At 58.3% G+C, this 225,850-nt stretch carries 218 protein-coding genes and 1 pseudogene (2 of these 219 cut by a window edge); 124 read left to right on the top strand and 95 right to left on the bottom strand.

Going from position 1 to position 225,850, the window contains the following annotated elements:
• The 5 genes from B9Z40_RS03425 to B9Z40_RS03405 all read right to left on the bottom strand — a co-directional run.
• On the bottom strand, nucleotides 1-756 hold the 5' portion of the coding sequence (locus tag B9Z40_RS03425) for an NAD(P)-dependent oxidoreductase (RefSeq protein ID WP_100171894.1). 66 nt of this gene lie to the left of the window's left edge; only the first 756 of its 822 coding nucleotides appear in the window; the start codon lies at nucleotides 754-756; the stop codon falls past the left edge of the window.
• Between the two features lie 8 nt (nucleotides 757-764).
• Complete coding sequence (locus B9Z40_RS03420; protein ID WP_100171893.1) at nucleotides 765-1,529, bottom strand: HpcH/HpaI aldolase/citrate lyase family protein; 765 nt, start codon at nucleotides 1,527-1,529, stop codon at nucleotides 765-767.
• A 32-nt stretch (nucleotides 1,530-1,561) separates the two neighbouring features.
• Nucleotides 1,562-2,446: a 2-hydroxy-3-oxopropionate reductase gene (locus B9Z40_RS03415; RefSeq protein ID WP_100172891.1), complete on the bottom strand. Its 885-nt coding sequence runs from the start codon at nucleotides 2,444-2,446 to the stop codon at nucleotides 1,562-1,564.
• 32 nt (nucleotides 2,447-2,478) lie between these two features.
• Entirely contained in the window at nucleotides 2,479-3,816 is a 1,338-nt protein-coding gene (gudD, locus tag B9Z40_RS03410; protein WP_100171892.1) for a glucarate dehydratase, read from the bottom strand.
• An 82-nt stretch (nucleotides 3,817-3,898) separates the two neighbouring features.
• The gene (locus B9Z40_RS03405) at nucleotides 3,899-4,633 is read right to left on the bottom strand and encodes a FadR/GntR family transcriptional regulator (protein ID WP_100171891.1); all 735 of its coding nucleotides are present in this window, start codon (nucleotides 4,631-4,633) and stop codon (nucleotides 3,899-3,901) included.
• Nucleotides 4,634-4,778: 145 nt separating this feature from the next.
• Here B9Z40_RS03405 and B9Z40_RS03400 point away from each other — a divergent pair, with 145 nt between their 5' ends.
• Genes B9Z40_RS03400 through B9Z40_RS03380 form a run of 5 tightly spaced genes read left to right on the top strand, consistent with a single transcriptional unit; the run spans nucleotide 4,779 to nucleotide 10,825 of the window.
• Complete coding sequence (locus B9Z40_RS03400) at nucleotides 4,779-6,065, top strand: enolase C-terminal domain-like protein (RefSeq protein ID WP_100171890.1); 1,287 nt, start codon at nucleotides 4,779-4,781, stop codon at nucleotides 6,063-6,065.
• A gap of 14 nt (nucleotides 6,066-6,079) precedes the next feature.
• Nucleotides 6,080-7,657, top strand: a complete 1,578-nt coding sequence (gene garD, locus B9Z40_RS03395; protein WP_199172480.1) for a galactarate dehydratase — start codon at nucleotides 6,080-6,082, stop codon at nucleotides 7,655-7,657.
• 51 nt (nucleotides 7,658-7,708) lie between these two features.
• Nucleotides 7,709-8,689, top strand: coding sequence for a tripartite tricarboxylate transporter substrate binding protein (locus B9Z40_RS03390; RefSeq protein WP_100171888.1), 981 nt, complete (start codon nucleotides 7,709-7,711; stop codon nucleotides 8,687-8,689).
• 12 nt (nucleotides 8,690-8,701) lie between these two features.
• Nucleotides 8,702-9,820, top strand: a complete 1,119-nt coding sequence (locus B9Z40_RS03385; protein ID WP_100171887.1) for a mandelate racemase/muconate lactonizing enzyme family protein — start codon at nucleotides 8,702-8,704, stop codon at nucleotides 9,818-9,820.
• 33 nt (nucleotides 9,821-9,853) lie between these two features.
• Nucleotides 9,854-10,825, top strand: a complete 972-nt coding sequence (locus tag B9Z40_RS03380; protein ID WP_100171886.1) for a tripartite tricarboxylate transporter substrate binding protein — start codon at nucleotides 9,854-9,856, stop codon at nucleotides 10,823-10,825.
• A 96-nt stretch (nucleotides 10,826-10,921) separates the two neighbouring features.
• Here the strand turns inward: B9Z40_RS03380 and B9Z40_RS03375 are convergent, their stop codons facing one another.
• Genes B9Z40_RS03375 through ppc form a run of 3 tightly spaced genes read right to left on the bottom strand, consistent with a single transcriptional unit; the run spans nucleotide 10,922 to nucleotide 15,777 of the window.
• Entirely contained in the window at nucleotides 10,922-11,407 is a 486-nt protein-coding gene (locus B9Z40_RS03375) for a bacteriohemerythrin (protein WP_100171885.1), read from the bottom strand.
• Between the two features lie 20 nt (nucleotides 11,408-11,427).
• Entirely contained in the window at nucleotides 11,428-12,876 is a 1,449-nt protein-coding gene (argH, locus tag B9Z40_RS03370; RefSeq protein ID WP_100171884.1) for an argininosuccinate lyase, read from the bottom strand.
• Between the two features lie 48 nt (nucleotides 12,877-12,924).
• Nucleotides 12,925-15,777: a phosphoenolpyruvate carboxylase gene (ppc, locus tag B9Z40_RS03365; RefSeq protein ID WP_233204768.1), complete on the bottom strand. Its 2,853-nt coding sequence runs from the start codon at nucleotides 15,775-15,777 to the stop codon at nucleotides 12,925-12,927.
• A gap of 127 nt (nucleotides 15,778-15,904) precedes the next feature.
• Between ppc and hemC the strand changes: the two genes are divergently transcribed.
• Genes hemC through B9Z40_RS03345 form a run of 4 tightly spaced genes read left to right on the top strand, consistent with a single transcriptional unit; the run spans nucleotide 15,905 to nucleotide 19,976 of the window.
• Entirely contained in the window at nucleotides 15,905-16,822 is a 918-nt protein-coding gene (gene hemC / locus B9Z40_RS03360) for a hydroxymethylbilane synthase (RefSeq protein ID WP_100171883.1), read from the top strand.
• On the top strand, nucleotides 16,819-17,637 hold the full coding sequence (locus B9Z40_RS03355; RefSeq protein ID WP_100171882.1) for a uroporphyrinogen-III synthase: 819 nt from the start codon (nucleotides 16,819-16,821) through the stop codon (nucleotides 17,635-17,637). Before hemC ends, B9Z40_RS03355 begins: the two co-directional genes overlap by 4 nt.
• Complete coding sequence (locus tag B9Z40_RS03350; RefSeq protein ID WP_100171881.1) at nucleotides 17,634-18,671, top strand: uroporphyrinogen-III C-methyltransferase; 1,038 nt, start codon at nucleotides 17,634-17,636, stop codon at nucleotides 18,669-18,671. The genes B9Z40_RS03355 and B9Z40_RS03350 overlap by 4 nt, the downstream gene beginning before the upstream one ends.
• 6 nt (nucleotides 18,672-18,677) lie before the next feature.
• Nucleotides 18,678-19,976: a heme biosynthesis protein HemY gene (locus B9Z40_RS03345; RefSeq protein WP_100171880.1), complete on the top strand. Its 1,299-nt coding sequence runs from the start codon at nucleotides 18,678-18,680 to the stop codon at nucleotides 19,974-19,976.
• Between the two features lie 65 nt (nucleotides 19,977-20,041).
• Here the strand turns inward: B9Z40_RS03345 and B9Z40_RS03340 are convergent, their stop codons facing one another.
• Nucleotides 20,042-23,071 (bottom strand): Rne/Rng family ribonuclease, encoded by a 3,030-nt coding sequence (locus tag B9Z40_RS03340; RefSeq protein WP_100171879.1) that lies wholly within the window; start codon nucleotides 23,069-23,071, stop codon nucleotides 20,042-20,044.
• A gap of 590 nt (nucleotides 23,072-23,661) precedes the next feature.
• Here B9Z40_RS03340 and B9Z40_RS03335 point away from each other — a divergent pair.
• The 4 genes from B9Z40_RS03335 to B9Z40_RS03320 are packed head-to-tail and all read left to right on the top strand — an operon-like array spanning nucleotide 23,662 to nucleotide 26,696.
• Complete coding sequence (locus B9Z40_RS03335) at nucleotides 23,662-24,678, top strand: RluA family pseudouridine synthase (RefSeq protein WP_100171878.1); 1,017 nt, start codon at nucleotides 23,662-23,664, stop codon at nucleotides 24,676-24,678.
• On the top strand, nucleotides 24,650-25,318 hold the full coding sequence (locus B9Z40_RS03330) for an HAD family hydrolase (protein WP_100171877.1): 669 nt from the start codon (nucleotides 24,650-24,652) through the stop codon (nucleotides 25,316-25,318). The genes B9Z40_RS03335 and B9Z40_RS03330 overlap by 29 nt, the downstream gene beginning before the upstream one ends.
• Before the next feature lie 14 nt (nucleotides 25,319-25,332).
• Nucleotides 25,333-25,698 carry a Rieske 2Fe-2S domain-containing protein gene (locus B9Z40_RS03325; RefSeq protein WP_100171876.1) on the top strand — a complete coding sequence of 122 codons (366 nt, stop codon included), beginning with the start codon at nucleotides 25,333-25,335 and terminating at the stop codon, nucleotides 25,696-25,698.
• Between the two features lie 2 nt (nucleotides 25,699-25,700).
• On the top strand, nucleotides 25,701-26,696 hold the full coding sequence (locus B9Z40_RS03320) for a S49 family peptidase (protein WP_100171875.1): 996 nt from the start codon (nucleotides 25,701-25,703) through the stop codon (nucleotides 26,694-26,696).
• 21 nt (nucleotides 26,697-26,717) lie between these two features.
• Here B9Z40_RS03320 and B9Z40_RS03315 read toward each other — a convergent pair whose 3' ends face one another.
• The gene (locus B9Z40_RS03315; protein WP_199172479.1) at nucleotides 26,718-27,491 is read right to left on the bottom strand and encodes an SAM-dependent methyltransferase; all 774 of its coding nucleotides are present in this window, start codon (nucleotides 27,489-27,491) and stop codon (nucleotides 26,718-26,720) included.
• Complete coding sequence (locus B9Z40_RS03310) at nucleotides 27,488-28,054, bottom strand: Maf family nucleotide pyrophosphatase (protein ID WP_100172889.1); 567 nt, start codon at nucleotides 28,052-28,054, stop codon at nucleotides 27,488-27,490. The genes B9Z40_RS03315 and B9Z40_RS03310 overlap by 4 nt, the downstream gene beginning before the upstream one ends.
• Nucleotides 28,055-28,148: 94 nt before the next feature.
• On the opposite strand from B9Z40_RS03310, the gene B9Z40_RS03305 reads away from it, so the two are divergent.
• From B9Z40_RS03305 to B9Z40_RS03210, 19 genes are all read left to right on the top strand, one after another.
• The gene (locus tag B9Z40_RS03305; protein ID WP_100171873.1) at nucleotides 28,149-28,697 is read left to right on the top strand and encodes a DUF177 domain-containing protein; all 549 of its coding nucleotides are present in this window, start codon (nucleotides 28,149-28,151) and stop codon (nucleotides 28,695-28,697) included.
• Nucleotides 28,698-28,835: 138 nt separating this feature from the next.
• Nucleotides 28,836-29,018, top strand: a complete 183-nt coding sequence (rpmF, locus tag B9Z40_RS03300) for a 50S ribosomal protein L32 (protein ID WP_019575026.1) — start codon at nucleotides 28,836-28,838, stop codon at nucleotides 29,016-29,018.
• Nucleotides 29,019-29,127: 109 nt separating this feature from the next.
• Nucleotides 29,128-30,192, top strand: a complete 1,065-nt coding sequence (gene plsX / locus B9Z40_RS03295; protein WP_100171872.1) for a phosphate acyltransferase PlsX — start codon at nucleotides 29,128-29,130, stop codon at nucleotides 30,190-30,192.
• Complete coding sequence (locus B9Z40_RS03290; protein WP_100171871.1) at nucleotides 30,189-31,166, top strand: beta-ketoacyl-ACP synthase III; 978 nt, start codon at nucleotides 30,189-30,191, stop codon at nucleotides 31,164-31,166. The genes plsX and B9Z40_RS03290 overlap by 4 nt, the downstream gene beginning before the upstream one ends.
• A 69-nt stretch (nucleotides 31,167-31,235) precedes the next feature.
• Complete coding sequence (gene fabD / locus B9Z40_RS03285) at nucleotides 31,236-32,186, top strand: ACP S-malonyltransferase (protein ID WP_100172888.1); 951 nt, start codon at nucleotides 31,236-31,238, stop codon at nucleotides 32,184-32,186.
• Nucleotides 32,183-32,926, top strand: coding sequence for a 3-oxoacyl-ACP reductase FabG (gene fabG, locus B9Z40_RS03280; RefSeq protein ID WP_100171870.1), 744 nt, complete (start codon nucleotides 32,183-32,185; stop codon nucleotides 32,924-32,926). Before fabD ends, fabG begins: the two co-directional genes overlap by 4 nt.
• Nucleotides 32,927-32,988: 62 nt before the next feature.
• Entirely contained in the window at nucleotides 32,989-33,225 is a 237-nt protein-coding gene (acpP, locus tag B9Z40_RS03275) for an acyl carrier protein (RefSeq protein ID WP_019427049.1), read from the top strand.
• A 6-nt stretch (nucleotides 33,226-33,231) separates the two neighbouring features.
• Nucleotides 33,232-34,476, top strand: a complete 1,245-nt coding sequence (gene fabF, locus B9Z40_RS03270) for a beta-ketoacyl-ACP synthase II (RefSeq protein WP_100171869.1) — start codon at nucleotides 33,232-33,234, stop codon at nucleotides 34,474-34,476.
• Between the two features lie 24 nt (nucleotides 34,477-34,500).
• Nucleotides 34,501-34,995 carry a hypothetical protein gene (locus B9Z40_RS03265; protein ID WP_100171868.1) on the top strand — a complete coding sequence of 165 codons (495 nt, stop codon included), beginning with the start codon at nucleotides 34,501-34,503 and terminating at the stop codon, nucleotides 34,993-34,995.
• A gap of 148 nt (nucleotides 34,996-35,143) precedes the next feature.
• Nucleotides 35,144-36,550, top strand: coding sequence for a DegQ family serine endoprotease (locus tag B9Z40_RS03260; protein ID WP_233204850.1), 1,407 nt, complete (start codon nucleotides 35,144-35,146; stop codon nucleotides 36,548-36,550).
• Between the two features lie 498 nt (nucleotides 36,551-37,048).
• Nucleotides 37,049-38,857, top strand: a complete 1,809-nt coding sequence (gene lepA / locus B9Z40_RS03250) for a translation elongation factor 4 (RefSeq protein WP_100171865.1) — start codon at nucleotides 37,049-37,051, stop codon at nucleotides 38,855-38,857.
• A complete protein-coding gene (gene lepB / locus B9Z40_RS03245) occupies nucleotides 38,857-39,822 on the top strand; it encodes a signal peptidase I (protein WP_100171864.1) in 966 nt (321 codons plus the stop codon). Before lepA ends, lepB begins: the two co-directional genes overlap by 1 nt.
• Nucleotide 39,823: 1 nt before the next feature.
• On the top strand, nucleotides 39,824-40,534 hold the full coding sequence (gene rnc / locus B9Z40_RS03240) for a ribonuclease III (protein WP_100172887.1): 711 nt from the start codon (nucleotides 39,824-39,826) through the stop codon (nucleotides 40,532-40,534).
• Nucleotides 40,531-41,586, top strand: coding sequence for a GTPase Era (era, locus tag B9Z40_RS03235; protein WP_100171863.1), 1,056 nt, complete (start codon nucleotides 40,531-40,533; stop codon nucleotides 41,584-41,586). The genes rnc and era overlap by 4 nt, the downstream gene beginning before the upstream one ends.
• Nucleotides 41,587-41,597: 11 nt before the next feature.
• Nucleotides 41,598-42,347, top strand: a complete 750-nt coding sequence (gene recO / locus B9Z40_RS03230; protein WP_100171862.1) for a DNA repair protein RecO — start codon at nucleotides 41,598-41,600, stop codon at nucleotides 42,345-42,347.
• Entirely contained in the window at nucleotides 42,344-43,093 is a 750-nt protein-coding gene (locus tag B9Z40_RS03225; RefSeq protein ID WP_100171861.1) for a pyridoxine 5'-phosphate synthase, read from the top strand. The genes recO and B9Z40_RS03225 overlap by 4 nt, the downstream gene beginning before the upstream one ends.
• The gene (gene acpS, locus B9Z40_RS03220; protein WP_100171860.1) at nucleotides 43,090-43,497 is read left to right on the top strand and encodes a holo-ACP synthase; all 408 of its coding nucleotides are present in this window, start codon (nucleotides 43,090-43,092) and stop codon (nucleotides 43,495-43,497) included. The genes B9Z40_RS03225 and acpS overlap by 4 nt, the downstream gene beginning before the upstream one ends.
• A gap of 37 nt (nucleotides 43,498-43,534) precedes the next feature.
• The gene (nagZ, locus tag B9Z40_RS03215; protein ID WP_100172886.1) at nucleotides 43,535-44,620 is read left to right on the top strand and encodes a beta-N-acetylhexosaminidase; all 1,086 of its coding nucleotides are present in this window, start codon (nucleotides 43,535-43,537) and stop codon (nucleotides 44,618-44,620) included.
• An 18-nt stretch (nucleotides 44,621-44,638) separates the two neighbouring features.
• The gene (locus tag B9Z40_RS03210; protein WP_100171859.1) at nucleotides 44,639-44,965 is read left to right on the top strand and encodes a hypothetical protein; all 327 of its coding nucleotides are present in this window, start codon (nucleotides 44,639-44,641) and stop codon (nucleotides 44,963-44,965) included.
• A gap of 60 nt (nucleotides 44,966-45,025) precedes the next feature.
• Here B9Z40_RS03210 and lysS read toward each other — a convergent pair whose 3' ends face one another.
• Together lysS and B9Z40_RS03200 are read right to left on the bottom strand one after the other, a co-directional pair.
• Nucleotides 45,026-46,579: a lysine--tRNA ligase gene (lysS, locus tag B9Z40_RS03205; protein WP_100171858.1), complete on the bottom strand. Its 1,554-nt coding sequence runs from the start codon at nucleotides 46,577-46,579 to the stop codon at nucleotides 45,026-45,028.
• 95 nt (nucleotides 46,580-46,674) lie between these two features.
• Nucleotides 46,675-47,364, bottom strand: a complete 690-nt coding sequence (locus tag B9Z40_RS03200; protein ID WP_233204767.1) for an LON peptidase substrate-binding domain-containing protein — start codon at nucleotides 47,362-47,364, stop codon at nucleotides 46,675-46,677.
• Between the two features lie 41 nt (nucleotides 47,365-47,405).
• Here B9Z40_RS03200 and B9Z40_RS03195 point away from each other — a divergent pair, with 41 nt between their 5' ends.
• Nucleotides 47,406-47,954 (top strand): YggT family protein, encoded by a 549-nt coding sequence (locus B9Z40_RS03195; protein WP_100171856.1) that lies wholly within the window; start codon nucleotides 47,406-47,408, stop codon nucleotides 47,952-47,954.
• Between the two features lie 77 nt (nucleotides 47,955-48,031).
• Here B9Z40_RS03195 and accD read toward each other — a convergent pair whose 3' ends face one another.
• The 7 genes from accD to asd all read right to left on the bottom strand — a co-directional run bounded on the left by accD (nucleotide 48,032) and on the right by asd (nucleotide 55,274).
• Nucleotides 48,032-48,904 (bottom strand): acetyl-CoA carboxylase, carboxyltransferase subunit beta, encoded by an 873-nt coding sequence (accD, locus tag B9Z40_RS03190; RefSeq protein WP_100171855.1) that lies wholly within the window; start codon nucleotides 48,902-48,904, stop codon nucleotides 48,032-48,034.
• A 74-nt stretch (nucleotides 48,905-48,978) separates the two neighbouring features.
• Nucleotides 48,979-49,788, bottom strand: coding sequence for a tryptophan synthase subunit alpha (gene trpA, locus B9Z40_RS03185; protein WP_100171854.1), 810 nt, complete (start codon nucleotides 49,786-49,788; stop codon nucleotides 48,979-48,981).
• Nucleotides 49,789-49,798: 10 nt separating this feature from the next.
• Nucleotides 49,799-51,082, bottom strand: coding sequence for a tryptophan synthase subunit beta (trpB, locus tag B9Z40_RS03180; RefSeq protein ID WP_100171853.1), 1,284 nt, complete (start codon nucleotides 51,080-51,082; stop codon nucleotides 49,799-49,801).
• A 100-nt stretch (nucleotides 51,083-51,182) separates the two neighbouring features.
• Complete coding sequence (locus B9Z40_RS03175; RefSeq protein ID WP_100171852.1) at nucleotides 51,183-51,878, bottom strand: phosphoribosylanthranilate isomerase; 696 nt, start codon at nucleotides 51,876-51,878, stop codon at nucleotides 51,183-51,185.
• A complete protein-coding gene (truA, locus tag B9Z40_RS03170) occupies nucleotides 51,875-52,660 on the bottom strand; it encodes a tRNA pseudouridine(38-40) synthase TruA (RefSeq protein WP_100171851.1) in 786 nt (261 codons plus the stop codon). The genes B9Z40_RS03175 and truA overlap by 4 nt, the downstream gene beginning before the upstream one ends.
• Nucleotides 52,657-54,144, bottom strand: a complete 1,488-nt coding sequence (locus B9Z40_RS03165; RefSeq protein WP_100171850.1) for a FimV family protein — start codon at nucleotides 54,142-54,144, stop codon at nucleotides 52,657-52,659. Before B9Z40_RS03165 ends, truA begins: the two co-directional genes overlap by 4 nt.
• Nucleotides 54,144-55,274 (bottom strand): aspartate-semialdehyde dehydrogenase, encoded by a 1,131-nt coding sequence (asd, locus tag B9Z40_RS03160; protein WP_100171849.1) that lies wholly within the window; start codon nucleotides 55,272-55,274, stop codon nucleotides 54,144-54,146. Before asd ends, B9Z40_RS03165 begins: the two co-directional genes overlap by 1 nt.
• A 310-nt stretch (nucleotides 55,275-55,584) precedes the next feature.
• Between asd and B9Z40_RS03155 the strand changes: the two genes are divergently transcribed.
• Nucleotides 55,585-56,460 carry a bile acid:sodium symporter family protein gene (locus tag B9Z40_RS03155; RefSeq protein WP_100171848.1) on the top strand — a complete coding sequence of 292 codons (876 nt, stop codon included), beginning with the start codon at nucleotides 55,585-55,587 and terminating at the stop codon, nucleotides 56,458-56,460.
• The gene (locus B9Z40_RS03150) at nucleotides 56,441-58,195 is read left to right on the top strand and encodes an amidohydrolase family protein (RefSeq protein WP_100171847.1); all 1,755 of its coding nucleotides are present in this window, start codon (nucleotides 56,441-56,443) and stop codon (nucleotides 58,193-58,195) included. Before B9Z40_RS03155 ends, B9Z40_RS03150 begins: the two co-directional genes overlap by 20 nt.
• A 72-nt stretch (nucleotides 58,196-58,267) precedes the next feature.
• Here B9Z40_RS03150 and leuB read toward each other — a convergent pair whose 3' ends face one another.
• The 10 genes from leuB to B9Z40_RS03100 all read right to left on the bottom strand — a co-directional run bounded on the left by leuB (nucleotide 58,268) and on the right by B9Z40_RS03100 (nucleotide 67,732).
• Complete coding sequence (gene leuB, locus B9Z40_RS03145) at nucleotides 58,268-59,353, bottom strand: 3-isopropylmalate dehydrogenase (protein WP_100171846.1); 1,086 nt, start codon at nucleotides 59,351-59,353, stop codon at nucleotides 58,268-58,270.
• A gap of 19 nt (nucleotides 59,354-59,372) precedes the next feature.
• Nucleotides 59,373-60,026 (bottom strand): 3-isopropylmalate dehydratase small subunit, encoded by a 654-nt coding sequence (gene leuD / locus B9Z40_RS03140; protein WP_100171845.1) that lies wholly within the window; start codon nucleotides 60,024-60,026, stop codon nucleotides 59,373-59,375.
• A 20-nt stretch (nucleotides 60,027-60,046) separates the two neighbouring features.
• Complete coding sequence (leuC, locus tag B9Z40_RS03135; RefSeq protein ID WP_100171844.1) at nucleotides 60,047-61,468, bottom strand: 3-isopropylmalate dehydratase large subunit; 1,422 nt, start codon at nucleotides 61,466-61,468, stop codon at nucleotides 60,047-60,049.
• A 243-nt stretch (nucleotides 61,469-61,711) separates the two neighbouring features.
• Complete coding sequence (locus tag B9Z40_RS03130; protein WP_100171843.1) at nucleotides 61,712-63,010, bottom strand: citrate synthase; 1,299 nt, start codon at nucleotides 63,008-63,010, stop codon at nucleotides 61,712-61,714.
• Nucleotides 63,011-63,052: 42 nt separating this feature from the next.
• Nucleotides 63,053-63,361 carry a succinate dehydrogenase assembly factor 2 gene (locus B9Z40_RS03125; RefSeq protein ID WP_100171842.1) on the bottom strand — a complete coding sequence of 103 codons (309 nt, stop codon included), beginning with the start codon at nucleotides 63,359-63,361 and terminating at the stop codon, nucleotides 63,053-63,055.
• Nucleotides 63,361-64,065 carry a succinate dehydrogenase iron-sulfur subunit gene (locus tag B9Z40_RS03120; protein ID WP_019427020.1) on the bottom strand — a complete coding sequence of 235 codons (705 nt, stop codon included), beginning with the start codon at nucleotides 64,063-64,065 and terminating at the stop codon, nucleotides 63,361-63,363. The genes B9Z40_RS03125 and B9Z40_RS03120 overlap by 1 nt, the downstream gene beginning before the upstream one ends.
• 63 nt (nucleotides 64,066-64,128) lie before the next feature.
• The gene (gene sdhA / locus B9Z40_RS03115; RefSeq protein ID WP_100171841.1) at nucleotides 64,129-65,934 is read right to left on the bottom strand and encodes a succinate dehydrogenase flavoprotein subunit; all 1,806 of its coding nucleotides are present in this window, start codon (nucleotides 65,932-65,934) and stop codon (nucleotides 64,129-64,131) included.
• Between the two features lie 53 nt (nucleotides 65,935-65,987).
• Nucleotides 65,988-66,353, bottom strand: coding sequence for a succinate dehydrogenase, hydrophobic membrane anchor protein (gene sdhD, locus B9Z40_RS03110; protein WP_100171840.1), 366 nt, complete (start codon nucleotides 66,351-66,353; stop codon nucleotides 65,988-65,990).
• A gap of 33 nt (nucleotides 66,354-66,386) precedes the next feature.
• Nucleotides 66,387-66,818, bottom strand: coding sequence for a succinate dehydrogenase, cytochrome b556 subunit (sdhC, locus tag B9Z40_RS03105; protein ID WP_100171839.1), 432 nt, complete (start codon nucleotides 66,816-66,818; stop codon nucleotides 66,387-66,389).
• 128 nt (nucleotides 66,819-66,946) lie between these two features.
• Entirely contained in the window at nucleotides 66,947-67,732 is a 786-nt protein-coding gene (locus tag B9Z40_RS03100; protein ID WP_100171838.1) for a GntR family transcriptional regulator, read from the bottom strand.
• A gap of 228 nt (nucleotides 67,733-67,960) precedes the next feature.
• On the opposite strand from B9Z40_RS03100, the gene B9Z40_RS03095 reads away from it, so the two are divergent.
• The 19 genes and pseudogenes from B9Z40_RS03095 (at nucleotide 67,961) to B9Z40_RS03010 (ending at nucleotide 89,686) form a co-directional block, all read left to right on the top strand.
• Nucleotides 67,961-68,947 (top strand): malate dehydrogenase, encoded by a 987-nt coding sequence (locus B9Z40_RS03095; protein ID WP_100171837.1) that lies wholly within the window; start codon nucleotides 67,961-67,963, stop codon nucleotides 68,945-68,947.
• A gap of 19 nt (nucleotides 68,948-68,966) precedes the next feature.
• On the top strand, nucleotides 68,967-69,986 hold the full coding sequence (locus B9Z40_RS03090) for a CoA ester lyase (RefSeq protein WP_100171836.1): 1,020 nt from the start codon (nucleotides 68,967-68,969) through the stop codon (nucleotides 69,984-69,986).
• On the top strand, nucleotides 69,986-70,552 hold the full coding sequence (locus B9Z40_RS03085; RefSeq protein WP_233204766.1) for a hypothetical protein: 567 nt from the start codon (nucleotides 69,986-69,988) through the stop codon (nucleotides 70,550-70,552). Before B9Z40_RS03090 ends, B9Z40_RS03085 begins: the two co-directional genes overlap by 1 nt.
• A 33-nt stretch (nucleotides 70,553-70,585) precedes the next feature.
• A complete protein-coding gene (gene acnB / locus B9Z40_RS03080; RefSeq protein WP_100171835.1) occupies nucleotides 70,586-73,177 on the top strand; it encodes a bifunctional aconitate hydratase 2/2-methylisocitrate dehydratase in 2,592 nt (863 codons plus the stop codon).
• A 131-nt stretch (nucleotides 73,178-73,308) separates the two neighbouring features.
• Nucleotides 73,309-73,887, top strand: coding sequence for a hypothetical protein (locus B9Z40_RS03075; RefSeq protein WP_143473919.1), 579 nt, complete (start codon nucleotides 73,309-73,311; stop codon nucleotides 73,885-73,887).
• A 107-nt stretch (nucleotides 73,888-73,994) separates the two neighbouring features.
• Nucleotides 73,995-74,990 carry an aldo/keto reductase gene (locus B9Z40_RS03070; protein ID WP_100171833.1) on the top strand — a complete coding sequence of 332 codons (996 nt, stop codon included), beginning with the start codon at nucleotides 73,995-73,997 and terminating at the stop codon, nucleotides 74,988-74,990.
• 129 nt (nucleotides 74,991-75,119) lie between these two features.
• Nucleotides 75,120-76,082 (top strand): MBL fold metallo-hydrolase, encoded by a 963-nt coding sequence (locus B9Z40_RS03065; protein WP_100171832.1) that lies wholly within the window; start codon nucleotides 75,120-75,122, stop codon nucleotides 76,080-76,082.
• Nucleotides 76,083-76,180: 98 nt separating this feature from the next.
• Nucleotides 76,181-77,368: an FAD-dependent monooxygenase gene (locus tag B9Z40_RS03060; RefSeq protein WP_100171831.1), complete on the top strand. Its 1,188-nt coding sequence runs from the start codon at nucleotides 76,181-76,183 to the stop codon at nucleotides 77,366-77,368.
• A 467-nt stretch (nucleotides 77,369-77,835) separates the two neighbouring features.
• Nucleotides 77,836-78,729, top strand: coding sequence for a LysR family transcriptional regulator (locus B9Z40_RS03055; RefSeq protein WP_100171830.1), 894 nt, complete (start codon nucleotides 77,836-77,838; stop codon nucleotides 78,727-78,729).
• A gap of 216 nt (nucleotides 78,730-78,945) precedes the next feature.
• A complete protein-coding gene (locus B9Z40_RS03050; protein WP_100171829.1) occupies nucleotides 78,946-80,133 on the top strand; it encodes an FAD-dependent monooxygenase in 1,188 nt (395 codons plus the stop codon).
• Nucleotides 80,134-80,211: 78 nt separating this feature from the next.
• Nucleotides 80,212-80,973: an alpha/beta fold hydrolase gene (locus B9Z40_RS03045; protein WP_100171828.1), complete on the top strand. Its 762-nt coding sequence runs from the start codon at nucleotides 80,212-80,214 to the stop codon at nucleotides 80,971-80,973.
• Nucleotides 80,974-80,996: 23 nt separating this feature from the next.
• Entirely contained in the window at nucleotides 80,997-81,821 is an 825-nt protein-coding gene (locus tag B9Z40_RS03040; RefSeq protein ID WP_100171827.1) for a xanthine dehydrogenase family protein subunit M, read from the top strand.
• A gap of 11 nt (nucleotides 81,822-81,832) precedes the next feature.
• Nucleotides 81,833-82,252: pseudogene (locus B9Z40_RS17310) on the top strand (CoxG family protein); the annotation flags it as partial.
• Nucleotides 82,253-82,315: 63 nt separating this feature from the next.
• A complete protein-coding gene (locus B9Z40_RS17305) occupies nucleotides 82,316-82,831 on the top strand; it encodes a (2Fe-2S)-binding protein (RefSeq protein WP_369823428.1) in 516 nt (171 codons plus the stop codon).
• Nucleotides 82,828-85,176: a xanthine dehydrogenase family protein molybdopterin-binding subunit gene (locus B9Z40_RS03030; RefSeq protein WP_100171825.1), complete on the top strand. Its 2,349-nt coding sequence runs from the start codon at nucleotides 82,828-82,830 to the stop codon at nucleotides 85,174-85,176. Before B9Z40_RS17305 ends, B9Z40_RS03030 begins: the two co-directional genes overlap by 4 nt.
• Nucleotides 85,177-85,183: 7 nt before the next feature.
• Complete coding sequence (locus tag B9Z40_RS03025; protein WP_100171824.1) at nucleotides 85,184-85,924, top strand: enoyl-CoA hydratase/isomerase family protein; 741 nt, start codon at nucleotides 85,184-85,186, stop codon at nucleotides 85,922-85,924.
• 37 nt (nucleotides 85,925-85,961) lie between these two features.
• Nucleotides 85,962-86,963, top strand: a complete 1,002-nt coding sequence (locus tag B9Z40_RS03020; protein WP_100171823.1) for a tripartite tricarboxylate transporter substrate binding protein — start codon at nucleotides 85,962-85,964, stop codon at nucleotides 86,961-86,963.
• A complete protein-coding gene (locus tag B9Z40_RS03015; protein WP_233204765.1) occupies nucleotides 86,950-88,596 on the top strand; it encodes a UbiD family decarboxylase in 1,647 nt (548 codons plus the stop codon). Before B9Z40_RS03020 ends, B9Z40_RS03015 begins: the two co-directional genes overlap by 14 nt.
• 67 nt (nucleotides 88,597-88,663) lie before the next feature.
• Nucleotides 88,664-89,686, top strand: coding sequence for a tripartite tricarboxylate transporter substrate binding protein (locus B9Z40_RS03010; protein ID WP_158238053.1), 1,023 nt, complete (start codon nucleotides 88,664-88,666; stop codon nucleotides 89,684-89,686).
• 188 nt (nucleotides 89,687-89,874) lie between these two features.
• Here B9Z40_RS03010 and B9Z40_RS03005 read toward each other — a convergent pair whose 3' ends face one another.
• The 8 genes from B9Z40_RS03005 to B9Z40_RS02970 form a co-directional block, all read right to left on the bottom strand.
• On the bottom strand, nucleotides 89,875-92,142 hold the full coding sequence (locus B9Z40_RS03005; RefSeq protein WP_100171820.1) for a xanthine dehydrogenase family protein molybdopterin-binding subunit: 2,268 nt from the start codon (nucleotides 92,140-92,142) through the stop codon (nucleotides 89,875-89,877).
• A complete protein-coding gene (locus B9Z40_RS03000) occupies nucleotides 92,139-92,606 on the bottom strand; it encodes a (2Fe-2S)-binding protein (protein ID WP_100171819.1) in 468 nt (155 codons plus the stop codon). The genes B9Z40_RS03005 and B9Z40_RS03000 overlap by 4 nt, the downstream gene beginning before the upstream one ends.
• Nucleotides 92,607-92,693: 87 nt before the next feature.
• A complete protein-coding gene (gene kynA, locus B9Z40_RS02995) occupies nucleotides 92,694-93,593 on the bottom strand; it encodes a tryptophan 2,3-dioxygenase (protein WP_100171818.1) in 900 nt (299 codons plus the stop codon).
• A 10-nt stretch (nucleotides 93,594-93,603) separates the two neighbouring features.
• Nucleotides 93,604-94,890, bottom strand: a complete 1,287-nt coding sequence (kynU, locus tag B9Z40_RS02990; protein ID WP_199172478.1) for a kynureninase — start codon at nucleotides 94,888-94,890, stop codon at nucleotides 93,604-93,606.
• 22 nt (nucleotides 94,891-94,912) lie between these two features.
• Nucleotides 94,913-95,539, bottom strand: a complete 627-nt coding sequence (gene kynB, locus B9Z40_RS02985; RefSeq protein ID WP_100171817.1) for an arylformamidase — start codon at nucleotides 95,537-95,539, stop codon at nucleotides 94,913-94,915.
• 68 nt (nucleotides 95,540-95,607) lie between these two features.
• Nucleotides 95,608-95,916 carry a YkgJ family cysteine cluster protein gene (locus tag B9Z40_RS02980; RefSeq protein WP_100171816.1) on the bottom strand — a complete coding sequence of 103 codons (309 nt, stop codon included), beginning with the start codon at nucleotides 95,914-95,916 and terminating at the stop codon, nucleotides 95,608-95,610.
• 14 nt (nucleotides 95,917-95,930) lie between these two features.
• The gene (argF, locus tag B9Z40_RS02975; RefSeq protein WP_100171815.1) at nucleotides 95,931-96,869 is read right to left on the bottom strand and encodes an ornithine carbamoyltransferase; all 939 of its coding nucleotides are present in this window, start codon (nucleotides 96,867-96,869) and stop codon (nucleotides 95,931-95,933) included.
• A complete protein-coding gene (locus tag B9Z40_RS02970) occupies nucleotides 96,866-98,068 on the bottom strand; it encodes an aspartate aminotransferase family protein (protein WP_100171814.1) in 1,203 nt (400 codons plus the stop codon). The genes argF and B9Z40_RS02970 overlap by 4 nt, the downstream gene beginning before the upstream one ends.
• A gap of 187 nt (nucleotides 98,069-98,255) precedes the next feature.
• Here B9Z40_RS02970 and B9Z40_RS02965 point away from each other — a divergent pair, with 187 nt between their 5' ends.
• Nucleotides 98,256-98,576 (top strand): DUF3579 domain-containing protein, encoded by a 321-nt coding sequence (locus B9Z40_RS02965; RefSeq protein ID WP_100171813.1) that lies wholly within the window; start codon nucleotides 98,256-98,258, stop codon nucleotides 98,574-98,576.
• Between the two features lie 319 nt (nucleotides 98,577-98,895).
• On the opposite strand, the gene rpsT is transcribed toward B9Z40_RS02965, so the two are convergent.
• Complete coding sequence (gene rpsT / locus B9Z40_RS02960) at nucleotides 98,896-99,198, bottom strand: 30S ribosomal protein S20 (protein ID WP_019430397.1); 303 nt, start codon at nucleotides 99,196-99,198, stop codon at nucleotides 98,896-98,898.
• Between the two features lie 167 nt (nucleotides 99,199-99,365).
• Here rpsT and murJ point away from each other — a divergent pair, with 167 nt between their 5' ends.
• Nucleotides 99,366-100,931: a murein biosynthesis integral membrane protein MurJ gene (gene murJ, locus B9Z40_RS02955; protein ID WP_100171812.1), complete on the top strand. Its 1,566-nt coding sequence runs from the start codon at nucleotides 99,366-99,368 to the stop codon at nucleotides 100,929-100,931.
• A gap of 18 nt (nucleotides 100,932-100,949) precedes the next feature.
• Nucleotides 100,950-101,810 carry a SirB1 family protein gene (locus B9Z40_RS02950; RefSeq protein ID WP_100171811.1) on the top strand — a complete coding sequence of 287 codons (861 nt, stop codon included), beginning with the start codon at nucleotides 100,950-100,952 and terminating at the stop codon, nucleotides 101,808-101,810.
• An 84-nt stretch (nucleotides 101,811-101,894) separates the two neighbouring features.
• On the opposite strand, the gene purM is transcribed toward B9Z40_RS02950, so the two are convergent.
• Nucleotides 101,895-102,926 (bottom strand): phosphoribosylformylglycinamidine cyclo-ligase, encoded by a 1,032-nt coding sequence (gene purM / locus B9Z40_RS02945; protein WP_100172883.1) that lies wholly within the window; start codon nucleotides 102,924-102,926, stop codon nucleotides 101,895-101,897.
• Nucleotides 102,927-103,083: 157 nt separating this feature from the next.
• Here purM and B9Z40_RS02940 point away from each other — a divergent pair, with 157 nt between their 5' ends.
• From B9Z40_RS02940 to folK, 5 genes are read left to right on the top strand one after another with little or no spacing between them, the layout of a single operon-like run.
• Nucleotides 103,084-104,175, top strand: a complete 1,092-nt coding sequence (locus tag B9Z40_RS02940; protein ID WP_100172882.1) for an AI-2E family transporter — start codon at nucleotides 103,084-103,086, stop codon at nucleotides 104,173-104,175.
• Nucleotides 104,172-104,858, top strand: coding sequence for a DnaA regulatory inactivator Hda (hda, locus tag B9Z40_RS02935; protein WP_100171810.1), 687 nt, complete (start codon nucleotides 104,172-104,174; stop codon nucleotides 104,856-104,858). The genes B9Z40_RS02940 and hda overlap by 4 nt, the downstream gene beginning before the upstream one ends.
• Entirely contained in the window at nucleotides 104,855-105,523 is a 669-nt protein-coding gene (locus B9Z40_RS02930) for an HAD family phosphatase (protein ID WP_100171809.1), read from the top strand. Before hda ends, B9Z40_RS02930 begins: the two co-directional genes overlap by 4 nt.
• Nucleotides 105,520-107,082, top strand: coding sequence for a polynucleotide adenylyltransferase PcnB (pcnB, locus tag B9Z40_RS02925; RefSeq protein ID WP_100171808.1), 1,563 nt, complete (start codon nucleotides 105,520-105,522; stop codon nucleotides 107,080-107,082). Before B9Z40_RS02930 ends, pcnB begins: the two co-directional genes overlap by 4 nt.
• 20 nt (nucleotides 107,083-107,102) lie before the next feature.
• On the top strand, nucleotides 107,103-107,603 hold the full coding sequence (gene folK / locus B9Z40_RS02920; protein WP_100171807.1) for a 2-amino-4-hydroxy-6-hydroxymethyldihydropteridine diphosphokinase: 501 nt from the start codon (nucleotides 107,103-107,105) through the stop codon (nucleotides 107,601-107,603).
• Between the two features lie 13 nt (nucleotides 107,604-107,616).
• Here the strand turns inward: folK and B9Z40_RS02915 are convergent, their stop codons facing one another.
• Both B9Z40_RS02915 and B9Z40_RS02910 read right to left on the bottom strand, forming a co-directional pair.
• On the bottom strand, nucleotides 107,617-108,063 hold the full coding sequence (locus tag B9Z40_RS02915) for a hypothetical protein (RefSeq protein WP_100171806.1): 447 nt from the start codon (nucleotides 108,061-108,063) through the stop codon (nucleotides 107,617-107,619).
• Nucleotides 108,064-108,071: 8 nt separating this feature from the next.
• Nucleotides 108,072-108,593: a GNAT family N-acetyltransferase gene (locus B9Z40_RS02910; protein ID WP_100171805.1), complete on the bottom strand. Its 522-nt coding sequence runs from the start codon at nucleotides 108,591-108,593 to the stop codon at nucleotides 108,072-108,074.
• Nucleotides 108,594-108,730: 137 nt separating this feature from the next.
• Between B9Z40_RS02910 and rpsP the strand changes: the two genes are divergently transcribed.
• The 4 genes from rpsP (at nucleotide 108,731) to rplS (ending at nucleotide 110,944) form a co-directional block, all read left to right on the top strand.
• Complete coding sequence (rpsP, locus tag B9Z40_RS02905) at nucleotides 108,731-108,982, top strand: 30S ribosomal protein S16 (protein WP_019430383.1); 252 nt, start codon at nucleotides 108,731-108,733, stop codon at nucleotides 108,980-108,982.
• Between the two features lie 16 nt (nucleotides 108,983-108,998).
• On the top strand, nucleotides 108,999-109,616 hold the full coding sequence (gene rimM, locus B9Z40_RS02900) for a ribosome maturation factor RimM (RefSeq protein WP_100171804.1): 618 nt from the start codon (nucleotides 108,999-109,001) through the stop codon (nucleotides 109,614-109,616).
• 29 nt (nucleotides 109,617-109,645) lie between these two features.
• A complete protein-coding gene (gene trmD, locus B9Z40_RS02895) occupies nucleotides 109,646-110,395 on the top strand; it encodes a tRNA (guanosine(37)-N1)-methyltransferase TrmD (protein ID WP_100171803.1) in 750 nt (249 codons plus the stop codon).
• Nucleotides 110,396-110,560: 165 nt separating this feature from the next.
• The gene (rplS, locus tag B9Z40_RS02890; RefSeq protein ID WP_100171802.1) at nucleotides 110,561-110,944 is read left to right on the top strand and encodes a 50S ribosomal protein L19; all 384 of its coding nucleotides are present in this window, start codon (nucleotides 110,561-110,563) and stop codon (nucleotides 110,942-110,944) included.
• Nucleotides 110,945-111,132: 188 nt separating this feature from the next.
• Here the strand turns inward: rplS and B9Z40_RS02885 are convergent, their stop codons facing one another.
• Nucleotides 111,133-113,226: a DEAD/DEAH box helicase gene (locus tag B9Z40_RS02885; protein WP_100171801.1), complete on the bottom strand. Its 2,094-nt coding sequence runs from the start codon at nucleotides 113,224-113,226 to the stop codon at nucleotides 111,133-111,135.
• 261 nt (nucleotides 113,227-113,487) lie between these two features.
• On the bottom strand, nucleotides 113,488-114,072 hold the full coding sequence (gene orn / locus B9Z40_RS02880) for an oligoribonuclease (protein ID WP_100171800.1): 585 nt from the start codon (nucleotides 114,070-114,072) through the stop codon (nucleotides 113,488-113,490).
• Between the two features lie 135 nt (nucleotides 114,073-114,207).
• Between orn and B9Z40_RS02875 the strand changes: the two genes are divergently transcribed.
• From B9Z40_RS02875 to rsgA, 3 genes are read left to right on the top strand one after another with little or no spacing between them, the layout of a single operon-like run.
• The gene (locus tag B9Z40_RS02875) at nucleotides 114,208-115,467 is read left to right on the top strand and encodes a M48 family metallopeptidase (protein WP_100171799.1); all 1,260 of its coding nucleotides are present in this window, start codon (nucleotides 114,208-114,210) and stop codon (nucleotides 115,465-115,467) included.
• Nucleotides 115,464-115,775, top strand: a complete 312-nt coding sequence (locus B9Z40_RS02870) for a 4a-hydroxytetrahydrobiopterin dehydratase (protein WP_100171798.1) — start codon at nucleotides 115,464-115,466, stop codon at nucleotides 115,773-115,775. The genes B9Z40_RS02875 and B9Z40_RS02870 overlap by 4 nt, the downstream gene beginning before the upstream one ends.
• 6 nt (nucleotides 115,776-115,781) lie before the next feature.
• The gene (rsgA, locus tag B9Z40_RS02865) at nucleotides 115,782-116,786 is read left to right on the top strand and encodes a ribosome small subunit-dependent GTPase A (protein ID WP_100171797.1); all 1,005 of its coding nucleotides are present in this window, start codon (nucleotides 115,782-115,784) and stop codon (nucleotides 116,784-116,786) included.
• Between the two features lie 13 nt (nucleotides 116,787-116,799).
• Here the strand turns inward: rsgA and B9Z40_RS02860 are convergent, their stop codons facing one another.
• Both B9Z40_RS02860 and B9Z40_RS02855 read right to left on the bottom strand, forming a co-directional pair.
• A complete protein-coding gene (locus tag B9Z40_RS02860) occupies nucleotides 116,800-117,765 on the bottom strand; it encodes a CobD/CbiB family protein (protein ID WP_100171796.1) in 966 nt (321 codons plus the stop codon).
• 18 nt (nucleotides 117,766-117,783) lie between these two features.
• A complete protein-coding gene (locus tag B9Z40_RS02855) occupies nucleotides 117,784-118,509 on the bottom strand; it encodes a CoA pyrophosphatase (protein ID WP_233204764.1) in 726 nt (241 codons plus the stop codon).
• 97 nt (nucleotides 118,510-118,606) lie between these two features.
• Between B9Z40_RS02855 and B9Z40_RS02850 the strand changes: the two genes are divergently transcribed.
• Both B9Z40_RS02850 and B9Z40_RS02845 read left to right on the top strand, forming a co-directional pair.
• Entirely contained in the window at nucleotides 118,607-119,503 is an 897-nt protein-coding gene (locus tag B9Z40_RS02850) for a hypothetical protein (RefSeq protein WP_100171794.1), read from the top strand.
• A gap of 4 nt (nucleotides 119,504-119,507) precedes the next feature.
• Complete coding sequence (locus tag B9Z40_RS02845; RefSeq protein ID WP_233204763.1) at nucleotides 119,508-120,737, top strand: MFS transporter; 1,230 nt, start codon at nucleotides 119,508-119,510, stop codon at nucleotides 120,735-120,737.
• A 50-nt stretch (nucleotides 120,738-120,787) separates the two neighbouring features.
• Here B9Z40_RS02845 and B9Z40_RS02840 read toward each other — a convergent pair whose 3' ends face one another.
• The 5 genes from B9Z40_RS02840 to B9Z40_RS02820 form a co-directional block, all read right to left on the bottom strand.
• Nucleotides 120,788-121,795, bottom strand: coding sequence for a class 1 fructose-bisphosphatase (locus B9Z40_RS02840; RefSeq protein ID WP_100172881.1), 1,008 nt, complete (start codon nucleotides 121,793-121,795; stop codon nucleotides 120,788-120,790).
• Nucleotides 121,796-121,823: 28 nt separating this feature from the next.
• Entirely contained in the window at nucleotides 121,824-124,535 is a 2,712-nt protein-coding gene (gene pepN / locus B9Z40_RS02835; protein ID WP_100172880.1) for an aminopeptidase N, read from the bottom strand.
• Between the two features lie 33 nt (nucleotides 124,536-124,568).
• A protein-coding gene (gene prfB, locus B9Z40_RS02830) for a peptide chain release factor 2 (RefSeq protein ID WP_100171792.1) occupies nucleotides 124,569-125,673 on the bottom strand; the annotation gives its coding sequence in 2 pieces (ribosomal slippage) (nucleotides 124,569-125,591 and nucleotides 125,593-125,673; 1,104 coding nt in all).
• Nucleotides 125,674-125,744: 71 nt separating this feature from the next.
• Entirely contained in the window at nucleotides 125,745-126,275 is a 531-nt protein-coding gene (locus B9Z40_RS02825) for a hypothetical protein (protein WP_100171791.1), read from the bottom strand.
• 41 nt (nucleotides 126,276-126,316) lie between these two features.
• Complete coding sequence (locus B9Z40_RS02820; RefSeq protein WP_199172477.1) at nucleotides 126,317-127,231, bottom strand: alpha/beta fold hydrolase; 915 nt, start codon at nucleotides 127,229-127,231, stop codon at nucleotides 126,317-126,319.
• Nucleotides 127,232-127,256: 25 nt separating this feature from the next.
• Here B9Z40_RS02820 and B9Z40_RS02815 point away from each other — a divergent pair, with 25 nt between their 5' ends.
• From B9Z40_RS02815 to B9Z40_RS02795, 5 genes are all read left to right on the top strand, one after another.
• Nucleotides 127,257-129,038 (top strand): acyl-CoA synthetase, encoded by a 1,782-nt coding sequence (locus tag B9Z40_RS02815; RefSeq protein ID WP_100171789.1) that lies wholly within the window; start codon nucleotides 127,257-127,259, stop codon nucleotides 129,036-129,038.
• Nucleotides 129,039-129,111: 73 nt separating this feature from the next.
• On the top strand, nucleotides 129,112-130,173 hold the full coding sequence (locus B9Z40_RS02810; protein WP_100171788.1) for an aldo/keto reductase: 1,062 nt from the start codon (nucleotides 129,112-129,114) through the stop codon (nucleotides 130,171-130,173).
• Nucleotides 130,174-130,182: 9 nt separating this feature from the next.
• Nucleotides 130,183-130,674, top strand: coding sequence for an aminoacyl-tRNA deacylase (locus B9Z40_RS02805; protein ID WP_100171787.1), 492 nt, complete (start codon nucleotides 130,183-130,185; stop codon nucleotides 130,672-130,674).
• Nucleotides 130,675-130,702: 28 nt separating this feature from the next.
• Nucleotides 130,703-131,332 carry a glycerol-3-phosphate 1-O-acyltransferase PlsY gene (plsY, locus tag B9Z40_RS02800; protein ID WP_199172476.1) on the top strand — a complete coding sequence of 210 codons (630 nt, stop codon included), beginning with the start codon at nucleotides 130,703-130,705 and terminating at the stop codon, nucleotides 131,330-131,332.
• Complete coding sequence (locus B9Z40_RS02795) at nucleotides 131,329-131,688, top strand: RidA family protein (protein ID WP_100171785.1); 360 nt, start codon at nucleotides 131,329-131,331, stop codon at nucleotides 131,686-131,688. Before plsY ends, B9Z40_RS02795 begins: the two co-directional genes overlap by 4 nt.
• Nucleotides 131,689-131,704: 16 nt before the next feature.
• Here B9Z40_RS02795 and bktB read toward each other — a convergent pair whose 3' ends face one another.
• The 4 genes from bktB to B9Z40_RS02775 form a co-directional block, all read right to left on the bottom strand.
• Entirely contained in the window at nucleotides 131,705-132,889 is a 1,185-nt protein-coding gene (gene bktB, locus B9Z40_RS02790) for a beta-ketothiolase BktB (RefSeq protein WP_100171784.1), read from the bottom strand.
• A gap of 89 nt (nucleotides 132,890-132,978) precedes the next feature.
• Nucleotides 132,979-133,734, bottom strand: coding sequence for an SDR family NAD(P)-dependent oxidoreductase (locus B9Z40_RS02785; protein WP_100171783.1), 756 nt, complete (start codon nucleotides 133,732-133,734; stop codon nucleotides 132,979-132,981).
• Between the two features lie 78 nt (nucleotides 133,735-133,812).
• Entirely contained in the window at nucleotides 133,813-135,147 is a 1,335-nt protein-coding gene (locus tag B9Z40_RS02780; protein ID WP_199172475.1) for a c-type cytochrome, read from the bottom strand.
• On the bottom strand, nucleotides 135,144-135,992 hold the full coding sequence (locus B9Z40_RS02775; RefSeq protein WP_199172474.1) for a c-type cytochrome: 849 nt from the start codon (nucleotides 135,990-135,992) through the stop codon (nucleotides 135,144-135,146). Before B9Z40_RS02775 ends, B9Z40_RS02780 begins: the two co-directional genes overlap by 4 nt.
• A gap of 92 nt (nucleotides 135,993-136,084) precedes the next feature.
• On the opposite strand from B9Z40_RS02775, the gene B9Z40_RS02770 reads away from it, so the two are divergent.
• Nucleotides 136,085-136,603: a GNAT family N-acetyltransferase gene (locus B9Z40_RS02770; protein ID WP_100172877.1), complete on the top strand. Its 519-nt coding sequence runs from the start codon at nucleotides 136,085-136,087 to the stop codon at nucleotides 136,601-136,603.
• A complete protein-coding gene (locus tag B9Z40_RS02765; protein WP_100171782.1) occupies nucleotides 136,603-137,604 on the top strand; it encodes a tRNA-dihydrouridine synthase in 1,002 nt (333 codons plus the stop codon). Before B9Z40_RS02770 ends, B9Z40_RS02765 begins: the two co-directional genes overlap by 1 nt.
• On the opposite strand, the gene B9Z40_RS02760 is transcribed toward B9Z40_RS02765, so the two are convergent.
• Nucleotides 137,589-137,954, bottom strand: coding sequence for an Hpt domain-containing protein (locus tag B9Z40_RS02760; protein ID WP_233204762.1), 366 nt, complete (start codon nucleotides 137,952-137,954; stop codon nucleotides 137,589-137,591). The genes B9Z40_RS02765 and B9Z40_RS02760 overlap by 16 nt on opposite strands.
• 54 nt (nucleotides 137,955-138,008) lie before the next feature.
• On the bottom strand, nucleotides 138,009-138,905 hold the full coding sequence (locus B9Z40_RS02755) for an NUDIX hydrolase (protein WP_100171781.1): 897 nt from the start codon (nucleotides 138,903-138,905) through the stop codon (nucleotides 138,009-138,011).
• A gap of 144 nt (nucleotides 138,906-139,049) precedes the next feature.
• Between B9Z40_RS02755 and B9Z40_RS02750 the strand changes: the two genes are divergently transcribed.
• Entirely contained in the window at nucleotides 139,050-139,961 is a 912-nt protein-coding gene (locus tag B9Z40_RS02750; RefSeq protein ID WP_100171780.1) for an SDR family NAD(P)-dependent oxidoreductase, read from the top strand.
• Nucleotides 139,962-140,038: 77 nt separating this feature from the next.
• Here the strand turns inward: B9Z40_RS02750 and B9Z40_RS02745 are convergent, their stop codons facing one another.
• Complete coding sequence (locus tag B9Z40_RS02745; RefSeq protein ID WP_158238052.1) at nucleotides 140,039-140,977, bottom strand: DMT family transporter; 939 nt, start codon at nucleotides 140,975-140,977, stop codon at nucleotides 140,039-140,041.
• A gap of 135 nt (nucleotides 140,978-141,112) precedes the next feature.
• On the opposite strand from B9Z40_RS02745, the gene B9Z40_RS02740 reads away from it, so the two are divergent.
• The 7 genes from B9Z40_RS02740 to B9Z40_RS02710 all read left to right on the top strand — a co-directional run bounded on the left by B9Z40_RS02740 (nucleotide 141,113) and on the right by B9Z40_RS02710 (nucleotide 148,687).
• Nucleotides 141,113-142,021, top strand: coding sequence for a LysR family transcriptional regulator (locus B9Z40_RS02740; RefSeq protein WP_233204761.1), 909 nt, complete (start codon nucleotides 141,113-141,115; stop codon nucleotides 142,019-142,021).
• A gap of 102 nt (nucleotides 142,022-142,123) precedes the next feature.
• Entirely contained in the window at nucleotides 142,124-142,999 is an 876-nt protein-coding gene (locus B9Z40_RS02735) for an AEC family transporter (RefSeq protein WP_100171777.1), read from the top strand.
• Between the two features lie 31 nt (nucleotides 143,000-143,030).
• Entirely contained in the window at nucleotides 143,031-143,726 is a 696-nt protein-coding gene (locus B9Z40_RS02730; RefSeq protein WP_100172875.1) for a glutathione S-transferase family protein, read from the top strand.
• Between the two features lie 2 nt (nucleotides 143,727-143,728).
• A complete protein-coding gene (locus tag B9Z40_RS02725) occupies nucleotides 143,729-144,427 on the top strand; it encodes a glutathione binding-like protein (protein WP_100171776.1) in 699 nt (232 codons plus the stop codon).
• A gap of 60 nt (nucleotides 144,428-144,487) precedes the next feature.
• Complete coding sequence (locus B9Z40_RS02720) at nucleotides 144,488-146,569, top strand: PAS domain S-box protein (protein ID WP_100171775.1); 2,082 nt, start codon at nucleotides 144,488-144,490, stop codon at nucleotides 146,567-146,569.
• Nucleotides 146,566-147,657 carry an adenylate/guanylate cyclase domain-containing protein gene (locus B9Z40_RS02715; protein WP_100171774.1) on the top strand — a complete coding sequence of 364 codons (1,092 nt, stop codon included), beginning with the start codon at nucleotides 146,566-146,568 and terminating at the stop codon, nucleotides 147,655-147,657. The genes B9Z40_RS02720 and B9Z40_RS02715 overlap by 4 nt, the downstream gene beginning before the upstream one ends.
• 91 nt (nucleotides 147,658-147,748) lie before the next feature.
• A complete protein-coding gene (locus tag B9Z40_RS02710) occupies nucleotides 147,749-148,687 on the top strand; it encodes an NAD(P)-dependent oxidoreductase (protein ID WP_100171773.1) in 939 nt (312 codons plus the stop codon).
• Nucleotides 148,688-148,726: 39 nt separating this feature from the next.
• Here the strand turns inward: B9Z40_RS02710 and B9Z40_RS02705 are convergent, their stop codons facing one another.
• A complete protein-coding gene (locus tag B9Z40_RS02705) occupies nucleotides 148,727-149,710 on the bottom strand; it encodes a tripartite tricarboxylate transporter substrate binding protein (protein WP_100171772.1) in 984 nt (327 codons plus the stop codon).
• A 153-nt stretch (nucleotides 149,711-149,863) separates the two neighbouring features.
• On the opposite strand from B9Z40_RS02705, the gene B9Z40_RS02700 reads away from it, so the two are divergent.
• Nucleotides 149,864-151,195 (top strand): serine hydrolase, encoded by a 1,332-nt coding sequence (locus B9Z40_RS02700; protein WP_199172473.1) that lies wholly within the window; start codon nucleotides 149,864-149,866, stop codon nucleotides 151,193-151,195.
• Nucleotides 151,196-151,320: 125 nt separating this feature from the next.
• Complete coding sequence (locus tag B9Z40_RS02695; RefSeq protein WP_100171770.1) at nucleotides 151,321-152,304, top strand: tripartite tricarboxylate transporter substrate binding protein; 984 nt, start codon at nucleotides 151,321-151,323, stop codon at nucleotides 152,302-152,304.
• A gap of 36 nt (nucleotides 152,305-152,340) precedes the next feature.
• Here the strand turns inward: B9Z40_RS02695 and B9Z40_RS02690 are convergent, their stop codons facing one another.
• Together B9Z40_RS02690 and B9Z40_RS02685 are read right to left on the bottom strand one after the other, a co-directional pair.
• Nucleotides 152,341-153,564, bottom strand: a complete 1,224-nt coding sequence (locus B9Z40_RS02690) for a CaiB/BaiF CoA-transferase family protein (RefSeq protein WP_100171769.1) — start codon at nucleotides 153,562-153,564, stop codon at nucleotides 152,341-152,343.
• A 30-nt stretch (nucleotides 153,565-153,594) separates the two neighbouring features.
• A complete protein-coding gene (locus B9Z40_RS02685; protein ID WP_100171768.1) occupies nucleotides 153,595-154,392 on the bottom strand; it encodes an enoyl-CoA hydratase in 798 nt (265 codons plus the stop codon).
• A 249-nt stretch (nucleotides 154,393-154,641) separates the two neighbouring features.
• Here B9Z40_RS02685 and B9Z40_RS02680 point away from each other — a divergent pair, with 249 nt between their 5' ends.
• Nucleotides 154,642-155,652 carry a quinone oxidoreductase gene (locus B9Z40_RS02680; protein WP_100171767.1) on the top strand — a complete coding sequence of 337 codons (1,011 nt, stop codon included), beginning with the start codon at nucleotides 154,642-154,644 and terminating at the stop codon, nucleotides 155,650-155,652.
• A gap of 3 nt (nucleotides 155,653-155,655) precedes the next feature.
• Entirely contained in the window at nucleotides 155,656-156,621 is a 966-nt protein-coding gene (locus tag B9Z40_RS02675) for a tripartite tricarboxylate transporter substrate binding protein (RefSeq protein WP_100171766.1), read from the top strand.
• Between the two features lie 73 nt (nucleotides 156,622-156,694).
• Here B9Z40_RS02675 and B9Z40_RS02670 read toward each other — a convergent pair whose 3' ends face one another.
• From B9Z40_RS02670 to B9Z40_RS02645, 6 genes are all read right to left on the bottom strand, one after another.
• Nucleotides 156,695-157,453, bottom strand: a complete 759-nt coding sequence (locus B9Z40_RS02670; protein WP_100171765.1) for an SDR family NAD(P)-dependent oxidoreductase — start codon at nucleotides 157,451-157,453, stop codon at nucleotides 156,695-156,697.
• A gap of 20 nt (nucleotides 157,454-157,473) precedes the next feature.
• Nucleotides 157,474-158,838: an MmgE/PrpD family protein gene (locus B9Z40_RS02665; protein WP_100171764.1), complete on the bottom strand. Its 1,365-nt coding sequence runs from the start codon at nucleotides 158,836-158,838 to the stop codon at nucleotides 157,474-157,476.
• A gap of 36 nt (nucleotides 158,839-158,874) precedes the next feature.
• Complete coding sequence (locus B9Z40_RS02660) at nucleotides 158,875-159,900, bottom strand: tripartite tricarboxylate transporter substrate binding protein (protein ID WP_100171763.1); 1,026 nt, start codon at nucleotides 159,898-159,900, stop codon at nucleotides 158,875-158,877.
• 233 nt (nucleotides 159,901-160,133) lie between these two features.
• Nucleotides 160,134-161,117, bottom strand: a complete 984-nt coding sequence (locus B9Z40_RS02655) for a tripartite tricarboxylate transporter substrate binding protein (protein ID WP_100171762.1) — start codon at nucleotides 161,115-161,117, stop codon at nucleotides 160,134-160,136.
• A gap of 39 nt (nucleotides 161,118-161,156) precedes the next feature.
• A complete protein-coding gene (locus tag B9Z40_RS02650) occupies nucleotides 161,157-162,260 on the bottom strand; it encodes an NAD(P)-dependent oxidoreductase (protein ID WP_100171761.1) in 1,104 nt (367 codons plus the stop codon).
• 34 nt (nucleotides 162,261-162,294) lie between these two features.
• Entirely contained in the window at nucleotides 162,295-162,822 is a 528-nt protein-coding gene (locus B9Z40_RS02645) for a carboxymuconolactone decarboxylase family protein (protein ID WP_100171760.1), read from the bottom strand.
• A 138-nt stretch (nucleotides 162,823-162,960) separates the two neighbouring features.
• Between B9Z40_RS02645 and B9Z40_RS02640 the strand changes: the two genes are divergently transcribed.
• Nucleotides 162,961-163,911, top strand: coding sequence for a LysR family transcriptional regulator (locus tag B9Z40_RS02640; protein WP_100171759.1), 951 nt, complete (start codon nucleotides 162,961-162,963; stop codon nucleotides 163,909-163,911).
• A gap of 8 nt (nucleotides 163,912-163,919) precedes the next feature.
• On the opposite strand, the gene B9Z40_RS02635 is transcribed toward B9Z40_RS02640, so the two are convergent.
• Nucleotides 163,920-164,141 (bottom strand): TIGR02450 family Trp-rich protein, encoded by a 222-nt coding sequence (locus B9Z40_RS02635; protein ID WP_100171758.1) that lies wholly within the window; start codon nucleotides 164,139-164,141, stop codon nucleotides 163,920-163,922.
• Nucleotides 164,142-164,153: 12 nt separating this feature from the next.
• Nucleotides 164,154-165,263, bottom strand: a complete 1,110-nt coding sequence (gene mltB / locus B9Z40_RS02630) for a lytic murein transglycosylase B (protein WP_233204760.1) — start codon at nucleotides 165,261-165,263, stop codon at nucleotides 164,154-164,156.
• Nucleotides 165,264-165,495: 232 nt separating this feature from the next.
• Between mltB and B9Z40_RS02625 the strand changes: the two genes are divergently transcribed.
• From B9Z40_RS02625 to B9Z40_RS02615, 3 genes are read left to right on the top strand one after another with little or no spacing between them, the layout of a single operon-like run.
• Nucleotides 165,496-166,449, top strand: coding sequence for a histone deacetylase family protein (locus B9Z40_RS02625; protein WP_100171757.1), 954 nt, complete (start codon nucleotides 165,496-165,498; stop codon nucleotides 166,447-166,449).
• Nucleotides 166,442-167,218, top strand: a complete 777-nt coding sequence (locus B9Z40_RS02620; protein ID WP_100171756.1) for an enoyl-CoA hydratase — start codon at nucleotides 166,442-166,444, stop codon at nucleotides 167,216-167,218. The genes B9Z40_RS02625 and B9Z40_RS02620 overlap by 8 nt, the downstream gene beginning before the upstream one ends.
• Entirely contained in the window at nucleotides 167,206-168,474 is a 1,269-nt protein-coding gene (locus tag B9Z40_RS02615; protein ID WP_100171755.1) for a mechanosensitive ion channel family protein, read from the top strand. Before B9Z40_RS02620 ends, B9Z40_RS02615 begins: the two co-directional genes overlap by 13 nt.
• A 49-nt stretch (nucleotides 168,475-168,523) precedes the next feature.
• On the opposite strand, the gene B9Z40_RS02610 is transcribed toward B9Z40_RS02615, so the two are convergent.
• The 3 genes from B9Z40_RS02610 to B9Z40_RS02600 form a co-directional block, all read right to left on the bottom strand.
• Nucleotides 168,524-169,816 (bottom strand): TRAP transporter large permease, encoded by a 1,293-nt coding sequence (locus B9Z40_RS02610; RefSeq protein WP_100171754.1) that lies wholly within the window; start codon nucleotides 169,814-169,816, stop codon nucleotides 168,524-168,526.
• Complete coding sequence (locus tag B9Z40_RS02605) at nucleotides 169,813-170,295, bottom strand: TRAP transporter small permease (protein ID WP_233204759.1); 483 nt, start codon at nucleotides 170,293-170,295, stop codon at nucleotides 169,813-169,815. The genes B9Z40_RS02610 and B9Z40_RS02605 overlap by 4 nt, the downstream gene beginning before the upstream one ends.
• A 91-nt stretch (nucleotides 170,296-170,386) precedes the next feature.
• Complete coding sequence (locus B9Z40_RS02600) at nucleotides 170,387-171,406, bottom strand: TRAP transporter substrate-binding protein (protein WP_100171753.1); 1,020 nt, start codon at nucleotides 171,404-171,406, stop codon at nucleotides 170,387-170,389.
• 291 nt (nucleotides 171,407-171,697) lie between these two features.
• Between B9Z40_RS02600 and B9Z40_RS02595 the strand changes: the two genes are divergently transcribed.
• From B9Z40_RS02595 to B9Z40_RS02575, 5 genes are all read left to right on the top strand, one after another.
• Nucleotides 171,698-172,453 carry an electron transfer flavoprotein subunit beta/FixA family protein gene (locus B9Z40_RS02595; protein WP_100171752.1) on the top strand — a complete coding sequence of 252 codons (756 nt, stop codon included), beginning with the start codon at nucleotides 171,698-171,700 and terminating at the stop codon, nucleotides 172,451-172,453.
• Between the two features lie 2 nt (nucleotides 172,454-172,455).
• Nucleotides 172,456-173,388, top strand: coding sequence for an electron transfer flavoprotein subunit alpha/FixB family protein (locus B9Z40_RS02590; protein ID WP_100171751.1), 933 nt, complete (start codon nucleotides 172,456-172,458; stop codon nucleotides 173,386-173,388).
• Nucleotides 173,389-173,476: 88 nt separating this feature from the next.
• On the top strand, nucleotides 173,477-175,267 hold the full coding sequence (locus B9Z40_RS02585) for an acyl-CoA dehydrogenase (protein WP_100171750.1): 1,791 nt from the start codon (nucleotides 173,477-173,479) through the stop codon (nucleotides 175,265-175,267).
• Between the two features lie 34 nt (nucleotides 175,268-175,301).
• The gene (locus tag B9Z40_RS02580) at nucleotides 175,302-176,255 is read left to right on the top strand and encodes a nitronate monooxygenase family protein (protein WP_100171749.1); all 954 of its coding nucleotides are present in this window, start codon (nucleotides 175,302-175,304) and stop codon (nucleotides 176,253-176,255) included.
• Between the two features lie 16 nt (nucleotides 176,256-176,271).
• Nucleotides 176,272-177,453, top strand: a complete 1,182-nt coding sequence (locus B9Z40_RS02575) for an acyltransferase (protein WP_199172472.1) — start codon at nucleotides 176,272-176,274, stop codon at nucleotides 177,451-177,453.
• Nucleotides 177,454-177,468: 15 nt separating this feature from the next.
• Here the strand turns inward: B9Z40_RS02575 and cphA (B9Z40_RS02570) are convergent, their stop codons facing one another.
• From cphA (B9Z40_RS02570) to B9Z40_RS17300, 3 genes are all read right to left on the bottom strand, one after another.
• Nucleotides 177,469-180,045: a cyanophycin synthetase gene (gene cphA, locus B9Z40_RS02570; protein WP_100171748.1), complete on the bottom strand. Its 2,577-nt coding sequence runs from the start codon at nucleotides 180,043-180,045 to the stop codon at nucleotides 177,469-177,471.
• A 47-nt stretch (nucleotides 180,046-180,092) separates the two neighbouring features.
• Nucleotides 180,093-182,264, bottom strand: coding sequence for a cyanophycin synthetase (gene cphA, locus B9Z40_RS02565; RefSeq protein WP_100171747.1), 2,172 nt, complete (start codon nucleotides 182,262-182,264; stop codon nucleotides 180,093-180,095).
• Nucleotides 182,265-182,342: 78 nt separating this feature from the next.
• Nucleotides 182,343-182,558 (bottom strand): hypothetical protein, encoded by a 216-nt coding sequence (locus tag B9Z40_RS17300; protein ID WP_233204863.1) that lies wholly within the window; start codon nucleotides 182,556-182,558, stop codon nucleotides 182,343-182,345.
• Here B9Z40_RS17300 and B9Z40_RS02560 point away from each other — a divergent pair.
• Together B9Z40_RS02560 and B9Z40_RS02555 are read left to right on the top strand one after the other, a co-directional pair.
• The gene (locus B9Z40_RS02560) at nucleotides 182,456-184,756 is read left to right on the top strand and encodes an ABC transporter ATP-binding protein (protein WP_100171746.1); all 2,301 of its coding nucleotides are present in this window, start codon (nucleotides 182,456-182,458) and stop codon (nucleotides 184,754-184,756) included. The two genes, B9Z40_RS17300 and B9Z40_RS02560, sit on opposite strands and share 103 nt — an antisense overlap.
• Nucleotides 184,753-185,217: a DUF1854 domain-containing protein gene (locus B9Z40_RS02555; protein WP_100171745.1), complete on the top strand. Its 465-nt coding sequence runs from the start codon at nucleotides 184,753-184,755 to the stop codon at nucleotides 185,215-185,217. Before B9Z40_RS02560 ends, B9Z40_RS02555 begins: the two co-directional genes overlap by 4 nt.
• Before the next feature lie 75 nt (nucleotides 185,218-185,292).
• Here the strand turns inward: B9Z40_RS02555 and dnaJ are convergent, their stop codons facing one another.
• From dnaJ to B9Z40_RS02485, 14 genes are all read right to left on the bottom strand, one after another.
• Complete coding sequence (gene dnaJ / locus B9Z40_RS02550; RefSeq protein ID WP_100171744.1) at nucleotides 185,293-186,435, bottom strand: molecular chaperone DnaJ; 1,143 nt, start codon at nucleotides 186,433-186,435, stop codon at nucleotides 185,293-185,295.
• A gap of 101 nt (nucleotides 186,436-186,536) precedes the next feature.
• Nucleotides 186,537-188,465 carry a molecular chaperone DnaK gene (gene dnaK, locus B9Z40_RS02545; protein ID WP_100171743.1) on the bottom strand — a complete coding sequence of 643 codons (1,929 nt, stop codon included), beginning with the start codon at nucleotides 188,463-188,465 and terminating at the stop codon, nucleotides 186,537-186,539.
• Nucleotides 188,466-188,585: 120 nt separating this feature from the next.
• A complete protein-coding gene (gene grpE / locus B9Z40_RS02540) occupies nucleotides 188,586-189,134 on the bottom strand; it encodes a nucleotide exchange factor GrpE (protein ID WP_100171742.1) in 549 nt (182 codons plus the stop codon).
• A 177-nt stretch (nucleotides 189,135-189,311) separates the two neighbouring features.
• Nucleotides 189,312-189,662, bottom strand: a complete 351-nt coding sequence (locus B9Z40_RS02535; protein WP_100171741.1) for an FKBP-type peptidyl-prolyl cis-trans isomerase — start codon at nucleotides 189,660-189,662, stop codon at nucleotides 189,312-189,314.
• 100 nt (nucleotides 189,663-189,762) lie between these two features.
• Entirely contained in the window at nucleotides 189,763-190,926 is a 1,164-nt protein-coding gene (locus tag B9Z40_RS02530) for a fumarylacetoacetate hydrolase family protein (protein ID WP_199172471.1), read from the bottom strand.
• A 9-nt stretch (nucleotides 190,927-190,935) separates the two neighbouring features.
• The gene (locus B9Z40_RS02525; RefSeq protein ID WP_233204846.1) at nucleotides 190,936-191,328 is read right to left on the bottom strand and encodes a MarR family winged helix-turn-helix transcriptional regulator; all 393 of its coding nucleotides are present in this window, start codon (nucleotides 191,326-191,328) and stop codon (nucleotides 190,936-190,938) included.
• Nucleotides 191,329-191,474: 146 nt separating this feature from the next.
• On the bottom strand, nucleotides 191,475-193,193 hold the full coding sequence (locus tag B9Z40_RS02520; RefSeq protein ID WP_100171739.1) for an acyl-CoA dehydrogenase: 1,719 nt from the start codon (nucleotides 193,191-193,193) through the stop codon (nucleotides 191,475-191,477).
• Between the two features lie 71 nt (nucleotides 193,194-193,264).
• Entirely contained in the window at nucleotides 193,265-194,266 is a 1,002-nt protein-coding gene (locus tag B9Z40_RS02515; protein WP_100171738.1) for a tripartite tricarboxylate transporter substrate-binding protein, read from the bottom strand.
• A gap of 65 nt (nucleotides 194,267-194,331) precedes the next feature.
• Entirely contained in the window at nucleotides 194,332-195,015 is a 684-nt protein-coding gene (locus tag B9Z40_RS02510) for a flavin reductase family protein (RefSeq protein WP_100171737.1), read from the bottom strand.
• 16 nt (nucleotides 195,016-195,031) lie between these two features.
• Nucleotides 195,032-195,451: a thioesterase family protein gene (locus B9Z40_RS02505; protein WP_100171736.1), complete on the bottom strand. Its 420-nt coding sequence runs from the start codon at nucleotides 195,449-195,451 to the stop codon at nucleotides 195,032-195,034.
• A gap of 9 nt (nucleotides 195,452-195,460) precedes the next feature.
• Nucleotides 195,461-196,225: an SDR family NAD(P)-dependent oxidoreductase gene (locus tag B9Z40_RS02500; protein ID WP_100171735.1), complete on the bottom strand. Its 765-nt coding sequence runs from the start codon at nucleotides 196,223-196,225 to the stop codon at nucleotides 195,461-195,463.
• A gap of 30 nt (nucleotides 196,226-196,255) precedes the next feature.
• Complete coding sequence (locus tag B9Z40_RS02495; protein WP_100171734.1) at nucleotides 196,256-197,506, bottom strand: thiolase family protein; 1,251 nt, start codon at nucleotides 197,504-197,506, stop codon at nucleotides 196,256-196,258.
• Between the two features lie 92 nt (nucleotides 197,507-197,598).
• Entirely contained in the window at nucleotides 197,599-199,449 is a 1,851-nt protein-coding gene (locus B9Z40_RS02490) for a feruloyl-CoA synthase (protein ID WP_100171733.1), read from the bottom strand.
• A gap of 13 nt (nucleotides 199,450-199,462) precedes the next feature.
• Nucleotides 199,463-200,209, bottom strand: a complete 747-nt coding sequence (locus B9Z40_RS02485) for a crotonase/enoyl-CoA hydratase family protein (RefSeq protein ID WP_369823427.1) — start codon at nucleotides 200,207-200,209, stop codon at nucleotides 199,463-199,465.
• Between the two features lie 383 nt (nucleotides 200,210-200,592).
• Here B9Z40_RS02485 and B9Z40_RS02480 point away from each other — a divergent pair, with 383 nt between their 5' ends.
• Complete coding sequence (locus B9Z40_RS02480) at nucleotides 200,593-201,465, top strand: amidohydrolase family protein (RefSeq protein ID WP_100171731.1); 873 nt, start codon at nucleotides 200,593-200,595, stop codon at nucleotides 201,463-201,465.
• A 3-nt stretch (nucleotides 201,466-201,468) separates the two neighbouring features.
• Here the strand turns inward: B9Z40_RS02480 and B9Z40_RS02475 are convergent, their stop codons facing one another.
• Together B9Z40_RS02475 and B9Z40_RS02470 are read right to left on the bottom strand one after the other, a co-directional pair.
• Nucleotides 201,469-201,810, bottom strand: a complete 342-nt coding sequence (locus B9Z40_RS02475) for an ATPase with chaperone activity (protein WP_100171730.1) — start codon at nucleotides 201,808-201,810, stop codon at nucleotides 201,469-201,471.
• Between the two features lie 6 nt (nucleotides 201,811-201,816).
• Nucleotides 201,817-202,404: an NnrU family protein gene (locus B9Z40_RS02470; protein WP_100171729.1), complete on the bottom strand. Its 588-nt coding sequence runs from the start codon at nucleotides 202,402-202,404 to the stop codon at nucleotides 201,817-201,819.
• 191 nt (nucleotides 202,405-202,595) lie between these two features.
• Here B9Z40_RS02470 and B9Z40_RS02465 point away from each other — a divergent pair, with 191 nt between their 5' ends.
• A complete protein-coding gene (locus tag B9Z40_RS02465; RefSeq protein ID WP_100171728.1) occupies nucleotides 202,596-202,922 on the top strand; it encodes a high-potential iron-sulfur protein in 327 nt (108 codons plus the stop codon).
• A gap of 109 nt (nucleotides 202,923-203,031) precedes the next feature.
• On the opposite strand, the gene chrA is transcribed toward B9Z40_RS02465, so the two are convergent.
• Both chrA and B9Z40_RS02455 read right to left on the bottom strand, forming a co-directional pair.
• Nucleotides 203,032-204,384, bottom strand: coding sequence for a chromate efflux transporter (chrA, locus tag B9Z40_RS02460; RefSeq protein WP_100171727.1), 1,353 nt, complete (start codon nucleotides 204,382-204,384; stop codon nucleotides 203,032-203,034).
• Nucleotides 204,381-204,746, bottom strand: coding sequence for a hypothetical protein (locus B9Z40_RS02455; protein WP_100171726.1), 366 nt, complete (start codon nucleotides 204,744-204,746; stop codon nucleotides 204,381-204,383). Before B9Z40_RS02455 ends, chrA begins: the two co-directional genes overlap by 4 nt.
• Before the next feature lie 168 nt (nucleotides 204,747-204,914).
• Between B9Z40_RS02455 and B9Z40_RS02450 the strand changes: the two genes are divergently transcribed.
• From B9Z40_RS02450 to dmeF, 10 genes are all read left to right on the top strand, one after another.
• Entirely contained in the window at nucleotides 204,915-205,700 is a 786-nt protein-coding gene (locus B9Z40_RS02450) for a GntR family transcriptional regulator (RefSeq protein WP_100171725.1), read from the top strand.
• A gap of 35 nt (nucleotides 205,701-205,735) precedes the next feature.
• Entirely contained in the window at nucleotides 205,736-206,902 is a 1,167-nt protein-coding gene (locus tag B9Z40_RS02445) for an ABC transporter substrate-binding protein (RefSeq protein WP_100171724.1), read from the top strand.
• A gap of 61 nt (nucleotides 206,903-206,963) precedes the next feature.
• On the top strand, nucleotides 206,964-207,839 hold the full coding sequence (locus tag B9Z40_RS02440) for a branched-chain amino acid ABC transporter permease (RefSeq protein WP_100171723.1): 876 nt from the start codon (nucleotides 206,964-206,966) through the stop codon (nucleotides 207,837-207,839).
• Nucleotides 207,840-207,852: 13 nt separating this feature from the next.
• The gene (locus B9Z40_RS02435) at nucleotides 207,853-208,833 is read left to right on the top strand and encodes a branched-chain amino acid ABC transporter permease (RefSeq protein ID WP_100171722.1); all 981 of its coding nucleotides are present in this window, start codon (nucleotides 207,853-207,855) and stop codon (nucleotides 208,831-208,833) included.
• Nucleotides 208,830-209,597 (top strand): ABC transporter ATP-binding protein, encoded by a 768-nt coding sequence (locus B9Z40_RS02430; protein ID WP_100171721.1) that lies wholly within the window; start codon nucleotides 208,830-208,832, stop codon nucleotides 209,595-209,597. The genes B9Z40_RS02435 and B9Z40_RS02430 overlap by 4 nt, the downstream gene beginning before the upstream one ends.
• Nucleotides 209,590-210,321: an ABC transporter ATP-binding protein gene (locus B9Z40_RS02425; protein ID WP_100171720.1), complete on the top strand. Its 732-nt coding sequence runs from the start codon at nucleotides 209,590-209,592 to the stop codon at nucleotides 210,319-210,321. Before B9Z40_RS02430 ends, B9Z40_RS02425 begins: the two co-directional genes overlap by 8 nt.
• A gap of 20 nt (nucleotides 210,322-210,341) precedes the next feature.
• A complete protein-coding gene (locus B9Z40_RS02420; protein ID WP_100171719.1) occupies nucleotides 210,342-211,394 on the top strand; it encodes an aromatic ring-hydroxylating dioxygenase subunit alpha in 1,053 nt (350 codons plus the stop codon).
• Nucleotides 211,391-211,699: a 2Fe-2S iron-sulfur cluster binding domain-containing protein gene (locus B9Z40_RS02415; RefSeq protein ID WP_100171718.1), complete on the top strand. Its 309-nt coding sequence runs from the start codon at nucleotides 211,391-211,393 to the stop codon at nucleotides 211,697-211,699. The genes B9Z40_RS02420 and B9Z40_RS02415 overlap by 4 nt, the downstream gene beginning before the upstream one ends.
• 41 nt (nucleotides 211,700-211,740) lie before the next feature.
• Entirely contained in the window at nucleotides 211,741-212,694 is a 954-nt protein-coding gene (locus B9Z40_RS02410; RefSeq protein ID WP_100171717.1) for an AEC family transporter, read from the top strand.
• A gap of 16 nt (nucleotides 212,695-212,710) precedes the next feature.
• Nucleotides 212,711-213,667 (top strand): CDF family Co(II)/Ni(II) efflux transporter DmeF, encoded by a 957-nt coding sequence (dmeF, locus tag B9Z40_RS02405; protein ID WP_100171716.1) that lies wholly within the window; start codon nucleotides 212,711-212,713, stop codon nucleotides 213,665-213,667.
• 59 nt (nucleotides 213,668-213,726) lie between these two features.
• Here the strand turns inward: dmeF and B9Z40_RS02400 are convergent, their stop codons facing one another.
• On the bottom strand, nucleotides 213,727-214,638 hold the full coding sequence (locus B9Z40_RS02400) for a LysR substrate-binding domain-containing protein (protein WP_100171715.1): 912 nt from the start codon (nucleotides 214,636-214,638) through the stop codon (nucleotides 213,727-213,729).
• 165 nt (nucleotides 214,639-214,803) lie between these two features.
• Between B9Z40_RS02400 and B9Z40_RS02395 the strand changes: the two genes are divergently transcribed.
• From B9Z40_RS02395 to B9Z40_RS02360, 8 genes are all read left to right on the top strand, one after another.
• Nucleotides 214,804-215,832: an amidohydrolase family protein gene (locus B9Z40_RS02395; protein WP_100172871.1), complete on the top strand. Its 1,029-nt coding sequence runs from the start codon at nucleotides 214,804-214,806 to the stop codon at nucleotides 215,830-215,832.
• A gap of 104 nt (nucleotides 215,833-215,936) precedes the next feature.
• Nucleotides 215,937-216,620 (top strand): 4-carboxy-4-hydroxy-2-oxoadipate aldolase/oxaloacetate decarboxylase, encoded by a 684-nt coding sequence (gene ligK, locus B9Z40_RS02390; protein ID WP_100171714.1) that lies wholly within the window; start codon nucleotides 215,937-215,939, stop codon nucleotides 216,618-216,620.
• A gap of 10 nt (nucleotides 216,621-216,630) precedes the next feature.
• The gene (locus B9Z40_RS02385; protein ID WP_100171713.1) at nucleotides 216,631-217,560 is read left to right on the top strand and encodes an amidohydrolase family protein; all 930 of its coding nucleotides are present in this window, start codon (nucleotides 216,631-216,633) and stop codon (nucleotides 217,558-217,560) included.
• A 57-nt stretch (nucleotides 217,561-217,617) separates the two neighbouring features.
• Nucleotides 217,618-219,294, top strand: coding sequence for a tannase/feruloyl esterase family alpha/beta hydrolase (locus B9Z40_RS02380; protein ID WP_199172470.1), 1,677 nt, complete (start codon nucleotides 217,618-217,620; stop codon nucleotides 219,292-219,294).
• A gap of 10 nt (nucleotides 219,295-219,304) precedes the next feature.
• Nucleotides 219,305-219,763 carry a protocatechuate 4,5-dioxygenase subunit alpha gene (gene ligA / locus B9Z40_RS02375; protein WP_100171712.1) on the top strand — a complete coding sequence of 153 codons (459 nt, stop codon included), beginning with the start codon at nucleotides 219,305-219,307 and terminating at the stop codon, nucleotides 219,761-219,763.
• A gap of 2 nt (nucleotides 219,764-219,765) precedes the next feature.
• On the top strand, nucleotides 219,766-220,644 hold the full coding sequence (locus tag B9Z40_RS02370) for a class III extradiol dioxygenase subunit beta (protein WP_100171711.1): 879 nt from the start codon (nucleotides 219,766-219,768) through the stop codon (nucleotides 220,642-220,644).
• An 11-nt stretch (nucleotides 220,645-220,655) separates the two neighbouring features.
• Complete coding sequence (locus B9Z40_RS02365; RefSeq protein ID WP_100171710.1) at nucleotides 220,656-221,612, top strand: Gfo/Idh/MocA family oxidoreductase; 957 nt, start codon at nucleotides 220,656-220,658, stop codon at nucleotides 221,610-221,612.
• Nucleotides 221,613-221,615: 3 nt separating this feature from the next.
• Nucleotides 221,616-222,797 (top strand): MFS transporter, encoded by a 1,182-nt coding sequence (locus B9Z40_RS02360; protein WP_100171709.1) that lies wholly within the window; start codon nucleotides 221,616-221,618, stop codon nucleotides 222,795-222,797.
• A gap of 14 nt (nucleotides 222,798-222,811) precedes the next feature.
• Here the strand turns inward: B9Z40_RS02360 and B9Z40_RS02355 are convergent, their stop codons facing one another.
• Nucleotides 222,812-223,876, bottom strand: coding sequence for an alpha/beta fold hydrolase (locus tag B9Z40_RS02355; protein WP_100171708.1), 1,065 nt, complete (start codon nucleotides 223,874-223,876; stop codon nucleotides 222,812-222,814).
• A 133-nt stretch (nucleotides 223,877-224,009) separates the two neighbouring features.
• On the opposite strand from B9Z40_RS02355, the gene aroE reads away from it, so the two are divergent.
• The 3 genes from aroE to B9Z40_RS02340 all read left to right on the top strand — a co-directional run.
• On the top strand, nucleotides 224,010-224,840 hold the full coding sequence (gene aroE / locus B9Z40_RS02350) for a shikimate dehydrogenase (protein ID WP_100171707.1): 831 nt from the start codon (nucleotides 224,010-224,012) through the stop codon (nucleotides 224,838-224,840).
• 53 nt (nucleotides 224,841-224,893) lie between these two features.
• Nucleotides 224,894-225,586 carry a TetR/AcrR family transcriptional regulator gene (locus tag B9Z40_RS02345; RefSeq protein WP_100171706.1) on the top strand — a complete coding sequence of 231 codons (693 nt, stop codon included), beginning with the start codon at nucleotides 224,894-224,896 and terminating at the stop codon, nucleotides 225,584-225,586.
• A 96-nt stretch (nucleotides 225,587-225,682) separates the two neighbouring features.
• Nucleotides 225,683-225,850: the beginning of a TRAP transporter small permease gene (locus tag B9Z40_RS02340; RefSeq protein WP_199172469.1), read on the top strand. The gene runs 372 nt beyond the window's last position; the window shows 168 of its 540 coding nt (coding positions 1-168); it begins with the start codon at nucleotides 225,683-225,685; the stop codon falls past the right edge of the window.

The following is a 225,850-nucleotide window of genomic DNA, read 5'->3' as shown; positions in this document are numbered from 1 at the left end:
GATGGTTTGCTGGCGGGCTTCGACGGCAGGGCGGAAACCATCGGACGAATCCAACGGCCGGTAACCGATGTGTTTGGCGTGGGTGTTGTCCCACCAGGTGGTTTGGTTGTCCGACATGCCGTAGATGATGCTGTGGCCCACGATGGGGGCGGTGAGGGCGGCCACCACCAGGCGTTCCAAGTCATCGTGGCTCAGCCAGGTGGCGAGCATGCGGCGGTCTTTGGGTTCGGGGGTGGAGGAGCCGATGCGGATGCTCACCGTTTCGATGCCCCAGCGGTCCCAGTACATCTGCGCCACGTCTTCGCCAAACGCTTTGGACAAGCCGTAAAAGCCGTCGGGCTTAGGCGACATGCGGGTGTTGACGACTTCGTCTTGGCGGTAAAAACCCGTCACATGGTTGGAGCTGGCAAACACAATGCGCTTCACACCTTGTAAGCGGGCAGCTTCATACAGATTGACCATGCCCGCGATGTTGCTGGCCAGGACCATCTCCCAGGGCTGTTCGGTGGACACGCCGCCCAAGTGCACCACTGCGCTCACTTGGTGAAGCAAGTCCAGCACCTGGTCTTTGTTTTCCAAAGCCGTGATCTGAACCTCTTCACCCTCAATGGCCGGGCTCAGATCGGCGCGATCGCTCAGGCGCAGCACATCACAGTAGGCTTTGAGGCGAGGGCGCAGTTCGCGGCCCAAATAACCGGCTGCGCCCGTGAGCAATAGCCGGTGAAAGCGCAGGGTTGATGCAGGCGTGGTCAACATGGCGGTTCTCAAGCCTTGAAACGGCCAGCCAATGCCGTGGCGCTGTCGCGCAGCACGTTTTGGTCAGCACCCACGGCCACAAACAGGCAGCCTTGGTCCACGTAGTGTTTGGCCAGGGCTTCATCGCCCGTCAAGATGCCCGCAGCCTTTCCGCAGGCCTTGATGCGTGCGATGGATTCGTCAATGACCTTGAGCACCTCGGGGTGCTTGGGGTTGCCCAGGTGGCCGAGCGCTGCCGACAAGTCGCCGGGGCCGATGAACACACCGTCCACGCCGTCCACGTTGGCAATGGCTTCGATGTTTTGCAGGCCCAACACGGTTTCGACCTGAAGCAGCACACAAATCTCTTCGCTGCTGTGTTGGGCATAACCCTTTACGCGGCCATAGTGGCTGGCGCGGGGTGCACCCGCATAACCGCGCACGCCGTGGGGCGGGTAGCGGGTGTAGGACACCGCTTGTTGGGCTTCTTCTTCGGTCTGGATGTAGGGCACCAGCAGGGTTTGCACGCCCACATCGAGCAAGCGCTTGAAGGTCACCATGTCGTTCCACGGTGGGCGCACGATGGGGGTGGTCGGGCTGCCTTTCATGGCTTGCAATTGCGCCACGATTTCCGTCAGGTCGTTCGGGGAGTGCTCCATGTCCAGCAGCAGCCAGTCAAAGTTGCAATGCGCCAGGATTTCGGTGCTGATGTTGCTGCACAGGTGCGACCACAGGCCAATTTGCTTTTGGCCGGACTGGATGGCGTGTTTGAAATGGTTGATGGGCATGTCCATGGTGTTTGTCTCTTGAGAGGAATGGGGGGTGTTCAGTTGCCTGCAACCTGGAAATTGGCCGCGATCTCGAGTGCTCGCACGATGCCGGAGTGGTCCCATGCTGCGCCGCCATGCGCCACGCAGGTGTTCATCAGTTGCTGAGCGTTGGCCGTGTTGGGCAGGCTCAGGCCCATGGCCTTGGCGCCTTCCAGTGCCAAGTTCAGGTCTTTCTGGTGCAACTCGATGCGGAAGCCCGGGTTGAAGGTGCGCTTGATCATGCGCTCGCCATGCAACTCCAGAATGCGGCTGGTGGCCAAGCCGCCCATCAGGGCTTGGCGCACTTTGGCCGGGTCGGCACCGGCTTTGGCGGCAAACAAGAGTGCTTCGCCCACGGCCTCAATGTTGAGCGCCACGATGATTTGGTTGGCCACTTTGCAGGTCTGGCCGCTGCCGTTGTCACCGATCAGGGTGATGTTCTTGCCCATCAACGCGAACAAGGGTTGCACTTTGTTGAAGGTCGACTCGCTGCCGCCGACCATGATGGTCAGGCTGGCCGCTTTGGCGCCCACTTCGCCGCCAGACACTGGAGCATCCAGATAGTCACAACCCAATGCGTTGATCTTGGCTGCGAAGGCCTTGGTGGCGATGGGCGAGATGGAGCTCATGTCCACCACCGTTTTGCCTGCGCTCAAGCCTTGGGCAACGCCCTTGTCGCCAAACAGCACGTCTTCCACATGCGGGGTGTCGGGCACCATGGTGAAAATGATGTCGGCTTTTTGTGCAACTTCGGCCGGGCTGGAGCAGGCTTTGGCGCCTTGTTCGAGCACGGCAGCAGGCACGCCGCTGCGCGAAAAAGCAAAGACTTCGTGGCCGCCCGCGAGCAGGTGCCCAGCCATGGGTACGCCCATGATGCCCAAGCCAATGAATCCGAGTTTCATGGTGTTTCCTTTGAAATGAATCGCCCGGGTGCTCAGCGCACCATACAAGGCATTTTGTTGTTGAATTTCCAACCGGGGATCAGGTATTGCATGGCGATGGCGTCATCGCGAGCACCCAGGCCGTGTTGTTGGTAGAGCTGGTTGGCTTGCATCACCGCATCCATGTCCACCTCAATGCCCAAGCCAGGCTTGGCGGGCACATCGACATAGCCGTCTTTGATTTGCAGCGGGTCTTTGGTGAGGAACTGGCCGTCTTGCCAAATCCAGTGCGTGTCAATCGCCGTGACTTTGCCCGGTGCTGCCGCAGCGCACTGGGTGAACATGGCGAGCGAAATGTCGAAATGGTTGTTGGAGTGCGAGCCCCAGGTCAAGTCATACATCTGGCACAACTGCGCCACGCGCACCGAGCCTTGCAGCGTCCAGAAATGCGGGTCGGCCAGCGGGATGTCGACCGACTGCAGTTGGATGCTGTGGGCCATCTCGCGCCAGTCGGTGGCCACCATGTTGGTGGCCGTCAGCAAGCCCGTGGCACGGCGGAATTCGGCCATGACCTCGCGGCCCGAGAACACGCCTTCTGCGCCGCACGGGTCTTCGGCATAAGCCATGGTGCTGCGGTGATCGCGCAAAAGGCGAACGGCGTCTTTGAGCAGCCAGCCGCCATTGGGGTCGAGCGTGATGCGGGCCTTGGGAAAGCGCTCGTGCAGGGCCACCACGGCCTCGACTTCTTCTTCGCCGCGCAGCACACCGCCCTTGAGTTTGAAGTCTTGAAAGCCATAACGGGCTTGCGCGGCTTCGGCCAAGCGCACCACGGCTTCGGCCGTCATGGCTTTTTCGTGGCGCAGGCGCAACCAGTCGTCGGCTTGGTCGGGCTCGCTTTTGTACGCCAGGTCGGTCTGCTGGCGGTCGCCCACATAAAACAGATAGCCCAGCATTTGCACACGGCTGCGTTGCTGCCCATCGCCCAGCAGGGCGCACACGGGCACGTTCAGGTGCTGGCCCAGCAAATCCAGCAAAGCCGACTCCACGGCGGTGACGGCGTGGATGGTGGTGCGCAGGTCAAAGGTTTGGTTGCCGCGGCCGCCGCTGTCGCGGTCGGCAAACTGCTGGCGCATGGCGTTCAGCACTTGGTTGTAATTGCCAATCGGCTGGCCTTCGACCAACGGGCGGGCGTCTTCCAGCGTTTGGCGGATTTTTTCGCCACCGGGCACTTCGCCCAGGCCCGTGTGGCCAGACGAGTCGGTCAGGATGACGATGTTGCGGGTGAAGAAGGGGCCGTGAGCGCCGCTGAGGTTCATCAGCATGCCGTCGTGGCCCGCCACAGGAATCACCTGCATGCGCGTGACAACAGGGGTAGGGAAGGTCTGGGGCATGGCGAAAATGTCGGTTGATTTAACAGACATCGTACAACTTAAACCGCCATGGTGTGATGCGTGTTAACCCTTGGCGCGAGCGTCAGTGGTGACTCGAGGCGCCTTTTTTGTGCCGGTCACGGCTGTTGGACAGGTGGGTGCGCATGGCAGCGCGAGCCGACTCGGCATCTTGTGCGGCAATGGCGTTCAAAATGTTTTCGTGCTCTTGGTGCACACGCCGCAAATAAGCCAATCGTGTCGCGTCGACGACGGGGGCCGTCTCCAGCCTTGCCCGGGGAATCGACTGCGCACCCAGTGAGTTCATCATGTCGGCAAAGTGGTTGTTTTGTGTGGCGCGTGCAATTTCGTGGTGAAACTGGAAGTCGGCAGCAATCGCATCGCGGCCTTCTTCGATGGCCCCCGAAAATGCGTTCATGGCTTCTTGCATGACGCGCAAATTCCCGTCTGTGCGCCTGACAGCAGCCAGAGCCGCAGCTTCTGTCTCAATGCTGATGCGCAATTCGAGCAGGGCGATCACATCGTGCAGGGTGCTCAGCTGGCCAGGGTTCACGCGAAATGAAGGTGACTCCGATTGCGCCAGCACAAAGGTGCCAATGCCGTGACGGGTTTCCACCAGGCTGGCGGCTTGCAGTTTGGAGATGGCCTCGCGAACCACGGTGCGGCTCACGCCAAAGCGCTCCATGATGGCCGCTTCGGTGGGTAATTTCTGGCCACTTTGTAAGCTGCCGTTTTGTATGTCTGCGCTCAGCTGATCGACCAGTTCGTAGGTCAGGCTGCGCGATTTGCGCTTTTCGGGGGCGACTTCCGGGGTGTTCATCGGGTAAATACGCATTCCTGTTTAAAGAACGGCTCACATAATCATCTTGTACGACAACTGATCACATAAGGCATTTGAAGGCAATGTATCAGAACATCGCAGATCACCATCACTTTTTTGATGAAACAGGACCCGTATTTTTGTGATGCCCTTAGCCATACGCCACGTTCGCATCACGCCCATCGCGTTCCGTGATCCGCCGCTGCTCAATGCGGCGGGCATCCACGAGCCATGGGCTTTGCGCTCGATCATCGAGATCGAAACGGCCTGCGGGCGCGTGGGCATCAACGAGACCTATGGTGACCAGTCCATGCTCGATGTGCTGGCCAAAGCCGCACCGGCTTTGCAGGGCCTCTCGCCCTGGGACCTCAACACCATGGAGACCCGAGTGGCCGCGCTGGTGGCGCCGGGCCAAAACGCTTCGGAGTTTTTGGGTGAACAAATTTCGTTGGCGCCCGGCACCCATGTGTCCAAGAACGTGGCCAAGGTCATCAGCGCTTTTGAGGTGGCCATGCTCGATTTGCAAGGCCAACTGGCTGGCGCCCCGATCGTGGATTTGCTGGGCGGCGCTGCGCGAGACACCGTGCCATTCAGCGCCTACTTGTTTTTCAAATACGCCGAACACATTGACAAGCCTTACAGCGCTGATGCCTATGGCGAAGGCCTGAGCCCCGAACAAATGGTGGCCCAGGCTCGGCACATGATCGCCCAATATGGCTTCAAGAGCATCAAGCTCAAAGCGGGCACCTTGCCGCCTGAGCAGGAGGTGGCGGCGCTGCTGGCACTGGCCCAAGCTTTTCCGGGGGCACCCCTGCGCATCGACCCCAATGCCAACTGGACCGTGGCCACCAGCCTCAAGGTGGTCGAGCAACTGCGCGGCGTGTTGGAGTATTACGAAGACCCTGCGCCTGGGCTGGACGGCATGGCCGCGATTGCCCGGCAATGTGACGTGCCCTTGGCCACCAACATGGTGGTGACGGACTACAAAGAGTTTGCTGAGAACGTGCGCCTGGGCTGCCCAGTGCGCATTGTGCTGTCTGACCACCATTATTGGGGTGGCCTGCGCACCACGCAGCAGCTCTCGCGCCTTTGCCAGACCTTTGACATGGGCCTGTCCATGCACTCCAACTCGCACCTGGGCATCAGCCTGACGGCGATGACACATCTGGCCGCTTCTGTGCCGCATTTGGCCTACGCCTGTGACACCCATTACCCCTGGCAAGACGACGAGGTGGTTCAGGGTGGTCGCCTGAATTTTGAAAACGGCAGCCTGCGTGTGCCGCGCACACCGGGCCTGGGTGTCACCATCGACCCAGAGGCGCTGGCCCGCTTGCACAACAACTACGTGCATTGCGGCATTCGCAACCGCGATGACTTGGGACAAATGCGCAAATACGACCCCAGTTTCACGGGCAAACAGCCCCGCTTTTGAGACCTTTGACTGACATGAACACACCCATTCGCCCTTTGGCCATCCGCATGCACCCGGATGACAACGTGGCCATCATTGCCAACGACAGTGGTTTGCCTTCAGGCACGGTCATGCCCGAAGGTCCTGCAACCGGTCTGGTGTTGCTTGACAAAGTCCCGCAGGGCCACAAGGTGGCTTTGACCGACATCGCTGCGGGTCAGGCCGTGCTCCGCTACAACGTGCCCGTGGGGTACGCCCGCGAATCCATTGCAGCAGGTCGCTGGGTGCATGAGCGTTTGCTCGACATTCCGGCTGCACGCGAGCTGCAAGGTTTGCCCATGGCCACCCAGCCCGCACCGGCCTGGCCACCGCTCGAGGGCCATACCTTTGAAGGCTATGTGAATGCCGATGGCTCGGTCGGCACGCGCAACCTGCTGGCCATCACGACCACGGTGCAATGTGTGGCGGGTGTGGTCAAGATTGCGGTGGAGCGCATTGAGCACGAGTTGCTGCCGCTTTACCCGAATGTGGACGGCGTGGTGGGTCTGGAGCACAGTTACGGCTGTGGTGTGGCCATTGACGCGCCAGGCGCCGAGATCCCTATCCGCACCCTGCGCAACATCAGCCTGAACCCTAATTTTGGCGGCGAGGTCATGGTGGTCAGCTTGGGTTGCGAAAAGTTGCAGCCCTCGCGCCTCTTGCCACCTGGCAGCTTCCCGATCCACGATAGCCGTGACAAGGCGCAAGGCCCCGATCTGGTGTGCCTGCAAGATGATGAGCACGTCGGCTTCATGTCCATGATCGACAACATCGTGCAACGAGCCAAACCCCACTTGGAACGCTTGAATGCTCGCAAGCGCCAGACAGTGCCCGCGAGTGCGCTGGTGGTAGGGGTTCAGTGTGGTGGCAGCGACGCGTTTTCTGGCGTGACCGCCAACCCGGCGGTGGGCTACATGGCTGACCTGATCGTGCGCTCGGGCGGCACGGTGATGTTTTCTGAAAACACCGAAGTGCGTGATGCGGTGGAGCAGCTCACCAGCCGCTCAGCTACACATGCAGTGGCCGAAGATGTGGTGCGCGAACTCGGTTGGTACGACCAATACCTCGACCGTGGCCGTGTGGACCGCACGGCCAACACCACGCCGGGCAACAAGGCGGGCGGTTTGTCCAACATTGCTGAAAAAGCCATGGGCTCGATCATCAAAAGTGGCAGCGGCGCCATTGCGAGCGTGCTCGCGCCCGGCGACAAGCTCAAGCCAGATCAAAAAGGCCTGGTGTTCGCGGCCACGCCTGCCAGCGATTTCATCTGCGGCACTTTGCAACTGGCCGCTGGCATGAATGTGCATGTGTTCACCACAGGCCGGGGCACACCCTATGGCCTGCAAGCCTGCCCAGTGGTCAAGGTGGCTACCCGCAGTGACTTGGCACGCCGCTGGCACGACCTGATGGATTTCAACGCGGGTCAGATCGCCGATGGCGAGATGACGATTGAAGACGCTGGCTGGGCGCTGTTTCGCATGCTGCTCGAAACCGCCAGCGGCAAAAGAACCTGGGCTGAGCACTGGAAGCTGCACAACGCGCTGGTGCTTTTCAACCCGGCTCCGATCACCTGAAAACCCAAGCACCCATTGACTTTTTTGACACGACAACACCAGGAGACAAAGATGATGAAAAAACGCCAACTGCTCACCGCGATCGGCCTTGCTGGTCTGGGCTTGCTCAGCCAAGGCCAAGCCTTGGCCCAAGCGGATTACCCCAACAAACCGATCAAACTGATCGTTGCCTTTCCACCCGGCGGCACCAGCGATGTCATGGGCCGCTTGATGTCTGAAGAACTGACCAAAGTCCTGAAACAGCCGGTGGTCGTCGAGAACATCGGTGGCGCCGGGGGCATTGTCGGCACCGATCGCGCCGTCAAGATGCCTGCAGATGGTTACACCATCATCCAGACCGGCGTGGGCCAGAACGCTGTGGCGCATGGCCTGGACCCCAACATCAAGTACAACTCGGTAACCGATTTCATTCACCTCACGCAAGTGCACTCGGGCCCTAACGTGCTGCTGGTTCATCCTTCATTACCGTTCAAGACGGTGAAAGAGTTGGTGGACCATGCCAAGAAGAACCCCGGGAAACTCGATTACGGCTACACCCATGCTGCCTCTGGACACATGGCGATGGAATTGTTCAAGCAGACCGCTGACATTTTCCTGACGGGCATTCCCTACCGTGGCGGCGGTCCCATGCTCAACGACTTGCTGGCCGGTACCGTTCCCATGGTCTTTTTGAACCAGGATGTGGCGCTGCCGCATGTTAAAGCCGGAAAGCTGCGGGCACTGGCCGTGACCAGCAAAGAGCGCAATGCGCTTTACCCTGATGTACCGACCGTGGCCGAATCTGGCTACAAGGGTTTTGAAGCGCTGTCCTGGTCGGGCTTGTCAGTGGCTAAGGGCACACCCCAGCCCATCGTGGACAAGCTTGAGGCGGCCATGGCGCAAGCGATGCAGTCAGCCAATTTCAAGCAACGACTGACTTCGACAGGCTTTGTGATCCCGTCCCAGGGTAGCAAGCCCTACACCGAGTTCGTCAAATCCGAGTTGGACCAGTGGACCCGTGTGATCAAGACCGCCGGCATCAAGCCCCAGTAAGAAAGTCCAACCATGTCCGATGCCATCTCTTGGGTCCGTGTCTCTGCCTGCACCTTGCCTTTGGCCACGCCGATCAGCGACGCCAAGGTGTTGACCGGTCGGCAAAAGCCGATGACTGAAATCGCCATCCTGTTCGTCGAGATCAAAACCAAGGATGGCGCTGAGGGTGTGGGTTTCAGTTACTCCAAACGCGCCGGAGGCCCCGGCCAGTTTGCCCATGCCAAAGAAATCGCCCCAGTCTTGTTGGGGGAAGACCCGAACGACATCGCCAAGCTCTGGGACAAGCTCTGCTGGGCGGGTGCTTCGGTAGGCCGAAGCGGCCTTTCAGTGCAGGCCATCGGGGCTTTTGATGTGGCGCTGTGGGACCTGAAAGCCAAACGCGCAGGCTTGTCTTTGGCCAAGCTGCTTGGGACTCACCGCGACAGCGTGCGCTGTTACAACACCTCAGGCGGTTTTTTGCATACACCACTCGATCAGCTCTTGGTCAACGCTTCGGCCTCGGTGGCCAAGGGCATTGGCGGTATCAAGCTCAAAGTGGGTCAGCCTGACTATGACAAAGACATCGAGCGCGTGAGCGCAGTGCGACAGCATCTGGGTGATCGTTTTCCGATCATGGTGGACGCCAACCAACAATGGGACCGCCCCACCGCGCAGCGCATGTGCCGCCGCTTGGAGCCAATGAACCTGATCTGGATCGAAGAGCCTCTGGACGCCTATGACCATGAAGGCCATGCCGCGCTGGCTGTGCAGTTTGATACCCCGATTGCCACGGGTGAAATGCTGACCAGCGTGCAGGAGCACTGGGACTTGATTCGCCACCGCGCAGCCGATTTCCTGATGCCCGATGGCCCTCGTGTGGGCGGCATCACCCCTTTCCTCAAGATTGCGCAGCTGGCCGAACACGCTGGCGTCATGCTGGCCCCGCACTTTGCGATGGAGCTGCACATCCATTTGGCTGCAGCCTACAAAACCGAGCCTTGGGTGGAGCACTTTGAATGGCTGGAGCCCTTGTTCAATGAACGCATCCAGATCAAAGACGGCCGCATGCTGGTGCCAACCTTGCCAGGTTTGGGTGTGTCGCTCAGTGAGCAGGCGCGTCGCTGGACACAAGGCAGTGTTGAGTTTTCGTGATGACTGTGTATTTTTTACAAACCGGAGATTGAGATGAAAAAGCCATTTTTGTTTGCTGCATTGGCAGCGGTTCTGATGACGCCCACGGCACCGGCTTGGGCCCAGGCGGCTTACCCCACCAAACCCATCAAAATCGTCGTGCCTTTCCCAGCGGGTGGCACGTCTGACGTGTTGGCCCGCATAGTGGGTCAGAAGATGACCGAAAGCTGGGGCCAGCCCGTGGTGATCGAAAACCGTCCCGGCTCCAGTGGCAACTTGGGTGCCGATCTGGTCGCCAAATCTCCCGCTGATGGCCACACCCTGGTGCTGATGGACGTGGGCAATCTGGTGATCAGCCCCGCTTTGTTCAAATTGCCCTTCAATGTGGCCACTGACTTTGCCCCAGTGGCGATGGTGGCTTACTCACCCCACTTGTTGGCTGTGAGCACCAAGGTGCCCGCCAACACCCCGGCCGAGCTGGTGGCCTACGCCAAAGCCCAAAAAGGAAAGCTCAATTACGCTGTGGCCGCTGGCATGGGCAGCGCCTCGCATCTGGCGGGCGTCATGTACGCGCAGCGAAACGGCATCGAGTGGGGCTATGTGCCTTACAAAGGCGGCGCACAAGCCATCACCGACTTGATCGGTGGCCAGGTGGATGTCATGTTCAACGGCATGGTGGCCACTTATCCCCATGTGAAGGCGGGCAAGATCAAATTGATCGCCATCTCCGGCGCCAAGCGCAACGCCCAAACACCCGACACGCCCACGGTGGCCGAAAGCCTGCCTGGCTTTTTGACGGGCAGTTTTCAGGGCCTGCTGGCCCCTGCGGGCACACCCAAAGCCGTCATCGACAAAATCCACGCCGAGGTGCAGCGCATTGCCGCCATGCCCGATGTGCGTGAGCGCTTGACCACTCTGGGCGCGGAGCCATCGGCCATGACGCCTAACGAGTTTGGCAACTGGCTCAAAGCCGAGATCCCGGCCATGGCAAAAATAGTGAAAGACGAGAAGATCACCGTTGAGTGATCAATGCCATCGGGGTGCATGGCCCTTTTTCGTTGGCCAGGCCCCAAAACAGGTGCTGAAGCCTGATTGGGGTGATCACATCATTTGGAATGCGCTTTAACTGCAGCTGACACTGCCGCAGCCGGACATGGTCACGTTTTTGATGGCCGATGGGTCGGCCAGGGTTTCGGTCACGCTGTCAAAACCCACGGATTTCAGGTGCGCCGCCAGGCCAGCGTCCATGCTGTTGGCATGGCCCGGGAACCACTCGGCCAGCGCTTCGGCCAAGCGGGTGATGATCTGTTTGTCGGTGTCCAGGTAGTGGGCTTCGACCACCCGCATGGTTTCCAAAATGGTGGCGTGGTGTTCGGCATGGCAGTTGTCGGCCGAAAAGCCGGTCGCCAGCATCCAGCGCTCTTCTTGCGCGAAGTGCTCGACGGTGTGGTCCAGGAACTTCTTGTACACCGGCAGTTGCTCGTCTTCAGGCGTGGCCAAAATCTGATTGATCATGTCCGTGAACTCACGGTGTGTCTCGTCCATGCGGGCGTCGCCCGTGTTGAGCGAGTCGGTCCAAGACATCAAAGTGGGTGCGGCTGTGGTCATGGTGGTGTTTCCCCAGGGAATTAATTGAAACGGACGCGGTGTCGTGCGATCTGCAGTCGCACCTGCGCAGGTGCAGTGCCGCCCAGGGTGTTGCGGGCGTTCAGCGAGCCTTGCAGGCTGAGCGGGCCAAACACATCGACCTCGATGCGGCTGTCAAATTTTTGCAGCGTTTCCAGGGGCAGCTCTGACAAGTCCACGCCCAAGCCTTGGGCCGTCTTGACGGCGTGAGCCACCACCTCGTGGGCGTCGCGGAAGGGCAGGCCTTTTTTGACCAGGTAGTCGGCCAAATCGGTGGCGGTGGCGTAGCCCTTCTTGACGGCCGCTTCCATGGCGGCGGCGTTGACGGTGATGCCGCCTTCTTTTTGGCCTGTGGCGGGGTTGACTTGACCGCCGACCATTTCACTGAAGATGCGCAGCGTGTCTTTGAGCGTGTCCACCGTGTCGAACAGCGGCTCTTTGTCTTCTTGGTTGTCTTTGTTGTAGGCCAGGGGCTGGCCCTTCATCAGGGTGATCAGGCCCATCAGGTGGCCGACCACGCGGCCGGTCTTGCCGCGTGCCAGCTCGGGCACGTCGGGGTTTTTCTTCTGCGGCATGATCGACGAGCCGGTGGTGAAACGGTCGGCAATGCGCACAAAGCCGAAGTTCTGGCTCATCCACAAAATCAACTCTTCAGAGAATCGGCTGATGTGCACCATGCAAAGAGATGCGGCGGCGGTGAATTCGATCGCAAAGTCGCGGTCGCTCACACCGTCCAGGCTGTTTTGGCAGACCTGTGGGTTGCCCGCCTCATCGACCATGCCCAGGGAGCGGGCCACGCGTTCGCGGTCCAGCGGGTAGGTGGTGCCAGCCAAGGCGGCGCTGCCCAGCGGCAAGCGGTTGGTGCGGCGGCGCACGTCGCTCATGCGCTCGGCATCACGACTGAACATTTCCACATAGGCCAGCAGGTGGTGCGCAAAGCTCACGGGCTGGGCCACTTGCAGGTGGGTGAAGCCCGGCAGGATGACCTCGACGTTTTGCTCGGCCACATCGACCAGCGACTTTTGCAGGTCCACCAGCAGGTCGATGATCAGGTCCATCTCGCTGCGCAGCCACAGGCGCACGTCGGTGGCCACTTGGTCGTTGCGGCTGCGCCCGGTGTGCAGGCGCTTGCCGGCGTCACCCACGAGCTGGGTCAGGCGCGCTTCGATGTTCAGGTGCACGTCTTCCAGGTCGAGCTTCCACTCAAACGCGCCTGATTCGATCTCTTGGGTGATTTGGGCCATGCCGCGCTGGATGTCGGCCAAGTCGCTGGCGGCAATGATGTTTTGCGCAGCCAGCATCTCGGCGTGGGCCAGCGAGCCGTGGATGTCGGCTTGCCACAGGCGCTTGTCAAAGAACACGCTGGCGGTGTAGCGCTTGACCAACTCGCTCATGGGTTCAGAAAAGAGCGCGGACCAGGCTTGGGATTTTTTGTCGAGTTGGTTTGTCATAGGTGGGGGATTTTATCGGGCGGCCAGTGGTTGCCCGAAAACCGGTCATCAGCCTGTATTGCGCAGCCCCGCCGCAATCCCGTTGATTGAAATGTGGATACCGCGTTGCACGCGTTCGTCGGCTTTGCCCTCGCGATAGCGCCGGATCAACTCGACTTGCAGGTGGTGCAGCGGGTCGATGTAAGGGAAGCGGTGGCGGATGGACCGGTCCAGCGCCGGGTTGCTGGCCAATCTGTTCTTTTCGCCAGTGATCTGGGCCAATGCTTCGGCTGTGCGGTGCCATTCGGCTTCGATGGCCGTAAAAATCTTTTTGCGCAGGCGGGCATCATCCACCAGTTCGGCGTAGCGCGAGGCCAGGGCCAGGTCGCTTTTGGCCAGCACCATGTCCATGTTGGAGAGCAAGGTGCGGAAAAAAGGCCACTGGCGGTACATCTTTTGCAGCAAGGCCAGTGCCGCTTTGCGCTCGGCCGGACCGGGCTTGTCCAAAAAGGCGGCCACGGCCGAGCCAAAGCCCAGCCAGCCTGGCAGGGTCAGGCGGCACTGGCCCCAGCTGAAACCCCAGGGGATGGCCCGCAGGTCTTCGATTTTTTCAAGCGCTTTGCGCGATGCAGGGCGAGAACCAATGTTCAACTGGGTCAGCTCCTTGAGCGGGGTGGCCCCAAAAAAGTAGTCGGTGAAGCCTGGCGTCTCGTACACCAGGGCGCGGTAGGCGCCCATACTGGCTTCGGACAGCTCGGCCGCGGCGTCCAGAAAAGCCCGGGTGGCGGGCTTGGTGGGTTGCAGCAGCGTGGCCTCCAAGGTGGCGGCGATCAAAGTTTCAAGGTTGCGGCGACCAATTTCGGGGTTGGCGTATTTGGAGCCGATGACTTCGCCTTGTTCGGTCAGGCGGATTTGCCCGCGCACGGTGCCTGGGGGTTGCGCCAAGATGGCCTGGTAGCTGGGGCCACCGCCCCGACCCACGGTGCCGCCTCGGCCGTGGAACATGCGCAGTGTGATGCCGTGGCTGCTTTGGAGTTTGTCAAACAAGGCCACCAAGGCGATTTCGGCGCGGTACAACTCCCAGTTGCTGGTGAAGATGCCGCCATCCTTGTTGCTGTCCGAATAGCCCAGCATGATGTCTTGCTCGCCACCCGAACGCTGGATCAGCGCGGCCACGCCAGGCAGGGCGTAAAAGTCGCGCATGATGGGCGCGGCGTTGCGCAGGTCTTCGATGGTCTCGAACAGCGGCACCACGATCAGGTCGTTGATCGCCTCGCTGTCGAGCGTGCCACGCAGCAGACCTGTTTCTTTTTGCAGCAGCAAAACCTCCAACAAGTCGCTCACGGTTTCGGTGTGGCTGATGATGTAGTGGCGAATGGCCTGCCTGCCAAAGGTGCTGAGCATGCGCTTGGCAGTTTCAAAAATCGCCAACTCTGACACGCTGTGTTCGCTGTAGTCCGCGCCGGGCACGCGCAGCGGGCGGGCGTCGTTCAAGAGGCCCAGCAGCAGGGCTTGTTTGGCGTGCTCGTCCAGCTGGCTGTAATGCTTTTCCACGCGGGCCGTGGACAGCAGCTCGGCCACCACGTCTTCGTGCTTGTCCGAGCTTTGGCGCAGGTCCACCGTGGCCAAGTGAAAGCCAAACACCTCCACCGCACGGATCAGCGGGTGCAGGCGCTGGGCGGCCAGCGCTTCGGCGTGATGGCTACATAGAGAGGCTTCGATCACGCGCAAGTCGGCCAAAAATGCTTCGGCGCTGGCATAGGGGTTTTGCGGGGCCACTGCGTGGCGGGCGGCGTCACCACCGGTCAGTCCTTTCAAGGTGGCGGCCAGGCGTGCATAAATACCCGTCAGCGCCCGGCGGTAGGGTTCGTCCTGGCGGTGTGCGTTGGTGTCGGGTGAGCGCTCGGCCAGTGCCAGCATTTCGGGGCCAAAAGGCACCAGCATGGCCGACAGCGACAGCTCGCAGCCCAAAAAATGCACCTCGGTCAGGTAGTGGCGCAGGGCCACATCGCTTTGGCGGGTCAGGGCGTGTTCCAGTGTGGGGGCGGTCACATTGGGGTTGCCGTCGCGGTCGCCGCCTATCCACTGGCCCATACGCAGGAAGCTGGCAATGGGCTGACCCGGCAGGGCTTCTTCGAGCTCGGCATAGAGCTTGGGAATTTCGCGCAAGAAGGTGGCTTCGTAGTAACTCAGCGCGTTTTCGATCTCGTCGGCCACGGTGAGTTTGGTCAAGCGCAGCAGGCGGGTTTGCCACAACTGCATCACTCGCGCACGCATTTGCAATTCGTTGGCGGCCAGCTCCTTGGGTGTCAGGGCGTCTTTGGTCGCGTTGACCATGGCGGCGCGGGCCTTGATGGCGTCGCGTTCTGTCAGCAGGTGGGCGATGTCGCGCTCGGCATCCAGAATGCTTTGGCGCTGCACCTCGGTGGGGTGGGCCGTGAGCACCGGGGAGACATAGCTGGTGGCCAGCATGTCCGAGATGCTTTTGGGCGTGATGCCTGCCCAGCGCAGGCGCTGCAGCGCCACATCGATGCTGCCTTCTTGCGTGTGGCCTGCGCGTTCGTGGATGGTGCGGCGGCGGATGTGGTGGCGGTCTTCGGCCAGGTTGGCCAAGTGTGAAAAGTAGGTGAACGCGCGGATCACGCTCACGGCGCGGTCGCCCGGCAGACTTTTGAGCAGCTTTTTCAGGGCCTTGTCGGCTTCGTGGTCGGCATCACGCCTGAAAGCCACCGAGAGCTTGCGGATTTGCTCGACCAACTCATAAGCCTCGGGGCCTTCTTGAACCCGGATCACATCGCCCAAAATGCGGCCCAGCAAGCGGATGTCTTCCACCAAGGGGCGTTCGCTGTCGCGTTTTTCGCGTGTTGTGCTGCGCGTAAGGGCCGGATTGGGCAATGCGGTGTCTGGGGCGGCCTGTTTCATCGTGTGCTCGGGATGGTGGTCGTGGCGGTGTCAATTTTCCTTGACATCATGCTAGCATCGCCGCAGGAGACAAATGACCGATTGATTTCATTTTGATGGGATCAAAATTTTTTTCAGGAAGCCCGCCGTGACCGAGTCCAAGCAGCCCTCTATCGTCATCGCCACCCGCGAGAGCCGTTTGGCTCTGTGGCAAGCCGAACATGTCAAATCCTTGCTCGAGGGGCTTGGCTGCACAGTCAAGCTGCTGGGCATGACGACCCAGGGCGACCAGATCCTGGACCGCAGCCTGTCCAAAGTGGGCGGCAAGGGCTTGTTCGTCAAAGAGCTGGAAGTGGCGCTGCAAGAGGGCCACGCCGACATCGCGGTGCATTCGCTCAAAGACGTGCCCATGGACATGCCCGAAGGCTTCGAGCTGGCCTGCGTGATGGAGCGCGAAGACCCCCGCGACGCTTGGGTGTCGTCGCAATACGCCCGCTTGGAAGACTTGCCGCAAGGCGCTGTGGTCGGCACATCCAGCCTGCGCCGCACCGTACTGCTGCGTGCGCTGCGCCCCGACTTGAAGATCGAGCCCCTGCGCGGCAACCTGGACACGCGATTGCGCAAACTCGACGAAGGCCAGTACGCGGGCATTGTGCTGGCGGCGGCGGGCCTCAAGCGCCTGGGCTTGTCTGAGCGCATTCGCCATATTTTTGAAACCGAGCAAATGCTGCCGGCCGCAGGGCAGGGTGCTTTGGGCATCGAGATCCGAAGCGACCGGGCTGATTTGTGCGCCTTGTTGTCTCAATTGGCCGATGCGCCCTCTTGGCGTCGCGTGGCTGCCGAGCGGGCCGTGAGCCGCGCCATGGGCGGCAGCTGCTCCATGCCTTTGGCCGCGCACGCGACCATCGAGGGCGGTGTGCTCAAACTGCAAGCGGCCTGGGGCGACCCGGAAGGCGCGACCACCTTGGTCACGGCCGATGCGCACGCCAGCACCGATGGCCTGCAAGCTGCCGAGGCGCTGGGCCTGAGCGTGGCGCAGGCTTTGCGTGAGGGTGGCGCGCATTGAGTTCTGGCGCTGTCCCTGGGCGAGTGATCGTCACCCGGCCTGAGCGCGAGGCCAAGGCCTGGGCCGATGCCTTGCAGGCACGGGGCGTGCACTGCGAAATTTTGCCCCTCATCGACATCACGGCTTTGCCTGAACCATCAGTCTTGGCGCAAGCTTGGCAAGCCGTTTCCCATCACTTGGCCGTGATGTTTGTCAGCGCCAATGCCGTGCGGTTTTTCATGGACGCAAGACCTGCGGGTTTGTCTTTGGGCAATTGCCGCGCCTGGTCAACAGGCCCCGGCACCCATGCGGCTTTGCTGGCAGCGGGTTGGCCTGCAGATTCGATCGATTCCCCCCCTAAAGATGCGGCGCAGTTTGACTCTGAAGCCCTTTGGAATTTGGTGGCAGGGCGAGTAAAAGATGGGGTGGCCTTGGCCTTGGCCCATTCAAAAGCCCAACCCTCTGTGTTGATTGTTCGTGGAGCCGATACACAAGGCCAATTGGCGGGGCGCGATTGGCTGGCCTTGCAGCTCGAAAATGCAGGTTTGCAGGTGCTTCAAACCGTGGCTTATGTGCGCCAAGCACCCGCTTTGACGCCGATGCAACGGTCTTTGGCAAGCGAAGCCGTGCAAGACGGCTCGTGGTGGTTGTTCAGCAGCTCCGAGGCCGCGCAGCATTTGTGGCAGGTTTGTCCGGATTTGCCCATTGGCCAAGCCCGGGCATTGGCCACGCATCCCCGAATTGCACAGCGCTTGTTGGCAGCGGGTTGGGGGCGGGTGGAAATCGTTCCTACAAGTCTTGAAAGCCAAGCGGAGTCTATAAAATCGCTGACATGACGACTTCTCCTGAAACCGCCGCAGCTCCTGACACCCCTGTGGGGTCTGTGCCCTTGCTTCGCAACGGCCTAAAGTGGTTGTCTTTCGGTATCGCGGGCTTGGCCTTGTTCTTGTCTGTCCTTTTGTGGCAAAAGTTGTCGCGTATCCAAGAACAATTGGCGCAACAAAGCGCCGACGCTGGCCAGCAATCGCTGGAAGCCAAAGCTTGGGCCAAACAGGCTCAGGAAACGGTCAAGGACAGTGCTGCCCGCTTGGCCTTGGTCGAAACCCGCTTGGGTGAGGTCGCGTTGCAGCGCAGTCAGTTAGAAGAATTGATTCAAAGCCTGTCGCGTTCGCGGGATGAAAACTTGGTGGTGGACATCGAGTCGGCATTGCGCATGGCTCAGCAACAGACCCAATTGACGGGCAGTTACGAGCCCTTGTTGGCAGCGCTCAAATCTGCCCAAACGCGTTTGCAACGAGCCGCTCAGCCTCGGCTGGCACCCGTACTCAGGGCTTTGGAAAAAGACTTGGACCGGCTGAGTACGGCCCAAGTCTTCGATTTACCCGGCTTGTTGATCAAGTTGGACGAGGGTGTGGCACTGGTGGATGGCCTGCTGTTGGCCAATCAGGCCTTGCCTTCATCGTTCATGAACCGTGCGTTGACCGACGCCCAGCAAGCCCCTGAACCCTCCTGGTGGATGGCTGGTTTGACCCAATTTGCCAATCAGATCAAGGGCTTGGTGAGAGTCAGCCGTATCGAATCACCCGAGGCAGCGTTGTTGTCGCCTGAGCAGGGCTTTTTCTTGCGTGAAAACCTCAAGCTCAAATTGCTCAATGCCCGTTTGGGTTTGTTGGCCCGTCAAAAAGACGCTGCGCGTGCTGACCTGGCTTCTGCGTCGATCATCGTAAGACGCTACGCCGACGGGTCTTCGCGCAAGACAGTTCAGATGCTGCAATTGCTCGAGCAATCTTCCGACCAGTTGAAGGCCAGCGACAGTCCCCGCCTGGAAGGCTCTTTGGCTGCCCTGGCGACTGCCGCGGCTGGAAGGTAAACCGGCATGCGTGCAGCGCTTTGGCTCATCAGCTTGTTTGCTTTGGCAGCGGCTGCCGCTTGGTTGGCGGGCAATAACCAAGGCACTGTGACTTTGTTTATGTCGCCTTACCGGATCGATTTATCGCTCAATCTGGTCTTGCTGGTTTTGGGCTTGGTGGTTTTGGTAATCGTGCTGGCGCAGCAAGCCTTGTCGGCCTTGTTGTCTTTGCCCCAGCAAGCGCAACGCTGGCGCTTGCAGCAAAAAGAACGGGCTGCTCACGCGGCGATACTCGACGCCATCAGCCAGTTCATGGCGGGCCGCTTTTTGCGGGCCCGCAAGTCTGCACAAACGACACTTGAAAAAGAAGCTTTGCTCAGCGAGGCAGGTTTAGAGCTGGACCATGCGGTGCCATTGCGAACGCTGGCCCACATCATGGCCGCCGAATCGGCACACGCTTTGCAAGACCGGGATGTGCGCCAAACCCAATGGCAAGCCGCTTTGGAGGCTGCCAAACAAGCCCCTGCATTCGAATCGCGGACTTTGAACGAGGGCATTCAGCTGCGTGCTGCGCGTTGGTTGCTGGACGACCGCGATGCACCCGCCAGTCTGGCCTTGCTGCAGGCCTTGCCCTCAGCAACAGCCCGCCGTACGGTGGCCATGCGCCTGCAACTCAAGGCGGCCCGTTTGGCTGGCCAACCCTCGCAGGCCTTGGACACCGCCGTTTTGCTGGCCAAGCACCGGGCCTTTACGCCTGATGCTGCTGACAGTTTGGTGCGCAGTTTGATACTGTCCTGGTTGTCCAACACCCACGATGCCGATGCCGTTCAGCGCCTCTGGCTCAAGTTGAGCCCCGCACAGTGCGCCATGCCCGATTTGGCAGCAGAAGCCGCTTTGCGTTTCCTGTCCTTGGGTGGCGCGGGTGCTGTCGCCAGGCAGTGGCTTCAGCCTTTGTGGGGGCCCTTGCAATCCCCAAAGTCCAACCCTTGGACGCCTGATCAATTGGCCCGTATGGTGCAAGCCTTGGAGGCCAGTTGGGCCGATGCCCAGGCGAGTGACGCCAGGTCTTGGCTGGCCCGGGTTGAGGCTGCGCAGTTGGCACAGCCTCAAGACCCTCGCTGGCAATACTTGGCAGGCATGTTGTGCATGCGTCACCAGTTGTGGGGCAAAGCCCAAGGTCTTTTGTCTCAATCTGTCAAAGGCCTACAAGCCCCAGCCTTGAAGCGCAAAGCCTGGTGCGCTTTGGCCGAATTGGCTGAGCAGCGGCAAGACTTGCCCGCTGCCACTGCCGCTTGGAAGCAAGCCGCCAACGTGGCCCATTCCTGAGCCAAGCGCAGGCGAAAAAAAACCGGGCTGGGAGCCCGGTTTTTTTATGAGCTTTCGCTCTGAGGTCAGAAAGGCAGGTTCATGTCTTTCAGGTCTTTGCGTGTTTCCACCAAAACCAAAGGACCTTCGTTCAACACCACAGCAGGCGGTCGCTCGCGGGGCACGCGGACAGGCTGGGGTTCGGCGGCAATGGCGGCTTGAACCGCGGCCACTTTGCCCGCATCCGAGTTGACCCAGACCAAGCCCGAGCCCTGCGCCACTTGCTGCAGGCTGTCGATTTGCAGGGTGTAGCTCGCGACGGCAGGCAAAGCAGTTGGCGAAGCAGCAGGTGCTGTAACTGACTTTTCGGCGCTCACCACAGGGGCCTGAACCGCGACGGGCGCCGCAGTTTCGGCAGCCACAGGCGGCGCGGCTTGCGTTTGAACTTCGGTGGGCACTTGAGCAGGCACATTGGCGGACTCATTGCGTGGTTCTGCCGGCGCTTCAGCGCTGACCTCAGGCGTTGGCGCAGCGGCCTGCTGGGCACGTTCAAAGTATGAACGTGGTGCAGGGCGGTCTTCGCTCTGGTTGTCTGCAGCAGCTTGAGGCGCATTGGCGCTCAAATCGCTTGGACCTTCTTCGCCTGTGGCCTCTGCACGGCTTTCGCTGCCACGCTCACGGCGGTCACGGCCATAGCGGTCACGCGAGCGGCGCTCGCGGCGTTCACCTGTGTTCTCCGAATGGGGTGTGTCGGACGTCGTCTGGGCTTCTTGACCCTCTGAAACGATCACTTCGCTGGCAGGGGTGTTGACATCGCCAGCTGCAGCTTCGCCCTGACGGCGTTCACCACGCTCACCACGCTCACGGCGGCCTTCACCTCGTTCACCACGCTCACGACGGCCTTCGCCACGGGGAGCGCGCTCATTGCGCACTTCGGTGCCTTCGGCATTCAACTCTGGCACGGCATCGCTGCGGCCTTCATTTCTGCTGTCGTTGCGGCCCTCTCCGCGGCCATCGCGGCGACCTTCGCGGGGTGCACGTTCACCAGCAGGACGCTCTGCGCGCTCGCCACGTTCGCCACGCTCACTGCGTGCAGGGCGGGCTTCGCCCTCACGCAATTCGTTGCGGCCATCCGCACGGGCTTCACCGCGGCCTTCGCCACGGCGATTGCCTTCGCGGGGGGCGCGAACCTCGCCTTGAGCACCTTCGCTGCGTTCACCACGGCGGCCATCACGGCCACCACGACGGCCATCACGGCGCTCGCCATCACGACCACCTTCGCGGCCACCCTCACGGCGCTCACCGTTGCGGCCTTCGCGGGCTTTTTCATCTTTGTTGGCCACGGCTGCTGGCGCTGCTTCAGTGGAACCGCCACCGAACAGGTTTTTCAGCCAGCCAAAGAAACCACCTGTAGCGGCTGGAGCAGCCACAGGTGCTGGCGCTGCTGCGGCCTTGCGAACGGGCTTGGCTGGAGCCACTGGTGCTTCGGCCTTGACGGGCGCAATTGGCGCAGGCGCATCGGGCAGCACGCCCTTGATGACGGGTGTTTGCTTGTTGGTGGGTTCTTGCGAACGACGGGTCACGGTGGTCGCGTCTTCGATCTCTTCGGCCATCTTGTAGCTGGCTTCGATGCGGTCCAGGCGCGGGTCGTCGTGCTTCAAGCGCTCGAGCTTGTAATGCGGCGTTTCCAGCGACTTGTTGGGCACCAGCAGCACGTTGATGCGTTGCTGCAATTCGATCTTGGCGATCTCGGAACGCTTTTCGTTGAGCAAGAACGACGCGACTTCGACGGGCACTTGCGCGTGCACGGCGGCGCTGTTGTCCTTCATGGACTCTTCTTGGATGATGCGAAGAATTTGCAGTGCCGAGCTCTCGGTGTCGCGGATGTGGCCAGCGCCACCGCAACGTGGGCAGGGGATGGACGCACCTTCTGACAGGGCAGGCTTCAAACGCTGGCGGCTCATTTCCATGAGGCCGAACTTGCTGATGGTGCCGAACTGGACACGGGCACGGTCTTGGCGCAGGGCGTCGCGCAAGCGGTTTTCGACATCGCGGCGGTTCTTCGACTCGTCCATGTCGATGAAGTCGATCACGATCAGGCCGCCCAAATCACGCAGTCGCATCTGGCGGGCCACTTCGTCAGCGGCTTCCAAGTTGGTGCGTGTGGCGGTTTCTTCGATGTCGCCGCCCTTGATGGCGCGGGCCGAGTTCACGTCCACCGACACCAAGGCTTCGGTGTGGTCGATCACGATGGCACCGCCCGAAGGCAGTTGCACCGTGCGGGCGTAAGCCGACTCGATCTGGTGCTCAATCTGGAAGCGGCTGAACAGTGGCGCGTCGTCGCTGTAACGCTTCACACGGTTCGCAAACTCCGGCATGACGTGGCTCATGAACTGCTGAGCTTGGTCATAGATGTCGTCGGTATCGATCAGGATATCGCCGATGTCGTTGTTGAAGTAGTCACGAATCGCGCGGATGACCAACGACGATTCTTGGTAAATCAGGAAAGCGCCTTTGCCGCCTTTGGAGGCACCGTCAATGGCGGTCCAAAGTTTGAGCAGGTAATTCAGGTCCCATTGCAGTTCGGGCGCGGAGCGGCCGATGCCTGCGGTGCGGGCAATGATGGACATGCCCTTGGGGTATTCCAGCTGGTCCATCGCCTCTTTGAGTTCAGCGCGGTCATCGCCCTCGATGCGGCGGCTGACGCCACCACCACGGGGGTTGTTGGGCATGAGCACCACATAACGGCCAGCCAAGCTGACAAATGTCGTCAGGGCTGCGCCCTTGTTGCCGCGTTCTTCTTTTTCGACCTGCACCAAGAGGGACTGGCCTTCTTTGATGACGTCTTGTATGCGGGCTTGGCTGACGGACACGCCTTCAGCAAAGTATTGGCGCGAGATTTCTTTGAAAGGCAAAAAGCCGTGGCGGTCTTCACCGTAGTCCACAAAGCAGGCCTCGAGCGAGGGCTCGACGCGGGTCACCACTGCTTGGTAGATGTTGCCCTTGCGTTGCTCGCGGCCTTCGATTTCGATTTCGTAGTCGAGGAGTTTTTGTCCGTCGACGATGGCCAGGCGGCGCTCTTCAGCTTGCGTGGCGTTGATCAGCATCCGTTTCATGATGCGTTCCTTTTCATATCAGCTTGGCCCCAGTGCAGAAAGATGTCTGCGGTCTGGGACCTGTTTACACAACTGGCTTTGGATTGTTGGAAATCTCAAAGCCTCCGTTGCCGGAGCTGACGCCTGAAACGAAGGGAACTGCCGAAGTTGACCGCCATTCAGCTGTGCGTGAGCACAGGAATAGGGATCGTGGCGCGTGGATGGGGCGAGGCAAAAGGCATGCAGAAATTTGTCCACTGCCGGGGGCTTCCCCCGGTGTCCAAGACAAACTGTTTGGCACCAGGCGTGACGGTGTTGAGTGGCTTTGTAAGCCACTCCAAGCACATCAGCAAAGTTCCGAACAACACAACCATCTCGCTTTGATCCGTCCAACAGCCCTGCGGGCTGCTGAACTTGGGGTATTCCGTATCTGGGTTTCTGGGCGTCGGCCCAACCTCCGGGGCGATCGGCCACTGTCGGCAAGGGCCTTCAGTCTGCAAATCGTGCCGAGGGTGGCATCGACCATCTGGATTGGCGAGGTGGTGGTGGACTAAACTCCTGCTCTCAGGAATTCATTTCCATTTGAATCAACCACTTACAGCCAATAGCCAGTGAATCACATTATAGGGGCCAAGTCCGACAGTGCCGCGCCTGCCGTCAAAAGCTTGGTGGTGGACGAAGAGTCGGCTGGGCAGCGTTTAGACAACTTTTTGATGCGTCATTTGAAGGGCGTACCCAAAACGCATGTCTATCGCATCATCCGCAGCGGCGAAGTGCGCATCAACAAAGGACGCGCCGCCGCCGAGACACGGGTTCAAACCGGTGACCAAGTGCGTGTGCCCCCCGTGCGCATTTCTGAGAAAGTGGCAGAAAAGGCCGCGAACCCCGCGCCCAGCCGTGAATTTCCCCTGCTGATGGAAGACGACTGCCTGATGGCGATCGACAAACCTTCCGGGGTGGCGGTACATGGTGGCTCCGGGGTGAGCTTTGGCGTGATCGAGCAGTTGCGACAGGCCCGCCCACAAGCCAAATTGCTGGAATTGGTGCACCGATTGGACCGCGACACCAGTGGGATTTTGTTGGTGGCCAAAAAACGCAGCGCACTCAAGCACCTGCAAGACCAGTTTCGAGAGCGCGAGACAGGCAAAACCTATCTGGCTCTGGTCAAAGGCGATTGGCCAGCCAAGCTCAAGGTGATTGACCAGCCTTTGCACAAATACCTTTTGCCCGGGAAAGACGGGCAAGAGGGCGAGCGCCGCGTGCGCGTGACCACGGCAGATGACCTGGATGGCATGCGTTCCATCACCTTGGTCAAAGTGGCGCAGCGGCTACCGGGTGCTTCATTATTAGAGGTCACCATCAAAACTGGGCGCACCCACCAAATCCGGGTGCATTTGTCGGCCCAAGGGCACCCGATCGCGGGAGATGACAAATATGGGGACTTTGACTGGAACCGGCAATTGCTCAAACCCAGCTCGGGCCCTGGCCTCAAACGCATGTTTTTGCACGCCTGGCGCTTGCAATTCAACCACCCGGTGTCCGCTGAGCGTGTGGCCCTTCAAGCCGATTTACCCCCTGATTTAAAAGCATACGTAGACCATGCCCAACTCAAGACCCCGCCAGTTTGATCTGATTGCCTTCGATTGGGATGGCACGCTGTTCGACTCCACCGCCATCATCACCCGCTGCATCCAACGTGCGGTGGTGGATGTGGGCGGTCAGGAGCCTACGCGCGAAGCCGCCTCTTATGTGATCGGCATGGCGTTGATGCCAGCGCTGGCCCATGCCGCGCCAGATGTTCCGAAAGACAAGTACCCCGCTTTGGGTGAACGCTATCGCCACCACTACATTCAGCACCAAAACGACATCAGCCTGTTTGAGGGGGTGTTGCCCTTGCTCGACGCCCTCAAAGCCCGGCACCACTGGCTCACGGTGGCCACTGGCAAAAGCCGCCAAGGCCTGAACGAGGTTTTGCATGCGGTGGAGCTGCGCGGCGTGTTCGATGGCTCGCGCACCGCCGATGAAACGGCTGGCAAACCCAACCCCCTGATGCTTCATGAATTGATGTGTGAGTTTGGTGTCGATCCTGAGCGCACTTTGATGATTGGCGACACCACGCACGACCTGCAAATGGCGCTGAACGCGGGTTGCGCCAGCGTGGGGGTGAGCTACGGGGCGCATGAGCCTGATGTCTTTCATGCCCTGAAGCCGCGCCATGTGGCGCACAGCGTGCAGGATTTGCACGACTGGTTGTTGCAACACGCTTGACGCAAGGATTGCTCATGGAAGCCACGGTCCCTTTGTGCAACAGCACTGACTTGGCCAACGGTGGTCGCGCAGTACCTTTTGACATCGTGTATGCCGGGCAGACCTGCCGGGCCTTTGCAGTTCGCTACCAAGGTCAGGTGCATGCTTATCTGAACCGCTGCACCCATGTGGCCATGGAGATGGATTACCAGCCCGATCGGTTCTATGACGACACAGGGCGGTGGCTCATGTGCGCCACGCACGGCGCCACCTACCAGCCCGATACCGGTGCCTGTTCTGGCGGGCCATGCCGTGGAGGGCTGGTCAAAATAGACCTTTCAGAGCAGGACGGCGTGGTTCACTGGCATACTGCCTACAACTTAAAACCGCTTGAATTTTGACCATGCAAGACCCCCAGGACCTCGCGTCCGCCTCAGCCTCCCCAGAAAAAGCCAGAACCACATCGGGCACCGATGCGGGGTGGGAGCGCCAAACTTTGGAGCGCTTGGCCTTTGCCAATTTGAACGAACAAAAAACCGCACGCCGATGGAAAGTGGGTTTGCGTTTGGCCTGGTTGGTGCTTTTGGCGGGGATCTTTTGGCAGCTGTTCAGCTACAGATCGACCACCATCAACCCCAGCTTGCCGCACACGGCCATGGTGTCGATCGTGGGTGAAATTGGTTCTGAAACCGAAGCCAGTGCTGAAAACGTCATGTCGTCCATGCGCCTTGCGTTGGAAGACTCGGGCTCGCAAGCCTTGGTTTTGCTGATCAATTCTCCCGGCGGCAGTCCGGTTCAGGCGGGCCTGATCAACGATGAGATTGTCCGTTTGCGTGCTTTGCACAACAAGCCGATTTATGCGGTGGTCGAGGAGTCCTGTGCCTCAGCCGCTTACTACATTGCGGCAGCGACAGACCAAATCTACGTAGACAAAGCCAGCATTGTGGGCAGCATTGGTGTGTTGATGGACGGCTTTGGTTTCACCGAGTTGATGAACAAGTTGGGCGTGGAGCGTCGCCTGATGACGGCGGGTGCCAACAAGGGTTTTCTGGACCCGTTCAGTCCACAAACCGAACCTCAGCGCAAGCATGCCCAGGCGATGCTGGACCAAATTCACAAGCAGTTCATCGAAGTGGTCAAAAAAGGCCGTGGCGATCGCCTGAAAGAAACCCCGGAAATGTTCAGTGGTTTGTTCTGGAGTGGCCAGCAGGCGGTGGACCTGGGTTTGGCCGACAGCCTGGGCAGCCTGGACGGCGTGGCCCGTGAAGTGGTCAAAGCGCCAGATGTGATCGATTACACGCAGCGTGAAAACGTGGCCGAGCGCTTGGTCAAGCGCTTTGGTGCTGCGGTCGGAGAGGGCTCGGTCCGTGCCTTGCGCAGCAGCACGGGTCTGCGCTGAGGCGAAAGGCCGAGCAGCTTCTCAAGGCCCGATGGCGTAAACCGCAGGCGTGTGACCATCAGGGCCTTTGAGGCCCTTTTTCCATTGCGACACGCTGTGGCTTTGGGTGCTGACTGACGGCAAGGTCAAGCCGCTGGCGATGGCCAGGCGCGTGTTGGCATTCAGGCTCTGCAGCAAACCGCTGAGCATGGCTGCGTTGCGGTAAGGGGTTTCGATCCACAACTGGGTCTGGCCGGTTTTGAGGGCCAGAGATTCCAGCTGTTTCAGCCGGGCCGCTCGCTCAGCGGCATCTTGCGGCAGGTAACCCACAAAGGCAAAGTTTTGGCCGTTCAGGCCGCTGGCAGCCAAAGCCAACAACAACGATACCGGGCCGACCAGTGGCACCACGGCGATGCCCAGATCGTGTGCGCCACGCACCACCGAGCTGCCGGGGTCGGCCACCGCGGGCATACCCGCTTCGCTCACCAAGCCCACATCCTGTCCTTGCAGTGCCGCAGCCAACAAAGGTTTGCCATCAAAACCCGATTGGTGGTCGCCTTTTTTGTGCACATGGCGAGGCAATTCGGTGATGGTTTGTTCGGCCAGGGGTGCGATCAAGGGGTGGGTTTCACCCACACGCTTCAAAAAGGCGCGGGTGCTTTTGGCGTTTTCGCAGACCCAATGCTGGATGTTGGCCGCCGTGGCCAAGGTGAGGGTGGGCAGCACGTCGGTGATGGGTGCTTGTTCGGTGCAGCCAAAGTCCAGTGGCGTGGGCACCAAAAACAGGCGGCCTTTGAGTGGCTTGGAGGTGTTCACAGTAATTTCACTCCAGCTTGTCGCAGCATTCGGGCGGTACGGATCAGCGGCAGCCCAATGAGGGCGGTTGGATCGTCGTTGTCGATGGATTCGAGCAGGGCAATCCCTAAGCCTTCGCTTTTGGCGCTGCCTGCACAGTCGTAGGGCTTTTCGGCCTGCAAATACGCCTCGATCTCGTCGTCGCTCAAATCGCGGAAAACCACACGAACCTCGGCCAAGTCGACTTGTTCAAAGCCTGTGGCCAAACAGACCACGGCCAATGCAGTCTGGAAAATCACCGTCTGGCCGCGCATTTGGCGCAGTTGGGCCACGGCGCGCTCGTGTTCACCGGGCTTGCCCAGTGGTTGGCCCGCCAAATCGGCCACTTGGTCCGAACCAATGACCACCGCTTCGGGGTGCAGGGCAGCCACAGCTTGGGCCTTGGCCAAAGCCAGCCGCAGTGCCAGAGTTTTCGGGGCTTCGCCGGGCCAAGGCGTTTCGTCCACATGCGGCGCCGCAACTGTGAAGGGCACACGCAGGCGTTCCATCAATTCCCGGCGGTAGCGCGAGGTTGAGCCCAGCACCACGGAGCGTGGCGAAGCGGTCGAGGCGTCTGCTGTCGGTGTCAAAGTGCAATTCCCAGTCAATTCAGATGGGTGATTCTCTTACACTGCGGGCATGGAAAAAAAAATAGACCCCCAACATTTGGATGTGCTGGCTTTTGCCCGTGATGCCGTCAATCTTCAAGGAGAGGGCATCCTGGCCGATTGGCCCCGTTTGGCCTCTGAGCAGCATGGCGACACCCTGACCGGCGGTGCCGTGGTTTGGCAATTGGAAGGTCGAACAGTGGCTCAGTCAGGTGGCGCAGACCAAATTTGGCTGGACTTGCGCGCCTCGGTGCAACTGCCCATGCAGTGCCAGCGTTGCCTGACGCCGGTTTTAGAGACGGTAGAAGCCGAGCGTTCGTTTCGGTTTGTGGCCGACGAGGCCACTGCCGCCGCACTGGACGATGAGGCGGAAGAGGATATTTTGGTCATCAGCCGTGACTTTGATGCTTTGGCACTGGTCGAGGATGAATTGATTTTGTCTTTGCCGCTGGTTCCCTTGCACGAGGTTTGCCCTGAAGCGGTTCCCATGTCCGCTGTGGACCCTGAATTTGAAGTGGCTGCCGAGCGGCCCAACCCCTTTGGCGTTTTGGCAGGCCTTAAAACAGGTTCAAACAAGTGAGTGCAAACCCAAGCCACTTTCTTTGGGCTTGGTCTTAGGCTATAATCGACGGCTTCGCTCAGTGATGCTGAGCGACATTCTCATCAACCAGAAGCTGCGTTTTCATTTGCGCGGCCTCCAAGCTTCCAAGGAGCCATCATGGCTGTTCAGCAAAACAAAAAGTCGCCTTCCAAGCGCGGTATGCACCGTTCGCACAATGCCCTGAACGTGCCGGGCATCGCTGTGGAGCCTACAACTGGTGAAATCCACCTGCGTCACCACATCAGCCCCAACGGTTTTTACCGTGGTCGCCAAGTGTTGAAAAACAAATCCGAAGCCTGATCGGCGTCAGCCCCAAGCCTCAAGAGGCCCGGCGCTACTTTTACAAGTAGCCTCGGGCTTTTGTTTTTATGGCTTTGAATTCATTCACGGTTTTGAGCTTTAGGATTGCATGACCTCGCCCAACCCGATCACACTGGCAGTCGATTGCATGGGCGGCGACCACGGTCCCCGCGTCACGCTGGCGGCTTGCCGACATTTTTTAGCCAAACACCCTGATGCCCGTCTGCTGTTGGTGGGGCGTACGGAGGCCTTGTCCTCCTTCATCGATCCCCGCGCTGAGGTGGTGGCTGCCTCTGAAGTGGTCGAAATGGACGATCCGCTGGAAGTGGCTTTGCGCAAGAAGAAAGACTCTTCCATGCGCTTGGCCATTGAGCAAGTGCGAGATGGCAAAGCGTCCGCGGCGGTGTCGGCTGGTAACACGGGGGCCTTGATGGCCATTGCTCGTTATGTGCTCAAAACCATGGATGGTATTGACCGTCCTGCTATCGCGGGTCAGATGCCCAATTTCAAGGGTGGCGGTACCACCATGCTGGATTTGGGTGCCAATGTCGACTGCTCGCCCGAGCATTTGCTCCAATTTGCGGTGATGGGTTCAGCGCTGGTGTCTGTGTTGCAGAACAAGGAACAGCCGACGGTTGGTTTACTGAACATCGGTGAAGAAGCCATCAAAGGCAATGAAATCATCAAAAAATCTGGTGAATTGTTGCGATTTGCGGCCAATAACGGTGATTTGAACTTTCACGGCAATGTGGAAGGCAACGATATTTTCAAGGGCACCGTCGACATCGTGGTCTGTGATGGCTTTGTGGGCAATGTGGCGCTCAAAGCCAGCGAAGGTTTGGCCACCATGATCAGCGGCTTCCTGAAAAATGAGTTTTCACGCAATATCTTCACGAAAATTGTCGCGATTTTGGCCTATCCGGTGTTAACAGCTTTTAAAAATCGCGTGGACCATCGCCGTTACAACGGTGCGGCTTTGCTGGGTTTGCGTGGTTTGGTGTTCAAGAGCCACGGTTCGGCCGATGAGGTGGCTTTTGAGACCGCCTTGAACCGGGCTTATGATGCTTCCAAAAACCAACTGCTGGAACGTGTTCGTGAACGCATTGCCCATGCTGCGCCTTTGTTGATGGGTGCGCAGGCAGGGCGGGCAGAGCCAGTCAGCACATCTTTATGAGAATCTACTCCCGCATTTTGGGCACGGGCAGCTACCTGCCTGATAACCGCCTGAGCAATGCCGACCTGGCGGCCGAATTGGCTCAGCAAGGCGTTGAAACTTCCGACGATTGGATCGTGGAGCGGACCGGCATCCGTGCCCGCCACTTTGCCGCTGACCACCAAGGTTGCAGCGACTTGGCAGCAGAAGCTGCTCGCCAAGCATTGCTTGCAGCAAGTTTGACGGCACATGACATCGATTTGATCATTGTGGCCACGTCCACACCCGACATGGTGTTTCCCTCGGTGGCCACCATGGTTCAGCACAAACTGGGCGCAGCCGGTTGTCCAGCTTTTGACGTTCAGGCGGTTTGCAGTGGCTTTATCTACGCGCTGACGATCGCCGATTCGATGATCCAGTCCGGCTCAGCCAAGCGCGCTTTGGTGATCGGCTCGGAAGTGTTCAGCCGCATCCTCGACTTCAAGGACCGCACGACTTGTGTGCTGTTCGGTGACGGCGCAGGCGCGGTCATTTTGGAAGCTTCGGACCAACCCGGTATTTTGGCCACCGACTTGCATGCCGATGGCAAATACAAGGACATCCTGTGCGTGCCCGGTCACGTCAACCGGGGTGCGATTTTGGGTGACCCTGTGCTCAAGATGGACGGCCAGGCCGTCTTCAAGCTGGCGGTGGGCGTGCTCGAAGAAACCGCGCGTGCCAGCTTGGCCAAGGCCAATATGACCGATGCGGACATCGACTGGTTGATCCCGCATCAAGCCAACATCCGCATCATGCAAAGCACCGCTAAGAAGCTCAAGCTCGGCGCTGACAAGGTGGTGGTGACGGTAGACCAGCATGGCAACACCTCGGCCGCCTCGATTCCGCTGGCACTTGACACCGCTGTGCGCGATGGTCGCATTCAGCGGGGGCAGATGCTCATGCTTGAAGGTGTGGGCGGCGGCTTCACCTGGGGCTCCGTACTCCTTCGCTATTGATTTGCCAGGCTCGGGTCATCGATGCGTGGCATCGCTTGCTCGGATTCTTTCCAGATACAGAATTTGCACATGACTTCATTTGCTTTTGTTTTTCCCGGTCAAGGCTCCCAATCGGTGGGCATGCTGGACGCCTGGGGCGACCACCCCGTGGTGCTCGAAACCCTGAAAGAAGCCTCAGACGCTCTGGGCGAAGACATCGCCCAACTGATCCACGAAGGCCCCAAAGAAGCGCTGGCCATGACCACCAACACGCAGCCCGTGATGCTGGTGTCGGCCGTGGCGGCTTACCGCGCCTGGCTGGCCGAAGGCGGCGCAAAGCCTTCTGTGGTGGCCGGTCATTCGCTGGGCGAGTACAGCGCCTTGGTGGCTTCGGGCGTGCTTACGCTCACGCAAGCCGCGCCGCTGGTGCGCCTGCGCGCTGCAGCCATGCAAGAAGCCGTTCCTGTGGGTGTGGGTGCGATGGCGGCCATTCTCGGTTTAGCCTCGGACAAAGTCATTGCAGGTTGCCAAGAAGCGCAGGCCACATTTCCTGCGGGCAGCGCCGAAGTGGTGGAAGCCGTGAACTTCAACGACGCCGCGCAAACCGTGATCGCGGGCAGCAAAGCGGCGGTGGACAAAGCTTGTGAAGTGCTCAAGGGCCTGGGTGCCAAGCGTGCGCTGCTCTTGCCAGTGTCGGCGCCTTTCCATTCCAGCCTGATGAAGCCTGCCGCTGAAAAACTGCGTGAGAAGCTGGCCACACTGACCCTGGGCGCGCCGCAGATCCCGGTGCTCAACAACATCGATGTGGCCATCGAAACCGATGCCGACCGCATCCGTGACGCGCTGTACCGTCAGGCTTTTGGCCCAGTGCGCTGGGTGGAGTGTGTGCAGGCCATCAAGGCCCGTGGCGTGAGCACCCTGGTCGAATGCGGCCCCGGCAAAGTGCTGGCGGGCATGACCAAGCGCATCGACGCTGAATTGAACGGCGTGGCGCTGTACGACCCCGCCACCCTGGCTGAAGTGAAAGGACTCCTCTCGTGAGCGAAGCACAAAAACAAGTTGCCCTTGTCACGGGAGCGTCCCGTGGCATTGGCGCATCGATTGCCCTGCATTTGGCCCAACAAGGCTTTGTGGTCATTGGCACTGCCACCAGCGACGATGGTGCGGCCAAGATCAGCCAGGCCCTCTCGGCCTTCCCTGGTAGCCGAGGTGCCAACCTGAACGTGAACGACGCCGAGGCTGGCGCTGCCCTGATCGACGCCATCGTCAAAGAGCATGGTGGTCTGCAGGTCTTGGTCAACAACGCGGGCATCACCCGTGACACCTTGGCCATGCGCATGAAAGACGACGATTGGGATGCGGTGCTCGACACCAACCTCAAGGCCGTGTTTCGCATGAGCCGAGCCGTCATGCGCCCCATGATGAAGCAGCGCTATGGCCGCATCATCAGCATCACCAGTGTGGTGGGTGCATCGGGCAATCCAGGTCAGGCCAACTACGCGGCCGCCAAGGCGGGTGTGGCGGGCATGACCCGTGCGCTGGCCCGCGAACTGGGCAGCCGTGGCATCACAGTCAACTGTGTGGCTCCCGGTTTCATCGAAACCGACATGACCGCCAGCCTGCCCGAAGAGCAACAAAAAGCCTTGCTGGGCCAGATTCCTCTGGGCCATTTGGGCAAACCCGAAGACATCGCGCACGCCGTGGCCTACCTGGCTGGAACGCACGCGGGCTATGTCACCGGACAAGAATTGCATGTCAATGGTGGCATGTTCATGGCCTGATTTTCGGAAACCCCTTCCGGACAGGTAAAATCTTCATTTTTCACAACCCTCAGAGGGACCCCATGAGCGATATCGAAGCACGTGTCAAGAAAATCATTGCTGAACAACTCGGCGTTGAAGAGTCACAAGTCACCAACGAAAAAGCCTTCGTGGCCGATCTGGGTGCCGACTCCCTGGACACGGTGGAATTGGTGATGGCACTCGAAGACGAGTTCGGCATCGAGATTCCTGACGAAGACGCAGAAAAAATCACCACGGTGCAAGCTGCGATCGACTACGCCCAAAGCAAAAAGGCCTGATCGACGATGACCCGGCGCCGCGTTGTTGTCACGGGTTTGGGATGCATCAGCCCCGTGGGCAACACGGTCGCCGATGCATGGGCCAACCTGATTGCCGGTCAGTCCGGCATTGGTCTGATCACTCGTTTTGATGCTTCAGCTGTAGCCTGCCGGTTTGCGGGTGAGGTCAAAAACTTTGATCTTGAGTCTTACATGTCCTCCAAAGAAGCGAGGACCATGGACCGCTTCATTCACTTTGGCATTGCTGCTGCTGCCCAAGCGATTCAAGACGCTGGTTTACCAACCGGGGACGCGTTGAGCGAAGACGAAGCGTGCCGTATCGGTGTGGTGATTGGTTCGGGTATTGGCGGCCTGCCGCTGATCGAAGAAACCCACAGCGAGTACACGGCGCGTGGTGCCCGTCGTATTTCCCCATTTTTTGTGCCTGCCTCGATCATCAACATGATCTCGGGGCATGTGTCGATGCGCAGTGGTTTCAAAGGTCCGAACTTGGCCGTTGTGACCGCTTGCACCACCGGTTTGCACAGCATTGGCGAAGCCGGTCGTTTGATCGAATACGGCGATGCGGATGTGATGATCGCAGGTGGCTCGGAAGCTTGCGTCTCGCCACTGGGGGTGGGTGGTTTTGCGGCCATGCGCGCCTTGTCGACACGCAATGACGACCCCACAGCAGCTTCACGCCCTTGGGACAAAGACCGCGATGGTTTTGTGTTGGGTGAGGGTGCGGGTGTGATGGTGCTCGAAGAGTACGAGCACGCCAAAGCACGTGGTGCCAAAATTTACGCTGAATTGTCGGGTTATGGCATGAGCGCCGATGCCGGTCACATGACTGCGCCCAGCATGGACGGCCCACGCCGCGCCATGATCAACGCCATGCGCAATGCCGGTGTGAACGCAGACCAGATCGACTATTTGAACGCCCACGGCACCTCCACGCCGTTGGGAGACATCAACGAAACCAATGCCATCAAGGCGGCTTTGGGTGACCACGCTTACAAAACTGTGGTCAGCTCCACCAAGTCCATGACCGGTCACCTTTTGGGTGGTGCGGGCGGCATTGAAAGCGTGTTCACTGTGTTGGCCTTGCACCATCAAAAAGTGCCACCCACCATCAACCTGAGCAACCCCGACCCGGAATGTGATTTGGACTACTGTGCCAACACGGCTCGCGATATGAAAATCGATGTGGCGCTGAAAAACAACTTCGGTTTTGGGGGCACCAACGGCTCCTTGGTTTTCAAACGCATTTGATGACCTGAAAGTCAGGCCGAGCCCATGCACAACGCCCCACCTGTGGCTTACCCGGTGGGGCGTTTTGTTTGGGGGCGAGTTTTGTTTGCGGCTGTCTTTTTGTTCTCGGCAGCTGGACTGATTTCGTGGCAGTGGCTAAGCCAGGCCTCCAGCACCATGGTCTGGAGCGCTTGGGTTTTTTGGTTGGTTTGTGCCTCAGCCACGGCTTATGGTGGTCCAAAACAAACGTTGTCCGAGGGCCATTTGCTGTGGAGCGGAGAAGCTTGGTTGTGGCAAAGCGTGCTCGGCGCCGATGCGCTCAGCCAAGACGATCAGGGGCTGAATTTGGCCGTTGGCATGGACTTCGGTGGCAGTATGCTGCTCTTGCTGCAGGCGGCTGATGAAGCTCGCCAAGGTCATGGACCCTGGTTTTGCGCTTGGCTCAGCGAGCAAGCCATGCCCTCAAAGTGGCACGGGTTTAGATGCGCTGTATATTCCCGCCCCAAGGCCACAACGCAGTCCCAAGAGGCACAACCCTGAGTTGCAGCCCTAGGGCTTGAAAATGATGGATCAGCTTGCATCTGTCAAAGGCTTAAGACAGCGGTATGAACAACACAAGGAGCTCAGTGTGCTGAATCTACATTGGATGAATACGGCGGCATCGGTCGCGTTGACCGGCGCGATGGTGATGGTGGGAGCTTTGGTTCCCCCGGCGACTGCCATGGCGCAATCCCCTTCTGCTGTGGTGCGTGGTTTGCCTGATTTCACCGATTTGGTGGAGCAGGTGGGACCCTCGGTGGTCAATATCCGCACCCTTGAAAAAGTCCGACCCAGTACCTCTGCAGGTTCTGCACCCGACGAGGAAATGCAAGAGCTTTTCCGACGTTTCTTTGGCGTTCCCATACCTAACGCCCCCAGGCAAGCACCGCGCCAGAACCGGCCTCAAGAAGAGGCCCAACCTCGCGGTGTGGGCTCGGGATTCATTCTGAGCGCTGATGGCTTGATCATGACCAACGCCCATGTGGTGGACGGTGCAGACGAGGTCTTGGTGACGCTGACGGACAAGCGCGAATTCAAGGCGCGCATTGTGGGGGCCGACAAGCGCACCGACGTGGCGGTGGTCAAAATTCAGGCCACAGGTTTGCCCGCCGTGAAGGTGGGTGATGTCAACCGTTTGCGGGTAGGCGAATGGGTCATGGCGATTGGCTCGCCTTTTGGTTTGGAAAACACCGTCACGGCGGGCATTGTGAGCGCCAAGCAGCGCGACACGGGTGATTTCTTGTCCTTTATTCAGACCGATGTGGCCATCAACCCGGGCAACTCGGGCGGTCCGCTGATCAATATGCGCGGCGAAGTGGTGGGCATCAACAGCCAAATTTACTCGCGCTCAGGTGGGTTCATGGGCATCTCGTTTGCGATCCCCATGGACGAGGCCATGCGCGTGAGTGAGCAACTGCGCACAAATGGACGCGTGAGCCGAGGCCGCATTGGTGTTCAAATTGCGCCTGTGACCAAAGAGGTGGCCGAATCCATTGGTCTGGGCAAAGCCCAAGGTGTGCTGGTCAGGGGGGTCGAGGAAGGCTCGCCCGCAGAAAAGGCGGGCATTGAGGCGGGTGACATCATCACGCGTTTTGACGGCAAGGTGATCGATAAACCCGCTGATTTGCCTCGTGCGGTGGGCAATACCAAGCCCGGTAGCAAAGTGAGTATCAGCGTTTTTCGCCGCGGTAGTGTGAAAGACATGAGCATCACGGTTGCCGAGATCGAGGCAGAAAAAGTGCTTGCCAGCACCCCGGAGAAAAAAGTGCCTGCGGCCAACGCTCAACACTGGGGTTTGACGGTGAGCGATTTGACCGAGGCTCAAAAGAAAGAGTTCCGAGTTAGGGGTGGCGTGCGGGTCGATGCCGCCGCCGATGCCGCGGCCAAGGCGGGTATTCGTGAAGGCGACTTGATTGTGGCCATCGCCAATACCGAAGTGACCTCCGTGAAGGAGTTTGAGTCCATCATGTCGCGTGTGGACAAGAGCCGACCAGCCAGTGTGCTCGTTCGACGAGGGGATGGGGCGCAATATGTGTTGATCCGTCCAGCCCCTTAAGGCTTGGGGTTTGTCAAATGCCCTCAGTAACCCGCCTGATTCAGGGGGCAAAGACAGCTCAAATGACATGATTTTCGAAAAATTTGGCGTGGATTGAAATGATTTTTAAAGTTTGTTTTCACTAACTTTTGACATCCTTCATGCTGAATTTGGATAAAATCAAGGCTCTGAACCTTAGATTTATGGCATAAAGCACGGGCTTGAGTTCACGATGCGAGATGCTCCTCAACCATCCACCGTTGATCCACAGATGGCCCACAAGTTGTTCAACGTGATGCCGACAATCCTGTGTATAACATGTGGATAAAATGAGTGTTGCACTGCAGCAACGACTTGCCCAAGCTGATTTTGGGGCTGTGCATTTGGGCCAATTTGCCTACAATGAATGCCCAACCATCGCAGTTGCCAAAGATTGTTGGTTCAGGGCGCGTCACCACCAGACGCGCCCTTTTTTCTTTTCCGGATCCTTGATCCACAAACACTTGCAGACCGTCCTTGATGAATCACATCAGAAATTTTTCGATCATTGCGCACATTGACCACGGCAAATCGACCTTGGCCGATCGCTTGATTCAACGCTGCGGTGGACTCGAGGCCCGCGACATGGAAGCCCAGGTGCTCGACTCGATGGACATCGAGAAAGAGCGTGGCATCACCATCAAAGCGCAAACCGCGGCGCTGCACTACAAAGCCAAAGACGGACAAGTTTACAACCTCAACTTGATCGATACACCAGGCCATGTGGACTTCTCCTATGAAGTGTCGCGTTCACTGTCGGCCTGCGAAGGCGCCTTGCTGGTGGTGGACGCCAGCCAAGGCGTGGAAGCGCAGACCGTGGCCAACTGCTACACCGCGCTCGACTTGGGTGTGGAAGTGGTGCCTGTACTCAACAAAATGGATTTGCCCAACGCCGATCCGGACAATGCCCGCGCCGAAGTCGAAGACGTGATCGGCATCGACGCGACCGATGCGATTCCTTGCTCGGCCAAAACCGGCATGGGCATCGAAGAAATCCTCGAAGCCGTGGTCGCCCGCATTCCGCCGCCCAAAGGCAACCCCGACGCACCTTTGCGTGCCATGATCATCGACAGCTGGTTCGACAGCTATGTGGGTGTGGTGATGCTGGTGCGCGTGGTCGATGGCCAATTGCTCAAGAATGAGCGCATCCGCATGATGGCCAGCAATGCGGTTTACGAAGCGGGCAGTCTGGGTGTCTTCACTCCGGCCAACGAGCCGCGCCAGATGCTCAGAGCCGGTGAGGTGGGTTACATCATCGCGGGCATCAAGGAGCTGCAAGCGGCCAAGGTGGGCGACACCGTGACCTTGGAGAAAAAGCTGCCCAACAACATGGGCCCTGCGACCGAAGCTTTGCCAGGTTTCAAGGAAATCCAGCCTCAGGTTTTCGCGGGTTTGTACCCCACCGAAGCCAACCAATACGACGGCCTGCGCGATGCGCTGGAAAAGCTCAAGCTCAACGACGCGTCATTGCATTACGAACCTGAAGTCTCGCAAGCGCTGGGCTTTGGTTTCCGTTGCGGCTTTTTGGGTTTGTTGCACATGGAAATCGTGCAAGAGCGCTTGGAGCGCGAGTTCGACCAAGACTTGATCACGACCGCGCCCAGCGTGGTCTACCAAGTGGTTCAGCCCGGCGGCGAAGTCGTCATGGTCGAAAACCCTTCCAAAATGCCCGATCAGGGCAAGCTGCAAGAAATCCGCGAGCCCATCGTCACCGTGCACCTGTACATGCCGCAAGACTATGTGGGCCCGGTCATGACGTTGGCCAACTTGAAGCGGGGTGTGCAGATGAACATGGCCTACCACGGCCGCCAGGTCATGCTGACCTACGAAATGCCGCTCGGCGAGATCGTGCTGGACTTTTTTGACAAGCTCAAATCGGTCAGCCGGGGCTATGCCTCGATGGACTACGAGTTCAAGGAATTCCGCGCATCCGATGTGGTGAAGGTCGATATTTTGCTCAACGGCGAGAAGGTCGACGCACTGTCCATCATCGTGCACCGTTCACAGTCCCAGTACCGGGGGCGTGCAGTGGTGGCCAAGATGCGCGAGATCATCAGCCGCCAGATGTTCGATGTGGCGATTCAGGCGGCCATTGGTGCCAACATCATTGCCCGTGAAAGCATCAAGGCCTTGCGCAAAAACGTGCTGGCCAAGTGTTACGGTGGTGATATTTCGCGCAAACGCAAACTGCTGGAAAAGCAAAAAGCGGGTAAAAAGCGCATGAAACAAATTGGCTCGGTCGAGGTGCCTCAAGAGGCGTTCTTGGCCATTTTGCAGGTGGAAGATTGATGCAGTTCCTCACGTCTTTGGTCTTGGCCGCGTTTGTGGGCTATGCCGGCTCCTGGTATTTGGGCTATTTGGAGGGCAACTTTGCCCTGCTCTTGCTTTTGGCCACGGTGGTCACCGGTGTCTATTGGTTGGCCGAGCGTTTCTTCTTTTTGCCCCAACGCCAAAAAGCGGTAGAGCAGCTGGAAGCCGAGACGGCGCAGCGACAAGCCGAGTTGTCCAAAATGGGCATTGCCAAGGTGGACACCGACATCCGTGAAAGCCGCGAAAAGCTGCTCATGCAGCCTTGGTGGCTGGACTGGACAGCGGGTTTGTTCCCGGTCATCGTGGTGGTCTTCATCTTGCGTTCGTTCCTGTTCGAGCCCTTCAAGATTCCCTCGGGCTCCATGATCCCGACGTTGCACATTGGCGACCTGATTTTGGTGAATAAATTTCACTACGGCGTGCGCTTGCCAGTGGCCAACACCAAACTCACCGATGGCACGGCCGTCCAGCGCGGCGATGTGATGGTGTTCCGTTACCCCCCCAAACCCAGCGTGGACTACATCAAGCGCGTGGTCGGTTTGCCCGGTGACGAGGTGGCTTACTTGAACAAAAGCCTGACGATCAACGGCAAACCGGTGATCACCGAGGTGATGCCTGATTTCTTTGACGAGTCCACCATGCGCTACCACAAGCAGCGCCGTGAAGCATTGGGGTTCAAGCCGCACCAAACGCTGCAAGACGATGACCGCCCGGCCTTTGTGCCAGGCGCAGACCCGTTTCCTGGCCGCGAAAACTGCAATTACACCGTCGAAGGCGTGACCTGCAAAGTGCCTGCAGGCCATTACTTCATGATGGGCGACAACCGTGATAACTCGCTGGACTCGCGCTATTTCGGTTTTGTGCCCGACGCCAACATCGTGGGCAAAGCCTTCTTTGTGTGGATGAACTTCGGCAATTTCCAGCGCATTGGCGCTTTTGATTGAGGTGAGCGTGGCCACCTCATCCACGGTTCCTGCAGGTTTGGCTGATCTGCAAATTCGCCTGGCTTATGCCTTTCGCCAGCCCGCTTTGCTGCAGCAGGCCTTGACCCACCGCAGTTTCAGTGCCGACCACTACGAGCGCTTGGAATTTCTGGGCGACTCGGTCCTCAACCTGGCGGTCTCGCACATGCTTTATGCGCAACTGGCCGACATGCCCGAAGGTGATTTGTCGCGGGTGCGGGCCAACTTGGTCAAGCAAGACACCTTGCACCAGTTGGCCAAAACACTCGATGTCTCGGCCGTCATGCGTTTGGGCGAGGGTGAAATGCGTTCTGGCGGGCAGGGCCGGCCCTCCATCTTGGCGGACATGGTCGAAGCCATCATCGGCGCCGTCTACCTGGATGGCGGTTACCAAGACGCCCAAAAATTGGTCGAACGCTTGTTTGCCAAAGTGGACATCAAGCCCGACATGCAGGCGGTGGGCAAAGACCCCAAAACCGAGCTGCAAGAGTGGTTGCAAGGCCGCAAGCTTGCGCTGCCCAAATACACCGTGGTGGCCACCTCCGGGGCCGCACACCGCCAGCAGTTTGAGGTCTCTTGCGAGGTGACCGAACTGCGTCAAACCCAACAAGGCTCGGGCGCATCGCGTCGCGCGGCTGAACAAGCAGCGGCAGCCGCCATGCTGCAGACCTTGAAATCCGAAAGCGCCGCATGAGCACCGATAAAAAAACGCCTGAAACTGAACGCACGCCGCAAGAACAAACCATGCGCCGCCCCGTTCAAATCGCGGGCGTGACCATTCAGCCACGAGATGCCTCGGAAGACGCCTCATTGCCACTGGTCGCTGCTGCCCCCGCACCAGTGCCAGTTGAAGGCCAGCATTGCGGCTTGGTGGCCATTGTGGGCAAGCCCAACGTGGGCAAGTCCACCTTGCTCAATGCCTTGGTGGGCCAAAAGATCAGCATCACCTCGCGCAAAGCCCAAACCACACGCCACCGCATCACCGGCATCCGCACCCAAGGCGCGGCGCAGTATGTGTTTGTGGACACACCCGGTTTTCAGACCATCCACGGCACAGCACTCAACAAGTCGCTGAACAAGACCGTGGTCGGCGCTGTGAGCGATGTGGACCTGGTTTTGTTTGTGGTCGAGGCGGGCAGCTTCACCACGGCAGACGCCAAGGTGCTGGCGCTGCTCAAGCCCGGCATTCCGGTTTTGTTGGTGGCCAACAAATTGGACAACGTGCACCGCCGTGGCGACATCGCCCCTTGGTTGCGCGAGATGCAAGAGCGCCATGCTTTCACCGAGTTTTTCCCCATGTCGGCCAAGCAGCCCAAAGACATTGAGCGATTGCTCGGTGTTTGCGAAAAATACCTGCCCGAGCAGCCTTGGTTTCACGCCGAGGACGAGCTGACCGACCGCAGCGAGAAGTTCCTGGCCAGCGAAATGGTGCGCGAAAAACTCTTCCGCCTGACGGGCGACGAGTTGCCTTACACCTCCACGGTGGTCATCGACAAGTTCGAAGAAGAAGCGGGCCGTACCGCCAAGCGCATGCTGCGCATTGCGGCCACCATCGTGGTCGAGCGCGAAGGCCACAAGGCCATGGTCATTGGTGACAAGGGCGAAAAGCTCAAGCGCATCGGTACCGAAACCCGCGTCGAGCTGGAAAAGCTGCTGGACGCCAAGGTGTTCATCGAGCTGTGGGTGAAGGTGCGTTCGGGCTGGGCTGACGACGAAGCCCGCGTGCGCAGTTTCGGTTACGAGTAACGCCTGCTTCAATGGCCACCAAGCGGATCGCAGACGAGCCAGCCTATGTGCTGCACCGCTACGACTGGAGCGAAACCAGCCTGATTTTGGACGTCTTCACGCGTCACCACGGTCGTGGGGCTTTGGTGGCCAAAGGGGCCAAACGGCCCACGTCCAGCTTTCGCCCGGTGCTCCTGCCTTTGCAGCCTTTGTCGCTGGCTTTTGGGGGAGACGGCGACATCCGCACCCTCAAGTCGGCCGAATGGGTGGGCGGACACGTCATGCCCACGGGCGAGGCTTTGTTGTCCGGCTATTACATCAATGAATTGCTGATGCGCCTGACGGCCCGCGACGACCCTCACCCTGAGCTGTTCGATGTGTACGCTGCAGTTGTGCGCTTGCTGGCCAGTGGCGACCCCGACGCTTTGCAATGGGCTTTGCGAGGGTTTGAGCTGCTGCTGCTCAAAGACATGGGTTTGTTGCCCGCACTCGATGTGCAAACCCTGACCCTCAAACCGCTGCTGCCCACAGAGCATTACGCCTTGGTGCCTGAAGCGGGCTTGCAGTGGGTGAGTGGCGACACCCGCAGCGCTTTTCGCGGCGTGCAATGGCAAGCGCTGCACACGGCCTTGGCGTCGACCAACCCGTTGGCTGCTTTGCTGCGCGAGTGCGCCGACCTGCTGGTGCAACTGCAACGCCCTTTGCGCCTCATGCTCAACTACCATTGTGGTGTCGGCGCATTGCGCACCCGCCAAATGATGCTGGACCTGCAAACCCTATGACCACCACCTCTGAACGCGTTGCCCTGTCGGTCAACGTCAACAAAGTCGCCTTGCTTCGCAACTCTCGCCACCTGGGCATCCCCAGTGTTACGCGTGCCGCCGAGCTGTGTCTGCAAGCGGGCGCACAAGGTATAACCATCCATCCTCGCCCAGACGAGCGCCACATCCGCGCCAGCGATGTGCCCGAGTTGCACGCGCTTATGAAGGCTTGGCCTGAGCGCGAATTCAACATCGAAGGCAACCCCTTTCACAACCTGATGGACCACGTGCGCGCCGTGCGTCCGCACCAGGTGACCTTTGTGCCCGACAGCGAAGGCCAATTCACCAGCGACCACGGCTGGAGCTTTCCACATGATGCCGAGCGCTTGAAACCCCTGATCGACGAGTGCCGGTCGCTGGGCGTGCGCGTGAGCCTGTTCATGGACCCCGAGCCTGAACAAATGGCCGCTGCCCGCGCCGTGGGCGCTGACCGTGTGGAGCTTTACACCGAGCCTTATGCGGCCACCTGGGGTACGCCAGAGAACGCAGCCCAGTTGCAGCGCTACGCGGATGCGGCCGCGGCGGCTTTGCAGTCAGGCCTGGGTGTGAACGCCGGGCACGACCTGAACCGCGACAACTTGCCCGCCTTTGTGGCGGCCGTCAAAGGCCTGCAAGAAGTCTCGATCGGCCACGCCTTCATGGCCGACGCGCTGGAGCTGGGTTATGCCGCCACGGTGCAAGCGTATTTGGTCTGCCTGCAAAAATGATCTACGGAATCGGCACCGACATTTGCGATATCCGGCGCATCCAAGCCAGCTTGGAGCGGCATGGCGAGCGTTTTGCCGCCAAGGTGCTGTCTGATGCCGAGATGGCCACCTGGAAAGCCCGCAGCGCCCGCTGGCCTGAGCGCGGTGTGCGCTATCTGGCCACTCGGTTTTCGGCCAAAGAGGCTTTCAGCAAGGCCATTGGCTTGGGCATGCGCATGCCCATGACTTGGCGTCTGTGTGAGGTGGCCAAGCTGCCCAGCGGCCAGCCGGTCATCGTGCTGCACGGTGTTTTGAAAGAGTGGTTTGAAGCCAAGCAGCTCAGCGCCCACATCACCGTGACCGACGAGTCCGAGTACGCCGCGAGTTTTTGCGTGGTCGAGACCGCAGGCGCACCTCACCCTTGATTTGCCGCGCTGGCGCCCCAAATTGAATGGACACCCCATGACACAGCACGCCCCCCTGATCATCGACATTGCCGGCACCACATTGACCGACGTGGACCGCCGCCGTCTGGCGCATCCGCTCGTGGGGGGCATGATTTTGTTTGGCCGCAACTGGCACAGCCGCGCGCAGCTGACCGAGCTGTGTGCCGACATCAAAAGCTTCCGACCCGACCTCTTGATCGCGGTGGACCACGAAGGCGGGCGCGTGCAGCGCTTTCGCACCGACGGCTTCACCCACCTGCCGCCCATGCGGGCGCTGGGTGAGCTTTGGGGGCAGGACGACAAGGGGCAACCCGGCTCGGGCGTGCTCAAGGCCTGCGAAGCGGCGACCTCGGTAGGCTTTGTGCTGGCCAGCGAGCTGCGCGCCTGCGGTGTGGACTTCAGCTTCACGCCTGTGCTGGATCTGGACCACGGCGAGAGCGGCGTGATTGGCGACCGCGCTTTTGCTCGCGACCCGCGTGTGGTGAGCCTGCTGGCCCGCAGCCTGATGCAGGGCCTGCTGCAAGCGGGCATGGGCAACTGCGGCAAACATTTCCCCGGACACGGCGCCGTCAAGGCCGACTCGCATGTCGCGCTTCCCGTCGACAAACGCGGCCTCAAAGCCATCTTGGCCGACGACGCGCAGCCTTACCGTTGGCTGGGCAGTGTGCTGACCGCCGTCATGCCCGCCCATGTGATCTACAGCAAGGTCGACAGCCGCCCGGCGGGCTTTTCATCGCGCTGGCTGCAAGACATCTTGCGCGCACAGCTGGGTTTTCAGGGCGTGGTGTGTACCGACGACCTGTCGATGGCGGCTGCGCGCCAAATGGACGGCCGCACCCTCAGCTACACCGAAGCGGTGATCACCGCGCTCCAAGCCGGGTGCGACCTGGCGCTGCTGTGCAACCGCTCAGCGGTGAACGACGGCGCAGAACTGGACGAAGTGCTCGACCAGCTGGCCGAAGCCCAGCTCAAAGGCCACTGGACACCGAACGAAATCAGTGAAGAGCGGCGTTTGGACCTCTTGCCCCGATCACCTGCCCGCCCTTGGGATGATCTGGTGCGCTCTGCCGACTACATGCAGGCACTCGACCGCTTGCCTTGACCTGAACAGGACACCTGAATGAACTGGATTGCACGCATCATCATGGGCTTGCTCGGACTGGGTTTCCTGGCGGCCTTGCTCTTTGGTTTGCTCTGCTACATCGTCTTTGCAACGCTCCGTTGGTTGTTGACAGGCCGAAAGCCTCAGGTGGTGATGGTTTGGCAGCAGTTCAGCACCATGCGCCAAAACTTCAGGCAAGGTGGTTTTCGCGCAGGAACAGGACAAGGCTTCGAGCCTTCCAGTGGTCAAGGTGCGCCGTTTGCCCGTGACGACCAAGTCGTCGACGTGGAGGTACGTGAGGTGATCGAAGACGCGCCGCGCTTGCCGTCCAACCGACGCCCCTGAATGCATTTGGTTAACAAAAAACCCGGCCTAGGCCGGGTTTTTTGTCGGTGCGATGTTCATTTACTCCTGAACATGCCGCAGGGCAGGGAACAGGATCACGTCGCGGATGCTGGCGCTGTCGGTCAGCAGCATCATCAGGCGGTCAATGCCGATGCCGCAGCCGCCTGCGGGGGGCATGCCGTATTCGAGGGCACGTACAAAGTCGTGGTCGTAGTACATGGCTTCGTCGTCGCCGTCGTCTTTGGCGGCGACTTGAGCATGGAAGCGTGCGGCCTGGTCTTCGGCGTCGTTCAACTCGCTGAAACCGTTACCGAACTCGCGGCCCGTGATGTAAAGCTCAAAGCGCTCGGTCACTTCGGGGCGGGTGTCGTTGGCGCGTGCCAGCGGTGAGATTTCGGTCGGATGTTCCATGATGAAGGTCGGCTCCCAGAGCTTGTCTTCCACGGTTTCCTCAAAGTAGAACACCTGCAGGCTGGCCAAGCTGCGGGTGGACAGCTTGTTTTTCTCTTCGTTCATGCCCAGCTTCTTCAGGGCGTTGGTCAGCCACTCGGCGTTGTCCACGTTGTCACCCGCTTCGGTGTGCTTGACGATGGCTTCGCGAATCGTCATGCGGGCGAAAGGCTTGTTCAGGTCCACTGGCTTGCCGTTGTAGGTCAAGTCCAAGGTGCCTGCAGCGGTCATGGCCGCGTCGCGGATCAGGCTTTCCGTGAAGCCCATGAGGTCCTGGTAGTTCCAGTACGCCGCGTAGAACTCCATCATGGTGAACTCGGGGTTGTGGCGCACCGAAATGCCTTCGTTGCGGAAGTTGCGGTTGATCTCGAACACGCGCTCAAAACCACCCACCAACAAGCGCTTGAGGTACAGCTCAGGCGCGATGCGCAAGAACATTTCTTGGTCCAGCGCGTTGTGGTGCGTCACAAAGGGCTTGGCGTTGGCACCACCGGGAATGGGGTGCAGCATGGGCGTTTCGACTTCCAAAAAGCCGTGCTGGACCATGAATTCGCGAATGCCGCTTACGGCCTTGCTGCGGACCACAAAGCGCTTGCGGGCGGCCTCGTCGGTCATCAGGTCGACGTAACGCTGGCGGTACTTCACCTCTTGGTCGGCAATGCCGTGGAACTTGTCGGGCATGGGGCGCAGGCTCTTGGTGAGCATGCGGATGCCGGTGGCGTGGATCGACAACTCGCCCGTGCGGGTCTTGAACAAATGGCCTTCGACGCCCACGATGTCGCCCAGGTCCCAGTGTTTGAACAGGGCGTACAGGTCTTCACCCACATCGTCGCGGGTCACATAGACCTGGATGCGGCCCGTGGCGTCTTGCAAGGTGGCAAAGCTGGCCTTGCCCATGACACGCTTGAGCATCATGCGGCCAGCGACTTTGGCGGTGGTCTTGGCCACGCCTTCGCCGTTCAGGGCTTCGGCTTCTTTGCCGCCGTGTGCTTCGTGCAGGTTGGCGGCGTGGTGCTCTGGCTTGAAGTCGTTGGGGAAGGTCACGCCTTTGCCATCGACCTGCGCCTGGCGCATGGCCTTGAGTTTTTCGCGGCGCTCAGCGATCAGCTGGTTTTCATCTTCTGGGGCTGGTACGGCTGTGGCGTTGGCGTTCGTGTCGGACATGTCGGGCGGGTGGTTGGACTCAGGGCGCGGGGCGGGTTTGAGTCTGGATTGCGGGAAAAGAAGGAATGCTGCGCCAAAGCGCGAAGTGCACTATTTTAAGAGTTTGCGGGTGGCTTTTGGCCTTGGCCGCCAGAGGGTGTGGCCGAAGGCTGAGGAGGGCGATCAGCGGGCGCCACCATGTCGCCGATCAATTCCAGCCGCATCAAGGGCTCTTGCAGCGCAAACAGCCGGTATTTCATTTGCAGCGGCAAGGGCAGCAACTCGCCCCAGCGGTTGGACAACCAGCTGCAGTCCTGCAGCCGCCAGGCCTTTGCCCAGTGGGGCACCGTGCTGGGCTGAGCGCTCAGTTCGGTCAACACCTCGTGCATTTGCGCGGACAAGTGCTGAAGGTCTTCCGGCACTTGAACATCAGGCTCGGGTGTGAGAGCTTGCACTTGGCCTGTCCACAAGCCGTCGCTGCGCTGCTGCGTGGACTGGATGCTGAATCGCTCCACGCCCCTGCACCAAACCATCACCAAGCCCGCTTGGGGCCGCTCGATGCGTTCGATCTGAACCCGGGTGCCCATGGTTTCAAATTGCTCCGCGGCTGCCCCCGGACGGTGCACTTCGCGGCCTTGGACCAGTGTGACCACGCCAAATCCGGTGGCCGTGCGTTCGCATTCGCCAATCATTTGCAAATAGCGCAATTCAAACAATTGCAGGGGCAGTAATGCGCCGGGAAACAGCACAGTGCCCAGCGGAAACAGGGGCAATTCCGCAAGCGGTGCGGGGGATGGGGTGGGCACGGCATTCATCTGGGTATCATCGCACGAGCAGGAGAACAGCAATGTGGTTTCAGATGGTCAGCATGGTGTTGGATGTGGTCGCGGGTTTGGTGGCGGGCACTTGCTTGTTGCGTTTTTTGATGCAGTGGCAACGCATTTCGTTTCACCAGCCTTTGGGCCGATTCGTGTTCTCCATGACCGATTGGTTGGTCATGCCGCTGCGCAAAGTCATTCCGGCTTGGACAAACTGGGATTTGTCCAGCTGGGTGGGCGCTTGGCTGGTCAAACTGGTCCAGTTTTTGTTGCTGTGGCTCATCGCCGGTGGTCGCGGGTCTTTGGGCTTGTTGCCTTTGGTCAGTTTGGTGGGCTTAGTTCAGTTGGTGGTGTCGGCTTTGAGCGCCTTGGTGCTGGTCTTGGCCATCATGTCCTGGGTCAATCCCGGCTCGCCGATGTACAGCCTCACAGTTCGTTTGTGCGACCCGTTTTTGAGGCCTTTTCAGCGTGTGGTGCCATTGATTGGCGGCATTGACTTGTCACCTCTGGCGCTGCTCTTGGTTTTGCAAATTCTGGGCATGCTGCTTTCGGGCTTTCAAATGAGCTGGCTGCACTGAAGGCTTGCGCTCTCGCCCAAACAACAAAGCCCTCACTAGGAGGGCTTTGTTTTGAGAGTCACTGATTTTGCTAGGTTTTAACTGACCGCATCCGCGGGCTGGCGCTGGAGCATGGCCAAGGTGCTGGCGATGGTTTTGCGCAATTCGCGGCGGTCGCAGATGAAGTCCACCGCGCCCTTGGTTTGCAAGAACTCAGCGCGCTGGAAACCTTCGGGCAAGGTCACACGCACGGTGCTTTCGATCACGCGGGGACCGGCAAAGCCAATCAGGGCTTTGGGTTCGGCAATCACCACGTCGCCCAAAAATGCAAAGCCTGCAGACACGCCGCCCATGGTCGGGTCGGTCAGCACACTGATGTAGGGCAGGCCTTTTTTGGCCAAGCGCGTCAAAGCGGCATTGGTCTTGGCCATTTGCATGAGCGAGAGCAAGCCTTCTTGCATGCGGGCACCGCCAGTCGCAGTGAAACAGACGAAAGGCACTTTTTGTTCGATGGCAGTCTCGACACCGCGCACAAAACGCTCTCCCACCACCGAGCCCATGGAGCCGCCCATGAAGTCGAATTCAAAGCAGGCCGCCACCAATTCGATGTTGTGCACAGCCCCACCCATGACCACCAGGGCGTCGGTTTCGCCTGTGTTGTTCATGGCTTCTTTCAGGCGCTCGGGGTATTTGCGGCTGTCTTTGAACTTCAAGGGATCCACGGGCACGACTTCTTGGCCGATTTCGTAGCGGCCTTCGCCGTCCAGGAAACCATTCAGGCGAGCACGGGCACCGATGCGCAGGTGGTGCGAGCAACCGGGGCAAACGTTCTGGTTTTCTTCCAAGTCGGTTTTGTAAAGCACCGTCTCGCAACTGGGGCACTTGACCCACAAGCCTTCAGGCACCGAGCGGCGGTCGGCCGGGTCGGTGTGTTGAATCTTGGGGGGGAGCAGTTTTTCGAGCCAACTCATGAGGAATCTCCTTCAGCGGCGAATTATCGTTGAAACGGGGCCCGCGTCTGTCACGCAGAGCAGGCCCCTGCCGCTCAGGCGTCCAGCGCTTGCCGAATGCCCGAGAGGAATTCACCCGCCACGGCATTGATGCGGTCTGCCGGAGCGGCATCGATCAGCTGGATCAGGCGCGAGCCGATCACCACCGCATCGGCCACCTTGCTGATCGCCTTGGCGGTTTCTGCGTCGCGGATGCCAAAGCCCACACCCACCGGCACGCTCACATGCTGACGGATGCGTGGCAGCATGGCTTCGACCGCGTCGGTGTCCAGCATGCCAGAGCCTGTCACGCCCTTGAGCGACACGTAGTACACGTAGCCGCTGGCGACCTGCGCCACTTGCTGCATGCGTTCGTCGGTGCTGGTGGGGGCCAGCAAAAAGATCAGGTCCATGTTGTGGGCGCGCAGCTTGGCGGCAAATTCCACGCATTCTTCGGGTGGATAGTCCACGATCAGCACGCCGTCTACACCCGCTGCCGAGGCGTCGCGGATAAAGCAGTCAGCGCCGTGTTTTTGGTCATAGCGCTCCACCGGGTTGGCGTAGCCCATCAGCACCACTGGGGTGGTGGTGTTGGTTTGGCGGAACTCGCGCACCATGGCCAACACTTGCACGGTGCCAATGCCCAGCGCCAGGGCTTTGTCGCCCGCTTTTTGGATCACCGGCCCGTCGGCAGAGGGGTCCGAAAAAGGCACCCCCAGCTCGATGATGTCGGCCCCGGCTTCGGCCATGGCGTGCATCAGGGGCACGGTGGTGGTTTTTTGGGGGAAACCTGCCGTGACATACGGGATCAGGGCTTTGCGGCTCTGGGATTTCAGGGCGGAGAGGGTGGCGTCGATGCGGCTCATGTTCTGCCCCTTATTTGACGAAATTCACGGGCTGCTCGCCACCTTTGACCGACTGGCCTTGGCAGCTGGGGCGGCAATAGAAGTCGGCGTTCGACAGGTCGGCCACCGTGCCAATGTCCTTGTCGCCACGGCCAGACAGGTTGACCAAAATGGATTGGTCCGTGCGCATGGTTTTGGCCAGTTTCATGGCGTAGGCCACGGCATGGCTTGACTCGAGCGCGGCGATGATGCCCTCGGTGCGGCACAGATAGTGGAAGGCTTCCAGTGCTTGCTTGTCGGTGATGCCCACGTATTCGGCGCGGCCAATGTCTTTGAGGAACGCATGCTCGGGGCCCACGCCGGGGTAGTCCAGGCCCGCGCTCACGCTGTGCGTCTCGGTGATTTGGCCGTTCTCGTCTTGCAAGATGTAGGTGCGGTTGCCGTGCAACACACCCGGTGTGCCCAGCTGCAGCGAGGCCGAGTGTTTGTTCGTGTCCAGGCCTTCACCTGCCGCTTCCACACCGATCAGACGGGTTTTTTCGTGTTGGATGTAGGGGTAGAAGATGCCCATGGCATTGCTGCCGCCGCCCACGCAGGCGATGACCGCATCCGGTTGTTCCTCTGCCATCTTGAGGCTTTTGAACATCTCGGGCATTTGTGTGAGGCACTCTTCGCCGATCACGCTTTGGAAGTCGCGCACCATCATGGGGTAAGGGTGCGGCCCGGCCACGGTGCCGATGATGTAGAAGGTGTTGTCCACGTTGGCCACCCAATCGCGCATGGCTTCGTTCAGTGCGTCTTTGAGGGTTTTGCTGCCGGACTCCACGGGCACCACGGTCGCGCCCAAGAGTTTCATGCGGTAAACGTTGGGGCTTTGGCGTTTGACATCTTCGGCGCCCATGTACACCACGCATTCCAGGCCGTAGCGGGCACAGATGGTGGCCGTGGCCACGCCGTGCTGACCCGCACCGGTTTCGGCAATGATGCGCGGCTTGCCCATGCGCTTGGCGAGCATGGCCTGGCCGATGGTGTTGTTGATCTTGTGTGCGCCTGTGTGGTTCAGGTCTTCGCGCTTCAAGAAAATTTGCGCACCACCCATCTCACGGCTCATGCGGGCCGCGTGGTAGACGGGGGAGGGGCGGCCCACAAAGTGCGCCAGCTCGGACTTGAATTCAGCGATGAATTCAGGGTCGTGCTGGTACTTGGCGTAAGCGTCTTTCAGCTCGTTGATAGCATGGGTCAGGGTTTCGCTGACGAAACTGCCACCATAAATGCCGAAATGGCCTTTGAGGTCGGGTTGTTGGTATTCGAACATGTTGCTGGGCTCAGTTAGGGGGGCTTGGCCGCTCGGTGCTAGCAGACGATGCAGATGCTGCAAAGGAGCCGAAACGTGCCGAGACGTGCTTTGGGGCTATTTAAAAAGAGAGGTCGTTGTCAGCGGTGCGCACCGCTTGGACAAACTGCCGCATTTTGTCGGCATCTTTCAGGCCCTTGCCTGCTTCGATGCCCGAGCTCACGTCAACGGCCAGAGACAGGCCGTGCGTGTGCAGTGCCCGAATGCCATCGCCCACGTTTGCAGGTGTGAGTCCACCAGACAAAACGAGGTGAGCATTGACGTTTGGTGGCAGGAGTGACCAATGGAATGTTTGTCCGCCGCCGCCGTATCCGTCGACATGGGCGTCGAGCAAGAGGGCGTTTGCAGCGTGGTGTTGAGCTGCAAATTCTAGCAAGTCGAAGTCATGCACCGCGGACAGGGGGATTCGCGCGGCTTTCAGGTGCGCGCGACCGGTCATGTGCGTCATGGTTTCGCAAAATTCAGGCGACTCGTCGCCGTGGAACTGCAGCAAAGCGCCCGGCACGGCCGCGCAAGCGGCCTGGATGCGTTCGGGGGTCTCGTTGACGAAGAGAAGCACGGGCGAGACAAAAGCGGGCAGCAGGCGAGCCAACTCGGCTGCGCGTTCGATGCTCACACTGCGTGGGCTGGGGGGGTAAAGCACAAAACCGATGGCGTCGGCACCCAAGGCGCAGGCGGCCATCACATCGGCCTCGCGGGTGAAGCCGCACATTTTGATGCGGGTGCGTTGCTGTGGGGCGGGGCTGATCAGCGTCATGGCAACCAATCAAAAGCAGGGGTGGTGTCGGGCAAACCCCATTCGGGGCTGTAAATGGGGCCGGCAAAGTAAAGGCCATCGGGCGAAAAAGTGGGCGCTGCGGCATCGCGGCTCTGGGCCAAAAGGACTTCGCGCATCCAGTCAGGCGACTGGGTGCCCTGGCCAATCGTGACCAGGCAGCCCATGATGTTGCGGATCATGTGGTGCAAAAAGGCATTGCCTTCGAACTCGAAGCGCCAATAGGCGCCATGCTTGGAAATGCGGATGTGCCGAAGCGTCTTGACGGGGGAAAGCGCTTGACAGCTGCTGGCCCTGAAAGACGAAAAATCGTGCTCGCCCAACAGATGCTGACGGGCTTGCTGCATCGGCTCTTCGGCCAATGGGCGGTACACCCAGCCGACACGGCCAGCCTCCAGGCTGGGGCGCACGGCGGAGTCGAGCAGCACATAGATGTAACGACGGCCCGTGGCGCTGGCGCGGCAATGGAAGGTGTCGGGCACGATTTGCGCCCACTGCACAGCAATGTCAGAAGGCAAATACCGGTTGGTGCCGCGCACCCAAGACTGCGGATCGCGGTCCAGGTCGGTGTCGAAATGCACCACTTGCATGAGGCCGTGCACGCCGGCATCGGTGCGGCCTGCACACAAGGTGCTGACACGCGGGACATCGGCAAACTTGGACAGGGCTTTTTCGAGTTTGTCTTGCACCGTTTGGCCGGTGCTTTGGCTTTGCCAACCTTGGTAGGCTGTGCCCAAGTAGCCAACACCGAGGGCGACTCTCACGTCTTCGTGCCTGCAGGTGGGTTGGCCTCGGCCGCAGCTGGCCTCTCGGGCGTTGGCGTCAGGTTCAAGTCCAGATTGGCAAACTGCGGCGGCAAGCCCGATGGCAATGGCGCGCGCTCGACCTGTATTTCCTTGCTCTGGTCTTTCATTAAAGGCACCTTCGTTTCGCGAGCGGTGGCGTTCGTGTCGTGTTGTGCAAACAAATCATCGCCATTGGATGGGCGTCGTCTGGCCAGCCACACCCAGACCCACATGCCGCCCAGCAGCGCCAAGACCCATGCCCAAATGGTGGTGCTGCCGCTGATTTTTTCCAGCAAAGAGGTGGGCTGTGATTGCGCCACGGCAAGGGGCAGGCTCGGAGTATTGGGCTGAAGTGCTGCAGGTGCAGCTGGGACCTGTTCTTTGTCGCCCATCGGTTTGATGGCCGACAAGGACTTGAGGGTGTCCAGGTTTTTTTGGAGCGCCGCCAGTTGCTCGGTTTTGTCTTGAATCTCACGTTCAACAGCCAATCTGGCTTCATCGCTGCTGGTGCTGCCAGCGTCCCGCTTGCTGAGGGTCAAGGTGTCTTGGGCGGGCAGCTGCTGAACCGGTGTGGGGCTGTCTGCGCTGAGTTTGCCGCTCATCTCGCGTGTGGCGTTCTCGGGAGCCTTGAGGGCCGATTGCGCCAAGCGCCGGGCATAGGCCACAAAGTCAACGGTTTGCGCCACCACCGTTTGCCGTGCTTCCTCGGCCGACAGTTGAGAGGCCTCTTGCGCGTTGGGCAATTGAACTTGGGCGCCTTCTCGCAGCAGGTTCACATTGCCTTCAATGAAGGCTTCGGGGTTGGCCCGCACCATGGCCAGCAGCATTTGCTCCAGCGTGACGCCGACTGGCAAGGGGCGGACAAGCAGTCGAGAGGCGGAATCGCCTGCCCGAACGGTGACGGTTTCTGGGGTGCCTTGGTTTGTTTTAACGAGCGCTGGGTTAACCGCAGTTGCCAAGGCGGTAGGCGATACCACTGGGGCGATCAAGCCATCTTCTGCCTGGGTTCGGACTGGACGGCTGGGCGAGGCACCCACGGGTGAGATCAGCAAGGTGTAGTTCATGGCCAAGCGGCCTGAGGGCCACTGGGCCTCCACGATCAGATCCATGAAGTGTTCGTTCACGGGCGTCAGACCGGTCAAGGCGATGAAAGGCTGACCATTGCCGCGAAACTCCAAGCGCGTTTGCAAGCCGTTGAGTGCCGGGTTCAACACCATTTGGGCCTGCTCAAAACTGGCCGCAGGCGCCAATTGCAACTTGAGCCTGCGCAGGTCTTCCACCTTGTATTGCGTGATTTCAATGGCCGCCCGAAGTGGCTGCCCGATGCCCGACTCCACCGAAACCTGACCCAGCGTCAAGGCCAGGGCTGACCCGCTCGCACAGGCGAGGGCCAAAGCCAACCCCAGGCGCAGGCCGGATCCGTGCTTTGTCGGTGATGGCGGGTGCATCGGGCGCAAAAGCATCAAGCGTCCAGCAAGATGCGCAGCATGCGGCGCAGCGGCTCGGCAGCGCCCCACAGCAACTGGTCACCAATGGTGAACGCGCCGACATATTCAGGGCCCATGGCCAGTTTGCGCACACGGCCCACGGGAATGGTCATGGTGCCGGTCACGGCCACAGGGGTCAAGTCCTTGATGGTGGCTTCGCGGGTGTTGGGCACCACTTTGACCCACTCGTTGTCGGCGGCGATCATGGCTTCGATGTCGGCCACAGGCACGTCTTTTTTGAGCTTGAAGGTCAGGGCCTGGCTGTGGCAACGCATCGCGCCAACGCGCACGCAGAAACCATCGACCGGAATGGCCGCAGAGTTGAAAGCCTCGCCCAGTCCCAAAATCTTGTTGGTTTCGGCCATGCCTTTCCACTCTTCCTTCGACATGCCGTTGCCCAAGTCCTTGTCGATCCAAGGGATCAGTGAGCCACCCAAGGGAACGCCAAAGTTGGCGGTCTCTGAAGCCGTCAAGGCGCGTTGCTTGGCGACCACCATGCGGTCGATTTCCAGGATGGCGCTCTTGGGGTCGTCCAGCAAGGCTTTGACTTCGGCGTTCAGCGTGCCGTATTGGGTCAACAACTCGCGCATGTGCTGCGCGCCGCCGCCCGAAGCCGCCTGGTAAGTCTGGGTGCTCATCCACTCCACCAGACCGGCTTTGTACAAAGCGCCCACGCCCATCAACATGCACGAAACGGTGCAGTTGCCGCCCACCCAGTTCTTGCCGCCGTGCGCCAGTGCGTTCTTGATCACGGGCATGTTGACCGGATCGAGGATGATCACGGCGTCTTTTTCCATGCGCAGGGTCGAGGCCGCGTCGATCCAGTGGCCGTTCCAGCCCGCAGCGCGCAGCTTGGGGAAGACTTCAGAGGTGTAGTCGCCCCCTTGGGCGGTGATGATGATCTCGCAACGCTTGAGCTGCTCGATGTCGAAGGCGTCTTGCAGCGTGGTTTCGTTCTTGGCCATCGAGGGGGCTTTGCCACCCGCGTTCGATGTGGAGAAGAACAATGGCTCGATCAGGTCAAAGTCTTTTTCCTGAATCATGCGGTCCATCAGAACCGAGCCGACCATGCCGCGCCAGCCGACCAAACCTACTAACTTGCTCATTTCAACGCCCTTTCAGTTTTTAAAACAGTGTCAGACCAGACTGTTTGCCCGGCTCGTCTGGCCGGGGGGCGCACGACGAACCAGACTGGATCAGCCCTTAATGGTCGTCGTTTTTGTGGAAGTCACACGCGCACCAGCAGCCACCCAAGCGGTGTTTGAAGGTTTCCAAGAGGACATGCAGGTGTGAAACATAGATGAATATTGTAGCGGATGGCCTTGTCTGGACCCGAGGGCACGGCAGCTGGCCTGCGCGTAAACCCTTTGCTTTTGAGGCTTCGATGTTGTCTATACTTTTTAAAAGGAAGTACGCATGAATGCACAACAATTGATTTTGAGCCTGGTGCTGGCGACCATGGTGTTTTCGGTCTCGCTGGAACTGCGGATCGAGGATTTCCGGCGAGTCGCCCAAAGCCCTCGCGCGGTGGTGTGTGGGCTGATCCCCCAGTTCATCTTGCTGCCCGTGGGCACTTGGCTCGCCACGCTGGTGCTGGACTTGCCTGCCAACATCGAGGCGGCCATGATTTTGGTGGCGGCCTGCCCGGGCGGGAGCCTGAGCAACGTGATCACCCACATGGGGCGCGGCAACACGGCGCTGTCGGTCAGCATCTCTGCGGTGGCCAGCGTGATCGCGCTGTTTGCCACCCCCTTCAACTTCAGCTGGATGATCGCGGCCAACCCCGAAACCGCGTCTTGGTTGCGCCAGCTGTCGATCGACCCGTCGGGCATCTGGCTGAGTCTGGTGGCGCTGCTCGGCATTCCGCTGGCGCTGGGTTTGGTCTTTTCGCACCGCCTGCCTGCACTCACACAACGCATCCGCAAGCCGCTGGGCAACTTTGCCGTGGCCGCGCTGATCTTGTTCATCGTGGCGGGCCTGATCAAGGAGCGTCAATTGCTGACCCTGGGCCTCTTGCCCACCTTGTTGATCGTGGTGCTGCACAACGCCAGCGGCTTGTTTTTGGGCTGGGCCACCAGCATGGCCATGGGCATGAGCGCTCGCGACCGCCGGGCCATCATGATCGAAGGCGGCATGCAGAACTCCGGTCTGGCGCTGGGCATCATCGCGGTACAGTTTGGAAGTGACTTAGGGATGGTCACACTGGCCAGTCTGTGGGGCATTTGGCACATCGTGAGCGGCCTGGGATTGGCTATTTATTGGAAGAAAAAAGATGCTCGATTGGTTGGTTAAAAACGGCACCGTCGTTGACGGTACTGGCGCACCAGCGCGTGTGGCCGATGTGGGCGTGCGCGGCGGCCGCATTGTGGCGGTGGGCCAGGTGGACGAGCCTGCCCGGCAAACGCTGGATGCAACAGGTTTGTGGATCACCCCCGGCTTTGTGGACATCCACACCCACTACGACGGACAAGTCACTTGGGACGAAAGCTTCACACCCAGCATCTACCATGGCGTGACCACGCTGGTCATGGGCAACTGCGGCGTGGGCTTTGCCCCCAAACGCCCAGGGCATGAGGACGACCTGGTCAAGCTGATGGAAGGCGTGGAGGACATTCCGGGTGCGGCGCTGCACGAAGGCATCCGCTGGAACTGGGAAAGTTTTCCGCAGTACATGGACGCGCTGGCGGCCACGCCGCGCAGCTTGGACTACTTGGTGCAGGTGCCGCACGACCCCTTGCGCATGTTCGTGATGGGCGAGCGGGCGCTGGCCCACGAGAAGGCCACGGCCCAAGACATTCAGGCCATGCAAGCCTTGCTGCGCGAAGCCCTGCAGGCAGGCGCCGCCGGCTTCAGCACAGGGCGCAGCGACAACCACCGCACGTCCGAGGGCAAGGACACGCCTGCAGCCAACGCAGGCCAAGAAGAGCTGACCGGGTTGGCGCAAGCTTTTGAAGGCCTGAGGCACGGCGTGGTGCAGATCGTGAGCGACTTCAACTTGATGAACGGCCCAGACCCCTTCGACGCCGAGTTCGATTGTGTGGAGGCACTGGCGCGGGCCAGCGGCAAGCCAGTGTCCATGACCTGGCTGCAGCGTGACCCCGGTGGAGAGCAGTACCTGAAGATCCAAGAGCGGGTCGAAGCTGCGGTGAAGGCAGGCCTGCCTTTGTACATGCAGACCGCTGTTCGCGGCATCGGTGTGCTCAATGGCTTGGATGCCAGCTTTCACCCTTTCATGGGTTTTCCGTCTTACAAAGAGGTGGCGCATTTGCCGCTGGCACAACGCGCCGAAGCCTTGCGCGACCCCGCCCGCAAGGCCCGCATCCTGTCTGAAAAGTCCGAGCGCCTGGCCGGGGACGGCAGCGCGATCCCGCCGTTGGTGGACATTTTGCTGGCCAAGATCGACCTCATCAGCGGACGCATGTTTGCACTCGAAGACACGCTCAATTACGAGCCTTCGGTCATGCAGAGCTTTTTGGTGCGCGCCAAGCAGGCGGGTGTCTCGCCTTTGGCGGTGATTTATGACCACCTGTGCGCGGGCAACGGCGAAGGCCTGATCTATTTCCCGATCTTCAACTACAACGAGGGATCGCTCGATGCCGTGCGCCGCATGCTGGATCACCCGCGTGCGCTCAGCAGCCTGAGCGACGCGGGCGCGCATGTGGGCACGGTGTGTGATGCCAGTTTCACTACCTTCATGCTCACGCATTGGGTGCGCGACCGCGGACGTAAATCCATAGCGCTGGAGACGGCGGTGGAAATGCTCACGAGCCGCAATGCCCGTTATTTGGGCTTGTCAGACCGGGGCGTGATCGCCGAGGGCATGCGTGCCGATCTGAACGCCATCGACCCGGCCCGCCTGAGTGTGGGCTTGCCCCGCTTGGTGCGCGACTTGCCCGCAGGTGGCAAGCGCTTTGTGCAAAAGGCCGAGGGCTATGTCGCCACTTGGGTGGCAGGCGAGCAGGTGCAACGTGAAGGCGAGATCACCGAAGCCCGCCCCGGGCGGCTGGTGCGCATGGGGCAAGACTGACACGCTGCATTTTTGGCATAAAAAAAGCCCGGTCACCTTCGCAGGTGCCGGGCTTTGTTTCTTGAGGTGTGATCAGCCGAGGGCTTTGACTACCGCGTCACCCATTTCGCGGGTGCCGACTTTGGTGGTGCCTTCGCTCCAGATGTCGCCTGTGCGCAGGCCTTGGGCCAGCACTTTTTGCACAGCCGCTTCGATGCGCTCAGCGGCTTCGCCTTGGTTCAGGCTGAAACGAAGCATCATGGCCGCACTCAGGATGGTGGCCAGTGGGTTGGCCACGCCTTTGCCCGCGATGTCGGGGGCACTGCCGTGGCTGGGTTCGTACAGGCCCTGGTTCTTCGTGTTCAAGCTGGCCGAGGGCAGCATGCCAATCGACCCTGTGAGCATCGAGGCTTCATCGCTCAAGATGTCGCCGAACATGTTGCCGGTGACCACCACGTCAAAACGCTTGGGTTCCTTGACCAGCTGCATGGCTGCGTTGTCCACGTACATGTGGTCCAAGGCAATGTCGGGGTACTCTTTGCCGACTGCAGTGACCACGTCTTTCCAGAACTGGAAGGTCTCGAGCACGTTGGCTTTGTCCACGCTGGTCACACGGCCCTCTTTGCCAGCGGCTTTGCGCTTGCGGGCCGCCTGGAAGGCCACATGGGCAATCCGCTCGATCTCGGGTTTGGAGTAACGCATGGTGTCGAAGGCTTCTTCGGCACCTGGGAAGTGGCCATCGGTCGCAATGCGGCGGCCGCGCGGCTGGCCGAAGTAAATGTCACCGGTCAGCTCGCGGATGATCAGGATGTCCAAACCCGCGATCAATTCGGGCTTGAGGCTGGATGCACCCACCAGTTGCTCGTAGCAAATGGCGGGACGGAAGTTGGCAAACAGGCCCATGTTTTTGCGCAGACCCAAAATCGCTTGCTCGGGGCGTAGGGGGCGATCGAGGGTGTCGTACTTCCAGTCGCCCACCGCGCCAAACAGCACGGCATCACTGTCCATCGCCAGCTTGAGCGTGGCTTCGGGCAGGGGGTGGCCAAAGGCGTCATAAGCCGCGCCGCCAACCAAGGCGGTTTCCATCTCGAACTTCAGGTCGAGCGTGTTCAGAACTTTGACGGCTTCGGCGACGATTTCGGTGCCGATGCCATCACCGGGGAGGACTGCGATTTTCATGGGGGTTCCTGTGGTCTTGTTATGCGTTGACAGCGGTGTGCGCCAGCCAGGGCTTGGTGGCCAGGCGTTCCGCTTCATAAGCCTTGATCTTGTCGGCGTGCCGCAAAGTCAGGCCAATGTCGTCCAGACCGTTGAGCAAGCAGTACTTGCGGAAGGCCTGCACTTCGAACGGGGTCTCTTCGCCTTGAGGGCGCACCACCACTTGGCGCTCCAAGTCCACCGTGAGCTCGTAGCCTGGGAATGCCGCCACTTCGTCAAACAACTTGGCCACCACAGCTTCGGGCAGCACGATGGGCAGCAAGCCGTTTTTGAAGCAGTTGTTGAAGAAGATGTCGGCAAAGCTGGGTGCGATCACGCAGCGAAAGCCGTATTGGTCGATGGCCCAGGGCGCGTGTTCACGCGAAGAACCGCAGCCAAAGTTCTTGCGGGCCAACAAGACGCTCGCGCCTTGGTAGCGCGGCTGGTTCAGCACGAAGTCCGGATTGGGCTTGCGGCTGGCCGGGTCCTGGCCGGGAAAGCCCACGTCCAAGTAGCGCCATTCGTCGAACAGGTTGGGGCCAAAGCCGGTTTTTCGGATCGACTTGAGGAACTGCTTGGGAATGATGGCGTCGGTGTCCACGTTGGCGCGGTCCATCGGGGCCACCAGGCCTTTGAGGAGGGTGAATTTCTGCATGGTGTGATTCCTCGAACGCTTCAGGCGAATTTGCGGATGTCGACAAAGTGGCCGTGCACAGCAGCCGCAGCGGCCATGGCTGGGCTGACCAAGTGGGTGCGGCCGCCCGCGCCTTGACGGCCTTCGAAGTTGCGGTTGGACGTCGATGCGCAGCGCTCGCCGGGTTCCAGGCGGTCGGCGTTCATGGCCAGGCACATGGAGCAACCGGGTTCACGCCACTCAAAACCTGCGGCCTTGAAAATTTCGTGAAGGCCTTCGCGTTCGGCTTGCTCTTTCACCAAGCCAGAGCCAGGCACCACCATGGCCAGCTTGACGTTCTTGGCGACTTTTTGGCCGAGTTTTTTGACCACAGCTGCGGCTTCGCGCATGTCTTCGATGCGGCTGTTGGTGCACGAACCGATGAAGACCTTGTCGATGGTGATGTCTGACAAAGCTTTGCCCGGCTGCAGGCCCATGTAAGTCAGTGCGCGCTCAATGGCGTCGCGCTTGACATCGTCTTTTTCTTTGTCGGGGTCAGGCGTGTGGCCGTCGATGCCCAGCACCATCTCGGGCGAAGTGCCCCAGGTGACTTGGGGCACGATGGTGCTGGCGTCCAGCTCGACCACTGCGTCAAAGTGCGCGCCGGGGTCGGACTGCAGGGTCTTCCAGTACGCCACGGCGTGGTCCCACTCCACACCCGTGGGCGAGAGCAAACGGCCTTTGACGTACTCGATGGTTTTTTCGTCCACCGCCACGAGGCCAGCGCGTGCGCCGCCTTCGATGGCCATGTTGCAGACCGTCATCCGGCCTTCCATGCTGAGTGCCCGGATGGCCGAACCTGCAAATTCAATGGTGTAGCCGGTGCCGCCCGCGGTGCCGATCTTGCCGATGATAGCCAGCACGATGTCTTTGCCCGTGAGGCCTTTGGCCAGCGTGCCTTCGACCTTGATGAGCATGTTCTTGGCTTTTTTGGCCAAGAGGGTTTGTGTGGCCATGACGTGTTCGACTTCGGAGGTGCCGATGCCGTGGGCCAGTGCGCCAAAAGCGCCGTGGGTGGAGGTGTGGCTGTCGCCGCAAACCACGGTCATGCCGGGCAGGGTGGCGCCGTTTTCAGGGCCAATGACGTGCACGATGCCCTGGCGCTTGGACAAGAAGGGGAAGAATGCGGCCGAGCCGGATTCCTTCATGTTGGCGTCCAGCGTGGTGATTTGCTCTTTGCTGATCGGGTCGGTGATGCCGTCGTAGCCCAACTCCCAGCCGGTGGTGGGCGTGTTGTGGTCGGCTGTGGCCACGATAGAGCTGACGCGCCAAACTTTGCGGCCGGCTTGGCGCAGGCCCTCAAAGGCTTGCGGGCTGGTGACTTCGTGCACCAGGTGACGGTCGATGTACAGGACGGAGGTGCCGTCTTCTTCGGTGTGGACGACGTGTTCGTCCCAGATTTTGTCGTAGAGCGTGCGTGCCATGGGGTTTCCTTGCTGTGCAGCCTGCCATTTTATGCGGATAGGCGGCCTTCATTGGGCCTTCTGCCATGGCGTTTTGGTCGCTGCGGTGACTTGAGCGGCCGGGGCCCGGGGCTGCCAGGCCTCATCAGTCGCTTCGCGCCAGCAAATCGGCCTGACAGCCCCGGGCCCCAACCGCTCAAGTGCTGGTTTTTCTCATGAAAAAGCCCGCACAAGGCGGGCTTTCGGGGTTCGGTTGAAAACCGATCAACGCTGCACGTCGCGGCGTGGGGAGCCGGTGAACAGCTGACGTGGGCGGCCGATTTTGTACTCGGGGTCGCTGATCATTTCGTTCAACTGTGCGATCCAGCCGACAGTGCGGGCCAGGGCGAACACACCGGTGAACAGGTTCACTGGAATGCCGATGGCGCGTTGCACGATGCCAGAGTAGAAGTCCACGTTGGGGTAGAGCTTGCGGCTGACGAAGTAGTCGTCTTCCAAGGCGATTTTTTCCAAGGCTTTGGCCAACTTGAACAGCGGGTCGTTTTCCAGGCCCAGTTCTTTCAGCACTTCGTCGCAAGTTTCTTGCATCAACTTGGCGCGGGGGTCGTAGTTTTTGTAAACGCGGTGACCGAAGCCCATGAGCTTGACGCCGGAGTTCTTGTCTTTGACCTTTTCCATGAACTCGCCCACTTTGGAGATGCCACCCATTTTTTGGATGTCTTCCAGCATGTTCAGGCAAGCTTCGTTGGCGCCACCGTGGGCAGGGCCCCACAAGCAAGCGACGCCCGCAGCGATGGCCGCAAACGGATTGGTGCCAGACGAGCCGCACAGACGCACAGTCGACGTGGAAGCGTTTTGCTCGTGGTCTGCGTGCAGGGTGAAGATGCGGTCCATGGCGCGCTCGAGCACAGGGTTGACCACATACTCTTCGCAAGGGGTACCAAACATCATGCGCAAGAAGTTACCTGCATAGCTCAGGTTGTTCTGGGGGTACATGTAGGGCTGGCCCACGCCGTACTTGTAAGCCATCGACACCAGGGTAGGCATTTTGGCGATCAGGCGGATCGCTGCAATGTGGCGGTGCTCTGGGTTGTTGATGTCGGTGCTGTCATGGTAGAAGGCCGACAAAGCGCCAATCAGACCGGTCAAAACGGCCATGGGGTGGGCATCGCGGCGGAAACCTCGCAGGAAGAACTGCAACTGCTCATTCACCATGGTGTGGTTGTTCACCAACTTGTGAAAGTCTTTGCTTTGCTGGCCGACAGGCAATTCACCGTTCAACAACAAATAGCAGGTGTCCAAATAGTCAACCTTGTTGGCCAGTTGTTCGATGGGGTAACCACGGTACAACAGCTCGCCTTTGTCGCCATCGATGTAGGTGATGGCCGACTGGCATGAGGCCGTCGACAGGAAGCCCGGGTCGTAAGTGAACATGCCGCTTTGGCCGTACAGCTTGCGGATGTCAATGACGTCAGGACCGATGTTGCCGGAGTAGACGGGCATCTCGATGCTGGGGCTGCCGTTGGAGAACGACAGGGTGGCTTTGTTATCGGCGAGTTTCATGGTGGGTTTCCTCAAAAATTCAGGGGGTTGAACCTGTTCGGTTCACGCTCTCAACATGTCCAGGACTTCACACACCTCTTCGGTGCTGATCTCAGGCTGTAGTTCCTTACGACGCAACAGCAAGTCCATGAGATCGTTGTCTGACAAGTCCATCAGCACGTACATGCCCCGGGCTTGACCAACCGACAAACTTGCAGCATGACGGTTGAAAAAGCGCTCAATGAACAAATCATTTTCGAGCAGGCCTCGACGGCTGCGCCAGCGCAGCTTGCTGAGTGACCGTTCGCTCAAAGGCGCTTGGCGGTCAGCGCCAACCAGTGACGCGTCTTCCAGGATGGGCGTTACGGTCATTAGACTGCGCGGCGAACCATCATCTCTTTGATTTTACCGATGGCTTTGGTGGGGTTCAGACCCTTAGGGCAAACATCGACGCAATTCATGATGGTATGGCAGCGGAACAAACGGTAGGGGTCTTCCAAGTTGTCTAGGCGCTCGGCTGTGGCTTCGTCACGGCTGTCGGCGATGAAGCGGTAAGCCTGCAGCAAACCAGCTGGGCCCACGAACTTGTCGGGGTTCCACCAAAAGCTGGGGCAGCTGGTCGAGCAGCTGGCGCACAAAATGCACTCGTACAAACCGTTCAGCTCGTCACGCTCTTCCGGGCTTTGCAGGCGCTCGGTCTCAGGCGGAATGGTGCTGTTGATCAGGTAGGGCTTGATCGAGTGGTATTGCTTGAAAAACTGGGTCATGTCCACGATCACGTCGCGGATCACGGGCAGGCCGGGCAGGGGCTTCAGAACAATGGTGCCGGGCAGGGTGTTCATGTTGGTCAAACATGCCAGACCGTTTTTGCCGTTGATGTTCATCGCGTCCGAACCGCAGACGCCTTCGCGGCAAGAGCGGCGGAAGGAAATGGAGGGGTCCACGGCCTTGAGCTTCATCAGGGCGTCGAGCAACATGCGTTCATTGCCGTCCAGCTCCACCTGGATGGTTTGCATGTAGGGCTTGGCGTCCTTGTCTGGGTCGTAGCGGTAGATTTGGAAAGTGCGTAGGGTCATGAAAGAACTCCTGGTGTATTCGGGGGGTGGACCGCCACTGGGTGTGGGCGGTCCAGGCAATCTTTAGAAGGTACGGACCTTGGGTGGCACAGAGTCCACCGTGAGGGGCTTGAGCTTGACCGGCTTGTAAGTCAAGCTGTTGTCGGCGCTGTGCCACAGGGTGTGTTTCATCCAGTTGGCATCGTCGCGTCCCAGTGGCGCGACGGCGTCGTCTACTGGACGCTCATAGTCGCTCACGGTGTGGGCGCCACGGCATTCGCGGCGGGCAGCAGCCGACACCATGGTGGACTGTGCAGCTTCGATCAAGTTTTCCACTTCCAGGGCTTCGATGCGGGCTGTGTTGAACACTTTGGAAGTGTCCTTCAGGCCGATCGCATTGACGCGTTCACGGATCGCAGCGATCTTTTGGACGCCTTCATCCATGGCGGCTTGAGTGCGGAACACGCCAGCGTGCAACTGCATGGTGGCGCGCATGTCGTTGGCCACGTCTTGGGCATATTCACCGCCACGGCCTTCGAGCTTGTTCAAGCGCTCGAGTGTTTGGTCTGTGGCATCGGCTGGCAGGTCTTTGTGCGACTTGGTTTTGGAGGCGAAGTCGACAATGTGGTTGCCTGCGGCGCGGCCGAACACCAAGAGGTCGAGCAGCGAGTTGGTGCCCAGGCGGTTGGCGCCGTGCACTGACACGCAAGAGCATTCGCCCACAGCGTAGAGGCCATTGACCACCGCATTGTGGTCGGTGGCGGTTTGGGTCACCACCTGGCCGTTGATGTTGGTGGGGATGCCACCCATCTGGTAGTGGATGGTGGGCACCACCGGGATGGGCTCTTTGGTGATGTCGACGTTGGCGAAGTTGACGCCGATTTCGTACACCGAGGGCAGACGCTTGTGGATCGTGTCGGCACCCAAGTGGTCCAACTTGAGCATGACGTAGTCTTTGTTGGGTCCGCAGCCACGGCCTTCCTTGATTTCTTGGTCCATGCAGCGGGACACGAAGTCACGCGGTGCCAAGTCTTTCAAGGTGGGCGCATAGCGCTCCATGAAGCGCTCGCCATTGCTGTTGAGCAAGATCGCGCCTTCGCCGCGGCAGCCTTCAGTCAACAACACGCCAGCACCGGCCACGCCGGTGGGGTGGAATTGCCAGAACTCCATGTCTTCCAATGGAATGCCTGCACGCGCTGCCATGCCCAGGCCGTCACCGGTGTTGATGAAAGCGTTGGTGGAAGCGGCATAAATGCGGCCTGCACCACCGGTGGCCATCAAAACGGTTTTAGCGTGCAAGACGTGCAGATCGCCGGTTTCCATTTCGAGAGCGGTCACACCGACCACGTCGCCTTCGGCATCGCGGATCAGGTCCAGGGCCATCCACTCGACGAAGAAGCTGGTTTTGGCGGCGACGTTTTGCTGGTACAGGGTGTGCAGCATGGCGTGACCGGTACGGTCAGCGGCAGCGCAAGCACGTTGCACCGGCTTTTCACCGTAGTTGGCGGTGTGGCCGCCAAATGGGCGCTGGTAAATCGTGCCATCGGGGTTGCGGTCGAAAGGCATGCCCATGTGCTCCAGGTCGTAAACGACCTTGGGCGCTTCGCGGCACATGAATTCGATGGCATCTTGGTCGCCGAGCCAGTCGGAGCCCTTGATGGTGTCGTAGAAGTGGTAGTGCCAGTTGTCGTCGGACATGTTGCCCAGCGAAGCACCGATGCCGCCTTGGGCAGCCACGGTGTGCGAACGGGTAGGGAACACTTTGGACAGCACGGCGACATTGAGGCCTGCGCGGGCCAGCTGCAGCGAGGCACGCATGCCCGAACCACCGGCGCCGATGATCACGACATCAAACTTGCGGGTGGTGATTTTGTCTTTGGTATAGCTCATGGTTTATCTTGGTAGGTAGGGGTTCAGCGCAATGACAAGCGGTGATGGACGACTCAAAGGCGCCACAGTGCTTGAACAGACCAGCCAGCACAGCCGATCAGCCAAACGAGGGTGAAAACATGCAAAACCAGGCGCACGGCCAGGGGCTTGACGTAGTCCATCCAAATGTCACGCATGCCCACCCAGACGTGGTACAGCAAGGAAATGATCACGCAGAAGGTCAAGACCTTCATCCATTGAGAGGCAAAAATGCCAGCCCATTCTTCGTAACCGATCGGGCCCGAGGTGAAGATCACTTGAATCAGCAAGATCACGGTGAAGAGGGCCATCAAGGAGGCCGTCACGCGCTGGGCAAGCCAGTCACGAAAGCCGTAGCCAGCACCGGTGACGATGCGTTTGGAGCCGTAATTCACGGACATAGTGGGGTTTCCTTTTTGTTGTTTTGGGGCAGATCAGTACAAACCGAACATCTTGGCGCCCAAGACGGCCGTCAGGCCAATGCTCAGAACCAATGTGACGATGGCCGAAGATTTGCCGAACTCTTTGGTCACGGCGTGGAACATGTCCATGTACAAATGGCGAAGACCTGCAATGAAGTGGTGCAAGTAAGCCCAGATCAGGGCCAGTGCGACCAATTTCATGAACCAGCCTGGCACAAAGCCCATGCCAATGTTGAAAGCGGCCGAGAGCTTGGCAAACGAAATTTCGGAGGTGATCGAGCTGTCAAACATCCAAATGATGAGTGGCATCAACAAAAACATGAGGAAACCACTGATGCGGTGAAGAATCGACACAATGCCTGCCACCGGAAGGCGGTAGCTCGGCAAATCTTTCAAGGCGTTGATGTTGCGGAATTCAGGCCGCTTGCGCGCGAGTTCGGTCATGAGGGTACTTTCTGGATTAACGCGTAGAAGTTGCAGGTGTTAAACGTGGGTGATTCTATTGCAACGCAGCAAACTGACAGGAGCATTGCACACGAACGTGACAGGGTGATTTTTCGAGCTGAAATGTCTCAACTCAGGGCGTTTCGGTAGTGGTGGTGCTCTGTGCTGTAAATGCCTCGGCGCAGCTCCATCGGTGTGTCGTTGTAGGTATAGGCAATGCGCTCGACGCTGAGCAAAGGCGTGTTAGGGCTGACTTTCAGCAACTGGCTTTGTGTTTCGTCGGGGAGCAGAGCACGGATTTTTTCATCAGCGCGAACCATGCGCACGCCAAATTCGGTTTCAAATAAGGCGTACATCGGGCCGTGGTAATCGGCCAGTCGCTCAGCGGTCAGCCCTTTGAAAGGCGCTGCGGGCAACCACAAGTCTTCCAAAATGGTGGGATTGCCGCCAAAAGAAAGCACACGTCGGACTTGCAGCACGGCGTCGCCAGTGCGCAAAGCCAATGCTCTGGCGATTTCGGCTGTGGCGCGGGACCGTTTGCAGTCCACAATTTCACGTTGGGCAGGCCCTTCTGAGTCCAAATCGCCTCTGTCCGGTACCAGTTTCAAGAAACGGTACTGCACATGGTCTTCAGAATGGGTGGCCACAAAAGTGCCTTTTCCTTGCCTGCGCACCAGCAAGTGGTCGCTCGCCAACTCGTCAATGGCTTTACGGACCGTGCCTTGGCTGACCCTGTAGCGGGCGGCCAACTCCATCTCGCTGGGGATGGATTCACCGGGTTTCCATTCCCCAGATTGCAGGTTTTGCAAAATCAGCCCTTTGATTTGCTGGTACAGCGGGCTGAAAGCAGGGGTTGGCACAGCTGCAGCTTCTGCTGCTGCGCTGGCGTCGGCCGATGAGGAGGTGTTGTTCATGAAAAAGGGAGAACGCGCGGGTCGTCAAGTGCCGCATCATATCTTATATAAGACATAAGACAAATTGACGATTGAAGGTTTTCGCGGGTACACTTGCGGGTTGTTTGCGCATGTTTTTCGCTCAATCAGGGGCGTCAAGCGTGGGTCCGTTTTAATGGACAAGCCTCGCGATGAATTTGTCTGTTGTGGGCTGCAACCCTTCTTTTCAACCTTCTGGAGTTATCCACCATGAGCAAAAAGCCCGTCCGCGTTGCCGTTACCGGCGCAGCAGGTCAAATCGGTTACGCATTGTTGTTCCGCATCGCCTCTGGGGAAATGCTGGGCAAAGACCAGCCCGTCATCCTGCAATTGCTCGAAGTGCCTGTCGAAGGCCCGCAAAAAGCGCTCAAGGGCGTGATGATGGAACTCGAAGACTGCGCTTTCCCATTGCTGGTGGGTATGGAAGCCCATGGCGACCCCATGACGGCATTCAAAGACGTCGACTACGCTTTGTTGGTCGGCTCTCGTCCACGCGGCCCTGGCATGGAGCGCGCTGAATTGCTCGCCATCAACGGCGCCATCTTCACAGCGCAAGGCAAGGCCCTCAATGCCGTGGCTTCGCGCGACGTCAAAGTGCTGGTGGTGGGCAACCCCGCCAACACCAACGCTTACATCGCCATGAAGGCCGCCCCAGATCTGAAGCCAGGCAACTTCACTGCCATGCTGCGTTTGGACCACAACCGCGCTGCGTCACAAATCGCTGCCAAGACCGGCAAAGCCGTGGCCGACATTGAGAAATTGTGCGTGTGGGGCAACCACTCGCCAACGATGTACGCCGATTACCGTTTCGCCACCATCCAAGGCGAGTCGGTCAAGGCCATGATCAACGACCAAGAGTGGAATGCCAACGTGTTCTTGCCCACTGTGGGCAAGCGCGGTGCCGCCATCATCGAAGCGCGTGGTTTGTCTTCTGCAGCTTCGGCTGCCAACGCTGCCATCGACCACATGCGCGATTGGGCCTTGGGCACCAACGGCAAGTGGGTGACCATGGGTATCCCATCACAAGGCTGGTACGGCATTCCTAAAGACGTCATGTTTGGCTTCCCCGTGACCTGCGAAAACGGCCAATACAAAGTGGTCGAAGGTTTGGAAATCGACGCGTTCAGCCAAGGCTGCATCGACAAAACTCTGAAAGAGTTGACCGACGAGCAAGCTGGCGTTGCCCACTTGATCTGATTCTCAGCAGAGAACGAGAGTGAGCCATCCGCGCGACGTACTGTTGGGTTCGCAAGCAGGCAGCTTTCAGCTGCCCGTTTGTGACCATTACAGCGGTGTCGAAGCGCGGATGCGCAAAAGCTTGCAGCTGCAAGCTGAAATGACGCAAGAGTTTGGAACCTGCGTCTTTGATGTGACCCTGGATTGTGAAGACGGTGCCCCCGTGGGCGGCGAGGCAGAGCATGCCGCGCTGGTCACCGAGTTGGCATTGGGTGCTGCACCCGAGGCCCGCGTGGCCGTGCGTGTGCACCCCGTGGATCACCCCAGTTTTCAAGCCGACATGGCCACCATTGGTGCACAAGCTGCCCACCGGTTGACGCACATCATGGTGCCCAAGGTCGAGTCAGTGGCCGATGTGCAACGGGCCGAGCAAGCCTTGGTTCAAGCCGGTGCCAAAGATTTGGCGTTGCATGTGTTGATCGAGTCGCCCGCTGCGGTCCACCGCGCGTTTGAGATTGCTGCGCACCCGCGAGTCCAATCCATGAGTTTTGGGCTGATGGACTTTGTCTCGGCCCACGGCGGTGCCATTCCTGCCCAAGGTATGTCTGGCCAAGGCCAGTTCACCCATCCCTTGGTGCTGCGTGCCAAGCTCGAGATTGCCAGCGCGTGCCATGCCCACGGCAAAGTGCCCTCGCACTGCGTGGTGACCGAATTCAAGAACACCGATGCCATCCGCACTGCGGCACAAAAAGCGGCCCGCGAGCTCGGTTACACCCGCATGTGGAGCATCCACCCCGATCAGATTCGCCCCATTCTGGAAGCCATGGCGCCCAGCGAAGCCCAAATTGACCAAGCCAGCGAGATCATTTTGGCCGCGCAGGCAGCCCAATGGGCACCGATCAGCCATGGGGGCCAATTGCACGACAGGGCCAGTTACCGTTTCTTCTGGCAACTGATTGAAAGGGCACACCAAACCGGTCGCCGTTTGCCTGAAGAAGTGCAGTCGTTTTTTGCCGTCATCGGTCATTCAATCGGCCATCCAACCAGGCGTGCAACGTGATGACACTCTTGCATTCGATGGGCCGTGGCACGCCATCCCACCTTTTTCTTCAAGCCCTTTGCACCGCGCTTTTGTTTTTCACGGTGCCAGCTTGGTCGCAATCGCCCGCTAAGCCCTCTGCGGCCCCTGCTGCCAAGACCCAGCCCCCGCCTGCCAAAAACACCAAGGCCAAGAAAAATGCTCGCCAAGCGGAGCCTGACACCTTGATGGGCCCCGACGAACTGGCCATCGCTGAGCGTGTTCACAAAGGCCAATTGCCTTGTGAAATGGGCACCACTGTGCGATTGGAAGCCGATGCTGCGCAACCCGGTTATTTCTATTTGCATGGCAAAGGCTTCCGTTACCGCATGCACCCTGTTGCCACCAGCACAGGGGCGATCCGTTTGGAAGACCGCAAAGCGGGCACCGTTTGGTTGCAGCTGGCCAATAAATCCATGTTGATGGACCAGAACAAAGGCCGTCGCATGGCCGATGAATGTGCAAATGCCGAGCAATTGGCCTTTGCTGAAAACATGAAATCCAACCCCCCGCCCAGCCTGATCGACACGACAGGCATGGGGCGATAAATCTTGAAACCTTGACTGACAGGAGAAAAAACCATGTTGAAAGCCTACCGTGAACATGCTGCCGAACGCGCAGCGCTGGGTATCCCACCCTTGCCTTTGGATGCCAAGCAAACGGCTGCATTGATCGAGCTGATCAAATCGCCCCCTGCTGGCGAAGAATCGTTTTTGATGGACTTGATGACTTACCGCGTCCCACCAGGCGTGGACGATGCAGCCAAAGTCAAAGCCTCTTTCTTGGCGGCTGTGGCGCACGGCGAAATCAAAGTGGGCTTGATCTCTAAGTCCAAAGCCACTGAATTGCTGGGCACCATGGTGGGCGGCTACAACGTGCACCCCCTGATCGAATTGCTCGACGACGCCGAAGTGGCCGCTGTGTCCGCTGAAGCCTTGAAGAAAACTTTGTTGATGTTCGACTTCTTCAACGATGTCGCTGAAAAAGCCAAGGCCGGCAACGCCAAAGCCAAAGAAGTCATGCAAAGCTGGGCCGATGCCGAGTGGTTCACGGTCCGTCCTGAAGTCGAGAAAAAAATCACCATCACCGTGTTCAAGGTGCCCGGTGAGACCAACACCGACGACCTGTCGCCCGCGCCTGACGCCTGGAGCCGTCCAGACATCCCCTTGCACTACTTGGCGATGCTCAAAAATACCCGCGAAGGCGCACCTTTCAAACCTGAAGAAGACGGTAAGCGTGGCCCTATGGCCATGATCGAAGAGCTGAAGAAAAAAGGCCATTTGGTCTCTTACGTCGGCGACGTGGTGGGCACAGGTTCCTCACGCAAGTCGGCCACCAACAGCATCATCTGGGGCTTCGGTGAAGACATTCCCTTTGTGCCCAACAAGCGTTTCGGTGGCGTGACCTTGGGCGGCAAGATCGCCCCCATCTTCTTCAACACCCAAGAAGACTCTGGCGCTTTGCCCATCGAAGCGGACGTGACCGCCCTGAACATGGGCGATGTGGTGGACGTGTTGCCCTACGAAGGCAAGATCGTGCGCAATGGCGAAACCGTCACCACGTTCCAACTCAAGAGCGATGTGCTCTTTGACGAAGTGCGTGCCGGTGGCCGTATCAACCTCATCATCGGCCGCAGCTTGACCGCCAAGGCGCGTGAGTTCTTGGGTCTGCCAGCGTCGACCGTGTTCCGTTTGCCTACAACACCGATCACCACCAAAGCCGGTTTCACGCTGGCGCAAAAGATGGTGGGTCGTGCGGTCGGTTTGCCAGAAGGCCAGGGCGTTCGCCCAGGTACTTACTGCGAACCCAAGATGACCACCGTGGGTTCTCAAGACACCACAGGCCCAATGACCCGCGACGAATTGAAAGACTTGGCTTGCCTGGGCTTTTCTTCAGACATGGTCATGCAATCGTTCTGCCACACAGCGGCTTATCCCAAGTCGGTGGACGTGATGACGCACCGCGAACTGCCAGCTTTCATGAGCAACCGAGGCGGTGTTTCATTGCGCCCAGGTGACGGCGTGATCCACAGCTGGCTCAACCGTTTGTTGTTGCCTGACACCGTGGGTACAGGTGGCGACTCGCACACCCGTTTCCCCATCGGTATCAGCTTCCCGGCCGGTTCTGGCTTGGTGGCTTTCGGTGCGGCCACAGGCGTGATGCCTTTGGACATGCCCGAGTCCATCCTGGTGCGTTTCAAAGGCGAAATGCAGCCTGGCGTGACACTGCGCGACTTGGTGCATGCCATCCCCTTGTACGCGATCAAGCAAGGTTTGTTGACGGTGGCCAAGGCCGGCAAGATCAACGAATTCTCTGGCCGCATCTTGGAAATCGAAGGCCTGCCCAACCTCAAGGTTGAACAAGCTTTTGAATTGTCTGACGCGTCTGCCGAGCGTTCTGCCGCCGGTTGCTCGATCAAGCTCAACAAAGAGCCTGTCGAGGAATACCTGAAGTCCAACGTGGTGTTGATGAAGAACATGATTGCCGACGGTTACGCTGACGCACGCACTTTGGCCCGCCGCATCGAGAAGGTGGAGCAATGGTTGGCTGCGCCTAACTTGCTCGAGGCCGACAAAGATGCTGAGTACGCACACGTCATCGAAATCGATTTGGCTGACATCAAAGAGCCGATCGTTTGCTGCCCGAACGACCCCGATGACGCCAAGTTCTTGTCTGAAGTGTCTGGCACCAAGATCGACGAAGCTTTTATCGGCTCTTGCATGACCAACATCGGTCACTTCCGTGCAGCGGCCACCTTGTTGGGCGGTCAGCGCGATATCCCCGTCAAATTGTGGGTGGCACCGCCCACCAAGATGGACGAGAGCGAACTGATCAAAGAAGGTCACTACGCGGCATTTGGTACCGCCGGTGCGCGTACTGAAATGCCAGGCTGCTCCTTGTGCATGGGCAACCAAGCCCAAGTGCGCGAAGGCGCCACCGTGGTGTCGACCTCCACACGCAACTTCCCCAACCGTTTGGGCAAGAACACCAACGTGTACTTGGCTTCTGCCGAGTTGGCTGCCATCACCTCCAAGATGGGCAAGTTCCCCACCGTGGCCGAGTACCACGAAGCCATGGGCGTGGTGAACAAGGACGGTGCAGCGATCTACAAGTACCTGAACTTCAACCAGATTGAAGAGTACGTGGAAACTGCCAAAGGCGTGACTGCCTGATCAACCCTGCGTTGAGCAACAAGCCCCGCCAGTGAAAGCTGGCGGGGCTTTTTTCTGGCGAATTTGTGTGCCAAGTCACAGACCCATGTGCGTGCCGAAGCGCTTAATGTCAGCACACGCATCACACCGCCATGACATTAAAACGCTACTTTTCTTTTGTGTTTTTGTCTGGGACATGGGCCTTCTTGCAGGGGTGTGCGTCCTTGCTGCCGACCTCTACTACCAACGCTGCAAAATTCGCCAGCTTTGAAGAGGCACGGATGACCATCGAGTCCTTGGTGCCTTACCAAAGCGAGGTGGCTAATTTGACCCGGTTGGGCATAGACCCTATTCAGTTGCCCAATACGCTGATCCTGACGCATACGGACATCGCCAAACGCGTCATCAACGGGAATTTGCAAACCCGGGACGATCTGGACAAAGGCATCCAGGATTGCTTGAAGGCCGGTGATGCCTGCCGGGGTTGGGAGATCAATGCATCTCGCATTGCCCGGGCCCGCACGGGCAGTTTTTTCATGGATTTCGTGAACCTCAAGCGCACCACCGAGACCAGTGGTTGGCGATTCAATGCCACGATCTTGATGGTCAATGGTTTGGTCGTCCACCGTACCTGGGGCGGTCAGCCCTCTGTCCAAGAGGTGGAGGTGCGAAGAAACCCCTTGGGTCCTTTGCAAGATGGTGGTCTCGGCTTTATGCAAGGCTTGCGTTAGCTTGTGACCCTGCTTGGGGTTGGTCGGCCCCACTCGCGCAGGTGACAGCACGGTCTTGGCAATTGTCATAGCCTTGGGGCATTGCCAATTCGCTTAGAAAGTTGCGTATGAATCAAGCCACCTTGGGCCGCAGCCCCTTGAAAGTTTCCCGTTTGTGCCTGGGCACCATGATGTTCGGCGACCAAACCTCGCTCGAAGATGCGGGCCGAATCGTGGCCGATGCGCAAGAAAAGGGCTGCAACTTCATCGACACCGCCGACGTTTACTCGCTTGGAAAGTCGGAAGAAATCGTGGGCCAAGTGCTTAAGGGGCAGCGCCATCGCTGGGTCTTGGCCAGCAAGGTGGGCAACGCGATGTCCGACTTGGCCAATACCCAAGGCTATTCGCGCAGTTGGATGCTGCGGGCCTGCGAAGACAGCCTTCGCCGATTGGCGACCGACCATTTGGACATTTATTACTTGCACCGCGATTTCAACGGCATGAGCCTCGAAGAGCCTTTGCGGGCCATCGAGGCCTTGCTGCGTGACGGCAAGATTCGCTATTGGGGTGTGTCCAATTTCCGGGGCTGGCGCATTGCCGAGATGGTCAACATGGCGCGCCAGATGAACATGCCAGGCCCTGTGGTGTGCCAGCCTTATTACAACTTGCTCAACCGCATGCCCGAGGTGGAAATCCTGGAAGCTTGTGGCCACTATGGTTTGGGTGTGGTGCCCTACAGCCCGATTGCCCGTGGCGTGCTCACGGGTAAATATGCGCCAGGCCAAGCGCCCGTCGAAGGCAGCCGCGTTGCCCGTGCCGACAAGCGCATCCTGGAAACCGAATTCCGGCAAGAGTCTTTGCAGGTTGCGCAATCCTTGCGTCTGCACTGCGAGCGCAAAGGCGTGTCTTTGGCACACTTCGCGACAGCCTGGGTGCTGGCCAACCGTCATGTCAGCGCGGTCATCGCCGGGCCTCGCACGCTGGCGCAGTGGCAAGACTACGCTGCAGCGCTGGACGTGGAGATTACGCCCGAAGACGAAGCGGTGGTCAATGCACTGGTGGCCCCAGGCCACCCTTCTACGCCAGGCTACAACGACCCAGCGTACCCATTGAATGGCCGGTGAAGTCCTTGCAGAACTGAATTTCAAACAGGGGGTCTTTAACCCATAGTTCTTCATGGTTATTTGGCGTCATTTCAACAATTTAGCTCGGCTGGTTAAGCTCCATGACCTTCACAAACACGGAGTCAATTGATGTTTTCAAGACGTTCTTTCATGGGGGCCGGTTTGGCAGGCACCTCTGCCTTGGTCTTCTCTTCGGTTTGGTCGCAATCTGCGCCCAATTTTGGTGCGCCCACACTGCCTGCCGTCGGCTTTCGCCGCATGAACCTGGGCAGCATGGAAATCATTGCTCTGAACGATGGGGCTGTGCGCCGTCCTTTGGGCGAGGAGTTTGTGCCCAAAGTGCCTTTGGACAATGTGAAGGCTTTGTTGGCCTCTCAAAATTTGCCCACCGATTACATCGACGTGCCTTACACCCCATTTTTGTTGGTCAATGGCAACCAGCGGTATTTGTTTGACACAGGCTTTGCGGACAACGGACCACCCACCACAGGCAAACTCCTGACCAATTTGGCGGCTGCCGGCTTCAAACCCGAGGACATCAACAATGTGGTCTTGAGCCATTACCACGGTGACCACATCAACGGTTTGCGTTACAAAAACGGTTCGCTGGTCTACCCCAATGCGCGTGTACACGTTCCTTCAGTGGAGCATGCGTTCTGGATGGATGACGCGCGCATGGCGGCTGCACCTCAAGGCATGCAAGGTGCTTTTGCAGGCGTTCGACGCGCTTTGGGCAATTTGTCGGGCGACCAATTGGTCAAGTTTGAGCCCGGTACCGAGGTGGCCCCTGGCGTGACATCGATTGCAGCCTTTGGTCACACGCCGGGTCACACCCTGTTCAAGATGCAATCACAAGGGCAGTCGTTCGCCTACGTGGCCGACATCACCAACGTGCCTTCTTTGTTTGCACGGGCACCCGACTGGGCCGTTCTGTTTGACATGAATCCTGAGATGGCACGCCAATCACGTCGCCGTATCTTTGACATGTTGGTGAAAGAAAAAATGATGGCCGGTGGTTTCCACTTCCCGTTTCCGGCGTTTGGCACGATTGCCCCATCGGGTGATGGTTACCAGTTCAACCCGGTGGTCTGATATCGCCAATAGGCTGATACCGCTTGGATCAAACGGCACCTTCGGGTGCCGTTTTTACGGGGCCATCGATTCCAGCTTTCGGAAGGCACAATGGGCAGATGACCAGACATGAGCACAAACAGGTGTTGATCGCGGGCGGCGGCATTGGCGGCCTGGCCGCTGCGTTGGCATGTGCTCAGCGAGATATCCCGGTACAGTTGTTGGAGCGGACAGCACAGTTCGCAGAAGTGGGTGCAGGCATCCAGATCGGCCCGAATGTGACACGCATTTTGCAAGCTTTGGGCCTTGGGGCGGCGCTGGCGCAGGTGGCGGCTTTCCCCAAAAAATTGCAAGCCCGAGATGCCCAAACTGGCCAAGTGTTGGGCACCTTGCCCTTGGGCGATCGGGCGCAAGCCCTTTATGGCGCTCCCTATGCCACCCTGCACCGGGCCGATTTGCATGGTTTGTTGCACCGTGCCGCCCAAGGCAGGGGTGTCGACATCCTGATGGGTCAGACCTTGGTGGATTGGCGTGAAACCCAAGACGTGCTGGAGGCTCGCACCGAGGGCGGGCAAGCGTTGAAGGCCAGCGCCTTGATTGGGGCCGATGGTGTGTGGAGTGCGGTTCGCCAACAGCTGTTGGACGATGAGCCTCCGCGTTTTACTGGCCACTTGGCTTACCGAGCGTTGGTATCGCAAGCCGAGTTGCCAGCGCACTTGCGGAGCGACCAAGTCACCGTCTGGATGGGGCCACGCCTGCATGTGGTGCATTACCCGGTTCGCAGCGGGCAATGGCTCAATGTGGTGGCCATCGTGCACGGCGCCCAGCCGGACCAGGCCCAAGACTGGGACCACGCCGGGCACACTCAAGCCCTCATGAAAGCCATGGGTGCAGTGGGCCCTGATTTGCACGAACGCTTGGCATCGGTTCCGGCTTGGCGGCAGTGGGCAGTACACGACCGCGCACCCTTGAGTTCCGCCAGCCAGATGGCTCAGGGGCGCGTGGCTTTGCTGGGCGACGCGTCACATCCCATGCGGCCTTATCTGGCGCAGGGTGCGGGCATGGCCATTGAAGATGCACAGGTCTTAGCACAGTGTCTGAGCGCAGCCGACGCATCGGTCAGCGCTCAACTGCAAGCCTATGCCGCGCAACGCTGGTCGCGCAACGCCCGAGTGCAAGCGCGTGCCATTCGAAATGGCCGCATCTTTCACGCCCAAGGCGCTCTGGCGCTGGGGCGCAACCTCTCTATGCGGCTCTTGGGGCCGCAGCTCATGGACGTCCCTTGGCTTTATGGTCAAGGCTTTTAGTGCTTTTTGACTCACCATTGCCTGTGCATTCGCCTGCGCAGTTTTTGGGTCTGCACTGGGCGCCACCGGTTCAACACTTAAGGGGAATTTGTCATCCACACACCGTTCAACCTCAGTGCCTGCCGCCTCAGCGATAGCACTTTGCCTGAACAACTGCGCGTTGCGCAGGCAAGAGAGACATTACGGTGAGATGAGACTAATGCGCAAGTGATTGTGGCTCTGGCACCCTGCCGTATTAGGACGAGTGGTGCCAAGCGGCAACAGACTTTGAATCTGATCAGCGGATCAACTGGTAAGTCACAAGCAAAGGGATGGCGGTCGCTGAGGGGTGCACTGAACCATGCAAACTGGGGCGGGACTTTTGAAGAGATCTCTTAGAGCATGATGCTTTTGGGCTTGAGTTTTTCGTCACGCCATTCAAATTCTTGATCAGTATAATTTTTGGCTGTACTTGGAAAAAATAATCAATGAACTTGAATTTGAACCTTCGTCAACTCAAAGCGTTCATTGGTGTTGCTGAAACCTGTAATTTCACCAAGGCAGCTCAAAAGTTGCATATCAGCCAGGCCGCACTGAGTTCGAGTATTCGTGAGCTAGAGGGCCAGCTCAGCTGCAGGTTGTTTGAGCGTACAACGCGCAGTGTTGAACTGACCCCCGCAGGACGAGAGTTTTTGCCCGTTGCAACCACGGTGGTTGACAATTTGGAGGCAGCAACACATCAGTTACAGCACTTCGGGCAATATGGTATCTCCAGGCTTCGTCTGGGGTTCACCCCGATGCTGGCCTCTAACGTCGTGCCAGAAGTACTCGATGAATTCCAACGTCAATTTCCTTCAGTGCAGGTGGAGGTGGTCGACGCGGGGCCCAAGGAGCTTCAGCAGTTCGTTGAATTGGATGAAGTCGATGCAGCTTTTGGTGCCTTTGAACAGAAAATTTCAGGCATCAGCCATTTGCAAATCGTGCCAGCCACGCTCATGTTGGTTTACACCGACCAGTTTTCCGATATCCAAGAGAGCATCTCTTGGCGGCAGGTTTTCGAATATCCACTGATTGCATTATCAGACAAAAGTCCTATCCAAAAACTCGTGAACGGCATGGCCAAGAAAACTGGAACAGACATCCGATCCAGAATGGTGGTCAATCAGCTCGATACAGCCCTGGGTATGGTTGAAAAAGGATTTGGCGTTGCTGTCTTTCCCTCATTTGCGCAGACTGCTTGCCAGCGCTATAAGGTGCGGACAGCCAGCGTATTCCCCCCCGTTAGCATCAATTACTTTCGAATCATGAAGTCAGGCAAAGATGCCAGTGCAGCGGTAGACGCCATCACGGAATTGTTGATACCAAGCTTGCACTGCAGTTGAATTAGGCGGCAGTATTCGCGCTGCTTGATCTGATACCACTGCAAAACCCATTTATAAGCCAAAGCGATTAACTGAAAGAATATTTGTGCTTTCCTTTTAAAGGCTTGGCAACTACAGTTCTTCGTTGGGGTTGTTTTACTGTAAGAAACGCCATCGCAGTACATGCAGAGCCATTGAGTCGACGCCCTCAATGAGCTGTCATTCAGAGAGATACATATGAAAGTTGTCGTGGTCGGTGCTGGCATTGGTGGCTTAGTTGCCGCACTGGCCTTGCTCAAGAAAGGTTTTGATGTTCAGGTCATTGAGCAGGCAAAAGTTCTTGTAGGGTTAGGAGCTGGGCTCCAAATCAGTCCCAATGGCAATCGTATTTTGGCCGCATTGGGTCTGACCAATGCCATGGCGAGGGTTGCATCTGAACCACAGGGCAAAAAGGTTCGTTTGTGGAACAGTGGCCAGGCGTGGAACCTTTTCGATTTGGGTGCATCTGCTCGAGAGCATTACGGCTTCCCATATTTAACGGTTCATCGTGGTGACCTGCATCAAGTTCTCATTCAAGCAGTGACTGCACTTAAGGCGAATGCCATCACCACCGGTGTCCGTATCGACGGTTTGGAAAATCGTGGCGATGAGGTCGCCATCATGAGCGAGGGCCGTGAAATTGCAATCGCTGATGTGGTCGTGGGTTCAGATGGTGTGCATTCCCAAGTACGAAAGTGCTTGGTCGGGGATGATCGTCCAAGCTTCTCAGGAATTATTGCTTGGCGCGGCGTCATCGAGGCGAAGACGTTGCCTGAACATTTGCGTCAACCGTATGGTTTCAACTGGGTGGGACCGGGGGCGCACGTCATCAATTACCCTTTGCGCTGCGGCGAATTAGTCAACTTTGTCGGGGTTGTTGAACAGCAGGGTTGGGAGGTGGAGTCATGGACGGAAAAGGGCAGCATCGATGCCTGTCTGCAAGATTTTGCGGGTTGGCACGACGATGTTCAGACCTTGATACGGTCGCTGGACACGCCATTTCGATGGGCGCTCATGGTTCGTGAGCCCATGCCGCGGTGGAGCTACGGCCGCGTCACCCTGTTGGGAGATGCTTGTCACCCGACGCTGCCTTTTTTGGCGCAGGGTGCGGTGATGGCGATGGAAGACGGTTTTATCTTGGCGCGATGCCTTGAAGCTTCGTCAGGCGATCCGACGAACGCATTGGTGCGCTACGAGCGCGCCCGCATGGAGCGCACCACCCGCATCGTGCAAGGTTCCGCTGCCAACGCGGCGCGCTTTCACAACCCACAACTCGCCCATTCAGAAGGTGCAGCAAAGTATGTTGACCAAGAGTGGAGTGAAGCGCGTGTCAAGGAGCGTTATGACTGGCTTTTCTCGTACAACGCTGAGACTGTCCCAGTCTGATGTAGGCCTCATCAATTTTCTTAAAACGGGCCTTTTTATGAATAAATCAAATTCCGCCAATCACCTTAGGGCTGAGACATGAGCCCTGCTTTGCGATACGGAAACGGCCCTCGTAAAGCCATTGTGATGAATGGCTGGCTTGGCTGTGCAGCAAGCTGGCAGAGCATGTTGGAGGTGATAGATCCAAGGGCTTGCGAAATAGCTGTATTTGACTACCGAGGTTATGGCACCAGAAGAGAGATCCTAGGGGCCTATAACTTTGAAGAGGCAGCGCAAGATGTATTGGCCCTTGGTGATCAGATGGGCTGGGATCACTTTGCGCTGATTGGACACTCTATGGGCGGAATGGCCATGCAACGCGTCGCTCTCAAAGCACCCGAGCGCGTGGACAGTTTGCTTGGGTTAGCGCCTGTTTCTGCAGCTGGTTCAAGCCTTTCGGGCGATCGTCTGAAGCTTTTTGTGCAGGCAGTGACTGATGAACGCGCACGCCAAACTATTGTTGACCTGTCAACAGGTAAGCGCCTTTCACCTACTTGGTGTGCTGCCGTAGCAAGTGCTGCGGGCAACGCGCACCTGCCTCAGGCCATGCATGCTTACTTGTTGCAATGGGGTCAAGCCGACTTTGCGGAACAGGCTCGCTCCCTTGCCATACCCACCCGGGTGATCGTGGGCCAGTACGACCCCAGCATCAATACGGTTTCGGTTGAAGCGAATTGGCTGGTACATCACCCGCATGCCAGCGTTGAGGGAGTTCTTGGCGCAGGACACTATCTGATGCAGGAGGCCCCCGTCGCAGTCGGCAGCGCGGTGGAACGCTGGCTGACTGAAGTTAAGCCTTGACCATCATCATTTAGTCCAACCCCATGTATCCAGTCACCTATTTTCGAGCTCAAAGCGTTGCCGAAGCGGTTGCCTTGTTGGGCGCAAACCCTGAGGCTATGCCATTGGCGGGAGGCATGACGCTGATCCCGACGCTCAAGCAAAGATTGGCCAGCCCATCACATTTGGTTGACTTAATGCGTATTTCTGCGCTTCACGGTATCGCATTCGAGAGCGGAGTGTTGCGTATTGGTGCGGCGACATCGCATGCTGTCGTTGCAGAATCGCCTCTTGTGCGAAAAGTGATCCCAGCATTGGCCACACTTGCCAGCCTGATCGGCGATGCACAAATACGTCACCGTGGAACTATTGGCGGATCAATCGCCAACAATGATCCAGCCGCAGACTACCCGGGTGCCATACTGGGGTTGAATGCAACCATCATCACCGATCGTCGTGAAATTCCAGCAGATGACTTCTTTACGGGCATGTTCTCCACCGCGCTGGCACCCGATGAGATCATTGTTGCGGTGCAGTTTTCACAGCCGCACCGTGCCGTTTACCTCAAACACCGTCATCCGGCCTCCGGTTACGCAGTCGTGGGGGTGTTCCTTGCTGACACGTCCGCCGGTGCGCGCATCGCGTTAACGGGCGCTGCACCTTGTGTCATGCGATGGACTGCTGCTGAGGCCAGGCTCGTGGCCCCTGAAGACTGGTCATCCTCCAATTTTGAAGGACTCAGTTTGGAGTCATATCATTTGAATGACGATCTGGGCGCCACAGCCGCATACCGTGCCCATTTAGCCGGCGTATTGCTTCGCCGTGCCATTGTGCAACTGGCTGATGTGTCGGAACCTGCCGGACACTGAGGAAAATCAGCATGCATTTCAAAGGAAGCCAAACCATCGATGCGACCCGGACCGCTGTCTGGGTCGCTCTGAATAACCCAGAGGTCTTGCAGCAATGCATCGCAGGATGTGAAAAATTCGAGGAGACTGGCGACGGCCAGTGGCAAGCTCTGGTGTTGGTCTCAGTAGGACCCGTCAACGCCCGTTTTATGGGCCGCATATCCTTGCATGAACGCCAGCCGCTGCTGGGCTATCGCTTGTCTGGCGAGGGGCAAGGGGGGATTGCAGGCTTCGGTCAAATGGAGGCCAAGGTATCGCTGCAGGACGAAGGAACACACACCCGACTTGACTATGTGTTGGAGGCCAGTGTCGGCGGCAAGCTGGCGCAAATCGGTTCACGCTTGGTCAGTGGTGTCGCACAAAAGATGGCCGACCAGTTCTTTGAAAGATTCAATCAGGTCCTGAGTCAGCCAATGGAGATGTCCTTTAAACGACAAGATGTGGCTTCTGAAGAAATTGGAACGAATGAAGCTAAAGGCAAGGACAGCTTTTTCGACGTTTCACTGACCGTCAATGGCAAGACTGTCCAGCGCTGCGTTGACTCCCGCATGCTACTTGTTGAGTTCTTGCGTCAAGAACTCCGCTTGACTGGAACCCATGTCGGTTGCGACACCAGCCAATGCGGAGCTTGCACTGTACGACTGGACGGCTTGGCCGTTAAATCTTGCAGCATATTGGCGGCTCAGGCGAGCGGTGGGGAGGTCGTCACCATTGAGGGCTTGGCGCAGGCTGGCAGCTTGCATCCACTTCAGAAGGCCTTCAACCGTTGTCATGCTCTGCAGTGTGGGTTCTGTACGCCCGGCATGATCATGGCTGCCGACGACTTGCTTCGCTCCAACCGGCAAGTAACAGATGAAAGCATTCATCAAGCCATAGAGGGCAACCTTTGCCGTTGTACAGGCTACGTCAATATCATTGAAGCGGTGCATCAGGCTGCCCGTGAAATGGACAAATCGGAGGCCAAATTTTGACCCTTATCGGAAAGCCATTGCCCAGGCAGGAGGACCTTAGGCTGGTGACAGGACGAGGTCAATACACAGATGATTTTGTCCTGCCAGGCCAAGCTTGTGCCGTGTTTTTGCGTTCGCCACATGCCCACGCTGGTTTGCGCAGCATTGACATCAGCGCTGCTTCCAAAATGCCGGGTGTGCTTGCCGTTCTTACGGGGCGCGATTATTTGGCAGATGGCTTTAAGGGGATCGACCATATACCCAACCCACTGGATGCAATAGACCATACGGCCAAGGCTTTTACCAAGTCGACCACTGGTGTTGTTTACCAGCGCAGACAACTCCCGCTTGCCTTGGATAAAGTACGCCATGTTGGTGAAGCGCTGGTCATGGTCGTGGCCAAAACGCAGTTGCAAGCTAGAGACGCTGCCGAGGCCATAGTGGTGGACTATGACGTTCTTCCAGCTGTGGTGCGCGGGGATGATGCTCTCGCTGAACATGCACCGCAATTGTGGGAGGATCTTCCTGGGAATCTTTGCTTTCATGTTCAGCTGGGCAATCGAGAGAAAGTGCAGGAAATTTTTGCTCGGGCTGCCCATGTGGTTCGACGGGAGTTCCGAAATAGTCGAATCGTCAATTGCCAGATGGAGCCCCGATCTGCGCTTGGCAGCCACGACCCATCGACTGACAGCTGGACGCTGATCTCAGGCAGTCAAGGCGTGGTCCGCCAACAAGCCAGCTTGGCTGATGCTTTTGGCATCCCATCCGAGCGCATGCGTGTGGTCTCACCGGATGTTGGTGGTGGCTTTGGACCGCGCTATTCACTGAACATGGAGCAAGTTGCCGTGCTGTGGGCTGCGCGACGCGTTGGTTGTCCAGTCAAATGGACCAGTGACCGCAGCGAAGCTTTTGTGAGCGATTACCAAGGGCGAGACTTGATCATCCGCGCTGCAATGGCGTTTGATGCTGAAGGCAGAATTTTGGCCATGGACAATCAGTTGATCGGTAACGTTGGTGCGCACACTGTCTCATACGTGCCGATGTCAAATGCTTCGCGAGTTGCCACCAGTGTTTACGATGTACCCGAGGTGGCCTTTGAGATATCTGCTGCCATGACCAACACGGTCCCAACAGGACCTTACCGCGGTGCCGGTCGGCCCGAGAGCATGCATGCCATCGAACGTGTCTTGGACATCGCGGCAGCAGAGATCGGCATGGATCGCATTGATATTCGACGCCGCAATTTGATCCAGCATCACTCTTTGCCACGTATCAGTCCGATGGGGCTGCCCTACGATTCAGGGAATTTCCCTGCCAATATGGAGCGTGTGCTGCAGATGTCAGATTGGGGTGGCTTTGAAAAAAGGCGAGCCGACTCTGCCTCGCGCGGAAGGTTGCGCGGCATCGGGTTAGCCAACTACATCGAATCACCGGTTGGCGCACCTCGTGAACGCATCGAACTTCATGTGGACGGCGAAGGACGGATCGATATCGTTTCGGGAACTCAGTCGACGGGGCAAGGACACGAGACCACTTTTGGGCAGGTGGTGGCAGATCAGCTCTCGGTCCCAATTGACCGTATTCGGCTGCGCACTGGCGACACATCTTTTGTCAAAGTTGGTGGCGGTACACATTCCGATCGATCCATGCGATTGGGCGGTACGCTCCTAATGCAGGCATCGGCGCAACTGATCAAAAAAGCGCATTTGGCTGCAGCTGACCTACTTCGGGTTGCACCTGATCGATTGCATCGCGATGGCGAAGCATTTGTTCTTCCCCGAAGGTGGTGGCGAGATCGTCACATAGCATGGGCTGAAATTTCGAAACATGTCGAAATTAATGGTTTACCAGACAATCGCAACCAGCGAAAGCTGTCAGCAGAGGCGGAGTTCTTTGGTCGCATGCCAGCCTACCCAACTGGGGCGGCAGTTTGCGAACTGGAAATTGATCCCGATACTGGCGAAGTTGAACTGATCCGGTATTCTGCAGTGGACGATGTTGGGGTGCCCATCAACCCGCTCATCGTTGAGGGACAGATTCACGGGGGATTGGCTCAAGGTTTTGGTCAGGCACTTGGCGAAGGCTATGACCTTGACACACGAAGTGGACAAGTGTTGGCAGGCTCCTTTATGGACTACCGATTGCCCAGAGCAGGCTTGCTGCCCAAACTCTCGATCGAGTTTGCCAACGACCCAACCCTGGGTAATCCGCTGGGCGTTAAAGGTGGTGGAGAAAGCGGTATCACACCGGCAACCGCCGCTACGTTCAACGCTCTTGCGGATGCCTTGTCGGATTTCACGCGTGAGGAACTCCCAATGCCTGCGACCGCATTGGCGTTATGGCAAGTTATCCACCACGAGAGGTAAATTCAACATGACTGAGACCACAAGCAACGATCGCGTATGGGTCGACTACCGCGACGCAATACTGACATTGACGCTGAACACGCCGGCAAACGGTAACCTCATCGACGCGGAGATGGGAAAGGCCATCATCAGTGCACTTTCATCCATTGATGAGAACGCTCGCTTGGTTTGCCTGCGCGGGGCAGGTGCTGATTTTTGTGCGGGTCGTGTTTCTCCTACGCCACCACCTGGCGCTTCCGCGCCATCAGGGGAGCGTCTTCGCCAAATGGTGGCATTACCAGCACTGGCGATTTACGATGCAATCAAAGCTGTGCCAGTACCCACAATCGCTATTGTCCAAGGACGCGCTATCGGGGTTGGCACTGCGCTTGCCGCGGTGTGTGATCTGACCCTTGCAGCCGAGGACGCGCAATTTCAAATTCCGGAGATGGATCGGGACATTCCGCCAACGCTGGTGATGGCGGCTCTTTGTGACCGTGTGCCTCTCAAGAGTTTGGCTTATTTGGTGTTGAGTCGGCGCGTGTGGACTGGTCGCGAAGCACAAACCGGGGGGGTGGTGAGCCTGACTTGTACCTCTGAAGCGCTTGAAAACGAGGCACAAACGCTGATCAGCTCAATTGTGGCCTGCTCGCCGGTAGCGCTGCGCGCTTGCAAGCAGTACTTAACTCATGCACCGGGAATGAACCCCGTTGCAGCGAGCGCTTTCGCAGGTCATTTGATGGGTACCACGCTGTCTGCACGTCAATGAATGTCTCGGATGATTCGCCTCAAGGAGTAGCAAGAACATGATGAAAAAGAGTTCAACCCAGATCAGTCGGCGGCACTTGCTGGCAAGCACTTTGGCTGCATCTGTTGCCAGCCTATGGGGTGTTTCCAGTGCCTTTGCTGCAGAGTGGCCCGATAAGCCTTTGCGCATGTTCGTGGGCTATCCGGCCGGAAGTGGAATAGACAGTGTCGCCCGTCAATTGGCGCGCCAGCTCGAGGTGTATACCGGACAAGCAGTGATTGTCGAGAACCGCCCTGGCGCACTAGGCAATATTGCCGCTCAGGCGGTGGCCTCAGCTTATGGTGATCCCAACACACTCTTGTTTACGCCGAATTCCACACACGCGGCCAACACTCACCTTTTTCGCAAACTCCCATTTGATCCAGTCAAAGACTTCACACCCGTTGCATCGGTTGCAACCCTGAACTTTGTTTTAGTCTGCGACCCTAAGGCAATAGAGGCGATCAATGTCAATCAGTTGATTCAGGCCATTCAACGTGAGCCCGGGCGCTGGGCTTATGGAACTGGTAATGCAACCGGTATGGTTGCTGGGGCTATGTTCAAAAGTCAAGCGGGTGTTGACCTCATAGGCGTTCCCTATAAGGGCGTACCCCAAGCCATGACAGACTTGATGGGTGGACGAATTCAGTTGGTGTTTGCCGACGCCACCCTTGCCATCCCTCTGGTGCGCGCTGGGAAGCTGCGCGCCTTGGCAGTCACTGGCCAGCGCCGCATGGCTGCCCTTGGGCAGGTGCCCACCATGGCAGAGTCGGGATTGTCCGGCTTTAGCTTATCCAGCTGGTTTGCCGTATTCCAATCGGCAGGCGTACCAATGAAAAATAATGAGCGCATGTCAGCGTTGGTGCAGCGTGCTATCAGGGAGCCGTCGATGGCCGAATTTCTTCGCAACATTGGTGCAGAGCCGGAAACTTCTACATCTGAGGAATTGGCTCGCCGTGTGACTGAAGACACTGAGCGTTGGGGCCGAATGGTCAAACTGGCCGGTATTGAGCCTGAATGACAATCGTGCAAAAAAGAAACAAACAATCTTTTGGAGACTTTCCTTGAGCACTCTTCTTGAATCGGCAATGCGCACTGATAACCAGCCTATATCGGCCTCAATTTCGGCCGTCACACCCGACTTAGAGCGCCACGACCTTCGCCGTTTTTTGGCTGATCTGGGCCCTGATGAAATCCAGGTGATCCGCGACCCTATCGATTTGGCTGAAGTCGCTGCTTGTTTAGAAGGCAACCCCAAGGCAGTTTTGATGGAGCGTCCATCTGATGAGGGCGTGGCATTGTGTGGCAACGTGTCGGGCAGCCGAAAGCGCTTGGCCAAAGCCTTCAATACCTCGCCTGAAAAGCTGTTGGCGGAAGTTCTACATCGCCTCAAAAACAAAGGTGAGGTGGTGGAAATTCCTCGTGACATGGCTCCTGTGCAGCAGGTGGTTTTGACGGGTGATGACTGCGACTTCACTTGCTTACCGGTGCACTTACAGCATGGGCTTGATGGGGCACCCTACATCTCAGCATCCATTGATTTCGTGGTTGACCCCGGCACGGGCTTGACCAATGTGGGCGTTCGCCGTCTCATGCTGCGCGGACGCCGCACAGCGGGAATCGACCTGATGGCACCGTCTGACCTTCGTGCTATCTATATTGCCCAAGCTCAACGCGGTGAACGTTTGCCGATTGCCTTTGCCGTAGGAAGCCATCCTATTGACCATGTGGCTGCTACGCAGCGCATACCAGGCGATGAATTGGCACTGCTAGCAGCGCTGCGCGGAGAACCTCTGGGCGTAGTGAAGTGTGTGACCAATGATTTATTGGTGCCCGCTGATGCCCAGTACATTTTGGAAGGCTACTTGGACGAATGTGGTCACGTGGAGCCCGAAGGCCCCTATGGTGAATTTTTGGGCTACTACGGTGTTGTTAAAAAGAACCCGGTTTTTCACCTCACTGCCATCACGCACCGTCGCGATGCTGTCTTCCAAACCGCCAGTATCAGTGGCCCCACTATGGCTTATACAGATACAGCACAGATATCAGCATTCCGAACCGAGGTGACAGTTTGGCGTGCACTGGAAATGGCTGTGCGTGAAGTGACGGCTGTTTACACCAGCCCGGCCAGCGGCGGCATCTTTAATGTCCGTGTTGCCATGCGTCAGCGTGTGCCTGGCGAAGCGCGCAATGCCATCGCGGCGGTCTTCGCTTGCTTGGCCAACGTCAAACATGTATTTGTGGTCGATCCCGATATCGATATTTTTTCAGATGAGCAAATGGAATGGGCGCTGGCGACACGTTTTCAGGCCGACCGGGATTTTGTGATCCAAACGGGAATGCGAGCCATGCCGCTTGACCCTTCGCTGAATGGCTCGCACCAAACTGCGAAAGCAGGGTTCGACTTGACGTTGCCTTTTTTGCGAGGCGATACCCCACGACCCATGGAGCACCGTATCCCCGCACCCCCGACCTTGGATGGTGTGCGATTTGAATCTTTGCAGGCAGCTTTAGAACATGGTCCTAAATTGTTCGTGGAATTGATGGCAGCCATCAACAGCAGAGATGGCCGCGAAGTGGTGCGTTGGTTGGAAGACGTCGCGTCTAGCCGCAGAGTCCTGCGAGATAGCGAAGGGCGTTATTTTTTCGCCTGAAATGTTTTTACCCGCACTAAAAATAATGTAAATGCAAATACTGAATTTGCAAATGAGGAGACAAAGCATGAATTTTCTGAAATTTTTGAAATTTCAAGACAACTCTAAATGGGGGATATGTTTGGCCACAACGATAGCCATGAGTACGGCTGTTCTGTCTCTGCCAGTACAAGCGCAAAGCTCCTCCGCTGAATACCCTAGCAAGCCTATCAGATTCATCGTGCCCTACACCCCAGGAGGCTTGGGTGATTCTTTTGCGCGCGCCCTAGGGCAAGGCCTGAGCGAGCGCTTGGGCCAGCCCGTGGTCATTGAAAACCTTCCGGGTGCCAGTCAGGCGATTGGCGCCGAAGCTGCAGCCAGGGCACCCGCGGACGGGCACACTCTGTTTATGGGAACACAGTCTGGTTTGGTGCTCAACACCATCGCCCGAAAAAAGTTGCCCTACGATCCGGTGAAAGACTTCTCGCCGGTATCTATGCTGTTTTCTACACCACTGTTCTTGGTCGTTCATCCCAGTTTGCCGGCTCAATCACTGACAGAATTGATTGCTTTAGCAAAGGCCCGGCCTGGCTACTATTCAGTAGCCACGATCGGGGAGGGCACATCGACCAACCTCATGTCCTTGATGTTTCAAGCCAGTGCCAAGATCAAACTGTTGCAAGTACCTTACAAAGGAAGCGCGCCTGCCATAACGGATGTTCTATCCGGAACAGTCAATATGATGTTCGAAGGCGGCGCCTCAGCTTTGCCACATGTACGTCAAGGCAAACTTCGGGCACTGGCCTCTTCAGCTGTAAAACGGACTGAACGCAGTTCGCAATCCCTGCCGATCATGTCCACAACATTACCCGGTCTAGAGCTAGAACCTTGGTTCGGTGTGGTTGCTCCAGCAGGCGTCCCTCAGACAATCATTGACCGGCTAAATCAAGAAATCAAGCATGTTCAGCGTTCGCCTCGAATGCAAGATTTGGCTGTTAATTTTGGTGCGGAGATCGTGATGAGTACGCCTGAGCAAATGGGCTCACGCATTAGCTCGCAGTTGATTGAGTTCTCCAAAGTGATGAAAGATGCGGGTGTTGAACCCAATTAAATAAATAGCTGGGTTGTATGTTGACGCCGACCGAAGACTGGCCATCTGCGGCCACGTCATTGAATCCATCTACCTGATGCTGGGCGAGTAATCTCGCTAGGCGATCCGGGCCGAGCATCAGCGCCTGGGCCATGAGGCCAATGGCCGTGGTGGCCAAAAATCCTCAAGGCTTTGCGCTGTGGCTGAGCTCAAACCACCAAAGGCAAAGCCCTTTGCCGCTTGCCTGTCAGGGCGAACAGCGCATTGCCCACCGCAGGGGCGATCGGCGGCACAGCCGGTTCGCCCACACCTGCGGGGTGGCGGGTGCTGGGGAGGATGTGAGTTTCCACCACCGGGGTCTGGCTGAGCGAGACCATGGGGTAACTGGGGAAGTTGCCTTGTTGCACCACGCCTCCCACGATGTCAATGCGGCCGTAAAGCGCAGCGCTCAAACCGTAAACCACACTGCTTTCCATTTGCTGCGCCACGGTGCCGGGGTTGACCACAGTGCCGCAGTCGATGGCGCAGACCACGCGGTGCACACGGATCTGGCCGTTGGCAAGGGACACTTCGGCCACTTGCGCCACGATGGAGCCAAACGATTCGTGCAGCGCGATGCCACGCGCACGGCCTGCGGGCAGCGGCGTGCTCCAAGCCGCTTTGTCGGCTGCCAGTTTGAGCACAGCGGCGTAACGCGGCGCGGCTTTCAGCCAGTTCAGGCGGAAGGCCAGCGGGTCTTGTTTTGTGGCGGCGGCCAGTTCGTCGATGAAGCTTTCCGAGAAAAAGGCGTTGTGCGAATGGCCCACCGAGCGCCAAAAGCCAACGGGTACACCGGACTTCGTGGCCACATGGCTCATGTGCTGGCTGGCAAAACCGTAGGGCAAATCGAACAGGCCTTCCGCTGTGGTTTTGTCTGGCATGTCGATGGGACCGGAGAGCATGGGCACGGCTCGAGCCATCCAGCGTGGGGTGATGGCATCGCCCGCTGATTTGATGCGCAAGCTGGTGACTTCGCCTTTCTCGTCGAGCGAAGCTTGCAATTTGGCCAAGTGCATGGGGCGGTAAAAGTCGTGCCCCATATCTTCTTCGCGCGACCAGCTCAGTTGCACCGGTTTGCCATCGCAAGCCATGGCCACTTGAACGGCTTGGCCGACAAAGTCCACTTCCAGGCGACGACCGAAACCACCACCCAATTGGGTGACGTGAACGGTGACTTGGTCCTTGTCGACCTTGGCCACTTTGGCGGCCATGTCGCGCACCATTTGCGGTACTTGTGTGGGCACCCAGATCTCGACCTTGCCATCTCTGACTTGCGCCGTGCAGTTCATCGGCTCCATCGTGGCGTGAGCCAGATAGGGCGCTTGGTACAGCGCATCGATGCGGGTGGCGGCGGCTTTTTCGGCCTGGTCGGGCACGCCTTGTTTGTGGAAGGTGAAGCCGCTTTCGGTGTTCAGGGTCTTGAGCAGGTCGGCCTGGATGCGCTGGCTCTCCAATGCGCCCGTGGCAGGGGGCTGCCACTGTACCTTGATGGCTTTTACACCTTGTCGTGCGTGCCATGTGGTTTGACCGACCACAGCCAAGCCCGCAGTGCCGCCGCCCCAGGCATCGAGTGGTACGACTTTGGACACGCCCTTCAGGGCCAGTGCGTCTTTCGTGTCCATCGATGCGGCAGAGCCGCCGATCATGGGGCACATCTGCACGGCGGCAAACAGCATGCCTGGCAGGCGCACGTCGGCACCAAACTGGGCTTGACCTGTGACTTTAGACGGGATGTCGGTGCGTGGCGCGGCTTGACCGATGAGCTGCCACTTTTCGCGCGATTTGGTTTGTATGCCTGAGGGCGTGCTGCCCGAAGCGGTAGCGACCATTTGGCCGTAATGAGCCGATTGGCCTGAGGCGTGTTGCATCACACCTTGGACCACCTTGATTTCGGTGGCGGGCACTTTCCATGCGGCCGCAGCGGCTTGTATCAAACTCGCGCGCGCCGTGGCAGCGGCCATGCGCAATGGGTCCCACAGGTCGGCAATCGAGGACGAACCGCCGGTGGCGTTGAGGCCCAGTTCGCGGGCGACTTTGCCCACCAGCCATTCGCCCATCTTGATTTGTGTGGGTTTGTGCTCGCCTTCGCTGTCCAGCGGGTGAAACGGCAGGCTGGCCACTAGCATGGCCACGTTGCCATAAATGCTGTCACCACCGGCTTGCTCCAAGCGCACACGGCTGAGCGGCACATCGAGTTCTTCGGCCACCAACATGGCGAGAGCCGTGTGTATGCCCTGACCCATTTCGCTGCGGGGCATGGCCAGCACCACAGCGCCGTCGGCGGCGATCTTGATCCAGCCGTTCAGGGCCACATCACCTTGGGTTTTGAGCATGAGTTCGGGTGCGCCCAAACGTGAGCGGGCGGGCATCACACCCCAGCCGACGACGAGTGCGCCGGTCGCGCCAAGTGCGCTGAGTAACCAGGTACGGCGTTTCATGCGGCACCGCCTTTCTTCATTTGTGCAGCAGCCCGGTGGATGGCGGCGCGCACGCGCTGGTAAGTGCCGCAGCGGCACAAATTGGTGATGGCGGCGTCAATGTCGGCGTCTGAGGGGTTGGGGTTTTTGTCCAGCAGGGCGGCGGCAGCCATCAGCATGCCGCTTTGGCAGTAGCCGCATTGGGGTACTTGCTCGGCGATCCAGGCCGCTTGGAGTGGGTGAGGCTTTTCTGCCGTGCCCAAGGACTCGATGGTTTTGATTTTTTGAGATGCAACAGCAGACACGGGCATCACGCACGAGCGGACGGCTTGACCGTCCACGTGCACCGTGCAGGCACCACAAGCGGCCACGCCGCAGCCGAATTTGGTGCCGGTGAGGTTCAATTCATCGCGCAGCACCCAAAGCAAGGGCATGCTCGGGTCGGCGGTTGAGGTGCGGCTTTGGCCGTTGATGTTCAGTTGCACGGTGTCTCTCCAGTAATTGCAGCAGTCATGTTAGTGCAAGGGGCGGTTTTTTCGAGTCACCCTTGGGCCTGTCAAGGGTGACGCAGATCACAGCTGCGTGCGCAGTGTCCAGATTTCGGGGAAAAGCACGGTGTCCAGCATCTTGCGCAAATAGCTCACGCCGCCAGTGCCCCCGGTGCCGCGCTTGAAGCCAATCACACGCTCTACCGTGGTGACGTGCCGAAAGCGCCACAAACGAAAAGCGTCTTCTAAGTCGGTCAGCTCTTCGCCCAGTTGGTAAAGGTCCCAGTGTTGCTTGGGGTCGCGGTAAACCTCGAGCCAAGCGTTTTCCACCGCCACGCTGGCCGGGTAGGGCTGACGCCAGTCGCGCTGGGTGTGGGTGCTCGGCACATCCAGACCTCGGCGCTTCAAGAGGCGCAGGCATTCGTCGTACAGCGAGGGTGCTTCGTAGGCCTCCTGAACGATGGCCGACAGGTCGGGGCGGTGGGCGTGGGGCTGGAGCATGGCAGCATTTTTGTTGCCCATCGCAAATTCGATGCAGCGGTATTGCCAGCTTTGAAAACCGCTGGACTGCGCGAGGTAAGGGCGGATGGCGCTGTACTCGGGTGGCGTCATGGTGGCCAGCACGTCCCAGGCGTGCACCAGCTGCTCCATGATGCGGCTGATGCGGGCGAGTTTTTTGAAGGCGTCGGGCAATTGGTCTTGCGCTATGCCCGTCATGGCGGCCTGCAGTTCGTGCAGCATCAGCTTCATCCACAACTCGCTGGTCTGGTGCTGCACGATGAACAGCATTTCGTTGTGGTCGGGCGAGAGCGGCTTTTGCGCACTCAGGATGGCGTCGAGCTGCAGGTAGTCGCCGTAGCTCATGCGGCCGTCAAAGTCGAGCTGGGCTTTTTCATCGTGCACGATGCGTTCGCCTGTGGCATCGCCCGGTGCGGCGCTGCTTGTGTTGGAGGCGGAGGCTGAGGAGAAAGGGCATGAACTCATGACCAGCCTTTCAGGTCACGGCGTTTTTTTGCGCAAAGCGGGCGTCTTGCCATTCGCCGCTTTGCATGACTTGGCACAGGTGCTCGGCGGCCCGCCACACGTCGGCATAGCCCACATACAGCGGTGTGAAGCCAAAGCGCAGGATGTCGGCGTGCAGGCCGCCATCGCCCGCCCTGAAGTCGCCAATCACGCCGCGTGCGATCAAGGCCTGAACGATGGCGTAAGCGCCATCTGCGCGGGTCAGGCTCACTTGCGAGCCGCGCAGGGCTTCTTCGGTCGGTGTGGCGATGCCAAAGCCTTGTCCGTGCAATCGCGTGCGCACCAGCTGCATGAACAGACCCGTGAGCGCCAATGACTTTTGGCGCAGCGCAGCCATGCCGCCCAGCGACTCAGCAGCCAAAAAGGCGTCCAGGCCGCAGTCGAGCGCGGTCAGGCTCAAGATGGGTTGGGTGCCGCATTGGTAGCGGGTGATGCCTTTGGCGGGCTGATAGTCGGGCGTGAAGGCAAACGGTGCGGCATGGCCCCACCATCCGGCCAGCGGTTGCCAAAAGCGGTCGGTGTGCTGCGGGTGCACCCATACAAAAGCCGAAGCGCCGGGGCCACCATTGAGGTATTTGTAGCCGCAGCCCACCGCAAAGTCAGCCCCCGAGCCGTTCAGGTCGACCGGCACCGCGCCCGCGCTGTGCGCCAAGTCCCAAACGGTGAGGATGCCTTGCGCATGGGCCTGTGCGGTGACGGCCTGCATGTTGTGCATGGCGCCGGTGCGGTAGTTCACATGGGTGAGCATGAGCACCGCCACATCGGCTTGCAGCGCAGCCGCGATCTCGTCGGCTTCGACCAGTTGCAAGGTGAAGCCGCGCTCTTTGCACAGGGCTTCTGCGATGTAAAGGTCAGTGGGAAAGTTGCTGCGCTCGCTGACGATTTTGGTTTTGTGCGGGTGGTCGGCTTTGGCGATGTGCAGCGCTGCAGCCAGCACTTTGAACAGGTTGATGGAGGTGCTGTCGGCGGCTATCACTTCGCCGGGCTGAGCGCCAATGATGCGGGCGATTTTGTCGCCCACGCGCTGGGGCAGGGTGAACCAGCCTGCGGTGTTCCAGCTTTTGATCAGGTCGGTGCCCCATTCGTGCGTGACGGCATGGGCCACGCGGGCCGGGGCGGTTTTGGGCATCACGCCCAGCGAGTTGCCGTCCAGGTAGATGACACCAGCGGGCAGGTCAAATTGTTCGCGCAGAGCGCGCAAAGGGTCTTGCAAATCCAATAGTTGGCAGTCTTGCAGGGTGGGGGTGAGGTTCATCATGGTGGTTGGTCCCTGAATGGTTTTAAAGTTCGCGCAAGACCGCACGCACCGGGCTGGCGTCGGCGGTCATGAGTTTGAGGGGCAGGGCGATCAGCTCGTAGTCGCCTTCGGGCACGCCGTCGAGCAGCAGGTTTTCCAGTACACGCAAGCCGCGTTGGCGGATGACTTGGTGGCTGGGCAACTGCTTGCTTTCGGCCGGGTCGATGCTGGCGCTGTCGGTTCCGATCAGCAGCACACCCAGGTCGGCCAATTGCTGCACTGTGGCGGGGTGAAAGGCGGTGAGTTGTGTGTCGAACTGCGTGAGCGGAAACTGGCGGTAAGTGCGCACCAGCACCCTTGGGGGCAGATCGGCCAGTGCGTGTTGCAATTGTGCGAGGGTTATCAGTGGGCCTGCGTCCAGCGCATGGATGACGCGGCAGCGGCCCATAAAGGGCAGCAGGTCGAGCGCGCCCACGGCCGCACCCTGCGGGTCGTAGTGCAGCGGGGCATCGGCGTGTGCACCCACATGCGGCGACATCGTGATGGCGCTCACGTTAACGGGGCAGGTGTCCGACAGTGTGGACGCCCATTGCTGGGTGTAAGGTGTGTCGCCCGGAAAGACCGGGCTGCGGGCATCAACAGGCGGGGAAATATCCCAAAGTTTTTTCATGGTGTGCGAAGGTAGCACCCCACAAAAAACCGTGGTGTCGGTTATTTCCAACACACATCAAAAAGACTTCAGGAGTTCAGTGCGGGCAGGCCTTGGCGGCGACGCGCTTGCTCGCAAGCAGGGCTGCCTTCTTCAAACTCGCGGCAGGGCGAGGGGCGCCATTCGTAGATGCCACAAATGGCTTTTTCGCCCGTTTTTCCATAGAGCGCCGCGCAACGCGGCGGGCTGTGGTCGGTACCGCGCATGCGGCAGGTGTGCTCGGTGATGGGCGAGGCCAGCCCGGCGGGCACATCGCCGCCGCCTTCTTCGTATTCGAAGACCGAAAAATCCACCCGGAAGCTCACGCAGCAAGCGCCGCAGGTGGTGCAGGCGGACATGTCAGGCGGAATTGTTAAGAGTTTATGCGGCCCAAGAGCAAAAACTCCATGAGTGCTTTTTGCACATGCAGGCGGTTTTCAGCTTCGTCCCAGACGACCGATTGCGGGCCGTCGATGACTTCGGCGCTGACTTCTTCGCCGCGGTGGGCGGGCAGGCAGTGCATGAACAGGGCATCGGGCTTAGCGACTTGCATCATGGCTTCGTCTACGCACCAGTCGGCAAAGGCTTTCTTGCGTGCTTCGTTCTCGGCCTCATACCCCATGCTGGTCCACACGTCGGTGGTGACCAGGTCTGCGCCTCGGCAGGCGTCTTCTGGGTCTTTGAAAATTTTGTAGCAGTCAGCGCTGCGCAAACCGGCCACGGCCTGGTCGACTTCGTAGCCGCTGGGCGTGCTCAGGTGGAGCGTGAAGCCCAACAATTCGGCCGCTTGCAGCCAGGTGTTGGCCATGTTGTTTCCGTCGCCCACCCAAGCCACAGTTTTCCCCTGAATGGAGCCCCGGTGCTCGATGTAGGTGAAGATGTCTGCCAGGATCTGGCAGGGGTGGTATTCGTTGGTCAGCCCGTTGATGACCGGCACGCGCGAATGCGAGGCAAAGCGAACGATTTTGTCTTGACCGTAAGTGCGGATCATGACGAGGTCGGTCATGCGGCTGATCACGCGGGCGCTGTCTTCGATGGGCTCGGAGCGGCCCAGCTGGCTGTCGCCCGTGGTCAGGTGGACCACCGAGCCGCCGAGTTGGTACATGCCCGCTTCAAAGCTCACGCGGGTGCGGGTGCTGGCTTTTTCAAAGATCATGGCCAGCGTGCGGTCGGCCAGCGGGTGGTATTTTTCGTAAGCCTTGAACTTGCGCTTGATCTCGGCGGCACGGGCGAATACGTGCGCGTATTCTTCGGCGCTCAAGTCGGTGAACTGCAGGTAGTGCCGCACGGGCACGGGGGACTGAACGCTCATGCTTGTTCTGCCAAAAACGCTTTGATCAGCGGCAAGAGGATGCTCAGCACCTCGTCCGCTTCGGCGGAGGTCATGATCAGGGGAGGCAAGAGGCGCACCACGGTGTCGGCGGTCACGTTGATGATCAGACCCGCGTCGGCGGCCTGTTTGAGCAGGACACCGCAAGGCCGATCGAATTCGATGCCGATCATTAGGCCTTGGCCACGGATTTCCTTGATGCCCTTTTGGCCGCTCAATGCAGCGGTCAGTTTGTCGTGGAAGTGGGCACCCAGGCGTGCAGCGTTGCCCAGCAGGTCGTCTTTTTCCATGATGCGGATGGTTTCCACACCGGCACGCATGGCCAGCGGGTTTCCCCCAAAGGTGGTGCCGTGGTTGCCGGGCTGAAAGATGTTGGCGGCCTTGGGGCCCGCTACCACAGCACCAATCGGCACGCCCGAACCCAGGCCCTTGGCCAGCGGCATAACATCGGGCACGATGCCCGCCCACTGGTGGGCAAACCATTTGCCAGTGCGGCCAATGCCGCACTGAACTTCGTCAATCATCAAGAGCCAGTCTTGCTGGTCGCACAGGGCGCGCACTTCGCGCAGGTAATCGGCACGCATCGGGTTGATGCCGCCTTCGCCCTGGATGGTTTCAAAGAACACGGCCACCACATCGGGGTCGTTGACGGTGGCTTTTTTCAGCGCCTCGATGTCGTTGAGGGGCACACGCACGAATCCTTCGAGCATGGGACCAAAGCCCTGCTGCAGTTTCACATTGGCCGTGGCGCTGAGTGTGGCGATGCTGCGGCCGTGGAAGGCTTTTTCGTAGACGACGATCTTGGGGTTCGTGATGCCCTTGTCGTGTCCGAACTTCCGCGCCAGTTTGATGGCCGCTTCGTTGGCCTCCAGACCCGAGTTGCAAAAAAACACATTCGTCATGCCCGACAACTCGACCAGCTTGGCCGCCAGCACTTCGGCGTTGGGCACATGGAAGTAGTTGCAGGTGTGGATGATCTTGCCGATCTGGTCCTGCAGCGCGGGGGCGAATTCCGGGTGGTTGTGGCCCAGCGTGTTCACGGCAATACCGGCCAATGCGTCGAGGTACTCCTTGCCATTGACGTCCCAAACTCGGCAACCTTGACCATGGCTGAGTGCGATCGGCAGTCGGCCATAGGTGTTCATGGTGTGCGGTGAGGCGGCTTCAATGTGAGCGGTCATGCGTGAACTCCTGAAATAAAAATCGGCCCAATGGTGGAGGGCCGTTAGAGGAATATTTTAGAGGCTTTGTGTGGCTGTTGGATGTCGACTGTCACAAGCCTGAAGTCTTATATAAGATACAATACCTATCTAACGAAAGCAGTGGCGATCCCGGTGCTTTTGGTGTCCACTTCACCCCTTCTATCCGATGGTCTCCAACACTGCCAAAGAAGTCTTCATCCAGGGCATCACCGAGGACGGAAAGACATTCAGACCCAGCGACTGGGCTGAACGCTTGGCAGGCGTGATGAGCCAATTTCGTCCCGGCGGCGCCGTCCCGGGCAGTCACTTGAGCTATTCCCCTTGGTGCATTCCCACCACCATGGGCAACGTCAAATGCGTGGTGGTGCACCATGACCTGCGCGATTACGACGTGATGGCATGGGACTTTGTCATGAATTTCGCCAGAGACAATGGCTTGCAAGTGGCTGAAGCCTGTTTGTTGCCCGATCTGCCGCCCAAAAAATAAGACTCACAACCAACCGCCTTTGGGCGGTTTTTTGTTGGTTCCGATTTCCTGGGGGGGGGGACAGAAGCCCTGATGAACCGCGCTGAGTTGGGGCCATTGCCGGGTGACGATTTCTACGAGCGAAGCGAGTCATGAGGAGCCCGGCGATGGCCCCAACTCAGCCTTAGCCAAATGCCGAACACCCGCTTCAAGTTGCCAATGAGGCATAAAAAAACCGCCAAGGTTTACACCTGGGCGGTTCAGTTTTCGCGGACAGCGCACCCGTTTCAAACGGCAGCGAGGACTGAGCCTCGCCGGGCTGTTGATCTGTTGGAGCGGATCAGGCTGCGGCGAGGGCCAAAGTCTTGACTTTGGCGCTCAGGCGGCTCTTGTCACGAGCGGCCTTGTTTTTGTGGAAGATGCCCTTGTCGGCAATGATGTCCACCACGGTTTGCATCTTGGCAAACAACTCTGTGGCTTTGGTCTTGTCGCCTGCTGCAACGGCTTTTTCGACGTTTTTCACAGCAGTGCGGTATTTGGAGCGCAGCGAAGAGTTCGCAGCGTTGATTTTGACGTCTTGGCGGACGCGTTTACGGCCGGAAGCAAGACGGGGGTTTTTCTTTTTAGGTTTAGCGGATGCCATATATAAGTTCTTTCAGTGTCTGAGGATGATGTCCAGCGAACCCAGCATTCTAGCAGAGCTCAAACGGCTTGATGACGCTCCCATCACGCCCAAAGTGCAAGGGTCTGGTGTGAACATCCATTGAATAAGGCTTTGGACGGATCAGGGGGCCGCTACACTCGGCCACTGTGAGCCTTCTCCGATCTGCCTCTGTTGTATCGATTTTCACCCTGGCCTCCCGGGTGACGGGTTTGGTGCGCGAGTTGCTGATCGCCTCGATGTTCGGTGCCAGCGCCCTGACCGATGCCTTCAACGTGGCTTTCCGAATCCCCAATTTGTTTCGCCGGCTGTTCGCAGAAGGCGCCTTCAGCCAAGCATTTGTACCGGTTTTGGCCGCCAGCCGAGCCCAACACGGCGAAGAGGCCACCAAAGAAGTGATCGACAGCGTGGCCACCGCCTTGGCTTGGTCGGTCTTGGCCCTATCGGTTTTAGGGGTGTTGGTCTCACCTTGGTTGGTATGGGCTATGGCCAGTGGCTTGCAACAAGATGCCCGGGGTTATGGCGCGGCCACGAACATGACGCGCTGGATGTTCCCCTACATTGCCTTCATGTCCATGGTGGCCTTGTCGGCCGGCATTTTGAACACCTGGAAGCGCTTTGCCGTTCCTGCGGCCACGCCCGTGCTGCTCAATGTTTGTGTGATTGCTGCTGCGTGGCTGTTGGCGCCCTGGCTCAGCCGCCAAGGGATCGAGGCCATTTATGCGCTGCCTGTGGGCGTGATGCTGGGTGGTTTTTTGCAGTTGATGGTGCAAATTCCGGCCTTGGCCCGCTTGGGCTTGTTGCCCCGCATTGGCGTGCGTCCGTCCGCCGTCAAAAAGGCCTGGACCAACCCTGCCACCTTGAACATCCTGCGCTTGATGGGTCCGGCCTTGCTGGGTGTCGGTGTGGCGCAAATTTCCTTGCTCATCAACACACAGATTGCCTCGCATTTGGCGCCGGGCAGCGTGAGTTGGTTGACTTACGCTGACCGCTTGATGGAGTTTCCGACGGCCATTTTGGGTGTGGCTTTGGGTGCTGTCTTGATGCCGCAATTGGCAGCGGCCAAAGCCACAGGCGACAGCGAGCGTTACGCGGCCATGCTCGACTGGGGTCTGCGGCTGGTCTTGCTGCTGGCGCTGCCTTGTGCTGCGGCTTTGCTGGTGTTTTCGCAACCGCTCGTGTCGGTTCTCTACCACTATGGTGCTTTTACCGACCGTGATGTGCAGCAAACCACTTTGGCCCTGACGGGCTACGGTGTGGGCTTGCTGGGCTTGGTGGCCATCAAGGTGCTGGCCCCAGGGTACTACGCCAGTCAGGACATCCGCACCCCGGTGCGCATCGCGGTGGTGGTGCTGGTGCTCACCCAAATTTTCAATGTGCTGTTGGTGCCGTATTTGGCACATGCTGGGCTGGCACTGTCCATTGGCTTGGGCGCGCTGGTCAATGCATTGTGGCTGCTGGTGGGCCTGCTGCGCCGGGGCAGTTACAAGCCGCAGCCCGGTTGGTGGCGCTTTGGCTTTCAGGTGCTCTTGGCTACGGGCTTGTTGACAGGCTTGCTGTGGTTCGCTGCGAACCATTTGCCTTGGGTGGCCATGCGACAAGAGGCCTGGCTGCGCATCGGCTGGATGTTGGGCGTTTTGCTCTGTTCTGCCTTGCTTTACTTTGGCGTTTTGTGGGCCACAGGACTGCGGCTCAAAGCCTTTCTCAAACGCTGACGGCTATCCGGAACAGACATGCTGTTGAATTTGTCATCACCCACCCCGCTCAGTTACTTTGCCAGTCTCGTGCAAAGCGATGAACATTTCCCGTTGCTGGAAGCTGCTGCCAGCTTGGCACAAGACGAAGAACCCAGTTTGGATGTGCAGCACGTTCTGGACGATGTGGCCCGTTTGCTGCGCAGGGTTCAGTCGCGTATGCCTGAGGATGCCGACGACCTGACTCAGCTGGCCATTTTGACCAAGGTTTTTTACCAAGATTTGGGTTTTGGGGCCAACGCCAACGACTTTTACGCCCCCGAAAACAGTTACTTGAATGAGGTCCTGAGAACACGCAGGGGCATCCCGATTTCTTTGGCCGTGCTTTGGCTGGAATTGGCGCAGGCCATGGGTTTGCACGCACAGGGCATTTCTTTTCCGGGTCATTTTTTGGTCAAAGTCACCCTGCGAGATGGACTGGTGGTGTTGGACCCGCTCACGGGTGAGTCTTTGGGCTTGGACAATTTATCGGAAAGGTTGAGCCCTTTTCGCGACCCCGTAGACCAGACGGCAGCTGCCGACTTGGATGAGGGTGAGACGCCACTGGGTTTGTACCTGCAAGCTAGCCCCGCACGAGATGTGTTGGCCCGCATGCTGCGCAACCTGAAAGAAATTTTCCGATCACAGAAAGATTGGCCCCGCATGCTGCAGGTTCTGGACCGTCTGGTGGTTTTGTTGCCAGAGGTTTGGGCCGAAAGGCGTGACCGGGGTTTGGTGCATGCCGAATTGGGGCATGTGCACGAAGCGCTGCAAGATTTGCGGGTGTATTTGGAAGCTGAACCTTCAGCGCCCGACACTTTGGCGCTGAAAAATCGGGTGACCGAACTTTCAGCCCTTTGATGCCATGTCCACTGCTGGGCCCAATGGGGTCTGGTGGTGTCCAGAGTGGACGGGCTTAGACATCAAAGAGTGAAAAGAGCTTTTTTAAGCGACCACCACCTGAGCGCCTTCGCCTTGCGCCGCGATGCGGCCAATCGTGAAGACCTGCTCACCGGCTGCGCGCAAAGTGGCCGCGCAGCCCTCAGCTTCGGCTGCATCCAAAACGACCACCATGCCAATGCCGTTGTTGAAGGTGCGGTTCATTTCGATGTCGTCAATGCCGGCAGTGGTCTGTAGCCAAGCAAACAACTCGGTTTGTGGCCAGCTGCCTTTTTGCAGGTGAGCCGCTAAGCCTTCGGGTAAAACGCGGGGAATGTTTTCCAGCAAGCCGCCCCCGGTGATGTGGGCCAGCGCCTTGATGGGGTGGGCGGCCAATGCTGCGAGTACGTTCAAGACGTAAAGCCGTGTGGGCTCCATCAGTGCTTGCTTGAAGGGTTTGCCGTCGAGTGTGGCTGGGGCGTTGCTGCCTGCCCGCTCGATGCACTTGCGCACCAGACTGAAACCGTTGGAGTGCACGCCGCTGGAGGCTAAGCCCAGCACCACGTCGCCAGCCTTGACGTTTTGACCCGTGAGAATTTTGGACTTTTCGACCGCACCGACTGCAAAACCGGCCAGGTCGTATTCACCGGAGGGGTACATGCCGGGCATTTCCGCCGTTTCGCCGCCGATCAGGGCACAACCTGACAACTCGCAGCCCTTGGCAATGCCGCCCACCACGGCCGCTGCCGTGTCCACGTCCAGCTTGCCGCAGGCAAAGTAGTCGAGGAAAAACAAGGGTTCAGCGCCTTGCACCAACACGTCGTTCACGCTCATGGCCACCAGGTCAATGCCCACGGTGTCGTGCATGTTCCATTCAAATGCCAGCTTGAGTTTGGTGCCCACGCCGTCGGTGCCGCTGACCAACACGGGTTCTTTGTAGCGCTTGGGCACTTCAAAAAGTGCGCCAAAACCGCCGATGCCGGCCAGCACGCCTTCGCGCATGGTTTTTTTGGCCAGAGGTTTGATGCGCTCAACCAGGGCATCGCCCGCGACGATGTCGACGCCGGCGTCTTTGTAGGAAAGTGGAGTTTGACTCATGGTTTTGGCCCCCATGGGGCATGTAATTGGAGAATGAGGGGCCAATAAACGGGCTGGCAGACTAAAATCTGAGTCTATTTTAAGGGTTGACCCTGACCGCTTGAAATCCAACCACGCCAAAGACGAACCTCACTTGCAAGCACCTTTGCCATTTTTAATGACCCGATTGGCCGCATGGCTGGGCGTGGCCTTGGTTGCTGCGCTGGTTTTTTGGTTGCTGGCCCCCGTGTTAGCGCCTTTTGTCATCGCCGCCGTTTTGGCCTATGTGCTTCACCCCTTGGTGCTCAAGCTGGAAGGCTTGGCCCGCGGCCGATTGCCTCGGGCCATCGCGGTGGTGCTCATTGAAGCGCTGGCGCTGTTGGCGCTGCTGGGCATTTTGCTGCTCTTGGTTCCGATTTTGCTGCGTGAATGGCCTTTGCTTCAGCAGCAATTGCCTTTGTTGCTAGACCGTTTGGGCGATGCCATCAACCCACTGCTGATGCAGTTGGGCTTGACTGTCTCGCTGGATTTTCGAGACCTCAAAAACCAATTGCTGGTTTATTTGAGTGCCAACCGTGAGGACTGGTGGGCCCCGCTCATGTCCTCCCTGAAGCTCGGCGGCAGTGCGGCTTTGGCTGTGGCCGGTTATGTGGTGTTGGTGCCGGTGGCCCTTTTTTACATGCTTTACGACTGGACGCGCTTGGTCAACAACGTGCTCGAATTGGTGCCGCCATCGTGGCGCGGGCGTTTTGATGGTTTCATGCACGAATGTGACCAGGTGCTGGGCGAGTATTTGCGCGGACAGATGTTGGTGATGCTGGTTTTGGCGGTCTTTTATTCGGTCGGACTCAAGCTGTTTGGCTTGGACTTGGCCTTGCCCATTGGGGTGTTCACCGGTTTGGCGGTGTTCGTGCCTTACTTGGGTTTTGGTTTGGGCTTGGTGTTGGCCCTGTTGGCGGGTTTGTTGCAGTTTGCTTCAGCGCAAGCGTTGGTCATGGTGGCCGTGGTCTTCGGATTGGGGCAGTTGATCGAAAGTTTTGTGCTCACGCCCCGCTTGGTGGGGGAGCGCATTGGCCTACATCCACTCTCCGTCATTTTGGCTTTGATGGCTTTTGGCCAGGTTCTGGGCTTTGTGGGTGTGTTGATTGCGTTGCCCGCCAGCGCCGTTTTGTTGGTGGCATTGCGCCGAGTGCGTCACCAATACCTGCAAAGCGACTTGTACCAAAAAAGTGGTTCTGGCATGGCCGAGCAAGGGCCTGATCAGGCATGAAGCAACTGGCTTTGGACATCGGCTTGGCCTCCAGTCCCACGCTGGACAATTTCTTTGCCGGTCCAAACGAAGCGGCGCTCAGCCATCTTCGTTTGTGGACCGCCTCCAGCAGCCGATCGCCGGTGCCAACCTATTTGTGGGGCGAAAGCGGTTCGGGCAAAACCCATTTGTTGCATGCGGTACACCAGGCCCTCAAAGACCAGGGAGCCCAAGTGGGCTGGCTGGATGCCCACACCATGGATCCGCCGGAGTTCAAGGACGACTGGGCGGCCGTGCTGATGGACGACGTTCATCTGTACAACTTAGAGCAGCAGCACACGGCTTTCAATTGGTTCGTGAATGCGCTGACGCCTCGCATCGGTAGCCCCCGCTGGGTTTTGGCGGCGGGTGCTTTGCCCCCCGCCGATTTGAAGTTGCGTGACGATTTGCGCAGCCGCTTGGGTTGGGGTCATATTGACGCCCTGCAAGTCTTGGATGAACCCCAACGCCGATCCGTTTTGCGCCAAGAAGCCGACGCGCGAGGCTTGTTTTTGAGCGACGAAGTCATGTCTTATATGCTCAACCGGTTTTCACGGGATTTGGGCAGTTTGATGCAGTTGCTTGACCACTTGGACCAATACGCTTTGCAAACGCAACGTGCCCTGACCATTCCCTTGGTGCGTTCCATGATGGAGAACGAATGAAACTCGCGCTGTTTGACCTGGACCACACTTTGCTGCCTCTGGACTCCGACCACAGCTGGGGGGTGTTCACCACCGATTTAGGCTGGAACGACCCGGTTGTGTTCAGTCAGCGAAACGACGAGTTTTATGCACATTACCAGGCCGGAACGCTGGACATTCACGATTACGTCCGCTTTGCCACTCGCGCTGCTCGCGAACGCGGTGCCACAGAATCCGCCCACGCCCACGCCCGTTACATGGACGAAGTGATCCGGCCCCGCATCACGCCCGAGGCGCTGGCGCTGGTACGATCGCATCAGCAAGCAGGTGATACGGTCATGATCGTGACCGCCACCAACGAATTTGTCACCCGCCCGATTGCCCAAGCCTTTGGTGTGAGTGAGTTGATTGCGGTGGACCTCGAGCGCGATGTCAATGGCTGGATCACGGGCGAGATCCGGGGCACTCCCTCATTTCGTGACGGCAAAGTGACCCGGGTGGCCCAGTGGCTGGCCCAGCAAGGTCTGGACTGGTCAGACGTGGAGGTTACTTTTTATACCGACTCCATGAATGACTTGCCACTTTTGGAAAAAGCCCACCATCCGGTGGCAACGAACCCTGACGCTCGGTTGCGTCAACTGGCCACAGACCGTGGCTGGCGCATCCTCGAACTTTTTCAAGAATGATCAAACAATTCATCGACAAGCTGATGGGCAAAACCCCCAAAAGCAACAAACCCCACTTTGGCCGACGCACAGAGGTCCCGGCATCCGTGCACGGCATCGACCCGAACCTGGTTGACGAGCGTGCCATTCATGTGACCTCCACTTTGCAGCAAGCTGGGTTTGAGGCCTACATCGTGGGCGGCGCGGTGCGCGACCTGTTGTTGGGCCTGCGCCCCAAAGATTTTGATGTCGCGACCGATGCCACACCTGAGCAGGTCAAAGGGCTGTTTCGCCGGGCGTTCATCATCGGTCGGCGCTTTCGCATCGTGCATGTGGTGTATGGCCGTGGGCGTGACAATGAGGTGATCGAGGTCTCGACTTTCCGCGCTCATTTAGACAATGCGGCGGCTGAGCAAGTCAAAGGCAATGAGCGCACCAGCAAGCGCCAACTCGAAGGCATGCAGCATGCGGTCGATTCTTCGGGCCGTGTGCTGCGCGACAACGTCTGGGGTCCGCAAGACGAAGACGCGACGCGGCGTGATTTCACCGTCAACGCCCTGTATTACGACCCTGCATCTCAGATCGTGGTGGACTACCACGGCGGCATTCAGGATTCCAAAAAGCGCGTGTTGCGCATGATTGGCGACCCTGTGGCGCGTTACCGCGAAGACCCGGTGCGCATCATCCGCGCCGTGCGTTTTGCCGCCAAGCTCAGCCCGCTGGGTTTCAAGCTGGAGGCCAAAACCGCCAAACCCCTGACGCAGTCGGCCACTTTGCTGGCCGACGTGCCGCAAAGCCGCTTGTTTGATGAAATGCTCAAGCTCTTGCAAACCGGGCACTCTCTGGCGTCCATTGCTCAGCTGAAGCACTTGGGCTTGGCCACGGGCATTTATCCTTTGCTTGATGTCGTGGTGGAGCGCGCAGACAGCGCTTTTGTACAAGTGGCGTTGGCCGACACCGATCGCCGCGTGGGCGAAGGCAAGCCCGTGGCGCCCAGCTTTTTGCTCGCCTGTGTGTTGTGGGCCGATGTGCGCGAAGGTTGGGCCAAGCGCTTGGCGCGCAAAGAGCACGCTCACCCGGCCCTGCAAGACGCGATCGACGAGGTGTTTGATGCGCGCATCGGCGATGTGTCCGGGCGCGGCAAACTGGCGGCTGACATGCGTGAGATCTGGATGATGCAGCCGCGCTTTGAAAAGCGCGTGGGCAGCACGCCGTTTGGCTTGGTCGAGCAGCCACGCTTTCGTGCGGGCTTCGACTTTTTGCGACTGCGTGCTGACATCGAAGAGGTGGACATTCGCCTGGCTGATTGGTGGCAAGAATTCAGCATGGCCAGTGATGCAGAGCGCGAAGATTTGGTACAGGCCGCCAAGGCAGAGCAACAGGTTTCACAAGCGGCCAAGCCGCGCGTGCGCCGAGCACCCCGCCCAGAGGGCGCGCCTGCGCCTGCAGCACTTGACGCAAACCCGTCTGCCTCAGATGCGGAAAACGCTGAGTCGGGTGCGCCCAAAAAACGCCGCCGCCGCCGTCGTAAACCCGGTGAGGGTGGCGATGGGGCTGTGGACGCGGGCGGCGCGGCCTGAATCGGCCCTGAATCTAGCCCATGGCCGAGTCAGCGCGCCAGAGCGTGACCGCTTACGTGGCCATTGGGGCCAATTTGGGCGATGCTCAGCAGACGGTGCTGCACGCCTTTGATGCCTTGGCCCTGTTGTCCAGCACCCAGCGCATGGCCCGCTCGAAGATTTACCGGACAGCGCCGCATGAGGCACAGGGGCCGGATTTTTTCAATGCCGTGGCCCGCATCGATACGGGCTTGACCGCCCCCGATTTGCTGGATGCTTTACAGGCTATTGAGAATCAAGCGGGGCGTTTGCGTCCCTATGTCAATGCCCCGCGCACTTTGGATTTGGATTTGCTTTTTTATGGCGAAGCCCATGTGCAAAGCCCGCGGCTGAACTTGCCCCATCCGCGCTGGCGGGACAGAGCATTTGTCCTCTTTCCCCTGGCCGATGTGTGGCCAGAGCGCGTCAACCCTGAAGACTTGATGCGTGTGGCGGGACAGGGCATTGAACGCTTGCCAGAGGATCCATCAGGCCTTGCCTGATCCGTTGCAGGCTTTACTGGCTGATCAAGCGGGCCGCTTCGATCTGGTACTCAAAGTAGCGCTGGAAGCTGAAGACCAAGCTGGCCATCAACACGGTGGTGCCCAGCAATAAAGCGTTGGCAATGCCAATGACCGTGCCCCAATTGGTGCGGCCTGCTGGGTTGAGATCTTCGCTCTGGGGGTTGAATTTGGCATTCCATTTTTCAATGGCACTCAGGCCGTAAACAATGGCGTTCAGGGCGCAGCCCGCGATGGTGAATCCCAGCAAAGGGATCAGCAACCAGCTGAGCGTGTCGTCTTGGCCAAACTGTTGGACACGCTCCAGCCCATAAAAACCCAGTGCAGTGGGGATGGGCAGCAACCAGCCCAGCGTGTCTGAAAACCCGTAAAGGTAAAAGCGGTGCAGGCCCAAAGGGCCTGTCCAAAAAGTCAACCAAGTTGCAATTGTTTTGTTTTTCATGACGCTGATTATTGCGGAGCGGTGCTGTCACCGGCACCCAAAGGCTTTTCCATCATCACCACATCGAGCCAGCGGTCAAACTTCCAACCGCAGGATTTGAGCAAGCCTAGATGGCTAAAGCCCAGTGATGTGTGGACGCCAATCGAGCCCGTATTGCCCGAATCGCCGATGACAGCCAGGAACTTGCGCACCCCCGCTTGTTCGGCTTTGGCGCACAACTCGGCCAGCAAGGCGCGGCCCATGCCTTTGCGGTGAACGTCTGGGGCCATGTAAATCGAATCTTCCGCAGAAAAACGGTAAGCTGGCCTGGGCTTGAACCAGTTGCAATAGGCAAAACCCACCACGCGGCCTTGGTCTTCGACCACGAGATAGGGCAAGCCCTTTGAAAGGACATCGGCCCGGCGGCTGGCCATGTCGGTCTCGGTGGGTGGATCGATCTCGAAGGTGCCGGTGCCCGTGAGTACGTGGTGGCGGTAAATGGCAGTGATGGCTGCGACGTCTTCGTCGCGGCTGGGTCGGATCAGAGGCAAGGCAAGGCTCCCGTTGTATAATGGTGGGCTTTTCAGTGTGTCACTGGCCGGGTGGCCAGTTGCGTGTCTCAAACGCTGAAAGAAAACGGGTTTCCCGGCATTTGTTCCGGAGAGACCCAACCACCCAAGGATAAATCATGGTTGTTATTCGTCTGAACCGCGGCGGCTCTAAAGCACGTCCTTTTTTCAACATCGTCGTTGCCGACAAGCGCGTGCGTCGTGATGGTCGCTTCCTCGAGCGCATCGGTTTCTACAACCCCACAGCCAAAGGTGGCGAAGAGGGCTTGCGCATTGCACAAGACCGTTTGACCTACTGGAAAAGCGTTGGCGCCCAAGCTTCTCCCACCGTGGAACGCCTGATCCGTCAAGCCGGCAAAGCCGCAGCCTGATCGGCCCCCAAAGGTCATGCGCCCTTCTTTGGACACTGCCGCTTTGCCGGTCGACGCCATCGAAATCGGGCGCATCACCGATGCTTGGGGCATCAAAGGCTGGTTCAAGGTCTTGCCCCACAGCGCCTCGCCCGAGGCGCTTTTTTCTTCCAAGCAATGGTTTTTGTTGCCGCCAGATCGGCCAATGAAACCCAAACGCCCAACAGAGGCTGATGCAGTTGCAGCAGTTCAGGCTGTTTGGACCGAGCCCTTGTTGCTCACTGTCAAAGAAGTCAAAAACCATTCCGATACGGTGGTGGCCTGCGCTCACGGCATGGACGACCGCAATGCCGCAGAGTCTTTGCGAGGCGCACGCATTTTTATCCCCCGCTCCAGTTTTCCTGCAGCGGCCGATGGCGAGTATTACTGGGTTGACTTGCTGGGCTTGCAGGTGGTCAACCGAGAGGGTCTCGACTTGGGACAAGTTCGTGACCTCATGTCTACGGGCCCACAAACGGTGCTTGTGATCGAGGCGGCTGCAGAAGTCGAAGGCGGTAAAACCGTTGAGCGCATGATTCCCTTTGTCAGCGCGTTTGTGGACGGTGTTGACCTGCCTGGTAAACGCATCACCGTTGACTGGCAGCCCGATTACTGAATCGCTGCCTCGGCCGTGGAGGGCCATCCATGCGCTTTGACATCATCACCCTGTTCCCTGAGTTGTTTGCACCGCTACTGACCAGCGGCATCACACGTCGCGCGTATGAAAGCGGCTTGGTGGATGTGAGTTTGTGGAATCCCCGCGACCATGCCGAAGGCAATTACCGCCGTGTGGACGACCGCTCGTTTGGCGGTGGCCCAGGTATGGTGATGTTGGCCGAGCCCTTGTTCAAGTGCCTCAGCGCTATTCGCGCAGAGCGTCAAGAGGAAGTGCCTGCACCCTTGGTGTTGTTTTCACCGATTGGGCGGACGCTGAACCACACGGCTGTGGCGCAATGGTCGGGCAGCGCGGGCGCTGTGCTGCTGTGCGGCCGCTACGAAGGCGTGGACCAGCGCTTCATCGATCAACATGTCGACCAGCAAATCAGCCTGGGCGACTTTGTGCTGTCGGGCGGTGAAATCGCCGCCATGGCTTTGCTGGACGCGGTGGCCCGTTTGCAGCCGGGGGTGTTGAACGACGAAGGCAGCCACCAACTGGACAGTTTCAACCCTGCGTTGGATGGTTTGTTGGACAGCCCGCACTACACCCGTCCCGAAGTTTGGCAAGGCCACGCCGTACCCCCTGAATTGATGTCTGGGCACCATGCCCACATCGAGCGCTGGCGGCGTGAGCAAAGCCTTCGCCTGACGGCCTTGCACCGACCAGAACTGATCGATCACGCCCGAGTGGCGGGGCAGCTCAGTCGCCAAGACGAAATCTTTCTCAAAGAGCAGTAAATCTGTTCGGTCTTTCAAGTTCTCGCAGCAGGGCTTGAAAAAGTTATAATTAAAGGCTTTTCGATCCTCTACCCGCCGCGATCTGGCTCAGTCATGCTTATACATGGCCTTTACAGCACAGAACGCCCCTTGTGTAGCGAGGCATGATCGGACGGAGTTCAAAAAATGAATTTGATTCAAACTCTTGAACAGGAAGAAATTGCCCGTTTGGGTAAAGTGATTCCTGAATTTGCCCCCGGCGACACCGTGATCGTCAGCGTCAACGTGGTGGAAGGTGCGCGCAAGCGTGTCCAAGCTTACGAAGGTGTTGTGATCGCCAAGCGTAACCGCGGCCTGAACAGCGGCTTCACCGTGCGCAAGGTCTCCAGTGGCGAAGGCGTGGAACGTACGTTCCAAACCTACAGCCCTGTGATCGCGAGCATCGAAGTCAAGCGTCGCGGTGATGTCCGCCGCGCCAAGCTGTACTACCTGCGTGACCGCAGCGGCAAGTCGGCACGTATCAAAGAAAAGTTGCCACAGCGCAAAGCAGCACTTGCTGTCAAAGCGTAAAGCCTTTTCGGCCATACGAAAAAACCGCCCGGGTTTGCGCCCAGGGCGGTTTTTTTTGGCGCAGTCAAAACGACTGCATTCAAAATGACCAAGCCATCAAGCCCTCATGCTCAAGAAAAAAGGCCTTGCCTTTGAGGGCAAGACCTTTGAGAGGATCTTGAGGTCCTGGGCTGCGCCCAGGAAAACGATCAACCGCGTGTGATTTTCAGGACACGCGTACCGCCGCGCTTTGCTGGGCCTTCGCCTGCTGCGTGGGGTTTGAAGTTGCCGGCACCAAAAGGCTTGGGGCCGCGGGCGAACTTGTCACCGGCTGCGCCGCGTGGGGCAGGACGGGCAGCGTTGCGGTTGTCACCGCCACGGTCTTCCCAGCGACCACCTTGACGTGGGCCATCTTGGCGCGCGTCTTGACGTGGGGCAGGGCGGCTGTCGCCTTTGTCCCAAGGATGTGCCGGGGCAGCACGCTGCTCAAAGCGGTCGCCACCACGGTTGTCATGGCGGTTATCGCCTCGGGGTGCGTCAAAACGACCACCTTCTTTGCGCTGGTCGAAACGGGGTTCAGAACGTTGCTCAAAGCGGGGCTGCTCGTCGCGGAAGTTGCCACGCGGGGCGCGGTTGTCAAAGCCACCGCCAGCATTGTCACGGTCACGGTTGCCACCAAAGTCGCGGCCACCTGGGGCGGGACGTCCACCACGGAAACCACCGCCAGCGTTGGCGTAGTTGCGCTCGCCGCCAAAGCGGTCACCGCCACGGCCCATGGGCTTGCGGGCTTCGGGCATGCGCACTTTGGGCTCCAGGCCAGGAATCACTTCGGCCTTGAAAGGCTGGCGTGTGTACGACTCGATGTCACCAATCTTGCGACGGTCACGAATCTCAGCAAAGGTCACAGCCAAGCCATCGCGGCCTGCGCGGCCTGTGCGGCCAATGCGGTGGGTGTAGTCTTCGGCCTTCATGGGCAAGCCGAAGTTGAAGACGTGGGTGATGGTGGGCACGTCGATGCCGCGAGCGGCAACGTCGGTGGCTACCAAAATTTGCACTTGGCCATTGCGCAGTGCCATCAGGCGGCGGTTGCGCATGCCTTGGCTCAAAGCGCCGTGCAGGGCCACAGCCGAGAAGCCGTCTTGCTGCAGGTCAGCGGCCAAGCCGTCGCACTCGATTTGGGTGCTGGAGAATACGATCGCTTGGTCGATCGTGGCGTCACGCAACCAGTGGTCAAGCATCTGGCGCTTGTGTTGAGCGTTGTCGGCCCAGAACAGCACCTGCTTGATGTTGTTGTGCTTTTCTTGGGGGTTGTCGATCTGGATTTTCTGGACCGAAGAACCACCGTCGTGCATCACGCGCATGGCCAGTTGCTGAATGCGCGGGGCAAACGTGGCACTGAACATCATGGTCTGGCGACGCTGGCTGGTCATGTCGTTGATGTCGGCCAAGTCGTCCGAGAAGCCCAGGTCGAGCATGCGGTCGGCTTCGTCCACCACCAAAAACTGCACTTGGTCCAGCTTGATTTGCATGGAGCGCTGCAGGTCGAGCAAACGGCCAGGTGTGGCCACCACCAAGTTGGCGTTTTGCAGCTTGGCAATTTGCAATTGGTAAGGAATGCCGCCGACCACGTTGGCCACGCGCAGACCGCGTGTGTGCTTGACCAATTCAATGGCGTCTTGCGCCACCTGTTGGGCCAATTCACGTGTGGGGCAAACGATCAGGGCGCCGGGGGCGGGGGCCTTGAAGTTGCGTGGGTTGGTGGGGTCTTTGCGCTTGGCGCGCTTGGGGGCGGGCTCGCCCTTGGCGACTGCATCGGCACAAGCTTGGTCGAATTCAGCGCGCTCGGCGGCTTCTTGCTCGGCCATTTGCTGGATCAGGGTGTGCAGCACGGGCAGCAAGAAAGCGGCGGTTTTACCGCTGCCGGTCTGGCTGGAGACCATCATGTCGGTGTAACCATTGGACTTGCCGTCTTTGGAGCCGCCTGCAGTGGGCAAAGCCAAAGGAATGGTACGCAATTGCACAGCGGTGGGCTGGGTGTAGCCCAAATCGGCCACGGCTTGCACCAGCTCAGGGGCCAGGCCCAGCTCAACGAAACCGTTGGGCACGTCGGCGATGGCTTCGACTTCTTCGGCCAATTCAGGTGTGGCCTGCGCCGCAGTGTCTGGGGTGATTTCGGCTGCAGCGGCAACCATGATTTCAGTGGCCAAGTTGATCGAAACTGTCTGTGCAGTTGACTCTGTGGCGATGGATGTGATTTCGGCAGGCGACAAGTCGTCCTGCACTGTGTTCAAAGTGTCGGTCATGTATGTAAAAAAACTCGCACGGAACAACGACCGCCAACAGAAGACTGTTGCATAGGGTCTTAGCACCGCAAGGTTGAAAAAACATCAACCATCAAACGGTGCTCGCGAGTGGCGCTTGGCGTGGAGCCTGGCCGCTGTGAGTGACCCTATCTTTGGGTCAAGGCATGAAGGGAGATGTAAGAAATGCTGCACCTGAAATGCAGCAAGCCCACGATTGTGCCACGGACAATAAGAAAACGCTAGGGTTTTCCCTGAAAAAAATCAAAGTCGAATGAAATGCTCTCGGTAATGCAGCAATTCTTCAATGGATTCGTGCACATCGGCCAGCGCCGTGTGCTTTTGCTGCTTTTTAAAACTGGCATACACCTCGGGTTTCCAACGGCGTGACAGTTCCTTGAGGGTGCTCACGTCGAGGTTACGGTAGTGGAAAAACGCTTCCAGCTTGGGCATGTACTTGACCAAGAAGCGCCGGTCCTGGCTGATGGTGTTGCCGCACAGCGGTGAGCTGTTCTTGGGCACATACTTTTTCAGGAAGGCCAGAATTTGCTCTTCGGCATCGGCTTCGCTGAGGGTCGACGCCTTGACTTTGTCGATCAGTCCGCTCTTGCCGTGTGTGCCTTTGTTCCATTTGTCCATTTGGTTCAAGAGCGCATCGCTTTGGTGAATGACCAGCACGGGGCCTTCGATGCGCGGCGTGAGGTTAGGGCCGGTCACGATCACGGCAATCTCCAGCAATCGCTCTTTTTCGGGATCGAGGCCCGTCATTTCGCAATCGATCCAAACCAAGTTCAGGTCAGATTTGGGCAGCTCTGCGGCTTCTGGGAGGGGGGTATTGACTTCAGACATGCGCTGATTGTCGCTGATGCGTGCAGGTTGTATGGGCCAATGATGGTCGGGTGCGTGACCTGAATGGTGTCAGCGCTCTTCGGCATCAAGCCCTTGCTGAGGCCTGTCAGACAAGGCCGCTTCTACAATAGGACGATGAACCCTTCCTTGACTTTGACATTGACCCTGGTTGTGGCCTTGCTGGCGCATGTGGCGCTCAAATTCTGGCTCAATGCCCGCCAGGTCAGGCATGTGGCGCGCCACCGAAACGCGGTGCCGCAGGCCTACGCCGACACCATGAGCTTGGCCGACCACCAAAAAGCAGCCGATTACACCCTGGCCAAAGCCCGTTTGTCGCAAATGGACATCGCGCTGGATGCGGCGGTCCTGTTGGGTTGGACGCTGCTGGGCGGCTTGGATGCCTTGAACCAGTTGTTGCTCGGCTGGATGGGCCCGGGCATGGTTCAGCAAATCTCGCTGGTGCTGGGCTTCGCCCTGGTGGGCAGTCTCATTGGCTTGCCTTTGTCTTTGATGCAAACCTTTGGCGTTGAACAGCGCTTTGGTTTCAACAAAATCACGCCTGCTTTGTGGTTAGGCGACATGGCCAAGGGCTTGGTCTTGGGATTGGCCCTGGGCCTGCCGCTGCTGTGGGTGGTGCTGTGGCTCATGCAAGCTGGGGGAGAATGGTGGTGGTTGTGGGCTTGGGGCGTGCTGGTGGGCTGGCAGCTGTTTTTGATGGCCATCGCCCCCAACGTGATCATGCCGCTGTTCAACAAATTCACACCTTTGGAAGACGAGTCGCTCAAGGCCCGTGTGCAGGGCCTGATGCAACGGGCAGGCTTCACCGCCAAAGGTTTTTTTGTGATGGATGGCAGCCGCCGTTCGGCGCATTCCAATGCTTTTTTCACCGGCTTCGGGGCCAGCAAACGCGTGGTGTTTTTTGACACTTTGCTCAAGCAGCTGAGCCCGTCGGAAATGGAGGCGGTCCTGGCCCATGAGTTGGGTCACTTCAAGCACAAACACATCGTCAAGATGATGGCCACCAGCTTTGCGATGACCCTGGCCGGATTGGCCTTGCTTGGCTGGTTGGCGCAGCAGGCCTGGTTCTACACAGGCTTGGGTGTGATGCCCAATTTGACGGGCAGCAACGATGCGCTGGCGCTGGTGTTGTTCATGTTGGTGACGCCGGTTTTTACGCTGTTCTTTGCGCCCGTGTCGTCCTGGCGCTCACGGCAACAAGAGTTCGAGGCAGATGCTTATGCCGTGTCGCAAACGCCAGGCCAAGACTTGTCTTCGGCTTTGCTCAAGCTTTACCAGGACAATGCCTCGACCTTGACACCTGACCCGCTGTACGTGAAGTTTTACTATTCGCACCCGCCAGCCAGCGAACGATTGTTGAGGATGAAAAACGCATGAGCAACTTGGAAGTTCGCGCCCTCAAACCCACCGAGGTGATCATGGCGCTCGGCCAAATTTCGGGTTGGCAATTGTCGGGTGATGGTGAGGATGTCGCCATCGAAAAGACCTTTGATTTTGCCCAACACACCCATGCGCTGCTGTTCATCAACAGCGTGGGCTGGTTGTCCGAAAAGCTTAACCACCACCCTGAGCTGGTGTTGACCTATCGCCGTTGCGTGGTGCGCTGGAACACACATGACGTGCAAGGCTTGAGCCGCTTAGACTTTGAAGCCGCCACGCAAACCGATGCCTTGTTACCGGCATGAAGCGGCATGAATAAATTCAAAGCCCGTCAACTTGTGCCGCAAGTTGCCCATCTGACGGCAGATCTTGAGCCTGGTCTGGTGGTCGCCACGTATGGCCGTCATTGTTTGGTGGAGACACCCGAGGGCCGTCGCCTGATTTGCCACCCCCGTGGCAAAAAAAACCAAGTGGTCGTGGGCGACCAGGTGCTTTGGCAAACCGCAGGCGACGAGGGCAGCATTGAAAAACTGCAAGAGCGCCGCAACCTGTTTTACAGACAAGACGAAATCCGTACCAAATCTTTCGCAGCCAATCTCGACCGTGTGCTGATCCTGATCGCTGCTGACCCCGAATACTCGGAAAGCCAGCTTTCCCGCGCCTTGGTGGCGGCTGAAGCTGAACGCATCGTGCCCATCATTGCGCTCAATAAAAGCGATTTGGCTCAGCCCTTTGCGCAAGCTTGGGAGCGTTTGGCCCCTTACCGGGCCATGGGTTACAGCGTGATGCCCATCAGCCTGAGCCCGCGCAGCCCGGTGGCCGACGATGGTGTTGCGGATTTGTGTGCGCAACTGCAAGGCCTCACCACGCTGGTGCTGGGGCCTTCGGGCAGCGGCAAAAGCACCTTGATCAACCGCCTGGTGCCAGAGGCCCAGGTCGAGACGGGCGAGATATCGCTGGCGCTCAACTCAGGCAAGCACACCACCACCAGCACCCGCTGGTATTGGGTGCCCGCACTCGATGTTGCACCCGATGCTTCTGCCGAATCGAAAACTGTGCGTGGGGCGCTGATCGACTCACCAGGCTTTCAAGAGTTTGGCTTGAACCACATTGAACCCACTCGCCTGGCCGATTGCATGCCCGACTTGCGCAAGTATTTGGGCGGATGCAAGTTTTACAACTGCACGCATTTGCACGAGCCCGGTTGTGCCGTGTTGGCACAGGTGGAAACCGAGCAACACCGGGGCACCATCAGCGCAAGGCGTCACCGCATTTACGCGCAATTGTTTGAAGAGTTGGGCCAGGTGCGCTGGTAAGTAGTCGGGCCTTTCAGCCCACCAAGTTGGCCATGGTCAGCAAAGCCACCAACACCAGCCACATGATCACGGTGCGCCAAACCAGTCCAACCACTTGCGCAAAGTGGGCGACCTCGGGCACTCGGCCGGGTGTGCTGCTGCCGCCGGAAGTATCTGGGCTGTCGTCGTCTTCGCTGGGTGCTTGTAGAGGGGCTCCGCCCAAACGGATGTTGATCGCACCTGCTGTCGCGGCCAGGATCACCCCGTCGTTGTCCTCTGGAAAGTTTTGTGCATGGTTGCGCCAACCATCCATGGCATCTTCAAAGCTTCCCACAATGGCAAAACCCAAAGCAGTCATGCGAGAGGGCAGCCAGTCCAAGGCCAGCCAAGCCCTTGAGGCCACTGAACGCAGGGCCTCACTCACCACCGAGCCATCCATTGTGGGCGCTTGCCAGCGCCGTTGCGCCAGTTCAGCCAGGCGGTACACCACGGCACCCACTGGCCCTAAGCCGATGATGGACAAAGCGGCATACCAAAAGAAAACACCAAACACATGCCGATGGGCCGCGATCATCGAGTACTCAATGACATGGCGCACGATTTCGCTGCGAGGTATTTGACCGACCTGCACTTGTTGCCATTGCGCCAGCAGTTCTCGGCCCAGAGTTTCATCGCCGTTTTCAAGCGCTTCGCGGATGGCCGTGAAATGGTGGCTGAATTGACGAAAGCCCAAGGTCACGTAAAGCAAGGCCACATTCCAAACCACAGCCAACAGCCAACCCAAACCCCATTCGAGTGTCCAGTGGACCAGCATGGTCAACAGAGCAGGACCTATGACCGTGATGCCCCAAGTGATCCAGGCTTGGTGCTGAACGCCGGCATCAAAGGTGCGGGCAACCCACGCGATCCACCGGTTCATGGTGGTGTAAATTACATTGACGGGGTTCAATGGCCGGGCTTGTTCTAGCACCAAGGCCAGCAGAATGGCAAAAAAACTCATGGTTGACTCTTGGTTGACTCATGGTGCCGGGTTGACCACTAAAAAACGGTAGAAGTTACGAAGCATAGCGGCTGTTGCACCCCAGATGAAACGGTCAATTTCTTCGCTCTGGCCATCCGGTCTCAAACGAGACTCTTGGTAGGGCATGGAAAACCATTGTCGCTGCGCTCCTTGCCACTCAAAGGCATGACGGCGGTGGTGCGCTGGGTTCATCAAAAAAGACAGTGGCACCTCAAACACATCCTGCACCTCCTCAGCGTTGGGCCTCAAATCGAATTCGGGTTTGACCAGCGCGATGACAGGGGTGACCCAAAACGCAGTGCCTGTCACATAAACCGGCAATTCGCCAATCACTTGGACGTGTTGGGGGTCCAGACCCACTTCCTCTTCGGCCTCACGCAGCGCAGTGGCTTGATGGTTGGCATCTTGTGGGTCCACTTTTCCACCTGGAAAGGCGATCTGGCCTGGGTGCGTGCTCATGTGGTTGGCCCGCTGGGTCAGCAATATGGTGGACTGCGCAAAATCAGCCCCCCGCATCACGATGGGCACCAGCACGGCCGCTTGTGCAGGTTTTCGGCTTGAAAAAGAAGTTTCCCGTTCGACTTCTGGCTGCCAAGCAGGTGGCTTGGCAAAACGCGCCTTCAAGGCCTCGGGCAGCCAATGTGCCGACGGCACAGCCGGCATATCGTGGTCGATGCGCCAAACCGGAACATTGCGGGGATCGAAGGACAAAGGAGTAGACACAGCCTTTATTTATAACCGACACAGAGGCTGCCCGCTTTAGAATGACCCACGCCGCATTTTTTAGCAGCGCTATTTTTTATTGATTTAGGTTGACAGCATGAAGCGCGATTATTTTTCTCAGAACCCTTCGTCCGACCGCCGTTTTGGCGAACACCGATCCGGCACCTGCATGGCATTGATCGATGGTCGTTTTTTGATCTGGATGGCCCAACAAGGTGCTGTGGGTGCCACAGGCGAGTCGGTCAACCGCCACGGTTTGCTCAGTTTGCTGTCACATGCGCTGGCCCATGCTGGGCTGGATGTGGATTTGCGGCGCATTTATTGGTACAGCGACCGTTCGGACGGCTTGATCATCGATGACCAAATTGTGCGTTTGGTGCAAACCCATGACGCAGATGGCGGGGCGTCTTTGTTGCGTTCACTGGGTCATGACCTGAAGCAACTGGCCGAGCACCACGCGTGCGACCATGTGCTGGTCGCCAGCGACGACGAGCGTTTTTTGGCCACCATTGACGAAGCGCAACTCAGTGGCGTGAGCGTGCATTTGTTGGCCGATGAGTCGGCTCGCAACATGCCCCAAATGGTGCGCACCGATCCGGGCTGGGCCCGCTTGCTGGCCCAAGGCGATCGTCGCGTGGTGGTCAACTCGCAAGCCCTGGCCGACATGCTGCAAGGCAAGTTGCCCACGGGCATGGGCTTGGCTTTGGAGGACGTGGAAGAGCTGCGCCAATCGATGCACGAGGTGATCACCGCTTGGTGGGCCGACGAGCCTGAGGATTTGCGTGAAGACCTGCGCGAGGCGCTGCAAGTGAGCCGAGGCATTCCGCAAGAGGTTGACCGGCAACTTTTGCTGCGCATGCGCCAGCGTCTGGCCCGTGCATTGAGCTTGCCCGAGAAGAAAATGTTGCGCGAAACCTTGCGTGCGGTGGTCGCCATTCCGAGTGAAGCGCCTGCACCGGTCAACGACAGTTTGCCGCCTGACATCCAAGCGTAAGCCCGTGCATTCTGGTTCTGCCCCTTTGAGAGAGCTTTGGGCTCAGCGAGGGTATGTCCGTTTCTTACTGGCTCGCATCAGTGGTCTGACGGCCAACCAGATGCTCATGGTGGCTGTGGCTTGGCACATGTACGACCTGACGTCGAGCGCGTGGGACTTGGGCTTGGTGGGACTTTTCCAGTTTGTCCCGGCCTTGTTGTTTGCTTTGCCCGCGGGTCATGTGGTGGATCGTTTTCACCGAGGGCGTATTTTTGCTTTGTGCGTGTTTGTGCAAGCGATGGTGGCCGTTTTGCTGGTGTGCTCGCTGGAGTGGCATTTCGCATCTCGTGGTTTGATCTTGGCCATTTCGGTGCTGCTGGGCATGACCCGTGCCTTTCAGATGCCGGCACAGCAAGCATTGACACCGACGTTGGTCCCGCAGCATTTGTTACCCCGTGCCGTGGCGCTGAGTTCAGGCAGTGTGCAGTTGGCCATCATTGCCGGCCCAGCCTTGGGCGGCATCATTTACGCACAGGGCCCTGTTTCCGTGTACCTCACAGCTGGAGCCATGCTGCTTCTGGCGGCTCTTTTGAGTCTGTTTGTTCACTACCCTCACCGAGCTTCCACACAGGCGGCTACGCTGCGTCATTTGCTGGCCGGGCTGGTGTTTGTTTGGCGGCACAAAGTGCTTTTGGGGGCCACATCACTGGACATGTTTGCTGTGCTGCTGGGCGGTGCCACTGCATTGCTGCCCATTTACGCCCGGGATATTTTGCATGTCGGCCCTGAGGGCTTGGGTGTGTTGCGCGCAGCGCCTGCGGTGGGGGCTTTGCTCATGTCTTTGGCACTCACCCGTTGGCCCCTTGAGCGGCGCGTGGGCCCCAAACTGTTGATGGCCGTGGCGGTGTTTGGTCTGGCCACTGTGGCCTTTGGCTTGTCTCAGAGCTTCTGGTTGTCGGTCATGGCTTTGGCTGTGACGGGGGCAGCCGACAACATCAGTGTGGTGGTGCGTCTGACCGTGATGCAACTGGAAACCCCCGATGAGATGCGGGGGCGGGTGGCTGCTGTGAATTCGATTTTCATTGGCGCTTCCAACCAATTGGGTGAGTTCGAATCCGGCAGCGTGGCAGCGTTGTGGGGCCCTGAATTTTCTGTGATCAGTGGCGGTGTGGGCACTGTCATGGTGGCCGCGCTTTGGTTGCGTTTGTTTCCGGGTTTGGCGCGGCGCGACCACTTGCGGGCAGCGGGGTCGTGAAAAAGCCCTGATGCGGGTGCACCAGGGCTGAACATCCCAACTTTGAAAAGTTAAGCTTTTGCGTGGTAACTGGTCAGACGGTCCACTTCATTTTTGGAGCCCAAAATCACACTGACCCGCTCATGCAATTGGCTGGGTTGCAAATCCAAAATGCGTTCCTTCCCGTTGGTGGATGCGCCACCGGCTTGCTCGATGAGCCAGCTCATGGGGTTGGCTTCGTAAAGCAGGCGCAGCTTGCCGGGTTTGTGCGGCTCGCGCTTGTCCCAGGGGTACATGAACACGCCGCCACGGGTCAGGATGCGGTGCACATCGGCCACCATGCTCGCGATCCAGCGCATGTTGAAGTCCTTGCCGCGCGGGCCTTCCTTGCCTTGCAGGCATTCATCGATGTAGCGGCGCACGGGCTCGTCCCAGTGGCGCATGTTGCTCATGTTGATGGCGAACTCTTTGGTGTCGGCGGGCACTTGCACGTTTTCTTGGGTGAGCACAAAAGAGCCTTGCTCGCGGTCGAGCGTGAACATGGCCACGCCGTCGCCCACGGTGAGCACCAGCGTGGTTTGGGGGCCGTACACGCAATAACCTGCGGCCACCTGGTTTTTGCCGGGTTGCAAGAAGTCTTGCTCGGTCACGCCCTGGCTGTCGTCCGCTTTTTTCAGCACACTGAAGATGGTGCCAATGCTGACGTTCACATCGATGTTCGATGACCCATCCAGTGGGTCAAACATGAGCAGGTATTCGCCTTGCGGGTAGCGGTTGGGCACCAGGTAGATGCTGTCCATCTCTTCGCTGGCCATGGCCGCCAGATGTCCGCCCCATTCGTTGGCTTCGAGCAGCACTTCGTTGGCGATGATGTCCAGTTTCTTTTGCACCTCGCCTTGCACATTCTCGCTTTCTGCACTGCCCAGCACGCCGCCCAAAGCGCCTTTGTTCACGGCATGGCTGATGCTTTTGCAGGCACGGGCCACCACTTCGAGCAACAAACGCAAATCGGCCGGGATGTGGCCCTTGTCGCGTTGTTGTTCGACCAGGTAGCGGGAGAGGGAAATTTTGCTGCTCATGTTCATTCCTTGACTTGAAGCTGCGCGATCAAGCCGCACTCAGCGCACGGCTGATGACTTCGCGCACATCGTTGGAGAGATCCGATTTGGCTGCCACGCGCTCGATGGCCACTTTGGCCGCACTGCGGTAAGGCTCGGCCAAGCGGCTCCAGCGGTCCATGGCACGGGCCAGACGGGCCGCCACTTGTGGGTTGATGGCATCGAGCGCCAGCACCTGCTCGCTCCAATACACATAACCCGCCGCGTCGGCACGGTGGAAGCCTGCCGGGTTGGCGCTGCAGTAACTGAAGATCAGGCTGCGGGCCCGGTTGGGGTTGCGCAGGCTGAAGTCGGCATGTTGCATGAGCTGACGCACACGCGGCAACACGTCGCCAGCACGATCGGGCGCACCGGCCTGCAAGGCAAACCATTTGTCAATGACGAGCGCTTCGTGCTGGAAGAGTTTGTGGAAGAGTGCCAGTGCATCCTGCGCCAGTGCATGGCCGCTCACCACCAACGCCGACAGCGCGTTGAAGCGGTCGGTCATGTTGCTGGCATCCTTGAACTGTTGGTACACGCGGCCCGGGGTGACAGCATCACCGCTCTGCACAGCGGCCACGCACAGCATGCCCATGGCCAGACCCGCCAGGGCGCGGCGGCCGCTCGACTTGGCGTCGGGGCGGTAAGCGCCGTTTTGCTTGTGCGCGTCCCAAGCCCATTGCCAATCCGCTTGCAGGGCCGTGGCCAGCTGCAGGCGCATGTTTTCGCGCAGGGCGTGCACGCGTTGTGGGTCCACCACGTCAAGTTGATCGGCAATGTAGTTTTCAGACGGCAGTGTGAGTGCCAGGTCTTTGAAGGCGGCATCCAACTCGGGGTGGCGCAACACATTGCGCAAGGCGGCCACCAGTTCATCCGACAGGACAGGCGTGCCTGTCATATCCTTGTTTTGCTGAATGGCATCGAGCGCGCTTTGCAGCATCAGTCGCTGCCCTGCTTCCCATTGGTTGAACGGGTCGCTGTCGTGCGCCAGCAAGATCAGCAAGTCGGACGCCGACAAGCCGTCTTCTAACACCACTGGGGCGCTGAATGCCCGCAGCAGTGAGGGCACGGGTTCGCAGTCGACGTTGACAAAGGTGTAGCTGGCGCTGGCTTCGGTCAGCACCAAAGTTTGTTGCAACGCGCTGTCGGCAGAACCGGACAGTTGCAGGGGCAGTGCATGGCCTTCGTGGCTGAGCAGGCCCAAAGTGACGGGAACGACAAAAGGGGCTTTGCGCTCTTGGTCCGGTGTGGCCGGGCAGCTTTGGCTGAGCGTGAGCGTGTAGCTGCGCTCGGCGGCGTTGTAAACGCCTGATGCTTGCAAGCGGGGTGTGCCCGCCTGGCTGTACCAATGTTTGAAAGCGGGCAGGTTCTGTGCCAGTGCAGAGGCTGGATTGGCATCGGCGATCGCTTGCGCAAAATCATCACAAGTCACTGCCTGGCCATCGTGGCGCTCAAAGTACAGCTTCATGCCTTTGGCAAAACCATCGCGGCCTTGGCTGTCCGCTGGCGTGGCCACCAAGGTCTGCATCATGCGAACGACTTCTGAGCCCTTTTCGTAGATGGTGACGGTGTAGAAGTTGTTGATTTCCACATAACTGTCAGGGCGCACCGGGTGGGCCATGGGGCCTGCGTCTTCGGCAAATTGCACCGTGCGCAAGACACGAACGTCTTCAATCCGTTTGACGGCGCGGGCGCTGGCCTCACCCGCCATGTCCTGGCTGAACTCTTGGTCACGGAAGACGGTCAGGCCTTCTTTCAGGGACAGCTGGAACCAGTCACGGCAGGTGATGCGGTTGCCCGTCCAGTTGTGGAAGTACTCGTGGCCGACCACGGACTCGATGTTGCCGAAATCCATGTCGGTCGCTGTGTTCGGGTTGGCCAATACGAACTTCGTGTTGAAGATGTTCAAACCCTTGTTTTCCATCGCACCCATGTTGAAGTCGCTGGTGGCAACAATCATGAAGCGTTCCAGATCGAGCGGCAAACCAAATCGGGCCTCGTCCCAAGCCACGCTGGCCATGAGCGAGTTCATCGCGTGTTCGGTCTTGTCCAAATCGCCTGGGCGCACGAAGACCTGCAGCAGGTGATCAGTGCCACTGCGGCTGGTGATGCGTTGCTCGCGGGCCACGAGTTGGCCTGCGACCAAGGCAAACAAATAACAGGGCTTTTTGTGCGGGTCAACCCACTTGGCAAAGTGGCGACCATCGTCCAGATCGCCTTGCTCGACCAGGTTGCCGTTGGAAAGCAGCACCGGGTACTTGGCCTTGTCGGCTCGCAGCGTGACGGTGTAGCTGGCCATCACATCCGGACGGTCCAAGAAGTAAGTGATGCGGCGGAAACCCTCGGCTTCGCATTGCGTGAAGAAGGTGCCCTGGCTGACGTACAGACCCATCAGCTGGGTGTTTTTCTCGGGGTTGCAGGTGGTGAAAATTTCCAAGTCGAAAGCGTCTTCGCCTTCGGGCAGATTTTCCAACACCAACTTCCCCGCATCCATCTTGAAGGATGTGCCCGCGCCGTTGACCATCACACGCGCCAGGTTCAGGTCTTCGCCATCCAGGCGCAGCGCTTGGGCCGCCACATCGGGGTTGCGGCGCAGGCGCATCTTGTTCAGCACGCGGGTTTTGACCGGGTCCAGATCAAAGGTCAAATCGACCGTGTCGATCCAAAAAGCCGGGGCGGTGTAAGCCTCCCGGTGAATCGCTGAGGGTTGTCCTTCACGCATCACTAACTCCATTTTGCTTGAGGTCTGACAAGGTCAGAGGCCTTGTTTCAGTGAGGCTTCGATGAACGCATCGAGGTCGCCATCCAGTACTTTTTGCGTCGCCGAAATTTCGACGTTGGTGCGCAAATCCTTGATGCGGCTGTTGTCCAGCACATAGCTGCGGATCTGGTGACCCCAGCCCACATCGGTCTTGGTGTCTTCGAGCTTTTGTTGCTCTTCCATGCGTTTGCGCATTTCGAAGTCGTACAGGCGCGAGCGCAGGCGTTGCCAAGCGACGTCGCGGTTGCTGTGCTGGCTGCGGCCATCTTGGCACTGCACCACGATGCCCGTGGGGATGTGCGTCAAGCGCACCGCCGAGTCGGTCTTGTTGATGTGCTGACCGCCCGCGCCGCTGGCACGGAAGGTGTCGGTGCGCACGTCAGACGGGTTGATGTTGATCTCGATCGAGTCGTCGATTTCGGGGTACACAAACAGCGAGGCAAAAGACGTGTGGCGGCCACCCGACGAGTCGAAGGGGCTCTTGCGGACCAAACGGTGAACGCCGGTTTCAGTGCGCAGCAGGCCAAAAGCGTATTCGCCTTCGATCTTAATGGTCGCGCCCTTGATGCCTGCGGTGTCGCCCGGGGTTTCGTCTTCGACAGTGGCTTTGAAGCCCTTGCGTTCGGCGTACTTGATGTACTGGCGCAGCAGCATGCTGGCCCAGTCGCATGCTTCGGTGCCGCCTGCGCCGGCCTGGATGTCGACGAAGCAGTTCAGTGGGTCCGCCTCGTGGCGGAACATGCGGCGGAATTCCAAGTCTTCAACCAGTGCAGTGAGCTTGGCAGTTTCCGCTTCGATGGTCAGCAAACCATCGTCATCGCCTTCTTCCTTGCTCATCTCAAAGAGTTCAAGGTTGTCGGCCAACTCGCTGGTCAGGTTGGTGATGGTCACCACCACGCCGTCCAGCGCTTTTTTCTCTTTGCCCAGTTCTTGGGCTTTTTTCGGGTCGTTCCAGACCGCAGGATCTTCGAGAGATGCGTTGACGGTTCTCAGCCGTTCAGATTTGGCATCGTAGTCAAAGATACCCCCGTAACTCGTGGGTACGAGCGGTCAGGTCTGTGAGGGATGCGCCGATTTGGTTGATGTGTTCTGCGTCCATGGGGAATGTGTCCGGTTCGGTAAACCGGACATTTTCTCATGACTTGATGTCTTGCAGCTTGGCCGCAGGCCTCAAAACTGACGCCCATAGGAGAACATCAGCGCCGCGGTGCCCAAAAACTTCATTTGAACCGAGTCGTGCTGCGTCAGCTTGTAGCCCACGGCCGGGATGATGGCCGGGTTGAAGCCTTTGTAGTTCAGGGGCACTTTGTTCTCGTACGGGGCCACGTAGCCGTACATCAAGCCCGCTGTGACTTTGGCAAACAACTGGGGAACCCCCAAGAGATGGTTGAACTGCTGGCCTGCGTACACGTAGACAGATGGCTGACCAAAGGAGTTGCTGAAGAAGCTGACGCCACACAAGCGGTCACCGGGCAGTTGTTCGTCGACAGCGAACAGCACCACCTGCTTGTGTTCGGGGTTCTGGCTCCAGTGGTGGGTATAGGGTGAAAACGTGAGCTCTCCCCGGTGAGTGGGTTCTGCCGCTCCTTTCACCGCCAAGAAGTCCGGGCAATAGCGCTGGGCTCCTTCGGCGTGGGCACCCCCGACCAAAGTGGCCATGGCCAGAGCCAAAATGAATTGCAAAGTATAAAAAATGCGCATGGTCAAAGGTCGCCAAAATGAGAACGGATAGATTTTAGGACTTAAGCCAGAAACGTTTCGAGGATGTTGGCCAGTGCGTGGGGTTGGTCGTGGTGAAGCATGTGGCCCGCATCTTCAATCGTGGCTTTTTCCAGTTGGGGCACAGATTTCAACCGCTCGTGAAACTCGGCCAGGGTGTATTTGCCCTTCCACCACTGCGACAGCGAGTCATCGGACGCTTCGACCGCCAAGACCGGGGCGCTGATGCGCTGGTACATGGCCAGTGCTTCTTCGACTCGAAATAAATAAGGGTTGATGACCTTGTGGGCTGAATCCCCCAAGATGCGCCATTGGCCATCTGGACCCGGCTGGGCCCAATGCTGTGCCAGCCAGTCTGCTTGGGCCTGGCCCAAGCGGCGGTTGGTTTTCATCAACCGGGCGGCAACGCCTGCGGCGTCGGCATAGGGTTTGAGGGCGTTGTCATCTTCGCGTTGGGCTTTGATTTCGTTCAGCCACTGTGTCATGCGGCTGGGGGCTTGCGCGGCGCTTGTCGCTGCCATGCCAAATCCTTCCAAATTGACCAGCCGTCGGATGCGTTCGGGCCGAGAGCCTGCGTACATCATTACCACGTTGCCGCCCATGCTGTGGCCCACCAGATCAATCGATTGTCCGGGGTACAACTGGTCAAGCAAAGCATCCAGATCGGCCAGGTAGTCGGGAAACCAATAACTGTCGGTCGCCGGGGCCTCGGTCAGGCCGTAGCCGCGCCAGTCCATGGCGATGATGGGGCGCTGGCTGACAAAAGCCTCGCTGAAGGCGTCCACCATGAATTGCCATGAGGCCGCCACGTCCATCCAGCCGTGGGCCAACACCAGCGGGGTGGCACCGGGCTTGGGCGTGCCCCATTGGCGGACGTGGTAGCGGCAACCGCGCAGCGGCACCATCAGGCTTTGTGATTCGCGTAAAACTTGGTACATACTTTCAATCATAAGGAGACAAACGATGAGCGTCAGTCGCAACCAGGACCGCCCGAGCCCTGCCACCCCTGACCGCTATGCGGCGATTCACCAAGGTTTCGGCTGGAAAGTGCCCAAGCGCTTCAACATGGCGCAGGCTTGCTGCGGTCAATGGGCTGCGCAGCCCGCCACGGCGCGGCGCACCGCCATCCGCGAACATGTGGCTGGGCAAGGCTTGGGTCGCAGCTGGACTTTCGGCCAGCTGCAGCGTGACGCCAACCGCCTGAGCCATGTGCTGCGTGCCCAAGGCGTGCGGCGCGGCGAACGCGTGGCGATCGTCATGCCCCAGCGTTATGAAACGGCCGTGGCCTACATGGCGGTGCTGCAAATGGGCGCGGTGGCCATGCCGCTGTCCATGTTGTTTGGCCCCGAGGCCTTGTCGTTTCGCATCAACGACAGCCAAACCCGTGTGGCCGTGTGTGACGAATCGACCATCGAGGCCTTGCGACAGTCCCGTCCAGATTGCCCTGACTTGCAAACCTTGATCGGAGTGGGGCAGGCCGGGGCGCTGGCTGACTTGGATTACGCGCAAGCGGTTGCCAGCCAGAACGAATCGTTCAAAGCCGTGAGCACTCTGGCCGAGGACCCGGCGGTGTTGATTTACACCAGTGGGACCACCGGTAACCCCAAAGGCGCTTTGATTCCGCACCGAGCCTTGATGGGCAACCTCACGGGTTTTGTGTGCAGCCAGAACTGGTTTGGTTTTGACCCGTTTGACGCCAGCCGTTCTTCCAAAGCGGTGTTCTGGTCGCCTGCCGATTGGGCCTGGACGGGCGGTTTGATGGACGCCTTGTTGCCCAGTTTGTACTTTGGCAGGCCTATCGTGGCTTTTAACGGGCGTTTTACACCCGAGGCTGCGTTCGAGATTTTGCAAAGCCATGCGGTCACACACACCTTTTTGTTCCCCACGGCGCTCAAAGCCATGATGAAGGCGGTGCCCGATGTGAAAGCCCGTTACAGCTTGAAGCTGCAAGCCATGATGAGCGCGGGCGAAGCCGTGGGCGATGCGGTGTTTGCCTATGTCCAGCAGGAGATGGGGGTGACGGTGAACGAGATGTTCGGACAGACCGAGATCAACTACGTGGTGGGCAACTGCACGCGTTTGTGGCCGGCCAAACCCGGTAGCATGGGCAAGGGCTATCCCGGCCACCAAGTGGCGGTCATTGATGACGCAGGCCGTATCTGTCCTTCTGGCATGCCGGGCGAGGTGGCTGTCAACCGTTTCGATGTGCATGGCCACCCCGATCCGGTGTTCTTTTTGGGCTACTGGAACAACGACAAAGCCACCCAAGCCAAATACACGGGCGATTGGTGCCGCACGGGCGACATGGCCGTGGCCGACGAGGACGGCTACCTTTGGTACCAAGGCCGAACCGATGACATGTTCAAGGCGGCGGGTTACCGAATTGGCCCGGGAGAGATCGAGAACTGCTTGGTCAAGCACCCCGCCGTGGCCAACGCCGCCGTGGTGCCCAAGTCCGATAAGGACCGGGGCGCACTGGTGAAAGCCTATGTGGTGCTGTCGCCGGACGCGCTGGCGCAGAGGGCCACCGCGGCCCGCAGCGCCAAGTTCGAAGAAGGTGTTCGTCAGTCGCTGCAGGCACATGTGCGCGGGCTGCTCGCACCTTACGAATACCCCAAAGAGATCGAATTCATCGACCAGTTGCCCATGACCACCACGGGCAAGGTGCAGCGGCGGGTGCTGCGTCTGCAAGAAGAGGCCCGGGCGACGGTGACAGACGCCCCCGTCGGTGGCGTGACAAAATAAGCCACTATTGGTCAAGCGCTTCTTGACGCCCCATTTTTCCGCTTTTCCCCGCTTTTCACCGACAGGACACACCATGAAACTCGTTCAATTGGGTCAATCCGACCTGCAAGTGACCCCGATTTGCCTGGGCACCATGACCTTTGGCCAGCAGGTCAATGAAACCGATTCGCACACCATCCTGGACCGTTCGCTGGAAGCGGGCATCAACTTCATCGACACCGCCGAGATGTACGCCGTGCCTGCTTCTGCAGACACCTGCGGTGCGACCGAAACCTTCATCGGCAACTGGTTTGCCAAGCACCCGGGTGCTCGCCAGAAGTTGGTGCTGGCCACAAAGGTGGCGGGCCCCTCGCGCGGCATGCCTTGGATCCGTGAGGGCACGGGCATGACGGGGCAAGACATCCTGAACTCGTGCGACGCCAGCCTGCGCAGACTGCAAACCGATGTGATCGATCTGTACCAAATCCACTGGCCTGAGCGTCATGTGCCGGTGTTTGGCATGACCTACTTTGATCCTGCCAAAGACAAGTCGGTCACCTCGATCCACGAACAGCTCGAAGCCCTGTCCAAACTGGTCAAGGCGGGCAAGGTCCGTCATATCGGCTTGTCGAACGAAACACCATATGGCGTGCACGAGTTTGTGCGCTTGGCCGAGCAGCATGGCCTGCCGCGTGTGGCCACGGTGCAAAACCCCTACGCACTGGTGAGCCGCACTTACGACAACGGTCTGGACGAAACTTGCTACCGACTGAACGTGTCGATGCTGGCGTATTCGCCACTGGCCTTTGGCTTGCTGACGGGCAAATATGACAACGACGATTTGAAGGGCCCTCTGGTGCCCGATGGCGGTCGTATTGCCCGTTACGACTCGATGCGCAAACAGCGCTGGGGCCGCACCGAAGCCCTGGTGGCCGCACGACGCTACAACCAGTTGGCACGCGACAACGGCATGACACCCACCCAAATGGCGCTGGCGTTTTGTTACCACCGCTGGAGCGTGACCAGCACCATCATCGGCGTGACGTCGCTGGCGCAGCTCAACGAAGACTTGGCCGCTTGGAGCACCCAGCTTTCGCCGGAAGTGCTCAAGGCGATCGACGACATCCGCTGGGAGCTGCGCGACCCGGCTTTGTGATTTCGGCCCATGGCCAAAAAAGACAAAGTCAGTGAAACCCCGGCCACGGCGCTCTTGCGCCAGCACGGGGTGAGTTTCACCGAACACCCTTACGAGTACCTGGAGCACGGGGGTGCGCAGCACAGCGCGCAGGTGCTGGGCATGGACCCGTTCAGCGTTGTCAAGACCCTGATCATGCAAGACCAGGACGCCAAACCGCTGGTCGTGCTGATGCACGGCAACCGCAAGGTGTCGACCAAAAACCTGGCGCGGCAAGTGGGTCTCAAATCCATCGAGCCCTGCGCCCCCGAGGTGGCCAACCGCCACAGCGGTTACTTGGTGGGCGGTACCTCGCCCTTTGCCACGCGCAAGCAGATGCCCGTCTTCATCGAAGAAACCATTCTCGGTTTACAGCGCATTTGCATCAACGGCGGCAGGCGCGGGTACTTGGTGGGCATAGACCCTCAGGTGTGCGTGCGGTTGCTCGGGGCCCAGCCCGTGAATTGCGCACTGGCAGAATGACGCCCATACAAGAACAAGGGAGCTTTTGATGGAATGGATGATGCCGGTGGCCGTGGTGGTGGCCAGTTATCTGCTGGGCTCGCTCAGTTTTGCGGTCATCGTGAGCCGACTGATGGGCCTGAATGACCCACGCGAATACGGCAGCAAAAATCCCGGTGCTACCAACGTGCTGCGCTCGGGCAGCAAAAAAGCCGCGATCTTGACCTTGCTGCTCGACGCCGCCAAAGGCTGGTTGCCTGTGGCCCTGGTGTTGACGCTGGGGCCAGACTTTGGTCTGGGCGTTGGCGTGGCGGCTTGCGCAGGCTTGGCGGCATTTTTGGGGCATTTGTACCCGGTGTTTTTCGGGTTTGTGGGTGGCAAGGGCGTGGCCACGGCGGTGGGCGTGGTGGTCGGTGTCAATGGTTCTCTGGCCTTGGCGACTGTTTTGACTTTCGCCATCGTGGTGTATTTCAGCCGCTATGTGTCCTTGGCGTCGATGGTGGCGGCGGTGTTTGCGCCAGCTTTTTATGTGTTTGGCAGCGGGGTGGCTTGGCAGGCGACAGCCCCTGAGGTCTTGTGTTTGGCCGCTATGGCGCTGCTTTTGGTTTGGCGTCACCGCGAAAACATCCAACGCCTGTTGGACGGTAGCGAGTCCAAATTGGGCAAGAAAAAAGAATGAGCCAGGACCTGCAACGTTTGCATGTAGCGGCCCGCTACAGCGAAGCCGCTATTTTCAACGGCGTGGTGTACTTGGCGGGCATGGTGCCCGAGTGCGAAGCCACCGACATCCGCAGCCAGACAGCCGATGTGCTGCTCCAAATTGAGCAGCGGCTGCTCGAGGCAGGCAGCGACAAAACCCGCATTTTGCGCACCCAGATTTACCTGAAAGACATCACCGACATCGCGGCCATGAACGAGGTCTGGGACGCGTGGGTGGTGGCGGGCAGCGCCCCGCCCCGCGCCACCGTGCAAGCGCCGCTGGCCGATCCGGCCTATTTGATCGAAGTGGTGGTCACGGCGGCGGTGAAGCCCTGAGGCTTCACCCGTTGCATCACATGCGCTCGAAGATCGCTGCAATGCCCTGACCGCCGCCGATGCACATGGTCACCAGTGCGTAACGTCCCTGAACGCGTTCGAGTTCGTAAAGCGCTTTCACGGTGATCAAAGTGCCCGTGGCACCGATGGGGTGACCCAGTGAGATGCCCGAGCCATTCGGGTTGACTTTGGCGGGGTCCAGGCCCAGTTCGCGGGTCACGGCGCAGGCCTGGGCAGCAAAGGCTTCGTTGGCCTCAATCACATCCAAGTCGTTCACAGTGAGGCCGGTTTTCTTGAGCACCGCTTGTGTGGCTGAGATCGGGCCCACGCCCATGATCTTGGGGTCCAGACCCGTGTGGGCATAACCCACCAGGCGCGCCATGGGCTTGGCACCCCGGGCTTTGGCGGTACCGGCTTCCATCAGCACCACAGCGGCAGCAGCGTCGTTGATGCCCGAGGCGTTGCCCGCGGTCACGGTGCCGTTTTCTTTCAAAAACACGGGCTTGAGCTTGGCCATGTCTTCGAGCTTGCAGCCGGGGCGGACGTGCTCGTCGGTGGTGTAAGCCGCTTCGCCTTTTTTGCTTTTCAGCATGACCGGCATGATCTGGTCTTTGAAATACCCGGCAGCGGTGGCACGCTCGGCGCGGTTGTGGCTTTCCACCGCCAGTGCGTCTTGCATCTCGCGGGTGATGCCGTATTTGGCGGCCACATTTTCAGCGGTCACACCCATGTGGATGGTGTTGAAGGGGTCGTGCAAGGCACCCAACACCATATCGACCATTTTGGTGTCACCCATGCGTGCGCCCCAGCGGGCGGACAAAGAGGCGTAGGGGCCACGGCTCATGTTTTCAGCACCGCCGCCAATCGCGATGTCGCAGTCGCCCAGCAAGATGGACTGGCTGGCGCTGACGATGGCCTGCAGACCCGAGCCGCACAGGCGGTTCACGTTGAAGGCGGGCGTGCCTTCGGCGCAGCCGCCGTGGATGGCCGCCACGCGCGACAAATACATGTCTTTGGGCTCGGTGTTGACCACATGGCCAAACACCACATGGCCCACGTCTTGGCCTGAGGTGCCAGCACGCGCCAGTGCCTCGCGCACCACTTGCGCGGCCAGTTCGGTGGGCGCGATGTCCTTCAGGCTGCCGCCATAGGTACCAATGGCGGTGCGCACACCGCTGACAACAACAACTTCACGGCTCATGGGAAAGGTCTCCAGTTTGAAAAAAATGAAAAATGGGCTGGGCCAGCATCCCGACAGTGTCGGACGCGATGGCTACATCGGCCTGACATTCAGGCCCGAACGTCTGCCACGGGTTCTTGACCGAAGTCTGGCCGGGCCAGAAAACGCAAGACCTGCTCGGCAGCTTGTTCGGGCGAACTGAGCTGGCCCTGAGCCTTGAGTTGCAAAAACTTCGACTGGTCCGGAAAAGCTTCACCCACCGCGCCGCGCAATTGCACCTGCATGTCGGTGTCGATCACACCGGGTGCCAATGAGCAAACTTTGGCCCCATGGCTGCGTAAGGCCTCGTCCAGCGCCATGCAGCGGGTGAAATGGTCCATGCCCGCTTTGGCGGCGCAATAACCCGCTTGAGAGGCCATGGGAAAGCGCCCCAAGCCCGATGAAATGTTGAGCACTTTGCGAGGCAGGGTCCAGCTTTCCGTGGCCCCCAGAAATGCCGCGCACAGTTGCATGGGCGCTTCCAGCCCAACCCGCAGCGCTTGGGCCAAATCTTGGGCATCGGCTTGGCTCAGGGGCCCTATGCGGGGAATGACACCCGCGTTGTTGATCAGCGTGACGCTGGCGAAAGAGGCCATGTCTTGGCTTTGCAGCCAATCGCGCAGACGTTCGCTGGCCCCTTGTCCATCGCTCAGATCGTGCGTCCATTGCATCAGCGGCACTTGGCCGTTTTGAGCCGCAGCGGCCAATGCAGCGTTGGTGTGGCGCGAAATGCAAAGCAGGCTGTTGCCGGGTGTGAGCAATTGCTGCGCCATGGCCAAGCCCATGCCCCGAGAGGCACCTGTCAAGATGTAAAGGTGGTGTGTCATGCCCGAAATGTTAACGGCATGGCCTTGGCCAAGCGGTGCCGCACATGACAAGTTTGGCCTGCAGGGTAACCACACTGCTCAGCGGCCTTGTGCAGCCCGAATCCGGTTGACCTGCAAAGGCGTGACTTCGCCCGCCTGGTTGCCCCATTGGGTGCGCAGGTGGGTGAGCACGGCGGCGATGTCGCGGTCATCCAGCTCCAGCACAGCCGGCGGCATGCCAAAGGGGCGAGGGTGACCCGCCGTCACGGGGCCATAGCCACCGTAAAGCACCAGCTGCACCAAGTTGGTCGGGTCTTTCAGCAGCACGGCGCGATTGCCCGCCAAAGCCGGGTAGGCCAAATCGCCTGACACGGTTTTCATGCCCGCGCCTTGCTCACCGTGACATTGCAGGCACTGGCGTTCGTACACTTTGGCGCCTTGGTTGGCCACTTGCAGCGTGATGCGTGAAGGCTTGGTGTCGGTAAGTTGGGCTTGCGGCGTGCTTTGTGCACGCGACTGCAAATACACCGCCATGGCCTGCAGGTCAGCCTCGGTCAAGTGCTGCAGACTGTGCTGAACCACCTCGCCCATGGGGCCGTTGGTTTGCGCGGTGGCAGACTGGCCCGTGCGCAGCAGTCGTACGATCTCGGGCAGGGGCGTGCTGGCCATGCCGGCCTCAAAATCGCGGGTCAGGTCAGGGGCGTACCAATTGACCACCGGTATCAGGCCGCCCGACAAATCGTTCACCGGTCCAGGGGCCCCCAGTGCGTTACGCGGGCTGTGGCAGGCGGCGCAGTGGCCAAAGCCCTGCACCAAATAGGCACCACGGTTCCATTCGGCGCTTTGGGTCTTTTCAGCCTCGAAGGGACTGGGCTGGAAATACAGGCTGCGCCAAACGGCCAGAGCAGGCTGCGTGCCCAAGGGCCAGACCAAGGTGTGGGCGGGTTGCGCCTGTGCCACTGGAGGCAGGGTGTTCAGCCATGCAAACACCGCGTCGCTGTCTTCGCGGGTCACCACGCTGGTGTGGTTGTAGGGGAAAGCTGGGGTCAATAAACGCCCGCCTTTGGAGCGGCCCAGGTGCATGGCTTGCCAAAAGTCGTGTGTGGTCCAGCGGCCCAAACCGGTGTCGGGGTCGGGCGTGAGGTTGCTGCTGTACACGCCGCCAAAGGGCGTCTCGATCCGGCGCCCACCCGCCAAAGGCGTTCCGCCCCGGGTGGTGTGGCAGGCCATGCAATTGCCCGCCAAGGCCAAGTAGCGGCCTTGTTCAATTTGGGCTTTTTGGTCTTTGACCAAGGCTAAAGGGGCAACTTTGGAGGGGTTCAACAGGTCCCCCCAGTTGTCCACCACCACACCAAGGGCCAATACCAAGAGGCTGGTCAGCGTGACCCAAGCCAGTCGCTTGACGGGGTGCATGGTTTGCAGGAACTGTTTCATGGGCGGCCCCCGGTCTGTGCTGTGCGCGAGGTCGACAGTTCTGGCGCACTCCCGCAGCGCAGTGCTTCAGGCAAAGCAGGCCCCGCTGGAGGCCCATCGGCCGGCCGGGTGTCGGCAGGCAGCGGCTGGCGTGCCAACCAACTGGACACCGCGATCAGGTCTTGCGCGGGCATGCGTTTCACAATCTCGGCCATGCAATCCGGCGCGTGGGCACGGCGTTGACCGGTTTGCCAAGCACCCAGTTGGGCGTTCAGGTAGTCCAAGGGCAAACCCAGCAGGCCAGGCACGTTGGGCTTCATACCCGTGAGGCGGGTGCCGTGGCATTGCGTGCAGGCGGGCAGGCCGCGCGTGGCATCGCCTTGTGTGACCAGTTGCTGGCCTTTGGCAAGCCGCTCGGGGGTGATGGCGTTGTTGGCGGTGGGTGCGGGATAGGGCAGTTTCAGGTCGGCAAAGTACTGTGCCATCTCGCCCATGTAAGCATCGGTCAAGGGGTCGACCAAGCGGGCCATCAGCTCGTAATGGCGTCGACCTTGCGCGAAATTGCGCAACTGGTTGTGTAAGTAACCGGCGGGTTTGCCTGCCAAGCGAGGGTAATAACCATCTGGCCCGGCGCGGCCTTGGTCGCCGTGGCAGGCGGTGCAGGCCCTTGTGCGCTCGGCCATGTCATCGGTGAATCGGGCGGGCGTTTGTGCACTGGCGGGGCCTGCCAGCAACCCCAATGTGACCCACAGCAAGCCCAACACCAAGCCTTGGTTGGCCAAAGCAAAAGCCCGGCTGGCGAGCTTGATGCGGGGGCGTGCCACCGGGAGAGAGTTGAAATATTGGGCTTTGAAAAGGGTCCTCATGGATTGAAGATAACCGAAGCGGCGACAATGTTGGGTTTTGCGCCAAATGCCCATGTATTTAGGCGATGTGTTTTTTCTTATTTGTTCAAGCCATGTCCGATATCCAAGTCCGATTCGCCACCCTCAAAGACGCCCCTGCTGTCGCCGCATTGCATGTGAGCGCCTGCCGCGCCGCGTATGCAGGCCAAGTGCCTGACTCCCATTGGGATGCCACGCCCATGCCCAAACGTGTGTCGTTCTGGAAGGAAGCCATCGAATACGGTGAACCGCAAGTGATGGTGGCGGTTGAAGGCCAAGACATTGTGGGTTTTGTGGGTTTTGACCGCTCACGCGACCCCAAGTCCAAAAACACCACGGGTGAAATCTGGGCCATTTACGCTGCGCCCGACCGCATTGGCCAAGGCGTTGGCCTGGCTCTGTGGGATGCAGCCCGCGAAGGTCTGGAGGACGAAGACTGCACCGACGTCACGGTTTGGCTGCCCTTGCTGCACGAACAAACCCTGCGCTTTCACGATCTGGCCGGTTTCAAGCGCGAGATGAACACCGCCCGCACCGTGCCTTTGGGGGGTGTGAAAGTGGAAGAAGTGCGCCTCAAGCGCAAGCTGGGCTGATGCCCCTCACGCCCCTGACGCCCCTGACGCCTTCTGGGGCACGCATTCTGCTGGCCCCCATGGAGGGGCTGCTGGACCACACCTTGCGCGACATGCTCACGCGGGTGGGTGGGGTGGATTTGTGCGTGTCCGAGTTCATCCGTGTCACCAACACCGTCTTGCCGCGCCGCGCCTTCATTCGTGTGGCGCCTGAACTCTTGAACAACAGCCGCACCGTGGCGGGTGTGCCCGTCAGGGTTCAATTATTGGGGTCTGACCCCGATTATTTGGCGGCCAACGCTGCGGCGTTGGCCAGGTTGGAGCCGGCGGGCATTGATTTGAACTTTGGGTGTCCGGCCAAGACGGTGAACCAGCACCGCGGTGGTGCGGTGTTGCTGGACGAGCCGGAGTTGGTCGGGCAGATCGTGGCAGCAGTGCGCAGGGCGGTGCCTGCGCACATTCCGGTATCGGCCAAGATGCGTTTGGGCTACAACGACGACAGCCGCGCCGAAGAGTGTGCTTTGGCCATCGAAGCTGCCGGGGCCAGCGATTTGGTGGTGCATGCCCGCACCAAGGCCCATGGTTACCGCCCGCCTGCGTATTGGGACCGTATTGCCGACTTGCGCCAGCATGTGCGCATGCCCATGGTGGCCAATGGCGAGATTTGGACTTTGGCAGACGCTTTGCGTTGTCGTGACGTGACCGGTTGTGACCGCATCATGATCGGGCGGGGCATGGTGGCAGATCCGGGGCTGGCCTTGGCCATCGCACAGCACGATGCGGCCTGCACAGGTTTGTCTGCGAAGGCAGTGACTTGGGGCCAAATTGTGGGTTTGATGCGGCTGTTTTGGCAGGGCATTGCTTTGCGTGTGGCGCCGCGCCACCGCGCTGGCCGGCTCAAGCAGTGGCTCAATTTTTTGCGCCGTGTCTACCCCGAGGCGCAAGAGGCGTTCGAGCAGCTGCGCTTGCTGCACGACCCCGCCAAGATCGACCAGTGGCTGGCCAATCAGGTGGCTGAGTGAAGGCTCAGGTGAGTGGCCACTTCGGTACGAAGTGTTTCCAACTGAGGCGCCAGGCGCTTGTAGGCGGTGCGGACATCCGATGACTCGGCGTGTTTGCTCAGGTGCTCGACATTCACCACCAGTTCCACCAAGCTGTCGACACAAAACACCGGGGTGAAGCCTTTGAGTTGGTGCAGCAAGCGGTTGGCGCCGTGCATATCGTCTTGATCCAACAGCGCTTGGATGCGCGGCAAGTCATCACCCAAGGTTTGGTGCAAGGTTTTCAACAGGGTCAAAACCCCGTTGGCATCCCCGATGAATTCCATGGCCCGGTCAATAGACAGGTAAATCGGTTCGGCGAGAGAGCTCATAAAGTCAAGAGAGGTTGCATCCAATAAGGTTACAAATTGTAATACCCAAGAATGTCAACCCAACAAACCTGACAAACCTGTCTCGGGCTCAAAGCGCTTGTTTTTGAACATCAAACGGGTGGGCCCCGGAAAAGCCGCTTGTTTCACAGAGTGTCTCGGGTCGCCGGGGTAGCAAATCGTGCGAATGCCATCGTGGTCAAAAGGCTCGGGCTCCACCACCGGGGGTTGGCGGCTCTGCGCTTCGGCCAAGGCACTGTGGGTGTCGGTGTGCCGTGCCAGTTGAACCAAGCCCATGATTTGGGGCGGCGCCAATTCAATCTGATGGTCCCAATACCGGGTCAGCGCCTCACGGGGCGTGGTCCAAAGGGTTTCGGTGGTTTCGTGGTTGTCGTGTGCTGCGGTTTGGCCCTCGGGCACGCGGGCGATGAAAAAACGGGTGTCAAAACGCTTGTGGGTGACCGAGGCCTGCCGTGGCGTGATCCACCGGGTCCAAGGCACCAAAGCGTCGGTGGCCAAGCGAAGCGACAGCGCCTGAAAAGCATCTGCCCAACTTTGGCCATTGGCCAATGCGTTTTGCAGGGCTTGTAAGTCAGTGGACACGCTGGTGTTGGCTTGCGGTGCCAAAGCTTGGCCCAGCAAGATGCCGCACTCCTCAAACGCTTCCCGAATGGCTGCAACAAACAAGCCGGCGGCTCGCTCCGGGTTCAAGTCGGGTTCGGCCAGGCGCTGGTGAAGAGTCGACGGCTCTTGGCTCAGACGCGACAGCACCGCCGGACTTTGGTCGGCCAGATCGAGCTTGCCACCGGGAAACACATAGGCCCCGCCCAGCACGCTGGACGCTTGATGGCGTCTGAGCAGCAGCACTTGCAGGCCTTGGGCGCTGTCTCGCAGCAGAACCACCGAGGCAGAGTCCAGCGGTGGCGTGGTGATGATTTGGGTGTTCAGTTCCATGGGCAAGCTGTCAATCGTGCAACACAGTCTGTGGGCTGCTTGTTTTAAAGTGAGCCCCAGTTGGGGGGTAAACAACCAGATTAGCAGACGTTGATCCAAGTCCCTGTCACCCATTCACACACACATTCACACCAAGGAAAACACATGACCATCGATTTCAAAGGGCAAGTCGCCATCGTCACGGGCGCAGGCGGCGGTTTGGGCAAGCAGCACGCGCTGGCGCTGGCTGCCCGTGGGGCCAAAGTGTTGGTCAATGACCTGGGTGGCGATGTGCGTGGGGACGGCGGCTCGGTGTCGGCGGCGCAGGCCGTGGTTGACGAAATCCGCGCAGCAGGCGGTGAAGCCTTGGCCAACGGCGCTTCGGTCACCGACTTTGAGGCGGTCAAAGCCATGGTCCAACAAGCGGTGGATGCCTGGGGCCGTGTGGACATTTTGGTCAACAACGCCGGCATCTTGCGTGACAAGAGCTTTGCCAAGATGGAGTTGGCCGACTTCAAACTGGTCATGGACGTGCACGTCATGGGCGCGGTGCACTGCACCAAAGCGGTGTGGCCCCTCATGCAGGCGCAAAACTATGGCCGAGTGGTGATGACCACGTCGTCCAGCGGTTTGTATGGCAATTTTGGCCAAGCCAATTACGGCGCGGCCAAGATGGCGCTGGCGGGCCTGATGCAAACCTTGTCCATTGAGGGTGAAAAAAACAACATCCGGGTCAACTGCCTGGCCCCCACGGCCGCCACCCGCATGACCGAAGGCCTCATGCCCGAGCAAGTGCTCAAAGCCCTGGACCCCAGCGCCGTGGTACCTGCCATGCTGGTCATGGCCAGCGTGGACGCGCCCAACCGGACCATCATTTGTGCAGGTGCAGGCAGCTTTGAGGTGGCACACATCACCCTGACGCAAGGTGTGCACTTGGGCGTAGGCCCCGACACCGCCGACCGCCTGGCTGCAGCGATGGCGCAGGTGACCGATCGCCAAGGCGAAACTGTGCCGCTTTCGGGTTCAGCGCAGGGCGCACTGGAAGTGGGCAAGGCCTTGGCGGCGCATGGTGGGTAAAACCAGTCACGATCACCCGCCAACACGCACTGCTTGTTGCATCGCACTTGGCATTCGCTGTCAATAGCGAATGATGTTCATGTTCGGCGTGATCCGGTCACAGCCAGCAACAAGCCCAACATGACGACCAGCAAACCTGCGACCTCTAGGTTGGCAGGCAAATGCCCCAAAACTGGCCAAGCCATCAAGGCGGCCAGCCCGGGGGCCAAGGCCGGAAAGATGGCGGCTCGCGCTGGCCCCAAGATCGAGACCATCTTGGCGTAGGTGAACAAGGTGCCGCCGCCCGCGATCAGGCCCTGCACCAAGACTTCGGTCCAAAACACTTCAGGGCTGGCAGCCAGCAGTCCGGCTGCCCCGGTGGTCCACAGGTAAACGGGCACGTAAGTGACCAAAGCCGAAAACGAAATCACGGCGGTGGCGAGCAAGGGGGGCAGTTGGTGTTTTCTGAGCAAGCTGCCAAAGCCTGCCCACAACGTGCCTGCTGCGATGAACATGCCATCGCCCAACAAGGCGCTGGCCGTGAAACTGGCGGCATCCACGCCGGACACCAACAACAAGCCACCCAGAACAAGCGCAATGCCTGTGGCCCTTCGGCGGGTGAGCGGGTCTTTCAACACCCAGGCACCCAGCAGCATGCCCATGACACTCATGGACGCAAATGGAAAAACGGCGGCATGGCTGGTGGGCGCAAACTGCAATGCACCAAACATGAGCAAACCAAAGGGCGTGCCAGCCAGCAGCGACACCGCCAGCCACACCCGCCATTTTTCCAACAAGGCGTGGCGTTGCTGAACCAAGGCCATCAGCAGCAAGGGCGCTGTGACCAAGCCTGCCACGCCAAATCGCAGCGCTGTCAAGTCCGGTGAAGTTAAGCCCCTTGCCATGCCCCAGCGGGCAAAGACGGTGTACAGCGCACCGATGCTGGCGGCCATCAACCCCACCCCTATGCCCAGGATCAAGGTGCGGGTGTCTGTGCCCGGGGTTTTGGGCGCATTCAAGGGGTTTGGCTGGGCCATGGTGATGTTCTTGTCTTTAAAATTTTGCGGTGCCCCGACTTTGAATGATTCCATTGAGCTGGGATAGACTGGTTTTTGTTGTATGACTTAGTCTTTTATGGAATAAATGGTGCCGGTATGGACAAACTTTCTGCAATGAGAACCTTTGTGCGGGTGGTGGAGTCGGGCAGTTTTTCGGCGGTGGCCCATGAAATGCACGCCACCCAAAGCGGTATCAGCAAACAAGTGGCGGCACTCGAAAGGGTCTTGGGCGCGAAATTACTGGTCAGAACCACCCGTTCATTGGCTTTGACCGAAGAGGGCGGGCGTTACTTTGAGCAAGCCCGCAGGTTGTTGGCCGAGATCGAAGAGGCCGAGTCGGGCCTACGTTCAGAGGTGGCACAACTGCGCGGCAGTTTGCGCGTCGCAGCCTCGGTCGGTTTTGGGCGGCTCAAGCTGATGCCCTTGGTCAAAACGTTCATGTTGGCCCACCCGGACGTGAAAATGGACCTGCGACTGCACGATGGTTTCGTTGACCTGATCGAGCAGGGCATCGATGTCTCCGTCCGCATTGGTGAACTGGCCGACAGCGGGTTGCTGGCCAGGCGCATTGGCACATCGCAGCGCATGTTGATGGCGCACAGGTCTTACCTTGAAGCGCTGCCTCCAGACTTAAGACCACCGGCCAGCCCACAAGACTTGGCCGAGCACAACTGCATTGTTTATACCGAGTCACTCAGTCGCAACCTGTGGTCTTTTCAGCGGGTGGTACCCGCTGGGACCAAGCCTGGGGCCAGCACGGCGGTGCGTGTGCAGGGGCATTTGGAAACCAACAGCAGTGAGGTGATTCGGGCGGGCGTTTTGAGTGGGATGGGCATTTGTTATTCGCCAACTTGGTTGTTCGAGCAAGAATTGGCCACAGGCGAAGTAGTGCAGTTGATGCGTGACTGGGTGTCGCCGGAATTGCCCATCCATGTGGTCAGCCCACCAGAACGCCAGCATTCGGCCAAGGTCAAGGCATTTGTCGAGCATGTGGCACGCAACATGAGCGCTACTGGCAGGTGAGGAGTGTCATTTGTTCGATTGGCAAACTCAAGCGAACTTCGTGTTGCGTCTCGTCAAACATAATGCCCCGAAGCCTCAGAGCCACACCACGAGATCCAAACCATGTTTTCAAAAATTGCAGCCATCACGCTTCCCATCTTTGTGCTGGCGCTGGTGGGCTTTTTCTACAGCCGCCGCGTCAAGCCGGATCTGGCCGGGTCCAACAAGTTGATCGTGGACATTGCGCTGCCCGTCTTGATCTTCACGTCTTTGTCGGCCAAGTCGTTTGACCCGATTGCCGCCTTGACTTTCACCGGCGCCGCCATAGCGGTAATTTTTATCAGCGGCTTGGTGGCCTGGCCTTTGGCTTCTTTGTCGGGCGTGAGCAAGGCCGCATTTCTGCCCTGTGTCATGTTCACCAACGTGGGCCCCGTCGGCATTCCCTTGATCGCTTTGGCCTACGGCCCGGAGGGCATGGGCCCCGCGGTGGTGTTGATCGTCATCTCCAATGTGCTGCATTTCACGGTGGGCGCGGGCATCATGAGCGGCAAAATCGATTGGCGCATGGTTTACGCGAACCCCTTGGTGTGGGCTACCGTGTTGGGCGTGGCCAGCTCGCAGTGGCAAGTGGAGCTGCCGGTTTGGCTTCAAACCTCGTTGACCATGATCGGCAATGTGTTGGTGCCCATGATGCTGATGTCCTTGGGGGCCCGTTTGGCGAGCAGCCAAGTCCAAGACGCCAAAGTCGGTGCGCAAGCCTCGGTGTGGGTGCTGGTCATCCGCTTGGCCGTGGTTTATGGCTTGTTGGCGTTCATGCCGCTGCAAGGCGTGGAGCGTGGGGCCTTGATTTTGTTCGCTTGTCTGCCCCCAGCGGTTTTCAACTTCATGCTGGCCGACAAATACCAGGTCCAACCGCACAAGGTGGCGTCTACTGTTATCGTGGGACACATCTTCAGCCTGGCCTTTTTACCCTTGGGCATTTGGCTCGCATTCCTTTGATTTCCTCATTTCATTGTTGAAAGGTCTGTTCATGATCAAGTTCTATTTCCACCCCTCTCCCAATCCTCTGAAGATTGCGCTGTACCTGGAAGAAACCGGTACGCCCTATGAGTTGATTCCGGTGGACACACGCAAAGGTGAACAACACAGCGAGGCTTTCAAATTGGTTAACCCCAATGCCAAGACGCCTGCCATGCTCGATGGTGACATCCGCGTTTTTGACAGCAACGCCATGCTGATCTATTTGGCCGAAAAAATCGGTCAGTTTGTACCCGCCAACACGCCAGAAAACAAAGCCGAGATGTACTCGTGGTTGATGTTTGTGGCCACCGGCATTGGCCCCTATTGCGGGCAAGCGGTTCACTTCAAGCACTTTGCACCTGAGCCGAAAGAGTACGCGGTCAACCGTTATGACTTCGAAGCATGGCGTCATTGGCTTTTGATCAACGACCGACTGGCGCATCAGCCCTACATGATGGGCAACGAGTACAGCATTGTGGACATGTCGGTTTGGGGCTGGGCAAGGGTTGTGCCGTTTGTTCTTGGGCCAGATGCGTGGCAAAAACTCCCCCATGTGAAACGCTTGCTTGACGAGATCAATTTGCGTCCGGCCGCCCAGCGTGCCGAAGCCTTGAAGACCCAGTTCACTTTCAAAACCGAAGTGGATGCCGACGCACGAAAAATGCTGTTCCCGTCGAACGAGCGACTCGAAAGCAAAGGGGCCTGAAAGTGATTGACCTGTATTACTGGACGACCCCCAACGGATACAAGGTCACGATGTTGTTGGAGGAGTTGGGTTTGGCCTATGCCATCAAGCCCATCAACATCAGCCAAGGTGAGCAATTTGCGCCTGATTTTTTGCGCATTGCGCCCAACAACCGTATCCCGGCCATCGTTGATCACGCGCCACAAGATGGTGGGCAGGAGATTGGGCTGTTTGAGTCGGGTGCCATCTTGCTTTACCTGGCGGATAAGACGGGCCGATTCATCCCTGCCGATTTGCGGGGCCGCAACGAATGTTTGCAATGGTTGTTCTGGCAAATGGGGGGCTTGGGCCCGATGGCCGGTCAAAACCACCACTTTGTCCAGTACGCGCCTGAAAAATTGCCGTACGCCATGGACCGCTATGTCAAAGAGACTTCACGTTTGTACGGCGTGCTCAACAAACACTTGTCCGATGGCCGCGACCACATTTGCGGCGACTATTCGATTGCGGACATGGCCGCTTACCCTTGGGTGGTGCCGCATGAGCGTCAGCGCCAAGACTTGAACCAGTTTCCTGCCCTCAAGGCCTGGTTTGAGCGCATTCAAAACCGGCCCGCCACACAGCGTGCCTACGAGCTTGCCAAATCGGTCAACACCGCACCCACGGTGGATGAGAAGGCCAAGGCGATTCTTTTTGGGCAAGATGCCAAAACCGTGCGCTGAGACCTGCCATGCGCCAACTTTCACTTTTTAACCCCGCCTGTTCGCCACCCAAACCACCTCATGCAACCCAACAACCCTCTCGACGTCGGTCACGTTACGCAGGAGGTAGTTACTGAAGTCAGGCGAGAAGAAGCGGTGATCAAAGCAGGGGCGTTGCAAAACGCCATTTTCAACAGCGCCAACTTCTCCAGCATCGCGACAGACGCCAAGGGCGTGATCCAAATTTTCAACGTGGGCGCGGAGCGCATGTTGGGGTATTTGGCGGCCGAGGTGATGAACACCATCACCCCGGCCGAAATCTCAGACCCCCAAGAGTTGATTACCCGGGCGGGGGCCTTGAGCTCAGAGTTTGACACCCCCATCACGCCGGGATTTGAGGCGCTGGTTTTCAAAGCATCCAGGGGCATTGAGGACATTTACGAGCTGACCTACATCCGCAAAGACGGCAGCCGTTTCCCGGCGGTGGTTTCGGTCACCGCCTTGCGGGACATCGACAAGGTCATCATCGGTTACTTGTTGATCGGCACCGACAACACCGCCCGCAAACAGGTGGAGGCTGAGCAGCAGAAGCTGGACCAACGCTTGCGTGACCAACAGTTCTACACACGGTCGCTGATCGAGTCCAACATCGACGCCTTGATGACCACCGACCCAGCCGGGATCATCACCGACGTCAACAAACAAATGGAAGCGCTCACAGGGTGCACACGCGACGAACTCATTGGGGCACCTTTCAAAAGTTATTTCACCGATCCAGCGCGGGCCGAGGCGGGCATCAAACTGGTGCTGAGCGACAAAAAGGTCACGGATTACGAACTCACGGCCTGTGCGCGTGATGGCAAGAAAACGGTGGTGTCGTACAACGCCACCACCTTTTATGACCGAGACCGCACCCTGCAGGGCGTGTTCGCGGCCGCACGTGACGTCACCGAGCGCAAACGCTTTGAGCAAGCTTTGCAAGAAACCAATGTGGAAATGGAGAGTGCCAAATCTGCTGCTGAAAAGGCCAATTTGGCGAAGTCCGATTTTTTGTCGGGCATGAGCCACGAATTGCGGTCCCCACTCAATGCCATTTTGGGCTTTGCGCAGCTGATGGCCACGGCCTCGCCACCACCTTCCGATGTGCAAAAAGAAAGCATCACCCAAATTCTCCAGGCGGGATGGCACCTCTTGAAGTTGATCAACGAAATCCTGGACCTTTCCGTGGTGGAATCGGGCAAAGTGTCCTTGTCGCTGGAACCTATCGCCTTGTCAGAGGTCTTGTCTGAATGCCAAGCCATGATGGAAGCACAAGCCCAGCAGCGCGGCATCGTCATGACCTTTCCGCAGTTTGACGAGCCCAGCTTCGTTTGGGCAGACCAAACAAGACTCAAGCAAATCGTCATCAATTTGTTGTCGAACGCGATCAAATACAACCGACCCAGTGGCTTGGTCAGCGTGACCTGCACCGCCATCTCTCCTGATGGCATTCGCATCAGTTTCAAAGACACAGGTGCAGGCCTGACGCCAGACAAAATGGCCCAACTTTTTCAGCCCTTCAATCGCTTGGGCCAAGAGGCAGGCAGCGTGGCGGGCACTGGCATTGGCCTGGTGGTTACCAAACAATTGGTCGAACTCATGGGCGGTGTTCTGGGGGTGGACAGCACAGTGGGCGAGGGGAGTGTCTTTTGGGTGGAGCTGCGCAGCACGCCTGCCCCAGAACTCAAGGTTGTCGCACACGAGCAAGCACCGCCCAAGCTGGCCCCTGCGCCGATGGATGCCCCGCCGAAAACGCTTTTGTACATCGAGGACAACCCGGCCAACATGAAGTTGGTCGAACGCTTGATCGATCGCCGATCAGACATTCAGCTGCTCAAGGCGGTGGACGGCTCGCTGGGCATCGCGCTGGCTCGGTCGGCATTGCCAGACGTGATTTTGATGGACATCAACTTGCCCGGCATCAGCGGGATCGAGGCTTTGAAGGCGCTGCGGGAAGACCCTGCCACAGCGCATATTCCCGTCGTGGCCCTCAGCGCCAATGCCATGTCGCGAGACATTGAAGTGGGGCGGCAATTGGGCTTCTTTCGTTACCTGACCAAACCCATCGTGGTGGAAGAACTCATGACCACCTTGGACTTGGCGCTGTCAAGGGAAAAACCGTGATCCACACCTCCGACATCCTGAAGGCCAAGCTCCTGATCGTGGACGATCAAGCTGCCAATGTGCTTTTGCTTGAGCGTTTGCTGCGCAGCGCGGGTTATGAAGACATTTCTTCCACACAAAATCCAGCCGAGGTGGTGGCACTGCATCGCCAAAAAAGATACGACCTGATCCTTTTGGATCTGAACATGCCCGAGATGGACGGTTTCGAAGTGATGGAGGACCTCAAAGGCCTGGAGGGCGACGGCACCTTGCCAGTTCTGGTCATCACGGCCCAGCCGAACGAAAAACTGCGGGCCTTGAAAGCTGGCGCTTTGGATTTTGTGAGCAAGCCTTTCGACATCGCCGAGGTGCTGGCGCGGGTGCAAAACCTGCTGCAAGTGCGATTGTTGAATTTGGAGACCAAGAAACTTTACGAACAAGTCTTGGTGGAGCAAGAATTGTCAGAGATGCTGTTGCAAAACGTTTTGCCCCAAGCCATTGTTGAGCGTTTGAAAGGGCGATCCCAACTCACGGCCAATCACCTGAACCAAGCCATTGTGGACAGCTATGCCCAAGTGACCGTGTTGTTTGCAGACATTGTGGGTTTTACAGCCTTTTCCCAAGGCGTGAGTCCCGAGGTCTTGGTCGGTGTGTTGAACGATCTCTTCACACGTTTTGACCACATTGCCGAGCGTCGTGGTCTCGAAAAAATCAAAACCATTGGCGACTGCTACATGGCAGCGGCGGGTTTACCCGTGGTGGTGTCAGACCATGCAGATCGCGCGGCACACATGTCGCTGGACATGCTGGACGCCATTCAAGACTTCAACGCCAAAGGGCAGTACCCACTGAACATCCGAATAGGCATCAGCACAGGTCCGGCAGTCGCTGGGGTCATTGGCAAGAGCAAATTTCTCTATGATCTGTGGGGAGACGTGGTGAACACCGCCAGCCGCATGGAGTCTCATGGCATCGCGGGCCGGATCCAGATGAGTGAGGCGACGCAACAAGCTTTGACCCACCCCTTCTCGTTAGAGCATCGTGGTGTCATTGATGTCAAAGGCAAAGGTGAGATGAACACTTGGTTTTTGAACAAAGCTTTCAACTGATTGGGCAAGCCAAAGACCAACCAAGAGACCCGATTATTTCTTCGGAAGGCCATATTCCGAGCAAAATAGAGATCCATTCTGAGGAGATGAAATGAAAATCGGTATTGCAGGCATTGGCAAAATGGGCGCAGCGATTGGCACTCGCTTGTTGAGTCAAGGCTATGACCTGACGGTCTGGAATCGCTCCTCGCAAAAGGCGCAAGGCTTGCGGGATGCTGGGGCCAAGTGGGCGCAAAGCCCCCAAGCGTTGACCGCCGCTGTCGATGTGGTTTTGACATTGCTCACGGATGAGGCAGCCTTGGATGAAGTCTATGCAGGGCCAAACGGCCTGCTGGCCGAATTGGCCACCATGCAAGCGGCTTCCAACGCCAGTGGTCGGGCACAGCTTGACAATCGCAAAATCTTCATCGACATGAGCACTGTTCAGCCGGCCAAACCGAAAGACATGGCCGCACAAATTTCTGCGTTGGGCGCGGTCTTTTTAGAGTGCCCTGTGGGCGGCAGTGTGGGGCCGGCCAAAGAAGGCAAGCTTTTGGGTTTTGTGGGCGGAGATGCCCTTGATTTGGAAAAAGTATTGCCGCTGCTGCAAACCCTGTGCAAAAGGGTAGAGCATGTGGGTCAGCATGGCGCGGGTGCCACCATGAAGCTGGCGGTCAATCTCCCGCTCATGGTGTACTGGCAAACGTTGAGCGAAGCGTTGTCGCTGGTCGAGCCATTGGGCTTGGACCCGCAGCGTGTGATCGACATCTTGTCAGACAGCTCTGGTGGGCCCAACATGCTCAAGGTTCGCGGGACCATGATTGCACAAACATTGAAGCAAAAGAAGAGCGATCAGGTGACAGTGAATGTGGCCACCATGCGCAAAGACCTGAGAACCATGGTGGCGCAAGGCCACCTCACACACCGCGATTTGCCGCTCACATCGTTGGCTTTGGAAAAGTTCAACCAGGCCGCACAAAACGGTCTGGACGACAAAGACTGTACCGAGTTGCCTGTTTGGTGGTTGAACCAAGGCGGCGTCGGCAAATAAAGACAATGTGGGCCAGCGATGAGCTGGCCCTGGTTCGGCTCAGTCGATTTTCATCTCGCGGATGATGCCGCGGAACTGGTCCATTTGTTTACGCAAAATAGCATCTTGGGCTGCAGGGCTGGAACCCACCGCTTCTGCGCCAAGATCGGCCAGCCGCTTGGCCACATCGGGGTGGCGCACCGCAGCAATGACCTCTTTGTTAAGACGATCAATGATGTCTTTGGGGGTTTTGGCCGGAGCAAAAACACCGTTCCAACCCTCCAGTTCCAAGTTGGGATAACCCAGTTCTTTGACCGTGGGGATTTCGGGTAAACCTGCGATGCGTTTGGAAGCCGTTGTGGCCAGGGCCTTCAGGGTGCCTGCTTTAAGTTCGGCCAAGGATGATGACAACTGATCACCTCCTACCTGCAAGCGACCTGCCAACATTTCTTGCTTCAAAGGGGCTGCGCCTTTGAAAGGAATATGCGTCATGTTGACGTTCGCATCTTTTTTAAATGCTTCGCCCAAAACGTGCATGGTCGAACCAGGGCCTGTTGATCCATAGTTGTATTGCAAATTGGCGTTGTTTTTCAGCAAAGTGGCCAATTCGCGCAGATCCTTTGCCGGCACCGAAGGACTGGCCGTCCAGATGAAGGGAACGTAGATAGCGATGGACACGCCAGCAAAGTCGGTATCGACGTTGAACGGCAGGCGGTTTGCCAATGCCTGAGCCACCGCCGCCAAAGGGAAAGACAGGTTGTGCATCATGATGGTGTAGCCATCAGCTGGTGACTTGGCCAGCAAATCTGCACCAATGTTGCCCCCAGCGCCGCCCCGGTTGTCCACCGTGACAGGTTGCCCCATGGACTCACTCATCTTTTGTGCAACCAAACGGGCCACAATGTCAGTAGTTCCTCCTGCTGGGAACGGCACAATCATTTTGATGGGCTTGGACGGATACGATTGTGCGAGCGCACTGAGCGGCAAAAGTGCTGCGGTGAAGGCCACAGCTAAAACTCGTTTCAAAGGGTGTTTTAAACGCATGTTGTCTCCTTGTTATGGGGTGCAACCGTCGAGGGTGGCGATGTCAGTATCACATAAATAAACCGTAGATTGATGCTCGATTTCCCTGCCGTTATTGACCCAATGAAGAGCGACCTTCCCTAGAGAAAACCCCCTAGAGAAAGGGAGTTCTTTATGTCAGGATTGTTGCGTCATCCAACATCTCTTCACCCCATCATGAAATTTCAACTTCTGCTCACCGTTTCAGCGGCATTGATTGCAACGACCAGCCAAGCCAATGAATTTGTCAACAAACCCAGTTCATTGGATATACCAATATCAACATTGAATGAAGCTGGATTTTCTGCCGAAGGCTTAAAGCGCATCGATGCTTTTTTTGCATCAGAAATAGAGAAAAAACGGGTCCCTGGCAGCGTCATCGGAATTGTCAGAAACGGAAAACTTGTCTATCTGAAAGCGCATGGCACGCTCAACCCCGAAACACAGGAGCCCATGAAGGTTGACAGCATCTTTGCCCTGGCCTCCATGACCAAGCCCATGGTTTCAGTCGGAGCATTGACGTTGACGCAACAAGCAAAACTGCCACTGTTCAGCAAGGTCTCCGACTACTACCCAGATGTTGCCAACATGAAAGTGGCCACCAAAAAAGCAGATGGAACCATGGATTATCAGAACGTGAAAAATCCGATGACCGTTCAAGATTTGATGCGCCACACATCTGGGCTGACATACGGCGGCCGACCAGACACAGCCGGTGCGGCAGCAAATCTTTACCCCTCTGGTAACGACGCGGCCAATATGAGCGGAACTGTTGAGTTCATGTCAAAAATCACGAAGGTTCCACTGGTTTACCAACCTGGAACCGTGTTTGAGTACAGCCTCTCGCACGAAGTGCTTGGCGCTGTCATTGAAAAAGTATCGGGTAAAAGTTTGGACACCTATTTGCGTGAAAGCATTTGGGCACCATTGGGCATGAGTGATACCGGTTTTCATGTCGCTGACAATAAAAAATCGAGACAGGCTCACCCCTTCAAACTCAACCCCCTCAACAACAGTCCGCAAAGCATTTTACCGATTGTTTCTGGGGTCAAATTCCAGTGCGGTGGCGGCTGCTCACTTGGCACAGTTCCCGACTACCTCAAATTTGGACAAATGCTGGTGAACGGTGGTGAATTCAATGGCCGAAGAATTTTGAGCCCAGCGATCGTTCAATTGATGACCAGTGATCAAATGAACAAGAACATCGTGAACCGAGTGGCCGTTGTTGAGCCACACCGTGAAGGTTACGGATTCGGTTTGGGCGTTGCGGTCAGGACCGAGCCTGGCTTGGCAGCAGTGCCTGGGAATGTTGGTGAATACAGCTGGAATGGTGCTTATGGAACGGGCTTTTTTGCCGATCCGCAAGCCAAGTTGGTGGTTGTCTTTGGCACTGCCGCGCCAGGCGATTTGAGAAAATACTACAGAGAGCAAGTTCAAAATTTGGTTTATGGCGCCATGACTCGATAAAGCCAATCTTGCCGAGTCTTTGCTCTCGGCCATCAAGCCCAAGCTACCCGCCTGTCACGCGGATTACAGCCAAGAATGCATCAGAGTTACATCATCAATGACCCCTAATCAACAGGAGTCGAAACATGAGCAGCAGACGACAGTGGATTCAATGGGCTGGCCTGAGTGCCGCTTCGCTGGGTGTGATGGGCAGAGCATGGGCCGGGCCATTTCCTGAAAAGCCGATCAAAATGATCGTGCCCTATCCCGCAGGTGGTGGGGCTGACCAATGGGCCAGGATTGTGGGGGGCAAGGCCGAGAAATTGCTGGGACAACCCATCGTGATGGACTACAGACCCGGCGCCAGCACCACCATTGGCGCAGATGCTGCCGCAAAAGCGCCCGCCGATGGCTACACCGTCCATTTGATTGACAGCACCGCTTTTGCTTATGTGCCCAACATGCGCAAAGTGTCTTATGACCCGCTCAAAGCTTTCACGCCCCTGGTCCATTTGGGCGAGTTGCCTTTTGTGCTGGTGGTCCACCCGTCTGTGCCTGTTCGCAATTTGCAAGAGCTGATTGCGTTTGCCAAAGCCAACCCCAACAAACTCAATTGCGCCAGTGCAGGTGTGGGGTCACCGCACCACCTGATTGCAGAGATTTTCAAGCAGCGTGCGGGCATCGCCATGAACCATGTGCCTTACAAGGGGGCGGCTCAGTACATGGCCGATTTGGTAGGTGGTCAGGTGGATGTGGCCGTCTCTACGCTGGGGCCTGCCATGCCGCATATTCAAACCGGTCGCATCCGTGCTTTGGCCGTGTCTGCTGGCCAGCGTTCAAGCACCATGCCCGAGGTGCCTACCATTGCAGAGCAAGGTTTTGAGGGCTTTGACGAAAAACCCTGGAACTGTTTTGTGACCAACGCAGGTGTGCCTGCGGAGGCTTTGGAACGCTTGCGTTCAGCGTTTCGCGCCACCATGGATGACCCCGAGGTTCTGCAGGCTTTGCGCAAGACGGGTGTGGAAGAAGTGGGCCGCATGCCACTGGCCCAAATCGGTGAGCAAATGCGTCTGGACAACTTGAAGTGGGGCGATGTGATCCGCCGCGCCAAAATTACCTTGGACAGTTGAACGCTTGGATTGAGCAGTGTCGCCCAGGGCAGGCCATCAAACCTCGGGATGCGTCTTGTCTGGGTGTTGGTCAAATACAGTCCCATTCGCGAACAAGCGGTCTATGTCATCGCTTGAATAGCCAAGTTGTTGAAGCACAGCGTTGGAGTGTTGTCCCAGCCACGGTGCCGGCATTCGTATGCTACCCAAGGCCCCACTCGATTTGATGGGCAAGCCCAAGGTCTTCATGCGACCAATGATGGGGTGATCCATGTCGTGCACCATTTGCCTGGCCAGTACATGTGGGTCGTGCAGAGCTTGCTCGTAGCCAAAAACCGGTCCCCCCGGTATGCCCACCGCATCCAGCAGCGCCACCCAGTGGGCCGTTGTTTGTTGTGTCGTCACTGTTTCAATGTCGCGTTCAAGCGCATCCACATTTTTGACGCGCAGTGCTTGTGTCAGGTATTCAGGGCGTTGTAACCAGTCGGGTTGGTTGATGACTTTTTCACAAAAGCTCACCCACATTTTTTGGGTGCCTGCACCCACCGTGACAAAGCCATCGCAGGTTCGATAGGCCTGGTAAGGGGCCGAACGCCTGTGGCGGGTTCCGGTGGCGGTAGGGATCTCACCTGACCCAAAATAGGCACCGAATTCCCAAGGGGTCCAGGCCAGCCCCGCTTCCAAAAGCGAGGTCTCCAAGTACTGGCCTTCGCCAAAACGCAGTTTGCCAATCAAGGCACCCAAAATCCCCGACAGGGCCGTGACGCCACTGGCAATGTCGTTCATCGCAATACCCACTTTGGCGGGACGTCCACCGGGCTCGCCGGTCATCATCATGATGCCGGACATGCCCTGGGCAATGATGTCAAAGCCGCCTTTTTGGCCATAGGGGCCGGTCTGGCCAAAACCTGACATGGAGGCGTAAATCACGCCGGGGTTGTTTGCCCGAATGCGTTCGTAGTCCAACCCCATGCGCTTGACCACACCCGGGCGAAAGTTCTCCAGCACGATGTCTGCCTTGGACGCCAACTGTTGGGCGATCTTCAGCCCCGCTGGGTCTTTGAGGTTCAGGGCAATGCTCTGTTTGTTGCGGTTGAGCACTGCAAAACAATACGACTCGCCATTGACCTGTGGCTCAAACTGACGCGATGTGTCGCCTTTGTCTGCGTTTTCGAGTTTGATGACCTCGGCCCCCATGTCTGCCAGGACCATGCTGCAATAAGGGCCAGCCAAGACGTTGGTCAGATCAAGAACACGCAGGCCAGACAGGGGAAGTTTCATAGGGAGCTTTCTTGAATCAGCGTGAACATTTCAGCGGCCAGTGAACACCGGTTTGCGTTTTTCCATGAAGGCGGTGCGCCCCTCGGTGAAGTCGGCGCTGTTGAAGCACTGCGCTACCAATTGGTCGCACATGGCCACATTGCGTAAAGACGCGTCTTTGACGATTTCACCCACAATGGTTTTGATCGAGGCCACGGTCATGGGCGCGTTGGCCGCGATGGTGTTGGCATATTGGGTCACATACGCCAGCAGCTCTTCTTTGGGCACCATGCGGTTGATCAACCCCATGGCAAGGGCCTCGGGTGCGCTGAATTGCCGTGCCGTAAAAAATATTTCTTGCGCAAATGACGGACCGACAATGTCTACCAGTTTGCGTACCCCGTCGAATTCATAGCCCAGCCCCAGTTTGGCTGCAGGCACAGCAAAGCGTGACGGGTCTGATGCAATCCGTATGTCGCAGTTCAGCGCCACGGCCACGCCGCCGCCAATGCAATAGCCCTGAATCATGGCCAGGGTGGGTTTGTTGAGATTTTTCAGGGCTTGCATGCCTTCTTGAGCCACCGCGTCATACCGTTGGGTCGCTTCGGCAGAATCGCGTTGCTGGGCAAATTCCGAAATGTCTGCGCCCGACACAAAAGCTTTGTCGCCGGCCCCTTGCACCACCACCACTCGGATCTCGTCATCGCGTGCAAATTCGTTCGCAATATCCGCCAGCCCCTGCCACATATCGAGCGACACAGCGTTGTGGCGTGCCGGGTTGTTGAAGGTGATCCAGCCCACATGATTGTCTTTGTGGGCGGCCATCTTGTCAGTTTTTAAAAAGCTCATGAAGCGACTCCAAGTCAGTGGCCTTCAAGTATGTTCCTCATCGGGGTGCTCAAAAGTTACCCGTGCGACAGTCGACCCTAGCGGGGGGGATAAGTCATTGAAACCATGACTGGATCAAAGGTGCATTCCGACGAAAGTCCGCTAGGCGACAGTTTTGACTATGGGTCTGAATACACTTTGCAAATGATGAGCCTTGCACATCTTTACCAAGACGGTCTTGAGTCATGACTTCATTTTCTGGAAAGCAAAATGGCATCTCCGTTTGAAATGCAGGTCACGGCCATAGGCGGACCAGAAGTTATTCAAAAGCGTTCGATTGATATACCAACGCCAGCTCCCCACCAGGTGGTTTTGGCCCATACAGCCATTGGCGTTAACTTTGTCGATATTTATTTGCGTGCGGGGCAAGCCCATTCACATAACCCCCAGCCCCCCTTTGTGCCTGGCATCAATGCGGTGGGCACAGTCATCGCTTTGGGGGCACAAATCAAGGACCTGCAACTCGGTCAAAAAGTCACTTACACCAACGCAGGTGTGGGCAGTTACAGTACCCATGTGGCGGTGGCGGCAGATCGACTCATTCCCGTAGATCATGGTGTAGACGATGTTCGGTTGGCTGCCGGGTTGGTTCGGGCACTCACATGTCAATACTTGCTCAAACAAATGCGCATGCTCAACCCGGGCACCCGTGTATTGGTTCATGCCGCTGCCGGAGGCGTGGGTCAAATTTTGGTGCAATGGGCCAAGCGTTTGGGATTGGTGGTTTTGGCCACAGCAGGCAGTGAAATCAAGGTCAAGACCGCATTGGCACTGGGTGCTGATTTCGCCATCAATTACCGAGACGCGGATTTTGTTTCCGAAGTGCATCGCATCACACAGGGTCAGGGCGTGAGTGTGGTGTTTGACTCCGTCGGAAAAGACACTTTTGAGGGCTCCCTGAAATGTTTGGAGCCCAAGGGGTTGGTGGTCAACTTTGGAACCGCATCAGGCCAAGTTGAGGGGTTCGCTTTGCAGGACCTGCACAGCAAGTCGCTGTGGGTCTGCCGTCCTACATTGCGCACCTACATTGCCAACCGTGAGGACATGCTCGCCATGAGTGCAGAGGCCTTCGACATTTTGGGCGACCCTACGATACGCCTGGACATTGAAAGCGTGCTCCCCCTGAGTCTGGCCAGCGAGGCACATCGCTTGCTTGAAAGTCGAACCACGCAAGGCGCCATTGTTTTGATTCCGGACGACCTCATCAATCCACAGGAGTGAATCATGCATCTGCTCAAAACCCTTTTGACGACCACCTTCTGCATGGCTGCATTGGTCTCGCCCGCCAAAGCCGAGTACCCGGAAAAACCCATTCGCATGGTGGTTGGATATGCGCCTGGCGGCGCGGCTGATAAATTGGTACGTCCCATTACCGATCGCTTGGCCCGACTTTTTAAGCAGCCATTTGTGATCGATTACAAGCCTGGTGCTGGGGCTGCACTGGCCGCTGAAATAACAGCCAAAGCCCCTGCCGATGGTTACACCTTGCACATCACGGACTCAGGGCCCATGACGATCTTGCCACACATGCGTAAACTCGGCTATGACCCTCTGAACAGTTTCACACCCATCTCGATGGTCGGGGGTGGTGGCGTCGTGGTGGTGGTTTTGCCCACTTCCAAAGCGACCGACATGAAGTCTTTGGTTGAATTGGCTAAAAAAGATCCAAAAAATTGGAGTTACGGCACCTCGGGGGTAGGTGGCGTGGGTCACCTTGCAGGTGAGCAATTCAAAGCCGCCGCGAAACTGGACATTGGCCACATTCCTTACAAAGGGGGGAGCCCCGCCATCACCGAATTGCTCGGTGGTCATGTGCCCGTGTTGTTTTCGTCATTGGGCTCGGCATCCTCTCAGATTCAAGCGGGCAAATTACGCGCTTTGGCAGACTCGTCCAGCAAACGCAGCAGCATGTTCCCCGATGTTCCCACCATGGCCGAAGCGGGATTTCCAGGATTTGATGCCAGTATTTGGTTTGGCATTGTCGGACCTGCCGGTCTGCCCAAAGAGGTGATGGACAAATGGGTCCCTGCATTGGCCAGCGTTTTGAAAGACCCGGAAGTGATCGCGGCCATCAAACGGGAAGGCTATGACCCTATGCCGATGACGCCACAGCAAACGGCAGAACGGATCAAATCCGATTTTGAGTTGTGGGGCAAAACTGTGAAAAGTGCAAACATCACGGCCGACTGAAAACACCCGAAGTCTCATCACAACCAAGACTGCAGCCCACACAATCAGCGCCGCGCCATCGCAGCGAATTGCGTTACGCACCAAAGTGCATGCCGCCATTCACATGCATCACTTGCCCTGTGATGAATTTGCCATCGTCTGAGGCTAAGAAGCCCACCATGGCGGCAATATCGTGCGATTCGCCTTTATGCCCCAACATGGTTTCCATGCCATAAGGGTGATGGGGAATGTTGCCAGTTTCGGGTGCCCTGACCGTGTCGATGGGGCCAGGTGCAATACAGTTCACCGTGATTTGCTGTTCGCCCAGCTCAATGGCCAGCGATCGCGCCAAACCTACCAAGGCAGCTTTTGACGCAACCACATGGGCTCTGTGGCTAGACCCCCTGAAAGCCGATACGCCAGACACATAGATCAAGCGCCCTTTGTTGGCTTGCATATGGGGTACGACGGCTTTGCTGCACAGAAAAGCCGCATCTAAATTCGTCGCCATCACCTCTCGCCATTCTTTTAAAGAAGTATCAAGAAGCGAGTTAACTCTTCGAATGCCTGCGCAATGAACAAAAATATCAACGCCACCAAAGTGTGCTCTGGTTTGATCCACTAATTGAGTGACATTTTCCTCATGCGCAATGCTTGTCGGAACATGCAATGCATTGGGATTGAACTGTTGAAGCAGTTGAATGGTTTGCGCAGAATCTGTATCAACCTGACGACTGTTGATGCAGACATTGGCACCCATTTTTGCCAACTGCAGCGCAACACTTCGTCCAATGTTGCGCGTTCCTCCGGTAACCAAGGCAGTTCTTCCGCTAAGTGGCAATATGGCGTTCATGATGAATTAAAACGGTAATATTAAGTGGCGGCGGCAGCTTGTGCCGAATGAATCAGTTGGTCGAGCGCAGTCGCATCCAGGTGCTCAAGATTCCACAGAGAACTGAGCAAAGCATCGGCTGAGGCTGTTCCCAAAACGGGTTCCAATAAGTCTTTGGCTTTTTCGTGAATTTCAGATCTGGGCATTGGATCTCCCCAAGTGCCGCGGACATGCTGAACATGCTTGTACAAGGTCTGCCCTTCATGCGTCGTGATGGTCACTATGGCTTGTCGACCGCCAGACTTCATCAAAGACTCGCTCGCTATCAATTGAATTTTGCTGCGGGTTTCTCGAACTTTGGGGTCATCCATTCGCTGAGCATTGTGAACTGAGTCAAATGTAAGTTTTCTATCAACCAAATAAAGCGCCACCAAGTGTTGTAGGCAAATATTGGGCATATCCCGGTTGTCCACAATGAAGGCTTCGTCTGACCGAATTTCCACAACGATGGATTGAATTTGATCCATTTTGGGCAGTGTTGGAAGCAAAGCTTGCACGCAATCCAATGGTGCTTGGGCAGGTGAACCCACGCACCATTTTTTGATGTTCGACCCCAAAATCTCATGTCCCAATACCATGGGTGGGTCCATGCTGCGGCCTTTTGCGGGCTGGGCACGCGCTTGAAACAAAGTGCGAGGACCTTCCAGCGCTTCATCCAATCCGGTCCATCCAGACTGCACCAAAACCGTGGCAGTGATGGCATTTTTGGCCCCCATCGCACCAAACACATAAGCCTTTTGCACATGGTCGTGCTCTGCCATCCAGCATCCTAAGCCAGAAGATTCGTGAGCCAAGTATGAAATTGACCGCCTCACTTGTGCGCTGTCAAAGTCAGCCAAAACACTCGCACAAGCCCCTGAGCCAAATATTGCACCCATGGCATGTGAAGAAGTGCCCGCATTGTTCAACGCCATGGCACCCAATGCTTCCGTGATGCGCGGCCCCACGTCGTAGCCAGCACACACTGCACGAATGAAATCCATGCCGCCTTTTCTCTCTCTTTGTGCCATGGCCATGGCGGTTGGAACGATGCCGCAGCCAGGATGGGTGATGGATGTTTCGTGAGAGTCATCTGTTTCGTCGGCATGTGCCAACATCGCATTGAACATGGCAGCCCAATAAGCCGGGTAGCGCTTGCTTTGTCCAAATACGGTGGCCTCAGGCAGACCTTCAAATGCTGGAAGCGCATTCAACGCCTTTTCACCCACATGCAAAGCCGTGCCAGAAATCATGGCTGCAATGCTGTCGACAATGTGGTGTTTGGCTTTCTCAATGGTGCGTTCATCCAATTGCACAGATCTGGCTTCATCAAGAAATTGGCAAAGCTTGTTGGTGATTTGAGTCATGGTGTTGTTGTCGATGGATAAAGATGTGGGCTGAATTTATTCAACCTTCAAGCCAGCGCTTCGTGTGAGAGCTTCCCATTGTTGGCCATCATTTTCAAAGAACACTTTGAGGGCCTCGAGTGTTGGAAACACTGCGGCTGTTGAACCATCTGAGTCAAGTCGTTTTTTGTATTCGTCAGAAACCAAAATCTTGTTCATCTCTGCATGAAGCTGAGTCAATAGTGCAGGTGGGGTGTTGACAGGTGCGTAAAGTGCAACGAAACCAACGATGTTGGGGTAATTTGGCAATGCTTCATTCACCGCAGGAACATTGGGTGTGACTTTGTTGCGCACATGGCCTGCGACGGCCAATGACTTGAGGCGGCCTTGTTTAACCAAAGGTGTGGAACTTTGGACAGACATGATGGCCATATCAACTTGTTTACTGGCCAAGGCAGAAAGCAGGTCTGGTCCGCCTTTGTATGCGACTGGAACGCCTTTGACTTTGGCCGATTGCTCCATCGCAACACCTAAGAAATGTCCCAAGCTGCCGTTGCCCCCAAATGCCCAAGAAAGCGTTTGGGGTGTTTGGCGGGCGGCGGCAAGAAATTCTGGCAATGAGTTGTATTTACTTTCACTGGGAACGATGAAGGCATATGGGAAAGTGCACAAATAGGCAACAGGTACAAAATCTTTGTATGCGTCATACCCAGAGTTTTTGACCATCACGGGATTGGCATAGTGGTTCACACTTGTCACCAGCAATTGCAGTTCACCCGACGAGCTGACCTGTGATTTGGCTACTTGAACCGCTGCGATGTTCCCACCTGCACCAGGCTTGTTTTCAACAATCACTGCTGCACCCGCATTGCGTGTCAAGTTTTCAGCAACGGCTCTCGCCAACCCGTCCACGCCACCGCCCGGAGAAAAGGGCACAACCAATCTCAATTTCTTATTGGCCAAGGGCTTGATGTCTTGAGCTTGTGCTGTTTGGGGTAAAGCGAAGCTGAGAACACAAGACAATAAACTCAAAGAAAAGATTCTTCGATGCTTGAGGAACGTTGAGCCATTTTGAGCCTGCATAGTGTCTCCGTTGATCTTGAATGTGCTTATCACAGAGATGCTACATAGAAAGACAGTTTTCTCAATCAGGGTAAATCTGGTTCTCTGGTGGCGGTGAAATTGCCTCACACCTAACTCCGCCGCCAGACTTCATCGTTTTGCAGCTCACGCCATGCGAGGTTATTCCATGGCGAGGGGAGTTGTTGACATCAAGACAAGTCTTGACCTGATATGAGAAATTAGTATTTGCCAAATTATTCTTCTGTAATGCCTGCAGTTTTAACGACTTGGCTCCACTTACCTGTTTCAGCACGCACGAACTTGGCAAATTCCTCACGACGAATGGGCGATATTTCTATCCCCTGAGCGAGGAATGCTTTCTGCACTTCCGCATCGCTCAGCGTTGCAGACAGAGCAGCGGATAACTTTTCGAGCACTTGAACCGGTGTTCCCTTGGGCGAAAACAGCCCCATCCACAATCCGACGTCAAAACCGCGCAACCCCACCTCGCTGAGAGTCGGCACATCGGGAAGCAGCGCGAGGCGCTTCGTACCGGTTACTGCAAACGCCTTGAGTGATCCACTCTTGATATGGGTTAACACAGGCATAACTGTTCCGAACTGCAAACCGACAGTCCCATTGATGGTGTCTACGACAGCCTGAGCCGAGCTCTTGTAAGGCACATGAGTTAGTTGAACTTCCGCTTTGGACGAGAACAGTTGCGCCACAAAGTTGGCCATGCTGGTCGTTCCGGCCGAAGCGTAGGTGAGGTTGCCAGGTTTGGCGCGTGCTTCAGCGATCAACCCTTGAATGTCTCTTGCCGCAGACTTGCTGGAGCTCACCAGTACATAGGGGGATGTGCCGATCAATCCGACAGGTTCGAGGTCCTTTTCTGGATCGAAAGAAAGTTTGGGATTGAGGATGACGCTGACAACCTGTGTACTGACCGTTCCAAGCAGGATGGTGTAGCCATCCGCTGGAGCTCGTGCAACGGCTGCGGCACCAATTAAACCGCTACCACCGACTCGATTGTCGATGATGACGGTTTGCTGCAACAGAGTTGACAGCTTGCTGCCAACAACCCGAGCTGCAGCGTCTGTGGCGCTACCCGCTTGGAAAGGAACGACGAGCCGGATAGCACGGCTTGGCCACGCCTCTTGTGCGATGGCCTGAGCGCTGAAGGCTGCAGCGGTGAGTGCGAAAACATAAGACAGTGAACTTAAAAAATGTTTAATCATGATTTACTTTTCCTTTACAGCAGTTGTCCACGCGTATAACTAAGAATATTTCGCTGTTCGAAGACTCAGAACCTGATCGAGTTTTACGATCATTTCTTCAAAATCAGCGGTCGCGTTAAACCGTGGACTCCCAGCCATATGGGGTGTCAAGATTACATTGGAAAAACTCAGAAGTTGATCGTCTTCCGATCCCGGTTCCGACCAAAGTGTGTCCAGTGCAAATCCTCCGAGGGCACCGCTTTCTAGTGCAGCGAGGACGGCGTTTTTGTCCATAACTTGAGCTCGCGACACGTTGACAAGACGGGCACCTTTTTTGATCTTGGACAACTTTTCAGCATCTAAGAGTCCTTCCGTAGACGGCGATGTTGGCAGTTGTGGCACCAGCCAGTCACTTTCGCGCAGAAGGCTATCCATATTGCGATATTCAACATGGAGTGCCTCTTCGGTCGCGCGGTCGAGTTGCGTTCGTTGTGTATAAATAATTTTCATGCCGAACGCATGAGCGCGTAAAGCCAACTCGCGTCCGATTTCCCCAAGTCCAATGATCCCCAAGGTCGCCCCGTAGAGCATTGAAATACCCGATACGCGCGCCCAATTCGAGTTGGGCGCATAGCGGCGATCAAAAGGCGCAGGCTTGAAGCCGGCATCCTGTAGACGCTTCATCGTCGTCCGGCCATTGAGTTCAGGTAAGCGCTTAGCCAATGCGAGCATCATCATCATCGCTTGCTCCGCGCAAGCCATGTTGGCACGCCTGCGCAAGGTTAGGACATCGACATTGCGTCGTGCGCAAGCATCGAGGTCAATGTTGCGCGTGACGAATCCAAACTTCTGAACAGCGAGTAGCTCAGGGGCCAAGTTTAATTCGGCCTCTCCAATCTGAAGCGATTCGACGACCACGGCGACTGCATCGGGAAGCTCGCGGCGTAGTTCATCTGCCGAGTCGACGAAGACAATTGAAGCAGGGTTTATCCGAACGCACTGTTGACGAACTTGGTTCAGCCAGCTTTCGAAATCCGGAACGTCATGTGCAAAAAAATCGGCAAATGCTGCGACAAGATCTTGGTTGCAGTTTTTATTGAGGATGACATCGAAAAGTCGCGTAAAAACATCCATTTCGACAATGATTTTTGGAAGCTTTGGCAATTTTTTTCCTGGTTAAAAGTGAACTGAGCAAACGCTACTCGTTGTCTACTTGCAGTGCATTGAGCACGCGGGTGTGCATGTTGTAAGCCCCAGTCAACACGGAGAGTTCAACCAACTGACGTTCATCGAAGGAGCGTTTGACCTGCTCGAAAACGATTTCAGGTACTTGTGCGGTAAGCGTCAATGCATCGACGTAATCAATCACTGCCAGTTCTAATGCGGAAAATGTTGAATCGACTATTTGCGTTTCAAGCAGTGCATCGCACTCTGCGGCAGTCAAACCGTCGGCAACCGCAAAATGTTGACGGTGTACATCGATGACATAAGCCGCATGATTGAGCACCGCCACACGCAGGATGACGATTTCCCGCAATCGTGCGGTGAGTGTATTTTTCCACCGGACAGCATTGATAAAACCCATCCAAGCTTGCGCTATTTCGGGGGTGTGAAGTAGCAAGCCATAGACAGGAATTAATTTTCCACGGCGTTGTTCCCGAATTGTCTGAATGACTGAAGCGAGTTCAGGATGCGTACTCTCTTGCACGTATGAAATTCTGGCCATGTTTGGCTTCCCTTAAGTCGGCTCGAAAGTTTGCTATTGACGAATTTAAGCAAGTTATCTGTGCATTAGCGATAGTGCATGTTAAATAGTATTATCGATTTATATCAATAGTGGTTATTTTGCATTTATAGACTCGCCATGGCCAATAATTCCAGTCTGCCACCCATCAATCTTCAACTTCTCTCCCAGTTCGAGGTTTTGATTCAAGAGCGCCACGTCTCGCGAGCTGCAGCTCGAATGAATATTGGGCAGCCCACAATGAGTGCTGCACTATCAAGACTTAGGAAGCTGTTCGACGACCCTTTGCTCGTTCGGACTGCAAAAGGGATGGTGCCTACGCCTAAGGCTCTGGAGCTTGCGAAGCGTGTACGCATAGCGCTTGAATTGCTTGAGCCAAACCGTGTGCAAAGCGCAGACTTTGACCCCGCGACCTCCAATCGTCAGTTCCGCATCCTGACGACGGAGGGCCTGGCCTTGCTGTTCACGCCGCCTATTGCAGCCTATTTGCGTGAACATGCCCCTCGGGTCGGCCTTTCCGTGCAGCCATCCGACATGAGGCATACGGTGGAGGCGTTACGTGACCAAGCGTGTGACGTCACAATCAGCAACATCCTTCAGCCGCCGCCAGACCTGCGCATGACGGTGGTCTATCCTCAGAGCACATGCTGTATCGTCAATGCCAAGCACCCTGAAATCGGTGCCCGCATCACCATGAAACAGTACCTGAAGTATCCCCACGTCCTGTGGGGTGCGGAGTCGATGTCTCACAGAACTATAGAGGCGACTGTCAGTCTGGCTCTGGCGAGTGGAAGGGATCACCTGACTCAATCCATCCGGGTACCCAACATTTTGATCGTGCCGGCTGTGGTTGCCGCGACGGACATGATCGCAACGGTCCCGACACGAATTGCTGACGAAGCAATTGCAACGCTTTCCATCAAAAAGGTTCAGCCACCTTTCAAACTGCCGGATCCCAACATCAGCATGTATTGGCACGAACTCAGCCATCGCGACCCCGGGCATATGTGGTTTCGAAATGTGATTTTAGAAATTGCTAAAAGATTGCGGGACTCTAAATCAACCCGTTAACTGCTCACTCAAACCCAGCCCTGCCGCCAAACGCTGTCATCCTGCAATTCACGCCAAGCAAGAACCTGAACAGCCTTGGAAAACACCGCCTCCAGTTCCACCGATTCAATCGGGTCGGTGGGCAACTCAGGTTTGATCACCCGGCTGACCAAAAAGTGCTTTTGCTTGGCCACAGGTTTGACCGCCGTCCATTTGGTCAGCAGCAGTTTTTTGGGGTTCAGGGGATTCATAGGTCGAATACCTCAGCGCTTGACAAGCATTTCACGCGCCACCGCCTCGGCCAGCTCGATCACCGCCATGGCGTAGTAGCTGGACCAGTTGTAGCGGGTGATGGCATAAAAGTTTTCGGTGCCCGCGACATAGCTTGGTGGGTTGATGCCGTTGCGAAGCTCGATCAAGGCGAGTGGCCTCGCGTGCGTGAGCGCCCGACCTTCAAGTGCAGCACCTTTGGCCATAAAACTGGCCACACTGAAAGTGGGCAAGATGTCCGGGGCCATCAGGCTGTCCATGTCGGTTTGGCCAGGGGTCAGGGTCACGGGGTAATGCGTTGGCATGCCAGGTCGCCACTGAAAGGCCTTGAAGTAGTTGGCCACCGAACCAATCGCGTCGGCAGGGCTGCCAAACAGGTCGATGCGGCCATCGCCATCAAAATCCACTGCAAATTTGGACCAACTGGAGGGCATGAATTGCGGCAAGCCCAAAGCGCCTGCATAGCTACCTCGGATGGCCGTGGGGTTTGTGCCGCTGCGCGAGCTCAGTAGCAAAAACTGCTCTAACTCACTGCGGAAGAAGGCTTGGCGTTCAGCGGCTCTGGGGTGTGCCTGCGGAAAATGAAAGGCCAGGGTGCCCAAGGCGTCCAGCACGCGAAAGTTACCGGTGTTTTGCCCATAAAGCGTTTCGACGCCAATGATGCCAACAATGATGGATGCTGGAACGCCGTATTCGCGTTCGACCCGCTCCAGTGTGGTTTTGTGTTTTTGCCAAAACCGCAAACCCGCTTGAATCCGCACCGGCTCGATGAAGCGCGCCCGGTAAGCGCCCCAGTCTTTGGCCACAGGGCTGGCGGGGGGCAACACCAATTTTTCAACCAAGGGCAAGCGCTGGGCTTGGGCCATGGTTTTTTCTGCCCAGGCAGGGTCGAGTTGCAAGCGGCTTGAGGCGTCTTGTAGCCAGGTTGCCACTTCAGGGTTGACGTTCAGTCGAGACGTGGTAGCCGAAGACGATGGGCTGTTGGGTGCGTGTTTGTGGGCGCTGGCTTTGGTTTTCTTCTTGGGTTTCTTTTGTACTTGTTGAATACTTTTGCCGGTTTTGTTGGCTTTTTTCTCGGTGGTTTGTGCTTGAGCCGTGTTCATCCAGACCGTCAACAGGAAAAGACACATCAAAAAGGTGAAAAACGCTTTCAGCCGAAGCGCCGGGCTTGATCGAAAAAATGGGGTGTGAATTTTCATGCGGCTTTCAGTTTAATCGCGTCAAACCTGTATTCGCAGTTCGTTTGGCAGGCGTGATAAGCTGAAACTCAAAAAAATGGCAGTGTTCTAGAAAACCAACAGCGCTTAGCGCTGAGCATGCAGGAAGACAAGCCTTATGGGCGCGACAGCTTATTTTTCACACCCCACATTTTGGAAACACGAGATGGGTCCGGGCCATCCCGAATGCCCTGAGCGGCTGGGCGCCATCGAAGACCGTTTGCTCATCAGTGGCTTGGACATGGCGCTGCAGCGCAGAGAGCCTCGCCCTGCTTCTTTGGGCGACATTGAATTGGCCCATGGCCGCCTGCATGTGGCCGCGATGCGAGGTTTGGGTGATGCCTTGCGCGAAGACATGGCCGCAGGTGGGCCGACCCACACTTCCATTGACCCGGACACGATGATCAACGCCCACACATGGGATGCGGCATTGCTGTCGGCGGGCGCGGCCATTGATGCGACCGACGCGGTGCTGGCGGGTGAGCTCGAAAACGCTTTTTGCGCTGTGCGTCCCCCAGGACACCACGCTTGCCGTGACAAAGCCATGGGTTTTTGTTTCTTCAACAATGTGGCGATTGCGGCCAAATACGCGTTGGAGCGCCACGGCCTCAAGCGTGTGGCCATCGTGGACTTTGATGTGCACCATGGCAATGGCACCGAGGACATCGTGGCGGGCGATCCGCGCATTTTGATGGTGAGCTTTTTCCAGCATCCGTTTTTCCCGGAAGGCGGCTCTCAATCAAGCGCCAGCAACTTGGTCAATTTGCCTGTTCCGGCCTACACCAAGGGCATGGACATTCGGGAGCTGATCGACATGATGTGGCTGCCCCGCCTAGATGCCCACAAGCCAGAGATGATTTTCATCAGCGCCGGATTTGACGCCCACCGCGAAGACGACATGGGCCAAATGGGCTTGGTAGAACAAGACTACGCTTGGATCACGCAACGCATCAAGGACGTGGCCTTGCGCCATGCCAAGGGGCGCATTGTCAGTTGTTTGGAAGGCGGCTACAACCTCAGTGCTCTGGGCCGAAGTGTGGAGGCCCATTTGCGGGTGTTGGCAGATGTCTGATTTACTTTTGCACCAACGCGATGCGAAGGGTGTTCACCGCCTCACGCTCAACAGCCCCGCCAGCTTCAACACTTTGAGCGAGGACATGCTCACGGCATTGCAGCAAAGTTTGGACCAAATTGCGCAAGACGAGCAGGCCCGTGTGGTGGTGCTGGGCGCAACGGGCAAGGCTTTTTGCGCTGGTCACAATTTGAAAGAAATGCGGGCCCAGCCCGAGTTGGCTTATTACCAAAAACTCTTCGCCCAATGCACCCGCATGATGCTGGCAATCCAAAAGTTGCCAGTGCCCGTGATCGCCCGTGTGCAGGGCTTGGCTACGGCGGCCGGTTGCCAGCTGGTGGCGCAATGCGATTTGGCTGTGACGGCAGACAGCGCCACCTTTGGGGTGAACGGCATCGATGTGGGTCTGTTTTGCGCCACGCCCAGCGTGCCGCTGGTGCGCAACATGCACGCCAAGCAAGCGATGGAAATGCTGCTGACGGGTGGCTTCATATCCGCCGACGAGGCGTGTCGCCGTGGTCTGGTGAATCGGGTTTGCGCGGCCGATGAACTGAATTCGCAGGTAGACGACTTGGTCCAAGCTATTTTGGCCAAGCCCCGTGAGGCGGTTCGCTTGGGCAAGGCCTTGTTTTACCAACAGCGCGAAATGGGCATCGAAGCCGCCTACCAATTGGCTGGCCAAACCATGGCTTGCAACATGATGGACGCTGTGGCCCAAGAAGGCGTTCAGGCCTTCATCGACAAAAGGACACCGTCATGGCGGGTTTGAAATCTTTGAACATTGCTGACCCTTTGGCGTGGTTGAGCGCCTTGGCCCGCGCCGAGTCGCTTCAAGTGCTGATGGCGTTTGCGGTTTGTGTGGTGCTATCTTGGGTGATGGTTTGGGGTATTCGCAAAACGTTTGCAGAGCAGGCCTTGTCGGTTTTGCTGGGCAAGCGCTTGATTGACGGGGTTTTGTTTCCAAGCCTGTTACTCGGCTTGACCTTTGTAGCGCGTACCTTGTTGACCGATGAGCATCCAAACCCGATGTTCGGTATTTTGTTGCCCGTGTGCATCTCGCTGGCCGTGATCCGTTTGGGGGTCAAGGTCTTGCAGGTGGCCTTCAACGAAGCGCCATTTGTGCGGGTATTGGAGCGCACGATTTCCTGGATCGCCTGGTTGGCGGTGGTGTTCTGGGTCACGGGTGTGTTGCCCTTGATCCTGGATGAGTTGGACCAGATCCGCTGGAAGGTGGGCAGCTCCATGTTGTCGGTGCGCACGTTGTTGGAAGGTGCGCTGACGGCAGGCTTGGTCTTGATCGTGACCCTATGGATTTCCGCGGCCTTGGAGTCACGCTTGCTCAAGTCCGCTACGGGCAGCGATTTGTCTTTGCGCAAAGTGATCAGCAACACAGTGCGGGCCTTGCTCATGTTTGTGGGCCTGCTGTTGGCGCTGTCGTCGGTGGGCATCGATTTGACCGCTTTGTCGGTGCTGGGCGGTGCCGTGGGTGTGGGCATCGGCTTTGGCCTGCAAAAGCTTGCGGCCAACTATGTCAGCGGGTTTGTCATCTTGGCCGAGCGCAGCATGCGCATTGGGGACAACGTCAAGGTGGATGGTTTTGAAGGCCGCATCACCGACATCAAGGCCCGCTACACCGTCATCCGGTCGCCGAACGGGCGCGAGTCGATCGTGCCCAACGAAATGCTGATCACACAGCGGGTGGAAAATTTGTCTTTGTCGGACTCCAAGATCGCGCAGTCGACCACCGTGACGGTGGCTTACAACGCCCCTGTGGATGAAGTCATGGCCTGGCTGCTGCAAGCCTGCCAGGCGCAACCCAAAGTGTTGGCCGAGCCTTCGCCCTTGGTGGCTTTATCGAACTTTGGCGCGGATGGACTGGAGTTCACCGTGAACTATTGGTTTGACGACTCGGACACCGGGCCCCTGAACCTCAAGTCAGACATCCATTTGGCGATTCTCAAAACCCTGCAGGCGCATGGCATTGAAATCCCGTTTCCGCAGCGGGTGGTGCACATGTCGGCATGAAAAAAGGCACACCTTCGGGTGTGCCTTTGGGGTTTGATGCTCAGATTGCTCAGTCCATCATGGAGGGCAACCACAAGCTCAAGCTTGGAAAAGCCAGCAAGATGCCCAGCGTGATCACCAGCACCAGCACCAGCGGCCACACGCCACGGAAGATGGTGCCCAAGCCGACCTTAGGCAGCAAGGTGTTGAGCACAAAGAGGTTCATGCCCACAGGTGGCGAGATCAAACCAATTTGAATGACCATGACGATCAGCACGCCAAACCACACGGGGTCAAAACCCAGTTGTACGACGATGGGGAAGAACAAGGGAATGGTCAGCAAGACCATGGTGAGCTCTTCCATCACCGTGCCCAGCAGCACATAGATGAGCATCATGGCGCCCACGATCATGATCGGTGACAGACCCAGGCCGGTGATCCAGTCTTTGAGTTCAAAAGGCAAGCTGGTGTAGTTCACGAAGTTGGCAAAAATCGTGGCGGCAATCAGCAAGGTGAACAGCATGGCGGTGGTTCTGGCCGATTCGATGAGGACCTGAAGCAAAACCTCTTTGCTCAGCGCTTTGCGCGCCAATGCAAACAAGAATGCACCCATGGCGCCCATGCCCGCGCCTTCTGTGGCGGTGAAGAAGCCGCCATAAATGCCACCCAGCACCACGAACACCAACAGCAAAACGCCCCAAATGCCGCGCAAAGCGGCCCAGCGCTGTTCCCAGGTGAATTTCTCACCCGGAGGGGCGTGTTCGGGGTCGCGTGAGGTCATGATGACCACGGCGACCATCATCAAGATGGCCGTCAGGACGCCAGGAATGACGCCCGCTGCAAACAGTTTGCCAATGTGGGTTTCGGTAATGATGCCGTAGATCACCATGATGGTCGACGGCGGAATCATGATGCCCAGGGTGCCGCCCGCAGCAATCACGCCTGTGGACAGCGCATCGCTGTAACCGATCTTTTTCATGGAGGGGTAGGCCACCTTGCTCATGGTCGCCGCCGTGGCAATGGACGAGCCACAAATGGCACCAAAACCCGCACAAGCCGCAATGGTGGCATGCGCCAGGCCGCCTCTGCGGTGGCCGATGAAGGTGTAGGCCGCATGAAAGAGTTCATGGGCCAAACCTGCCCGGGCGACGAAGTTGCCCATGAGAATGAACAAAGGAATCACCGACAGGGTGTAGGCAAAACCGGTTTCATGAACGACCTGCGCGGTACTGGCCAGTGCGGGCATCCAGCCTCGCGTCAGGCCAATGCCCACGATGCCTACGAGACCCATTGAAAAAGCCAAAGGCATGCGCATGAGGGCCAGCACAAAGATGGCGACAAATCCAAGCAGAGCTTCGGTCACAGGGTGCCTCCTTCAGACGATTCTTCGTCAGATGGCCAGAATGCTTTGACCAGGTGAACCAAGGCGGTCAGCCCGCAAAGCAGCCCCATGCCTTGAATGAAGGGGGCTTTGGTGATTTTCAGTTGAGCCGTGGTTTCCCCGGTGACCGCGAATTCGCCCCCTGTGTTCCACATCAGGTAGGCCAGTCCCATCAATAAGGCCGCGCAAACGATGTCCACCAAGGCACGCTGTAAGCGCTTGAACCAAGCGGGCCACATGGCGTCCAGGGAGTCAAACACAACGTGTTCGCCTTTGAGCGAGACCAAGGGCAGCGCACCAAAGATCACCACCACCATCAACAGTTCCGTTAATTCCAAAGACCCTGTGATGGAATGAGACAGCAGTTTTCGACCCGAGACATCTAAAAACGTCAGCAACATGATGGCCAACAAAGCCAGTCCTGCCAAAGTTCCACAGACAATTTCCAGAGATTTTTTCAAACGACACTCCTAAAAAAAACGGTACCTGATGTGCAGTCAGGTACCGTTGCCTCATCACCCGCGGTGACTTGGCTCATGACAAAGCATCTGATTATTGCTTTTGCAATTTGGCGATCTCTGCGCGGAATTCAGACAATGCACCGGATGGGTCTTTCAGGCCCTTGGCTTTGGCCGCTTGCACCCAGTCGCGCTCCAATTTGCTGACACGAACCGTCACGCCGCTGATGAAGCCATTGTTGGCTTTGATGACCTTCACGCCGTTCTTTTGCATGTTGGCCAAGGCGATGTCGTCCACGCGGTCCCATGATTTGCCAAAACGGCTGGCCACGGCGTCGCCAGACAATTCATCGACCGCTTTCTTGTCTTCAGCCGACAGGCTGTTGTACTTGGCCGGGTTCATCATGAACACAAAACTGGTGTTGTACAGGCCACCTGGGAACGTGGTGGCGTGCTTGATGATTTTGTCGATTTTGAAAGAGTCGGTCGATTCGGCTGGGAACAAGGTGCCGTCCATGACGCCGCTGGACAGCAGTTCATAGGAGTCCGGTGCGGGTTTGAGGGTGACGTTCATGTCCAGTGCCTTGGAAATTTCGTTCACCATGCCGCCACCCACACGGAACTTCAGGCCCGTGAGGTCTTCCACTTTTTCGAGAGGCTTCTTGGTGTTGAACACGATGCCTGGGCCGTGGGTGAAATAGCCCAACACTTTCACGCCTTGGTGTTCGGCAGCGAATTCGGGGTGCTTGCTCGCAATGCGGTTGAACGCCACAGACAGGGGCTCGGCACGATCGCCCAAGAAAGGGAACTCGGTCATTTGTGTCAGCACAAAACGTCCGGGGGTGTAACCATGCACTGTGAAAGAAACATCCACCAGGCCGTTTTTCACGGCGTCAAAAGTACCCGGTGCAGGTGTGACTGCGCGGGGCAGGATGTTGCAGCGAACGCGGTTGGACGTTTTAGCGGTCAGTGCGTCGCACCATTCCTTTTGGGCCACGGTCAAGCCGTGCGTTGGTGGAACCCAGCTAGATACCGTCAAAACGGTTTGAGCCTGGGCAAATCCGGTCAAGCTGGACAAGGCCACAACAGCCATGGAAATCAGGGTTTTTTTCATGAGGAAGCTCCATTTAATTGGTTACAAAACATAATCTAAACGGTATCGCACTGAGACTGAATCCATGCTTACCCTGATTTCCCGACCTTTTGGTCGGTTAATTGTCCTGTGCGGCCTTCTAAAAAACTTTATGGGCATGTGAAAAAATTCGAACGACCGTGCTTTTTTGTCGATAATGGCGTGTTCGACACGCTGTTTTGAGGCAAAATTGACGTATACGTCAATGTGCAAATTGGCCAGTGCCATACCCACATGCCTTGCCTGTTTTGATCTTTCAATGGAGAAGCTTTCATGAAAATTCTGGTTCCCGTGAAGCGGGTCGTGGACTACAACGTCAAAGTGCGCGTCAAGTCCGATGGTTCGGGCGTGGACATTGCCAACGTCAAGATGAGCATGAATCCGTTTGACGAGATTGCCGTCGAAGAAGCCGTGCGCTTGAAAGAAAAAGGCTTCGCCACGGAGGTGATCGCTGTTTCTTGTGGTGTGGCCCAGTGCCAAGAAACCTTGCGCACCGCCATGGCCATTGGTGCCGATCGCGGGATTCTGGTGGAGACCCCAGCCGACTTGGACCTGCAGCCTTTGGCTGTGGCCAAGCTGCTCAAAGCCTTGGTGGATAAAGAACAACCCGGTCTGATCATTTTGGGCAAGCAAGCCATTGACGACGACTGCAACCAGACCGGTCAGATGTTGGCGGCTTTGGCCGATTTGCCCCAAGCCACTTTCGCTTCCAAAGTGGAAATCGTGGATGGCAAAGCCCAAGTCACTCGCGAGATCGATGGTGGTTTGGAAGTGCTCAGCATCAGCTTGCCTGCGGTGGTGACCACCGACTTGCGCCTGAACGAGCCGCGTTATGTGACGCTGCCCAACATCATGAAGGCCAAGAAAAAGCAGCTCGATAACTTCAAGCCAGAAGACCTGGGCGTCGATGTGGCTCCCCGCATCAAGACTTTGAAAGTGGCTGAGCCTGCCAAGCGCAGCGCCGGCATCAAGGTGCCCGATGTCGCCACCTTGGTGGACAAACTCAAGAATGTTGCAAAGGTAATCTGATCATGACCGCACTCGTTATTGCCGAACACGACAACGCCTCGATCAAGGGCGCTACCCTGAACACCGTGACAGCTGCCGCCGCATGCGGTGGTGACGTGCATGTGCTCGTCGCGGGCCACAACGCAGCCGCAGCCGCTGCTGCTGCTGCCCAAATCGCTGGCGTTGCCAAAGTCATCCACGCTGACAGTGAAGCCCTGGCCCACGGCTTGGCCGAAAACGTCGCAGCCCAAGTGCTCGCCATCGCCGCCAACTACAGCCACATCCTGTTCCCAGCCACCGCGGCTGGCAAAAACGTGGCCCCTCGCGTGGCGGCCAAGCTCGATGTGGCTCAAATCAGTGACGTGACCCAAGTCATCTCGGCCGACACGTTCGAGCGCCCGATCTACGCAGGCAACGCCATCGCCACTGTGCAAAGTACCGATGGCACCAAAGTCATCACCGTGCGCACCACCGGCTTTGACGCCGCAGCCGCCACCGGTGGCAGCGCTGCTGTGGAAGCCGCAGCCGCTCAGGCCGACAGCGGCAAGAGCAGTTTCACGCGCAGCGAGATTGCCAAAAACGACCGCCCTGAGCTGACCGCCGCCAAGATCATCGTGTCAGGTGGCCGTGCCTTGGGCAGCGCCGAGAAGTTCAACGAAGTGATGACGCCCCTGGCCGACAAGCTGGGCGCCGCCATCGGTGCCAGCCGCGCAGCAGTCGATGCAGGCTACGCAGCCAACGATCTGCAAGTGGGGCAGACTGGCAAGATCGTCGCACCCCAGTTGTATGTCGCTTGCGGCATCTCGGGTGCGATCCAGCACTTGGCGGGCATGAAGGATTCCAAGGTGATCGTGGCGATCAACAAGGACCCCGAAGCCCCAATCTTCAGCGTGGCAGACTTTGGCCTCGAGGCTGATTTGTTCGCCGCTGTGCCTGAATTGACCAACGCACTGTGATGATTTGACGACAGCAAAAAAGGCCTCCGAGAGAGGTCTTTTTTGTACTCGCCCCCTATTTCCTCGGACTCTTCATCGGAGACAAGACATGAGCTATATCGCCCCCCTCAAGGACATGCTTTTCAACATAGAGCATTTGGCCCGCATCGACCAGATCGCGCAGATTCCAGGCTTTGAAGATGCTGGCTTGGAAACCGCTCAAGCAGTGCTCGAGGAGTGCGCCAAGCTCAACCAAGACGTGATCTCGCCCCTGAACTGGGAAGGCGATAAAAACCCATCCTTCCACAACGGCAGCGGCGTGACCACCACGCCCGGCTTCAAGGATGCCTACAAACAGTACGCCGAAGGCGGCTGGCAAGGTCTGCAGCACCCCGCCGACTTTGGCGGTCAAGGCCTGCCCAAAACCATTGGCGCGGCTTGCGGCGAAATGCTCAACTCGGCCAACATGGCTTTTGCCTTGTGCCCCTTGCTCACCGATGGCGCGATCGAAGCGTTGCTGACGGCAGGTTCCGATCAACTCAAAGCCACTTATCTGGAAAAGCTCATCTCCGGCCAGTGGACCGGCACCATGAACCTGACCGAGCCCCAAGCCGGCTCGGACCTGGCGGCCGTGCGCACACGCGCTGAACCGCAGCCCGATGGCACGTTCAAAATTTTTGGCACCAAGATCTACATCACCTACGGTGAGCACGATATGGCCGAGAACATCGTGCACTTGGTGCTGGCCCGCGTGGTGGGCGCGCCCGAAGGCGTTAAAGGCATCAGCCTGTTTGTGGTGCCCAAATTCATGGTCAATGGCGATGGCTCTCTGGGCGCGCGCAACGATGTGCATTGCGTGAGCATTGAGCACAAGTTGGGCATCAAAGCCAGCCCGACAGCCGTGCTGCAGTTCGGCGACCACGGTGGCGGCGTTGGCTTTCTCGTGGGCCAGGAAAACCGCGGCCTCGAGTACATGTTCATCATGATGAACGCCGCCCGCTACGCGGTGGGCGTGCAGGGTATCGCGATTGCCGAGCGCGCTTACCAAAAGGCCGTGCAGTACGCGCGTGACCGCGTGCAAAGCCGCCCCGTTGACGGCAGCTTGCCCGCGGCAGGCCCCATCATTCACCACCCCGATGTGCGCCGCATGCTGATGACCATGCGTGCCTACACCGAAGGCTGTCGCGCCATGGCCTCTACTGCTGCGGCTGCTTATGACGCATCGCACCACCACCCCGATGCCGATGTGCGCAAGCAAAACGCAGCCTTTTACGAATTCATGGTGCCGCTGGTCAAGGGCTACAGCACCGAGATGAGCCTGGAGGTCACCAGCCTAGGGGTTCAAGTGCACGGCGGCATGGGTTTTATCGAAGAAACGGGCGCTGCGCAGTACTACCGCGACGCCAAAATTTTGACCATTTACGAAGGCACCACAGCCATTCAGGCCAACGACTTGGTGGGTCGCAAGACCGCACGCGATGGGGGCCAGACCGCCAAGGCGCTGGCAGCGCAAGTGGCTCAGACCGAAAGGGAATTGGCTGCATCGGGCAACGCCGACGCACAAGCCGTCGCCAAACGCCTCAAAGCAGCCCGTGAAGCTTTTGTGGACGTGGTGGAATTTGTAGCGGGCAACACCAAAGCCCACCCCAATGACGTGTTCGCAGGCAGCGTGCCTTACCTGATGCTGGCCGGTAACCTGATGGCCGGTTGGCAGCTGGGCCGCGCACTGTTGGTTGCGTTGACGCCTGAAGCCCAATCGCAAGACGCCGCATTCATGGTTGCTAAAGTGGTGACTGCGCGTTTTTATGCCGACCACATCTTGTCCAAAGCCCCAGGCATCCGCGACAGCATCGTCGAGGGTGCAAACAGCGTGACCGCCATGGCACTTGACGCTTTCTGATGCGGATTCAAACAACAATTTTTTAGGAGACAACATGTCCAAGCTGCCCCCCGTTCTGGCCAATCTGCCTTTCCCCGCCATCGCATCGCCCCTGTTCATCATCAGCAACCCCAAGCTGGTGATTGAGCAGTGCAAAGCCGGTATTGTGGGCTCTATGCCTGCATTGAATGCCCGCCCTGCAGCGCAGCTTGAAGAGTGGCTGATTGAAATCACCGAAGCCCTGGCCGCCTACAACGCCGCCAACCCCGACAAGCCTGCGGCCCCGTTTGCGATCAACCAGATCGTGCACAAGAGCAACGACCGCCTGGAACACGACATGGCCATGTGCGTGAAGTACAAAGTGCCGATCATCATCACTTCGTTGGGCGCACGCGAAGAAATCAACGCCGCCGCCCACAGCTACGGCGGTGTGGTGTTGCACGACATCATCAACAACAAGCACGCGCACAAGGCGATTGAAAAAGGTGCAGATGGCCTGATCGCTGTGGCCGCGGGTGCAGGCGGCCACGCGGGCGTTAAGAGCCCATTTGCCCTGATCCAGGAAATCCGACAGTGGTTTGATGGCCCGGTGGCCTTGTCGGGCTCCATTGCCACAGGCGACGCGATTTTGGCCGCACAAGCCATGGGCGCTGACTTTGCATACATTGGTTCGGCCTTCATTGCGACCCTAGAGGCGCGAGCCACAGACGATTACAAGCAAGCCATCGTGGACTGCGACTCGGATGACATCGTCTTGAGCAATCTGTTCACAGGTGTGCACGGCAACTACCTGGCCCCGTCGATCCGCGCAGCAGGTCTGGACCCCGAGAACCTGCCCGAGTCCGATCCGAGCAAGATGAACTTTGGTGGCGACGCCAAAAAAGCCTGGAAAGACATCTGGGGCTGCGGCCAAGGCATTGGCGCCATTGATGCCGTGCAAAGCACGGCCGCACTGGTGGCCAAGTTCAAGGCCCAGTACCAAGCGGCGCGCGCTCGTTTGGCTTTGTGATGGCTTGCAAACAGGCGTGAGCATTTCTTTGCCCGCAGAAACTCAGCGCCCTTCGGGGCGCTCTTTTTTGATCGATGCGATCAAGGCCGCAGGCTGTTTGCTGATTGTCTTGCACCACATGGCTTTTTACGGTCCCATGTCCGATGTGGTGGCCACAGCTTGGCCCGCTACTGTCGCTTGGCTGTATGACCAGGGTCGACTGGCTGTCCAATTTTTTCTGGTCTGTGCTGGTTTTCTTACGGCTGGTCATTTGGCGCGTTATGAATTTTTAGACCTGACTGAAGCGATAAAGTTGGCGAGTCAGCGTTATTTGCGCTTGGTCATTCCTTTGCTGGCTGCGCTCAGTTTCACGGTGCTGGTTACCGAATGGGTGAGGCCTGACTTTGACCACGCCAGTCTGTCTGCAGCACCTGAGTGGGGGCAGGCTCTGGCGCACCTTTTTCTTCTGCAGCACTTGCTTGACATGGAAGCCTTGTCGGCGGGTGTCTGGTACGTGGCCATTGACTTTCAGTTGTATGCAATGGCTCTACTCAGCCTCATAGTGGTCAAAGTCTGCCGAGTTGCTCAGGCGGTGCCTTCGGCTCAGGCTTTGCGCTGGGGCATGTGGTTAGGATTGACCTGCGCGTCCATGTGGTGGTGGAACTTGCATTCGGACTTGGACGACCATGGCTTGTATTTTTTTTGCGCTTACGGCTTGGGTTTGCTGGCTTGGGAAGCCCGACAGCGGGCGGGCTTGGCTTTGCCAAATGACACCATTCAGCGGTGGGCAGTTTGGGCTTTGTTCCTGGTGCTGGGTGGCGTGGCCTGGTGGCTTGAGCCTCGCTCAAGGCTGGCGGTGGCTTGGTGTGTGGCCTCCTTGCTCATTGCTGTACCTGATCGCTGGTTCTCAGGGGTGTCGGTACGTTCCTTGGTCTTGAAACAGTCGGTGCAGTGGTTGTCCAAGGTGTCCTATTCGGTTTTCTTGATCCATTTTGGAGTGAGTCTGGCTGTCAATGCCGGAGTCACAGCACGTTGGCCCGATGGCTTGTGGGCCAACTTCCTAGGAATGGTGAGCGCATTGCTGTTCTCACTAGTCTGTGGCGGTTTGCTCTACCGTTTTGTAGAACGTCAAGCAACTTCTTGGTGGCGATGGTGGTTTTGGGCCGGGGTGTTCAAGGCCAGCGTAGCGCTGGCCTTGATCATGAATCCTGCTACTTGAGAGAGCGGCTGTAAATCAAACGCCAGCGGTGGAGTTGACTTTCTCGGTGATGTAGGCCAAGGCTTCCTCCACCTGGTCGATCAAAATCAGGCACAAGTCGCCTGGCGAAAGGCGCGCAAGCGCCGTGTCAATGGCATTGAATTCACCCTGAATGTCTTGCACATAGGTGGTTCGCGCAGCACCTTGTAAACCTTCGCGCAGCAGAGCAATGACCTCGCCGTCTTCACGTCCGCGCTGGCAGGCGTCCTGGTAGAGCAACACTTCGTCGAAAGCTTGGCCCAGAATCTTGGTTTGGTCCCGAATGTCTTGGTCGCGTCGGTCGCCAGCACCACTGATGACCACCATGCGTTTTTGAGCAGGCATGTTGTCCACGGCTTGCACCAGCGCCGCAATGGCATCGGGGTTGTGACCGTAATCGGCAATCAAGGTGGCACCGCGGTAATCAAACACGTTAAAGCGCCCTGGCACACCCTGGATATCGCTGATGAAGGTGGCCACGCCCTGGGCGATGGCTTCCCATGGAACACCCACGGCCCAGGCGGCACCAATAGCAGCCATGACGTTTTCGGTCTGAAAACCAATTTGTCCTTGGCGCGTAAGAGGCACTTGCGACAAGGGAATGCGCAACACTTGCTTGCCTTTTTGGGCCACGATGTGGCCGTCTTCGGTGAACACCACCCGTTTGCCTTGGGCACGGTGTGTGGCCAGTGCAGGGTGGTTGACGTCAAGTGCAAAAAAGGTCACTTCTCCAGGGCAATGCGGTGCCATGAACACCACAGCCGGATCGGCAGCATTGAGAACGGCCATGCCGTTTTGTTCCACATTGAGCACGATCACGCGCTTCAAGACCGAGAGGTCTTCAAGAGTCGTGATGTAGTTCAGGCCCAGGTGATCGCCGCCGCCCAAGTTGGTGACGATGGCCACGTTACAGCGGTCAAAAGCCAAGCCTTCTCGCAACAGGCCGCCACGGGCTGTTTCAAACACGGCGGCATCCACATCGGGGTGCATCAACACGTTGCGTGCGCTGCGAGGGCCACTGCAGTCACCCGAATCGGTCTGGCGACCATTCACATACACGCCATCGGTGTTGGTCATGCCCACACGCAGGCCTTGAGCTTTGAGCAAGTGCGCTGTCAAACGCACGGTGGTGGTTTTGCCATTGGTGCCGGTGACCGCAATCACCGGAATGCGGCCTGTTGCACCGTTGGGGAACATCTGGTCGATCACCGCGTTGCCCACGTCGCGGCCTTTGCCATACGAAGGGCTGATGTGCATGCGCAAACCAGGCGCGGCATTGACTTCGACAATGCCGCCGTTTTGTTCCTCGAGCGGGCGTAATACGGATTCGCACACCACGTCGACACCGCAAATGTCTAGGCCCACCATCTGAGCGGCTTCTATGACCCGGGCGGCGACTTCGGGGTGCACATCGTCGGTCACGTCGGTGGCACTGCCACCCGTCGAGAGGTTGGCGTTGTTGCGCAAAATGACGCGGCGGCCTTTGACAGGGACCGATTCGGGCTCCAGGTCTTGTGCATGCAAGCGGCCAATGGCGATGTCGTCAAATTTGATCTTCGTCAGCGAGGTCGAGTGCCCCGTGCCGCGACGCGGGTCAGCGTTGACCAGATCGACCAATTGGCGCACGGTGTGTTTGCCATCACCCACCACCAATGGCGGCTCGCGGCGTGCTGCAGCGATCAATTTGTTGCCCACCACCAGCAAACGGTAATCACTGCCTGGCAAAAACTTTTCAACCATCACCGTACCGTAGCGTTCGGCCGTGGCGTAAGCGTTGTCAAAAGAGGTTCGCTCGGTGATATTGACGGTGACGCCCTTACCTTGGTTGCCGTCTTGGGGCTTGACCACCACGGGCAGTCCCACTTCGAGGGCAATGGCCCAAGCTTCATCAGGCGTTTGAGCCGGGCGGCCCAAAGGCACAGGCACACCAGCGGCGTGCAGCAATTTTTTGGTCAGGTCTTTGTCTTGCGCAATCGATTCGGCAATGGCACTGGTGGAGTCAATTTCAGCCGCTTGGATGCGCCTTTGTTGAGAACCCCATCCAAACTGAACCAGGCTGCCGTCGGTCAGGCGTCGGAACGGTATGCCACGGGCCACTGCCGCGTCAACGATGGACCCGGTCGATGGACCTAAGCGAACATCTTCGTCCAATTCATGCAGCTGCGCCAGGGCATTTTCAAGGTCAAAGCCGTGGCCAACCATGGCCGCTTGGCACAGTTTTTCAGCCAATTCAAGCGCCATGCGACCGACCGCTTCTTCGGTGTACTGAACCACCACTTGGTAAACGCCAGGTTCTTCGGTGGCCGTGGTGCGGCTGAAGGTCACGGGGCATCCAGCATGTGCCTGCAATGCCAAGGTGACTTTTTCAAGGGCATGCGCCATGGAGGGGGATTGCCCGGGACGTGTACCTTCGATGGGGCCAACTTCGGGAAAGATGCTGCGCAATCGCTGCTCGATCGGGTGGTTGGGCGCCAAACTTCTTTCGGTTTCGGGGCATGTCACGATGGCTTCCATCGCCGTGTGACGGCTCCACAAATTGGGACCGCGCAGAGCGCGAATTCTTGACACTTCCATGAACCGGGATTCCTGTGATGCGCGAGGGCCAGAGGGCTCGTCGGGCGTTAATGAGAGGTGTTCTGATCGAAGCTTTTGACGCCGGCTCGGATCAAGTCGGTGCCGATGTCCAAAGCCCATGCCACGCAAGCGGCAACCAAGATGTCGGTGGTGCCCAGCTTGTCGTCTTGCAGCAGGCGAGCCACGGCAGGACGTTTGGAGGACAAAACCAGAGATTCGCGCTGGCCTTTGCTCAAGACCAGTTGTCCGTCTCGCCAAAAGGCCACGCGTGAGCCCGAGGCCAGATGGGCGACAAGGCGTGGATGGTGTTCGTCATCCGCATAAAAAATCACGTCACCATCGCAATACTGAGCCAGATCGGCCACTTGATCGTCCGCCGCATTCAGTACCGCCGTGCCATGGGCCAAGACCACGTCGATCTGTGTGCGAACGTAGTCCGGCATTTTTTCGTCGCTGCCGACGTACAGGTCTTCCAGACCTGAGGCTTTGGGCATGCGGGTAACCACACCGACTTGGCAGCGGTCATAAGGCAAGCCTTCGGCCAGCAAATGGCGGGCATCGCTTTCAAACACTGCCGCCTGCACCGATCGGTTGACCAAAAGTCGCTCAGCCTGCTCGAAGTCCATGGCCTTGTCTACCTGCAGGCAACGCTGGTTCACAAAGAGGCCATCGGCGCAGGCCAAGCCGGTGTACAAGCCTTTCAGGTTCAGCAGCCAGGCAATCAATTTAGCGCTGCGGGTGGTGTCGCCATCACCCATGATGCCCACCACCGGGATACGACCGGTTTCCTGGACAGGGATCAGGTGTTCTGCAATCGCTTGTCCAACAGGCCGGGCTTGCCCTTGGGCAGGGTTTAAATGCATCAGCAAGCTGGGACCTGCGTTGACTTCCACAATCACGCCCTGTGCGCCCAAGGGCTGACGGATATCCGGGGTCACCACATCCACGCCTGCAATGTCCAAACCCACGGTGCGAGCAGCCAAAACGGCCAGCGCTGCCACATCGGGGTGAACCACATCGGTCACGTCGGTGGTCATGTTCCCGGTACGCTTGACCAGCACTTTTCGGCCATTCTCGGGCACGCTGTCCTTGGAAAGCCCTTGGCGCGCCAGTTCCAGCATTTCGGGGCTGCCATCTCGCAATTTGACCAACTCGAGCGGCACATTCCCATCTCTGCCACGGCGAGGGTCAACGTTGATTTGCAGTTCGACCAGTTCGCCAACGCTGTGTTGACCATCGCCCGTGACACTCGCGTTTTCACCTTGGCTCGCCGCCACCATGCGATCACCGATGACCAAAAGGCGGTGTTCGGAGCCTAAAACAAAGCGTTCAACAATGACTTCGCTGCCTTGTTCCAAGGCAATCGCATACGCTGACTCCACGTCTGCTTGGGTGCTCAGGTCAAGTGAAACGCCTCGCGAACGATTGCCGTCGCTGGGTTTGACACAAACGGGCAGGCCAATTTCTTGTGCGGCTGTCCATGCTGCTGCAGGACTGTCCACCACTTGACCTTCAGGCACCGGCACGCCGCACATGGCCAGCAGATTCTTGGTCAAGTCCTTGTCTTTGGAGATGCCTTCGGCAATGGCGCTGGTGCTGTCTGTCTCTGCTGTCCAGATGCGGCGCTGGTTGGATCCATAACCCAGTTGGACCAAATTGCCTGCATTCAACCGGATGGTGGGAATGCGTCGCTCGTAAGCGGCTTCAACGATGCTCGCCGTGCTGGGACCTACATACAAATTGTCCACCAAGTCGGTCAGCTCGGCGATCGCTGCGGGCACATCGTAGGGGGTGTCGTGGATGGCGGCCAAGATCAGTTCACGGGCCATCTCAAGTGAGGTGCGACCCACAGTTTCATGGTCGGTGCGGATGACCACTTTGTAAACACCACGGGGGCCGGCGTCGCGTGCCTTGCCAAAACCCATGGACATGCCCGCGCGGGTTTGCAGCTCCAAGCTCACATGCTCAAGGATGTGACCGGCCCATGTGCCGGTGTCCAAACGCTGAAAAAAGCCACCATACACGCCCGGTGTGCAGTAGTGCTCGATCATTTGTGGCAACCAGCTCTTGAGTCGGTCGTTGAAGCCCGGCAGCAAATTGGAGGGAAAATCTTCAAGCTCGCCAATGTCGATCAGGGCCTCCATCACCGATCTGTAAGTCCAGATGTTGGGTCCTCGCAAATAGGTGATGCGCAGAAATTGGATGTCTTTGGCACTCATGAGCGAAGGGTGGGGAGAAGGGTGGGGCGATACAATGACCGGCCGTTGAGGTCGATGGCCAACGGGTTGTTGATCAGCTCAGGATTTAAAAAATACATGGGCAATTTTTGTTGCAGTCTTTGGCCAAATCAATGGTTGTTTTTTCTCGTCTCGCCGAAGCGGCGTTGCGGGCTCTTTGCGGTTCACCCTAAATGACTCCAACACTTTCTTCAGACTTGCCGAGATCGTCCCTTTCCCAAGCCTGGCAGGCCGAGGTTTCTTCGCATCTCCTGTCAGAAGAAAACGTTTCAGCATGGGTCGAGGTTGACCTCGATGGCGAATTGATCTTTGCTAAAAATGTCATCATTTTGACCGATCGGCGAATTTTATCTCCCGGGCTTGCAGAAAAAAGTTGGCAAAGTTGGCATTTAGAACCCGATTTCAGGGTCAAAGTCAGTGATCACGCGGGTGTGGGAACCTTAGAGCTCAGCAATTCGGCGGGAAGGCTGGGGGTATGGCGCTTCACGCTGGGTTTGCAATCGGGGGTGGCCCGCTGGGTCAACCAGTTCGAAAACCAGATGGCCCAACTCACAGGCGATGGTCGGTCTTTGTCCAAAACGCTGGTCGCGGCGGTCTGTCCGGTGTGCCAAGCGGTCATGCGCGAGGACGATGACGAATGCCCCAGCTGCGGTCGCGAAGACTTGGCGCCACCATCGACATGGACCTTGTTCAAGCTCTGGCGTTTTGCCAAACCCTACAAGCGTTCCTTGTTGGGCGGTTTTGTCTTGACCTTGGCCTCTACAGCGGCCACCTTGGTGCCCCCTTACCTCACCATGCCGCTGATGGACGATATTCTGATTCCTTATCAGAACGGTGCGCCGATTGATCCATCTTTGGTGTCCCTTTACCTGCTGGGTTTGCTGGGCGCAGCCTTGCTGGCCTGGGGGCTGGGGTGGGCCAAAACCTACATCTTGGCGCTGGTGTCCGAGCGCATTGGCGCGGACCTGCGCACCAGCACTTACGAGCATTTGCTGAAACTCTCTTTGGAGTATTTTGGCGACCGCCGCACCGGTGACCTGATTGCCCGCATCGGCAACGAGACCGACCGCATCAACGTTTTTCTGTCGCTGCACCTGCTGGATTTTGCGACGGATGTGCTGATGATCTTGATGACGGCGGTCATCTTGTTCACCATCAACCCCACATTGGCGCTGGTGACCTTGCTGCCGCTCCCCTTCATTGGCTGGTTGATCCATGTGGTGCGCGAGCGCTTGCGCACCGGTTTTGAAAAAATCGACCGCGTGTGGGCCGAGGTCACCAACGTGCTGGCCGACACCATCCCCGGTATCCGTGTGGTCAAGGCCTTTGCGCAGGAAGACCGTGAAGCCCAGCGCTTCAAAGACGCCAATCGCCACAACCTGATGGTCAACGACCGCCTCAACCGAGTCTGGGCCTTGTTCTCGCCCACGGTCACCTTGATGACCGAAGTGGGCCTGCTGGTGGTCTGGGGTTTTGGCATTTGGTTGGTCTCGGACGACCAAATCACCGTGGGTGTGTTGACCGCTTTCTTGGCCTACATTGGTCGCTTTTATGGCCGTCTGGACACCATGAGCCGCATCGTCTCGCACACCCAAAAAGCAGCTTCGGGTGCCAAGCGCATTTTCGACATCCTGGACCATGTCTCCAGCGTGCCCGAACCGGTCAAGCCTGTGGCTTTGCCTGCCAGGGTGCAAGGTCAAATCACGGTGCGAGATGCGGGCTTTCGCTATGGCAACCGCGCAGTGATCCGCCAGCTCAACTTGGACATTCAGCCGGGTCAAATGATCGGCTTGGTGGGCCACAGCGGTTCGGGCAAAAGCACCTTGGTCAACCTGATCTGCCGCTTTTACGACCTGACCGAAGGCGCGATTGAGCTCGATGGCACCGACATCCGTCAGCTCAAAATCGCCGACTACCGCAGCCAGATTGGCTTGGTCTTGCAAGAGCCTTTCCTGTTCTTTGGCACGATTGCCGACAACATCGCTTATGGCAAGCCTGGCGCGACCCGCGAAGACATCGTGGCCGCCGCCCGCGCCGCGCATGCGCATGAATTCATCTTGCGCATGCCGCAGGGTTATGACTCGCTGGTGGGTGAGCGGGGTCAGGGCCTGTCGGGCGGAGAGCGCCAGCGCATTTCGATAGCCCGCGCCTTGCTCATCAATCCACGCATATTGATTCTGGACGAAGCCACGTCAGCGGTAGACACCGAGACCGAAAAAGAAATCCAACGCGCGTTGGACAATTTGGTGCGTGGCCGCACCACGATTGCCATTGCCCACCGTTTGTCCACCCTGCGCAAAGCCGATCGCTTGGTGGTCATGGACAAAGGCCTTGTGGTCGAGGAAGGCACGCACGATGCATTGATCGAAGCGCAAGGCGCTTACTGGCGCTTGTACGAAGCACAGCAGCGCCAAGCTGAAGCCGACACAGTGTTGGGCGGCAGCCTCTCTGAAGAACAAAAGGTGAGTGCATGAACCCGTTCGATTTGCAGCGAGACGCCTTTGGCCGTTGGGGTTTGGTCATGCCCGATGGCACACGCCATTTTCCGGCGACCGCTTTGCGGGCTTACCCCGTGTCAGCCCCAAACGAGGGTATTGCGATGATGGATGCCGATGGGCACGAGATTTACTGGATCGACGCCTTGGCCCAGCTGGATGAGCCACTGCGTTCCCAAGTGGTGCAAGCGCTCAATGAGCGGGAATTTTTGCCTGAAATCTTGCAGCTGACGGCCGTCAGCAGCTTTGCCACCCCCAGCACTTGGTCGGTCATGACCAATCGTGGCGCGACACAGTTTTTGCTCAAAGGTGAAGAAGACATTCGCCGCCTCACGGGCACAGTCCTGCTCATCAACGATGCCAACGGCGTGCAGTTCATGATCCGTGACTTGGCCGCTATGGACAAGCATTCGCGCAAACTGCTCGACCGCTTTCTTTGAAGCGTGGCGCTGAACAGCGCCAACCAAAAAGGCTGTTGGACCCAAGTCCAACAGCCTTTTTTTCATGCACGCAGCTCAGGCGCCAAAGAAGCCCTTGAGCTTGTCCGTCCAGGTCTCGCCACTGGGTTGGTGCTTGCCGCCACCTTTGCTCAGGGACTCTTCAAACTCCTTGAGCAATTTTTTCTGGTGCTCGGTGAGTTTGACAGGCGTCTCGACGGTGATGTGGCAATACAGGTCGCCCGGGTAGCTGCCGCGCACGCCCTTGATGCCTTTGCCGCGCAAGCGGAACTGCTTGCCCGTCTGAGTACCTTCAGGAATGTCGATGGCCGCTTTGCCGCCCAAAGTGGGCACTTCGATCTCGCCGCCCAAGGCCGCTTTGGAAAAACTGATGGGTACCGCGCAGTGCAGGTCATCACCATCGCGCTCAAAAATCGAGTGTTTCTTGAGGCGAATCTCGATGAACAAGTCACCTGGAGGCCCGCCATTGGTGCCGGGTTCACCATTGCCCGCGCTGCGGATGCGCATGCCGTCGTCGATACCGGCCGGGATTTTGACTTCGAGCGTCTTTTGTTTTTTGAGCTTGCCTTGTCCTTGGCAGGTGCCGCAAGGCTCCGGAATGATCTTGCCTGTACCGCGGCAGGTGGGGCAGGTTTGTTGGACGCTGAAAAAGCCTTGGCGCATCTGCACCTGACCTTGGCCATTGCAGGTGCCACAGGCCTTGGCGCTGGTCCCAGGTTTGGCCCCCGAGCCGCTGCAGGTGTCGCACGCGTCCCAGCTGGGGATGCGCAGTTGCGAGTCTTTGCCATTGGCCGCTTCTTCGAGCGTGATTTCCATCGCGTAGCTGAGGTCCGCGCCACGGAACACCTGGCGTCCACCGCCACGACCACCGCGGCCTTGGCCGCCAAAGATGTCGCCAAAGATGTCACCGAAAGCGTCACCAAAACCGCCGCCGAAGCCTTCTGCGCCACCGCGCATGTTGGGATCGACACCGGCGTGGCCATGTTGGTCGTAGGCCGCACGTTTTTGCGCGTCCGACAACATTTCGTAGGCTTCTTTGACTTCTTTGAATTTGGCTTCGGCTTCTTTGGCTTTGGCGTCTTCACCCTGATTGCGGTCAGGGTGGTACTTCATCGCCAGCTTGCGATAAGCCTTTTTGATGTCTTCGTCCGAGGCGTTTTTGGCAACGCCCAGCACTTCGTAAAAATCTCGTTTGGCCATGAGGCAATCCAACCGTTAGAACAAGAACGCCGCGCAGGTGATTCAGAAGCCTGAATCAGCTGTCGCGGCGGGACTGCGGCCAAGCCGCAGAGGGTAGGGGGTTAGCCCTTTTTGACTTCCTTGACTTCAGCGTCTACGACGTTGTCGTCTTGTGGTTTGGCTTCTGCGGCACCCGCTGCACCTGCACCCGCAGCAGCTTGCTGCGCTTGCATATCGGCATAGACTTTTTCGCCCAGCTTTTGGCTGGCCGTCATCAGGGCTTCGGTTTTGGCTTCGATGGCGTCTTTGTCTTCGCCCTTCAAAACTTCTTCCAATTCCTTGGCAGCTGCTTCGATGGCTTCTTTCTCAGCCGCTTCGATCTTGTCGCCGTGCTCGGTCAGGCTTTTCTTGACGCTGTGCACAGCGGCTTCACCGGAGTTGCGGGCTTGCACCAGTTCGAGTTTCTTCTTGTCTTCTTCGGCGTTCAGCTCGGCGTCTTTCACCATTTGCTGAATTTCTGCTTCGGACAGACCCGAGTTGGCCTTGATGGTGATTTTGTTTTCTTTGCCCGTGCCTTTGTCTTTGGCGCCGACGTGCAAGATGCCGTTGGCGTCGATGTCAAAAGACACTTCGATCTGGGGCGTGCCGCGCGATGCGGGTGGAATGCCTTCGAGGTTGAACTCACCCAAAGCCTTGTTGCCGCTGGCGATGTCGCGCTCACCCTGGAACACTTTGATGGTCACAGCTGGCTGGTTGTCTTCGGCTGTCGAGAAGGTCTGCGCAAACTTGGTCGGGATGGTCGTGTTCTTGGTGATCATCTTGGTCATCACGCCGCCCATGGTCTCGATGCCCAGAGACAGGGGGGTCACGTCGAGCAACAACACGTCGGTGCGGTCGCCAGACAAGACTTGACCTTGAATCGCAGCACCCACGGCCACGGCTTCGTCAGGGTTCACGTCCTTGCGTGGCTCCTTGCCGAAGAACTCTTTGACCTTTTCTTGCACCTTGGGCATGCGGGACATGCCGCCCACCAAGATGATGTCGTCGATCTCACCGACCGAAACGCCAGCGTCCTTGATGGCCATGCGGCAAGGGGCGATGGTGCGCTCGATCAGCTCTTCCACCAACTGCTCCAGCTTGGCGCGGGTCAGCTTGACGTTCAGGTGCTTAGGGCCGGTGGCGTCAGCGGTGATGTAAGGCAGGTTCACGTCGGTCGAAGCCGAGCTGGACAGTTCGATTTTGGCTTTTTCAGCGGCTTCTTTCAGGCGCTGCAGGGCCAATACGTCTTTGGCCAAATCAACGCCGGATTCTTTCTTGAACTCGGTGATGATGAAGTCGATGATGCGTTGGTCGAAGTCTTCGCCGCCCAAGAAAGTGTCGCCGTTGGTGGACAACACTTCAAATTGTTTCTCGCCGTCGACGTCTGCGATTTCGATGATCGACACGTCAAATGTGCCGCCACCCAAGTCGTAAACCGCAATCTTGCGGTCGCCTTTTTCGGTCTTGTCCAAACCAAAAGCCAAGGCAGCAGCCGTAGGTTCGTTGATGATGCGCTTGACGTCCAAGCCCGCGATGCGGCCTGCATCTTTGGTGGCTTGACGCTGTGCATCGTTGAAGTAAGCAGGTACCGTGATGACGGCTTCGGTCACTTCTTCGCCGAGGTAGTCTTCGGCGGTTTTCTTCATCTTGCGCAGAATTTCAGCGCTGATTTGAGGGGGGGCCAACTTGTTGCCGCGCACTTCCACCCAAGCGTCGCCGTTGTCGGCTTTGGCAATGGTGTAGGGCATCAAGTCGATGTCTTTTTGGACTTCTTTTTCGGCGAACTTGCGACCGATCAAACGCTTGACCGCGTACAAGGTGTTGCGGGGGTTGGTGACCGCTTGGCGCTTGGCCGATGCGCCGACCAGAATTTCGCCGTCTTCTTGGTACGCAATGATCGACGGTGTGGTGCGAGCGCCTTCAGCGTTCTCGATCACTTTGGTCGTGTTGCCTTCCATGATGGCCACGCACGAGTTGGTGGTGCCCAAGTCAATACCGATGATTCTTCCCATGAGGATGCTCCGAAAAAGTTAGAAATACAGATGATTTGCAAATGGGGCGAGGTCGAAAATTTTCAAGTCCCCGCACTGCAAAAATGGTGATGCCCTCGCCCGAGAGCAGATAAAGGCTTGTTATTTGGGGGCTGTGACGGTGACCAAAGCCGGACGCAGCACCCGGTCAGCGATGGAATAGCCCTTTTGCAGCACCGTGACCACGGTATTGGCTTCCTGCTCAGCAGGCACCACGCTGATGGCTTGGTGATGGTGTGGGTCGAATTTTGTCCCAGCTGGGGGCGCGATTTCGAGTACTTTATTGCGCTCCAATGCACTTTTGAGCTGGCGCAGAGTGGCTTCAGAGCCTTCGCGGATCTGCTCAATCGTGACGTTGGGGATGGCCAAACCGGCTTCCAGGCTGTCCAGTACGGGCAGCAAGCTGTCGGCAAACCCCTCGACCGCAAACTTGCGGGCTTTGGCAATCTCATCGTCGGCACGGCGACGGGCGTTTTGCACATCGGCCTGGGCACGCAGGTATTGGTCGGCCAAATCGGCGTTTTGGGCTTTCAAATTGGTCAGTTCTGCCAGGGCATCTGCCAAAGGATCGGTGGACGCTGCGCCAGCCGCTTGGGCCATGGCTTCGTCGTTTGAAGGGGTTTTGTCGGGGGTAGGGATGGCTTCTGACATGAACAAGGTCCGCAAAAAATGAATACCCCTGCTAATTAGGGGCGAACACTCAAACTTCAAGAGAGGCAGTCGGACAGATAGGCCAGACCACAAAAAACCCGCCGAAAGGCGGGCAACAGGCCAGGTTTGACCCTGGTGCACAGGGGGCGTACCCCCATGCCCTGCTGGGGGATCTGATCAGTTCAGTTCCAGCAGTTCCACGTCGAACTTCAAAGTGGCGTTGGGTGGAATCACACCACCAGCGCCGCGTGCGCCATAGCCCAACTCGGCAGGAATGATCAGTGTGCGTTGCCCGCCCACCTTCATGCCGGCCACGCCTTCGTCCCAGCCTTTGATGACCATGCCTGCGCCCAAACCGAAGACAAACGGGTCACGGCGGTCGCGGCTGGAGTCAAATTTGGCACCTTGTTCGCCGTCTTTGAAGAGCCAGCCGGTGTAATGGACCGTGACGTCTTGGCCAGCAGTGGCCACAGCGCCTTCGCCCACGACGGTGTCTTCGAATTGCAGGCCGGAGGGGGTGGTGTTCATGGAAAATCCTGTCAGAAATGGCCCGAAGTCTCCAAAAGACGCCGGAATGTGGAAAACCCAAAATTATGCCAGCCTCCCATGACGGAGCTGGCCCCTGCTTTCAGGATCGCCGGGCCAAATCGCGCATCAAGGCCGTTACACCGTAAGTCCAAGGTTTGGCTTGGTCAGAAGTGGTGACTTGGTTGACCAAAGTGCCGAGCAGCGGTGTGGACACGCTGACACGGTCACCGACCACATGGGTGAAGCCCTGTCCAGGGCCATGGCGGTCTTGGGTGGGGGCGAACATGGTGCCTAAAAACAGCATCATGCCGTCCGGGTATTGGTGGTACTTGCCCATGGCTTGGCCCACCAGGTCCAGGGGGTCGCGGCTGATTTGGCCGAGGGCGCTGCTGCCTTGCATCACAAAGCCCTCGGGGCCTTCCACTTTGAGGCTCAGTTCGCACTGGCGCACATCGTCTAGACCAAATTGTTCGTCAAACAGGCGGATGAAGGGGCCGATGGCACAGCTGGCGTTGTTGTCTTTGGCTTTACCCAGCAGCAAGGCGCTGCGGCCTTCAAAGTCACGCAAGTTCACATCATTGCCCAGTGTGGCACCCACCACTTCGCCGCGCGAGTTGGCTGCAAGCACGATTTCGGGTTCGGGGTTGTTCCATTGGCTGGCGGGGTGGATGCCCACTTGTGCGCCCGGACCCACCGCACTCATGGGTTGGGCTTTGGTGAAAATTTCGGCGTCTGGCCCAATGCCCACTTCGAGGTATTGCGACCACATGCCTTGGGCCAGCAAGACTTCTTTGAGCTGGGCCGATTCGGTAGAACCGGGCTTGATGCTGCGCAGGTTGTCGCCAATGACCGCCACCACCGCTTCGCGCACAGCTTCAGCGCGGCTGGCATCCCCTCGGGCTTGCTCTTCGATCACCCGCTCCAGCATGCTGGCCACAAAAGTCACACCCGCGGCTTTGACGGCTTGCAGATCGCAAGGGGCCATGAACCAAGGCTGGGCGGCATCACGAACAAATTCTTCGCTGTTGGCCAGTGCCTCTGACGTCGTGGCCAAAGGCTGAGCTTTTCCTGAAGCGATCCAGCGATGGACGTTTTCGGCCACATGGTCTTGTTCCAGCAATTCACTGCATGTCTGCGCCAAGGCAGACAAATCAAGCACCTGTTGGGCGTTGATCGCCACCACCACAGGGCCTTTGTTGGGCAACCAAAGGCGGCCGATCAGCAGGGCCTGGTCAGGAATTGAAGGCAGGGTTGATGTGTTCATGGGCAAATTTCAGAGGTAAATTTTTTGCAGCAATTCCAGCAAGGTCTTGCGTTGTCCGGGTGTGAGTTTGGCGGTTTTTTCTGTCTCCAGCTCTGTGGCGGCTTGTTCCGCTTGCACCATCAATGCCTGGCCTTTGCTCGTGGCGTGCAGTCCGACTGCACGGCCATCGTGCGGGTGAGGTTTGCGTTCAATCAGCCCCCGCGATTCCAAGGACTGAATCAGTCCCACCAAGTTGGGGGGCAACAGGTTGAGTGTGGCGCACAACTGCCTTGAGGTCACACCCGGGTTGTGCTGAATGGTCGACATGACCGAAAAATCCACGGGCTTGAGACCGTAGGGTGCCAGTCTTTCCAAAAACAATTCGATGATGCTCAGTGCGGCCCGACGTGCGTTGTAGCCCATCAAGGTCTGCAAATAGGTGGTGTCGACTTGGTCAATTTTCGCCGCAGAAGACTTTGCCAAAACGACGCCCTTTCGGCCAGCTTCAGGCGTTTCTATCGCCTTGGGCTTCGCACTTTTTCGGGGTGCTGCGCTGGTCATGGGCTGGCTCACACTGCAGCTGCACATTGCTGCACGATGATGGCGCTGCGCATTTGAAACTCGGGCATCACCCAGCTGCGCAATGCATTGGCAGGGGCAAGCCAGCGGGTGTCGGCGTGGGGCGTATCGGCGTCCACGCCGGCTTCAATGCGCAACCACGCCCAGTCCATCAACACCAAGGCGACGGCGCGCAAATAGTCATCGGCCACACGGTAGGCCAGCGCCGCGTCTTGGGGTGCAACCTGCACGATTTGCTGCGTGAGGGTGCGCAGGGTCTGGATGCGTTCTTGTGTGGCTGTGCGGGTCTTGGCCGCTTGTGGCAAGTCAGCCGCAACGGTATCGAGCAGCGCATTCATGCTTTGGCCACCATCGGCCAGCACCTTGCGCACCAAGAGATCAATCGCCTGAATTTCGTTGGTGCCTTCGTAAATCATGGCCACGCGGGCGTCACGCACGATCTGCTCGATGCCCCATTCGCGGACATAACCATGACCGCCAAACACCTGCAGGCAGTCGCTGCCGCCATGGAAGGCTTGGTGGGTGAACACCGATTTCATGACCGGCGTGACCAGCGCACACCAGCGTTGAGCGGCGGCTTGGGTGTCGGCGTCCTGGCTGTGCTTGATCAGGTCCAGTTCGAGCGCGGTGCGGTAAGCCAGCACGCGACCGGCATCGACCCAGGCACGCTGCGTGTCGAGGATTCGGCGCATGGCAGGGTGTTCGGCGATGAAGTCGGCCTCCGCTGCCGACTTGCCTTTGCCCGGTGCACGCATTTGGCGGCGCTCTTGCGCATACGCATCGGCTTTTTGCCAGGCGGCGTCCAAGAGACCAATGCCTTGCAGGGCGACATGCAGGCGGGCGGCGTTCATCATCACAAACATCGCGCCCAAGCCCTTGCCGGGCTCGCCCACGATGGAACAAACTGCTTCGTCAAAACGCATCACGCAGGTGGGGCTGCCGTGCAGACCCATTTTTTCTTCGATGCGGTCGCAGTGCACACGGCTGCGCGAGCCGTCGGGGTAAAACTTGGGTACCAGGAAAAGCGACAGACCTTTGGGGCCGGGTGGCGCGTCAGGTAAGCGCGCCAGCACCAGGTGAACGATGTTGTCGCTCAGGTCGTGCTCGCCACCTGAGATGAAAATTTTGGTGCCGCTGACGAGGTAATTGCCATCGGACTGGGGAACCGCCTTGGTGCGGGCCAGGCCCAGGTCGGAGCCCGCATGAGGCTCGGTCAGGCACATGGTAGCCAGCCATTCGCCGGTGGCCACTTTCTCTAAATAGTGCGCTTTGAGTTCGTCGCTGGCGTGGTGCTTGATGCATTCGTAAGCGCCGTGCAGCAGGCCGGGGGCCATGGTCCAGCCGTGGTTGGCGGCCGACAGCATTTCATAAAGCATGGCTTCGAGCACGGTCGGTAGGCCTTGACCCCCGTCTTCGGTGCCAGAGGCCAACGCAGGCCAGCCCGATTGCCAAAAGGACTGGTACGCATCCCTAAAGCCAGGTGGCATGGTGACCGCGCCGTCTCTCCATTGGGCACCGATTTCATCGCCATCGCGGTTGAGTGGGGCGATCACTTCGCCCACAAACTTGCCCGCTTCGTCGAGCACTTGTTGCATCAAATCCGAGTCCACCTCGGCAAAGGCGGGCAAGGCTTGCAGTTGGGCGGGCGCGTTCAAAACGCGTGACAACACAAACTGCATGTCGTCGGTGCGGGGGAGGTAGGCGGTCATGGGATTTGGGGCTCAATAAATAAATCCGGAGGACCGTCAGGTGCTCCGGAGGGGATCAGCGGGTCAGCAGATCAGGAATCGACGCTGAAACCAATGCGCTTGATCAGGGGACCCCAGCGCTCGAGTTCCACTTGCGAGCTCTTGAGCTGGTCAGCCGCGGTACCACCAAAAGGAATCAAGCCGACCACGGTCAAGGCGTCTTGCACGCCTTTGTCTTTGAGGGCGGCGCTGATGGCCGCATTGGCCGCTTGCACCACGTTGGCCGGGGTTTTGGCCGGGGCGTAAAAGCCGAACCATTCTTCCACGGTCAACTCTGGGAAACCTTGTTCAGCGAAAGTGGCCACATCGGGCACAAAAGGCGAACGGGTTTTGCCGGATGTGGCGATGATGCGCATCTTGCCCGCCTTGTGGTTGGCAATGAAGTCGCCGTGCGGAGTGAACATGCTGGCGATCTGCCCGCCCACCACATCGGTTACGCCGGGCACCGAACCACGGTAAGGCACATGTTTGAATTCGAAGTTCTGGTTCAGGCCGAGCAAAGCGCCGATGAAGTGTGGTGTAGAACCTGCAGCGGGCGAGCCGTAGCTGGCTTGTGCGGGGTTGGCTTTGGCCCAAACGATGAAGTCTTTCACGTTTTTGACGCTGGCAGGCACCATGGGGCCCACGGCGAAACCGTGGTGAATCATCGACGCTGTGCCCACTGGAATGAAGTCTTCAAAGGGCTTGTACTGCAGGTTTTTAAAGATGTGGGGATACAAGGAGATGGCCGAGAACGGGGTCATGGCCAACACCGAGCCGTCGGCCGGTGCGCTTTTCAGCAGATTCAAAGCAATCTGGCCACCCGCACCTGGGCGGCTGTCGATGATGCCCGCGTTCTTGCTGTAAGGGGTGCCGCCAAATTTTTCGGCCACGCGGCGTGCGCAGATGTCGCCCGAGCTGCCGGGTGGAAAGCCATAGAGCACTTTGACTTGCTCGATGGGCAGGCCACTTTGTGCCCAGGCTTGCTGGAACGCGGTGCTACCCAAAACGGCTGCACCGATGGTGGATTGAATGAATTCACGACGGTTGCTCATGCTTGTCTCCTCTTAGGTGTGGTTGAAAACGGTTTGAAAAAATGGGTGAAGGTATGGGGTGCGTTTCAGTGGCCAGATGATGATTGGGCCGCTTTATCGGCCGAGCCTTCCAGCCCGGCGAGCAATGCTTTGCTGTTACCGGGGATGACCATTTGGAATTGGTTGTCGACAAAGGTGTAGTCGTAGTAACCCATGCGCGCGAGCGGCTGGATCTTGAGCACATCGATCAGGCCTTGGCCATTGATGATTTCATCGTCGATATGGATGGCGACCACGCGGCCAAACACCACATCGGCGGTGCCCATGGGCGGCTTGCCGGGAAAGCGCAGGCTGTTCAGGTACACACACTCGAACTGGATGGGCGAGCCCTTGACCCGCATGGGCTTGACCAGGCGGCTGGGCAACTTCTCGAGTCCTGCACGTTCGAATTCGTCCACACCATGGGGCACTTCTTCGGCCGAGATGTTGACCGCATCGCGCAAGGCATAAGTGGCCATGTTCCACACGAACTCGCCGGTTTGTTCGGCATTGCGCACCGAGTCCTTGCGCTCGCCCTGGGTGGTCTGGTTGGCGCTGAACATGATAATCGGGGGATCAAAGGTCACGTTCTGGAACTGGCTGTAGGGCGCCAGGTTGTGGCGACCTTGTGCATCCACGGTCGAGATCCAGCCGATCGGGCGTGGGATCACGCAAGACTTGAACGGGTCGTGCGGCAAGCCGTGGGGTGTGACGCCGGGTTCGTAGTACATGGCTCAGATCCTTGTTTCAGCTGCACAAGGCTTGGATGTCTTCAGGCACCGGGATGGCCTTGATGCGGTCTGGGTCTTCGGGGTGCTTGATGCAAAAGGCGCGCACTTCGGTGCCTTCACACAACACAGTGTCACCACGCATCACCACATGCTTGTGCACAAACACTTTGTCGCGCCACTCTTGAACACTGGTGTGTACTTGGAGTGTTTCGCCATAAGTAGCGGGGCGGATGAATTTCGTGTTGATCTCCAGCAGGGGGGTGCCGATGATGCCGCGCGTCTTGACCAGCTCGCGCCAAGGCAAAACGCCACACTTCACAAAGAAGTTCAGTGACGAGGCGTCCATCCATTTGGAGAAGTTGGGGAAAAAAACGATGCCTGCTGGATCGCAGTCACCAAACATCACTTGCACTTCGTAGACAACGGTTTTGCTCATGGGGATCTCTTAACGGGGGGCCATGCGCAGCGCGCCGTCCAAGCGAATGACTTCGCCGTTCAGGTGGTCGTTGTTGACAATGTGGCAAGCCAATTCGGCAAATTCGCTGGGTTTGCCCAGACGGGCCGGGAAAGGGATGCTGGCGGCCAGTGATTGCTGCACGGGCTCGGGCAATCCCTTGAGCAAGGGCGTCGAGAACAGACCGGGCGCGATGGTGCACACGCGGATGCCGTGTTGTGCCAAGTCGCGGGCCATGGGCAGGGTCATGCCGACCACGCCGGCTTTGGAGGCGCTGTAGGCCTGCTGGCCCACTTGGCCGTCAAAGGCCGCGACCGAGGCGGTGAAGACCATGACGCCACGGGCGTTGTCCTCCATCGGGTCCAGCTTGGCACAAGCGGCTGCAAAGAGGCGCGCCGCGTTGTAGGTGCCGATCAGGTTGACGTTGATCACCTTGGCGAACTCTTCCAAGGGTGCGGCATTGCCGTCTTTGCCCACCACGCGCTTGGCGGTGCCGATGCCTGCGATCTGCATCAGGATACGGGCTGGGCCATGGGCTGCGGCGGCAGTTTCAATGGCCTGTGCCATGCTGTCCGGGTCCGACACGTTGCAATGCACCGCAACACCACCGATGTCTTTGGCCACGCGCTCAGCGTTCTCCATGTTGAGGTCGAGCACGGCGACTTTTGCGCCCAGACGGGCGAGTTCACGGGCGGTGGCTTCACCGAGGCCGGAGCCTCCGCCGGTGACCAATGCGGCTTGTCCTTGGATGTTCATGGTGTGTCTTTCAAATGGTGGTGGAGAGGTTTAGACCGCTTCGGGGTTTTCGATCAGCAGCGCAATGCCTTGACCGCCACCCACGCAGGCGCTGGAGATGCCATAGCGCAAGCCGCTGCGCTTCAATTCGCGTGCCAGGGTGATGGTCAGCCGAACGCCAGTCGCGGCCAGCGGGTGGCCCAGAGCGATCGCGCCACCGTTGACATTGAGCTTTGACAAGTCCAGGCCCAGTTCGCGAGCCACGGCCAAGGTTTGTGCGCCCTGGGCTTCGTTGATTTCGAAGCGGTCAATGTCGGACAGCTTGAGGCCTGTGCGCTCGAGCAGCAGGCGGATGGCCGGCGCAGGGCCAATGCCCATGATCTCGGGCGGCACGCCCACGGCCGCTGCAGCGACCACGCGGGCCAGCGGCTTTTTGCCCTGCGCTTTGGCATAAGCGCCTGAGGTGACCACGCACGCCGCAGCCGCATCGACCAGGGCCGAGCTGTTGCCACCGGTTTGCACGCCGCCTTCGTAGACGGACTTGAGCTTGGCCAGCACTTCGGGCGGTGAGATGCGGGGGTGGGTGTCGGTGCTGACCTCGATCACTTTGCCTTGCAGCTTGATGCCACGGGCTTTGTAGCCTTCGAGTTCAAACTTTTCAGTGACCACAGGCACGATCTCGCCTGCATGGAAGCCGGCTAGCTGCGCGGCCACGGCCTTGGCAAACGAGTCGGAAGCGAACTGGTCCACCTCTTCGCGGGTGATGTTGTATTTCTTGGCCAGGTTCTCGGCCGTCTGGATCATGTTGATGCCCGCCGCCGGGTCTTTCAGCGCTTCCCACATGTAGTCCTTGAAACCCACGGGTGCGCCCAGCTTGAAGCCGGTGCGGTGGTCAAAGGCGGCAATCGGGTTGCGCGTCATGCTCTCGGTGCCGACCACCAGTGCGGCGTCGCACACGCCGGCTTCGATCTGCTCACCCGCTTGGCGGAACAGCTCAAAGCCTGTGCCGCAAATGCGCTGGGTCATGATGGCGGGCACTTCTTGCGGCACACCGGCATACAGGCCAATGTGGCGGGGCAAAAAGAATTGGTCGAAGTCGCCAGGGGCCATGTTGCCGGTGATGACCGAGCCGATCTCGGTCGGGGCGATGCCTGCGCGCTTGAGGGCCTCGCGGGCGGCCTTGATCCCCAGGTCTGTGGGCGAGATGTGACCCAGTGCGCCGCAGTAATCGACCATGGGCGTGCGCACGCCTTCGTGCATCCACACATCGGCAAACGCGTTGAAAAATCCTTTGGAGGCCATGTTTTTTCTTTCGTTTTGGTAGGAGCGACGCCCTCGTCGCGAAAAGGGGCTGCTTGATCCATCGCGACGGGGGCGTCGCTCCTACAGGGGAATCATTGTGGTTGGACGATGTGTGGCAATGTGCCTTCGTGCAGAGCCGCCACGGTCCTCGCCCGGTGCGTGAGCACTGAGCGTTGGTTGATCGAGCCCTTGTCGGTGATCTCACCCTTGTCGATGGTGGGTGGTTCGCTCAAAAGGCACAGCCTGGCAATGCGGTTGGCGCTGCCGGTAGCGGTTTGGGCCAAGGTGTTCACGATGTCCTGGAACTTGGCCAGCACAGGGGCTGAGGCCAGCACATCCGACATGGGGGCGTCAGCCGCCAAGCCACTCAAAGCGCGCACAGCCGGTGTCGGGAAGATCATGGCGCCGACTTCTTTCAAGTTGATGCCGGTCAGCACCGCGTCCTGGATGTAAGGCGCGCCGGCTGCGATGATCTTGCCGCGCAACGGACCCACGCTGACAAAGGTGCCCGTGGCCAGTTTGAAGTCTTCGGCAATGCGACCGTCAAATTTCAGGCCTAAATGCACATCGGTTTCGTCGATCCATTTCACCGCGTCGCCGGTTTTGAAGAATCCCTCTTCGTCAAACGAGTCAGCGGTCTCTTCGGCGTTGCGCCAGTAGCCGGGGGTGATGTTGGGGCCGCGGTAACGCACCTCCGTCTTGCCTTGCATGTCCACCAGCTTGAGTTCCAGGCCGGGTGTGGGCACGCCCAAGTCGCCCGCTTGCACAAAGGGGTTGGTGACAAAGATGCCAAACGGCCCGGACTCGGTCATCCCAAGACCTGTGCCCATGACGATGCGCTCGCCCACTTCGCGTTCTTGCGATGCGTAAAGGCTGTCCCAGATGGGTTGCGCCAAAGCGGCACCGGCGTAGAAGAACATTTGAACCCGCGAGAGCAGCGTTTTGCGCAGCTGGTCGTCGGTTTGCATGGCGTTCGCAATCGCTTCAAAACCCGTGGGCACGTTGAAATAAACAGTGGGGGCGATTTCGCGCAGGTTGCGCAGGGTCTCGTGCATCAACGCCGGCGTGGGCTTGCCGTCGTCGATGTAAAGCGTGCCGCCGTGGAACACGGTCATGCCAAAGTTGTGGTTGCCGCCGAAGGTGTGGTTCCAGGGCAGCCAGTCCACCAGCACCAATTCTTGCTCTGCCAAAACGGGCATGGATTGGGCCATTTGTTGCTGGTTAGCGCACCACAGGCGGTTGGTATTGATCACCGCCTTGGGCATCTTGGTCGAGCCGCTGGTGAACAAAAACTTGGCGATGGTGTCGGGCCCGGTAGCAGCCATGGCGGCATCCACGGCAGTTGTCGCGGTGGTGGCGCACAGGCTGTCAAAAGCTGTGGCGGTGCGGCCAGGCACCTCGCCTTCGACCATGACGACTTCCATATCGTCGGCCACCGTTGCGGCGATGGCTTTGGCGTAACGCGCGTCGGATGCAAACACCAAGCCGGGCGTGACCGTGCTCAGCACATGCTTGAGCTTGTCGTAGTCCACACTGACCAGGGAGTAGGGCGGCGAAGTGGGCACATAAGGCACGCCAGCCACCAGGCATCCTAAAGCCAGCAGGGCATGCTCCAAGCTGTTTTCGCTCAGGATCACCACAGGACGCTCGGCGTTGAGACCTCGGTTGATCAGGCTTTGTGCAATGCTGCGCGCTGTTTTCCAGGCCTGGTCGTAGGTGATGTGTTTCCAGTCACCCAGCGTGCCGTCGGTATTTTTCAAGCGCCGAGCCATGAAAGTTTGGCTGGGTTTGGTCTGTGCCCAGTGCTGCAGGCGGTCGGTCAGGCGGTCCGGAAAGGCTTGCAGCTCTTGATCTGCCTTGAGGTACTGGGTGCCGGGCGCGCCATCTTGCAGCGTGACGCGGGTCACGCCGAATTTGAGTGGGCGAAATTGAGGGGCGTTCATGGGCTTGTCCGATTCAGCTTTTTTGTACCTTGGCGGCCTTGCCTTCTAGAAAGGCACGCACGCGGGCTTTGGCTTCTGGGGCGGATTGGGCAATCGAAGCCATCAATGCTTCGGTGAACAAGCCGTGGTCAGCGGGTTGCTCTGCGATGCGGGGCAGGGCGTGCGTCAGGGCAAAGTTGGTCAGGGGCGCGTTGGTGGCAATGCGGGTGGCCAACTCGATGGCCTTGGCCAATGCAGTACCCGTGGGAACGAGGTATTGCGCCAAACCCACGCGCTCACCGTCTTGTGCGTTGTACACACGGCCCGTGAGCATCATGTCGGTCATGCGGGCTGCGCCAATCAACTTGGGCACACGCACTGAGCCACCGCCACCCACGAAGATGCCGCGTGTGCCTTCGGGGAGCGCGTAAAAAGTGCTCTCGTCGGCGACGCGGATGTGGCTGGCACTGGCCAGCTCCAGTCCACCGCCCACCACAGCGCCGTGGAGCGCTGCCACCACAGGCACGCGGCCTTGCTCGACCGCGTTCAATGCCACATGCCAGCCGCGCGAATGGTGAATTCCTTCTCCGGCATCGCGCTCTTTGAGTTCGGACAGATCCAAACCGGCACAGAAGTGGTCGCCTTCACCGTGGATCACCGCTGCACAAGCTTCTGGGGGCAGGTTCTGAAACACATCGCGCAGGGCTTCGATCAGGGCATCGTTCAGGGCGTTGCGCTTGGCCGGACGGCAAAGTCGCACCACGGCGACGGTCCCTTGCATGTCCAAAGCCACGCCGTTGGCGGCTGCGCGTTCGAGGATCGGGTGGCTGGTGTGTGTCATGGCTTGGGCTTTCAGCAGACTTGACCAAGAGGTCAAGAAGGTTATTATTGATAACCATATTGTGATCAGCGCATGGCCATTTGCTGCTTGGTGTTTTCCCCTAGGACCGTTACGGCCCATTTTTTGTGGGAGCCTTGCCCTCTGGATGCTGGGCGATGGTCTGTGAGGCTTGATCGCGACGAGGGCGTCGCTCCTACAGGGGCATGTCTAGCTTGTTGTGGGAGCCCCGCCTTCGGGGCGATGGGCAGTGTCGTCCTGCTGGTGACGGGCGATGCGTTCGTCATCGGCTATTGTTCATCCCATAGTTGCCGTGAAGGAAAAACATGAAACACGAAGATTTGATTGCCATCGACATCCACACCCACGCCGAAGTGAGCTGCTGGAATCCGTTTGACAACTACGGCGAGGAGTACGACCGCGCCGCCGACAAGTTCTTTGGCAGCAACCGCCGCCCGACCATCGAAGAGACCGTGCAGTACTACCGCGAGCGCAAGATCGGCCTGGTCATGTTCACGGTGGACAGTGAATCGCAGTTGGGCCGCAGGCGCATTCCCAACGAAGAAATCGCCAAGGCTGCGCGTGACAACAGCGACATGATGATCGCGTTCGCCAGCATCGACCCGCACAAGGGCAAGATGGGCGCGCGCGAAGCCGAGCGATTGATCAAAGAAGAGGGCATCAAGGGCTTCAAGTTTCACCCCACGGTGCAGGGCTACCACCCTTACGACAAGATGGCCTGGCCCATTTACGACGTGATCAACGAACACAAGTTACCCGCCATCTTTCACACCGGGCACAGCGGCATTGGCTCAGGCATGCGTTGTGGCGGTGGTTTGCGACTGGCCTACAGCAACCCCATGCACCTCGATGATGTGGCCATCGATTGGCCCGACATGCAAATCGTCATGGCGCACCCGAGTTTTCCTTGGCAAGACGAGGCGCTGAGTGTGGCCACGCACAAGCCCAATGTGTGGCTTGACCTGTCTGGCTGGAGCCCCAAATATTTTCCCAAGCAGTTGGTGCAATACGCCAACACCTTGCTGAAAGACCGCGTTTTGTTTGGCAGTGATTACCCGCTGTTCACGCCCGAGCGCTGGATGAAGGATTTTGAAGTCGCAGGCTTCAAACCCGAGGTGATGCCAGGCATCTTGAAGGGCAATGCGGTGCGTTTGCTGGGGCTGGACAAGATCGCCTGAAGCTCAACCCACCGTGTTTGCAGCAGGTGGGCTTTGCAGCAGCTGGTCCATGGGCCAGTTCAGCAACTCGGCCAGTCGGCAGACCACCCAGCGTGCTTCGACGGGGGCGACCACCGAAGGGTCGGCCAAAAGACCTAGCTCACATTGCTGTAGCACCAGCTCTTCGGTGATGCCCAGTGTGAATTGCATGTTGGCGGCTTTTTCAGTCAGCAGGTTGGCCAGGTCTTCACACAGTTCGTAGCGCTGGGCCATCTCGCGAAGGCCGATGCTGGGTTTGATCTTCCCCGGTGGGACAAAAAGCGCGGTGAAACTTTCAGGCAGATAAATCTGGTTGTCTTCGTTCATGTCTGGTCAAACTTGTGTGAGCGGCATCACGCCGATCAACCACAGGTGCAGGCCACCCATCAAAAAGGCGGCCCACACAGCGGTGCCCACCACTACACAGAGCAAGGTGCCCAGCAGTTTGCCTTCTGGCGCTGAATGCATGCTCAAGCGATCCCGTTTGCGCGCGGCGCGAAACACCAGCACCGACCACAGCAAAAAGCCACCAAACAACACCACATCAGCCAAGTTGCCGTTGGACATCAAATGGCCGAGCGCCCAAACCTTCACCGACAGGGTCATGGGGTGGCGAAGTTTGCTTTTGAAATGGTTGGCGGGCATGTAGGCGGCTGCCAGCAAAACCATGGCAAACCACATCAGCAAAATGGTGGCGTGTTGCATGCCGCGCGGAGGCGTCCACAGCACAACTGGGTCCAGTCGCACTTGTGCGTAACCCTGCACCAGCAAATACAGGCCCAGAAAAGAGAGCGCGGCATAAACGGCCTTGAAGCCCAAGTCGCCCCAGCGAGCAATGGCGTTGAGGCGCAATTGCGGTGCCAAACTCTGAAGCGAGTGGATGCCCAAAAACAGAATCAAACCAACGAGCAGTTGCAGCATGTCAAAACCTTGGTGGTGTAGAGGGGGGTTATGGGCCATTTTGACATGGGCATGTCCAGGGGGCGTTAACATCCGAAAACACACCTTTCCTGTGTGTTTTACTCAGGTATGACGCCCAGAATGACAAGGTGACTGTTCTGGCGCACAATGAACTGTTCAGTATTTTTGATCACTTACCTCAGGAGTTTCTCATGTCCCGTTTCACATCCCTTTCTTCGACACGCCGCGTGTTCATGATGCAAGTGGCCACGGCCGCTACCGCTGTCATGGCCGCTGGCCAGGCTTCTGCACAAGCCATGGTGGACGAAAAAGACCCCCAGGCTGCAGGCCTGGCCTACAAGGCTGACGCCACCAAAGTGGACAAGGCCAAGTTCCCCAAGTACGCAGCCGGCAGCAATTGCTCTAACTGCGCTTTGTTCCAGGCTGCTGCCGGCGCTGCCGCTGGTGGTTGCCCCTTGTTTGCTGGCAAACAAGTGTCCGCCAAGGCTTGGTGCTCTGCTTGGGCTAAAAAAGGCTGATCAGCTTTGCTGCACCAAGGGGTTCAGGCCCCAGCCCCAAAAACCGCCTTCGGGCGGTTTTTTCATGGATGCAAGACGGGTAAGCGCTTGTGCATGAGCGCCACCAACATCAACCCAAAGCATGCCGAAGCAGTCCAAGAAGAGAACAAGCACCCAATACGCGCAACACGCTTTGGCCTTTTTTGACCAATGCCCATGTGGCCAGCGCCGTTAGAGCCATGGCCGCCAAATCAGGCAGCATGTGCCAACCACCGGGCAGCCAGGTTTGACGTGCGAAAACACTGGCCAGATGCACGATGACGCCGATCACCGCCGCCGTGATCCCTTGCAGCGGCCCCGACAGTGACGGTATGTTCCGTGTCGATTCGACCAGCGGCCCGCCCGCCAAGATGAAAACGAACGAAGGTAAAAATGTGAACCAGGTCGCTACGCAGGCGGCCACGACGCCGCCCAACCACGGGTGTCCGAACAATGCTTGGCTGTGCCCACCCAAAAAGCCCACAAAGGCCACCACCATGATGAGGGGGCCGGGCGTGGTTTCTCCCAATGCCAAGCCGTCCATCATTTGCGCGGCCGATAGCCAGCCGTATTGAACCACCGCCGCTTGTGTCACAAAAGGCAATACTGCGTAAGCCCCGCCAAATGTCACCAAAGCCGCTTGCGTGAAAAAGCCGCCCATCTGGGTCAGCGTGTGGTCCATCCCCAACAACAAAGCGATCAAGCCCCAACTCAGTGCCCACAAACCAAGACCCACAGCCAAGGCACGCCACAAGCGTTGCCGACTGAAATGGGTGTGGGCCTCGGGCCTTGTATTTTTTGTCCGTCCAAAGTCCTCATCTGAGCTGGCAGTGGCAGGGGCTGCCGAAAGGACCGCAGAAAAAGAAGTTGGTGAGTGGGGTTTGCGCGTTCCAGCTTGGCGGGTCATGGCATAGCCCACCATGGCTGCGCCCGCCAAGATGAACGGAAAAGGCAGGCCCCACCACATGCCCAGCAGTGACGTGACCGCCAATACCCATAGCCACTGGGATGTAAGGGTGCGCTGGGCCAAACGATGGGCTGCATGGATCACCAAGGCGGTGACCGCAGGTTTGAGACCCCACAGCAACGCTTGCCCCCAAGGGTGGTTGCCCCAGGCGGTGTAGGCCCAGCTCAAGATGATCAACAACACCAAAGAAGGCAGCACAAACAAGGCCCCAGCCGCGATACCACCTCGCGTGCCATGCATCAGCCAGCCCATGTAAGTGGCCAACTGCTGGGCCTCCGGGCCGGGCAGCAGCATGCAGTAGTTCAGCGCATGCAGGTAACGCTTTTCTGAAATCCAGCGTCTGCGCACCACCAGCTCTTCGTGCATCAGCGCGATTTGCCCGGCTGGGCCACCAAAGCTGATGCACCCCAGCCAGAACCAAAATTTCAGGGCTTCGCGGAATGAAACTGGGGCGGCTTGAGACTGGGCGCTGCTCATGGTGTGTTCCAGTGTTCGCGAAAGGCCGCACAGAAAGAAGGCGCGCCGCTGATGCTCAGGCTCAGTGTGACCTCATGGCTTTCGGTGGGGGTGGGAGACAAGACCAGCGTTTTTGTGGGGATGTCCCAGTGCGCTTGAACAGCCAAAGAGTCCCAATGAATCTGCAGGTCAAAGTCCCAGTCGGCCCCGTCTTCGAGTGCGCCTGGGCTGCGGGGGCTCCATTGGTGGCACCAAGTCAGCACCTGTGCGACCTCGTGCAACAAGGCGCTGGTGTGGCGTGCCGCGGGTTGTGCCAGTGCGTCCCAGCAGACCACGCCCTCGCTGTCATCGCTGCCGTCAAATTCCAGAAATTCAAGGTTCATGCTGTTTTACCAATTCGGTGAATGTCGCTGCGGGTTTGGGTGCGTCTTACTGAATACATTAAATCCATAAGTTGCTTAAAACTTGAGCAAAAAACAGTTTTTTAATGGTTTTTTGTATACAGGAGGGGCTTTATCGGTGGTTTAATCTGTTTTTTCCTGAACCAGCCGATGTCCGTTACCTCAGCTCGCCTTGTAGATTCTGACGCCGATGGCGGCTCCCAAGCCGTCAAGGCGCAGCAGCGCCTGCGCGAGTGGATTTTGGCAGGCGATCTGCCAGCGGGTGCACGCATTGCCGAGTTGTCCTTGGTGGAGCGCTTGGGCATGTCACGCACGCCCATCCGGGCCGCTTTGATGCACCTCAAACAAGAAGGCTTGCTGGAACCCCTCAGCGGTGGCGGTTTTGCAGTGCGCACTTTTTCTGAGCGCGAGGTGGCCGATGCCATCGAGCTGCGCGGTACTTTGGAAGGCTTGGCCGCCCGGTTGGCAGCCGAGCGCGGTGTGCCTGCGCTGTTGCTCAAGCAAGCCAGTGCGTGTCTGGACCAGATCGACCAATTGTTGCGACAAGGCACCTTGGATGACGACAGTTTTTCGGGCTATGTGCACCTGAATGGCCAATTCCACAAGATGCTGTCCGAGATGGCTGACAGCGACGTATTGGCCCGCGAGATTGAACGTGCATCGAGTTTGCCCTTTGCCTCGGCATCGGGTTTTGTGGGTGTGCAGGCCCATAGTCCTGGTGCGCGTGACATGTTGGTGGTGGCCCAACACCAGCATCGGCAGGTGCTGGATGCCATCACTCAGCGCGAAGCCGGGCGCGCCGAAGCGCTGATGCGTGAGCACTCACGCTTGGCACGCCACAACCTCGGGTTGGTCATGCAAGACCCCCAGCAAACGGGCATGCCCGGTGTACAGCTCATTCGTGCGCAAAAAAGCGCGACCCTTTTCCCTCGGTAAATTTCCCCTTCACCTCAACATTTCAGGAGACGAGCATGCAAAAACGATTCTTCCTTCAGGCCATCGCTTGCGCCGCATTGGCCGCCAGTGCCACCACGGCCATGGCCCAAGACAAATTCAAGATCGGTCTGATCTTGCCCATGACCGGACCGTTTGCTTCCACCGGCAAGCAGATCGAGGCTGCTGCCCGTCTTTACATGGCGCAAAACGGCGACATGGTGGCGGGTAAAAAGGTCGAGCTGATCGTCAAGGACGACACCAGCGCTGCCGACGTGACCAAGCGCTTGGCGCAAGAGATGGTGGTCAACGAAAAAGTCAACGTGCTGGCGGGCTTTGGCTTGACCCCTCTGGCATTTGCCACCGCCCCGATCGCCACCCAGTCCAAAACCCCCATGGTGGTGATGGCAGCGGCCACCTCCAGCATCACCGAGGCATCGCCTTTCATCGTTCGCACCAGCTTCACCTTGCCCCAAGCCGCGGTGGCCATTGCCGACTGGGCGCCTAACAACGGCATCAAGAAAGTCGTGACTTTGGTGGCCGATTACGGCCCCGGCATCGATGCTGAAAAGTACTTCAAGGACCGTTTGCTCTTCAACGGCGGCCAGGTCCTGGACACTTTGCGTGTGCCCATGCGCAACCCTGACTTTGCCCCATTCCTGCAAAAGGTGCGTGACCTCAAACCCGACGCGGTTTATGTGTTTGTGCCGTCTGGGGCAGGCGCTGCCCTCATGAAGCAGTTTGCGGAACGCGGCATGGACAAGGCGGGCATCAAGTTGATCGGCACCGGCGACATCACCGACGACGACATTTTGAACAGCATGGGCGAAGTGGCCAATGGCGTGGTCACCTCGCACCACTACTCGGCATCGCACAACTCCGCCCTGAACAAGAAGTTTGTGGCGGCGTTTGAAAAAGCCAACAACGGCCTGCGCCCCAACTTCATGGCGGTGGGTGGTTATGACGGCATGCGCGTGATCTATGAAGCAGCCAAAGCAGCCAAAGGTGCAGGCGGCCAGGCTTTGTTGGATGCGATGAAGGGCCAGGTGTTTGAAAGCCCCCGTGGCCCGATGTTCATCGACGCACAAACCCGCGAGGTGGTGCACAACATCTACATCCGCAAAGTGGAGAAGGTGGGCGGCCAATTGTTCAACCAGGAATTCGCGACCCTCAAGGACGTGAAAGACCCGGGCAAGACCAAGTAAGGCCTTCCCCCTGCAGGAGCGCACCCTGTGCGCTCCTGCAAAAAACCAACACGACCAAGACATGCTGACCATTCTTTTCGACGGCGTTGCCTATGGCATGCTGCTTTTTATCCTGGCTGTGGGCCTGTCGGTGACCATGGGCTTGATGAACTTCATCAACCTGGCCCACGGGGCTTTTGCCATGGCCGGCGGATACCTCACGGTGGTGCTGATGCAGCGCTGGGACGTGCCCTTTTTGTGGTGCTTGCCCATCGCCTTCGCGGTTGTGGCTTTGCTGGGAGTCGTGCTGGAGCGCACGCTGTACCGCCACATGTACAAAAAGCCGCACCTGGATCAGGTACTGTTTTCGATTGGACTGGCCTTCATGTCCGTGGCCAGCATGGATTACTTCATGGGCTCGCAGCAGCAGATCATGCAGCTGCCCGAATGGCTGCGTGGCCGAACCGAACTCTGGACTGGCGAAGTCTTTGAGTTGGGCATGGGCCATTACCGCCTGTTCATCATCGCCGTGTGCGCAGCGCTCACAGTGGGTTTGCAATTCATCCTGGCCAAAACCCGTTTTGGCAGTCGGCTGCGTGCCAGTGTGGACGATGCGCGTGTGGCCGCCGGTTTGGGCATTCGGGTCAACTTGATCTTTGCCGCCACCTTTGCCGTGGGCTCGGGTTTGGCCGGATTGGGTGGGGCCTTGGGCGCTGAAGTGCTGGGCTTGGACCCGACTTTTCCACTCAAGTTCATGGTCTACTTTTTGATTGTGGTGGCCGTGGGCGGCACCTCGTCGATCACCGGACCCTTATGGGCGGCACTGCTCTTGGGCATTGCCGATGTGGCGGGCAAATACTACATGCCCAAGCTGGGCTCGTTTATTGTCTATTCGCTCATGATCGCGATTTTGATCTGGCGGCCGCAAGGGCTGTTTGTGCGCAAGGGAGGCCGCTGATATGAACCATCCAATGGACGCTCGTCAACAACTGTTGTCCACTGCAAGGGTGCGCGGCTGGGAGCCACTGGTCTGGCTGGTGGCATTTGCCCTGCCTTTGGCTTTTCCGGGCCATGCGCTGATCGTCAATGAAGTTGCCATCGTCGCCTTGTTTGCGGTGTCGCTGGACCTGGTGTTGGGCTACACCGGCATCGTGTCGCTGGGACATGCGGCATTTTTGGGCTTTGGCGCTTACGCCTCGGCCTTGTTTGCCAAACACGTCATGCCCGACCCGGTGGTGGGCTTGCTGTTTGGCATGGGCTGTGCCACTTTGTTGGGTGCTGTCTGCTCGCTCACCATCTTGCGCGGCACCGATTTGACGCGCCTGATGGTCACATTGGGCATGGCGCTGATTCTGATGGAGCTGGCCAACAAACTCGACTGGCTGACCGGGGGCTCGGACGGCTTGCAAGGCGTCATGATGGGGCCGGTGTTGGGCCATTTTGAGTTCGATTTGTATGGACAAACGGCGGCTTGGTATTCGCTGACGGTTTTGATTGTGCTCTTTGGTGTGGCCCGGCGTTTTGTGCATTCCCCTTGGGGGGCTACGCTCATGGCGGTGCGCGACAACCCGCTGCGGGCCATGGCGATTGGCATTCCGGTGCACAACCGGCTGGCCGTGGTCTACACCGTGGCCGCGACCATCGCTGGTGCTGCTGGCGCTTTGCTGGCGCAGACCACTGGCTTTGCCTCGCTCGACGTGTTTGCGCTGGAGCGCTCGGCCGACGTGATGCTGATGCTGGTCATCGGCGGTGTGGGCTGGCTTTATGGGGGGGTGTTGGGTGCGGTGGTGTTCAAGCTCATGCACGACGTGATCTCGGGCATCACACCACAGTACTGGACCTTTTGGATTGGCCTGTTTTTGGTGGTGCTGGTCATGGTCGGGCGTGAACGTTTGATTCGCCCTTGGTTGTGGTTTGGCCGCTCAGCCGAGCACAAAGGCGGTGCGCAATGAACACACCCATCGTCCTGAAGGCCCAAGGCCTTGTCAAACAATTTGGTGGCATCACCGCCACCGACAACGTGAACCTTGATTTGCGTTTGGGCGCACGCCACGCGCTGATCGGCCCCAACGGCGCGGGCAAGACCACGCTCATCAATTTGTTCACGGGCGTTCTTGCACCCACTACCGGCCGCATCGAGTTGCTGGGCGAAGACATCAGCCAATTGGCTCCCTACCAGCGTGTGGGGCGCGGCTTGGTGCGCACCTTCCAGATCAACCAGCTGTTTGCCAGCATGACGCCCTTGCAGACGCTGGCCATGGTGGTTTCACAACAGCGCGGGCATGGCGGGCGCTGGTGGCAAAAACTGGGCCAAGACGCTGCGGTGGTCGAGCGCTGTGAGTCTTTGCTGGAATTGTTTCGTCTGACCGAAGTGATGCACCAGCGCACCGAGCACCTGGCCTATGGCAAGCGCCGTTTGCTGGAGATGGCGATTGCGCTGGCTTGTGAGCCCAAAGTGCTGCTGCTCGATGAGCCGGTGGCGGGCGTTCCCGCAGGCGAGCGCGAAGAATTGTTGCAAACCGTAGCGGCCTTGCCCGCCGAAGTGTCTGTGTTGCTGATCGAGCACGACATGGATTTGGTGTTTGAATTTGCCGACCGCATCACCGTGCTGGTCAACGGCGCGGTGCTGACCGAGGGCACACCCGAAGAGATTGCCTCTGACCCGCAAGTCAAGGCGGTGTACTTGGGACATGGCGAGGAGGTGACCCATGGCTGAGTTGTTGAAGGTCGACAACCTGCGCGCAGGTTATGGTGAGGCGGTGGTGTTGAACGACATCAGCCTGTCGCTGGGCGAGGGTGAAACCCTGGCCCTGCTGGGCCGCAACGGCACAGGCAAGACCACGCTGATGGACACTCTGGCCGGGGCCACGCGTCAGCACGGCGGCCAGATTTTTCTGGGTGACCAGCCGCTGCACACCTTGCCCTCACACGAACGCGCCGCCGCAGGCATTGGCTGGGTACCGCAAGAGCGCAACATCTTCAAATCGCTCACAGTGCACGAAAACCTGACCGCCGTGGAGCGGCCGGGCCGTAACACGCGGGGCAGCCAAGCTTGGACGCCTGAGCGTGTGTATGAAATGTTCCCCCGCTTGGCTGAGCGCAAGACCAACCTGGGCACGCAGCTGTCGGGTGGCGAGCAGCAAATGCTGGCCGTGGGTCGGGCGCTGGTGCTCAACCCGCGTTTGCTGCTGCTCGACGAGCCACTCGAAGGCCTGGCACCGATCATTGTGGAAGAGCTGCTGCGCGCCATTGCCCGCATCACCCGCGAGGAAGGCCTGTCGGCCATCATCGTGGAGCAGCACCCACAAGCGATTTTGAAAATCAGCCACCGCGCCGTGGTGCTGGACCACGGCAACGTGGTCCATGCCAGCGATGCCGAAACTTTGCGCCAAAACCCTGAGTTGCTCGACAGCCTTCTGGGCGTGGCCCGCAAGCTTTGATTTGAAAGAGTGAGGACAAGATGTTCATCAAAAACACCTGGTACGTGGCCTGTTCCCTGGCCGATTTGAACGCCTTGGGCGACAAGCCCTTGGGCCGCACCATTTGCAATGAGCAGATGGCTTTCTTCAAAGGCCCCGAAGGCCAAGTCGCGGCAGTTGAAGACTTTTGCCCGCACCGGGGTGCACCGCTCTCATTGGGCAAAGTTTGCAATGGCAATTTGGTGTGTGGTTACCACGGCCTGGAAATGGGTTGTGAAGGCAAGGTTGTGCACATGCCCGGACAACGCGTGCGCGGCTTTCCGGCTGTCAAGAGTTATGCCGTGGTGGAGCGCTACGGTTTTGTCTGGGTTTGGCCCGGTGACCAATCCAAAGTCGATGTGGCGAAAATGCCCGTATTCGAGTTCTTTGACAACCCCGCCTGGGCCTATGGCGGAGGGCTGTACCACGTCAAGGCCGATTACCGACTGATGATCGACAACCTGATGGACTTGACGCACGAGACCTATGTGCACGCCAACAGCATTGGCCAGCCCGAAATCGATGAGACCCCTTGCACCACTTCGGTGGACGGTGACCAAGTCATCTTGCAGCGCCACATGGCAGGCATTCAAGCCCCGCCGTTTTGGCAAATGGCCATGAGCGCCAATGGCTTGGACCCCCAAGCCAAGGTCGACCGCTGGCAGATTTGCCGCTTCACGCCGCCCACCCACATCATGATCGACGTGGGCGTGGCGTTGGCAGGCAAAGGCGGCTTTGATGCGGCACCTGAACACAAGGCCTACAGCGTGGTGGTGGATTTCATCACGCCCGAGACCGAAACCTCCCATTGGTACCACTGGGGCATGGCACGCCAGTTCAAGCCCGAAGACGCTGACCTCACCGACAAGATCCGAGCAGGTCAGGGTGGCATCTTCAACGAAGACATGGAGATGCTCCAATTGCAGCAAGCCAACATCAGCAAGTGGCCAGAGCGCAAGTTGCTCATGCTCAACATCGATTCAGGCGGTGTGCAGTCCCGCCGCATCATCGATCGCTTGCTGGCCGAAGAAACCCACACCGGAGTCACCGCATGAACACGCCCAACCTGAGCCAAACCCCGTTCGCCGCCGACGGTACATTTGAAGTGCAACTGCAAAAAAGTGGCCAAACCCTGCAGGTCACCAAAGACCAATCGATTTTGAAAGTGCTGCAAGACGCCGGACACGATGTGCCGTTTTCCTGTGAGGAGGGCATTTGTGGCACCTGTTTGACGAAAGTGGTGGCCGGTACGCCTGACCATTGGGACAGTTACCTGACACCCGAAGAGCAAGAAAAAGGCGACTGCATCATGCTGTGCTGCTCACGCAGCCAGACGGCGCGTTTGGTGCTGGATTTGTAATTTTTCCCATCGCCTGAGCCGAAGTTGAACCGCCCCTTCTCATGAACGCAACGCTTGAAATTCTGGGCATCACCGGTCCGATTTACCTGGCCATTGCGCTGGGCTATGTGTTCACCCGTCAGGGCATGTTTGCCAAAAGCGACATGCAGGTCTTTGGCAAGTTCACGCTGAACCTGGCCCTGCCTGCTTTGTTGTTCAACGCCTTGTCGCAACGCCGAATCGGTGAAATCCTCAATGGCCATTACCTGTTGGCCTATGCTTTGGGCTCATTGGTGGTGGCACTGGGCGGCCTGTTTTGGGCACGCAAGGTTAATGGCCACAGTCTGAGCTACAGCAGCATGATGGCCATGGGCATGTCTTGCCCGAACAGCGGCTTTGTGGGTTACCCCATCATGCTGTTGACCTTGGGCCCCGTGGCCGGTGTGGCGCTGGCGCTGAACATGGTGGTTGAAAACCTCTTGATGATTCCTTTCTTGTTGGCCGTGGCCAATGCAGAGGGTGGGCCTGCAGGTCAGTGGAAGCAAGTGATCGCCCAAACCCTTAAAAACCTGCTCAAAAACCCCATGATTTGGGGCATTGCGGGTGGGTTTGTGTTTTCTTTGTTTGACTTGCAGTTGTCAGCACCTCTGGCCCGCACTGTGAATTTGTTCGCCCAAGCCAGCATGGTGTTGTCATTGTTTGTGATTGGCGGCTCTTTGGTGGGCTTGAAGGCTGAAGGTCTCAAGGGCACGGTCACGCAGATCACATTGGGCAAGTTGTTCTTGCACCCATTGGCCATGCTGGTGGTGCTGAGCTTTGTTGTGCCGGTGGCCGATCCGGCCTTGCGTTCAGCCGCTTTGTTATCGGGCGCACTGCCCATGCTGGGCATCTTCACCATACTGAACCAGCGCCATGGCCACGGCGCCATCAGCGCGGCAGCTTTGCTGCTCACCACCATCGTGTCCTTCTTTTCGCTCAGCGCTTTGCTCTTGGTTTTGCAGCACATACCCATCTGAACTTGTTAAGACCATCATGAACAACACCAATCTGTCCGAATGGATCCATGACCACATCTTTGATGAAGGCAGTGAGGCGGCAGAGAAAAGTACCCGCACCGTGATGTGGATCACGGCCGTCATGATGTTGGTGGAAATCGTTGCGGGGTGGTGGTTCAACTCCATGGCCTTGCTGGCCGATGGCTGGCACATGAGCTCACACGCCTTGGCCATTGGCCTGAGTGCCTTGGCCTATAACGCAGCGCGCAGATATGCCAACGACGCGCGGTTTGCTTTTGGCACCTGGAAGCTGGAGGTCTTGGCGGGCTTCACCAGCGCTATTTTCTTGCTGGGTGTGGCGGTCATGATGGTGGTGGGCTCTGTGGAACGCTTGCTCTCGCCGGGGCCCATCCATTACCAAGAGGCCGTCATCGTGGGGGTCTTGGGCTTGGTCGTCAATTTGGTCTGTGCCTGGGTTTTGGGTCACGCCCACCATGGCCATCACCCCAGTGATGACCATGGGCACCCCCATGACCACGCCCACGATCAAAACGCGCAGCAGCACGACTTGAATTTGAAATCGGCCTACATGCATGTGATCGCCGATGCGGCCACGTCGGTGTTGGCCATCGTGGCCCTGGTGGGTGGTTGGTTTTATGGTTGGTCTTGGCTGGACCCTGTGATGGGGATCGTGGGGGCCGTGCTGGTGGCTGTTTGGGCCAAGGACTTGGTCAAGGAGACGGCCAAGGTTTTGCTGGACCGTGAGATGGACCACCCGGTGGTGGAAGAAATTCGTCAAGTCATTGCCGCTGAAAACAGTTCAGACGCCACCCGTGTGACCGACCTGCACGTTTGGCGGGTGGGCAAAAATGCGTATACCTGCGCCATGAGTTTGGTCACGCGTGACCATGCGATCACGGCACAGTCCATCCGCCAGCAACTGGCAGTGCACAAAGAAATCGTTCACGCCACCATCGAAATCCACCGCATCTGAGTCTCTGTGGGTCATGCGCCGTGAAGGCCTGCGAGCTCAATGGCTTGGCGTTTGGGCGGTCAACCCGGTTGCAGCCAAGTCAGTGCCAACTCGTTGATCAGTGCCAATGTCGCTTGCTGGGTCAAGGTGGTGGGGCGAAGTGAGCTGACCGCGGTGGTCAGCTGGATGTTCATGGCAGGCTCAGACAGCGGCCTTACCGAAAACGCCGAAGGCCGCACCGAGCGCATGACGGCGTTGCGCGACAAGATGGCGTAACCCGCACCGTCGGCCACCAAATCCAGGATGGCACTCACGCCGTCAATCTCCAGCGCTATGAGCGGGCGGCAACCGATGGCGGCCATTTCAGATTCGACGTGCATGCGGATCGCGTTGGGCCGGGTGGGGATGACCAAGGGCAGGGTAGCGACGTCTTTCAGGGCAATGGGCGGCGGCGGCGGGTCTTCTTGCAGGCCCGGCGGGCGCGGTTGCACCAGCAGCAATTCTTCTTGCACCAGCGGGGTGTGCTCGATGCCGGGCACTTGGCTGGGGTTGTAGAGCACGGCAATGTCCAGGCGGCCGTTTTGCAGGTTTTCCTGCATGCCACTGGACAAACCTTCGCTGATCGACAGTTGCGCTTCGGGCATGCGCTGCCGAAATGCGCGAGTCAAAGGCACCGTGAGCACCCGGGCCACACTTGGCGGCATGCCCAAAGCCACACGGCCCGACAGCCCGCTGCGCACACGGCCCAGTTCTTCGCGCGCGCGCTCGACCTGGTGCAAGATGCCCCGGCCGTGCTCGAGCAGCAGTTGTCCGGCTTGGGTAGGGGTGGCGCCTCGGCCATTGCGCACCAGCAGGTTTTGCCGCAATTCGACTTCGAGCAAGCGCACCTGGCGGCTCAGCGCTGGTTGGGCGATGTTCAGGGCTTGCGCTGCGCGGGTGAAACTGCCCAGTTCGGCCACACGCACAAAGTATTCGAGCTGTTTGAGGTCCATGGCGATGCTTTCAGTAAACTTGATTTTGTCATATCCGCCTAGGCGTTATTCGTGTTTGTTCTATCTGGTAGATGGCCCTGAAGCGGTGTTGACTTGGGCTGGGACGGCACAATCACTGCAATCCCTTTGTCCCATCAGGAAACCACCATGAGCCAAACCCAGCCCTTGATCATCGACGTGCACGGTCACTACACCACCGCCCCCAAGGCGCTGGAAGACTGGCGCAACCGCCAGATCGCTGGCATCAAGGACCCCGCGTCCATGCCCAAAGTCTCTGAGCTGAAAATCAGCGACGACGAACTGCGCGAGACCATCGAGACCAACCAGCTGGCCAAGATGAAAGAGCGCGGCTCAGACATCACCATCTTCAGCCCCCGCGCCAGTTTCATGGCCCACCACATTGGCGATTTCAACGTGTCGTCCACTTGGGCGGCAATCTGCAACGAGCTGTGCTTTCGCGTGGCGCAACTTTTCCCCGACAACTTTGTGCCTGCGGCCATGCTGCCCCAGTCGCCCGGTGTGGACCCGGCCACCTGCATCCCCGAACTGGTCAAGTGCGTCGAGCAATACGGCAACGTCGGCATCAACCTGAACCCCGATCCATCGGGCGGTCACTGGACATCACCCCCCTTGTCCGACAAGGCTTGGTACCCCATTTACGAGAAGATGGTCGAGTACGACATCCCCGCGATGATCCACGTTTCGACCAGCTGCAACAGCTGCTTCCACACCACCGGCGCGCATTATCTGAATGCCGACACCACCGCCTTCATGCAGTGCCTGACCAGCGATTTGTTCAAGGACTTCCCGACATTGAAGTTCTTGATCCCGCACGGCGGTGGCGCGGTGCCTTACCACTGGGGCCGTTTCCGCGGTCTGGCGCAAGAGCTGAAGAAACCTCTGTTGTCCGAGCACCTGCTGAACAACATTTTCTTTGACACTTGCGTTTACCACCAGCCTGGTATCGACCTGCTGACCAAAGTGATCCCGGTCAAGAACATTTTGTTCGCATCGGAAATGATCGGCGCGGTGCGCGGCATTGACCCTGAGACGGGCCATTACTTTGACGATACCAAGCGCTATGTGCAAGCCACGTCCAACCTGAACGACCAAGAGCGTTATATGGTGTTCGAAGGCAATGCCCGCCGCGTGTTCAAGCGTCTGGACGACCAGCTGACGGCCAAAGGTCAGTGATTTTTTTGTAGGAGCGACGCCCCCGTCGCGATGGCGTCCCACTGCACGATCCATCGCCGCGAGGGCGCGGCTCCTACAAACCCAACCCCTATCAGGAGAAAACCATGTACGAACTCGGCGTTGTTTACCGCAACATCACCCGCGCAGACCGCGCAGCCGCTGATGGCCTGGGTGCACTCGGCTCGGCCACCGTGCACGAGGCCATGGGCCGTGTCGGCCTCATGAAGCCTTACATGCGCCCCATTTATCCGGGCGCGCAAGTGTCGGGTACGGCCGTGACGGTGCTGCTGCACCCCGGCGACAACTGGATGATGCATGTGGTGGCTGAGCAAATTCAGCCCGGCGACATCGTGGTCGCGGCCATCACCGCAGATTGCACCGATGGCTATTTTGGCGACCTGTTGGCTACCTCCTTTCAGGCCCGTGGTGCCCGTGCACTCATCATCGATGCAGGGGCTCGCGATGTGAAAGAGCTGCAAAAGATGAATTTCCCTGTATGGAGCAAAGCCATCAGCAGCAAGGGCTGCATCAAGTCCACCATCGGTTCAGTGAACATCCCCGTGGTCTGTGCCGGCATGATCGTGACGCCCGGCGACGTGATCGTGGCCGATGACGACGGTGTGGTGTGTGTGCCCGCTGCCCGCGCCATGGAAACGCTGCAAGCAGCCCAAAAGCGTGAAAGCTTCGAAGGCGAAAAACGCGCCAAGTTGGCTTCTGGTGTGCTGGGTCTGGACATGTACAAAATGCGCGAGCCGTTGGCCGCTGCAGGTTTGAAATACATCGATTGAGGCACACACCATGACAAAACCTACGACCGGTGGCTTCACCAAAACCGCGGGCTGGATGGACTGGTACACCGGCCCAACCAAGCCCAACTTCAAGTTGCCTGCAGGCGCAGTGGACGCACATTGCCATGTGTTTGGCCCAGGTGCGGAGTTTCCCTATGCGCCCGAGCGCAAGTACACGCCCTGTGATGCGTCCAAAAACCAGCTTTACGCCTTGCGCGACCACTTGGGCTTTGCCCGCAACGTGGTGGTGCAAGCCACTTGCCATGGTGCTGACAACAGCGCCATGGTCGATGCCTTGGTCAACTCCGGTGGCAAGGCGCGTGGCGTGGCCACGGTCAAACGCAGCGTGACCGACGAAGAAATCCAGGCCATGCACGACGCGGGTGTGCGCGGTGTGCGATTCAACTTCGTCAAGCGCTTGGTCGATTTCACGCCCAAAGACGAGTTGCTGGAAATTGCCGGCCGCATCCAGAAATGGGGCTGGCATGTGGTCATTTACTTTGAAGCCGTGGACTTGCCCGAGTTGTGGGACTTTTTCACCGCATTGCCCACCACCGTGGTGGTGGACCACATGGGCCGCCCCGATGTGTCGCTGCCTGTGGATGGCCCGCAGTTTGCGCTGTTCCAGAAGTTCATGCGCGAGCATAAAAACGTGTGGAGCAAAGTGTCTTGTCCAGAGCGTTTGTCGGTCACGGGCCCCAAGGCCTTGAACGGTGAGCAAAATGCCTACCAAGACGTGATCCCGTTTGCCAAACGCATCGTCGAGGAGTTCCCCGACCGCGTGCTCTGGGGTACCGACTGGCCGCACCCCAACTTGAAAGACCACATGCCCGACGATGGCCTGCTGGTGGACTTCATCCCACACATCGTGCCCACAGCCGAATTGCAAAAGAAACTGTTGGTGGACAACCCGATGCGCCTGTACTGGCCTGAAGAATAAAGCTGATCCCCTTTTAAGTTGATTCGATCAACTTTCCATAACCACAGGAGACACTGTATGCGCCACATTCCCCCACCGTTGCTCATGGTTGTCATGGCGGCATTCACGTCTGGCACGGCCTTGGCTGCGCCGCAAGCCTTGCCTCTGAAGGTGGCTTGCGAGTCGTTGAATGGGCTTGAACTGCCCTCGCAAGTCGTGGCTCTGCCCAGTGGTCCTGTTCGCATCGAATCGGCTGCATTGCAGGCCGCCAGTGGCCTGTCCGTGGCCGAACGCGGGCCCACACCGGCAGCCCGCTTCAGCCCTGCGCTGCCGCCTTACTGCCGCGTTTTGGGCGCGATATCCCCGCTGGATCCTCAAGCCCCACCGATCAAATTTCAAATCAATCTGCCCATGACCTGGAACGGCCGATCGGTGCAGTACGGTGGTGGAGGGTTCAACGGCGTTTTGATCAATGCCTTGGCCATGGTGCCTGCGGCACCGTTTGACCAGCCCGTGCCTTTGAGCCAGGGTTACGTCACCTACGGCACCGATTCGGGTCACCAAAACAAACCCGGTGGGCCGCCCCAAACTTTCGCTTTGAACGACGAAGCCTTGCGCAACTTTGCCCATGCGTCCTACAAAAAGGTGCGCGATGTGGCGGTTGAAGTGATGAAACGCAGTTATGGCCAAGGACCCGAAAAACTGTATTTCGTGGGGAGTTCCGAAGGTGGGCGCGAAGGCCTGACCATGGCGCAGCGCTACCCGCAAGACTTCGATGGCATTTTCAGCCGCGTACCCGTGATCCACTGGACCGGCTTGCAGCACGCAGGTTTGCGCGACGGCATGGCTTTGATGAATGGCGGCTGGATGGCCCCCGCACAGGTCAAATTGGTGGGCCAAGCGGTGTTGGCTGCTTGTGACGCTGCCGATGGCTTGGCCGACGGTGTGGTGTCTGACCCGGTGGGTTGCCGCCAGCTTTTTGATGTGCGCAAGCTCCAATGCGAAAGCACAGCCAGCGAAAGTTGTTTGACGGCAGCGCAAGTCAAAGCGGTGCAAACCTTGGGTGCTCCTTTGCGCATGGACGTGGAATTGGCCAATGGTTTGCGAGAGTATCCCGGTCGTGGCCCCAGTGGCGAGGCGACGCCTGCCTTTGCCGCGACGGGCGGATGGATGGCGTGGTGGACCGGTGCCACTGCGCCCTCATTGCCACCCCAGCAGAGCAACGGCATTGCCTGGTTTTATGGCGGCGGCGCAATCCAGAATTTTTATGCCCGCAACCCTTCGCTGGATGTGACCACCTACCAAGCGCGTGACCACGCCGCTCGGGTGAAAGAAATTTCAGCTTTGATGGATTCCACCAACCCCGATTTGTCGGCCTTCCACGCCCGAGGCGGCAAGTTGATCGTGTTGGAAAACATGGCCGACTATGCGCAAAGTCCTTATGCGGGGATTGGCTACTACGAGTCGGTTCGGCAGAAAATGGGCGCAGACACCACACAGGCGTTCATGCGTTTGTACACGGCACCCGGTGTTGACCATGTGGGTGCTGGCGCCCCAGCCAATGTGGACATGCTGAGCGCCTTGACCCGTTGGGTTGAAAATGGTCAAGCCCCAGGAACTTTGGAGTTGCTCGATCAGTCGGTCAGCTTGCCGGTCAATTTGATCCGCACGCGGCCACTGTGCCAGTGGCCACTGGTGCCGCGTTACCAAGGTGGCGATGTCAACGCTGCCGCCAGCTTCAAGTGTTTGCAATAAAGGAAAAGTTGTGTCTTTGGAAAAACCCTATTTGGACGTGCCCGGCACCATCATTTTTGATGCCGAGCAATCGCGCAAAGGCTACTGGATCAACCAGTTTTGCATGTCGCTGATGAAGGCGGAAAACCGCGAACGCTTCAAGGCCGACGAGCGTGCCTACTTGGACGAGTGGCAGATGAGCGAAGAGCAAAAGCAGGCCGTTTTGGCGCGTGACCTGAACTGGTGCATGCGCACGGGCGGCAACATCTACTTCTTGGCCAAGATCGGTGCGACCGACGGCAAGAGTTTTCAGCAAATGGCGGGCTCCATGACCGGCATGACCGAAGAGGAATACCGCAACATGATGATCAGCGGTGGCCGCAGCGTGGAAGGCAACCGCTACATCGGCGAAAACGGCACGGCTCAAGCGCAGAACCAGCCCCAGGGCTCAGCCGGGCAACAGTCCAGCTCAGCCGGAAAGAAAGCATAAACATGGCCAAAATCACCGCATCCGTTTTCACCTCGCATGTGCCCGCCATCGGCGCGGCCATGGACTTGGGTAAAACACAAGAAGACTACTGGAAGCCCCTGTTTGCAGGCTACGAATTCTCCAAACAATGGATGAAAGACAACAAGCCGGATGTCATCATTTTGGTGTTCAACGACCATGCCACGGCTTTCAGCTTGGACATGATCCCCACCTTCGCGATTGGCACCGCAGCCCAGTACTTGCCCGCAGACGAAGGCTGGGGCCCACGTCCTGTGCCTGTGGTCAAAGGCCACCCCGAGCTGGCCAGCCATATTGCCCATTCCGTTATTCAGCAAGACTTTGACCTCACCATCGTCAACAAGATGGACGTGGACCACGGCCTCACGGTGCCTTTGTCGCTGATGTGTGGCGAACAAGACCCCGTCAAGGGCGTTTGGCCTTGCCCGGTGATCCCTTTCGCCGTGAATGTGGTTCAGTACCCCTTGCCCAGCGGCCAGCGATGCTTCAATTTGGGTCAGGCCATCCGCAAGGCGGTCGAGAGCTACGACGAAGACATCAACGTGCACATCTGGGGCACAGGCGGTATGAGCCACCAGTTGCAGGGTGCGCGTGCGGGCCTCATCAACCGCGAGTGGGACAACGCTTGGCTCGACCAGTTGATCAACGACCCGGTTGCCGCTGCTGCAACACCGCACATTGATTACGTGCGCGAAGCCGGCAGCGAAGGCATTGAGCTGGTCATGTGGCTGATCGCCCGCGGGGCCATGAGCGACATCGAAGGCGGCCAAGCCACAGGCCCTGCGCCCCAGCTGCGCCACCGCTTCTACCATGTGCCCGCCAGCAACACGGCGGTGGGCCACGTCATTCTCGAAAACGTTTAAGAGGAATCCCTATGAGCAAAACCATCAAAGTCGCCCTCGCGGGTGCAGGTGCCTTTGGCATCAAACACCTGGACGGCATTCAAAACATCGACGGCGTGGAAGTCGTCTCGCTGATTGGCCGCGAGTTCGCCAAAACCAAAGAGGTTGCGGACAAATACGGCATTGGCCACGTCACCACCGACTTGAATGAGTCGCTGGCTTTGAAAGAGGTCGATGCCGTCATCCTGTGTACGCCCACGCAAATGCACGCTAGCCAAACCCTGGCTTGCCTGAAGGCGGGCAAGCATGTGCAGGTGGAAATTCCGCTGTGCGATGTGTACAAAGAAGGTCAGGAAGTCCTGCGTGTTCAACAAGAAACAGGTCTGGTGGCCATGGTGGGTCACACCCGCCGTTTCAACCCCAGCCACCAGTGGGTGAACCACAAAATCAAGGCCGGTGAATTCAACATCCAACAGATGGATGTGCAGACCTACTTCTTCCGCCGCACCAACATGAACGCGCTGGGCCAAGCCCGCAGCTGGACCGACCACCTGCTGTGGCACCACGCTGCCCACACCGTGGATTTGTTCGCCTACCAGTGCGGCAGCCCCGTCGTCAAAGCCAATGCGGTGCAAGGCCCCATCCATCCCGCCTTGGGCATCGCCATGGACATGAGCATCCAGTTGCAAGCGGCCAATGGTGCCATTTGCACACTGAGCTTGAGCTTCAACAACGATGGTCCTTTGGGCACTTACTTCCGCTACATCGGCGACACCGGTACCTATTTGGCGCGTTACGACGACTTGTTCACAGGCAAAGAAGAACAGATCGATGTGTCCAAAGTGGCGGTGTCCATGAACGGCATCGAGCTGCAAGACCGCGAGTTCTTCGCTGCCATCCAGGAAGGCCGCGAGCCCAATTCGAGCATTGCCCAAGTGCTGCCTTGCTACCAGGTTTTGCACGATCTGGAGCAGCAATTGAATGGTTGAAGCATGACCACCACAGCGCAAGCTGAGCGCAACAGCTTGCGCGTGATGGGTCTGGCGGGTTTTGCCAGCATGGCCTCGATGCGCTTGTGCGACCCCATGTTGCTGGTGCTGGGGCAAGAGTTTTCAGTCACCATTGGTGAGGCGTCTCGGGTGGTGTCGGTTTTTGCCGTGGTCTACGGGGTGATGCAGCTCTTTTATGGGCCATTGGGTGACCGTTTTGGCAAATTGCGCGTCATCTCTTTGGCGGTGATGGCCTGCGCCGTGTTCAGCGCCATCACCAGCCTGACTTCAAACCTGAGCTTGTTGGTGGTGATGCGCGGCTTCATGGGGGCAGCGGCAGCGGGCATCATTCCGCTGTCCATGGCCTGGATCGGTGACCAAGTCAGTTATGAGCGCCGGCAAGAAACACTGGCCAAACTGATGGGGTACACCGTCACCGGGATGATGGCGGGCTTGTGGTTTGGCGGTTTCGCGGCCGAGCATCTGGGGTGGCGCACGGCGTTTGCGGTGTTGTCGGTTATGTTTGCCTTGCCCGCTGTGCTGTTGTGGCGAAAATTGCAAGGCATGCCAGCACAAACCCGGCCCACAGAGCATGCGGGATTCGTGGCTTATTTTGCCAACACCTTTTTGATGCTGCGCGGTGCTCGTGTACGTCAGGTTTTGGCGGTCACCTGCGTTGAGGGGGCCTTGGTGTTTGGCACCATGGCTTTTATTCCGACCCATTTGCACCAACAGTTCGACATGAGCGTGGTGTTTGCGGGTTCAGCCATGATGCTGTTTGGCGTGGGTGGTTTGCTCTACAGTCAATTGGCCCGCCGTTGGCTGGCATGGTTGGGTGGTGAGAGGGGGCTGGTCAAGCTGGGTGCCGCATGCATTGTGCTGGGGCTGTTGACCTTGGCTTGGGCACACGAGCCCGTCATGGGCATGTTGGCCTGCTTGGTTGCAGGGTTTGGCTTTTACATGCTGCATAACACCTTGCAGGTGCAAGCCACGCAAATGGCCCCTGCCGCCCGAGGCACCGCCGTCACCCTGTTCGCCTGCTCTTTGTTTTTTGGCCAATCCACCGGCGTGCTCCTCATGGCGCAGATGGTGGACTGGGATTGGCTGCCTTATGCCTTCAGCTGCGCAGCAATGGGGGTGGCGGTGCTGGGCTTTGTGGTGAACCGACTGGTGGGGCGGCACTGATGCCGCTGTAGGTTTCAGCGCGCCAGTTTGGGCGCCGACTGCAGCAATTGACCCACTTCTGCTTTCCAGAATCGCGAATTGCCGGTGGTGCCGTGTCCCAAAGTGTCGGGGCTGCCTGGAATGATCAAGGCTTTGGAATTTTTGATGCGGGGCAAAGCTTTTTCCAAAATGCCCAGCTCGGGTGGGTTGCGTTCATCATCGGCCGAATTGATCACCAGCACTGTGGCTTTGATGCGCTCCAAACCAGAAGAAGGGTCATAGTCTTTGGACGACTCCCACTGGTAAAGGTGGTCGTTGGCATCACCTGCCAACGGTGGCGTCAGGCGCTGCTTGAGCAAAGCGTCACCCCTGTCGCTGGTGGCAGCAATTTTTTGCAAACCCTGGTTGCCGCCATTGGTGGCCGTTGCATAAAAAACCGAAGCGAACTGCCAGCTTGGTGGCTGCTCTTTGTAGTTGCCGCCCATCCAAAGCGGGTCTTTGCGAATGGATTCAGTCAGCATGCGGCGCAGCATCCAGTTGCGGCCTGACATGGCCGAAGGCAGCGAGGCCATGGGAACCGCGATGTCCAACATGTCGGGGTATTTGACGGCCCACATCCAGGTTTGCATGCCCCCCATGGAGTTGCCCAAGACCAAACGCAAATGTCGGATGCCCAAGTGTTCCGTGACCAAACGGTGCTGGGCTGAGACCATGTCGTCGTAGTTGTAGGCCGGAAACTTGGCCCGCAGCCCGTCTGAGGGTTTGGTGGATTTGCCGGTGCCAATGGCGTCGGGCAAGATCACAAAGTAGCGTTTGGCGTCCAGAATTTGGCCTGACCCAAAAAGTTCTCCACCAAAATTGGCCCCCAACATGCCCACGCCTGAGCCGGTGGTGCCATGCAATATGAGCACGGCTTCATTTTTGGGGTCGCCCAAGGTGGTGTAGTTCAGACGCAGTTCAGGCAAGATTTCGCCCGTGTGGAATTTGAAGTCATTGACGATCCAGCTGCCGTGTTGGGGGGCTTCTTGTGCTTGCAAGTTTCCGAACAAGCTGAGCCATAAGCAGCACAGACTGGCCCAAAGGGGTAGACGATTTTTCATGGTTTGTCTCCAAAGTGAAGGAGACAATTTAGGACATCTCATGAGCCCAAGCTGACGCCAGCGTGTCATCCATTCGCTCAATCGGCGGCTTTTGCGGCGATAAGATCGACAGATCGATGTTCGAGATGACCCCATGACAGACCGTTACGCCGTGATTGGCAACCCCATTGAGCAGAGCAAGTCGCCGCTCATTCACACTGCTTTTGCCCAAGTGACCGGGCAGGACATTGCATACACCAAGCTGCTCGCCCCTTTGGGCGGTTTTGCGGCGGCGGTGGACGTATTTCGTGCATCGGGCGGTCGGGGCATGAACGTCACCGCGCCTTTCAAGCTCGATGCGTTTGCTTACGCCACCGATTTGGCGCTCAGCGCGCAGATGGCTGGGGCCGTGAACGCGATGAAGTTCGAGGGCGACCGGGTGCTTGGTGAAAACTTCGATGGTGTGGGTTTGGTGCGCGATGTGGTGCACAACTTGGCTTTTCCAGTCCAAGGCAAAAGGGTGTTGATTTTGGGGGCGGGTGGTGCCACCCGTGGTGCTTTGCTGCCGCTGTTGGCCGAACAACCTGCAGAGTTGGTGATCGTCAACCGCACGGTGGCCAAGGCGCAAGAGTTGGCGGCTTTGGCGCACCAGCACCAAAGTGGTCAGGTGCCGGTGACGGGTTTGGGTTATGAAGCGGTGCAAGGACAGTTTGATGTGGTGCTCAATGCCAGCTCGTCCAGCCTCGGCGCCGAGCTGCCCCCCCTGCACCCGGAGGTGTTTGCCCCGGGCTGCCTGGCGTACGACCTGACTTACGGCAAAGGCCTCACACCTTTTTTGAAGCTGGCGCAGCAAGCGGGCGTGACGCGTCTGGCCGACGGCGTGGGCATGCTTGCCGAACAAGCGGCCGAGGCCTTTGCTTGGTGGCGTGGGGTTCGGCCCTATACGGCGGCGGTGATTGCCACACTGACCGTGCCCTTGGTCTGAGTCCGCTCAATCCTGGCTTTAAAAAAAGGCGAACGGCCCTCTATACTCGCCAAATGAACCAACTGGTACATCCTGACGCCCACGCCCTAGTTGAAGCCCCAGTGGGCAAGGAAACTGGCCGCACCAATGACCCGGCCCGCACCATGGCAGAGATCTTGGCGGTGGCCACCCACGAGTTTGCCGACAAGGGTTTGACCGGCGCTCGCATCGATGCGATCGCCGCGGCCACGCGCACCAGCAAGCGCATGATCTATTACTACTTCGGCAGCAAGGACGGCCTCTACCTGGCCGTGCTCGAAGAAGCCTACCGCCGCATGCGCGCCATCGAGTCTGACCTGCATTTGGACGACTTGGCCCCCTTGGAGGCCTTGAAACGCTTGGTGGAGTTCACTTACGACCACCACCGTGACAACGAAGACTTCATTCGCTTGGTGATGAACGAGAACATCCAGCGCGGCGATTATTTGCGGCAAAGCCAGAGCATTCAGCAGCTCAACACCCAAGCCATTGACTCCGTGCGAGACGTCTATGACCGGGGTGTGGCCCAAGGGGTTTTCAGGGCCGGGCTGGACCCGGTGGACATCCATTCTGCGATTTCGGCCTTCACCTTTTTCAACGTGTCCAACCGCCACACGTTTGGCTTGATCTTTCAAGACCGTCAAAGCGAGGACAAAGCCAACACCCTCAAGCGCGAGCATGTGGTGGACTTGATCTTGCGCTTCGTCAGCCATTCCATTTCGGCATAACTGATAGGGTTTGGAAACTTTCCCAATGAGGGTTTCTACTATGATCAAAAAACTAACCAGTTCGTACATTATGGGCTGTGTTTATCTGGAGCAAGCATGATCAAGAAAATCATTGAGGGGTACTGCCACATCCTCAATCTGTTGACCGCAGCCGCTTTGGCCGTCATGGTCGTGCTGGTGTTCGGCAACGTGGTCATGCGCTACGGTTTCAATTCGGGCATCACCATGTCAGAAGAGCTGTCGCGCTGGTTGTTCGTCTGGTTG

Origin of the sequence: Limnohabitans sp. 15K (assembly GCF_002778285.1) — a bacterium.
Lineage (GTDB): Bacteria > Pseudomonadota > Gammaproteobacteria > Burkholderiales > Burkholderiaceae_C > Limnohabitans_A.
Note: the sequence above shows the minus strand (reverse complement) of the source record. Positions and strands in the feature narration are given on the sequence as shown.

Bases quoted from the DNA above. Each gene is read 5' to 3' on its own strand.
- B9Z40_RS03325 (WP_100171876.1), top strand. From the start codon at position 25,333: ATGGAAGCCACGGTCCCTTTGTGCAACAGCACTGACTTGGCCAACGGT.
- acpP (WP_019427049.1), top strand. From the start codon at position 32,989: ATGAGCGATATCGAAGCACGTGTCAAGAAAATCATTGCTGAACAACTC.
- B9Z40_RS03390 (WP_100171888.1), top strand. From the start codon at position 7,709: ATGATGAAAAAACGCCAACTGCTCACCGCGATCGGCCTTGCTGGTCTG.
- B9Z40_RS02850 (WP_100171794.1), top strand. From the start codon at position 118,607: ATGAAGCGCGATTATTTTTCTCAGAACCCTTCGTCCGACCGCCGTTTT.
- B9Z40_RS03085 (WP_233204766.1), top strand. From the start codon at position 69,986: ATGACACTCTTGCATTCGATGGGCCGTGGCACGCCATCCCACCTTTTT.
- B9Z40_RS02615 (WP_100171755.1), top strand. From the start codon at position 167,206: ATGGCGGGTTTGAAATCTTTGAACATTGCTGACCCTTTGGCGTGGTTG.
- recO (WP_100171862.1), top strand. From the start codon at position 41,598: ATGGCCACCAAGCGGATCGCAGACGAGCCAGCCTATGTGCTGCACCGC.
- B9Z40_RS03415 (WP_100172891.1), bottom strand. From the start codon at position 2,446: ATGAAACTCGGATTCATTGGCTTGGGCATCATGGGCGTACCCATGGCT.
- hda (WP_100171810.1), top strand. From the start codon at position 104,172: ATGAAGCAACTGGCTTTGGACATCGGCTTGGCCTCCAGTCCCACGCTG.
- B9Z40_RS02580 (WP_100171749.1), top strand. From the start codon at position 175,302: ATGTCCAAGCTGCCCCCCGTTCTGGCCAATCTGCCTTTCCCCGCCATC.
- lysS (WP_100171858.1), bottom strand. From the start codon at position 46,579: ATGTCCGACACGAACGCCAACGCCACAGCCGTACCAGCCCCAGAAGAT.
- B9Z40_RS02885 (WP_100171801.1), bottom strand. From the start codon at position 113,226: ATGACCGACACTTTGAACACAGTGCAGGACGACTTGTCGCCTGCCGAA.
- B9Z40_RS03210 (WP_100171859.1), top strand. From the start codon at position 44,639: ATGAACTGGATTGCACGCATCATCATGGGCTTGCTCGGACTGGGTTTC.
- B9Z40_RS03350 (WP_100171881.1), top strand. From the start codon at position 17,634: ATGACGACTTCTCCTGAAACCGCCGCAGCTCCTGACACCCCTGTGGGG.
- B9Z40_RS02370 (WP_100171711.1), top strand. From the start codon at position 219,766: ATGGCCAAAATCACCGCATCCGTTTTCACCTCGCATGTGCCCGCCATC.
- B9Z40_RS03125 (WP_100171842.1), bottom strand. From the start codon at position 63,361: ATGACCGTAACGCCCATCCTGGAAGACGCGTCACTGGTTGGCGCTGAC.
- B9Z40_RS02740 (WP_233204761.1), top strand. From the start codon at position 141,113: ATGAGAACCTTTGTGCGGGTGGTGGAGTCGGGCAGTTTTTCGGCGGTG.
- B9Z40_RS02915 (WP_100171806.1), bottom strand. From the start codon at position 108,063: ATGAAAAACAAAACAATTGCAACTTGGTTGACTTTTTGGACAGGCCCT.
- B9Z40_RS03010 (WP_158238053.1), top strand. From the start codon at position 88,664: ATGAATTTTCTGAAATTTTTGAAATTTCAAGACAACTCTAAATGGGGG.
- B9Z40_RS02470 (WP_100171729.1), bottom strand. From the start codon at position 202,404: ATGCTGCAACTGCTCGTTGGTTTGATTCTGTTTTTGGGCATCCACTCG.
- cphA (WP_100171747.1), bottom strand. From the start codon at position 182,264: ATGAGTGCCAAAGACATCCAATTTCTGCGCATCACCTATTTGCGAGGA.
- rpsT (WP_019430397.1), bottom strand. From the start codon at position 99,198: ATGGCATCCGCTAAACCTAAAAAGAAAAACCCCCGTCTTGCTTCCGGC.
- B9Z40_RS02735 (WP_100171777.1), top strand. From the start codon at position 142,124: ATGTTTTCAAAAATTGCAGCCATCACGCTTCCCATCTTTGTGCTGGCG.
- kynU (WP_199172478.1), bottom strand. From the start codon at position 94,890: ATGATGAACCTCACCCCCACCCTGCAAGACTGCCAACTATTGGATTTG.
- B9Z40_RS02620 (WP_100171756.1), top strand. From the start codon at position 166,442: ATGTCTGATTTACTTTTGCACCAACGCGATGCGAAGGGTGTTCACCGC.
- B9Z40_RS02525 (WP_233204846.1), bottom strand. From the start codon at position 191,328: ATGGGCTACAACGCACGTCGGGCCGCACTGAGCATCATCGAATTGTTT.
- B9Z40_RS02535 (WP_100171741.1), bottom strand. From the start codon at position 189,662: ATGAACACCACCCCCTCCGGCCTGCAATTCGAAGACACCGTCGTGGGC.
- B9Z40_RS03420 (WP_100171893.1), bottom strand. From the start codon at position 1,529: ATGGACATGCCCATCAACCATTTCAAACACGCCATCCAGTCCGGCCAA.
- nagZ (WP_100172886.1), top strand. From the start codon at position 43,535: ATGACACAGCACGCCCCCCTGATCATCGACATTGCCGGCACCACATTG.
- B9Z40_RS02500 (WP_100171735.1), bottom strand. From the start codon at position 196,225: ATGAACATCCAAGGACAAGCCGCATTGGTCACCGGCGGAGGCTCCGGC.
- acpS (WP_100171860.1), top strand. From the start codon at position 43,090: ATGATCTACGGAATCGGCACCGACATTTGCGATATCCGGCGCATCCAA.
- B9Z40_RS02600 (WP_100171753.1), bottom strand. From the start codon at position 171,406: ATGAAAAAAACCCTGATTTCCATGGCTGTTGTGGCCTTGTCCAGCTTG.
- fabF (WP_100171869.1), top strand. From the start codon at position 33,232: ATGACCCGGCGCCGCGTTGTTGTCACGGGTTTGGGATGCATCAGCCCC.
- B9Z40_RS02415 (WP_100171718.1), top strand. From the start codon at position 211,391: ATGAACACGCCCAACCTGAGCCAAACCCCGTTCGCCGCCGACGGTACA.
- B9Z40_RS02720 (WP_100171775.1), top strand. From the start codon at position 144,488: ATGCAACCCAACAACCCTCTCGACGTCGGTCACGTTACGCAGGAGGTA.
- leuB (WP_100171846.1), bottom strand. From the start codon at position 59,353: ATGAAAATCGCAGTCCTCCCCGGTGATGGCATCGGCACCGAAATCGTC.
- era (WP_100171863.1), top strand. From the start codon at position 40,531: ATGAGCACCGATAAAAAAACGCCTGAAACTGAACGCACGCCGCAAGAA.
- grpE (WP_100171742.1), bottom strand. From the start codon at position 189,134: ATGTCAGAAGCCATCCCTACCCCCGACAAAACCCCTTCAAACGACGAA.
- B9Z40_RS02745 (WP_158238052.1), bottom strand. From the start codon at position 140,977: ATGGCCCAGCCAAACCCCTTGAATGCGCCCAAAACCCCGGGCACAGAC.
- B9Z40_RS02385 (WP_100171713.1), top strand. From the start codon at position 216,631: ATGACAAAACCTACGACCGGTGGCTTCACCAAAACCGCGGGCTGGATG.
- rpsP (WP_019430383.1), top strand. From the start codon at position 108,731: ATGGTTGTTATTCGTCTGAACCGCGGCGGCTCTAAAGCACGTCCTTTT.
- gudD (WP_100171892.1), bottom strand. From the start codon at position 3,816: ATGCCCCAGACCTTCCCTACCCCTGTTGTCACGCGCATGCAGGTGATT.
- B9Z40_RS02860 (WP_100171796.1), bottom strand. From the start codon at position 117,765: ATGAGTTTTTTTGCCATTCTGCTGGCCTTGGTGCTAGAACAAGCCCGG.
- B9Z40_RS02555 (WP_100171745.1), top strand. From the start codon at position 184,753: ATGAACCCGTTCGATTTGCAGCGAGACGCCTTTGGCCGTTGGGGTTTG.
- B9Z40_RS02710 (WP_100171773.1), top strand. From the start codon at position 147,749: ATGAAAATCGGTATTGCAGGCATTGGCAAAATGGGCGCAGCGATTGGC.
- B9Z40_RS02675 (WP_100171766.1), top strand. From the start codon at position 155,656: ATGCATCTGCTCAAAACCCTTTTGACGACCACCTTCTGCATGGCTGCA.
- B9Z40_RS02770 (WP_100172877.1), top strand. From the start codon at position 136,085: ATGTCCGATATCCAAGTCCGATTCGCCACCCTCAAAGACGCCCCTGCT.
- B9Z40_RS03380 (WP_100171886.1), top strand. From the start codon at position 9,854: ATGAAAAAGCCATTTTTGTTTGCTGCATTGGCAGCGGTTCTGATGACG.
- B9Z40_RS02755 (WP_100171781.1), bottom strand. From the start codon at position 138,905: ATGGAACTGAACACCCAAATCATCACCACGCCACCGCTGGACTCTGCC.
- B9Z40_RS03050 (WP_100171829.1), top strand. From the start codon at position 78,946: ATGAAAGTTGTCGTGGTCGGTGCTGGCATTGGTGGCTTAGTTGCCGCA.
- B9Z40_RS02400 (WP_100171715.1), bottom strand. From the start codon at position 214,638: ATGGACCTCAAACAGCTCGAATACTTTGTGCGTGTGGCCGAACTGGGC.
- kynA (WP_100171818.1), bottom strand. From the start codon at position 93,593: ATGAGTTCATGCCCTTTCTCCTCAGCCTCCGCCTCCAACACAAGCAGC.
- B9Z40_RS03045 (WP_100171828.1), top strand. From the start codon at position 80,212: ATGAGCCCTGCTTTGCGATACGGAAACGGCCCTCGTAAAGCCATTGTG.
- B9Z40_RS02705 (WP_100171772.1), bottom strand. From the start codon at position 149,710: ATGCGTTTAAAACACCCTTTGAAACGAGTTTTAGCTGTGGCCTTCACC.
- B9Z40_RS02495 (WP_100171734.1), bottom strand. From the start codon at position 197,506: ATGGCCTCCAAAGGATTTTTCAACGCGTTTGCCGATGTGTGGATGCAC.
- accD (WP_100171855.1), bottom strand. From the start codon at position 48,904: ATGAGTTGGCTCGAAAAACTGCTCCCCCCCAAGATTCAACACACCGAC.
- B9Z40_RS02940 (WP_100172882.1), top strand. From the start codon at position 103,084: ATGACCCGATTGGCCGCATGGCTGGGCGTGGCCTTGGTTGCTGCGCTG.
- garD (WP_199172480.1), top strand. From the start codon at position 6,080: ATGAACACACCCATTCGCCCTTTGGCCATCCGCATGCACCCGGATGAC.
- B9Z40_RS02680 (WP_100171767.1), top strand. From the start codon at position 154,642: ATGGCATCTCCGTTTGAAATGCAGGTCACGGCCATAGGCGGACCAGAA.
- B9Z40_RS03025 (WP_100171824.1), top strand. From the start codon at position 85,184: ATGACTGAGACCACAAGCAACGATCGCGTATGGGTCGACTACCGCGAC.
- B9Z40_RS02515 (WP_100171738.1), bottom strand. From the start codon at position 194,266: ATGAGCAACCGTCGTGAATTCATTCAATCCACCATCGGTGCAGCCGTT.
- dmeF (WP_100171716.1), top strand. From the start codon at position 212,711: ATGAACAACACCAATCTGTCCGAATGGATCCATGACCACATCTTTGAT.
- B9Z40_RS03405 (WP_100171891.1), bottom strand. From the start codon at position 4,633: ATGAACACCCCGGAAGTCGCCCCCGAAAAGCGCAAATCGCGCAGCCTG.
- B9Z40_RS02870 (WP_100171798.1), top strand. From the start codon at position 115,464: ATGAGCAACTTGGAAGTTCGCGCCCTCAAACCCACCGAGGTGATCATG.
- B9Z40_RS02780 (WP_199172475.1), bottom strand. From the start codon at position 135,147: ATGAAACAGTTCCTGCAAACCATGCACCCCGTCAAGCGACTGGCTTGG.
- B9Z40_RS02485 (WP_369823427.1), bottom strand. From the start codon at position 200,209: ATGCAAGGGACCGTCGCCGTGGTGCGACTTTGCCGTCCGGCCAAGCGC.
- cphA (WP_100171748.1), bottom strand. From the start codon at position 180,045: ATGGAAGTGTCAAGAATTCGCGCTCTGCGCGGTCCCAATTTGTGGAGC.
- leuC (WP_100171844.1), bottom strand. From the start codon at position 61,468: ATGGCACGCACGCTCTACGACAAAATCTGGGACGAACACGTCGTCCAC.
- rpmF (WP_019575026.1), top strand. From the start codon at position 28,836: ATGGCTGTTCAGCAAAACAAAAAGTCGCCTTCCAAGCGCGGTATGCAC.
- B9Z40_RS02505 (WP_100171736.1), bottom strand. From the start codon at position 195,451: ATGAGCAAAACCGTTGTCTACGAAGTGCAAGTGATGTTTGGTGACTGC.
- B9Z40_RS02670 (WP_100171765.1), bottom strand. From the start codon at position 157,453: ATGAACGCCATATTGCCACTTAGCGGAAGAACTGCCTTGGTTACCGGA.
- plsX (WP_100171872.1), top strand. From the start codon at position 29,128: ATGACCTCGCCCAACCCGATCACACTGGCAGTCGATTGCATGGGCGGC.
- pepN (WP_100172880.1), bottom strand. From the start codon at position 124,535: ATGCGTGAAGGACAACCCTCAGCGATTCACCGGGAGGCTTACACCGCC.
- B9Z40_RS03005 (WP_100171820.1), bottom strand. From the start codon at position 92,142: ATGAAACGCCGTACCTGGTTACTCAGCGCACTTGGCGCGACCGGCGCA.
- B9Z40_RS03155 (WP_100171848.1), top strand. From the start codon at position 55,585: ATGAATGCACAACAATTGATTTTGAGCCTGGTGCTGGCGACCATGGTG.
- B9Z40_RS02980 (WP_100171816.1), bottom strand. From the start codon at position 95,916: ATGTCCGCCTGCACCACCTGCGGCGCTTGCTGCGTGAGCTTCCGGGTG.
- B9Z40_RS02430 (WP_100171721.1), top strand. From the start codon at position 208,830: ATGAACACACCCATCGTCCTGAAGGCCCAAGGCCTTGTCAAACAATTT.
- B9Z40_RS02410 (WP_100171717.1), top strand. From the start codon at position 211,741: ATGAACGCAACGCTTGAAATTCTGGGCATCACCGGTCCGATTTACCTG.
- B9Z40_RS02730 (WP_100172875.1), top strand. From the start codon at position 143,031: ATGATCAAGTTCTATTTCCACCCCTCTCCCAATCCTCTGAAGATTGCG.
- B9Z40_RS03320 (WP_100171875.1), top strand. From the start codon at position 25,701: ATGCAAGACCCCCAGGACCTCGCGTCCGCCTCAGCCTCCCCAGAAAAA.
- aroE (WP_100171707.1), top strand. From the start codon at position 224,010: ATGACAGACCGTTACGCCGTGATTGGCAACCCCATTGAGCAGAGCAAG.
- B9Z40_RS02875 (WP_100171799.1), top strand. From the start codon at position 114,208: ATGAACCCTTCCTTGACTTTGACATTGACCCTGGTTGTGGCCTTGCTG.
- B9Z40_RS03260 (WP_233204850.1), top strand. From the start codon at position 35,144: ATGGTGGGAGCTTTGGTTCCCCCGGCGACTGCCATGGCGCAATCCCCT.
- B9Z40_RS03130 (WP_100171843.1), bottom strand. From the start codon at position 63,010: ATGAAACTCGCCGATAACAAAGCCACCCTGTCGTTCTCCAACGGCAGC.
- B9Z40_RS02560 (WP_100171746.1), top strand. From the start codon at position 182,456: ATGACTCCAACACTTTCTTCAGACTTGCCGAGATCGTCCCTTTCCCAA.
- B9Z40_RS02345 (WP_100171706.1), top strand. From the start codon at position 224,894: ATGAACCAACTGGTACATCCTGACGCCCACGCCCTAGTTGAAGCCCCA.
- B9Z40_RS02660 (WP_100171763.1), bottom strand. From the start codon at position 159,900: ATGCAGGCTCAAAATGGCTCAACGTTCCTCAAGCATCGAAGAATCTTT.
- B9Z40_RS02810 (WP_100171788.1), top strand. From the start codon at position 129,112: ATGAAACTCGTTCAATTGGGTCAATCCGACCTGCAAGTGACCCCGATT.
- rplS (WP_100171802.1), top strand. From the start codon at position 110,561: ATGAATTTGATTCAAACTCTTGAACAGGAAGAAATTGCCCGTTTGGGT.
- sdhA (WP_100171841.1), bottom strand. From the start codon at position 65,934: ATGAGCTATACCAAAGACAAAATCACCACCCGCAAGTTTGATGTCGTG.
- B9Z40_RS02445 (WP_100171724.1), top strand. From the start codon at position 205,736: ATGCAAAAACGATTCTTCCTTCAGGCCATCGCTTGCGCCGCATTGGCC.
- B9Z40_RS03075 (WP_143473919.1), top strand. From the start codon at position 73,309: ATGACATTAAAACGCTACTTTTCTTTTGTGTTTTTGTCTGGGACATGG.
- B9Z40_RS02510 (WP_100171737.1), bottom strand. From the start codon at position 195,015: ATGTACTACGAACCCGGCGTCACACCCCACGGCTTGCCGCACGACCCG.
- B9Z40_RS03060 (WP_100171831.1), top strand. From the start codon at position 76,181: ATGACCAGACATGAGCACAAACAGGTGTTGATCGCGGGCGGCGGCATT.
- argH (WP_100171884.1), bottom strand. From the start codon at position 12,876: ATGACAAACCAACTCGACAAAAAATCCCAAGCCTGGTCCGCGCTCTTT.
- B9Z40_RS03305 (WP_100171873.1), top strand. From the start codon at position 28,149: ATGGAAAAAAAAATAGACCCCCAACATTTGGATGTGCTGGCTTTTGCC.
- B9Z40_RS02820 (WP_199172477.1), bottom strand. From the start codon at position 127,231: ATGTACCAAGTTTTACGCGAATCACAAAGCCTGATGGTGCCGCTGCGC.
- B9Z40_RS03265 (WP_100171868.1), top strand. From the start codon at position 34,501: ATGCACAACGCCCCACCTGTGGCTTACCCGGTGGGGCGTTTTGTTTGG.
- B9Z40_RS03375 (WP_100171885.1), bottom strand. From the start codon at position 11,407: ATGACCACAGCCGCACCCACTTTGATGTCTTGGACCGACTCGCTCAAC.
- dnaJ (WP_100171744.1), bottom strand. From the start codon at position 186,435: ATGGCCAAACGAGATTTTTACGAAGTGCTGGGCGTTGCCAAAAACGCC.
- rimM (WP_100171804.1), top strand. From the start codon at position 108,999: ATGCGCCCTTCTTTGGACACTGCCGCTTTGCCGGTCGACGCCATCGAA.
- dnaK (WP_100171743.1), bottom strand. From the start codon at position 188,465: ATGGGAAGAATCATCGGTATTGACTTGGGCACCACCAACTCGTGCGTG.
- B9Z40_RS02520 (WP_100171739.1), bottom strand. From the start codon at position 193,193: ATGACCGCCTACCTCCCCCGCACCGACGACATGCAGTTTGTGTTGTCA.
- argF (WP_100171815.1), bottom strand. From the start codon at position 96,869: ATGAGCGTTCAGTCCCCCGTGCCCGTGCGGCACTACCTGCAGTTCACC.
- B9Z40_RS02765 (WP_100171782.1), top strand. From the start codon at position 136,603: ATGCCCCTCACGCCCCTGACGCCCCTGACGCCTTCTGGGGCACGCATT.
- kynB (WP_100171817.1), bottom strand. From the start codon at position 95,539: ATGAAAAAACTTTGGGATATTTCCCCGCCTGTTGATGCCCGCAGCCCG.
- B9Z40_RS02420 (WP_100171719.1), top strand. From the start codon at position 210,342: ATGTTCATCAAAAACACCTGGTACGTGGCCTGTTCCCTGGCCGATTTG.
- B9Z40_RS02455 (WP_100171726.1), bottom strand. From the start codon at position 204,746: ATGAACCTTGAATTTCTGGAATTTGACGGCAGCGATGACAGCGAGGGC.
- acnB (WP_100171835.1), top strand. From the start codon at position 70,586: ATGTTGAAAGCCTACCGTGAACATGCTGCCGAACGCGCAGCGCTGGGT.
- B9Z40_RS02825 (WP_100171791.1), bottom strand. From the start codon at position 126,275: ATGCGCATTTTTTATACTTTGCAATTCATTTTGGCTCTGGCCATGGCC.
- B9Z40_RS03040 (WP_100171827.1), top strand. From the start codon at position 80,997: ATGTATCCAGTCACCTATTTTCGAGCTCAAAGCGTTGCCGAAGCGGTT.
- B9Z40_RS03150 (WP_100171847.1), top strand. From the start codon at position 56,441: ATGCTCGATTGGTTGGTTAAAAACGGCACCGTCGTTGACGGTACTGGC.
- B9Z40_RS02970 (WP_100171814.1), bottom strand. From the start codon at position 98,068: ATGACCGCTCACATTGAAGCCGCCTCACCGCACACCATGAACACCTAT.
- B9Z40_RS02815 (WP_100171789.1), top strand. From the start codon at position 127,257: ATGAGCGTCAGTCGCAACCAGGACCGCCCGAGCCCTGCCACCCCTGAC.
- B9Z40_RS02440 (WP_100171723.1), top strand. From the start codon at position 206,964: ATGCTGACCATTCTTTTCGACGGCGTTGCCTATGGCATGCTGCTTTTT.
- plsY (WP_199172476.1), top strand. From the start codon at position 130,703: ATGGAATGGATGATGCCGGTGGCCGTGGTGGTGGCCAGTTATCTGCTG.
- B9Z40_RS02640 (WP_100171759.1), top strand. From the start codon at position 162,961: ATGGCCAATAATTCCAGTCTGCCACCCATCAATCTTCAACTTCTCTCC.
- B9Z40_RS02700 (WP_199172473.1), top strand. From the start codon at position 149,864: ATGTCAGGATTGTTGCGTCATCCAACATCTCTTCACCCCATCATGAAA.
- trpA (WP_100171854.1), bottom strand. From the start codon at position 49,788: ATGAGCCGCATCGACGCCACCCTCTCCGCCCTGAAATCCCAGAGCCGC.
- fabD (WP_100172888.1), top strand. From the start codon at position 31,236: ATGACTTCATTTGCTTTTGTTTTTCCCGGTCAAGGCTCCCAATCGGTG.
- B9Z40_RS02685 (WP_100171768.1), bottom strand. From the start codon at position 154,392: ATGAGCTTTTTAAAAACTGACAAGATGGCCGCCCACAAAGACAATCAT.
- B9Z40_RS02365 (WP_100171710.1), top strand. From the start codon at position 220,656: ATGAGCAAAACCATCAAAGTCGCCCTCGCGGGTGCAGGTGCCTTTGGC.
- B9Z40_RS02435 (WP_100171722.1), top strand. From the start codon at position 207,853: ATGGACGCTCGTCAACAACTGTTGTCCACTGCAAGGGTGCGCGGCTGG.
- B9Z40_RS02475 (WP_100171730.1), bottom strand. From the start codon at position 201,810: ATGAACGAAGACAACCAGATTTATCTGCCTGAAAGTTTCACCGCGCTT.
- B9Z40_RS02450 (WP_100171725.1), top strand. From the start codon at position 204,915: ATGTCCGTTACCTCAGCTCGCCTTGTAGATTCTGACGCCGATGGCGGC.
- purM (WP_100172883.1), bottom strand. From the start codon at position 102,926: ATGAGTCAAACTCCACTTTCCTACAAAGACGCCGGCGTCGACATCGTC.
- B9Z40_RS02645 (WP_100171760.1), bottom strand. From the start codon at position 162,822: ATGGCCAGAATTTCATACGTGCAAGAGAGTACGCATCCTGAACTCGCT.
- B9Z40_RS02355 (WP_100171708.1), bottom strand. From the start codon at position 223,876: ATGAAAAATCGTCTACCCCTTTGGGCCAGTCTGTGCTGCTTATGGCTC.
- B9Z40_RS03065 (WP_100171832.1), top strand. From the start codon at position 75,120: ATGTTTTCAAGACGTTCTTTCATGGGGGCCGGTTTGGCAGGCACCTCT.
- B9Z40_RS02635 (WP_100171758.1), bottom strand. From the start codon at position 164,141: ATGAATCCCCTGAACCCCAAAAAACTGCTGCTGACCAAATGGACGGCG.
- bktB (WP_100171784.1), bottom strand. From the start codon at position 132,889: ATGAGCCGTGAAGTTGTTGTTGTCAGCGGTGTGCGCACCGCCATTGGT.
- B9Z40_RS02760 (WP_233204762.1), bottom strand. From the start codon at position 137,954: ATGAGCTCTCTCGCCGAACCGATTTACCTGTCTATTGACCGGGCCATG.
- asd (WP_100171849.1), bottom strand. From the start codon at position 55,274: ATGAGCAAGTTAGTAGGTTTGGTCGGCTGGCGCGGCATGGTCGGCTCG.
- trmD (WP_100171803.1), top strand. From the start codon at position 109,646: ATGCGCTTTGACATCATCACCCTGTTCCCTGAGTTGTTTGCACCGCTA.
- B9Z40_RS03165 (WP_100171850.1), bottom strand. From the start codon at position 54,144: ATGCTTTTGCGCCCGATGCACCCGCCATCACCGACAAAGCACGGATCC.
- B9Z40_RS03340 (WP_100171879.1), bottom strand. From the start codon at position 23,071: ATGAAACGGATGCTGATCAACGCCACGCAAGCTGAAGAGCGCCGCCTG.
- B9Z40_RS03095 (WP_100171837.1), top strand. From the start codon at position 67,961: ATGAGCAAAAAGCCCGTCCGCGTTGCCGTTACCGGCGCAGCAGGTCAA.
- B9Z40_RS17300 (WP_233204863.1), bottom strand. From the start codon at position 182,558: ATGCTGAAACGTTTTCTTCTGACAGGAGATGCGAAGAAACCTCGGCCT.
- B9Z40_RS02380 (WP_199172470.1), top strand. From the start codon at position 217,618: ATGCGCCACATTCCCCCACCGTTGCTCATGGTTGTCATGGCGGCATTC.
- B9Z40_RS02805 (WP_100171787.1), top strand. From the start codon at position 130,183: ATGGCCAAAAAAGACAAAGTCAGTGAAACCCCGGCCACGGCGCTCTTG.
- B9Z40_RS03120 (WP_019427020.1), bottom strand. From the start codon at position 64,065: ATGACCCTACGCACTTTCCAAATCTACCGCTACGACCCAGACAAGGAC.
- ppc (WP_233204768.1), bottom strand. From the start codon at position 15,777: ATGAAACAGGCCGCCCCAGACACCGCATTGCCCAATCCGGCCCTTACG.
- B9Z40_RS03195 (WP_100171856.1), top strand. From the start codon at position 47,406: ATGTGGTTTCAGATGGTCAGCATGGTGTTGGATGTGGTCGCGGGTTTG.
- B9Z40_RS03175 (WP_100171852.1), bottom strand. From the start codon at position 51,878: ATGACGCTGATCAGCCCCGCCCCACAGCAACGCACCCGCATCAAAATG.
- B9Z40_RS03290 (WP_100171871.1), top strand. From the start codon at position 30,189: ATGAGAATCTACTCCCGCATTTTGGGCACGGGCAGCTACCTGCCTGAT.
- B9Z40_RS03330 (WP_100171877.1), top strand. From the start codon at position 24,650: ATGCCCAACTCAAGACCCCGCCAGTTTGATCTGATTGCCTTCGATTGG.
- B9Z40_RS03020 (WP_100171823.1), top strand. From the start codon at position 85,962: ATGATGAAAAAGAGTTCAACCCAGATCAGTCGGCGGCACTTGCTGGCA.
- B9Z40_RS02965 (WP_100171813.1), top strand. From the start codon at position 98,256: ATGGTCTCCAACACTGCCAAAGAAGTCTTCATCCAGGGCATCACCGAG.
- mltB (WP_233204760.1), bottom strand. From the start codon at position 165,263: ATGAACACGGCTCAAGCACAAACCACCGAGAAAAAAGCCAACAAAACC.
- B9Z40_RS02795 (WP_100171785.1), top strand. From the start codon at position 131,329: ATGAGCCAGGACCTGCAACGTTTGCATGTAGCGGCCCGCTACAGCGAA.
- B9Z40_RS02930 (WP_100171809.1), top strand. From the start codon at position 104,855: ATGAAACTCGCGCTGTTTGACCTGGACCACACTTTGCTGCCTCTGGAC.
- B9Z40_RS02360 (WP_100171709.1), top strand. From the start codon at position 221,616: ATGACCACCACAGCGCAAGCTGAGCGCAACAGCTTGCGCGTGATGGGT.
- B9Z40_RS02590 (WP_100171751.1), top strand. From the start codon at position 172,456: ATGACCGCACTCGTTATTGCCGAACACGACAACGCCTCGATCAAGGGC.
- B9Z40_RS02480 (WP_100171731.1), top strand. From the start codon at position 200,593: ATGAAACACGAAGATTTGATTGCCATCGACATCCACACCCACGCCGAA.
- B9Z40_RS02785 (WP_100171783.1), bottom strand. From the start codon at position 133,734: ATGACACACCACCTTTACATCTTGACAGGTGCCTCTCGGGGCATGGGC.
- chrA (WP_100171727.1), bottom strand. From the start codon at position 204,384: ATGAGCAGCGCCCAGTCTCAAGCCGCCCCAGTTTCATTCCGCGAAGCC.
- lepA (WP_100171865.1), top strand. From the start codon at position 37,049: ATGAATCACATCAGAAATTTTTCGATCATTGCGCACATTGACCACGGC.
- B9Z40_RS02665 (WP_100171764.1), bottom strand. From the start codon at position 158,838: ATGACTCAAATCACCAACAAGCTTTGCCAATTTCTTGATGAAGCCAGA.
- B9Z40_RS02595 (WP_100171752.1), top strand. From the start codon at position 171,698: ATGAAAATTCTGGTTCCCGTGAAGCGGGTCGTGGACTACAACGTCAAA.
- B9Z40_RS02530 (WP_199172471.1), bottom strand. From the start codon at position 190,926: ATGAACACATCAACCCTGCCTTCAATTCCTGACCAGGCCCTGCTGATC.
- sdhC (WP_100171839.1), bottom strand. From the start codon at position 66,818: ATGACCGAACTCGCGCGCAAGCGGCCTGAATTCCGCAACATCAACGCC.
- B9Z40_RS02690 (WP_100171769.1), bottom strand. From the start codon at position 153,564: ATGAAACTTCCCCTGTCTGGCCTGCGTGTTCTTGATCTGACCAACGTC.
- trpB (WP_100171853.1), bottom strand. From the start codon at position 51,082: ATGTTCGAATACCAACAACCCGACCTCAAAGGCCATTTCGGCATTTAT.
- sdhD (WP_100171840.1), bottom strand. From the start codon at position 66,353: ATGTCCGTGAATTACGGCTCCAAACGCATCGTCACCGGTGCTGGCTAC.
- B9Z40_RS03070 (WP_100171833.1), top strand. From the start codon at position 73,995: ATGAATCAAGCCACCTTGGGCCGCAGCCCCTTGAAAGTTTCCCGTTTG.
- B9Z40_RS02750 (WP_100171780.1), top strand. From the start codon at position 139,050: ATGACCATCGATTTCAAAGGGCAAGTCGCCATCGTCACGGGCGCAGGC.
- B9Z40_RS02490 (WP_100171733.1), bottom strand. From the start codon at position 199,449: ATGAACGCCCCTCAATTTCGCCCACTCAAATTCGGCGTGACCCGCGTC.
- rsgA (WP_100171797.1), top strand. From the start codon at position 115,782: ATGAATAAATTCAAAGCCCGTCAACTTGTGCCGCAAGTTGCCCATCTG.
- B9Z40_RS03055 (WP_100171830.1), top strand. From the start codon at position 77,836: ATGAACTTGAATTTGAACCTTCGTCAACTCAAAGCGTTCATTGGTGTT.
- B9Z40_RS02655 (WP_100171762.1), bottom strand. From the start codon at position 161,117: ATGATTAAACATTTTTTAAGTTCACTGTCTTATGTTTTCGCACTCACC.
- B9Z40_RS02625 (WP_100171757.1), top strand. From the start codon at position 165,496: ATGGGCGCGACAGCTTATTTTTCACACCCCACATTTTGGAAACACGAG.
- B9Z40_RS02425 (WP_100171720.1), top strand. From the start codon at position 209,590: ATGGCTGAGTTGTTGAAGGTCGACAACCTGCGCGCAGGTTATGGTGAG.
- B9Z40_RS02775 (WP_199172474.1), bottom strand. From the start codon at position 135,992: ATGAGGACCCTTTTCAAAGCCCAATATTTCAACTCTCTCCCGGTGGCA.
- pcnB (WP_100171808.1), top strand. From the start codon at position 105,520: ATGATCAAACAATTCATCGACAAGCTGATGGGCAAAACCCCCAAAAGC.
- B9Z40_RS03100 (WP_100171838.1), bottom strand. From the start codon at position 67,732: ATGAACAACACCTCCTCATCGGCCGACGCCAGCGCAGCAGCAGAAGCT.
- B9Z40_RS02695 (WP_100171770.1), top strand. From the start codon at position 151,321: ATGAGCAGCAGACGACAGTGGATTCAATGGGCTGGCCTGAGTGCCGCT.
- leuD (WP_100171845.1), bottom strand. From the start codon at position 60,026: ATGCAGAAATTCACCCTCCTCAAAGGCCTGGTGGCCCCGATGGACCGC.
- B9Z40_RS03225 (WP_100171861.1), top strand. From the start codon at position 42,344: ATGACCACCACCTCTGAACGCGTTGCCCTGTCGGTCAACGTCAACAAA.
- lepB (WP_100171864.1), top strand. From the start codon at position 38,857: ATGCAGTTCCTCACGTCTTTGGTCTTGGCCGCGTTTGTGGGCTATGCC.
- B9Z40_RS03385 (WP_100171887.1), top strand. From the start codon at position 8,702: ATGTCCGATGCCATCTCTTGGGTCCGTGTCTCTGCCTGCACCTTGCCT.
- B9Z40_RS03400 (WP_100171890.1), top strand. From the start codon at position 4,779: ATGCCCTTAGCCATACGCCACGTTCGCATCACGCCCATCGCGTTCCGT.
- B9Z40_RS02840 (WP_100172881.1), bottom strand. From the start codon at position 121,795: ATGAGCAGCAAAATTTCCCTCTCCCGCTACCTGGTCGAACAACAACGC.
- folK (WP_100171807.1), top strand. From the start codon at position 107,103: ATGGCCGAGTCAGCGCGCCAGAGCGTGACCGCTTACGTGGCCATTGGG.
- B9Z40_RS02585 (WP_100171750.1), top strand. From the start codon at position 173,477: ATGAGCTATATCGCCCCCCTCAAGGACATGCTTTTCAACATAGAGCAT.
- B9Z40_RS02950 (WP_100171811.1), top strand. From the start codon at position 100,950: ATGCTGTTGAATTTGTCATCACCCACCCCGCTCAGTTACTTTGCCAGT.
- orn (WP_100171800.1), bottom strand. From the start codon at position 114,072: ATGTCTGAAGTCAATACCCCCCTCCCAGAAGCCGCAGAGCTGCCCAAA.
- B9Z40_RS03345 (WP_100171880.1), top strand. From the start codon at position 18,678: ATGCGTGCAGCGCTTTGGCTCATCAGCTTGTTTGCTTTGGCAGCGGCT.
- ligK (WP_100171714.1), top strand. From the start codon at position 215,937: ATGTACGAACTCGGCGTTGTTTACCGCAACATCACCCGCGCAGACCGC.
- B9Z40_RS02465 (WP_100171728.1), top strand. From the start codon at position 202,596: ATGTCCCGTTTCACATCCCTTTCTTCGACACGCCGCGTGTTCATGATG.